Below are 225,792 nucleotides of genomic sequence, written 5' to 3' on the forward strand. Positions count from 1 at the left end.
TCGACCTGACCTTCCCGCACCACGAGAACGAGCTGGCCCAGTCCCAGGCGGCCGGGCTGCCGTTCGCCCGCTACTGGGTGCACCACGGGCTGCTCAGCATCGGCGGGGCCAAGATGGGCAAGTCGCTGGGCAACGCCCTCGACCTTGCGTACGTGGACTCGCTCGGGGTGCGCCCCATCGAGCTGCGCTACTACTACGCCGCCGCGCACTACCGCTCGCTCATCGACTACTCCGAGGACGCGCTGCGCGAGGCGGCCACCGCGTACCGGCGGATCGAGGGCTTCGTGCAGCGGGCCGCCGAGCGGGTCGGCGCCGGCCGGCTGGGCGAGCTGCCGGCCGGGTTCGTGGCGGCCATGGACGACGACCTGAACACCTCGGCGGCGCTGGCCGTGCTCCAGGCCGTGCTCCGCGACGGCAACACCGCGCTGACCGCCGGCGACGATGTGACCGTCCGCACGACGCTCGCCGCCGTCCGCGCGATGCTGGATATCCTCGGCGTCGACCCCCTCGACCCGGCGTGGACCGGTGGTGGCCGGGCCGACGACCTGCGGGGCGTGGTGGATTCCCTGGTCGCACTCGCCCTGGAGCAGCGCGCGCAGGCCCGCGGCCGCAAGGACTGGGCCGCCGCCGACGCGGTACGCGACCAGCTCAAGCAGGCCGGCGTGGTGGTCGAGGACACCCCGCAGGGCCCCCGTTGGACTATTGGAGAGCAGGACTGATGGCCGGCAACTCGCAGCGCCGTGGCCGGCGACTGACACCGAAGGCGGGCGCCCCGAAGGGCTCCGGCGGCAAGAACCGGGAGGCCCTCGCCGGGCGGGGTCGCACCCTGCCCGCCGACGAGCGGCCCTGGCACAAGGCGTACTCGGGCACCGAGAAGCTGCCCCAGCGCACCGCCTGGAAGCAGGAGAAGGAGCGCCGGGCCGCCGCCGAGGAGGGGCGCGCCCCGAAGATCGGTCAGCCGGGCACGAAGGACACCACCTGGGGCAAGGGCAGCCGGGCCGGCGTCCCGCTGAGGGGCGGCAAGGGCCAGGGCAAGCCCGGCGGCCGGGGCGGCCCGCGGGTCGCCCCCGGGCGCAAGTTCAACCCGGCCAAGGACAGCCCGGAGCTGCTGGTCGGCCGGAACCCGGTGCTGGAGTCGCTGCGTGCCCAGGTGCCGGCGACCGCCCTCTACACCGCCCAGGGCATCGACATCGACGACCGGATCAACGAGATCGTCCGGACCGCCGCCGACCGGGGCATCGCGATCCTGGAGGTCAGCCGCGCCGAGCTGGACCGGATGACCGGCGGCGTGCTGCACCAGGGCGTCGGGCTCCAGGTCCCGCCGTTCGCGTACGAACCGTTCGACGATTTGGTCGCGGCGGCCCTGGAGCAGACCGCCCCGCTGCTGGTGGCGCTGGACGGGGTGACCGACCCGCGCAACCTCGGCGCGGTGATCCGGTCCGCCGCCGCCTTCGGCGCGCAGGGCGTGTTCGTACCGGAGCGGCGGGCCGCCGGGATCACCGCGACGGCCTGGCGGACCAGCGCCGGCGCGGCGGCACGGGTGCCGGTCGCCCAGGTGACCAACCTGACCCGGTCGCTGAAGGCCTGCCAGGACGCCGGGTTCGTGGTGGTCGGGCTGGACGCCGACGGCGACACCGACCTCTACGACCTGGAGGCCGCGGTCGGTCCGCTGGTCGTGGTGGTCGGCTCGGAGGGCCGTGGGCTGTCCCGGCTGGTCGGGGAGACCTGCGACCTGACCGTGAGCATCCCGATGGTCTCCGCGGTCGAGTCGCTCAACGCCAGCGTGGCCGCGGCCGTCACCCTCGCCGAGGTGGCGCGCCGCCGCGCCGCCAGCTGAACCACCGAAGACGAAAGGGGCGGCCCGCCGATCGGCGGGCCGCCCCTTTTCGGTCGTACGTCAGATCCGCTTGCCGGTGGCCGCGTTGAACACGTGGGTACGGCCCTCGCGCGGCTTGACGAACACGGTGTCGCCCATGTTCGGCATGGTCCGACGGTCGGTCCGGACGACGAAGCGCTCGGAAGCGCCGCCCAGCGCCGCGTGGCCGTAGACGTTCGCGTCCGAGCCCAGGTCCTCGACCAGCTCGACCACGACCGGCATGCCGCCCTCGGTCGGGCTGACCAGGTCGCAGTCCTCCGGCCGGAAGCCGACGGTCACCTTGCCGTCGCCGCCCTCGGCGCGGGCCGCCTCGACCTGCTCCCGGGTGAGCGGGATGTTCATCTCGGCGAACGCGGCGCCCGACTCGTTCAGCGGCACGGTCTTGATGTTCATGGCCGGGGAGCCCATGAAGCCGGCGACGAAGACGTTGGCCGGGGTGTCGTAGAGCGCCCGCGGGGTGTCCACCTGCTGGAGCACGCCGTCGAGCAGCACCGCGACCCGGTGGCCCATGGTCATCGCCTCGACCTGGTCGTGCGTCACGTAGACGGTGGTGACGCCGAGCTTGGCCTGCAGCGAGGCGATCTGGGTACGGGTCTGCACGCGCAGCTTGGCGTCGAGGTTCGACAGCGGCTCGTCCATGAGGAAGACCTGCGGCTCGCGGACGATCGCCCGGCCCATCGCGACCCGCTGGCGCTGACCACCGGAGAGCGCCTTCGGCTTGCGGCCCAGGAACTCCTCCAGCTGGAGCAGCGCGGCCGCCTCCTTGACCCGCCGGTCGATCTCCGACTTCGAGGTCTTGCGGAGCTTCAGGGCGAACGCCATGTTCTCGTACACCGTCATGTGCGGGTAGAGCGCGTAGTTCTGGAAGACCATCGCGATGTCGCGGGCCTTCGGCGGCAGGTGGGTGACGTCGCGGTCGTCGATGTAGATCGAGCCCTCGTCGACGTCCTCGAGGCCGGCGAGCATCCGCAGGCTGGTGGACTTACCGCAACCGGAGGGGCCGACCAGGACGAGGAACTCGCCGTCGCCGATCTCCAGGTCCAGGGCGTTGACGGCGGGGCGCTCGGTGCCCGGGTAGATCCGGGACGCCTTCGAATAGGTGACCGTAGCCATGGTGGAGCGCTTCCTTTCACCGGCAGGAACGTGCCGGACGATCCGAGTGAAGAGGAGCGACCGGCACGGTGCCGTGCCGGCCAACGGGCGACGTGCCGGTCACCGGGGGTGGTCGGGGTGTCGTCCGTGTCACTGCACGGTAAACGGTCTTGGCGGCGCTGCCAAGGCGCGCGACGGTGGATGGGATCGACGGCATACCGCATTCCGGTCACTCGGGCACGTCCGGACATCAATCGCCGCGAGGGTGGCCGGAGACGGTCGGGATGTTGACGTTTCCCGTGCTCGCAAGGCCTGCCGAGCGGGATATTCGGACGTCAGTCGCTATGCTGACCACGACGCGACGCGCCCCTGTAGCTCAGCTGGCCAGAGCACTCGCCTTGTAAGCGAGATGTCGCCGGTTCGATCCCGGCCGGGGGCTCCATCTCCACCGGGGCGGGTGTTGTCCGCGCCCGCGCCGATCGGCAGTAGTTCCGGAACGGCCGCCCCACATCACGGCGGTGAGCTTCCTTTCTTCCGGGCCTCGACAACGCCGTCCGACGGCCGCGAGCGGGACGGATCCGACCGTCCGCGACCGGACCGGACGTGAATCGTCCCCGGACCGGTGCCCGGTAGGGTGCCGACCCCCGTGCGGCGGCACCGGCGCAGCGGCGACGTCCAGTCCGTGTACGTGGTGCCGGAGCTGCGGGACGCCGGGATCGGCGCGATCCTGCTGGAGGCCGTGCTGGCCGAGGCGGCGAAGCTGGAGTTGGAGCAGGTCACCGTCCACTCGACCGAGCGGGCCATCCCCTTCTACCAGCGGGTCGGCTTCCAGCACGACCAGCGCTGGCTCCGCTGGCAGCCGGAGTGACGGCCGTCCCGGGCTGACCTGCGGCTCCGGCTGCGGCCACCCCCGGCACGCGCCGCGGGAAACCGGCTGGGTGGCGGCATATCCTGGCTCCGGCCGGAGGGAGTCGGGTGAGTCGCGCGGTGGAGGAGTCGAACCGGGCGATGCTGCGCGCCCGGGACGCCATGGACCGGTCGTACGACCAGCCGCTGGACATCCCCGCGCTGGCCCGGATCGCGCACGTGTCGGAGGCGCACTTCATCCGGACCTTCCGGGCCACCTTCGGCGAGACCCCGCACCGCTACCTCCAGCGGCGGCGGGTGGAGCGGGCGATGTACCTGCTGCTGCAGACCGACCGGGACGTCACCGACATCTGCTACGCGGTCGGCTTCGGCAGCCTGGGCACGTTCAGCCGCACGTTCCGGCAGATCGTCGGCGAGTCGCCCACCGACTACCGCAAGCGGGCGGCGCCCGCCGCGGCGGTGCCGACCTGTTTCACCAAGGCCTGGACCAGACCCAGCAGTTTTGGATAAGCAGCAGGTCAGGGCGGTCTCCTAGGGTCGTTGGCATGACGATGAACGCACTGACCCGCTCGCAGATCTACGTCCTCGACCAGAACGAGGCCCTCGACTTCTACGTCGGCAAGCTCGGCATGGAGGTGCACACCGACGCGGACCTCGGCTTCATGCGCTGGCTGACGGTCAACGTGCCCGGCGACCGGCAGCGGGAGATCCTGCTGGAGACCCCCGGCCCGCCGCGGCTGGACCCGAAGACCGCCGAGCAGGTCCGGGAACTGCTCACCAAGGGCGCCATGGGCGGCTCCCTCTTCCTCACCACCGACGACGCGCACAAGACGTACGCGGACCTGGTCGCCAAGGGCGTGGACATCACCGACGAGCCGACCGACCGCCCGTACGGGATCGACTTCGGCATCCGCGACCCGTTCGGCAACCACATCCGCATCGGCCAGATGCACGGGCAGGGCTGACGGATGAGCGAGGTGACCGTCGGCGCCCGGCCGGTGGACCGGGTGGCCGGGGACCGGGTGCTGCTGGCCGGCGGCGCGCTGGCCGGCCCGCTCTGGGTGGCCGCCGCTCTGGCCCAGGGGCTGACCCGGGACGGCTTCGACTTCCGGCGGCACCCGGTGAGCGTGCTGAGCACCGGCGACCTGGGTTGGATCCAGATCAGCAGCTTCGTGGTGGCCGGCCTGCTCTGCCTGGGGGCGGCGGCCGCGCTGCGCCGGGTGCCGCATCCGGGCCTCGGACCGCGTACCGCGCCCTGGCTTGTCGGGCAGTACGGCCTGGGCATGGTGCTCGCCGGCGTCTTCGTCGCCGACCCGCTGGACGGTTTCCCGGCCGGTACGCCCGCCGGCCCGGGTGAGGTGAGCTGGCACGGCCTGGCACACCTCGGTGCCGGGGTGCTGGCCTTCACCGCGCTGATCGGGGCGTGCCTGGTCGCCGGGCGCCGGTTCGCCCGGCGGGGCGAGCGGGGCTGGGCGGCGTACAGCGTCGCCAGCGGCGGCTACTTCGCGGTGGCCTGGGTGGCGCTGATGGTCTCGGCCGGCAACCCGGTCGCGATGGTCGGGTTCGGGGTGGCCGCGGTGATCGGCTGGGCCTGGCTCTCGGCGACCCTGCTGCGGGCCCTGCGGACGGCCTGACCGGGGTTGTCATGATCGGGAGGCGCGACACCCGTCGCGCCTCCCGACCCGTGTGAGGTGACCGCGATGGCGACCCGCCTGCTCTACCTGGCCCGGCACGGCGAGCAGGACCGTCCGCCGCGGACCCCACCGGGCGTCGACCCGCCGGAGGCCGGGCTCTCCGCGCGGGGCCGCCGGCAGGCGACGCTGCTCGGCGAGCGGCTGCGCGGCGTACCGTTCGACGCCGTGCACCACGGCCCGCTGCCCCGGGCCGCGCAGACCGCCGAGCTGGTCGCCGCCGCCCTGCCCGGGATCCCGGTGTCCGCGTCGGAAGAGGTCGGCGACCACCTGCCGGACGACACCGACCCGGCCGGGCTGCCCGAGGCGTACGCCCGGTTCCTGGCCGGCTTCGACGCCGCCGAGCGGGCCGACGGGCCGCGACTGACCGCGGCGGCGGTGCGCCGGTTCGCCACCGCGCCGGACGACGGCGACCGGCGCGAACTGGTCGTCACCCACACGTTCCTGATCGCCTGGTTGGTCCGGCACGCGCTGGACGCGCCGGCCCGGCGCTGGCTGGGCTTCAACGCGCACAACTGCGGGTTGACGGTGATCCGCTACCGGGACGGCGTACCGCCGAGCCTGATCGCCGTCAACGACGTCGCCCACCTGCCGCCGGAGCTGCGCGCCACCGGCCTGCCGGCCGACTACCGGATCTGAGCCGTCGGGCAGCCACACCGTGGGCGCCGGGACGTGCGGGGCGCCGGGGGCCGGCGCCGGTCAACCGGTGGCCCGCTCCAGCAACGCCACCACCGCGCTGGTGACCTCGGGGATGGTGCCGTCGGCGGGGCAGTCGACGTAGCCGGTCTCGACATCGCCGACGGTCAGCCGGTAGCTGAACGCGTCCCGGCACGCGGTGTCGATGTTGGCCAGGCCGGCCTCGGCGGGCAGCCGGGGATCGGCGACCAGCCGGCGCAGCCGGTCGAGGTCGGCCGGTTCCAGCCGCCCGGTACGCCGCGACCCGGCCCGGTCGACGGCCGTCCACCGGCCGTCGGGCTCCACCGCGACCGTGTCGCCGCGCCCGGCGAATCCGCCGGTGCGGGTGAGCACGATCCGGCCACCGGACGGCGCGACGACAGTCCCGCTCGGAGCCGGCGTCACCGTCCGGCTCGGAGCCGGCGGAGGCGACCCGGTCGGAGCGGCCGGTCCGGCTGTGGTGGGTGCGGCCGGCGGGGTGGTGCCGCGGCCCTGGTCGGGGCGGGACGGCTCGGCCGCCGAGCAGCCGGTGAGCAGCAGCGTGACCAACGCGATCTTGACACCGGTCATCGAGGCTGGTCTCATGCCAGTCGGACGGGTGGCGGCGCGACGCGGTTCCCGTCACCCGAGTTTCCCTTGAACGGCCGGCGTCCGGGGCGGCGCGGCCTCTCCCTGTCTGATCTACTCGTCGCGCATCCGCATCCGTGACCACGCTCGTCACACCACCCCCGCCCAGGAGGGCACGTGAGAAGACCCCTTGCCGCCGTCGGCGCGGCCCTGCTCGCCGGCGGTCTGCTGACCGTTGTCGCCACCCCGGCGACCGCGGCGCCCACGCCCGCGCCCGCGCCCGTGCCGAACCCGGTCGCCCGCGCGGCGGCCGCGCTGCGCGCCAACCCGGGCGCCGTCCAGGGCGGCAGCGCCGAGTCCTACCAGGTGTACCGCACCAAGGTGGACGCCGACGGCAGCGCGCACGTCCGCTATACCCGGACCTACCGGGGGCTCCGGGTGTACGGCGGTGACTTCGTCATCCACACCGCCCCGGGTGGCGGCTACGCCGGCTCCTCGGTCGGCCTGACCGCCCCGCTGACCCTCGGCACCACCGCCAAGGTCTCCTCGGCCACCGCCAAGAAGGCCGCGCGGGCCCAGTTCGCCGGGAAGGTCACCACGGTCGGCGTCCCGGAACTCTTCGTGGACGCCAGCTCCGGCACCGGCCGGCTGGCCTGGGAGACCGTGGTCAGCGGCTGGGCCCCGGACGGGCAGACCCCGTCCCGGCTGCACGTCGTCACCGACGCCACCACCGGCAAGCTGATCGGCACGTACGACGAGATCGAGTCGGTCTCCGGCACCGGCCGCAGCCTCTACTCCGGCTCGGTGAGCGTGGAGACCACCCAGACCGGCAGCGTGTACCAGCTCATCGACCCGTCGCACGGCAACGGCTCCACCTGCGACATGAACAACGGCACGTCGACCTGCACCGCGTTCATCGACGCGGACAACGCCTGGGGCAGTGGCGCCAACGCCAACCGGCAGTCGGCCGCCATCGACGCCCACTTCGGCGCCGCGACGACGTTCGACTACTTCAAGAACGTGCACGGCCGCAACGGCATCTTCGGTGACGGGCGCGGGGTGCCCAGCCGGGTGCACTACGGCCAGAACTACGACAACGCCTTCTGGGACGGCGCCCGGATGACGTACGGCGACGGCTACGCCAACGTCTCGCCGCTGGTCTCGCTGGACATCGCCGGGCACGAGATGACCCATGGCGTGACCGACAACGTGGTCCCCGGCGGCCTGACCTACGCCGGGGAGTCCGGCGGCCTCAACGAGGCCACCAGCGACATCTTCGGCACGATGGTGGAGTTCTACGCCAACACCTCGGCCGACCCGGGTGACTACCTGATCGGCGAGAAGATCAACATCAACCTCGACGGCACGCCGCTGCGGTACATGTACGACCCGGCGCTGGACGGAGTGTCCGACCGCTGCTGGTCGACCGCCACCAAGAACAAGGACGTGCACTTCTCGTCCGGGGTGGCCAACCACTTCTTCTTCAACCTGGCCGAGCGCACCGGCACCACCGCGTACGGCCACTCGCCAATCTGCGGCAGCGCGCCCGGGATGACCGGCATCGGCCGGGACAAGGCGGCGAAGATCTGGTTCCGCGCGCTTGACGTGTACTTCACCTCCAACACGTCGTACGTGAACACCGCCAACCCGGCGAACACCGCCCGGGCGTACACCCTGCGGGCGGCGACCGACCTGTACGGCAGCTGCTCCACCGAGTACCGGGCCGTCCAGGCGGCCTGGACCGCGGTGAACGTGGCCGGCAACGACGCCACCTGCTCCACCGGCAGCGACTTCGGCGTCACGCTGTCGCCGACCGCCGGCGCGGTCGACCCGGGCGGCTCCGTCGCCACCACCGTCGCCACCACGACCACCAGCGGCTCGGCGCAGACCGTGACGCTGACGGCGACCGGCCTGCCGAGCGGGGCGACCGCCTCGTTCAGCCCGGCCTCGGTGACCTCCGGCGGCTCGTCCACCCTCACCATCACCACCACGGCCGCCACCCCGCCCGGCGTCTACCCGGTGCGGGTGAACGGGACCGGCTCGGTCACCCGGAGCACCAGCTACACGCTGACCGTGCGCGGTTCCGGTGGCAGCTGCACCAGTCCCGGGCAGCAGCTCGGCAACCCGGGCTTCGAGTCCGGTGTCACCGGGTGGGCCCAGACCACCGGCGTGATCGGCCAGCACGGCACCCGGCAGCCCGCCCGCACCGGCAGTTGGAGCGCCTGGCTGGGTGGCTACGGCAGCGCGCACACCGACAGCCTCACCCAGACGGTGAGCCTGCCGGCCGGCTGCACGTCGTACGACCTCAGCTTCTGGCTGCACGTCGACTCGGCGGAGACCAACATCGGCACCCCGTACGACACGCTGCGGGTCCAGGTGGTCGGCTCCACCGGGACGGTGCTGGCGACGCTGGCCACGTACTCGAACCTGGACCGGGCCACCGGGTACGACCGGAAGACCTTCTCGCTGGCCCCGTACGCCGGCCAGACGGTCACCCTGAAGTTCACCGGCACCGAGGACGCCTCGTTGCAGACCTCCTTCGTGCTCGACGACACCGCTGTCGACGTCAGCTGACCTGACCGCGACATCGGCTCGGCCGACCACGGCGGGCCCGACGGCCACCCCACGCGGGTGGCGGTCGGGCCCGCGCCGTTATGGTCAGCCGGACCGGGACGAGGGAGGCAGGACGGTGGCGGACGCGGAACTCGTGGTCGAGGTGGCCGGGCCGGTGGCGACCGTGGTGATCCACAACCCGGGCCGGCGCAACGCGATGACCCCGGCGATGTGGCGGCACCTGCCGGTGCTGCTCGACGCCCTGGAGGCCGACCCGGCGGTCCGGGCGCTGGTGCTCACCGGGGCCGGCGACACCTTCTGCGCCGGCGCCGACCTGGGCGACCTGGACGAACTGCTGGCCGCGGGGGACCGCAGCATCGCCGTGCTCGCCGAGGAGCGGCTGGCCGCGTTCGGCAAGCCGACAGTGGCGGCGGTGCGGGGCGCCTGCGTGGGCGGCGGCTGCCAGCTCGCCGTCGCCTGCGACCTGCGGATCGCCGCCGCCGACGCCCGGTTCGGCGTACCGCCGGCCCGACTGGGCCTGGTCTACCCGACCCCCACCACCTGCCGGCTGGCCGGGCTGGTCGGCCCGTCCGCGGCCAAGCACCTGCTCTTCACCGCCGAGCTGGTGGACGCCGAGCGGGCGCTGCGGATCGGCCTGGCCGACGAGGTGCTGCCGGTCGACCGGCTGGCCGACCGGGTGGACGAGCTCACCGCCGCGATCGCCGCCCGCTCCCGGCTCACCGTCACCGCCGCCAAGGAGATCGTCGACGGCCGGGCGGACCCGGACCGGATCGCCTGGTGGCACCGGCAGGTGCTGGACAGTGGCGAGGCCCGCGAGGGTGTGGCGGCCTTCGCCGAGCGCCGTGCGCCGCGCTTCGCCTGGACGCCGCCGGTGCGGGGCTGACCCCCCCGGCGACGGCGCCCGCCGGCGGTCCCGTCCGCCATCGACGCCGTCCATCGTGGACCGCCAATTGCCGTGTGACCACTGGCGATCGGACACGTTCGATGGGCCGCTGGTGTCCGGCGGCCGGGTACGGCAGGCTGTCGGTCGTGCAGCGTGATCAGTTGCTCGCCGGCCGTTACCGGCTCGGCGAGCGTCTCGGCCAGGGCGGCATGTCGGTGGTCCACCGCGCGCACGACGAGGTGCTGGAGCGCGACGTGGCGGTCAAGGTGCTGGTCGGCTCCGACGCGGTGGCCAGACGCCGGATCCGGGCGGAGGCGAAGGCGGCGGCCCGGATGTCCCACCCGAACGTCACGAACGTCTACGACTACGGCGAGTCGCCGCTGGCCGGCGAGCGGGTCCCGTTCGTGGTCATGGAACTGCTCACCGGTCGTACGCTCGAACAGCGGCTCGCCGACGGGCCGCTGCCGCCCCGGGCCGCGCTGCGGGTCTGCGCCGAGGTGGCCGCCGCGCTCGCGGCCGCGCACGCCCTCGGCCTGGTGCACCGGGACGTCAAGCCGGGCAACGTGATGCTCACCCCCACCGGGGCGAAGGTCCTCGACTTCGGCATCGCCGCGGTCGCCGGCGCGCCGGAGATCGACTTCGAGGGCCGGCTGCTCGGCACCCCGGCCTACCTCGCCCCCGAGCGGCTCGACGCCGGCGAGGTGCTGCCCGCCTCAGACGTCTACGCGCTCGGGCTGCTCCTGCACCGGGTGCTCGTCGGCCGGCTGCCCTGGCAGTTGGCGTCACAGACCGGGGCGCTGCGCGCGCACGCGTACGCCGAGCCGGGCCCCCTGCCCGAGGTGGCCGGGCTGCCCGCCGAGGTGGGGCGGCTGTACCGGCGGTGCGTGGCCAAGGACCCGCTCGACCGGCCGGCGGCCGCCGAGGTGGCCCGGGTGCTCGCCGCGGCGGTCGTCAAGATGACCGAGCCGGATCCGGCCGCGCCCGGCCGGCCGGCACCGGATGGGGCGGACCGGCCCGCGCTGCGACCGCCCGGTGCTCCGGCGGCCGGCGCCGGCCGGCCCGGCCGGCGCGCCACCCGGCTCGGCCGGCGGCTCGTGCTGGCCGTGGGCACCGCGGTGGTGGCGGCGGTGGGCCTCGCCGGCACCCTCGGCGACCCGTCCGTGCGGTCGACGCCGGGCGGCGGACCGCGCAGCGGCGCGACCACCAGCGGTACGGCCGCCGTCGGGTTGCCGGTCACCGCCGACGTCGAGGACGAACCCGCCCCGGGCGGCGGTGCGCCGGGCGGCCGGGCGAGCCCCGCCCCGGCCAGCTCCGCGGTGCCGACCCCGCCCGCCCGTACCCCCGGCACGCCGACGCCGACCACCGGCCGGCCGTCACCGACCGGGCGGCCCGGGGTGCCGGTGTCGGCGCGCGGTGGCGTGGTCCGGGTCGCCTGCGACCGCCAGCTCGTCGAGGTGCTCGACGTGGCACCGGCCGCCGGCTACCAGGTCGAGGCGTACGAGCCGGGTCCGGCGCGGGAGGTCCGGGTCGAGTTCGTCTCCGCCGACAACCGGAGCGTGGTGACCGTCCGCTGCGCCAACGGCCGGCCGGTGCCCCGGGTGAAGGAACGGACCCGCGAGGCGGCCCGCCCCGTCGCCGCACCGGCCGACCGGTCCCGCGGGGCCGGCCCGCTCGCCGAGCGGAGCCGGCGCGGTCGCTGACCGGACACGCACCGCCGGTGGCGGGGCCGGCGGGCGCCACGCCGGGAAAGGCTCCCCGACGCGGCCCCCCGTTCCCGCCGGCCGGTTCCTCAGCGGGCGGCCAGCGCCGCCCAACTCGGCGTCACCGGCTCCCGCCGCAGCGGCATGCCGGCCTCGGCCGGCGTCCGGTCGCCCTTGCGCTGGTTGCACGGGTAGCAGGCGGCGGTCGTGTTCTTCCAGGTGTTCCGGCCGCCCCGCGAGCGCGGCAGGATGTGGTCGATGGTGCTCGCCGGCCCGCCGCAGTACGCGCAGCACCGGCCGTCCCGCCGTAACACCCCGGCCCGGGACCAGGCGGGCCCGGCGCTGAACCGCCAGCGGGTCACCACGTACCGGACGAGCCGCACCACCCGGGGGACCGGGAAGACCCCGATCACCCGGTCCGGCTCGGCCTCGTGGATCTCGGCGACCCGGCGGCAGAGCATCCGGATCGCGTGCTGGACGGTGACCCGGTGCAACGGGCCGAGGTCGGCGTTGATGACGAGGACGGCGTCCACCGGGATCTCCCTCCGAGGCGGTGACGGACGAGTGGTCCGGACGACGACAGAGCCGCCCGGTCCGGTTGCTGCGGAACGGGCGGCTCGACGTCGGGCACGCGTCAGTCGGGCCGGCCGCCCCGGTGGTCTTCGGCTCGGCAACCGCCGCCGGGCAGCACCGACCGCACGCGCGTGACGTGCGACATCGACATGGCGGGCTCCCGTGGCGGTGGTTGACCTTGCGGGGATCACGGTAGGCGCGCCCGGTGACCGGCGGCAACGCATTTCGATCTAGGGAGCGCGAGCGCGGGGCGGCCGGTGGGCCGCTGCCGGGTCAGCGGCGCTTGGCCAGCAGGCCGCGCGGGCGGACCGAGTACACCGGCTCGGCCGCACCGCCCTCCGCCCGCAGGATGTGGTTAGCGGCGACGATGCCGGTCGCGGCGGCGCGTTCCATCAGCGCGCTGGGGAACTCCGTGGCGATCCCGTCGCCGGCCAGGTAGAGCCCGGCGGCGTCGGTGCGGACGCCGGGCCGGCCGGCGTTGCTGCCCGGGGTGAACGCCGGCGCCCGGGCCTCCACCCGGGCCCGCAGTTCACGGACCCGCAACCGGGCCGCCTCCGGCCAGAGTCCGGCCAGTTCGACGCGCATCCGTTCGGCCAGCACCTCGGCCGGCACGTCCGGCTCGCAGGCGTACGCGTGCAGTTCCAGCACCGAGCCGCCGGTGCGCGCGGCCCAGCGCCGGGACTCGTTCTCCAGCCGGTGGTAGAGGGTCACCGAGTCCAGCGTGGGTTGCCGGGACACCCCGCTGAACACCGCCCGGCCGGCGTCGACGTCCCCGTCGCACCAGTAGCGGGCCACCGCGTACGGCGGGCCGGGCCGACCGTGGGCGGGCATCCGGGCCACCAGCTCCGGCGCGAACCGGGCCAGGTCGGGGGAGTCCTCGACCAGCGCGGCGAGCGCCGGCGGGTCGACCGCGAGCACCACGTGCCCGGCCCGGTGGGACCCGCCGTCGCCGGTCGCCACCCGCCAGCCGCCGCCCTCCCGGTGCAGCCCGGTCGCCGCCAGGCCGGTGCGCACCCGCCCGCCGTGCCGCTCGACGTGCCGGGCCAGCGGGTCCCAGATCGCCGTGGCGTAGTCCTCGTCCGGGCAGTCGAAGGCCAGCCCCTCCGGGTTGCCGAGCAGGTAGAAGTGGAACTGGGCGACCAGTTCGGCGGCGGACATCTCCGCCTCGTGGTTGAAGAACGAGTGCGAGAAGACCTCGAAGAGCATGGCCCGGGCCCGGTCCGGCAGCCGCAGCGAGGTGAGCAGCTCGTCGGCGGTCATCCGGTCCAACTCGGCGTAGGTGCCCACCGGGTCGTAGCTGAGCAGCGGCAGCGCCGCGTTCCGGTCCATCCGGCGCAGGTCGGGCAGGCGCAGGCTGGGGCTGCGCAGCAGCAGCGCCAGCAGGTTCAGCGGGGGCGCGGGCGGCAGGTCGCCGAACTCCTCGGTGGGCCACCGCCGGCTCAGGATCGGGTAGCCCGGGATCGGCTTGAGCAGGCCCAGGGCGGGGTCGACCCGGCGCAGCACGGCCCGCCAGTTGTAGTACTGCCGGAAGAACGCGTGGAAGCCGTGCTCCACCCGCTGGACGCCGTCGGCGAGCGCCTCCGGCCAGGCGCCGAGCCGCCCGCCCAGGGTCGGGGCGGCCTCCAGCACGGTCACCGCGACGCCGCGCTCGGCGAGCACCACGGCCGCCGACATGCCGGCGATGCCGCCGCCCACCACCACGGTCTCCACCGGGTGCGGCACGCGGGGGGCGCCACCGCCGCCCGGGTCCACCACGTGCCGGCGTACGCCGACGAACCGGCCGAGCAGCTGTGACAACGACACGGACACCTCCCGGCCGGTGGGTGTGCCCAGTCTGCCCGGTCAGCCCTCGGTTGGCAGCAGACAGCGCCGCTGACGGTCCGAGGCGGGCCAGACGTACTCCAGGTCGGGCGGGACGTCGCCGAAGATCGGCCGGTAGTGCTCCGGGTCCTTGCGGAGCAGTGACGAGCGGTGGCTCAGGTGCAGGTCCTCCCGGCCCAGCCAGGGCGGCAGCTCGCCGGCGGCGGCCAGCTCCGGTTGGGGACGGACGGTCTTGATGCCGCAGGCGGCGGCGAGGTCGCGGGTCATGGTGGCGGCGCAGGTGTCCGCCCGCCCCGGTTCCGACCAGACCGCGCACATGTCCAGCCCGTACCGGGTCAGCGCCTCCTCGTACCCGGCCCACATCTTCACCGCCGGGTGGTTGCGCCAGCCGTACGTCGGCCAGGTCAGCCCGCGCAGCACCTGGATCGTCTCCACCCGCTGCTTGCCCAGCCGCTTCTGGTCCAGCGTGCGGGCGCTCGCCAGGAAGTCCGGGTACGGGAGGAAGGTCTGCATGCCGCCTGCTCTACCCGCCGGCCGGTTCGGCATGCCTGCGTACGAACCGGACGGGGTCGCCCAGTGTTGTCGTGCTGACTACGATCCGGGCATGGGGGAGCCGTGGCGGGACCGGGCGCGACGGGCGGTCGAATGGAACTGGCGGCTCCGGCCCGCCGGTGATCCCCGGCCGCACTACGTGATCTGCGGGCGGGACGCGCTCGCCTACTACGTCGCCAAGGCGTTGCTGGAGACGGAACTGCCGGCCGGTGGCGCGCGGGTCACGGTGGTGGTGCCGGAGCGCTACCGGGTGGCCGGGCCCGACGTGGCCGGCCTGCGCGGGGTGCGGGTGGTCCGCTCCGACCGGCTCGACGTGCCGACGTTCCAGGCCGCCGGCCTGGCCGGGGCGAGCGGGCTGGCCCTGCTGCACCAGGACGACGTCGGCAACCTGCACGCCGCGCTCTGCGCCCAGGCGGTCGACGACGAGGTCCGCCAGGTGCTGCGGATGTTCAACAACACCCTGGCCGACGGGGTCCGCACCCTGCTCAAGGCGCGGGTCGAGGTGCTCTCCGACGCCGAGATGGCCGCCCCGGCGTTCGTCGCCGCCGCGCTCGGCGAGGTCGACCCGACCCACTTCCAGCACCGCGACCGCACGCTGCGGGTGGCCCGCCGCGCCGACGTACGCGAGCAGGACGTGGTCTGCGGGCTGGCCGACCTGAGCGACCCGCAGCGGGTCCGGCTGTTCCCCCCCGACCAGTCCACCGCCGACCTGGTGCTCGCCGAGGCCACCGGGCAACCGCCCGGCACCGAGGTGGCCGCCCGGCGGCTGGTCCGGGCGCGCCGGCGGCGGCGGCCGGTCGCGGTCTTGGTCCGGGCGATCCGGGGCTTCGCCACCCGCAAGATCGGCATCGCGGTGATGCTGGTGCTCGGGCTGATCGCCGTGCTCGGCGCGCTGATCTCCCGGGCCGAGGACGTGTCGCAGTTGGAGGCGATCTACCTCACCCTGGTCACCACGCTCAGCGGCGCCGACCCGGACACCACCAAGCCGCCGGACGCCCAGATCATGCAGGTGGTGCTCAACCTCGCCGGGCTGGCGCTGATCCCGCTGATCACGGCCGTGGTGGTGGACGGGATCGTCAACGCCCGGCTCGCCCTGCACACCGGCCGGTTGCAGACCGACCGCTCCGGGCACGTGGTGGTGGTCGGCCTCGGCAACGTGGGCACCCGGGTGATGGCCCAGCTCCGCGAGTACGACGTCGAGGTGGTGGCGATCGACAAGAACCCGGAGCCGCGCGGTGCCACCCTGGCCCGCCAACTCGAGGTGCCGCTGATCGTCGGCGACGCCGCCCTGCCCGAGACGCTGGAGGCCGCCGCGATCCGCGACTGCCAGGCGCTGGTGGTGGTCTCCACCGACGACGTGGCCAACCTGGAGGCGGCGCTGGCCGCCCGGGACGTCCGCGAGGACCTGCGCGTGGTGCTGCGGCTCTTCGACGGCGACTTCGCCGAGCGGGTCGAGGAGGCGTTCGGCATCGGCGTCTCCCGCTCGGTCTCCTACCTGGCCGCGCCCGCGTTCACCGGCGCGCTGACCGAACGCGCGGTGATCGCCACCATCCCGGTCGGCCGGCACGCGCTGCCGGTGGCCGAGGTGCCGGTCGCCGCCGGCTCCGAGTTGGACGGCCGGCCGCTGAGCGCCGCCTCCCGGGACGGGCAGGTGCGGTTGATCGCGCGTACCCCGGCCGGTGGCGGCCGGACGATCTGGCGCGACCTCGACCCCCGCCAGGTGATCTTCGCCGGCGACCGGCTCACCGTGGTGGCCCGGCGCGCCGGCCTGGACTGGCTGACCCGGCAGTGCGCGCCCCCGGCCCCGCCGGCCCGGCCGGTGCCGGCGTCCCGGACGGGTGCCCTGCCCCGGGCCGCCAGCCCGCCCCCGCCCGCCATGCCGGGCGTTCCGCCGGGCGGCGGCGTCCCGCCGGGGCAGCCCGCCGAGCGGCCCGGGCCGGTCCCGGCCCCGCCGGCCGGCAACGGTGGCCCGCCGGCCGGTTCGGTGCCGGACGACGGCGGGCCGGCCCGGCAGCCGGAGGGCACCGCCCAGCCGAGCTGACGTTCCCGGTGGCCGCCGGCGGGCCCGCCGGGCCGGGCTCAGCGGCGGCGGCGGAGGGCGTACCAGGCGGCGCCGACGGCCAGCACGGCGAAGCCGGCCAGCACGCTGGACAGCGGCAGGCTGACCGCGAGCAGCAGGCAGCCGACCAGCCCCAGCGCCGCCAGTGCCTGGACCGGCAGCCGGCGCGCCGGGTCACGGCCCAGGGTCAGCGCGGCGGCGTTGGTGATCGCGTAGTAGACCAGCACCGTGCAGCTGGAGAAGCCGATCGCGTGGCGGACGTCGCCGAGCGCGACCACCAGGGTCACCACCGCGGCCACCGCCAGCTCGGCCCGGTGCGGCACCTGGCGCACCGGGTGCACGGCGGCCAGCGCGCCGGGCAGGTCCCGGCGGCGGGCCATCGCCAGCGCGGTGCGGCCCACCCCGGCGAGCAGGGAGAGCAGCACCCCGGTCACCGCCACCGTCGCCCCGGCCCGGACCAGCCAGGCCAGGCCGGGCAACCCGGCGGCGGTCACCACATCGGCCAGCGGCGCGGCGGAGGCGGCCAGCCGGTCGGCGCCGAGCACGCCGACCGCGACCACGGCCAGCGCCAGGTAGACCACCAGCACCAGGCCGAGGGCCAGTGGCACGGCCCGGGGGATGGTGCGCTCCGGCTCGCGGACCTCCTCGCCGAGCGTGGCGATCCGGGCGTACCCGGCGAAGGCGAAGAAGAGCAGCCCGGCGGCGGTGAGCACGCCGCGGCCCGAGCCGCCGGCCGCGCCCAGCCGGTCCAGCGAAACGTCGGGCGCCCCGGTCACCGCGACCAGGGCCAGCACCGCCAGCACCAGCCCGACCACGACCTTGGTGGCGGTCACGGTCTTGCCGATGCCGCGCAGGTTGACCGCGGTCACCGCCAGCACCGCCGCGACCGCCACCAGCCGGGCCTGCCCCGGCCAGAGGTACGCCCCGATGGTCAGCGCCATCGCCGCGCAGCTCGCCGTCTTGCCGACCACGAATCCCCAGCCGGCCAGGAAGCCGGCGAACGGGCCGAGCCGCTCCCGGCCGTAGACGTAGGTGCCGCCGGACTCGGGGTAGCGGGCGGCCAGCCGGGCTGAACTGGTCGCGTTGCAGAAGGCGATGAGGCCGGCCAGCGCCAGCGCCGCCAGCAGGCCGGCCCCGCCGGCCGCCGCCGCGGCGGGTGCGAAGACCACGAAGACGCCCGCGCCGAGCATCGACCCCAGCCCGATGACCACCGCATCGGGTACGCCCAGCCGGCGCGCCAGTTGGTTCACGCCGGGCAGGCTAGGTGACGGAGGTGAACGGACGGTCCCAGGTGCGCGGCGCGCCGGGCAACGGCAGGTCGTCCCAGGGCACCCGGTGCAGCAGCCGGTCCAGCAGCAGGCCCAGCAGCAGCCCGGCCACCGAGTCGGTCAGCCAGTGCCAGCCCAGGTAGGTGGTGGTGCAGAGCACGACCAGCGGCGGCACCACCCGGACCACGGTGACCAGCCGGGGCGGCATGGCGCGCCCGTAAACGTGCAGCAGCGGCGCGAGCAGCAGGGCGATCACGCCGTACCAGACGATGGCGTTGGCCACGTGCCCGGACGGGTAGGACTGGGCGAACCGGAGCGGCAGGTCCTCCTGGAAGAGCGGCAGGGTCTGCTCCGGCGGCAGGAACGGCTCCTTGACGCTGGCGCTCGGCGCCGGCCGGGCGGTCCACACCTTGAGCGGGCCGATGGTCAGGTAGGTGAGCGCGAACGCGAGCACCGGTGGCAGCACCGGCCGCACCGACCGGAGCCGGACCGCCAGCAGCACCCCGAGCCCCAGCGCGATCAGCGTCAACGGCGTGCCCTGACCGAGGTAGTTGAGCACCACCGCGGTCCAGTGCGCGGCGGTGGGCCGGTGCGCTTCCGACCAGTCGGCGACCGCCCGGTCGATCCCGAAGAGCCGGTCGGTGGCGAGCGCCACGGTCAGCCCGACGAGCGCGACCAGCAGCGCGGCGTCGAACCACCAGCCGGCCGGGCGGACCGGCCGGAGCCGCACCGTCCGCCGTACCGCCGTGGTCTCCCGCACGCGACCACGCTACCGGCCCCGCCCGGCGGCGGCTGTGTGCCGAGCCACGTGGGGGAGCGCTCGGGCGGGGCGACGAGTCAAACTTGTGCCCGTGCGGATCACCTCGGCTCTCGTCGACCCGGCGCTGCTCGACCTTCCCTGGTCGACCCCGCTGGAAGAGTGGCCTGCCCAGCACCTGGTCGCGCTGCCGCAGGGCATCTCGCGGCACATCGTCCGCTTCGTCCGCCTCGGCGACTACGTCTACGCGGTGAAGGAGACCGGCGAGCGGGTGGCCGAGCGCGAGTACGACCTGCTCCGCGCGCTGGAGCGGATCGACTTCCCGTCGGTGGAGGCGGTGGCGATCGTCGCCGACCGGCAGAGCGACGACGGCGAGCCGCTCGACCCCGTGCTGATCACCCGGCACCTGCAGTTCTCGCTGCCCTACCGGGCCCTCTTCTCGCACACGCTCCGGCCGGAGACGATGGGCCGGCTGCTCGACGCGCTCGCCGCGCTGCTGGTCCGGATGCACCTGACCGGCTTCTTCTGGGGCGACTGCTCGCTGTCCAACACGCTGTTCCGGCGTGACGCCGGCGCGTTCGCCGCCTACCTGGTGGACGCCGAGACCGGGGCGCTGCACCAGTCGCTCTCCAACGGCCAGCGCGGCGAGGACCTGGAGATCGCCCGGGTCAACATCTTCGGCGAGGCGCTGGACCTCCAGGCCGCCGGGCTGTTGCACGAGTCGATCGACCCCGAGGTGGTCTGCGAGGAGGTCGTGCAGCGCTACGAGCGGCTCTGGCACGAGATCACCTACGAGCAGCAGGTCGAGCGGGACGCCCGGCACGACATCGAGGGGCGCATCCGGCGCCTCAACGAGCTGGGCTTCGACGTGGCCGAGGTGGCCATGTCCACCATCGACAACGGCCGCTACCTGATCCGGCCCAAGGTGGTCGACGCCGGCTACCACAGCCGCCGGCTGCTCCGGCTCACCGGCCTGGACGCCGAGGAGAACCAGGCCCGCCGGCTGCTCAACGACCTGGACGCGTACCGGGCGGAGAGCGACCTGACCGACGAGCAGCAGGCCGCCCACCGCTGGCTGACCGAGGTCTTCGAGCCGGTGGTCCGGGCGGTCCCCGCCCACCTGCGCCGCAAGCTGGAGCCGCAGGAGCTGTTCGCCCAGATCATCGAGCACAAGTGGCTGCTCTCCGAGCGGGCCGGCCGAGACGTCGGGATGGCCCCGGCCGTGCAGTCGTTCCTGTCGGACGTGCTGGTGCACCGCCCCGACGAGCAGGCCGTGCTCGGCGTCGAGGTGCCCACCGGCTGACCCCTGGCGACACAGCCGCCACCAGGCACGGCGGTGACTGCCGGACGGGGTGCGGCGCCCTGCCTCTTCCCTGCGTGCATGATGCCCCTGGTGCCCTTTCGAGCTGCCCCTACAGATGGGGCAGGCACGGCAGTCGGCAGCATGATCCGCGAGGACGGACCGCGGCGCCGAGGGCCGGCACGCTTCGGCCGGCCAGGGCAGCCGGCGGGCGGTCGGCGGCAACTGGGGCCAGCTGGCGTGCGGCCGGGCGGCAACTGGGGCCGGTTGGCGGGCGATGGGCGGCAGCTACGGACCAGCTGGCAGGGGGTGGGCGGCAACCGGGGGCGGCTGGCGTGCGGCGGGCGGCAGCTGCGGGCAGCAGGCCGGGGATCCGATGAGCCGGGTGGTGGCCTCACCGATGGGGCAGCTCGACAGCGTCCGACGGGTGGCTGTCCTGGCGAGCGGCGCGGGGTGAGCGACCCTCGGCCAGAGGGATAACTTCGGCCAGTTCCGGCAGGCGAGCGGCGTCGTGGGAGAGGCGGCCAGGTCCGCCGGGGCGAGCGGCGTCCCGGGACCGGCGCTCCACGCCCTCCGGTGGCCGGGCTGTCCGCGCGCCGACGGCCCCGGCGTCACTCCTGCCAGGCGCCGCCGCGCATCACCCGCACCACGTTCAGGTCGTCGTCGAGCACCACCAGGTCGGCGCGGAGCCCGACCTGGAGGGCGCCCAGCCGGTCGCCGAGGCCGATCGCCCGGGCCGGGGTGGTGGCGACCATCCGCGCCGCGTCGGCCATCGGGATGCCGGCGGCCACCGCGTGCCGCAGCGCGGCGTCCATGGTGAGCGTGCTGCCGGCGATCGCCCCGTCGCGGGACAGCCGGGCGACCCCGTCGGCCACGGTGACCGCCTGACCGCCCAGCTCGTACTCGCCGTCGGGCATGCCGGCGGCGGCCATCGCGTCGGTGATCAGCGCGGACCGTTCCGGGCCGGCGACCGAGGTGGCGAAGGTGAGCATCCCCTCGTGCAGGTGCACGCCGTCGGCGACCAGTTCGCAGACCACGTTGGGGGCGTCCAGCAGGGCCACCACCGGGCCGGGTTCGCGGTGGTGCACCGGCCGCATCCCGTTGAACAGGTGGGTGCCGACACTCGCGCCGGCCGCCACCGCGGCGCGGGTCTCGTCGTACGTCGCGTCGGTGTGCCCGACCGCGGCGACCACCCGGTGGGCGGTGAGCAGCTTGACCGCCTCCAGCGCGCCGTCACGCTCCGGGGCCAGCGTCACCATCCGGATCGCGTCGCCGCCCAGCTCGATCAGCTCGGCCAGTTCCTCGGTGGACGGGTCGCGGAGGAACTCCGGGTTCTGCGCGCCGCAGCGGGCCGTGGAGAGGTACGGCCCCTCGAAGTGGATGCCGGCCAGCACGCCCTCGGTCACCAGCGGCCGGTACGCGGCGGTGGCCGCGCGCATCAGCTCGAACGGCGAGCTGACCAGACTGGCCAGCAGGGTGGTGGTGCCGTGCCGGAGGTGGAACGCGGCGGCCTGCCGGGCCTGCTCGGCGTCGCCGGTGGTGAAGGTGTGCCCGCCGCCGCCGTGGGTGTGCATGTCGACGAAGCCGGGCAGGATCCAGTGCCCGTCGCGCACCGACGGGTACTCGGCCACGGCGGTGATCCGGTCGCCGTTGATCTCCACGCAGCCCTGCCGGATCACGCCGGTCGGGGTCACCACCTTGCCGTTGACCCGCACGGTCATCGCTTCTCCAGGTCGTCGAGGGCGAGCAGGGCGGCGCCGAGGCAGCCGGCCTCGTCGCCGAGGGCGGCCGCGACCAGGCGCGGCTCCCGGTGGAAGGTCATCCGTTCGTGCAGCGCCGCACGCAGCGGGTCGAGCAGTTGGGCGCCGGCCTGGGCCAGTCCGCCGCCGAGCACGATGGTCGCCACGTCGAAGAGCGCCTGGCCGCTGGCGAGGCCGTCGGCGAGCGCCTCGACGGTCTCCCGCCAGACCTGCCCGGCCAGCGACTCACCGGCCGCCGCCCGGGCCGCCACCTCGGCCGCGGTCGCCGGTTCGCCGGCCAGTTCCGCGTACCGGCGGCCGACCGCGGAGGCCGAGGCCACCGCCTCCAGGCAGCCGGGGCGGCCGCAGCCGCAGCGGGGCCCGCCCGGGCGGACCAGGATGTGCCCGATCTCGCCGGCCGCCCCGTGCGCGCCGACCGCGGCCGCGCCGTGCACCACGTGGGCCGCGGCGATGCCGGTGCCGATCGCGACGAAGAGCACGTGGCCGGCGCCCCGGCCGGCGCCGAGCCGGGCCTCGGCGAGCCCGCCGGCGCGTACGTCGTGGCCGAGCGCCGCGGGCAGCCCGAGCCGCGCCTGCGCCAGCTCCCGCAGCGGTACGTCCCGGAAGCCCACGTTCGCCGACCAGACAGCGACCCCGCGCGCCTCGTCGACCACCCCGGGCACGGCCATGCCGACGGCCACCGGGGTGCGCCCGTCGGCGCGGGCCTTGCCGGCCAGCCCCTCGGCGACCTCCAGGATGGTGTCGACCACGGCCGCCGGGCCCCGCTCGGCGCCGGTCGGGTGCCGTTCGGTGTGCAGCACGGTGCCGTCCGGGTCCACCAGGGCGCACTTCATCCCGGTGCCGCCGACGTCCAGCGCGACGACGGCCTGAGCTGGGTTCACGCGAGCACCACGGAGCGGGTCAGGTGGCGCGGGGCGTCCGGGTCGAGGCCCCGGCTGGTGGCCAGCGTGACGGCGAACCGCTGGGCCAGGATCAGGTCGGCCATCGGGTCGACCGGCGTGCGGCCGGCCGCCCAGCTGCTCAGCACGGTGCGGCAGCCGTGGGTGCGGCTGTGCACGAAGGTGGCGCCGGTGGCCGCCACGTCCTCCGCCAGCCCCTCGGGCAGGTCGCCGAACGCCCAGACCAGCCGGTTGGGCGCGGCGATCGAGATGGGGCCGTGCCGGTAGTCCATCGCCGGGTACGCCTCGGCCCAGAAGGTGGCCGCCTCCCGGCACTTCAGCGCGGCCTCCTGGGCCAGCCCGACCGTCCAGCCGCGACCGAGGAAGGTGACCTGCTCGATCCGGGTCGGGTCGATCGGCAGCGGGGCGCGGACCGCCACCTCGGCGTCGGCGGAGAGCGTGGCGATGTTGTCGCCCAGGTGGGCGCGGAGCAGCGCCAGCGCGGTGGTCGCGAAGCGGGTCTGCACCACCGAGCGCTCGTCGGCGAAGGGCATGGGCACCGCGGCGTCGGCCAGCCCGACGGCCGGGGACTCGGGATCGCCGACCAGCACCGTGCTGGGCACCTGGCCGCGCAGCGCTGTGAGCAGTTCGAGCACCTCGGTGGTGGTGCCGGAGCGGGTGATCGCGACGAGCCGGTCGTAGCGGCGGCCGGCGGGGAACTCGGACGCCTGGAAGGCGTCGGTCTCGCCCTGGCCGGCGGCCTCGCGGCGGGCCGCGTACGCCATCGCCATGAACCACGACGTGCCGCAGCCGACGACGGCGACCCGCTCGCCCGGGCGGGGAAGGTGCCCGCCCACCGTGCCCACCAGTCGCGCCGCCTCCCGCCAGCACTCGGGCTGGCTGGCGATCTCCGCGTCCACGTACGCCATGAGAACTCCTCGCAGGGGAGAACGGTGCGCAATACGGCTCGTTTGACCCGTCTTTCGCGCGTCATTCTGCGTGAACCCGGTAGGCCGTGGCAACCGATGGCGCGATCGAGCAGGCCAGGGTTTTGCGCCCTCGTAGTTTCGCGCACTAGTGTGCACGCAATCAATCACCGACCGCGCAGTAACTGGAGGCCCCGGGGTGGACCGCTACGCGAGATGGAACGCCCTGCTCGAAATGCTGACCGACAGCGGACGGGTCAGCGTCGAGGAGGCCGCCGAGCGACTGGACGTCTCGCAGGCCACCATCCGGCGCGACTTCGACCAGCTGGCCCAACAGCAGATGATCACCCGGACCCGGGGCGGCGCGGTCGCCAACGGCGTCTCCTACGACCTGCCGCTGCGCTACAAGACGGCCAAGCACTCGGCCGAGAAGCAGCGGATCGGCGCGGCCGCGGCGGCGCTGGTCTCGCCGGGCACCGTGGTCGGCCTGAACGGTGGCACCACCAGCACCGAGGTGGCCCGCGCCCTGGCGGTGCGCCCGGACCTGAACACCAGCGCCGAGGGCGCCCAGTTGACAGTGGTCACCAACGCGCTGAACATCGCCAACGAGCTGCTGGTCCGCTCCCGGATGAAGGTGGTGGTGGCCGGCGGCGTGGTCCGCCCGAAGTCGTTCGAGCTGGTCGGGCCGCTCGGCGGGGCGCTGCTGCGCGAGGTCACCCTGGACGTCGCGCTGCTCGGCGTGGACGCCATCGACCCGCAGCTCGGCGCGGCCGCCCACCACGAGGGGGAGGCGGCGATGAACAACCTCATGGTCGCCCGGGCCAAGCGCGTGGTCATCATCGCCGACTCGTCCAAGTTGGGCGGGCACGCGTTCGCCCGGATCTGCCCGGTGGACCGGGTGGAGACTCTGGTCACCGACTCCGGCGCCAACCCCGAGGTGGTCGAGGCGTTCCGGGCCGCCGGGGTCAGCGTCATCTGCGCCTGATCCACTCGTTTTCCTCACCGTCGGTAGTCATCCGGCACGCCGATGCATACCGGGTATTGCGGTGCGCTGCATACCGAGTATGGTGTCCGCTGTCATAGCGCCCGTATCGGGGGAGGTGCAGCTTGCCAGCTGTCCTGGAGATAGAAGGTCTACGCAAGACGTACAAGAGTCGGCGGCGGGGCACCCGCAACGCCCTCGACGGCTTCGACATGCGCGTCGAGGCGGGGCAGGTGCACGGCTTCCTCGGCCCCAACGGTTCCGGCAAGACCACCACCCTGCGTACGCTGCTCGGCCTGATCCGGCCGAACGGCGGGCGGATGGCCCTCCTCGGGCACGAGGTGCCCGCGGCGCTGCCCATGGTCGCCGGCCAGGTCGGCGCCATCGTGGAGAGCCCGCAGTTCTTCCCGCACTTCTCCGCCCGGGACACGCTCTCCCTGCTGGCCGGCGCGGGCGACGTGCCGGCCACCCGGATCGACGAGGTGCTGGAACTGGTCGGCCTGCGCGACCGGGCCGGCGAGCGGGTCAAGACCTACTCGCTCGGCATGAAGCAGCGGCTCGCGGTCGCCTCCGCGCTGCTGAAGAACCCGAAGCTGCTGGTCCTCGACGAGCCGGCGAACGGTCTGGACCCCGGCGGCATCCGGGAGATGCGCACGCTGATGCGCAACCTCGCCGAGTCGGGCATGACAGTGGTGCTCTCCAGCCACATCCTCGGCGAGATCCAGCTGATCTGCGACTCGGTCACCATCATCTCGCTGGGGCGGCGGGTGGCCTTCGGCCCGGTCGAGCAGGTGCTGGCGCAGCACTCCTCCGGCGCGGTGCGGGTACGGCTGGAGGCGGTCACCGACCTGCCGGTCGCCACCGAGGCGCTGACCGGCGCCGGGATCCGGGTGACCGGCCATCCCGACCACCTGATGCTCACCGGCGTCGACAAGCCGGCCACGGTGACCCGGCTGCTCGCCGAACGGGGCCTGTACGTCAGCGAGCTGGCCCCGGTCGCCGTCGACCTGGAGAGCGTCTTCCTCGAACTGACCGCCACCGCGCCGGTACCCGGCCAGCACCGGCAGGTCGACCAGTCAGCGACGGTCGGTGGGGCGGGGCAGCCCGGCGCCACCGGAGGAGGTTGGGGCGCGTGAGTCTCTACCGTACGGAGTTGCGCCGGCTCGCCAAGCGGCGCTTCAGCCGCTGGATGACGGTGCTCGGCCTGCTGGTGCTGGCCACCGTGATGATCGGCGTCTTCTTCAGCAACCAGAAGATCGACGCGTCCGCGCTGGCCAAGGCCGAGCGCCAGGCCGAGCAGCAGTACCAGGAGCAGGTGCGCTGGAGCGAACAGGAACGTCTCGCCTGCGAGCGGGCGAAGACCGACGGCACGGTGGACCCCAACCGCTTCCCCGCGGACTGCTCCGTGATCACCCCGCCGCCGCGCGAGGCGATCGAGTCGCGGTGGTTCCTGCCGTCCACGTTCGACTTCCGGGAGAACTTCGGCTTCACCCTGCTGCCCTTCGCGGCGATCCTGGCGCTGGTGGGGTTCGTGGTGGGCGCCTCGTTCGTCGGGGCGGAGTGGAGCACCGGCGGCATGATGAACCTGCTGCTGTGGCGACCGAAGCGGTTGACGGTGCTGCTGGCCAAGCTGTCGGCGTTGCTGACCGGCGTCCTGGCGGTGGCGCTGCCCGCCGCGGTGCTGTGGTTCGGCGGGTTCTGGCTGGTGGCCGTGTATCGCGGCAGCACCGAGAAGGTGACCTCGGGGGTCTGGCAGTCGTTCGCGCTGACCGGGCTGCGCGGCATCGTGCTGGCGCTGCTCATGGCGACCGTCGGATTCGCGCTGGCCTCGCTGGGCCGGCACACCGCGATGGCCCTCGGCGGGGCGATCGCGGTCATGGTGGTCGGCCAGTTCGGCCTGGCCATCCTGCTGGACATGGCCGGGGTGCGGTTCGCCGAGGCGTGGCTGCTGCCCACGTACGCGGTGGCGTGGATGCAGAAGAAGGTGACCCTGGAGGACTGGGAGGCGTGCAACGCCACCTTCACCGGCGAGTGCCGGCCGGCGACCTTCGACGTCACCTGGCAGCAGTCCTCGGTGCTGCTGGGCGTCGGGCTGGTGGTCATCCTCGGCGCGGCGCTCTGGGCGATGCGCCGGCGGGACATCTCCTGAGGTACGGCGGCGGCGCGGCCCGGGTCCTCCCCGACCCGGGCCGCGCCGCGGCGTGTGGTGCGGCGCGGGTCGGCCCTGGTTAGGCTGAGGTCCCCCCGGTCGGCCCCGTCGCGCCGGCCGCCCGTCGCCAGCGAGGAGCGCCATGCAGCCCGCCGACGCCGCCCCGGCCAGCGAGACCGCCGCGGCCGGCCAGAGTGGGCGGACGGGCAGCTCCCGATCCGGCGTACCGACGCCGCGCCCGGCACCGGACCCGGAGGCCGCGCCGGTCCCGGAGGCCGCGCCGGACCCGGAGGCCGCGCCGGTCCCGGAGGCCGCGCCGGTCCCGCCGCCGCGCACCGCTCCGGAGGCGGAGAGCGCGCCGGGTGCCGCGGCGCCCCGGGTGGAGCCGGCGACCGCTGGTCGGGAGGCGGGCGCCACCCACGGGCCGCAGACCGCGCCCGGGGAGGCCACCGACGCACCGGATGTCGCGGACGCGAAACCGGCGCCGTCCGTCGGCCCCGCCGCGCTCACCGAGCGGGAGCGCGCCATCATCGCCTTCGAGCAGCAGTGGTGGCGGCACGCCGGGGCCAAGGAACAGGCCATCCGGGACACCTTCGGCCTCTCCGCCACCCGCTACTACCAACTGCTCAACGCGCTGCTCGACCACCCGGCCGCGCTGGCCGCCGAGCCCGTCCTGATCGGGCGGTTACGCCGGCTGCGTTCCTCCCGGGCCCGCAACCGCCGCCGCTGAGCCGTCGTTCCACGCGGTTTCCGGAATGTCGCGGTGTCGACGACGCCGGGACACCCCGATATCCGGGAAACGGAGTGGATCACCCACGTGACGTGGACCGGTACGCCCGGGACACCGGGTACGCTCCTGCCGTCCGGTATCGGCGTGCCGGTCCGGATCCCGGCCGACCCGCCGGGCAGCCGGCGGAATGCAGGCGAGCCGCGCGGGTAGGCGGATGGCGTTCCGGGCCGCGAGTGTCGCGGCCGGTCCACGTTCCGGGGCGCTGTCGCCGCCCCGGGGCCGACGGAGGGAGCGGCTAATGACGGGGAACAACCCGAGCCGGCCACCGGACGGTGCCACCGGCGCCGGGCAGCACGCCCGGCAGCAGGCGTCGCGGGTCGGGCACCAGGCGGCCCAGGCCGGCGGGCAGATGGCCCACGCCGCGGCCGAACAGGGCGGCCACGTCGCCCACGAGGCCCGGCAGCAGATGCGAAACCTGACCGGAGAGACCAACACCCAGTTGCGCGGCCAGGCCCATGCCCAGAAGCAGCGGGCCGTGGAGGGCCTGCGCGGGTTCGGCCGCGAGCTCAACTCGATGGCCGAATGCAGCCAGGACTCCGGGATGGCCGCCCAGGCGGTCCGTCGGGCGGCCCGCGTCGCCGAGCAGGCGGCCGGCTGGATCGAGCACAACGAGCCGGCGGCGATGATGGACGACGTGCGGGCGTACGCCCGCCGGCATCCGGGCACGTTCCTGGCCGGCGCGGCAGTGGCCGGCCTGCTGTTCGGGCGGCTCACCCGGAGCCTGACCGGCGGCGGCGACGGCGGCCGGGGCGCGCCGACCGAGGCGCCACGACCGGGCACGGCGGGTGTCCAGCCCGGTGAGACCCCGGCCGGACCGCAGCCGTACGACCGGACGGAAGCCGCGCCGTACGAGCGGGCGGAAGCCGCGCCGTACGAGCGGACGGTCGCCGCGCCGTACGAGGTCGAGGAGCCGTACGTCGGGGCGGCCCGGGTGCGCAACGCGACACCCCCCGGTCAGCCGCAGGCCGACATCCGCGGCGGGGTGGCGCCGTGAGCGCCCCGGAGAAGGAGCGGACCCAGGCGTCCGTCGGCGAGCTGCTCGGCGACGTGACCCGGGACCTCTCCACGCTGATGCGCCAGGAGGTCCAGCTGGCCAAGGCCGAGCTGCGCGAGGAGGCCACCCAGGCCGGCAAGGCCGGCGGCCTGCTCGGCGGCGCGGGGCTGGCCGGCTTCCTGGCCGTGCTGTTCGTCTCGTACGCGGTGTGGTGGGGTCTGTCCAACGTGATGGACCAGGGCTGGGCCGCGCTGCTCGTGGCGATCGCCTGGGCCGTGGTGGCGGGCATCCTGCTCGCCAACGGGCGGACCAGGCTGCGCCAGACGCGAGCGGTGCTGCCCCGCACCCAACAGACCGCCCGCCAGGTACCGAACGCGCTGCGCGGCCGGTGAGTCGACCGGAAGGGAGCAGACGATGTCCGATCCGGACCGGATCCGGTGGGAGATCGAGAACACCCGGAACGAGTTGAGCAGTGACATCGACGCGTTGGCCGATCGGGTCAACCCGCGACGAATGGCCGGTGAGCGTGTCGGGCAGGCCCGCGGCGCGCTGGGCCGGGTGAAGGAGAAGGTGATGGGTGCACAGTCGGACGGACACGGCGCCAGCCAGCGGATGTCCCAGGCGGCGGGCTCGGCCCGCCAGTTCGGGCAGCAGGGCCGGGAGCAGATGTCGCACGCGGCGGGCTCGGCCCGGCAGCTCGGGCAGCAGGGCCGGGAGCAGATGTCGCACGCGGCGGACTCGGCCCGGCAGCTCGGGCAGCAGGGCCGCGAGCAGATGTCGCACGCGGCCGACTCGGCCCGGCATCTCGGCCAGCAGGGCCGCGAACAGGCGCAGGGCAATCCACTGGCCGCCGGCCTGATCGCCTTCGGCGCCGGGCTGCTGGTCTCGTCGCTGATCCCGCCGAGCCGCACCGAGCGGCAGTGGGCCGGGCAGGCCCGGGGCAAGGTCAGCGAGCACTCGGACATGCTGCGCCAGCAGGCCAGCCAGGTGGGCCACCAGGTTCGCGACAACATGCGGCAGAACATGCGCGAGCCGGTGAAGCACGCCGCGGCGTCGGTGGGCTCCACGGCGATGCACGGCGCGTCCGCCGTCGGGCAGCAGGGCCGGTCGGCCGCCCACCAGGTGCAGGGGCAGGCGCATGAGGCCGCCGGCGACGTTCGCGGCCGCTGAGGCCACCCGCGTCGTCGGGGCGGCGCGGACGATGCGGGTACGTTCCGCGTCCGCGCCGCCCCCCGGCCGGCCGCTCAACGAGGACCTGGTCTTCCGGTTCGGGCCGCTGGTCGGGGTGCTGGACGGCGCGACCGTGCCGGAGGGCTTCGACACCGGCTGCGTGCACGGCCCGTCCTGGTACGTCCGGCACCTGGCCGCCCGGCTCGGGCTGGCCGAGGCGGCCCGGCCCACCGCGACCCTGACGAGCAACCTCGCGGCGGCGATCCTGGCCGTCCGGTCCGACCACGGCGACGAGTGCGACCTGGACCATCCGGGCACCCCGTCCAGCACCGTCTGCCTGCTGCGCGACGGTGGCGACCACGTCGACTACCTGGTGCTCTGCGACAGCCCGCTGGTGCTGGACGCGGGCGGCCAGGTGAGCGTCGTCTCCGACGAGCGGCTGGACGCCGCGATGGCCGAGCTGCGCGAGACAGTGGCCGCGGTGCCGGCCGGCTCGGCCGACCGGATCACCCGGTTCCGGCAGGCCGTCGCGGTGCAGCGGGAGCGGATGAACCGCACCCACGGCTACTGGGTGGCCGCCGCCGACCCGGACGCCGCGTTCCACGCGGTGGCCGGCACGCTGCCGCTGCGCGGCCCCGGGGCGGTACGCCGGGCGGTGCTGCTCAGCGACGGCGCGTCGGCGGTGGTGGAGCAGTTCGGGCTGCTGGACTGGGCGGGGCTGCTGGATTTGGTGACCGCCGAGGGCCCGGGCGCGCTGGTCGACCGGGTGCGGGCGGCCGAGCGCGACCACCCGGACCGGCTGCGCCGGCACAAGCCGGCCGACGACGCCTCGGTGGTGCTCTGCGAGTTCGACACCGACGGTCCCTGACCGCCGCCCGGTACGGCGCGAGCCCGGCCCCCACGACGGGGACCGGGCTCGACGGACGTCCGGCTCAGTACGCGGCCAGCACCGAGCCCTGGTACTTCTCCGCGATGAACGCCTTCACCTCGGCGGAGTGCAGCAACTGCTCCAGCTTGACCACCCGCGGGTCGTCCTCGTCGCCGTCGCGGACCACCACCAGGTTCGCGTTCGGGTTGTTCTCGGCCTTCTCCAGCGCGAGCGCGTCGGTGGCCGGCTTCAGGCCGCTCTCGATCGCGTAGTTGCCGTTGATCACCGAGGCGTCGGTGTCGTCCAGGCTGCGCGGCAGCTGCGCCGCCTCCAGCTCCTTGAACTGGAGCCGCTTCGGGTTGTCGGCGATGTCCCGCTGGGTCGCGGCGACGCCGGCACCGTCCTTCAGGCTGATCACGCCGTGCTGGGCGAGCAGGTTGAGCGCCCGGCCCGAGTTGGTCGGGTCGTTGGGGATCGCCACGACCGCCCCGGCCGGCAGGTCGGCGAGGCTCTTCACCTTCTTCGAGTAGAGGCCCAGGGGCTCGATGTGCACCGGCTTCAGCGCGGTGAACGCGTACCCCTTGGACTTCTTCTCGGTCTCCAGGTAGGGCACCGTCTGGAAGTAGTTGGCGTCGAGCTGCTTCTCCTGCAGCGCGCGGTTCGGCTGGACGTAGTCGGTGAACTCGACGATCTCCAGCTTCAGCCCGGCCTGCTCGGCGAGGTTGTCCTTGATGTAGGTGAGGATCTCCCCGTGCGGGACGGGGCTGACGCCGACCTTCAGCGGTGCGTTCGGGTCGCTCGCGTCGCCGCCGTCGGCCCCGCACGCGGCGAGGCCCAGGGCGAGCGCGGCCGCGGCGAGGGTTGCGGTGATGCGTCGCACGGTTTTGCCTTTCGTCGGATCTGACCGGCCCGCCGGTTTCGGGGGCGGCGCCGGGTGGTCGGGTCGGCCGCGCCGGTGGGCGCGGGCCGGGTCCGGCCGGCCGGGTGGGCCTGCGCCGGGTTCACTCGTCCGGGGTCACCGGTGGGAGAGTCTTCGGGTGATCACGTCGCCGACCACCTGGACCAGCTGGACGAAGGCGACCAGCAGCACCACGGTGGCGATCATGACGTCGTTCTCGAACCGCTGGTAGCCGTAGCGCAGGGCCAGGTCGCCCAGGCCACCGCCGCCGATCACGCCGGCCATCGCCGAGTAGCCGATCAGCGCCACCACGGTGAGGGTGAAGCCGGCGACCAGGCCGGGTCGGGCCTCGCGGAGCAGCACCTTGCCGACGATCTGCCGGCGGTTCGCGCCCATCGCCCGGGCCGCCGCGATGACGTCCCGGTCCACCTCCCGCAGCGCTGTCTCCACGATCCGGGCGTAGAACGGGATGGCGCTGACCGTCAGCGGCACGATGGCGGCGGTGGTGCCGATGGTGGTGCCGACCACCGCCCGGGTGACCGGGATGATCGCCACCAGCAGGATGATGAACGGCAGCGAGCGGCCGACGTTGACGACCAGCCCGAGCAGCGCGTTCACCGGCCGGGCGGGCAGCAGGCCGTCGCGTCCGGTGAGCACCAGCAGGACGCCGACCAGCAGCCCGCCCAGCGCCGAGAGCAGCGCCGCCACGGCGACCATGTACGCGGTCTCGCGCAGCCCCTGGGTGAGCAGCGGCACGAGGTCGTCGGCGATCACGCGGCCACCTCCACGGCGAGACCGGCGGCGCGCAGGTGGGCCACCGCCGGGGCGGTCCGCTCGGCATCGCCCGGCAGGGCCAGCCGCAGCCGGCCGGCGCGCCCGCCGGCGAGCTGCTCGACGGTGCCGCCGAGGATCCGGGCGTCGAGGTCGAAGCGGCGGGTCAGCTCGGCGACGAAGGCGGTGTCCGCGTCCGGGCCGGCCACCGTGACGTCGACGACGGTGCTGCCGGGCAGCGTCGGGGGCGTCCCGAGCGGGAAGACCTCGGCGGCGAGTTCCGAGCCGGGCCGGGCGATCAGCTCGGTGACCCGGCCGGACTCGGTGAGCCGGCCGTCGCGCATCACCGCCGCCGAGTCGCAGAGCCGCTTCACCACGTCCATCTCGTGGGTGATCAGCAGGATGGTCAGCCCGAGCCGCTGGTTGAGGTCGCGGAGCAGGCCGAGGATCGAGCGGGTGGTCTCCGGGTCGAGCGCCGAGGTGGCCTCGTCGCAGAGCAGCACCTTCGGCCGCCCGGCCAACGCCCGGGCGATCCCGACCCGCTGCTTCTGCCCGCCGGAGAGCTGGGCCGGGTAGGCGTCGGCCCGGTCGGTGAGCCCCACCAGGTCGAGCAGTTCCGCGACCCGCCGTGCCCGCTCCCGGCGGGGCACGCCCATCACCTCCAGGGCGAAGGCCACGTTGCCGGCGGCGGTGCGGGAGCCGAGCAGGGCGAAGTGCTGGTGGACCATGCCGATCCGCTGCCGGGCGGCGCGCAGCCGGTCGCCGCCGAGCGCGGTCAGCTCCACCCCGTCGACAGTGACGGTGCCCTCGTCCGGGCGCTCCAGCAGGTTGACGCAGCGCAGCAGGGTGCTCTTGCCGGCACCGCTGCGCCCCACCACGCCGAACACCTCGCCGGGGCGTACCGAGAGGCTGACCCCGTCGACGGCGACCACGGACCGCCCCCGACCGCGGTAGGTGCGGCGCAGCCCGTCGAGCTCGATCACAGCTGATCCCCTCGTCGCCTCGCGGCGGGAGCGTCGCTCCCGGATTGTCTACCAGCCGAGTAGGTTAATCCGCAGAACGGCTTTTGACAGCGGAGCGTGAGGTGGAACACCATCCGGCCCGACCGGCCGATAGCCTCCGCCAACCCGGCAGTCGGTGCCGAACGGGGTGGACTTGGGCCGGTAGGGGCGGCAGACTGCGGCACGTGGCGGGAACGGTCCGGCTGGAGCCGGTGGACGAGCGAAACCTTGAGCCGTTGCTCTCCGTAGCGGCGGCCGAGGCGGAGCCCGGGGACGTCATGCCGCCGGTGGAGGCGCCGGCGGGGTGGTCGCACGCCCGCCGGGAGGCGTTCCGCGAATTCCACCGGGCCAGCTTCGGCGGGCTGGCCGGCCCCACCCGCACCCAGATGTACGCGATCCTGGCCGGCGGCGAGGTGGTCGGCATGATCCGGATGGCCCGCCGCGACGAGCCGGGCACCGTCGAGACCGGGATGTGGCTGGGCCGGTCCGCGCGCGGCCAGGGGGTGGGTGCGGCGGCGCTGCGGGAACTGCTGAACGAGGCGGCGGCCGCCGGTATGCGACTCGTCGTCGCGGAGACCACCCGGGACAATTCCGGGGCGATCGCGGTGCTCGAAAAATGCGGCGCGAAATTGCGCGAGGACGGCGATCGGGTGCACGCCGAGATATGCCTCGATTCGACGCCGCCAACATTCTGATTCCGCTTTTTTCAGTTGCTGCCGCTCTGAGGTCTGCGCTGCTCGTACGGGCATCTCTGTCCGGATTGCCGGTTTGGTGAATAGGTCGTCCGCAGGCCCGGCGCACGGGTCGTGAATGTTTTGCGGATTGGTCACCGGGTACTGCCCGCCGGGTCCGCTAAATGGGGCACCTGATTTGCGGCCCGGCTCGTGCTGTTTCCCCGGTGGCCAATTCGGCCGCTGTCGGTCAGGTGTCTCCGCGCCGGGGAGCGAAGGAGAGTTGATGAACAGCGGAGCACGAATCGGGATGGCGGTCGGCTTCGGCTACCTGCTGGGTCGCCGCCGTAAGTTGCGTACCGCGCTGACCCTGGCCGCCGCGGTGGCGATCGGCCGCGCCAGCCGGGATCCGGGCGGGCTGCTGGGCCGAGCCGGCGGCCTGTTGCAGTCGTCCCCCCACCTGAGCAACCTCAGCCACCTCGGCAAGCCGCTCGCCTCGGCGGGCAAGGCGGCGGCGACCGCCGCCGCCAGCAGCGGCATCGACGCGGTCAGCGGCAAGCTGCGCGGCTCGGCCGACGCGCTGCGCCGCCGGGCCGCCGGCCAGTCCGACGGTGGCGGCCGGCCCGACGACACCGACCAGCCCGACACCGACCAGCCCGACACCGGCCAGGCCGACGCCGGCCAGCCCGACACCGACGAGGACCAGCCGCAGCGGGAGACCGCCCGGTCCGGTCGACGGGGGCGGTGAACATGGTCGAGACGAATCCGGGCGGCCTCGCCGGCAAGGTGCGCGGCCAGCTCGTGGACGACGTCAAGGACCTGGCGAGCGCCATCGGCGAGCGCGCGGTCGCCGCGGTCACCGAGCGGGTGACCGGCGCGACCGGCCGGCTCGGCGAGTACGCGAAGCAGGGCGGCGGGCCGGGCCTGATCGCCGCCGCCACCGGTGCGCAGAAGCTGGCCGAGGGCAGCTCACCGGCGAAGGCGATGTTCCATGCCGGGCTGGCCGGCGGTAAGGAGAAGCTGATGTCGGCCATCGGCCGAGGGGGCAAGGGTGGCCGCAAGCAGAAGGTCACCAACATCGTGGAGACGATCGAGGTCGGTGTGCCGGTCCGGGTCGCCTACAACCAGTGGACCCAGTTCGGCGACTTCCCGAGCTTCATGAAGAAGGTCGAGAACGTCGACACCGAATCGGACGAGAAGCTCACCTGGAAGGCGCAGGTCTTCTGGTCGCACCGGACCTGGGAGTCCACCATCGTCCGGCAGATCCCGGACAAGCTGATCCACTGGCGCTCCAAGGGCGAGAAGGGATCGGTGGACGGCACGGTCAGCTTCCACGAGCTGACCCCGGACCTGACCCGCATCCTGGTCGTGCTGGAGTACCACCCGCAGGGCCTCTTCGAGCACACCGGGAACCTGTGGCGGGCCCAGGGCCGCCGGGCCCGGCTGGAGCTGAAGCACTTCGTCCGGCACGTGATGACGCAGACCGTCCTCGACCCGGACGCGGTGCAGGGCTGGCGCGGCGAGATCCAGGACTCGCAGGTGGTCAAGGACCACGAGACCGCCCTCCGCGAGGAGCGGGAGCGGCGCGAGGAGCGGGAGCGGCGCGAGGAGCAGGGGCGGCGCGAGGAGCGGGAGCGGCCCGACCGGGAGCCGCGCGGGCGGCGCGGCCGCCCCGAGGCGGAACCCGAGGCGGCCGAGGAGGAGCCGGAGGAGGCCGAGGAGGAGCCGGGCGGGGAGCGGCCCGCGCCGCGCGCCCGCCGCCGCCCGCCCGCGCGCCGTCGTCCGCCCGCCGAGGAGGAGTACGACGAGTACGACGACGAGTACGACGACGAGTACGAGTCCTACCGGGAGGGCGAGCTGGACGAGGCGCCGGAGGAGCAGCCCGCGCCGCGCCGCCGCGCGCCCGAGCGGCCCCGCCGGGAGGAGCCGCGGGAGGAGACGCCCCGCCGTCGTCCGGCCGCGCGCCGGGCCCCGGAGGCACCGCGCCGGCCGGTGGTGCGCCGTCGTCGGGAGGAGCGGGACGAGTGACCGTCGCGACAACAGGAGGAGACCAGGCCGGCGGCGCGCTGGAGCGCGGTGGCGGCAGCCTCGCCGACGTGGTGGAAACCGTGCTGGACAAGGGCGTGGTGATCGACGCGCAGGTGTCGGTCGCCGTGGTCGGCATCCAGCTGCTGGAGATCAACGCCCGGATCGTCATCGCCAGCGTCGAGACGTACCTGCGCTTCGCCGAGGCGGTGGACCGGTTCGACATCACCCCGAAGAACCAGAAGGGCCTGCCCGACCTGGTCGAGGGCGCCTCGGGCGCGGTCGGCAAGGGCAAGGCCATGTCCGGCCTCGGCAAGGCGGCCAAGGAGATCAGCGGGGCGGTCGTCGACTCGCTGGGCGACCGGGACACCGACCGGGACCGGGAGCGCCCCCGCCGGCGCCGGGACAAGGAGCGCTGAGATGGCCGAGGAGACCGGACTGTTCATCTACGGCATCGTGCCCGCCGACGTGGAACCCACCGCGGACGCGATCGGGGTGGGCGAGCCACCGGGGGAGGTGACAACGGTCCGGCACGGGGAGCTGGCCGCGCTGGTCAGCGAGGTGCCGCTGGAGGGTCCGTTGGGCCGTCCGGCGGACCTGACCGCGTACCAGGAGCTGCTGGACGGGACCGCGGCGGTGGCGCCGGTGCTGCCGGTGCGGTTCGGCACGGTGGTGACCGGGGCGGACGCGGTGGCCGACCTGCTGGAGGCGCACCAGGACAGGTTCGCCGCCGCCCTCGACGAGTTCGAGGGCCGGATCCAGTACATCGTGCACGGCCGTTACGAGGAACCGGCGCTGATCGGCGACGTGCTGGCCGAGAACCCGGCCGCCGCCGAGCTGGCCGACCAGGTGCGCGGGCAGCCGGCCGAGGCCACCCGGCCGCAGCGCATCCGGCTCGGCGAGATGATCAGCCAGGCGGTGGAGCTGCGCCGGGAGGCGGAGAACCGGCAGCTCATCGAGGAGCTCGGCGGGCTCGCGGTGGCCACCGCACCCCGGGTGCCGAGCAACGAACTGGACGCGGGCAGCGCCGCGTTCCTGGTCGACCGGGACCGCGAGGACGAGTTCGTGGACGCGGTCGAGGCGTACGCCGAGCAGCGCCGCGAGCTGATCCGGACCCGGCTGCTGGGCCCGCTGGCACCGTACGACTTCGTCAGCGCGCACCAGCTGGTGGAGTGACCGGTGGACATCCTCTGGGCGCTGCTGACCCTGCCGTACGCGCCGGTGCGCGGGCTGACCGCGGTGGTCAAGGTGATCGCCCGGGAGGCGGAGGCGCAGCGGTACAGCCCGACGAGCATCCGGCGCGAGCTGGAGGAGCTGGACGAGGCGGCCGCGGCCGGCGACATCACGCCGGAGGAGCGGGACCGGGGCCAGCAGGAGGTGCTGGACCGGCTGACCGGCACCGCCGGGCGGCGGCCGGCCCCGGGCGGCGAGGCGGAGACCGGCGGCGCCCGCGGCCGCCCCGCCGCCCGGCGCGGCCGGCAGCCGGTGCGGCGCGGCAACGGGCGGGCCCGGCCGGTGGTGGAACGGGCGCGGCGCGCCGGACCGGGCGCGCCGCGCGATGGCGGCGAGGGAGGTGAGCGCGGTGGCGGAGTTGAGCCGCGGCGGCGGCCGGGCCGGTAGGAACGAGCCGGCCGAGCAGCCGTACGACGAGGACGAGTACGACGAGTACGACGACGAGGAGGAGTACGTCGAGCCGATCTCGGCGGCCGAGGCGGCCCGGGAGGGACTCCGGCAGGTCGTCGAGTTGACCGGCCGGGACGCGGTGGGGACCACCTCGCTGAAGTCCGTCCGGGACGGCTGGCTGGTCGGGGTGGAGGTGGTCGAGGACCACCGGATCCCCGCCTCCACCGACCTGCTCGGCCTGTACGAGGTGGAACTCGACCTGGAGGGCGGCCTGCTCGGCTACCGGCGGGTGCGGCGCTACCAGCGCGGAAAGGGCGAGGTGGGCTGAGATGAGCATGCAACCCCCGTCCGTGGTGCAGAACTCGGGGCAGGTGCTGCCCGCCGGCCACGAGCCGGCCAACCTGGGCGACATCCTGGAACGGGTGCTGGACCGGGGCATCGTGATCGCCGGCGACATCCGGGTCAGCCTGCTCGACATCGAGCTGCTCACCCTCAAGCTGCGGCTGGTGATCGCCTCGGTCGACACCGCCCGGCAGATCGGCATCGACTGGTGGGAGCACGATCCCTGGCTCAGTTCGCGGGCCCGACCGCCGGTGGAGCCGGGCCCCCGGGATCCGGAGCAGGTCGAGGCGGAACGCCGGCCCCGGGTCGCGGCGCGGGCCGAGCGGCGCGCCGCGCGGAGGGAGGAGTGGGATGAGTTCGACGCTTGACCGGGTGGCCGGCGCGGACCGGCCCGAGGCGGGCACCGGCGTCTGGCTGCACGGCGTGGTCCGGGACGTCGAGCCGGCGGTGCTCGCCGCCATCCCGGGGATGACCGGCGCGCCGGTCCGCGCGGTGCGCGCCGCCGGGCTGGTGGCCGTGGTCAGCGCCGCCCCGCTGGCCGAGTACGGCGAGCAGGCGCTGCGCCGCAACCTGGAGGACCTGGCCTGGCTGGAACGGGCCGCGCGGGCGCACCACGCGGTGGTCGACGCGCTGGCCCGCCGGGGGCCGGTGGTCCCCGCGCGGCTGGCCACCGTGCACCACGACGACGCCCGGGTCGCCGGCCAGCTGACCGGCCGGCAGGCCGAGCTGACCGGCCTGCTGGACCGGCTCACCGGTCGCGGCGAGTGGGGCGTCAAGGGGTACCAGGTGCCGGGCGCGCTGCCCCGGGCGAGCGAGGACGCCGGCGCGGGCGGCGCCGGGGCGGCGTACCTGCGCCGGCGGCGGGCCCAGCTGACCGCCCGCGAGCAGGGGCAACGGATCGCCGCCGAGGCCGCGGCGGCGGTGCACGACACGCTGGCCGGGTACGCGGTCGCCGCCCGCCGGCACGCCCCGCAGGACCGCCGGCTCTCCGGCGCGCCCACCCCGATGGTGCTCAACGGCGCGTACCTGGTGGAGAGCGCGCGGCTGCCGGGCTTCACCGCCCTGGTCGCCGCGCTCGGTGAGCGGCACCCGGAGCTGCGGCTGGAGCTGACCGGCCCGTGGCCGCCGTACTCCTTCGCGGAGGAGCGCCCGGCCGGCCCGGCGCTGACCGTCCGGGAGCCGGCATGCTGACCGGACCGGGCACCCGGTCCGACGCCGCCCGGGGGCGGGCATGGTGACCACCGCGCTCGCGCCGAACAGCGCCGACGACCCGCTGGCCTACCGGCCGGTGGCCCTGGTCGACCTGCTCGACCGGGTGCTCGCCACCGGCGTGGTGATCAGCGGCGACATCACCATCGCGATCGCCGACGTGGACCTGGTCCGGGTCTCGCTGCGCGCGCTGGTCGCCTCGGTCGGCGCGCTCGCCCCGCCCGAGCTGCGCGACGCGGTGGCGAGCGAGGGCACCGGACCGGCCGTGGAGGCGCCATGACCGGCGGCGAGGACGCCGGTCGCGGCCTGGCCCGCCGGGCCGCCGGCAGCCGGGACGAGGCGGCCGAGCTGGCCGCGGCGCTCGGCGAGCCGCAGTGGCAGCAGCCCCGGGTCAAACCACTGGACCGCCGGCTCGCGGTGGACCGGGACTCCGTCGAGCGGGGACTGGCCAGCCTGGTGCTCACCGTGATCGAGCTGCTCCGGCAGCTGGTGGAACGCCAGGCGCTGCGCCGGGTCGACCTCGGCGACCTCACCGAGGAGCAGGTCGAGCGGATCGGCGTGACGTTGATGGCGCTGGAGGAGCAGATGGCCGAGCTGCGCGAGTACTTCGGGCTGGCCCCGGAGGACCTCAACCTCGACCTCGGCCCGCTCGGCCCGCTGCTGCCCACCGACTGACCGGCCCCGCCACCCGGTACGCCCGGATGGCGGGCTACCGGGCGCGCGCCCAGCCGGTGAAGCGCTCCGACAGGTCGACCGGCCGCGCGTACCGGTCGAGCGCGGCGAGTTGGCCGGCGGCCTCGGCCTGGAGCGTGGCCAGGTAGACCAGCAGGGCGGCCCGGTCGTGCCGGTATTCGCCGAGCAGGCGCAGCTTCGCCGGTGAGCAGGGCCAGGCGATGCCGCAGGCGGCGCAGCGCCAGGTGGGGCGGGACGGCAGGTGTTCGGCGCGGCGGCTCACCCCGCCGTCACCTCGACCTCCGTCACCCGGTCCACCCGGACGAACGCGTACCGCTCGCGGACGGCGATCGAGCCGTCCGGGCGGACCTCGCGGCCCTTCAGCTCGGCCCACTCCGCGCCCTCGACGGGGCCGCGGCTGATGACCTCGGAGATGTGCAAGGTCAGCGGACCGCTGCCGAACCGGTACGCGTCCTCGGGCACCCGGATGACGTGGCCGACGATCAGGCTCACCAGCGCCCTCCGTTCGCGCGCCACCGCTGGCCCCGGGTGAGGTTCCCGGCCCGGCCCGGGTCGGTGGTCGGGAAGACCTGCGTCGGCTGGGTCGCCCAGGTCGGCCGCTCGTTCGGCGGCACCTGGCGGGGGAGTCGCTGCGTGGGCTTGCGGCGCCAGAACCGGATTCGCACCGGGAACCTCCTTCACGGGTGTGGAGGGGCCGCCCCGGGCGTCGGCCGGGGCGGCCCGCGACTGGCGCGACCACCGGGCCTCGGGTCGCCTCCACCGGCCGCGCCGTCGTACGCCAACACTCGCAACCGTTGTGGTCCGATCACACTGCGTTGCAGTATGGCTTCGATACGTTCAGGACGTTCCGGAGAGGACGGGACATGAACCATGCCGTAGTCGAGGCGATGGCAGAAAAGGGTGAGACGGCGGACAGCCTCGCAGCTCAGACCGGTGTGGACCCGAAGACGGCCGCGCGCTGGGCAAACCCGGGACGGATCCCGCAGACGCGGCATCGTGCTCGGGTTGCGGAGATTTTGGGCCGGGATGTAGCGGAATTATGGCCGGATGTCCTGAAGCGACGAGAGCCGGCATGGTTCCGGCCGTGGGCGGACATCGAGCGCGAGGCGGTCGCGCTGCGCTGGTTCGAACTGGCCTGGGTGCCAGGCCTCCTTCAGACCGAGGCGTACGCGCGGGCGACTCTCGCCGGGGAGGCGTTGACCGCCGGCGAGGTGGACCAGCTCGTCTCAGCTCGCCTCGGGCGGCAGAGCGTTCTGAAGCGGGAACGCCCGCCGTTGCTCATCGCGATCCTTGACGAAGGAGTGCTGCACCGCACGATCGGCGACGATCGCGCGATGATGCGTGAGCAGTGTGACCACCTGGCGCGGTGCGCAACCCTGCCGTCTGTGCAGGTCCACGTCGTGCCGGCGGGCGTCGGCATGTATCCGGGCCTGGGCGGGGCGTTCATCCTCGCGGAGTTGCCCGAAGGTTCGCGGGTGGCGCATGTCGACGGTCAGGCGCAGGCGCAGATCATCGAACAGAACGCGGAAATTGCTACCCTTGACCGGCGGTGGGCACGGATCAGCGGGGAGGCCCTACCGCGAGCGCAATCCCTGGACCTCATTCGGAAAGCGGCAGAGTCATGGACGTGACCGGCGCTCAGTGGCGCAAGAGCACGAAGAGCGGGAACAACGGTGGGGCCTGCGTCGAGGTCGCCGGCAACCTTCCCGGCGTGGTGGCGGTCCGTGATTCCAAGGACCCCGACGGGCCTGCGCTGACCTTCGCCCCGGCGGCGTGGCGGGCCTTCGTCGCCCGGGTGGCCGAGCGCGCCTGACCCACAACGCGGCACCCTGAGCGCCCGTCCCGAGCCGGGACGGGCGCTCGCGGGTACGCCCTCGGCGGCCAGCGTCAGCAGCGTGGCACGCCGGGGATGAAGCCGTCGTGGCCGGTCAGCACGTAGGCGTCGGAGATGTAGCGGTTGGTGCCGATCCGGTCCCAGACGTTGCTGGTGCCGTACGGGCCGGTGACAGTGGTGCCGGTGGCCTGGCAGTAGACGCTGACGCCGGCCCCGTCGGCGACCGAGCCGACGACGGCGTAGCCGGTGCCGGGGCCGGAGCGCACGTTGAGGCCCGACCCGCCGGTCTCCACGGTGCCGGAGCCGATGCCGGTGACCCCGTTGACCAGCTGCATGTAGTAGGTCCAGTTCCAGTTGGGGCCGGGGTCGGTGTGCGTGGCGCCGGGCACCTCGCGGTGGCCGATGATGTGCGCCCGGTCCCGCGGGATGCCGTACTTGGTGGTGAGGTTGCGGGTGAGCGCCGCCGAGGCCCGGTACATCGCGTCGGTGAACCAGCTCGCGTTGTCCACGTACCCCTCGTGCTCGATGCCGACGGACTGGGTGTTGTAGGTCCAGTTGCCGGCGTGCCAGGCGATGTCCTTCTCCCGGACGGACTGGGTGACCGCCCCGTCCGAGGACCGGAACGTGTAGTGCGCGCTGACCTTTGCCGCCGGGTTCTGGAACCAGCTGATCGAACCGGCGTAGGAGCCCTGGGTCACGTGGATGACGACGTACCGGATCGGGTGGCTGGTGGGCCGGCTGGCCACTGTGTAGTTGCTGGTGCTGGCCGGCGCCCAGGCGGCCGGCCCGTAGTCGGTGCTCAGGGTGCCGACGCCGCCGGTCGGCGACGCCTGGCCGAGGGCGCCCCGGTGCGGCGCGACCGGGCGGCCGGGCACCGTCACCGCCGCCTCCGCGGTGGCGGTGAAGCCGGTACGCAGCAGGTCGTAGACGGCGTCCGCGTAGAGCCGCGCGACCGCCGGGTCGCTCGCGCCGCCGTAGCGGGCGACCAGCTCGTACCAGCGGTCGACGTCGGCGCGCTCGGCCCGGCCGAGGCCGGCCTGGTCGGCGTAGGACCGCAGCACCGCCGCCGCGCCGGTGATGTTCGCGGCCGGGTCGGTGCGCAACGCCGGGAGGTCGAGCCCGGTCAGCCGGGCCGCCTCCGCCAGGGTGTGCACCCGGGGATTGCTCACCAGGTGCATCACGCCGTAGCCGCCGGAGGCGCTGGGCTCGCCGGCGTGCCCGTCCAGGCGGGTCTCGGCCTGGCCGAGGGCGGCCAGCAGGTCGCGGGGGACGTCGTAGCGCGCGGCCGCGGCGGCGAAGGCGGCGGCCAGGGAGCCGGGCGCCGGCACCGCCCGGGCCGCGGCCGGCGTGGCGGCCGAGCCGACCGCGCCGGCCAGGCCGAGGGCGGCGACCAGCACAGCGCCGAGCAGGCGCCGAGGTCGTGGTACGCGAGATCGAACGCTCACTGCCACTCCTTAGATCGACCCATAGAGATATTTCTATCGATGGGGAGTGACGATAGGCAGCGTTCCAAAAGTTGTCTACAGCTCGTGCTGTCTCTGCGAAGTTTTCCTTCGGTCCCGGGAGCGGCCGGCCCCGGCGAGCGGTCAGCCGGCCCGCTGCTCGGCGTACGCGGCGAGCCAGGCGACCTGGGCCGGGTCCAGCGACGGGCGGACCCGGGCGCGGGCCGCCGCGACGTGCGCGGCGGTGACCGTGGAGGCGGTCAGCGACTCCCGCATGGCGGCCAGCGCCGCCTCCCGCACCAGCGCCGCGCAGTCCGCCGCCGAGAAACCGTCCAGCTCCTCGCCCAGCCCGGCCAGGTCCACCTCCGGGGCCAGCGGCACGTTCCGGGCGGCCGCCCGCAGGATCTCGGCCCGGGCCGCCCCGTCCGGCGGCGGCACGTAGACCAGCCGCTCCAGCCGCCCGGGACGCAGCAGCGCCGGGTCGACCAGGTCCGGCCGGTTGGTCGCGCCGACCACCACCACGTTGCGCAGCGCCTCCACCCCGTCCAGCTCGGTGAGCAGGGCGGCCACCACCCGGTCGGTGGTGCCCCCGTCGGTGGCCTGGCCGCGTACCGGGGCGAGCGCGTCCACCTCGTCCAGGAAGACCAGCGTGGGGGCCGCCTCCCGGGCCCGGCGGAACAGCTCGCGGACCGCCCGCTCGCTCTCGCCGACCCACTTGGACAGCAGCTCCGCGCCCTTCACCGAGAGCACATTCGCCCGCCCCGACCCGGCCAGCGCGGTCACCAGGTAGGTCTTGCCGCAGCCCGGCGGGCCGTAGAGCAGCACGCCGCGCGGCGGCTGCACGCCCAGTCGGGCGAAGGTGTCCGGGTAGGTCAGCGGCCAGAGCACCGACTCGGTGAGCCGCTCCTTCACCTCGACGAGGTCGCCCACGTCGTCCAGGGTCACCGTGGCCAGCTCCAGGGTGGACGCCGCCATCGTGGTCGGCCGGACCACCTCCAGCGCGGCGGTGAAGTCGGCCATCGCCACCGTCGGCGTCTCCGCCGACTTCTGCCGCAGCGCCGCCCGGATCCCGGCCTCGCGCACCAGCGCGGCCAGGTCGGCGGCGACGAACCCGGGGGTACGACCGGCGACCTCGTCCAGCCGGACGTCCTCGGCCAGCGGCACCTGCCGGGTCAGCACCGTCAACTGCTCGCGGCGCAGCGCCGGATCCGGCAGCGGGACGGTGATCCGCAGCGAGAGCAGGTCCGGCGCGCGCAGCGCCGGGTCGACCGCCTCCGGCCGGCCGGTGGTGCAGACCACCGCCGCCCCGGCCCGGACGGTCTCGGCGAGCACCTGGCGGAACACGGTGGCCACCGGGCCCGGCTCGTCCGCCGGGGCGAGCGCCTCCACGTCGGTGACCAGCAGCACCGCCGGGCCGGCCGCGCGTACCTCGGCGGCGGCGGCGCGCAGCCGCTCGGCGGCGGCCTGGTTGGTCAGCGCGGCCACCTCCGGCGCCCAGAGCGGGCAGACCCGCGCGCCGACCCGGGCCGCCACCGCGCGGACCAGCGCCGACTTGCCCGAGCCGGCCGGCCCGCTGAGCAGCACCCCGAGCGAGACAGTGGTGCCCAGCCGGCCGAGCACCTCCCGGTGGTGGAAGCCGAGGTCGAGCAGTTCGGTCAGCTCCTCGGCCTGGGCCCGCAGCCCGGGCAGTTCGTCCACCGACGGGGCGCTCTCCGCCTCCGCGTCGCCCGCCGCGTCGCCGCCGGGTGCCGTTGCCTCGGCCGGCGGCCACGCGGCACCGCCGGCCGGACCGGGCCGGGTCGCCGCGCGCGTCCCGCCACCGTGCGCACCCGCTGCGGCCGGCCCGCCCCGGCCGGCCGTCGCGTCCGCGGAGGCGCCCGCTCCAGCGGTCGGGGCCGCCGTCGAGGGGCCGGCGGAGCCGTGGGTGACCGGCCCGTGTTCCCAGCCGACCAGGGTGTCCATGGTGACCAGCGCGCCCTCCGGCTCGGCCGTGACCACCCCGAGCAGGGTGCTGGTCCAGGCGTAGCCGACCCGGTTGGACAGGCTGCGCCGGGCCGCCTCGACCAGGCCGCGGGTCGCGGCGTCCGGCAGCACGTCCTGGGGCAGCAGCGACACGTCGTCGCCGGTGGTCACCACCTTGCCGAGCAGGGCGAGCCGGAGCATCTCCGGCGAGACCGCCGCGGCGATCTCGGCCGGCCCGGCGAGGAGCACCCGCCGGGCCGGGACGACCGGGACGGGGCTGACCGTGACCTGGCCGCCGTCGCGGACCCCGAGGTTGCCCAGGGTCAGGTCGTCGGCGTAGAGCAGGGCGGTGCTCGCGGTCGGCTCGGCGGCCGCCACGATGCCGGCGGTCACCCGCCGGCCGGCCAGCCGCACCGGGTCGCCCGGACGCAGCGCGAGCGCGGTGAGCACCTCCGGGTGCAGCCGGACGACGCCCCGCCGGGCGTCCAACGCCGCGGGCCGCAGGCTCGCGGTCAGGGTCAGGTCGGGTCGATCCACCGCCCGACCCTAGCCGCCGGAGTCACCCCGGCGCCCGGTCAGCCGGCCTGGTCACCGTCGGTCAGCAGGGTGGGGTCCCGCCGGATCAGTTCGGCCAGCCGGGCCGCCGGGTCGGGGCGCACCCCGTCCCGGCCGGAGGGCAGGTCGGGCACCGTGTTGGCCGACAGCGGCCAGGCCGGTGGCGGGGCCGGTGGCGGGGCCGGCTCGGCCCGGACCGTCACCTCCGGCCCGGACCAGGCCACCCGCAGCGGGTACGCCTGCCCGTCGTGCTCGACCCGGACGCTGACCGCCAGCCCCGGATGGCCGGCGACCACCCGGCGTACCGCCTCGGCCACCTCCTCGACCGGGTCCCGCCCGGCGGCGTCCTCGGCGGCGCGGTGGCTGCCCGCCCCGCCGCGTTCCCGGCCGCCGACCCCGGTGCCGGGGTCCCGGCCGTCCGTCCGGCGCGGATCCCGGGTGTCCGCCCAGCCCGGCCCGGCGTTGCGGCCGGACTCGGGCCGGCCCGGGCCGGGCTCCGGCCGCTCGGCCGGATCCGGTGCGCCGGCCGGCTCGGCGGCCCGCCGCCGCAGCGCCTCCTCGCGCCGCGCCAGCCGGGCCAGTGTCTCGTCCAGACCACCTCTCATCACGACCACCCCTTCGATGAAACGGCTCCGAGCGCCCGGGAGTTCAGTCCCCCCGCTCCCGGGTGGCCCGGTCCAGCGCCCGGTCCAGGACGACCAGCAGGGCGTCCCGCACCGAGAGCCGGTCCCGGGCGTCGAACTGCACCAGCGGAACGTGGTCGCCGATGGCCAGCGCCCACCGGATCGCGCCGAGGTCGTGCGCCAGCCGCCCGTCGAAGGCGTTCACCCCGACCGCGAAGGGCAGCCCGGCGCGCTCGAAGAAGTCGATGGCCGGATAGCAGTCGTCCAGCCGGCTGCTGTCCACCACCACCAGCGCGCCCAGCGCGCCGCGGGCCAGGTCGTCCCACATGAAGCCGAACCGGGTCTGCCCCGGCGTGCCGAACAGGTACAGCTTCAGGCTGCGGTCGATGGTGACGCAGCCGAAGTCCATCGCCACCGTGGTGGTGGTCTTCGCGGTGCGTACGCCCGGGTCGTCCACGCCGATCCCGGCACTGGTCATCTCCGCCTCGGTGGTCAGCGGCGCGATCTCCGAGATGGCGCCCACCGTGGTGGTCTTGCCGACCCCGAAGCCACCGGCGATCAGGATCTTCACCGGGATCGGCGGCGCGGCGCGTCCGCCCGGGGCCGGGCGGGGTGCCGGGACGCGTCCGGCGGGCGGGGCCGGCGACTGCGGCGGCGTGGCGCGTCCGACCGGTGGCGGGGTGCCGGTCGGGGTGCCGTACCGGGCGGCGGCGCTGTTGGTCGCGACCGCGCCCTGCGGGGCGCCCGGCCAGTCAGGAGATCGCACGAAGTCCATCAATCACTCGCAGGATGAGGTCGGGGTCGTGGGCGTCGTCGGCGTCGCTGACGTGTACGTCCAGGTGGCCGGCGGCGCGCAGGTCGCCGACCAGCACCCGGGTCACGCCGAAGTGCAGCCGGGTCCGGGCGGAGATCTCCGCGACCGAGATCGGTTCGGCGCAGAGCGCGACGATCGCCGCCAGTTCCGGGGCGAGCCGGGCCGACGGGACCGTCCACGGCGTGCTGTCCGGCCGGGCGGTCACCTGGGTCTCCAGGCCGATCGCCGGGTCGGCCCCGGTCACCCGGCCGGCGGTGAGCACGAACGGGCGCGGCCCGGCCGGCCCGGTCGGCCCGTCCGGCTCGGGCTCCGGCTCGTCCGCCACCGCCGGTACGCCCGCGTCGTCGGCGGACGCCCGCAGGTAGGGCCGGATCCGGACCAGCGGTTCCGGATCGGGCTCGCCGGCGGCGTCCGGAGTCATTGCTGGGCGGCGTTCTTCAACTCGGCGATCAGGCGCGGGGTGAGCGCGCCGCCGGCCCGGCCGGCGAAGAGCGTCATCTCGTACGCGACGGTGCCCAGGTTGGCGGTCCGGTCGGCGACCACGCCGAGCACCGACCCGCTGCTGATCGCGGTGATCAGCAGGTAGCCCTCGGCCATGTCCACGACCACCCGGTTCAACCCGCCGAGGGCGTACCAGCTGGCGGCGCCGCCGGCCAGGCTGGTCATGCCGGAGACCACGGCGGCGAGCCGCTCCGCGTTGGACCGGTCCTTGATCGCGGACATCGCCATCAGCAGCCCGTCCGAGGAGACAGCTATCGCCTCCAGCACCCCGGCCGTGCCGGAGGTGAAGGAGTCCAGCAGCCAGTTGAAGGTGCGGGCCTCCGGGCTGAGCTCCCCGCCGGAGTCGGGGTGGTTCTGGTGCTCGACGCTGTCGTGCGGGAAGGTGCTGGTCACCGTGATGATCCCTCTTCCTCGGGGTGGTCTGGGCGGACGTCACGCAGAGCGCGGGCGACGCCCGCCTCGAACGCGGTGATGAGGTCGCGGACCTCGGCCGGGTCGCCGGGGTGCTGGCTGAGCGGCTGCGGGGCCGGGGCGGTGGTCAGGTTCGCCCCGGGCACCCGCCGGTGCAGCGCGGGCGGGGCGGGCGTACCGGCGGGGTCGACCGGGCCGGCGGGGCTGGTCGGGCCGGCGGGTTCGACCGGCGCCGGTAGTCCGGCGGGCAGGGTCAGCTCGGCCCGGCGTACCCCGGACTCGAACGACTCCAGCAGCGCCCGGGCGCCGGCCGGGTCGGCACCGGCCGGGTCCGCCGGCCGGGCCGGCGCGCCGGCCGGGGGCAGGCTGGCACCGGGCACCCGCTGCCGGATGCCGACCCCGGGCAGGGCCGGCCCGTCGGGCGGGACGGCGCCGACCGGCGGCGGGTTCCGGCGCGACCGGCGGGGCAGGCCGGCCGCCGTCGTCCCGGGCTCGGCCGGCGCGACCGGCCCGGTGGAGGCCGGACCGGTCGGCGGCTCGGTGCGGCCGGGGCCGGCGGGCGGCTCGGTTGGGGCCGGGCCGGTGGGCGGGCCACCGGGGATCGCGAGGCCCTCCGGCGCGCTGATCTCCAGGAACGCGGTGGCACCGGTCGGCGCGGCGGCCGGGGCCCCGGTGCCGGGCGGATCGGATGCCCGGGTCACCTCGGCGGCACCGACCTGCCCGGACCCACCGGGCGGGCCGCCGGCGCCGAAGGCGTCCCAGGACTCGCCGGACTCCATGGTCCGGGTGGCCCGGCCGAGCAGCGCCGGGTCGAAGCCGGTCGGCGGGTCCGCAGCCGGGGGCGGTGCGGCCGCCGGTCCTCCGGCGACCGCCGCGGCCAGCGCCCGGCCGCCCGCCGCGTCGACCATCCGGGGCGGCAGCCGCCGCTCCCGGGCCGGCACGGTGGCCCGGGCCACCGTGGCTCCGGACCGCTCGCCGCGCGGCACCACCAGCGCGGCCAGCGGGACGTCCAGCAGGGCCGTCACCCCGCCGCCGACGGTGGCGGTCAGCCGTACCGTCCACCCGTGCCGCCGGGCCAGCCGGCCCACCACGAAGAGGCCGAGCACCTCGGTGGGGGCGAGGTCGAGCCGCTCCCGGCGGGTGAGCCGGGCGTTCTCCTCGGCCAGCCGCTCCGCGGTCATGCCGATCCCCTGGTCCACCACGGCCAGCCGGGCGCCGGCGCCGGTCAGCTCGCCGGTCACCACCACCCGGGTGTGCGGCGGGGAGAAGGCGGTGGCGTTCTCCATCAGCTCGGCCAGCGCCAGCACCAGGTCGCCGACGGTGCCGGGAGCCGCCGAGACGCCGGGCGGCACGCGTACGTCCACCCGGGTGTAGTCCTCGATCTCGCCGAGCGCCAGCCGCACCACGTCGCCGAGCGGCACCGGCGCCACGTGCGCGTCGGCACCGGTCGACCCGGAGAGCACCACCAGGCTGCCGGCGTTGCGGCGCAGCCGGCTGGAGATGTGGTCGAGCCGGTACAGGTGCTCCAGCCGGGACGGGTCGGTCTCCTGCCGTTCCAGCCGGTCGATCAGCGCGATCTGCCGGCCGACCAGGTTCTGGGTGCGCCGGCCGACGTGGCCGAACATCTGCGCCACGTTGCGCCGGCCGGCCACCTGCCGCTCCACCAGCCGGGCCGCGGTGGCCTGCACCCGGTCGAACGCCCGGGCCAGGTCGCCGATCTCGTCCCGGGCCCGTACGTCGACCGGGTCGAGCCGGACCGGCGGGACGTTCTCGGTCTCGTCGTCGACCACCCGGACCAGTTCGGCCTCGGCGAGCCGGGCCACCCGGTCGGCGGAGCGGGTGAGCCGGGTCAGCGGCCGGGCCACCGTCCGGGCCACCGCGACGCTGAGCAGCAGCACCACCGCCAGGATCAGCGCGGCCGACCCGCCCACCAGGTACGCCGCGGTCAGCGCCCGGCGCTGCTCGCCGGTCACCTCGGCGAGCACGTCCGCCACGACCTTCTTCTCGATGAACTGGCCCAGCGTGATCATCGAGCGGGCCGACGGGAAGAGCGCGTCCAGGGTCACGTTCCGGACCGCGCCGGACGGGTTGACCACGCTGGTGGTCAGGAAGTCGGCGCTGGTCCGGGCGGCCACCGCCGCGTCGTTCAGCACGGCCAGCTTGAGCTGCTCGGCGGTGATCAGGCGGCGGAACCGGCGGTTGTCCACGGTGAGCGCGGACATGCAGGCGACGAAGGCGGCGTTGGTCGTCGGGTCGTTGCTCGCCTTCACCAGCACGATCAGCGTGGCGCAGGCGCCCAACCCCTCGTCGGCGCGCAGCAGCGCGTCCAGCGCGAGCACCTGCCGTCCGGCCGCCGTCTCGGTGTCCACGCTGAACGGCAGCCGCAGCGACTCGATCAGCGCCATGTCGACCGGCCCGTACGCGTCCATGATCTGGCTCGGGGTGGCGGTGCCGGCGAGCACCGCGCGGCGCAGGTCGGTCAGCGCCCGTACCCCGTCCAGCGCGTCGGCGACCGGTGCCGGCAGCGCCTCGCCCCGCTCGGCCCGCAGGTCGGCCACCCGGTCGTCCACGGTGGCGCTCTTGCGCACCAGTTCGCTGCGGCTGACCCGGCCGAGCAGCAGGCCAACCGAGAGGATGCGTTCCTGTTGCAGGTCCTGCACGAGGGTGCCGATCCGGCTGGCCAGCCGGACCCGCTCGGCGATGTCGCCGGCCCGCTGGGCGGCCGCCACCCGGTCGACCACCACCGGTACGGCGAGACCGAGGGTGCTGATCAGCGGGATGACCACGAGCAGCGCGAGCTTGCCGCGGATCCGGAGCCTACCGAGCAGCATCGACCGACCCCCACGACGCGAGAGCGGGGTCGCCGGCCGGGCCGGCCGGCTGGAGCGGGTGCGGCTCGTCCGGGCGCGATCCGGACCGCGGTCGCCAGGCGTCGCTCTCCGGCGCCGCGTCGGCCTGTGCGCGGGCCTGCCGCGCCTCGGCCGCGCGCCGTCGGGCCCGGCGGGCCGCGGCGAGCAGCACCCCGCCGAGCGCGGCCAGCAGCAGGACGGCGAGCCCGACGGCCCCGAGCGCGAACCGGCGGTCCCGGTCCAGCGCGTCGACCCGCCCGGCGAGCAGGGCGTCGAGTTCGGCGAGGATGACCGGCTGGAGCTCGGTGGCGGCGGCCTGCGCGTTCAGCCGGGCCGCGGCGATCTGCGCCGGGTCGACCACCCCGGTGCGCTCGGCCGGGGTGGAGGCGGCGGCCAGCGCCTCGACCGCGCGCTGGTAGGTGTCGAGCGGGGTGAGCACGTTGGCGCCCAGGTCGGTGCTCTCCGTGCTGTCGACCGCCGCGCGCAGGTCGGCGACCAGGTCGCCGGCCGGGGTCAACGCGCCCGCCCGGAGGGCGGCGAGTTCGGTGGCGGTGCGCAGCCGGTCGGTGTCCGGCCGGCGGGCGGCGAGCGTGGCCAGGTCGGCCAGCCGGCCGGTGGCCACCACCGCCTCGGGCAGTTCCTGGCCGGCCCCGTCCTGGAGGAAGAAGGAGTCGGCCGCCGGGTCGCGGACCAGGCCGGAACTCTCCCGTACCTTCCGGTAGAGGTCCAGCAACAGGTCGGTGACCTCGCCGTACGCCGCGAACGCGGCCTCCGGCTCCGCCGGCGGACGGTCGCGCAGCGCCTCCAGCTTCGCCCGCAGCCCGGCCCAGCGTTCCTGGCTGCGCAACTCCCGCCCGATCCGGGCGTCGACCGAGGCGGCGGCCTCGACCGCGCGGGTCAGCGGCTCCCCGGGCACGGGCCGGCCGGCGACCGCCGCGGACTGCGCGTCGACCAGCGCGTCGGTGACCGGGGCGAGGGCCGACAGGTAGGTCACCCCGAGCCGCTCCCGGGCGGCCAGCGCCCGGTCGTCGTCGGTGTGCCGCCAGGTCAGACCGAACAGCAGCGCCACCGGCGCCAGCAGGGCCACCACGAGCAGCGGCGGCAGCAGGCGGGCCGCTGGGGAGGGTCGGCGACGGGCCCGCGGGGCGGGGACGGTCATGGTCGGTTTCCTCCGGCGGTGCGCGGGAAGGGGAAACGGCCGGTGCGGGAGTGTCGTGGGTGGAGTCCCGTCCGCCGGACCGGAAACGTAACCGAACCTTCCGGCACAGTTGCCCCCCGTCAATCAGTCGGCTTCGCGTCACTTCGCGCCATGTCACGTCACGCGCAGCCGACGAGCACGCTCCGTGCGATTCGTGAAGTGACATGGATGGATCGGTGCGGTTTCCGCCGAAGATCCGAATTCACGTGATGCGAATTCGCCGCGCTGGGACGGGACTGGACGTTGCGCGGACGCACCGCACCGGACGCCGATCGGGGCAACCGGACGGACGTACGGAGGATCTCAGCCAACGCTCAGCCTCCGGCCCGTACCGTGTGCCGCATGAGATCGCCGTTGTCGGCCGCGCGGATCCGGCGTGCCCTGCCCACCCGCCGCCGTCGGGTGGTCGCCGCCTCGACGGCAGTCGTGCTGCTCGCCGCCGCCGTCACCTGGGCGGTGTGGCCGCGGGAGGCGGCGGTACGCACCGAGGCCGCGATGCTCACCGTCCGCTCCGGACCGGCCGGCGACCAGCCGGTGGACCTGGACACCACGCTCTACCTGCCCGAGGACGCCTCGGCCACCCGGAAGGTGCCGGCGGTGCTGCTGGCGCACGGCTTCGGCGGCACCAAGGACTCGGTGCGCGCCGACGCCGAGGAGTTCGCCGGGCGCGGCTACGCGGTGCTGACCTGGACCGCCCGCGGCTTCGGTCGCAGCGGCGGGCAGATCCACCTGGACCACCCCGACTACGAGGTCCGCGACGCCGAGCGCCTGCTGGACTGGCTGGCCGCCCGGCCGGAGATCCGCACCGACGGCGCCGGGGACCCCCGGGTCGGCGTGGTCGGCGGCTCGTACGGCGGCGGCCTGGCGCTGCTGCTCGCCGCGCGGGACCGGCGGGTCGACGCGATCGTCCCGATGATCACGTGGAACGACCTGTCCCGGGCGTTCCTGCCGGAGAGCACCGGCCGGGAGCCCGTCGACGGGGTGTTCAAGAAGGGCTGGGCCGGGCTCTTCTTCGGCGGAGGCGGCAGCGTCGGCACCGGGCCGGCCGGGCTCTCCGGGACGGCCGCCGCCCAGCCGGAGGGTGCCCCGGCGTCCGCCGGCCCGCCCGCTCCGGGGCCGGGCGCCGGGCCGGGTACCGGCCCGGGCGGTGCCCCGGCCGGGGCCGCCGACCCGTCCTGCGGCCGGTTCGCCGCCGACGTCTGCGCCGCGTACCTGCGGATCGCCACCACCGGCCGGGCCGACCAGGCCGCCGTGGACCTGCTGCGCCGCTCCAGCCCGGCCGGCGTGCTGGACCGGATCACCGCGCCGACGCTGCTGGTGCAGGGCGAGGCGGACACCCTCTTCCCGCTCAGCGAGGCGGACGCCAACGCCCGCGGCATCGCCGCGGCCGGCACCCCCGTCCGGGTCGCCTGGTTCACCGGCGGCCACGACGGCGGCGAGGGTCCGAAGACCGACACCGACCGGGTGCGGTACCTGACCATCCAGTGGCTGGACCACTACGTCAGGGGCGAGGGCGACGCCCCGGGCGACGACTTCACCTGGTCCCGGATCGCCGGTTTCGACGCCCTCGACCGGGGCCTGGTGGCCACCGGCTACCGCACCGCCGACTACCCGGGCACCGCCGGCGACGCGCGCCGGGAGATCACGGTGGCCGGCCCGGCCCAGCCGATCGCCAACCCGCCGGCCGGCAACCCGGCCGCCATCTCCTCGGTGCCCTTCGCCGGGGAACTCTCCTCGCTGCTCGGCGGGGTGGCCGGGGACGTGCCCGGCCAGCACGCCCGGTTCGAGTCGGCGCCGCTGGACGAGGCGGTGGACGTGGTCGGCGCGCCCACCGTGTCGGTCCGGGTCGCCTCGCCGACCGGCGAGGCGGTGCTCTTCGTCAAGCTCTACGACGTCGAGCCGGGCGCCGGGGCCACCCTGCCGAACGGGCTGGTCGCCCCGATCCGGCTCACCGGCCTGCCGAGCCGGATCGAGGAGGCGCGGCCGGTCACGGTGACCCTGCCGGCGATCGTCCGGCGGATCGAGGCCGGGCACCGGCTCCGGGTGGTGGTGGCCACCTCCGACCAGGCGTACGCCACGCCGGTCGAGCCGACCGTCTACACGGTGGCCCCCGGCGACGGGCCGGTGACCCTGCCCACGGTGACCGGCGAGCCGATCCCCACCACCGCGACGATCTGGCGCTGGGTGCTGGCCGGCCTGCTCGCCGCGATCGCGGTCGGGCTCGTCGTGGTCGTCGCCGTGGTCCGCCGCCGGCACCGCCGCCAGGACAGCTCCGTCCATCCCGGGTACGCGGACACCCCCCTGGCCGTGCGCCAACTCCGCAAGGAGTACGCGGACGGCTTCGTCGCCGTCTCCAACGTGGACTTCGAGGTGCACCCCGGCCAGGTGGTCGGCCTGCTCGGCCCGAACGGCGCCGGCAAGACCACCACCCTGCGGGTGCTGATGGGGCTGACCCAGCCGACGGCCGGCGAGATCTACGTCTTCGGGCACCGGCTGGTGCCCGGCTCCCCGGTGCTGTCCCGGATCGGCGCGCTGGTGGAGGGGCCCGGCTTCCTGCCGCACCTGTCGGGCCTTGCGAACCTCAAGGCGTACTGGCGGGCGACCGGCCGGCCGGTGGCGGACGCGCGCTTCGACGAGGCGCTGGAGATCGCCGGGCTGGGCGCCTCGGTGCACCGGAAGATCAAGACGTACAGCCACGGCATGAAGCAGCGGCTGGCCATCGCCCAGGCCATGCTCGGCCTGCCCGAGCTGCTGGTGCTCGACGAGCCGACCGATGGGCTCGACCCGCCGCAGATCGCCGAGATGCGCCGGGTGCTCCAGCGCTACGCCACCGACGGCCGGGCGGTGCTGGTCTCCAGCCACCTGCTCGCCGAGGTGGAGCAGACCTGCACGCACGCCGTGGTGGTGAACAAGGGCCGGATCGTCGCCGCCGGCCCGGTCGAGGAGATCGTCGGCGAGTCGCCGAGCGTGCTGTTCGAGGTGACCGACCCGGACGCCGCCCGTACCGTGCTGGACCGGCTGGAGGGGGTGCGCGTGCTGCCCGACGGCGAGGGGCAGCTGGTCGTGGACACCAACGGCACCGCCCGCAGCGAGGTGGTGGCCGAGCTGGTCCGGGCCGGGATCGGAGTGGACCGGGTGGTGCCGCGGCGCCGCCTGGAGGACGCGTTCCTCGCCCTGGTGGGCGAGAACTCACGGGGAAGCGGGGACCGGTGATGGCGGGCTCTCAGGTCACGTCGGACGGCGCGCGCGGGACCGGCTCGATCGGCGCGGCGCCGGGCTACCGGCCCTCGGCCACCCTGCCGTTCGCCGCGGAGTTCCGCCGCCAGGCGTCGCGGCGGCGCACCCAGCTCGCGCTGGGGTTCATGGTGCTGCTGCCACTGATCATCCTGATCGCGTTCCAGTTCGACTCCGGCAACGACGACGACAACGGGCGCGGCGAGTTCGGCAGCCTGATCGAGTTCGCCACCACCGGCGGGCTGAACTTCACCCTCTTCACCATCTTCGTCTCCGCGTCGTTCCTGCTGGTCGTGGTGGTGGCGCTGTTCTGCGGTGACACGGTGGCCAGCGAGGCGAGCTGGGGCAGCCTGCGCTACCTGCTGGCGATCCCGGTGCCCCGGGCCCGGCTGCTGGCGGTGAAGCTGCTGGTGGCGCTCGCGTACTCGGCGCTGGCGCTGCTGCTGCTCGCCGGCACCGCGCTGCTGATCGGCACCCTGCGCTACGGCTGGGAGCCGCTGCGCAGCACGGTCGCCGCGCAACTGGAGCCTTGGGAGGGGCTGCTGCGACTGCTGGCGGTACTCGGCTACCTGGCGGTCGTCCTGCTGGTGGTGGCCGGGCTGGCGTTCCTGCTCTCGGTCACCACGGACGCCGCGCTCGGCGCGGTCGGTGGTGCGGTGCTGCTCTGGATCCTCTCCAGCATCCTGGACCAGATCACCGCGCTCGGCGCGCTGCGCGCCTTCCTGCCCACCCACTACAGCACCGCCTGGCTGGGGCTGCTCTCCACGCCGGTGCAGACCGACGACGTGGTGCGCGGCTCGATCTCGGCGATCAGCTACGCGACGCTCTTCTGGGGGCTGGCCTTCTGGCGGTTCACCCGCAAGGACGTGGTGTCGTAGCGGTCGCCGCCGCGCCGACCGGTTGATCTCCCGGCCCCTTCGGGCGGACCTGCCCAACCCGTCTTGCCCGCCGACGGATCGATGATCTACGGTCCGCTGGCATTTCGCTCTGCACAACGAGACGGGGTCTTCTTGCGTACCTTTCGGGGTGCCGTGATCGGCACCATCACCGCGATGGTCGCGGTGACGGCGGTGGCCTCTCCCGCCGGCGCCGCCGCGGCGCCGGCCGCGCCGTACACCGCACTGACCGTCGACGGCAACCCGTTCTCCTGGTGGCACCAGGGGTCGCGGGTCTTCGACCAGGCCGGCGGCGCCGCCTTCACCGTCACGCCCGGCGCCGGCGACGCGCTGAACCTCCGCGCGGACCAGGCCGGCGACGCCTGGACGTTCCGGATGGCCCCGCCGAGCGGTGAGACCTGGACCGCCGGAACCACCTACGAGCTGACCGGCGTCGAGGGCGCCGAGGACTTCGCCTTCATCGACGTCGCGCACAACGGTGCCACCTGCACCGAGACGCCGGGCTACCTCTCCGTCAGCGAGGCGACCCGGGACGCCGGGACCGACCGGCTCACCTCGTTCGCCGCCTACTACGTGATCTCGTGCGGCTCCAGCCGCCACGACCTGTTCGGCGAGATCCGGTGGAACTCGACCGTCGGCTACGCCGCCGCCGGCACCGACACCATGTCGCACGACTTCGGGGACCGGCTCGTCGGCGGTCCGGCGGCGAGCCGGACCATCACCGTACGGTCGATGGGCTCCGACCCGGTGGAGTACGGCACGGCCCGGTTCGACACCCCGGGCGCCTACTCGATCACGGCCGACACCTGCTCCGGCACCACCCGGGCGGCCGGCGAGACGTGCACCGTCACGGTGAGCGTGCGGCCGACCAAGCTGGGCGGCGAGTGGAACCTGCTGGTGCTCCCCGACAACACCGTCGTCGGCGAGCGGATGGTGCAGCTCGGCGTCAACGGCGTCGACCCGCGTACGGTCAGCGTCGCCCCGGCGTCGCTGGCCTTCGGTGACCAGTACATCGCCGAGACGGGCGGCACCCAGTCGGTGACCGTGACCGGCACCGGTGACACGCCGGTCACCTTCGGCGCCGCCACCATCGGGGGCACCGACGCTTCGTCGTTCGCCGTCAAGGCCGACACCTGCAAGGGCGCCACCCTGGCGAAGAACCAGACCTGCCGGGTCGACGTGGTCGCCAAGGCCGCCGGCGGGGGCGCCCGCAGCGCCACCCTCCAGCTGCCGAACGACAGCCTCACCAATCCCCGTACCGTGCCGCTGACCCTCAACGGCGTGGTGGGCGCGACGGGCACCTACTACCCGCTGACGCCGGCCCGGATCATGGACACGCGCACCGGCAACGGCGCCCCGAAGGCCAAGCTGGGCCCGAACGGCACGGTGAACCTCCAGGTGACCGGGCGGGGCGGCGTGCCGTCGGCCGGGGTGGGCGCGGTAGTGCTCAACGTGACCGTCGCCGAGCCGACGGCGTCCAGCTACCTGACCGTGTACCCGGCCGGGCGGGCGAAGCCCACCGCCTCGTCGCTGAACTTCGGCGCGGGCTGGGTCCGCTCGAACTCGGTGACGGTGGCCGTCGGCACCGGCGGCAAGGTCGCCATCACCAACCACGCCGGCTCCACCCACGCGATCGTCGACGTGGTCGGCTACTACGCCAGCGACAACACGCCGATCATGAACGGCATCGGCGTCGGCGGGCAGTTGCAGCCGGTCGCGCCGCTGCGGCTCTTCGACAGCCGGAGCGACTGGGGCAGCAAGCTGCCGGCCGGGGACCAGGTCCGGCTCGCGGTGAACTACGGCCCCGAGGCCAACGCGCGGATGCGGGCCGTGGTCGTCAACATCACCGCGGTGTCGCCGTCGGCCAGCGGGTTCCTGACCGCCTGGAACGGTGAGTGGCCGGAACCGCCGACGTCCACGGTCAACTACGCGACCGGGTCGGTCACGCCGAATCTCGCGGTGGTGCCCGTACGGCGCTGCTACGACTGCCCGTGGGGCGCGGAGTTGCCGACGTTCGGCGTCTACACGCACAAGGACAGTCACGTGATCGTCGACATCGTCGGCTTCATCGACGACGGCGGTCTCGCCAACGGGTTGCGCTTCGACCCGAAGACGCCGACCCGGATCGTGGACAGCCGCATCGGCCAGGGCCTGCCGACCAACCCCGGCCCGGCCGTGATCGGCACGGTCACCACGCCGGGCTCGGTGGTGACCGACAGCACCCGGGCGCTGGCGCTGAACGTCACAGCGGTCAGCCCCACCGCCAGCACCTACCTGAAGCTGTGGCCGAACGGCGTCACCGGCATCGACCGGCCGGACGTCAGCAACCTCAACGCCGCGGCGGGGCAGACGGTGGCGAACGCCGCCGTCACCCTGATCGGTCCGACCGACGCGTTCAACGTCTACAACCACTCCGGCACCACCGGCGTGGTGGCGGACGTCGTCGGCACGTACTGGCTCTACCCCGGCACGGCCAGCGGCTCCGCCGGGCAGGGCGTCTCCGGTGACCCCTCGCGGTCGCCGTACCGCCTGGGGGAGCTGCCCACGCCGGACAAGGTCCGCAAGTGACCCGCTGACCGGCGGCAGCACCGACACGGCGGTGGCCTTCGCAGGCGAAGGCCACCGCCGTCCTCGTGCTCGGTCCTCGTGCTCGGTCGTCGTGCTCGGTCGTCGTGCTCGGTCGTCGTGCTCGGTCGTCGTGCTCGGTCGTCCGGCACCGGCGTTCGGCACCGGCGGCCTGGTGCGGGAGTCCTGTGCTGGGTGTCTCGTCCCCGGCTACAGGAGCGGCACCGACCGGGTGGGCTCCGGCGTTTCCGGGGCCGGCGGGGTCGGCGTGGCCGCCGGGTCGGTGGCCTTCTTCCAGGCGCTGACCCCGACCCGGCCGGTGTTGCCCAGGTCGATCGGGCCGTCCAACTCGACGGCCTGCGGCGGCTGGCCGGCGGCCGGGGCCACCTCTAGGCGCTCGCCGTTGGTAGCCACCACCGTGGAGTCGGTGACCAGGTTGCGCCAGAGCAGGGCGGCGCCGGCCCGCTCGCCCGGTTGCAGGATCAGCGGCCGGGGCGGGTCGTCGAAGCCCGAGGTGATGCCCTTCGCCCCCTCGACCACCTGGACCGCGATCGGCGTGCCGTCGCCGTCGAACAGCCGCAGGGACGGGTAGCCGTGCACCGGGTACGCCGCCGTGCCGCAGTTCACCAGCTCCACGCCGAGCGCGCGCAGCCCCATGGCGGCCTCGGTCCCCAGGGCCCGGATCCGGACCCCCGACTCCGGGCAGGCGGTTGGGCCGTCCCCGGCCGCCGTCGGGCTCGCCCCGATCGCCCCGGACGGGGCCGGCCCGTCCCCACCCATCCCGGCGTGGTCGCCGGGCGTGCAGGCGGCCAGCGGCAGCATCGCCGCGAGCGGTACGGCGGCGAGCAGGATTCGGCGGCGGGGTGGTCGGGAAGGCATCGACCCATCCTTCCACCGCCTTCCAGCGGCCGCGGGTCCGCCTCCGTCTCCGTCTCCGCCTCCGCCTCCGCCCGAGGCTCGTTCGCAACCGCGCGTGGGTGTCGCCAGGTGACCGGTGGCGCCGCGACCAGCGCCGGCGATGCTGCCGCCTGCCGCCTGCCGCCTGCCGCCTGCACGCCCGGCGACGGCGGCACTGTCGAGCTGTCCCGAAACATGGGGCACCCGCCGGCCTCGCCGGCGCGGCGTCCGCCTTGGCACGTGGCGGGGGTGGGCTGCCTTTGGGTGCAGTTGTGGTTGCCGTAACGACAACAACCGCACCCAAAGAGCGGACCGACGGAGGCACTCCGCGGACCGGATCAGCTCGACAGGTCCAGCGAGCGCTTTCGCCGGCTTGGTCCCGTTGGTGGGGCAGCTCGACAGGGCCGGTAGGAGTGTTCGTCGGCTTGGTCCCGTTGGTGGGGCAGCTCGACAGGGCCGGTGGGGGTGTTCGTTGGGCTGGTCTCGTTGGTGGGGCAGCTCGACAGGGCCGGTGGGGGTGTTCGTTGGGCTGGTCTCGTTGGTGGGGCAGCTCGACAGGGACTGCGGAAGGTATGCCGCAGGCCGCGGGCCGCGGGCCGGGCGGCGGGCGGGGGTGAGGCCGGGGCCAGACGGGCCGGATGTGGCCGGGGCCGGGTCGGGGCCGGGGGTCAGTGCGGGCCGAGGCCAGTGCGGCCGAGGGCGGGGGTGGGCCGGGGCCGGAGGGGGCCGGCGGTCAGTGGTGGGTGGCTGGGGTGGGGGTGGATGCGATGAGGACCGCGTCCAGCAGGCCGGGGTGGAGGCGATCCAGCTCGTCGCGGCGCAGCCGGGCGAAGTGGCCGGTGCCGCGGGGGCGGGCCGGGGTCGGAGGCGGGGAGCGCGGGGCCGGCGGTCAGCGCGGGTGGGGGTCGGGGCGGTGAGGACCGCGTCCAGCAGGCCGGGGTGGAGGCGGTCCAGATGGTCGCGGCGCAGCCGGACCGAAACGGCTGGTGCCGGCGGGGGCGGGCCGGGATCGGAGGCGGGAAACGCGGGCCAGCGGTCAGTCGTGGGTGGGTGGGGTGGGGGCGGTGAGGACCGCGTCCAGCAGGCCGGGGTAGAGGCGGTCCAGCTCGTCGCGGCGCAGCCGGACGAAGCGAGTGGTGCCGGCGACCCGGGTGCGGGTCAGCCCGGCCTCGCGCAGCACCTTGAGGTGGTGGCTGCGGGTGGCCTTGGAGATGCCGAACTCGAAGGTGCCGCAGGCGTACTCGCCGCCGCCCTCGGCGAGCGCGCGGACGATCTGGAGCCGGACATCGTCGGCCAGCGCGGCCAGCACGGCGGTGACCGGCACGTCGCGCAACTCGGGTTCGTGCAGCTCCATGTGACCAGTGTAACCCTTGTTCGACTTTTGTCGAACAAGCTCCTAGGGTCGGTGACGTTGGTTCGACGATACTCGAACATAGGAGCTGAGGATGCGCTCTCGGGCCGCCGCCTTCCCCCTGCTCGCCGTGCTGAGCTGGGGGGTGATGTTCCCCGTCCTGGCCAGCGCGCTGGTCCGGGTCGACGCGCTCAACCTGACCACCGCCCGGTACCTGCTGGCCACCGCGATCCTGGTCGCGCTGCTGCTGTTCCGGGAGGGCGGCGGCGCACTGCGGCCGGCCGGGCGGGCCACCGAGATCGTGGTGCTCGGCGTCGTCGGGTTCGCCGGCTTCAACCTACTGATCAACCTGGCGCTCGGGCAGGCCGCCCCGCAGCAGATCGCGCTCTTCGCCGCCACCATCCCGCTGGTCACCCAGCTGGTCCGCTGGGCGCGCGACGGCGTACGCCCGCGCCCGGCGCTCTTCGCGCTCTCCCTGGTGGCGCTGGCCGGCATCGGTCTGGTGCTCACCCGCGGCCGGCTCGACGGCCTCGGCGAGTTCGGCGTGGGCGCGGTGCTGACGATCGGTGCGGTGCTCGGCTGGGCGGTCTACACGCACGGCGGGAGCCGGTTCGGCGGCTGGTCGCCGCTGCGCTACACCACGCTCACCGCGCTCGCCGGCACGCTCGCCATGCTGGCCGCCAGCGTGCTGGCGGACCTGGCCGGCTGGCAGCACGCGCCGGCCGCCGCCGACCTCGTCGCGGTCGCCCCGCAGTTGGCGTACGCCGTCATCGTGGCCGCGGTGGTCGCGGTGCTGGCCTGGAACACCGGCGTGCAGCGGCTCGGCGCGGCCAACGCGGCGCTGTTCATGAACCTGGTGCCGGTGACCACGTTCGCGGTGCAGATCGCCCGCGGCTACCGGCCCGGCGCGGTGGAGCTGGCTGGCGTGGCTATCACCATCGCCGCCCTGGTCGCCGCCAACCTGGCCACCCGGCCCCGCCGGGCCGCCCGCCCGCGCCCGGCCAACCACGCCGAGGCGGTGGCCGTCGCCGACCCGGTGGCGGTCGTCGACCCGGTCGCCGTGGTCGGCCGGTAGCCGGCCCGCTCACAGCGTGGGAACCCGGCAGAGGCGCGTCGGGGCGAGCGCTTAGACTCGGCGGCACAACTGCATACCTCATCCAGAGGGGCTGAGGGATACGGCCCGACGACGCCCCGGCAACCACCCCGCGCGCTCACCGCTGAGCGACCGGCGGGGCAGGTGCCAATTCCGTCCCCGCCGCAGAGTGCGATGCGGGGAAAGATGAGAGGACTCCTCGACATGACGTCGACGCTCGCCGCCTCCGGCATCGACACCTCCGCCAGCCCCGCCCGCGCCCTGGTCTGCCGCGCCTGCTCGGCCCGCTACCCGCTCGCCGCCCAGCACGCCTGTTACGAGTGCTTCGGCCCGCTGGAGGTCGACTACGACACCGCCGAGCTGGCCAAGGTCACCCGGGAGCAGATCGAGGCCGGCCCGGCCAACCTCTGGCGGTACGCCGCGCTGCTGCCCGCCGGCCAGGACCCGGCGGCCCGGGTGACCCTCGACCCGGGGCTCACCCCGCTGGTCGCCGCCCCGCACCTCGCCGCCGAGCTGGGCATCACCGCCCCGCTCTGGGTCAAGGACGACAGCGCCAACCCCACCCACTCGTTCAAGGACCGGGTGGTGTCGGTGGCGCTGACCGCCGCCCGGGCGCTCGGCTTCACCCGGTTCGCCTGCGCCTCCACCGGCAACCTGGCCAACTCGGTCGCCGCGCACGCGGCCCGGGTCGGCGCCCCGTCGGTGGTCTTCATCCCCAGTGACCTGGAGCAGGGCAAGGTGGTCACCACGGCCGTCTACGGCGGCGAGCTGGTCGCCATCGACGGCTCGTACGACGACGTGAACCGGCTCTGCGGCGAACTGGTGGAGACGGACGAGTTCGAGGACACCGCGTTCGTCAACGTGAACGTGCGCCCCTACTACGCCGAGGGTTCCAAGACGCTCGGCTACGAGGTGGCCGAGCAGCTCGGCTGGCGGATCCCCGCGCAGGTGGTGATCCCGATGGCCAGCGGCGAGCTGCTCACCAAGATCGACAAGGCATTCGCCGAGCTGGTCGAGATCGGCCTGGTCGAGCCGCCGGCCGGCGGCTGGAAGGTGTTCGGCGCCCAGTCGGCCGGCTGCAACCCGATCGCCACCGCGCTGCACGCCGGCACCGACACCATCACCCCGGTCAAGCCGACCGGCATCGCCAAGTCGCTCAACATCGGCGACCCGGCGGCCGGCCTCTACGCGCTGGAGGCGGTGCGCCGTACCGGGGGCTGGATGGAGTACGTCGACGACGACGAGATCCGGGCCGGCATCCGGCTGCTCGCCCGTACCACCGGGGTGTTCGCCGAGACCGCCGGCGGGGTGACCGTCGCCGTGCTGCGCAAGCTGGTCGAGTCGGGCCGGCTCGACCCGGCCGCGGAGACCGTGGTCTTCAACACCGGCGAAGGGCTGAAGACCCTCGACGCGGTCGCCGGCCAGGTCGGCCCGACCCACCGGATCAAGCCCTCGCTGCGCGCCGCCCGCGACGCCCGCCTGCTCGGCTGAACCGCCCGCTCGGCGGGCTGACCGGGCGAGCGCTCGACGCGACGTCCCGGAGGTCGCGGTGTCCAGCCGGCTCGGACACCGCGACCTCCGGAAAACGGAGTCGGTCACCGACCGGGCGTCCCGGCCGCCCGCCGGAGGCGCGGATCACCCGGACGGGGGATGCGGCCGATCCGCCGGGTAACGGGCTTTTTGCTCTGGGTGCGGAAAACCCGCCGTCGGGGACTTGACGGTAGGAACCGGACGGCGCAAGATGCTCCGTGCGGGAGGGCGTTTCGCCGGAAGACTTGCGAGTCCTTACGACCCAACGCCGGCGGCGTTGTGCGAGCGCCCCTCCCGACCAACCTCCGATCGGGCCGGCGAAATTCGCTGGCCCGATCGTCGTTCCCGGGCGCACCCTCGCTGCATGAGCATCACGATCGCGCCGATCGAGGCAACCGACCAGGCCGCGATCGACGCGGCGTACCAGGTGGGCGCCGCGGCCAACGACGCCGACCTGCCCGACTTCCCGCCGTTCTGCCGGCGACGGTTCGAGGCCAGCGTCCGGCACCCGATGCCGGGCACCGCCGCGCTCTGGGCGCTGGCCCGGCTGGACGGCGTACCGGCCGGCTATCTCGCGCTCGACCTGCCGCAACTGGACAACACCGACAACGCCACCGCCGACCTGATCGTGCACCCGGCGTACCGTCGGCGCGGCGTCGGCCGGGCGTTGCACGAGCACGGCGTACGGCTGCTGCGCGAGCAGGGCCGCAAGCGGGTGGTCGGGATGGCGGTCTCCGCGCTGCCCGGCGGCCCGCCCCGGCCGGCGGCCGGGGCCGCGTTCGCGGCCGCCCTCGGCGCGCACCCGGCGCTCGCCGAGATCCGGCGCCGGCTCGACACCACCCGGCTCGACCCGGCGGGGTTGGACGCGCTGCTCGCCGAGGCCCGGGGCCACGCCCAGGGCTACCGGACCGTCCAGTGGCGCGGCGCGACGCCGGAGGAACACCTGGCCGACATCGCCTACCTGGACGGCCGGCTGATGACCGACTCACCCATCGGCGACCTGCACTGGGAGGCGGAGCGGGTGGACGCCGAACGGGTCCGGGGCACCGAGCGGGCGCTGGACGCGCGCGGCCGGCGGCGCTACCACACGGCGGTACGCCACGAGGAGTCCGGCCGGCTGGTCGCCTGGACGCTGCTCGACGTGGGCGCGTCCGCCGACTGGCACGCGTTCCAGCAGATCACCATCGTCGACCCGGAGCACCGCGGCCGGCGACTCGGCCTGCTCGGCAAGATCGAGAACCTGCGTCACCTGCTGACCCACGAGCCGGCGGTACGCGCGATCGACACCTTCAACGCGGCCGAGAACGCGCACATGGTGCGGATCAACGAGCAGCTGGGCTTCCGCTCGGTGGACGGCTGGACCGACTGGCAGCTGACCATCTGAGTTGTGACACGGGCCTACTGATTTTGGTGCCACCTGTTGCATGATGGCGGGCATGACGGAGACCCCGCACCCCCTGTACGACAGGCACGCCGACACCCTCGACCGGGCGCTGACCGCGATCACGGAGCGCGGGTACTGGTCCGCCTATCCCGAGTCCCCCAGCCCCCGGGTCTACGGCGAGACCGCCGCCGCCGACGGCAAGGCCGCCTTCGAGGCGTACCTGGGCGGCGACTTCCCCCTCGACCAGCCGGGCGCCGGCGACCGGGTGGCCACCGAGACCAGCCCGTTCGGCGTGGCGCTGGACGTCCGCTACCCGCACGCCGGCGCCGACGAGCTGGTCGCCGCGGCGAGCGCCGCGCTGCCCGCCTGGCGCGACGCCGGCCCGCAGGCCCGGGTGGGGGTCTGCCTGGAGATCCTCGACCGGCTGCACAAGCACATCTTCGAGCTGGCCAACGCTGTGCAGTTCACCAGCGGGCAGGCGTTCGTGATGGCCTTCCAGGCCGGCGGCGCGCACGCCCTGGACCGGGCGCTGGAGGCGCTGGCCTACGCGTACGCGGAGATGACCCGGCACCCGGGGACGGCCGGCTGGGAGAAGGCGGCCGGCAAGGGCGACCCGCTGCGGATGACCAAGACGTTCCACGTGGTGCCCCGCGGGGTGGGCCTGGTCATCGGCTGCAACACGTTCCCGACCTGGAACTCGTACCCGGGGCTGTTCGCCTCGCTGGTCACCGGCAACCCGGTGATCGTCAAGCCGCACCCCCGTGCGGTCCTGCCGCTCGCGATCACCGTCCGGTACGCCCGCGAGGTGCTCGCCGAGGCGGGCTTCGACCCCGACCTGGTGCTGCTGGCCGCCGAGGCCCCGGGCGAGAAGCTCGCCTCGACGCTGGCCCTGCACCCGGCTGTGAAGATCGTCGACTTCACCGGCTCCACCGAGTACGGCGACTGGCTGGAGGCCAACGCCCGGCAGGCGGCGGTCTACACCGAGAAGGCCGGCCTGAACACCGTGGTGATCGACTCCACCGACGACTTCGCCGGGATGTGCCGCAACCTCGGCTTCACCCTGACCCTCTACAGCGGCCAGATGTGCACCACCTCGCAGAACATCCTGATCCCCGCCGGCGGCATCGAGACCGACCAGGGGCACAAGAGCTTCGACGAGGTGGCCGGCGGGATCGCCGCCGCGGTCGGCAAGCTCACCGGCGACCCGGCCCGGGGCGTCGAGCTGACCGGGGCGATCGTCAACGACGGTGTGCTGGAGCGGTTGGACGAGGTGACCAAGGTCGGCGAGCCGGTGCTGGAGTCGCGTACCGTCGAGCACCCGGCCTTCCCGGGCGCGGTGGTCCGCACCCCGACGGTGGTCAAGGTCGGCGCGGACGACACCGCGACCTACGGCCGGGAGTGGTTCGGGCCGATCTCGTTCGTCATCCCCACCGACTCGACGACGCACAGCCTGGAGATCATGCGGAAGACCGTCGGGGAGAAGGGCGCGCTCACCGCGGGCGTCTACTCCACCGACGAGGCGGTGCTGGACGCCGCCGAGGCGGCGGCGATCGAGGTCGGGGTGCACCTGTCCTGCAACCTCACCGGCGGGGTGTTCGTCAACCAGTCGGCGGCCTTCTCCGACTTCCACGGCAGCGGCGCCAACCCGGCGGCCAACGCGGCGCTGACGGACGGGGCGTACGTGGCGAACCGGTTCCGGATCGTGCAGTCGCGTCGGCACGTCTGAGTTCGGGTTTTCGGGGGCAGCCGTGGTTGCGGTTGGGGTTTCCGGGGCAGCCCGCCCCGCTCTGGGCGGTCAGGCTTGATCCCGACGCGGGGCGGGCTGCCCCGGAAACCCTTCCGGGTCGGACTGCGTCGGGACCCTGCGCCCCGGGGGTGTTGATCTTCGGGGTGCTGCCTCGGGTTGGGTTTACGGTCAGCGGGGGCCAGCCGGGTCTGTGGGTCAGGCGGGGCGGCGCATCTGGAGTTCGGTCAGGGCGGGGATGGTGGGGTGGGGCACCCGGACGCCGGTGTCGACGAAGCCGAGGCGCTGGTAGGCCCGGTAGGCGCGGTCGTTGCCGACCACCACCTCCAGCATCAGCTCGGGCCGGCCGCACTCCCGGGACCACTGCGCCACCGCCGCCACCAGTTCGCTGAGCAGTCCACTGCCGCGCCAGGTCGGGGTCACGTAGACCGCGTAGATCACGGTGAGGCCGGGCTCGGTCGGGATCGTGGTGCCCCCGGCGTGCCCGACGAACCGACCACCGGGGTCGGCGACGAACTGCGCGGTGTCGGTGCCGGTCGAGGTGTACGCGACCCGCGCGGCGAACTCGGCGTGCGGGCGGGCCGCCGCGTCGGCCAGGGTCTCCAGGAACGCCAGCGGCGCGTCGGCCAGCATCTCCAGGCGCAGCGCCCGCATCCGGGCGGCGTCCCGCGGCCGGACCCGTCGAACCTCCGCCACCCGCCGGCCCGGCCCGCCCGGATCGCTGGTCATGCCCGCATGCCTATCACAACGACGGACGACGATCCCGCCGAGTCCGCGATCATTCGGAATATGCCCGATTTGTGGTCGTGCACCGTAGTCACGCCTCGTGTAGCGTGCGATTTCGGTCACCGTTTCAGCGGCCGTCGCCGATCGCCGAACGGTGGCCCCGGGATGCCGGCGTGCCGGCCTCCGGGTTGTGGTACGCCGCGCAGAGTGAGGAAGTGCACCGTGGCACAGGGCACCGTGAAGTGGTTCAACGCCGAAAAGGGCTACGGCTTCATCGCCGTCGACGGCGGGCAGGACGTCTTCGTCCACTTCTCCGCCATCGAGATGGACGGCTACAAGGCGCTGGACGACGGCCAGCGGGTGGAGTTCGAGATCGCCCAGGGCCAGAAGGGGCCGCAGGCCGAGCGGGTGCGCGTCATCGCCTGATCCGGCGCCCCCACGTTCCGACGCGCCGGGGGGCTGCGGTGCGGCCACCGCACCAGGAAAGATCGTGAGCCGTTCCAGCTCTCGCTGAGGAGGGTTCATGTCCGACCAGCCGCCCCCGGACGCGTCGTCCCCCAACCCCGGCACCCCCGGAGCGGGCGACCCCGCTCCGGGTGCCAACCAGCCGGCGGAGCCGTCCGCTGCCGGCCGGCCCGGGGAGCCGACCGCGCCGCCGCCTCCGGCGGCCCAGCCGTGGGACGCCACCGCGCCGCAACCGCCCGGCGCCACCGGCCCGGCCGCTCCGCCACCGTCCGGCGCCCAGCCGGCCCAGCCGTGGGACCCGGCCGCGCCGCCACCCGCCGGGGCGCAGCAGCCTCCGTCGTGGGATCCGGCCGCGCCGCAACCGTGGCCGGGCGGCGGTACCCCGTACGGTCCGCAGGGCTGGCCGCCGGCCGCCGGCGGGCCGGGCTGGCCGACGCCGCCCACCGGCGGCTTCCCGACCGGCGGGTACGGCGTGCCCGGGTATCCGCAGCCGGCGCCCGGGTACCCGGGCTGGTACCCGCCGGGCTACGGCTTCGACCCGACCGACCCGCTGGTCACCCCGCCCGGGGCGGGGGTGTCCGGCTGGTTCGACCGGTGCGTCGGCGCGATCCGCCGCGGCTGGCGGCTGCTGCTGCCGATCCTGCTGCTCACCCAGGTGCTGCCGGCCGCGGTGCTGTCGGTGATCAGCCTGGCGGTCGACCCGACGGCCGAGTGGGACGCCACGGTCGGCCAGGACCCGGACGCCCTGCCGGACACCTTCCTCACCGACCTGGCCACCATGCTCGGCGTGCTGATCGGCGGCAGCCTGCTCTTCGGCCTGGTGCAGAGCGTGGGGTGGGCCGCCGGCAGCTGGGTGGTCGCCCGGCAGGCGGCCGGCGAGCCGGTGGGGCTGGGCGCCGCGCTGCGGTACGGGTTGCGCCGGGCGCTCGGACTCTGGGGCTGGACCCTGCTGATCGGTCTGATCGTCGCGCTCGGCACCTGCCTCTGCGTGATCCCCGGCATCTACTTCGCGTTCGCGTTGAGCATGGCCGGCCCGGTCTGGCTCTTCGAGCGGCAGGCCCCGATCGGCCGGGCCTGGCGGATGTTCCACGACCGGCTGGGCCTGCTGCTCGGCCGGGTGGCGATGGTGGTGGCGGCGGTGATCGTCGGGTCGATGGTGGCCGGGGTGGTCGAGGCGGTCGGCACGCTGCCGTTCGGCATGACTCCGCTCGACTCCGCGGGCTCGGCGGTCGGCGTGATCATGGTCATCCTGGTGGCCGCGGTGCTGGCGCTGCCGGCACACGTCGTGCAGCTCGTCGGTCTGGTGGTGACCTACGCCGAGCAGCGCGCCCACGAGGGCCCGGTGAACGCCGCCCGGCTGGCCGGCGAACTCGGCTGACCGGGGCGGTCGTGCTTGCACTCGCCCAGTGAGAGTGCTAAACAAGTCATTGGCACTCGCAACCTGTGAGTGCCAATGGTCGGGGCGGTGGGGCCGCGGCCACGCCGGTGGGACAACCGCCGGCGAGGCACGTGGCCGGTCGTCGCGGGCTATCCGGCCCGGCCGAGGAGGCGTCGCCGTCGTCCGGTGGCGACGTCCCAAGGTGCGTACACCAGGCGGCCCATCCGGGACACACACTCGGGTGGCCCGTGAGTGTCCAGGAGGACAACGCCGTATGGCCAAGATGATCGCGTTCGACGAAGAGGCGCGCCGCGGCCTCGAGCGGGGCATGAACCAGCTCGCCGACGCCGTGAAGGTGACCCTCGGCCCCAAGGGCCGCAACGTCGTGCTCGAGAAGAAGTGGGGTGCCCCCACCATCACCAACGATGGTGTGAGCATCGCCAAGGAGATCGAGCTCGAGGACCCGTACGAGAAGATCGGCGCCGAGCTGGTCAAGGAGGTCGCGAAGAAGACCGACGACGTGGCCGGTGACGGCACGACGACGGCGACCGTCCTGGCCCAGGCCCTGGTTCGTGAGGGCCTGCGCAACGTGGCCGCCGGCGCCAACCCGATGGCCCTGAAGCGGGGCATCGAGGCCGCCGTGGCCAGCGTCTCGGAGGAGCTGCTCAAGCTCGCCAAGGACGTGGAGACCAAGGAGCAGATCGCCTCCACCGCCTCCATCTCGGCTGGTGACACCAGCGTCGGCGAGATCATCGCCGAGGCGATGGACAAGGTCGGCAAGGAAGGCGTCATCACCGTCGAGGAGAGCAACACCTTCGGCCTGGAGCTGGAGCTCACCGAGGGTATGCGCTTCGACAAGGGCTACATCTCCGCGTACTTCATGACCGACCCGGAGCGTATGGAGGCCGTCTTCGACGACCCGTACATCCTGATCGTCAACAGCAAGATCTCGTCGGTGAAGGACCTGCTCCCGATCCTCGAGAAGGTCATGCAGTCGGGCAAGCCGCTGCTGATCATCGCCGAGGACCTGGAGGGCGAGGCCCTGGCCACCCTGGTGGTCAACAAGGTCCGTGGCACCTTCAAGTCGGTCGCCGTCAAGGCGCCGGGCTTCGGTGACCGCCGCAAGGCCATGCTCACCGACATCGCCATCCTCACCGGTGGCCAGGTCATCAGCGAGGAGGTCGGCCTCAAGCTGGACGCCGTCGGCCTCGACATGCTGGGCCGGGCCCGCAAGGTCGTGGTGACCAAGGACGAGACCACGATCGTCGACGGTGCCGGTGACGCCGAGCAGATCCAGGGCCGGGTGAACCAGATCCGGGCCGAGATCGACAAGAGCGACTCCGACTACGACCGGGAGAAGCTGCAGGAGCGGCTGGCCAAGCTGGCCGGTGGCGTCGCGGTGATCAAGGTCGGCGCGGCCACCGAGGTCGAGCTGAAGGAGCGCAAGCACCGCATCGAGGACGCCGTGCGCAACGCGAAGGCCGCCGTCGAGGAGGGCATCGTCCCGGGTGGTGGTGTCGCGCTGGTGCAGGCCGGCAAGACCGCCTTCGACAAGCTGGACCTGACCGGCGACGAGGCGACCGGCGCGCAGATCGTCAAGATCGCGCTGGACGCTCCGCTGCGGCAGATCGCCGTCAACGCCGGCCTCGAGGGTGGCGTGGTCGTCGAGCACGTCCGCAACCTGGAGGCCGGCCACGGCCTCAACGCCGCCAACGGCGAGTACGTCGACCTGCTGGCCGCGGGCATCATCGACCCGGCCAAGGTGACCCGCTCGGCGCTGCAGAACGCGTCGTCGATCGCGGCGCTGTTCCTCACCACCGAGGCCGTCGTGGCGGACAAGCCGGAGAAGACCCCGGCCGCCCCGGCTGGTCCGGGTGGCGGGGACATGGACTTCTGAGTCCAGTTCCGACCGGAAACGGGGCGGGCCGCTGACGCGGTCCGCCCCGTTTCGTCGTCAGGTGGGCAACGGGCGCTGGTTACGCCGCTTCTGTGCCCGGTCGTACGGCGGCCGGACCTGGATCGGCGCGTCGACCATCTCCAGCGGCTCCTCCACCTCGGCCGGCTCGGTGCCGGCCATCTCGGCCAGTTGTTCGGCGTCGCCGTAGTCGAGCCGGTCGAACGGCAGTTGCCCGGGGAGTTCGCCGACCGGGGTCCAGGTGACGGGCTGGACGTCGTCGGTATGTTCGTCGTCCGTGGTCATGGCTGCCTCCTCTACCGAAACGGTAGGAGGCGGCGGTCGGCGCTGCGGGTGAACGGCGTTATCGGGATCTATGTCCGGTTCGCCTCGGTCAGGGCTGGATCGTCCGGCGGTACAGGAAGAAGACCCGCTCGATCCGGGCGCCCGCGCTGCCGGAGTAGAACGGCACCGGCCCGACCCAGCCGATCTGTGCCGCCGCCAGCCCGGCCGCGTGCTGGTCGCGCAGGCAGCGGCGCAGCAGCACCCCGCCGATGCCGGAGCCCTCGGCCGCCGGGGCGGTGCCCATCGGCCCGAACCAGCTCGGCCGGCTCGACCCGTACGCGGCGAAGCCGAGCACCTCGCCGTCCCGCTCCGCCAGGTGGCAGCCCGCCCCGTCCCGGCCGACCGAGCCGAGCAGCTCGGCGTCCCAGGCCCCGCCGAAGGTGGACCGGGCGAACGCGGTCAGCGCCGGCAGGTCGGCCGGCTCGGCCCGGCGTACGGTGACGCCCTGCCCGGCCAGCCGCCGCTCGGCGTCCTCGGTGGACCGCAGCGCGGGCGACCCCTCGTACGACAGGTCGGCGGTCATGTTCCAGGCCGTCCGGTCCTGCCGGTAGCCGAGCGCCAGCGCGGCGCAGACCGCCGGGGTGTACCGGACGTCGATGCCGGGCCAGGCGTAGTAGGGCGGGTTCCCGGCCAGCAGCACCTCGGTCGCGCCCAGCGCGGCGAGCCTGCGCTCGGCGTGCCCGAGCAGCGCCCGCCCCACGCCCCGGCGCCGCGCGCCCGGGTCGACCGCCACCAGGTCCACGTGCCCGAGCCGCTGGTCGGCGCTGCCGACCGAGCAGATCAGCGCACCCACCAGCTCCCCGCCCCGGTACGCGCCCAGCGCGACCACCGGCCGGTCCGCGCCGGCCCGGGTCCATAGGGCGGCCACGATCTCGGCGGCCTCGGCCGCGTCCTCCGGCAGGTCCAGCGCCCGACGGCACAGCTCCACCACGGCCGGCGTCCGGTCGGCGCTCAGCTCGACGATCTCCGCGTCCATGGTGGCCGACCCTAGATCACCGGGTACCGGGGCGCGCAAGGGCCGCACGGGAACCGCCGGCGGCCCGGAGCCCGGCGCGGCCGGGTCCGCCCGGCGGCGGCTCAGGAGCGGGCGGCCCGGACGGCGGCGTACGCGTCGACCAGACCGGCGCCGGTGACGTTCCGGTCGCCCCCGCAGGAGTCGGCCGGATCGCCGGAGCGGTAGCTGGCGATCGCCGGGGTGGCGGTGTCCCGCAGGATCTGCCGGGTCCGGGCCAGGTCGCCGACCAGCGCCGGGTTCGCCGACCACATCAGCGCCACCACGCCGGCCACCTGGGGGGTGGCCATCGAGGTGCCGTCGAGCCGGGCGTACCCGCCACCGGGCATCGCGGAGACCACCTCGGCGCCCGGCGCCACCAGGTCCGGCTTGGCCGCGCCACCCGGCGCCGGCCCGCGGGAGGAGAAGCTGGTGACCCGGCGCTGCCGGTCCACCGCCCCCACGGTCAGCACGTCCGGGTAGGGCGCGGGCGGGTCGTCGATCGACCCGCAGTACGGCCCGGTGTTGCCGGCCGCGGCCACCACCAGGATGCCGGCGGCGTCCAGCGCGGCGGTGGCCGGGCGGAGCACCCGGGGGTCGCAGCCCTCGACCGACGGGCAGCCCCACGAGTTGGTGAGGATGTCCGGCGCGCGGGCCGGCCGGCCGTCGGTGAACGGGTCCCCGCCGGGCGGGAAGGGCGCCAGCATGAACTGGAGGCAGTCCAGGTAGTACGCCGGATTGCCGAGGTTGCGGTCCAGGTTGACGCAGCCCACCCACTGCGCGCCGGGGGCCACCCCGACGCCGCCCCGGCCCACCGCGCTGCCCACCGTGTGGGTGCCGTGCCCGCCCCGGTCGGCCGGCGCGCGGCTGCCGTTCCACGGGTCGTACCAGGAGTCGTCGCCGCCCCGGAAGCCGCCGGCCAGCGCCGGGTGCCCGCCGTCCACGCCGGAGTCGGAGCTGCCCACCACGACGCCGGAGCCGTCCACACCGAGCTGGGACCAGACCCGGTCCGCGCCGATCAGCCGGATGTTCCACTCCGGGCCGGTCGGGGCGGCGACGGTGCCGCGGCTGGTCCCGGCCGGCGCCGGCAACGGTCGCAGCCGCTGGCTGACCAGCACCCGGTCCACCTCCGGCCGGCCGGCGAGCCAGGCCCGCACCGCCGGGCCGCCGGCCACCTCGACCGCGTTGACCAGGTAGTAGGAGGTGTACGGCAGGCGCAGCCGGCCGAGGTCGCGGCGCAGCTCGGCCTGGCTGCGATCGGCGGTGGCCACCAGCCGCCGGTAGACCTCGGCCGCGCGGGCGTCCCGGCCGGCCCGCCCCGGCGTGCCGGCCGGCAGCCCGGTCAGATCGGCCTGCTCGCGCAGCACCACCAGCAGCCGCTCGCCGTGCAGGCCGGGCTGGCCCGGGCCGGCGGCCACCACCCCGGCCGCGACCAGCACGGTCGCGGCGGTCACCGCGGCCACCCGGCGGCTCGGCGTGCGGCCGCGCGGCCGGGCCAGCAGCACCCCGTACGCGACGGCCAGCAGGGCCGCGACGGCGAGCCCCGCGCCGGCGGCGGCCGCCACCCAGAACGGCACGTCGCGGGTGTTGGTGAGGACCAGGGTGATCTCTTCGGGATCGGTGAAGGCCAGCGGGCCGAACACGGCGAGCCCGACCAGCCAGCCGGTCGGGGTGCGGTCGGCAGCTTGGCCGGCGCCGGGGCGGCGGGCCGCCGCCTGGAGGGCGGCCAGCGCGAAGCCGGCCGGCGGGAGGGTCAGCAGCAACGGCAACTGCGCCCCGGACTGGCCCACCCCGGCGGCCAGCAGCAGCAGTGCCACCCCGGCGACCAGCCCGCCGACCAGCACCAGCCGGGCCGGCCGGGGCGGCTCGCCGACCGCGAACGGGGCCCAGAAGCCGGCGTCCAGCAGCGCCCCGGCCAGCGCGCCCAGCGCGGCCGCCGCGAGCGCGGCGAGTCCGGTCTCCAGCGGCCCGCCGAGCGCGCCCAACCAGACCCAGGGCAGCAGCAGCACCAGCCCGCCGGCCACGCCGAACAGGGTGAGACCGCTCGGCCGGCGGCCCCGGCCGGCCCACGCCGGCTGCCCGCCGGTGCCCGCCCTTCCCGGTCCCGCCGTTCCCGGTCCCGCCGTTCCCGGCCCCGCCGGGTCCAGGCCGCCCGGCCCCGCCGCCGGGTCCGGGCCCTCGCCGGGGCCGGCCGCCGCCGGGTGCGCCGCGGTCGGGGCGCCGCCGGTCGGGGTCGGGCCGGCCGGCGCCGGAACGCCCGGGCCCGTCGGAGGCGGGCCGGTCACCGCGCGCCGGCGGGCCAGCCGGGCCAGGACGGCGGCGGCCAGCGCGGCGGTGCCGGCCAGCGCCGCCAGGTACGCCTCGTGGTGCACCGGCGGGATGGCGCGGAGCAGCCCGAGCGCGGCGAGCACCAGCACCCCGGCCAGCCAGGCGCGACCGGTGGCCCGGACCGCCGCCGAGCGGGGCAGCAGGGCCAGCAGCAGCGCGGGCGTGCCGGCCAGCAGGACGGCCGGCAGGCCGAGCACCGGCCAGAGCCAGACCAGCCGGTCCAGCCCGCTGGCCAGCAGCACCTGGTCGGTCAGCCACCCGCCGGCCTGGGTGAGCACCGCGCAACCGACGATCCAGCCGCCGGCCAGCGCGGCCGCCACCACCGCCCACGGGCTGGGCCGGGGCGGCACCGGCGGGGGCTGCGGCACGTACGGACCGGTGGGCGACGGGGGACCGACCTGCATCCCCAGACAGTACGGCCCGAGCGCCGCCTGCCGGCGGAGTGCCCGGGACGGTTACGGTGGACGGGTGCGCGACCCGAACGTGTCCCGATCAGTCGCCGGTCAGCTCTCCCCGGAGCGCCGCGCCGACGACCTGCGCCGGCTCCGGGCCGAGCGGTTCGACGTGCTGGTCATCGGGGGTGGGGTGACCGGTGCCGGTGCCGCCCTGGACGCCGCCTCGCGCGGGCTGAAGGTGGCCCTGGTGGAGGCGCGCGACTACGCCGCCGGCACCTCCAGCCGCTCCAGCAAGCTCATCCACGGTGGCCTGCGTTACCTGGAGCAGTTGGAGTTCCACCTGGTCCACGAGGCGCTCACCGAGCGCGGCCTGCTCGCCACCCGGTTGGCGCCGCACCTGGTCCGGCCGGTCCCGTTCCTCGTCCCGCTCCCGGCCGGCCGGGGCGTCCGCGACCTGCCGGGGCGGCTCTTCCGCCGCTCCTACTACGGCGCCGGGGTGGCCACCTACGACGCCTTCGCCGGCGTCTTCGGCGGCGGCCGGGGCATGCCGCTGCACCGCCACCTGACCCGCGAGGGCGCCCGCCGGGTCTTCCCCAGCCTGAAGGCCGAGGGGCTGGCCGGCGCGATCCGCTACTACGACGGGCAGGTCGACGACGCCCGGCTGGTCGTCACCCTGGCCCGCACCGCGGCCAGCCTGGGGGCGACCGTGGTGAGCAGCGCCCGGGCCGTCGGGTTGATCCGGCAGGCCCGCGAGGTGACCGGGGTCCGGGTCCGCGACCTGGAGGCGCCGGCCGGTTCGCCGGGCGCCGAGTTCGAGGTGCAGGCGCGCACCGTCATCGCCGCCACCGGGGTGTGGAGCGACGACATGTCCCGGATGCTCAACGACGTCGGGCTGCGCCCCGGCATCCGGGTCCGCGCCTCGAAGGGCGTGCACCTGGTGGTGCCCCGCTCCGCGATCACCGGCGAGACCGGGCTGATCCTGCGGACCGCGACCAGCGTGCTCTTCGTCATCCCGTGGGGCGGGCACTGGATCATCGGCACCACGGACACCGACTGGCGACTCGACCGGTCCCACCCGGCCGCCTCCGCCCGTGACATCGACTATCTGCTCCAGCAGGTCAACACCGTGCTGGACCGGCCGCTCACCCGGGACGACATCGAGGGCGTCTACGCCGGGCTGCGGCCGCTGCTGGCCGGCGAGGCCGACTCCACCTCCAAGCTCTCCCGCGAGCACGCGGTCTTCGAGCCGATGCTCGGGCTGCTGCTGGTCGCCGGGGGCAAGTACACGACGTACCGGGTGATGGCCTCGGACGTGGTCGACCGGGCCGCCCGCCGGCTCGGCGGCGTACGCCCGTCGCGCACCGCCGACCTGCCGCTGCTCGGGGCGGACGGCTACGCCGCGATGTGGCGGGACCGGGCCGACCTGGCCCGCCGGCACGGCGTCCCGGTGGGGGTGGTCGAACACCTGCTGGAGCGGTACGGCACCCTCAGCCTCGACCTGCTCGCGCTGGTCGACGCCGACCCGCTGCTCGCCTCCCCGCTGGCCGGCGCACCGGAGTACCTGGCCGCCGAGGTGACCTACGCGGCCCGGGCCGAGGGGGCGCTGCACCTGGAGGACGTGCTCACCCGCCGGACCCGGATCTCCTTCGAGACCAGCCACCGTGGACTGGAGTCGGCCGAGCACGCCGCCGAACTGATGGGCGCGGTGCTCGGCTGGGACGCGGCGACCCGGGCCCGCGAGGTGGAGAACTACCGGGCCCGGGTGGCGGCCGAACGGCAGTCGCAGCAGATGCCGGACGACGTCGCGGCCGACGCGGCCCGGCTGGGCGCGCCCGACGTCCGCGGCTTCGCCCGGGACCGGGGTTCCGACGGCGACACGGCCGACGTCCCCTCCTCGTCACGGTAACCTAACCGGCCGGTAACGTTACGCAACGATCTCGGTCCGCTCGACGGGTTCCGACGCTACCTACGGTGGGGTAGGTTGCGGCGCGTGGTTTCCGCATTCCGGTCCCGTTTGGTGCTGTTCTCCGCCGCCCTGTTGGCCGTCAACCTCGCCGGCTGCACAAGCACCGGCAACGCCGACGACGAACCGACACCGCGACCGGCCGCGTCGGCGTCGGTGCAGCCCGGACTGGGCGGCGCGGCGACCATCGGGAAGGGCCAGGTCAGCCTGTTGCAGAAGCTCGGCTCCAGCGGCCCGCTGCGCACGCTCAACGTGTCGCCGGACGGCCGGTGGGAGTGCGTCGACTGCGCCGGCGACGGGGTGACCTCGTCGGGCACGCTCGGTGCCGAGCAGGTGCAGCGGCTCCAGGTGCTGCTGGACGACCCGCGGCTGCCGCAGGAGACCGACCAGGCCCGGCAGTACCGGGTGACCTGCATCGACGCGCTCACCTCCAGCCTGCTCACCTCGGTCGGCATGATCACCACCCAGGACTGTCCGGGCGAGGAGCAGCCGCTGGTGGCGTACGAGATCCTGCTGCTGCTCACCCAGGCCACCCCCGCCGAGCCCACGGCCTGACGCGGGCGCCGCCCGACGGCGGCCCGGTCCGCCGGACCGGGGCGCCGACGGCGCCGGCTCAGAGCACCTTGCCGGGGTTCAGCAGTCCGGTCGGGTCCAGCGCGGCCTTGACCGCCTGGTGCACCCGGACCCCGACCGGGCCGATCTCGCGGGCCAGCCAGTCCCGCTTGAGCAGGCCCACCCCGTGCTCGCCGGTGCAGGTGCCGCCCAGTTCCAGGCCGAGTCGCATGATCTCGTCGAAGGCGCGCCGGCCGCGGGCCAGGCTCGCCGGGTCGGCCCGGTCGACCACGATGTTCGGGTGCATGTTGCCGTCCCCGGCGTGCCCGACCACGCCGATCGGCACCTCGCACTCGGCAGCGATCCGGGCCACCCCGTCGAGCAGCGCGGCCAGCGCGCCGCGGGGCACCGCCACGTCGTCGATGACCAGTCCGCCGTTGCCGCCGGGGAAGGTGTCGGCGGCGAACTTCTCCATCGCCGGGTGCGCCAGCCGGCGGGCCTGCAACAGCGCCGCCGCCTCGACCGCGTCGGTGGCCGCGTACACCTCGTCGGCGCCGGCCGCCGTGCAGACCTCGGCCAGCGCGGCCAGGTCGTCGGCGGCCCGGGAGCCGGTGTCGGCGGCGGCCAGCAGCAGCGCCTGGGCGTCGGTGCGCAGCCCCATCGGCCGGTACGCCTCGATCGCCCGCAGGTGGGTCCGGTCGAGCAGTTCCAGCAGGCTGGGGGAGAGGCCCCGGGCGGCGATCCCGGCCACCGCGTCGCCGGCCGCCGCGGTGGACGGGAAGACCGCGACGAGGGTGAGCGACTCCGCCGGGGCGGGGCGCAGCGCCACGGTGACCTCGGTGATGATCCCGAGCGTGCCCTCCGAGCCGACGAAGAGCCGGGTGAGGTCGTACCCGGCGACCCCCTTGGCGGTCCGTCGCCCGGTGCGCAGCACCTCGCCGGAGGCGAGCACCACCTCCAGGCCGAGCACGTACTCGGTGGTGACGCCGTACTTGACGCAGCACATGCCGCCGGCGTTGGTGGCGACGTTGCCGCCGATCGTGGAGGACTCCCAGGAGCCCGGGTCGGGCGGGTACCACAGCCCCTGCTTGGCCACCGCGGCGGCGAGGGTCGCGTTGACCACCCCGGGCTGGACCACGGCGATCCGGCTGACCGGGTCGATCTCCAGGATGGCGTCCATCGCGACGGTGCTCAGCACCACCGCGCCGGCCACCGCGTTCGCCGCGCCCGCCAGCCCGGTCCGCGCCCCCTGCGGCACCACCGGTACGCCGTGCCGGGCCGCCGCCCGGACCACCGCGGCCACCTCAGCGGTGTCGCGTGGCCGGGTCACCACCAGCGGGGTGCCGGCGGCGCAGAGATCCGCCTCGTCCCGCTCGTGCATCCGGAGCAGGTCCGGGTCGGTCAGCACCGCGTCGTCGCCGAGCGCGGCCCGCAGGTCGTCGAGCAGGGGGGATCCGGCCATGCGGGGAAGGCTACGGTCGCCGTCGGGCGATCATCAACCGCCCCGGGTCGGGCTAGATTTGCCGCCATGCTCTATCTGGACCAGCCCGGCTGGCCGTGGCGGGGGCGGCTCTGGTCGCACCTGATCAGCGACGTCTCCCTGGCCGAGCTGCACGCCTTCGCCGAGATGCTGGGCGTACCGCGCCGGGGCTTCGACCGGGACCACTACGACATCCCGGCCGAACGGTTCCCGGCGGCGGTCTGGCTGGGCGCCCGGGTGGTGCCGAGCCGGGAGCTGGTCCGGCTGCTCCGTTCGGCCGGCCTGCGCCGGCCGAAGCACCTGGTCAGGTCGGCTCCCGATCGGGCGCCGGCCCGGTCAGCGCGGTCAGCTCGCGGGTGAGGTTGGCCCGGGCGACGGCCTCCCAGCGCCGGGCCAGCGGGGGCAGCCGGAACAGCGCCGGCAGGGCCAGCAGGCCGGCCAGCACCCGGGCCCGTCCGGCCCGGAACGCCGGCTCCGGCACGTGCCCGTACTCCCGGCGGACGGCGGCGGCGTACCGGTCGTACGCCGGCCTCGGCGCGGCCAGCACGGCCAGGTCGGCGTCGCAGAGCAGGGCCCCGTCGGCGTCGGCCGGGTCCACCGCGTGCCCGGCGGTGAGCAGCACCAGCCGGCGGACCTCGGCCACCGCGGCGGCCGGCACCCCGAGCCCGGTGAGCAGGGTCCCGGCCAGCGCGGCGCTGTCCCGTTCGTTGGCGTCCCCGGCCGCCCGGGGGTCGTAGACCGCGTCGTGGCACCAGGCGGCCAGCCGGACCAGGTCCGGCCGGCGGGCCAGCGGCGCGTACGCGTCCACCACGTCCAGCACGGCGGTCAGGTGCCGTGGCGTGTGGTAGTGCCGGTGCGGCTCCCGCCACCGGGCCAGCAGCTCCTCCCCGGCCGTGGTCAGGGCCGCCCCGTCGGGCGCCCCGGCCTCCCGGGCCGCCCGCCGCCACCGGTCGATCAGTTCCACCACCCGGACGAGTCTGCCGCAGATCGCCGAAGGCGAGGATTCACCCGCGGTGGTGCGGGTAGTCCCGGCCATGCCGCTGTCCCGGTACCGCACCCGCTCGCTGCTGCGCCGGGTCGTGCTGCACCGGAGGAGAGAGGAACCCGACTTCCCTCAGGTCGAGGAGGCCACCCGGGAGCTGCGGCAGCGCAGCAAGGCCACCCTGCACGACCGGCTGCACCGGGTGCGCCTGGCGATGGGGCTGGCGCTGCAGGCCGGGGTGGCCGCCGGACTGTCCTGGCTGGCGGCGCACGAGCTGCTCGGCAACCCGCAGCCGGTCTTCGCGCCGATCTCCGCGGTGGGCACGCTCGCCGTCTCGGTGGGGCAGCGGTTCCGCCGGACGGTGGAGCTGATCATCGGGGTGGCGATCGGCGTCTTCCTCGGCGACGTCCTGATCTACTTCGTCGGCACCGGACCGTGGCAGCTCGGACTGGTGGTCACGCTGGCCGTCATCCTGACCGTCTTCGCCGGCGCGAGCGTGGGGATCGTCATCCAGGCCGCCGCCACCGCCGTGCTGATCGTCACCCTGACCCCGTCCACCGAGAACCTGGAGATCCCCCGGTTCGTGGACGCCTTCGTCGGCGGCGGCATCGCCCTGCTGGTGACCGCGGTCCTGCTCCCGCTCAACCCGCTACGGGTGATCAACCGCGCCGCCCGACCGGCGCTGGACCTGCTGGCAGACCAGTTGGACGCGGCGGCCCAGGGGCTGCGCGAACGGGACCGGGACGCGGTCCAGCGGGCGCTGGAGCGGCTGCGCGACAACAAGGAGGAGTTGGCCACCTTCACCGAGGCGATCGAGGGGGCGCGGGAGACCGTGACCCTGTCGCCGGCCCGCTGGCACCGGCGCGACGAGCTCACCCACTACGCCGAGGCGGCCGACCCGATCGACCGGGCGATGCGCAACAGCGGCACGCTGATCCGCCGGGCGGTCACCCTGATCGAGGACGAGGAGCCGGTGCCGGAGCCGATGCCGGACGCGATCGCCCACCTCGCCGAGTCGGTCCGGCTGCTCAAGCACGAGTTCGCCGTCGGCGAGGAGCCGCAGCAGGCCCGGGAACGCTCGCTGCGCGCGGTCAGCGAGGCCGGCCGGGCGTACGCCCAGGGCGTCGGCTTCTCCGGCAGCGTGGTGGTCGCCCAGGTGCGTACCACCGCCAGCGACCTGATGGTGGCCTCCGGGATCAGCCAGGAGGACGCGAACCGGCTGGTCCGGCAGTCCTTCGGCGACCTGGAGCGGCCCCGCGGCGAGAGCGCGCCGGAGACCGCCCCGAAACCGCCGACCGCCCCGCCGGTGGGCTGACCCGCCCGGCCCCGCACGCCGTCCGCCGCGACCGGCGCCCGCCACCGCGGCCCGGTCAGCCGAGGGCGGCCAGCGCGGCGAGCAGCGTGTCCACCTGCTCGGCGGTGCTGCCCAGGCCGATGCTGGCCCGCAGCGCGGTCGGAGGCAGGTCGCGCCGGCCGCTGCGGTTCGCCGCCTCGGTGAGCAGCCGGCGGGCCAGCGGGTGGGCGCAGAACAGCCCGTCCCGGACGCCGATGCGGTGCTCGCGGGCCAACTCCGCCGCCACCGCCGACGAGTCCCGGCCGGCCACCACGAACGACACGATGCCCACCCGCGGCGCGTCCGGCCCGAAGGTGCGCAGCTCCACCACGTGCGGCAGCGCCGCGATGCCGTCCCGGAGCCGGGCCAGCAGCTCCTGCTCCTGGTCGTGCAGCGCGGCCCGGTCGGCGCCGTCGAGCGCCGCGCAGACCGCCGCCAGGGCCACCGCGCCGAGCAGGTTCGGGGTGCCCCCCTCGTGCCGGGCCGGGCCGGTCGCCCACCGGACGTCGTGGGTGGCCGCTCCGACGTGGCTGGTCGCGCCCCCGCCGGCCAGGTACGGCGGTGCGGCGTCCAGCCAGTCGCCCCGGCCGATCAGCGCGCCGGCGCCGAACGGCGCGTACAGCTTGTGCCCGGAGACGGCGAGGTAGTCCACGTCGAGGGCGAGCAGGTCGACCGGGGCGTGCGGGGCGAGCTGCGCGACGTCCACGGCGATCCGGGCGTGGTGCCGGCGGGCCACCCGGGCCAGCTCGGCCACCGGCCAGCGTTCCCCGGTCACGTTGCTCGCCCCGGTCACCGCGACCAGCACCGGCACCCCCGGGCTGCCGTCGCGGCGCAGCTCGGCGAGCGCGGCGTCCAGCGCGCGTACCGCCTCGCCCGGGGAGGCGGGCACCGGCAGCCGGACCGAGCCGCGCGGCCAGGGCAGCAGGTTGGCGTGGTGCTCGCCGGCGAAGGTGACCACCGTGGTGCCGGCCGGCAGTGCCCGGGCCAGCAGGTTCAGCGCGTCGGTGGTGTTGCGGGTGAAGACCACGTGGTCGTCGGCGCGGGCGCCGAAGAAGTCGCCGACGGTCTGCCGGGCCCGCTCGTAGGCGAGCGTGCAGCGCCGCGACAGCGCTCCGGCGCCGCGGTGCACGCTGGCGTACCACGGAAGCAGCTCGGCCACCGCGTCGGCCGCGGCCCGCGCGCACGGCGCGGTGGCCGCGTAGTCCAGGTTGATCTCGCCGGGCACGCCGAGCACGTCGAGCCCGGCCGGGGGCGCGGTGGGGGTGCGGTGCGACGGGGGTACGAGGGTGACGGTCATGGCACGACCTCCGGGTCCAGGGACCCCGGGGCGGGCGCAGGGCGGGGTCCGCGCTTGCCCGGCGCGCGGATCGGGCCGGGCCCGGTCATCACCCGGGGCACCCCACCGCGAACCTCGACGAGGGTTGCCGGCCAGCAAGCCGGGGCTTGACGCTGGCGCTCGTGACCTGTCCGCAGCATAGCGGCCGCCGATGCGCCCGGAACAGCGGGCCGGGGGTGACTACGCTGACCGCATGGCCGACACCCCGCCCGGCGGACCCCCACCGCCGTCGCCCACCGCGCCCGCCGTCGCCGTCGCGCCCGGCGGCGCCCCCGCGATGCCGGCCCGCCGGCTGGGCTGGCGACGGGTTCTCGTGCTGATCGGGGTGTTCCTGCTGATCGCCGCCTGTGCGATCTACATGGTGTCCGAGTTGAACGACGAGCTCGGCGTCGAGGCGCTGCTGATCGGCGTGGCCGCGGCGATCCTGCCGGTCCCGGTGCTGGTCGCCTGCTTCCTCTGGCTCGACCGGTACGAACCGGAACCGCTGAAGTACCTGGTCTTCTGTTTCGCCTGGGGAGCGTTCGTCTCCACCGCCGCCTCGCTGGAGGTCAACGGGTTCGCCGCCGGCGTGTTCGCCGAGATGGGCCTGCCGACCGCGCTCACCGCGGTGCTCGTCGCGCCGTTCATCGAGGAGTTGACCAAGGCGCTCGGGCCGATCCTGCTGCTGGTGTTCCGGCGCCGGGAGTGGTCCGGGATCACCGACGGCCTGGTCTACTGCGGGCTCTCGGCGGTCGGTTTCGCCATGGTGGAGAACATCCTCTACCTGGGCGGCTACGGCTACGCGTCGGGCGTGGACCGGTACGGCCCGGCGACCGGCGCGCAGCAGGTGATCGCGATCTTCATCGTCCGGATCCTGCTCTTCGGCTTCGCCCACCCGCTGTTCACCTCGATGACCGGGGTCGGCCTGGGCATCGCCGCACGGACGGCGGACCGGCGGGTCCGCTTCCTCGCCCCGGTCGCCGGCCTGCTGCTGGCGATGATGCTGCACGGCACCTGGAACCTGCTGCCGACCCTCACCCAGGCCACCGGGCAGGCGCTGATCATGCTGTACGGCTTCATCGGCGTGATGGTGCCGATCTTCTTCGGCATGGTCGGGCTGGCGGTGTGGCTGCGCGCCTGGGAGGGGCGGCTCACCGAGCGCACCCTGCCCGACTACGTCCGGGCCGGCTGGCTCACCCCGCCCGAGGTGGCCGCGCTGAGCAGCCTCGGGCGCCGGCACGCGGCCCGGGTGTGGGCCCGCCGGGTGGGCGGCGACGCCGGGGTGAAGGCGATGCGCGGCTACCAGTTCGCGGCGACCCGGTTGGCGCTGCTGCGCGACGGCGCGCTGCGCGGCCTGGACCGCCGGCCGGCGGACAGGGAACGGACGGCGCGGGAGGAACGGGAGCTGCTGGACGCGATCACCGCGTACCGGTCGTTCTTCGTGGGGAGGGATCCACAGGCGCCGGCCGGGGTCTGGGACGGGCGTCGCTACCACCTGCGCTTCCCGGACGGTTCCCAGCGGCCGGTGGAGGCGCCGGACGAGCCGGTGGTGCCGATCCCGGTGGTGCTGGCCCCGCCGCCACCGCCGCCGGTCTTCCCGGCCGGCTACGGCTGGCCCGGCCCGCGCCCGGCCGCGCCCTGGCCGCCCGGGCATCCCTGACGCCGGGGCCCCGCCCGGCGCCCGCCCCGGCGCGGCACCGTGGCGGCGCCCGGGCCGGTCAGGTCATCAGGCTGGTGAGGAAGTCGCCGAAGCCCTGAAACATGGCCATCAGCCCGGCCCCGATCGACTTGAACATCTCCGCCGCGCCCTCCGGCCGGAACGCCATGAAGTAGATCAGGAACGCGACGAAGCCCCAGAGCAACACCTTCTTCACCAGTTCCGGCATCGTCCCTCCCCAGGGCCGGTGGTGCGGCTGGCTTCCCGGCGGGGAGCGGTGCAAACGAGGCCGGCCACGCCGGCGGCCGGCCCCGGCCGATGTCGGCCGGAGCGGCGCACCGGGCGGGCTCGGTGCGGGACCGGGGCCGCGGCCGCGGCCGCGTCAGGCGGGGTGGCGGACCGGGTGGCGGGTGGTCGTGGGGCGGATCAGAGGTAGAGACCGGTGGAGTCGTTCTCCACCCGCTCGGCGGCGACGGCGTGCACGTCGCGCTCGCGCAGCAGCACGTAGCCGCGGCCGTGCAGTTCGACCTCGGAGCGGTCGTCGGGGTCGAAGAGCACCCGGTCACCGGAGACGATGGAGCGGACGTTCGGCCCCACCCCGACAGCGGTCGCCCAGGCCAGGCGCTTGCCCACGGCGGCCGTCGCCGGGATCACGATGCCGGCGGTGGAGCGGCGCTCGCCCTCGCCGCCCTCCATGCGCACCAGCACCCGGTCGTGCAGCAGCCGGATCGGCAGGCCGGAGTCGAGATTCTTGTCGGCGGTCACGCCGCAGACGCTACCGTGTCCGGGTCGGCCGGCGGCCCGGTGGTTAGGCCGCCCGGCACCGGGGCACTGGGTGGCGGAACTGCCCTACGGTGACGTGGTCAGGCGTATCCTGTGCGACCTGACACCGTGGACGGGCCGGTTCTCATGCCAGGAGGTGCGCTTGAGCCGCTTCGAGCGGGTACGCGGACGGCTGCGTCGCGCGTACGAGTCGGGACGCGAATCGGTGCGCTCCGGCCGGAACAGGTCCGCGGCGGTTCCCGAGCCGGCCGAGGTGGCCACCCCGGCCTCCCCGGGGCCGGCGGCCCCGGTGACGGCGACGGTGGTCGGGGCGGAGCCACCGGCCGCCATGCACAACTCCACGTCCAGCCGCGACGACGCGGACGTGCCGCACGCGCTGCGGATCGCCGCCGCCTGGTCCTGGCGGCTGATCGTGATCGGCGTGGTGGCCTGGGCGCTGCTGAAGATCGTCGGCACCATCCGGATCGTGATCATCCCGCTCGCCGTCGCCCTGCTGCTCTCCGCGCTCCTCGCGCCGGCGGTGGGCTGGTTGCTGCGGGCCCGCCTGCCCCGGTCGCTGGCGACCGCCGTGGTGCTGGTCGGCGGCCTGGCCGCGGTGATCGGCACGCTCACCCTGGTGGTGAACGAGTTCATCCAGGGCGTGCCGGAGCTCAGCGAGAAGTCCTCGGAGGGCGTCCGGCAGATCCAGAACTGGTTGAAGACCGGGCCGCTGCACCTCTCCGACGGTCAACTCGACCGCTACATCGACGAGGGGCAGCAGTGGATCAACAACAACACCGAGAAGTTCACCAGCGGCGCGCTCTCCACCGCGGCCACCCTGGCTGAGGTGCTCACCGGCACCCTGCTGGTGCTCTTCGCCACCTTCTTCTTCCTCCGCGACGGCAACCGGATCTGGCGGTTCCTGGTCCGGCTGCTGCCGGTGGCGGCGCGCTGGAAGGTCGACGACGCCGGCCGCGCGGCCTGGTCGACCCTGGTCGCCTACGTACGGGCGACGGTGCTGGTGGCCTTCATCGACGCGGTCGGCATCGGCATCTTCCTGGTCATCTTCGACATCCCGTTCGCCTTCCCGCTCGCCGCGCTGGTCTTCCTCGGCGCGTTCATCCCGATCGTCGGTGCCACCCTCTCCGGCGGCGTCGCGGTGCTGGTCGCCCTGGTCGACAGCGGCCCGGTGACCGCGCTGATCATCCTCGGCGCGGTGATCGGCGTGCAGCAACTGGAGGGGCACGTGCTCCAGCCGCTGATCATGGGCCGGGCGGTGGCCATCCACCCGCTTGCCGTGATCATCGGCATCGCCGCCGGGGTGGTCCTCGCCGGGATCACCGGCGCGCTCGTCTCGGTGCCGCTGATCGCCGTGCTGAACACCGCGGTCCGCCGGCTCGCCGCCCGCACCGTCCCGGACACCCCACCCGACGCCGTGGTGGTCGCCTCCCAAGCCCCCTGACCCCTCGAAGATCCGCGCACGTACAGAGAACGAGTGGCCTCTCCGGCTCGGAAGGCCACTCGTTCTCTGTCGGTGCGGGTTCTGGGGCGCGGGGTCAGGACTTGGCGAGGCGTTCGAGGGCGCCGCGGGCGACGTCGGAGCGGGTGGTGTACCAGAACGGCGGCAGCGAGCGGCGGAGGAACGGGCCGTAGCCGCGGGCGGTCTCCAGCCGCGAGTCGAGCACCGCCACCACGCCCCGGTCGCCGGTGGCCCGGATCAGCCGGCCCACGCCCTGCGCCAGCCGGACGGCGGCGATCGGCACGCTGACCGCGGCGAAGCCGGACCCGCCGCTGGCGTCCACGGCGGCGGCCCGGGCGGCGGCCAGCGGTTCGTCCGGGCGGGGGAAGGGCAGCCGGTCGATGACCACGAGCTGGCACGAGTCGCCCGGCACGTCCACCCCCTGCCAGAGCGACATCACCCCGAACAGGCAGCTGGAGCGCTCCTCGCGGAACCGGCGGACCAGCAGCGGCAGCGACTCCTCGCCCTGCAACAGCACCGGCAGGTCGGTCCGCGCCCGGACCAGCTCCGCCGCCTGCTGCGCGGCCCGCCGGGAGGAGAAGAGCCCGAGCGTACGCCCGCCGAGCGCGCCGACCAGCGCGAGCAGCTCCTCGCCGGCCGCCTCGGGCAGCCCGGAGACGCTGGGCCGGGGCAGGTGCGCGGCGACGTAGAGGATGCCCTGCCGGGCGTAGTCGAACGGCGAACCGACGTCCAACGCCCGCCAGCCCGGCCCGCCGGCCACCGCGCCGCCGGCCGTTCCCGATGCGTCGCCGGCCGTCGCGTCGGCGGTCGCACCAGGTGCGCCGCCCCTGCCGCCGTCGGCCGCCCCCGACCGTGCCGCGCCCGCCCCGCCGGCGCGCCCGGTCGAGGCGGCGAGGGCGGCGGCGGCCGGCGACGGTGGTGACGGCGGTGGGGCCTCCAGGCCGAGGGACCGGGCCACCGTGTCGAACCGGCCGCCCAGCGTCAGTGTGGCCGAGGTGGCGACCACCGTGCGGTCGGAGTACAGGTGGGTGGCGAGGGTGCCGGCGACCGAAAGCGGCGCGACCACCAGCGCCCGGCGCCCGGTGTTGTCGTTCTTCTCCACCCAGGCGACGTCGTGGTCGGCCTCCTCCAGCAGCCGCTGCGCGGTGTCGGCGAGCTCGTCGAGCACGGCCTTGGCCTGCTGCTTTCGGACCGGGTCGGGGTCGTCGGCCTTGATGTCGCCGATCGCGTCGAGCGCCGCGCGGGTGGCCGCGTCGAGCAGGGTGCACGCCTCGCGCAGCGGGCCGGGCAGGCCGGTGGTGATCCGGCCGGCGGGTGCCTCGGCGAGCCCGACCGCCAGCGCGTCGCCGGCCGCGGTGAGCGCCTCGGCCGTCTCCGGCCGCAGCAGCGGGCGGGCCCGGCGCGCGGACCGGTCGATCAGCTCCGGCACCAGCTCGGCCTGGGCCGCGGAGGAGACCCGGTCGGCCAGCTCGTGCGCCTCGTCGACGACGAGCAGCTTGTGTGGCGGCACGATCTGCCGGCCGGCGAGCATGTCCACCGCGAGCAGGCTGTGGTTGGTGACCACGATGTCCGCCTCCCGGGCCCGGGCCCGGGACGCCTCGGCGAAGCACTCGGCGCCGAACGAACAGCGGGACGCCCCGACGCACTCCCGGGCCGGCATCGAGACCAGCCGCCAGGCCTGGTCGTCGACGCCCGGGTCCAGCTCGTCGCGGTCGCCGGTGTCGGTCTCCGCCGCCCAGTCGCGCAGCCGCTGGACCTGCTTGCCCAGCCGCCCCGCCTCGCCCAGCCATCTGGTGCCGCCGCCGGGCCGGGCCGCCGGGGCGTCGAAGAGGGTGTCCTCCGGCTCCTCCTCGGTGGAGTTGTCGAGCCGGGCCAGGCAGAGGTAGTGGTGCCGCCCCTTGAGCACCGCGAAGGTGGGCCGCCGGCCGAGCAGCGGGGTGACCGCGTCCGCCAGCCGGGGCAGGTCGTGGTCGACCAGCTGGGACTGCAACGCCAGGGTCGCGGTGGAGACCACCACCGGCCCGTCCACGGTGAGCGCCGGCGCCAGGTAGGCCAGCGACTTGCCGGTGCCGGTGCCGGCCTGCACCAGCAGGTGCTCGCGGGCCGCCACGCACTCCTCGATCGCCGCCACCATCTGCTGCTGGCCCGGCCGGGCGGCGCCGCCGGGCACCGCGCCCACCGCCGCCGCGAGCAGCTCCGCGGCGCTCGGCCGCTCGCCCCGGCGCCGGCCGCCGGCGCGGGTCGACGGGACGGCGGAACCGGCGGCGGTACGGGGCGGGGTCACCGTGCGACGGTACCGGGCCGCGCCGACAGCGGCCGGCGGGCTCCGCCCGTGGCGAGGTAACGGTACGGACTCTCCGGGGGCGCCCGGTTACTTCCCGTGCGGCGGCCCCTGGGTGGAATCGGTTAGGGTGCGACTCATGCCGAGCGACGTGGTCCGCGTGATCTACCGCAAGTACGACGGCAGCGCCCACCGCGACTACCCGGCCCGTCGGCTGACCGAGGACGATCTCGGCGTCTGGCTCGGGGTGACCGCCGGCACGAAGTCCGTCTACCACGGCCGGCCGTCGGTCGAGCAGATCCCGTTCGTGCTGCTGGTGCCGCACCACGCCTGGTGGACCGGCATGTTCAACCCGCCCCCGCGCACCAGCGAGGTCTACTGCGACATCGCCAGCCCGGCCCGCTGGGAGAACGACGACACCGTCCACCTGATCGACCTCGACCTCGACGTGGTCCGCCGACGCGCCACCGGGGCGGTCGAGCTGCGCGACGAGGACGAGTTCGCCGAGCACCGGGTCCGGTTCGGCTACCCGGAGGAGGTGGTCACCGAGGCGGAGGCCGCCGCACGCTGGCTCTTCGGCGCGCTCGGCGACGGCACCGAGCCGTTCGCCACCTCGTACCGCAAGTGGCTCGCCCTGGTGGTCTGAGCCCGGCGGCCGGCGTCACCAGCGGGGCGGCCAGGCGTCCTGCGCGCCGAGCGGCGGCAGGTGCGCCACCTTCTCCGGGTTGAGCTGGTTGAAGATCCCGGTCACCCGGCCGTCGTGCACCGTGACCGCGCTGATCAGCCGGATCGGCCGGCCGTCGGAGTGCACCGTCTCCAGGTGCAGCCCGAGCACCCCGTCGACCAGCACCGGGCGGGCCCGCAGGGTGCCGGCGTAACGACCGGCGCGGCCGAAGAGGCCGAGGGTGAACCGGGCGACCTTCGCCACGCCGCGCACCGGCTGGCGGGCCGCCGGGAAGTGCCCGCCGCTGTCGCCGATCAGCACCACGTCGGGGGCGAGCAGCCGGACCAGCTCGGCCAGCTCACCCGACTCGGCGGCGGCCACGAACGCGGCGAGCACCCGCCGCTGCTCGGCGGGGTCCGCCGTGTGCCGGGGCACGTCCGGTGCGTTCACCGCCCGCCGGGCCCGGGAGGCCAGCTGGCGGGCGGCCGCCTCGCTGGTGCCGAGCACGTCGGCGATCCGGGAGAACGGGACGGCGAACACGTCGTGCAGCACGAAGGCCACCCGCTGCTCCGGCCCGAGGCGCTCCAGCACCACCTGGAGGGCGATGCCGACCAGGTCGGTGCGGACGGCCCGCTCGGCCGGGTCCGGGGCGTAACCGTCGGCGCGGGGCGCCTGGTCGAGTGGGGTCACCACCGGCTCGGGCAGCCACTGGCCGTGGTACGCCTCCCGGCGGACCCGGGCGGAGCGGAGCACGTCGAGGCAGATCCGGGCGCAGGTGGTGGTGAGCCAGCCGCGGAGGTTGTCGATCTCGGCGCGGGCCGCCGGGTCGGCGAGCGCTCCCGCGTACCGCAGCCAGGTCTCCTGCACGGCGTCCTCGGCCTCGCTCTGGCTGCCCAGCATCCGGTACGCGACCGCCAGCAGCCGCCCGCGTTCGGCCTCGAACTCCGTCGCCAGGTCCCGCACCGCCGCCCCCTCCCAAGGCCGGCACCGCCCGACCAACACACATTCTCCCGCCCGCGGGGACGCGCGCCGCACCCGGATTGTGACGAGCCCGCCGGCGAACGGGTCGATCGGCCGGTCGCCCGCACCGGAGAGGACGGCTTTCCGCCGGTACAGCGGGAGTGCACGAGGTCGGGGGCGGACCGCTCGACGGGCGGGATCGGCGGGGGTGGGTGATGATCCGGGGATGAGCGCGGGTGTCGAGACCGGGGTCGTGCCGCCGGTGGGCGGACGGCTGCGGGAGTTGCTGCGGGTGCCGCCGGGCGGGCCGGTCGAGCTGGGATCGATCGATCCGCGGTCCACGCCGGGGCTGCCCGGGCCGGAGGTGACCGGGGAACACCGCAAGGGCTGGGCCCGCGCCCAGCTGGAGCTGGTCGGCGCGGAGCTGGGCCGGCAGCAGGAGATGCTCTTCGCCACCGCCAAGGCCCGCTCGGCCGCCGGTGACGGCGACCCGGCCGGTCCCGCGCGTCCCGACGGTGCTCGGCGCGAGGGCGACCGGGCGGTCGAGCCGGGCGCGGCGGGCGCGGCGGGGGAGCGGCCGGCCGGGGGCGCCGGGCAGCGGGTGCTGCTGGTGCTCCAGGCGATGGACTCCGGCGGCAAGGACGGCGCGATCAAGCGGGTCGCCGGCGCGATGAACCCGCTGGGCCTGCACATCCGCTCCTTCGGGGCGCCCACCGCCGAGGAACTCCGGCACGACTTCCTGTGGCGGATCCGCCGCGCGCTGCCGCCGCCCGGGTACGTCGGGATCTTCAACCGCTCGCACTACGAGGACGTGCTGGTCGCCCGGGTCGAGTCGCTGGTGCCGGAGCCGGTCTGGCAGGCCCGGTACGACGAGATCAACGCCTTCGAACGGGAGCTGGCGGATTCCGGCGTGGTCCTGGTCAAGGTGCTGCTGCACATCTCGTACGCGGAGCAGGGCGAGCGGTTGCTGGCCCGGCTGGCCGACCCGCGCAAGCACTGGAAGTACGATCCCGCCGACGTCGACGCCCGGGCCCGCTGGGCCGACTACCAGGCCGCGTACGCCGAGGCGCTGAGCCGCTGCGGCACCCCGGCCGCGCCCTGGTACGTGCTGCCGGCGGACCGCAAGTGGTACCGGGACTGGGCGTTGGCGCACCTGCTCCGGGAGACGTTCGACACACTCCAACTCGGGTATCCGCCAGCCGGTTTCGACCTGCGGCACGAACGGGAGCGGCTGCTGGGACCTGAGAGATCGTCGCAGGTGAACAGTAGGTGAACGAGCGATGAATGCGGCCTGGCCAGGGGTGGGCCGCCGTATTCGCGGTTCTGCCGTTTCCTAGCATTCCCAGGCGGGCACCCCTTGGGGGCGGCCGCCACCCTTCCACCGACACGACGAGGTCCGTGCTGTGAAGTTTTCCTTCCGCCCGAACGAGGGCGCCTTCTACGAGCTCTTCACCAGGGCCGCGCAGAACCTGGTGCGGGGTACCGAGCTGCTCAACGAGCTGGCTCTGCCCGGGGTCGAGGTGCAGTCGGTCAGCGAGCGGCTCACCGAGGTGGAGCACGACAGCGACCAGATCACCCACGAGCTGTACAAGAAGATCAACTCCACCTTCATCACCCCGTTCGACCGGGAGGACATCTACCGGCTCGGCTCGCTGCTGGACGACGTGATGGACCACCTGGAGGCGGTCGGCAACCTGCTCTACCTCTACGGGCTGACCAAGCTCCCGTCGCTGCCGCGCGAGATGCACGAGCTGGTCAACGTCCTCGACCAGCAGGCCAAGCTGACCGCCGAGGCGATGCCCCGGCTGAAGTCGATGAAGGACCTCGAGGACTACTGGATCGAGTGCAACCGGCTGGAGAACGACGGCGACCAGGCGTACCGGATGCTGCTCGTCCGGCTCTTCTCCGGCGAGTACGACGCGCTGACCGTGCTGAAGATGAAGGAGGTCGCCGACGAGCTGGAGGCCGCCTGCGACGCCTTCGAGCACGTGGCCAACACCGTCGAGACCATCGCGGTCAAGGAGTCCTGATCCTGTGAGTCCCGAACTCATCGCCGTGCTGGCGGTGATCGCGGTGGCCCTGGCGTTCGACTACACCAACGGCTTCCACGACGCTGCCAACGCGATCGCGACCAGCATCTCCACCCGGGCGCTGACACCCCGGGTGGCCCTGGCCATGGCGGCCGTCGGCAACTTCATCGGCGCCCACTTCGGCGCCGAGGTGGCCAAGACCGTCGGCAGCGGGCTGGTGAAGCTGCCCACCGGCACGGCGAGCCTGGGCATCGTCTTCGCCGGCGTGGTCGGCGCCATCGTCTGGAACCTGATCACCTGGTACTTCGGCCTGCCGTCGTCGTCCTCGCACGCGCTGATCGGCGGCCTGGTCGGCTCGACCATCGCCGCCTCCGGCACGGTGCTCTGGACCGGCATCGGGGAGAGCGTCATCATCCCGATGGTGCTGTCGCCGATGGTCGGCTTCCTGCTCGGCTACATCGTGATGATCGCGGTGCAGTGGATCTTCCGGAAGGGGCACCCGGGCAAGCTCAACCGGGGCTTCCGCTGGGCGCAGACCGCGTCCGCGGCGGCCATGTCGGTCGGCCACGGCATGCAGGACGCCGCCAAGACCATCGGCATCGTGGTGCTCGCCCTCTTCGTCGGCGGTTACCAGGACGACCCGACGCACATCCCGGAGTGGGCGTTCTGGACCTCCGCCGCCGTGCTGGCCGCCGGCACGTACGCCGGTGGTTGGCGGATCATCCGGACCCTGGGTCGGAAGATCATCGACCTCAAGCCGCCGGAGGGCTTCGCGGCCGAGACCGTGGCCAGCTCGGTGCTCTACTTCAACGCGCTGGTGTTGGGGGCCCCGATCTCGACCACGCACACCATCACCTCGGCGATCATGGGGGTGGGCGCGACCAAGCGGCTCTCCGCCGTGCGCTGGGGCGTGGCCGGCAACATCGTCGGCGCGTGGATCCTGACCTTCCCGGCCGCCGGCACCATCGGCGCGCTGATGTACCTGCTGGCCCGTCCGCTGTTCAGCTGACCGGCCGACGTCGAGGGGCCCCGCCGCACGGCGGGGCCCCTCCGCGTTTCCCGGCGGTCAGGTGTAGTCGACGCCGATCTGGGCGCGGATGGTGTCCAGCAGGGCCATCACCTCGAGGGTGGCCGAGTGTGGCACCAGGGGGCTCTCCAGCAGGCCCTCGGCCAGGCAGCGCTGCACCTCGATCGCCTCGTGCTGGTAGCCGCCGCCGACCAGGTCCGCGTCGATGGTCTCCGGTTCGGCGCCGGCCCGGTGCAGGGTCACCCGTCCGGGCCGGTAGAACGGCTCGGGCAGGTCGATCCGCCCGGTGGTGCCGGTGATCGCGGCGGTCAGCGGGGTGACCCCGGTGATGCCGCAGCTGAGCGTGGCGACCGCCCCCGAGTCGTAGCCGAACACGATGCCGGTGTTCTCGTCCACCCCCTCCGGGCTGAGCTTCGCCCAGGCCCGTACGTGCTGCGGGACGCCGAGCAGCAGGTGGGCCAGGCTCACCGGGTAGACGCCGAGATCCAGCAGCGCGCCGCCGCCCAGGGTGCGGGCCCGCATCCGGTGTTCCGGCGGGAACGGCCCGGCCACCCCGAAGTCGGCCTGAACGCTGGTCACCGTGCCGATCGCGCCGTCGGCGACCAGCGCGCAGACCCGCCGCAGGAGCGGGTTGGTCCGCATCCACATGGCCTCCATCAGGAAGATCCCGGCGGCCCGCGCGGTGTCGACCAGCTCGGTGCTGGTGGCCAGGTCGAGGGTGATCGGCTTCTCCACCAGCACCGCCCGGCCGGCGGCGAGGCAGGTCAGCGCCGCCTGGTGGTGCGCGGCGTGCGGGGTGGCCACGTAGACCACGTCCAGGTCGGCGTCCGCGGCCAGCTCCGGCCAGGAGCCGTACGCCCGCGGCACGCCGTGCCGGCGGGCGAACCGCTGCGCGCTCTCGGCGGTACGCGAGCCGACCGCGACCAGTTCGGCGCCCGGCACCAGCCGGAGGTCTTCGGCGAAGCGGCCGGCGATGTGGCCGGTGGCCAGGATGCCCCAACGAGTCATGCCGGCAACCGTAGCGACGATCAACAGGGCGGGGCGCGGCCCACCCGGCAGGTGGGAACTAGGCTCGCCGCATGACGATCGACAGCGACGGCTTCGCCGCCCCGCCGGCGCTGGTGGAGCACGCCCGCCGGTTCCGCGCCGAGGGCGGCACCCCCGCGGTGCCGCGGGTGGCGGCCACCGTACTGCTGCTCCGCCCGGCCGACGCCGGCTTCGAGGTCTACCTGATCCGCCGGGTCGCCGCGATGGCCTTCGGCGGGATGTACGCCTTCCCGGGCGGCGGCGTCGACCCGTCCGACTCGCAGGCGCACCCGGGCTGGGCCGGTCCGGCCCCGGCCCGGTGGGGCGAACGGCTCGGGCTGGACCCCGCCGCCGCCCGGGCGGTGGTCTGCGCCGCGGCCCGGGAGGTCTTCGAGGAGGCCGGGGTGCTGCTGGCCGGCCCCGACCCGGCGACAGTGGTCGGGGACGTCAGCGGCGACGACTGGGAGGCCGCCCGGGTCGCCCTGGAGCAGCGCCGGGTCGGCTTCGCCGATCTGCTCGCCGAGCGCCGGCTGACGCTCCGCTCGGACCTGCTGCTGCCGTGGAGCCGGTGGATCACCCCGGAGTTCGAGCCGCGCCGCTTCGACACGTACTTCTTCGTGGCGCTGCTGCCCGAGGGGCAGCGGACCCGGGACGTCTCCGGCGAGGCCGACCGGACGCTGTGGGCCCGCCCGGCGGACGCCCACGCCCGGGCCGAGGCGGGCGAGCTGACCATGCTCCCGCCCACCCTGGTCACCCTCGCCCAGGTGGCCGCCGCCGGCGACCTCGACGGGGTGGTCCGGGCGGCCGCCACCCGGGACGCCGCCACCCCGATCACCCCCCGCCTCGACCTCCCCGAGCACGGCCAGCCCCGCTTCCGCCTCGGCTGAGGCTCGCCCCGACAGGGAAAGAGTGGCCATTGCCGTGAGGAATGGCCACTCTTTCCGAGGAGGCACTACAGCCGGCCGCGCCGCCGACGGCGGGGTGTCAGCCGAAGCGGCCGGTGATGTAGTCCTCGGTCTTCTTGACGCTCGGGTTGCTGAAGATCTTCTGGGTGTTGTCGTACTCGATGAGGCGGCCCGGGTCGCCGGTCTTCTCGATGGAGAAGAAGGCGGTCCGGTCCGAGACCCGGGCGGCCTGCTGCATGTTGTGCGTGACGATGATGATGGTGAACTTGTCCTTGAGCTGGAACATCAGGTCCTCGATGGCCAGCGTGGAGATCGGGTCGAGCGCCGAGCAGGGCTCGTCCATCAGCACCACCTGCGGCTCGACGGCGATCGTGCGGGCGATGCAGAGCCGCTGCTGCTGACCGCCGGAGAGGCCGGCACCGGGCTTGCCGAGCCGGTCCTTCACCTCGTCCCAGAGGTTCGCCGAGCGGAGCGCCCGCTCCGCCGCCTCCTCCAGGATCGACTTCTTCCGGACGCCGTTGAGCCGCAGCCCGGCCACCACGTTGTCGAAGATGCTCATGGTGGGGAACGGGTTCGGCCGCTGGAAGACCATGCCGATCATCCGACGGACCGCTGTGACGTCCACGTCCCGCTGGTAGATGTCCTGGTCGTCGATGGTCAGGCTGCCCTCGACGCGGGCACCGGGGAGCACCTCGTGCATCCGGTTGATCGACCGCAGGAAGGTGGACTTGCCGCAGCCGGACGGGCCGATCAGGGCGGTGACGGTCTTCGGCTCGACGGTCAGGCTGATGTTCTCGATCGCCTTGAAGCCGCCGTAGTAGGCGGTGACGTTCTCCGCCTCGATGCGCTTGGCCATGGTGGTGGTACCTCCGGGGTTCATCGGCCGAGCCGGTTGCGACGGGCCAGCAGCTTCGCCGCGATGGTCAGGATCAGCACGAGCGCGACCAGGGTCAGTGCCGCGGTCCACGCCCGGGCCGGCGCGTACCGGGAGGCGTCGCCGGCCTGCTGGTAGACGAAGAGGGCCAGCGACGACTGGTTGTTCTCGAACGGGTTGAAGTTGATCGCCGCCCCGCCGCCGGCGACCAGCAGCACCGGCGCGGTCTCGCCGGCCGCGCGGGCGATGGCGAGCATCACGCCGGTGACGATGCCGGGCAGCGCGGTCGGCAGCACGACCCGCAGGATGGTCTTCCACTTCGGCACGCCGAGGGCGTACGCCCCCTCGCGCAGCGGCGCCGGGACGAGACGCAGCATCTCCTCGGTGGAGCGGACCACGGTGGGCAGCATCAGCACGCTCAGCGCCAGCGCGGCGGCGAAGCCGGAGAAGCCGGGCCGCCCGTCGTTGAACACCGGCGAGACGATCAGCACCCAGAACGCCAGCACGAACAGGCCGGCGACGATGGACGGGATGCCGGTCATCACGTCGACGAAGAAGCGGATCGCGAAGGCGAACTTGCCCCGGCCGTACTCGACCACGTAGATGGCGCAGAGGATGCCGAGCGGGACGGTGATCAGGGTGGCGATGCCGACCTGCTGGAGCGTGCCGACGATCGCGTGGTACGCGCCGCCCTCCGGGTCCCGCGCCCCGATGTTGTTCATCGAGGTGAGGAAGAAGTTGCCGTCCAGCCGCTCGGCGCCCTTGCTGAGCAGCGTCCAGACCACCGAGGCCAGCGGCAGGACGGCCAGCACGAACGCCGAGTGGATCAGCGCGCTCCAGGTGCGGTCGCGGGCCGACCGGCGGCCCTCCACCGCGTTCGCGGCGGCGAAGAGCCCGCCCAGGTAGAGCAGCGCCCCGACCACCACGACCAGCACCGGGCCGCCGATGCCGGCGCCGTACACGATCGCGGCGGCGACCACCACGGCGGCCAGGGCCAGGGCCGGCGGGACGTACCGCGGCAGGCGCTTGGCCCGCAGGGTGACCGGCTGGGCCGGCGGCTGCTGACGGTGGGTGGTGACGGTGGCGCTCATGCCGGCACTCCGCTTCGCTCGCTTCTCATGCGGCCGACTCCGTGAACTCGCGGCGGCGGTGGATGATCGCCCGCGCGGTGATGTTGACGATCAGCGTGATGGCGAAGAGGACCAGGCCGGAGGCGATCAGTGCGCCCCGACCGGTGTCGTTGGCCTCGCCGAACGCGTTGGCGATGTTGGCGGCGATGGTGTTGCCGCCGTTCTCGATCAGGTTGACCGAGATGCCGAAGGTGATGCCGAGGGTGAGCGCCAGGGCGATGGTCTCGCCGAGCGCCCGACCCAGCCCGAGCATCACCGCGGCGACGATGCCCGGCCGCCCGTACGGCAGCACGGCGGTGCGGATCATCTCCCAGCGGGTCGCGCCCAGGGCGAGCGCGGCCTCCTCGTTGGCGGTCGGGGTCTGCAGGAACACCTCGCGGGAGAGCGAGGTGATGATCGGCAGCACCATGATCGCCAGGACCAGCGCGCCGAGCAGGATCGAGGCGCCGAACGGGCCGTCGCCGCCGAAGAGCGGGATCCAGCCGAAGTACCGGTTGAGCCAGGCGGAGAGGTCGGCGACCGGGCCGGAGAAGTAGTCCCGGCCCCAGAGCCCGAAGACCACGCTGGGCACCGCGGCGAGCAGGTCGATCAGGAAGCCGAGCGTGGTGCCCACCCGGCGGGGCGCGTAGTGCGAGAGGTAGAGCGCGATGCCCAGCGCCACCGGGACGGCCAGCAGCAGCGCGATCACCGAGCTGAGCACGGTGCCGAAGGCGAGCGCGCCGATACCGAACTTCGGTTCGGGGTCGTTCGGGAACCAGCCCTCGAAGGTCCAGAAGTTCTCGGTGTTGGCCCGCAGCGCCGGCAGCGCCTTGGCGACCAGGAAGACGGCGATCGCCGCGATGACGACCAGGACGGCCGTGCCGGCGGCCAGGGTGAGGCCGCGGAAGGCCCGCTCGGCGCCGAAGGCCCGGGCCCGGGGCAACGCGCCGCCGCCGCCCAGCCCGGGGCCCTCCGGGGTACGGGTGCTGACTGGTGCCTCGGCCACACGCGCCGAGGCACCGGCGGGCCACTCGCGACTCTCGGTCACGTTGGTCCCGCCGGTGCCGGCGTTGGCCGAGCGGTGAGGGGATTCACCCATCTGTCGCTCGCTTCGGTTGCGGAGGTGGTGTCGGTCGGTCGGCTCAGGCGATGTTCTTGACCGCGGTCTCGACCTTGGTGCGGACGGTCTCCGGCAGCGGGGCGTAGCCCAGCTCGGTCAGCTCGGCCTGGCCCTCGGTGCTGGCCGCGTAGCCCAGGAAGCCCTTGACCAGGGGAAGCTTGTCGGCGGCCAGGCCCTTGGAGCAGACGATCTCGTAGGTCACCAGGACGATCGGGTAGGCCCCGGCCTCCTTGGTGTTGTAGTCGATCTTCATCTTCAGGTCGTCGCCCTGGCCGACCACCTCGGCGCCGGCGATGGTCTTGCCGGCCGACTCGGCGGTCAGCTCGGCGAACTCGCCGGCGCCGTTGCCGATCTTGGCGATGCCCAGCCCGGCGTTCTCGGCGAACGACCACTCCATGTAGCCGATCGTGCCGTCGGCACCCTTGACCCGGCTGGCCACGCCGTCCGAGCCCTTGGCGCCGGTGCCGCCCGGGGCCTTCCACTCCTTGGCCTTGCCGAAGGTCCATTCGGCCTCGGCGGTCTTGCTGAGGAAGTCGGTGAAGTTGTCGGTGGTGCCGGACGAGTCCGAGCGGTGCACCGTCTGGATGGTGGTGCCCGGGAGGTTCACCCCGGGGTTGTCCGCCTTGATCGCGGCGTCGTCCCACTTGGTGATCTTGCCGGCGAAGATCTTGGCCAGGGTGACGGGCTTGAGCTGGAGGTTCTGCACCCCGTTGAGGTTGTAGGCGACGGCCACCGGGCCGATCACCATCGGGAGGTTGATCGCCTGGCCACCGACGCACTTGGCGTTCGCCTGCGGCTGCTCCTCCTCCTTCAGGGCGGAGTCCGAGCCGGCGAAGTCGGCGGTGCCGGCGATGAACGCCTGGATGCCGGCGCCCGAGCCGGAGGGCTCGTAGTTGATGGTGGTGCCCTGGCACTTCTGCTGGTACGCCTTGATCCACTCGGCCATGGCGTTCTTCTGCGCCGACGAGCCCTGGGCGTTCAGCGTGCCGGTGGCGCAGTCGGCGGCGGCGGCCGACCCGGAGGCGGTGGCGCCGCTCGCGGGCTCGTTGTTGTCCGAGCCGCATGCACTGAGGGCGAGCGTCGCGGTAAGAGCGAGGCAGGCGAGAGTGCCGTGCCGCTGGAGCTTCACCTGAGGGGTTTCCCTTCACGTCTGACTTGGCGCCCGGACTGGGGCCCGGGAACCGGCGCTGGCCGGCTGTCACACAAGCTAGGAGCGCCAGGTAGCCGGTTTGCCGGGCGGAAATGAACGCCAGGTGAACTCGTCCGGCCCGCCAGGTGACCGCGTGCTGAGGGCGAGTTGTCCGTTACGTGAACTCAGGTGCCTCTGTCGGAAGTATGGGCATTTTTCAGGGCGCGCAGCGGGTGCCGGGGTGTCGACGCCCCGGCACCCGGCGGCGGAGGCGCGGACGTCCGGGCCGCCGGGCGGGAACAGCCCGGCGGCGAGGCCCGGTCCGGCCCGGGCTCAGCCCAGGTGGTAGTTGACGTGGGCCGACCAGTGCGCGAAGCCGAGCCGCTGGTAGAGCGCGACGGCGGCGGTGTTCGAGTCGTCCACGTAGAGCATCACCCGGTCCAGCCCGCGCCGGTCGCGCAGGTACGCCAGCCCCGCCGAGGTCAGCGCCCGGCCGAGCCCGCCGCGGTGCGCGGACGGGTCCACCCCGAGTACGTAGACCTCGCCGATCCGGGCCGAGCCGGGGCGCTCGTGCACCTTGGTCCAGTGGAAGCCGACCAGCCGGCCGGTCGCCGACTCCTCGGCGAGCAGGAAGCCGGCCGGGTCGAACCACGGCTCGGCGAGCCGTACCCGCAGGTCGTCCGGGGTCCAGCGGCCCTGCTCCGGGTGCTCGGCGAAGGCCCGGGCGTTCAGGTCGAGCCAGGCCGCGTCGTCCGCGCCCGGCCGGAACGCGCGCAGCGCCACCCCGTCCGGCAGCCGCGGCTCGTCCAGCGGGGCGGTCAGCGGCCGGCGCAGTTGCCAGAGCACCCGGGCCCGGCGGAAGCCGAGGTCGACGGCGAGCGCGGCGGCCGACGGGTGGTCGCCGTGCGCCCAGGCACGCAGCGGGCCGGTGGCCGCCGCCTGCACGGCCCGGGCGAGCGCCCGCCCGGTGCCCCGCCGCCGGTGCGCCGGGTGCACCACCAGTTCCACCCCGATGCCGCTCGCGGCGTCGGTGGTGTCCAGGTGGGCGTAGCCGGTGAGCGACCCGTCGTCGCCTCGGGCGACCAGGTGCACGGCCGGGGCCTGCGGGTCGCGCAGCCGGAGCAGCACGTGTTCGTCGAGCGGGTCCGCGCCGTCCGTGTCGCCGGCCCGGCGGGCCAACGCGAGCACGTCGGCGATCTCCTCCGGGGAGAGTCGGTCGGTCCGGGTCACCCGGGCGGTCGTCGGTTCGGCGCTGCTCATCCCGCCACCGTAGCCCGCGGTCGCCGGCGCCGGTCCGCACCGTCCACAGCGGAGTGCCCGGTCACGTCGGCTCGGCGGGCAGCGCCTCCAGCTGGAACCGGCTGGTCAGCTCCGGCAGCATCCGGTACAGCGCGTCCACCGTCCCCTGCCGGTCGCCGCCGGCGTCGTGCAGCAGCACCACGGAGCCCGGCCCGACCTGGCCGACCACCGTCGCGGCGATCGGCCCGGCGCCCGGCGCCTGCCAGTCCGCCGGGTCCACGGTCCAGTGCAGCGGCGTCATGCCGAGCTTGCGGGCCGTCGACACCACCGGCCAGGTCCACGCGCCGCCCGGCTGGCGGTAGTAGGCGATCGGCGCGTCCGGCGCCGCCGCCCGGATCGCGTCGCTGGTGCGGATCAGGTCGGCCCGGATCCGCTCTTGGGACCGGGAACCGAGGGTGACGTCGTGGTCCCAGCTGTGGTTGCAGAGGGTGTGGCCCTCGGCCAGGATCGCCCGGATCAGCTCCGGGTGGGCCAGCGCGTTCTCGCCGACCACGCAGAAGGTGGCCCGCACGCCGAACTCCCGCAGCGCGTCGAGCACCTGTGGGGTGTACCGCGGGTCCGGGCCGTCGTCGAAGGTCAGGGTGACCCGGGAACTGCCGGTCGTGGTGCGGGTGCCGAACGGCCCGTCGGTCTCGGTCGGCTCGGGGGAGTGGCTGGTCCGGTCCTGGCCGGTCGTGTCCGGGCCGTCCGGGTGGTCGGTGGCGGGCGACGGCTGCTCACCGTAGTGCGGGCCGGTGGCGCTGGTGACCACGCCGGAGCCGCCCGGGTCGGGCCGGTCCGGGATCAGGCTCCGGCCCAGGGCGTACGCGGTGCCGAGCAGGGCGGTCACCACCAGCGCGACGATGCCGGCGGCGCGCAGGGCGGACGTCTCCGGCATCAGTGGCCCCGCCCCGGTCGACCCGTCCCCGCCCCCGTGGTCCCTGCACGCACCGCCGCCCCCTCATTACCGGCAAACCCGGCAGTCAGGATATGTGCGTCGCGATGCTCAAAAGGGGCATAACGGAAACTGTCCCCCGGAGAGGTTGGTCCTCCGGCTCAGACCGGCAGCGGCGCGGGCTCCGCGTCCGGCAGCGACCGCGCGGGCGGCACCACGAACTTGTAGCCGACCTGGCGGACGGTGCCGATCATCGACTCGTACTCCGAGCCGAGCTTGGCCCGCAACCGCCGGACGTGCACGTCGACGGTACGGGTGCCGCCGAAGTAGTCGTAGCCCCAGACCTCGCGCAGCAACTGGTCCCGGGTGAACACCCGGCCCGGGTGCTGGGCCAGGAACTTCAGCAGCTCGAACTCCTTGTAGGTGAGGTCGAGCGGGCGGCCCTTCAGCTTCGCCGCGTAGGTGTCCGGGTCGATGGTCAGCTCGCCGGCCCGGATCGAGCCGCCGGCCCCGGAGATCGCGTTGCTCAGCCGGCCGACGGCCAGCCGCAGCCGGGCCTCCACCTCGGCCGGCCCGGCCGAGGCGAGGATGACGTCGTCGACGCCCCAGTCGGCGTTGAGCGCGATCAGCCCGGCCTCGGTGACCACCGCGACCAGCGGCACCCCGAGCCCGGTGGCGTGCAGCATCCGGCAGGTGGCCCGGGCCTCGCTCAGCTCCGAGCGGGCGTCCACCAGCACCGCGTCCGGGCTGGGGCCGGCGACCAGGGTGCGGACGTCGCGCGGCGCGGTACGGACCGAGTGGGGCAGCAGGTCGAGCGCCGGCAGCACAGCGGACGGCTCGCTCGCTCGCGCGGTCACCAGCAGCAGGATCTCCACGATCACCTCCGTCCCGGCGGCGGGCGCCGCGCGTGACCAGCGGCACTCCGCACGGATGTGGCGCTGAGAACTAGGCGTGGGTCCCGGCGTCGCTGACGGGCGGGTATCGGCTTGAGCGTAACCGATCGCCCCGGCCGCGCCTCCGTGCGCTTTCCTGTTTGCCCGCCTTGCCCCTGATCGCGACTCAGGTTTTAACGTCGCGGAAACCGTGCTCCCCGGGTTGCCGGCCGGTCTGGCACGATCGGGGCGTGTTTCCCTCCAGTTCGCCCGAGACCGGCCGCGATCAGTGGCCCGACGGCCCCCGTCCGCAGCCGGCCGGCCCGTCCCGGGGCCAGCCGCCGGCCCCTCGTGGTGGCCCGGCCGTCGACCAGGACGACCGCCGGGAGCGCAGCGGGCCGCGCCGGGCCCGCCGCGGCGGTGAGCCGGCCCGCCGCCCGGACGACGAGCCGGGCGCCGAGCCGGACGAGGAGGCCGTGCCGCCGGTCGAGGTACGCCGGTCGCTCGCGGTCGCCGTCGCCGGGTTCGCCGCGCTGCTCGGGGTGGGTCTGGTGCTCGGCGCGCAGACCTCCGGTCCGGGGCACCGGCTGCCGTTCGCGTTCATCATCCTCGGCGTCCAGATGCTCTACGTGCTGGCCTGGACGATGGCCATGCGGCCGCCCGCGGTGCTGCTGGTCGCCGGGGTCAGCGTGGCGACCGCGGTCGCCGCGGACACCGCCGCGGTGCAGACGGACGTCGCCGGGCTGGCGCCGCTGGGCTTCGTCGCGGTCGGCGGCTTCGTCCTCGGCGTGCTCGGCCAGTTGGTCCGGCGGGTCGACCGGGTGCGGGTGACCGACTCGCTCGGCGGCACGCTGCTGATCGTGGTCGGCGTGGTGGCCTTCGGCACCCTGATCGTGCTCAGCCGGATCCCCGCCGGCACCCAGGCGATCACCGTCTGCCTGACCGCGAGCGGGGTGGCGCTCACCGTCGCCCGGCTGACCGACGCGGTGGCGCCCTGGCCGCGGCTGGCCCCCCAGGTGCCCCGCGGGGCCGCCGGCGTGGTCGCCGGCGCGATGGTCGGCACGCTGGTCAGCGCCCTGCTCGGCAGCTACCTGGTCACCCCGTTCACGCCGACCCGGGCCGCGATCATCGGGCTGGTGGCGGCGGTCGCCGCGGTGCTGGCCGACCTCGCGGTGGGCTACGCCGAGGCGGGCCGGCTGATGGCCGGCGAGCCGCCGACGATGTGGATCGCCCGGCACATGCAGGGCCCGCTCGGCGGCTTCGCGCTGGCCGCGCCCGCCGCGTACGCGATGTGCAAGCTGGTGCTGTGACCGGAGATTGAGCTTTTCCCCTTTCGGGTACGAACGGACCGCCACGGCGCGGGCCGGTGGCGCGGAGACAGGAGGCGGCGTGGCGCAGGACTACCCGTACGAGGAGCGGCCCCGGCGTCGGGGTCGCAAGGTGCTGATCACCCTCGTGGTCCTGCTGCTGGTCCTGGCCGGCCTGCTGGTCGTCGCCGACCGGGTGGCGGCCGGGGTGGCCGAGCGCGCGATCGCCGACCAGGTGCGGCAGGAGGTCGCCAAGCAGGACGCGCAGTCCGCCCCGCCCGAGGTCGAGGTGGGCGGCTTCCCCTTCCTCACCCAGGTCCTCGACGGCCGCTACGAGCGCATCTCCATCGTGCTGCGTGACGTGCAGGGCTCGGTGCAGGGGGACGCGGTCAGCGTGCCGCGGCTCGACGTGGACGCCCGCGACGTGCGCGCCTCGCTGGACACCATCCGTTCCGGGCAGGGCGAGGTGGTGGCCGAGACGGTCAACGGCACCGGCACCATCAGCTACGACAGCCTGGCCAAGCTGCTCGACCGGCCGGGGCTGCGACTGGCCGAGCAGAACGGCCGGCTCGCCGTCACCGCGCCGGTGGACATCCTCGGCCAGCGGCTGACCGTCACCGGCACCGCCGACATCACCGTCGGCAAGGAGGGCCAGGTGGCGCTGCGCTTCAACGACCTGGACGCCGAGGGGCTGCCGAACGTCCCGCTGGCCCGCACCCTGTTGAGCAACTACGCCAAGGGCATCTCGGTCGACGTACCCCTGCCCGACCTGCCGTTCCAGCTCACGGTGCGCGAGGTCCGGCCGCTGCCGGAAGGGCTGGCGGTGACCGCGGACGCCCGCGACGTGCCGATCAACTCGGCCGGCTGAGCGACCGGTCAGCCAGCGGGACGGCCGGCCGGCCCGGCCGTACCGTCGGTCGTGCCGGCGTCCCGGATGCTGGTCGGCCCGGTGGCGACTCCCGGTCCGGCTGGTAGGCTCCCTGGCCATGGGGACGCTCCTCACCAAACGGCGCGCGGTCGACCTGTGCCGCGTGGCCACCTGCCTGTGTCGCCCCGTCATCTGACGGCGGGGCTGTCCTCGGCCGCCTAGCGGCCATCGGCACGCAGGGTCCGCGTACCCTCCGGTGATCCCACCATCGCCCGGCAGCGGCGCCGTCGCACGAACCCGTGATCCGTTCCGTCCATGGGTCCCGCGCGTGGTGCGACACTGACAATCATCGATCTCCGCGCGCTGGCTCACCATCCATCCTCACCAGGGAGTGATCTGATGAGTCGCGACACCGCACTCGTCTCGGCCGAGTGGGCCGAGAAGAACCTCGACGCCCCGGGCGTCGTCTTCGTCGAGGTCGACGAGGACACCTCGGCCTACGACACCGGCCACCTCGCCGGCGCGATCAAGCTGGACTGGAAGACCGACCTGCAGGACCCGGTGCGCCGGGACTTCGTGAACAAGGACCAGTTCGAGGCGCTGCTCTCCGAGCGGGGCATCGGCAACGACGACACCGTCGTCCTCTACGGCGGCAACAACAACTGGTTCGCCGCCTACGCGTACTGGTACTTCAAGCTCTACGGCCACCGCGACGTCAAGCTGCTCGACGGCGGCCGCAAGAAGTGGGAGCTGGACGCCCGGCCGCTGGTCAAGGACCCGGTGACCCGTCCCGCGACGCGGTACGTGGCGCAGGAGCCGGACACCTCCATCCGGGCCTTCCGCGACGAGGTGGTGGCCGCCATCGGCACCAAGAACCTGGTCGACGTGCGCAGCCCCGACGAGTACGCCGGCCGGCTGCTCGCCCCCGCCCACCTGCCGCAGGAGCAGGCGCAGCGGGCCGGGCACATCCCGACCGCGCTCAGCGTGCCGTGGTCCAAGGCGGCCAACGAGGACGGCACCTTCAAGTCCGACGACGAGCTGCGCAAGATCTACGCCGACGCCGGGCTGGACGACAACAAGGAGACCATCGCCTACTGCCGGATCGGCGAGCGTTCCTCGCACACCTGGTTCGTGCTCCAGGAACTGCTCGGCCACCGCAACGTGAAGAACTACGACGGATCCTGGACCGAGTACGGCTCGCTGGTCGGCGTGCCGGTCGCGCTCGGCGACGAGCCCGGGGAGGCCTGAGATGACCGCACCGACCGCTGCCGGCTGCGCCGCTCCCGACCAGGCCGCCCCGCTGCCCGCCAGCCTCGACCTGGAGAAGGAGACAGTCATCACCGGCCAGGTCACGGCCGAGTCCGGTGAGGTGGTGCCGGGCGCGTACGTCCGGCTGCTCGACTCGACCGGCGAGTTCACCGCCGAGGTGGTGACCTCCGCCGCCGGGCAGTTCCGGTTCTTCGCCGCCCCGGGCGACTGGACCCTGCGGGCGCTGTCCCGGTTCGGCAACGGCGACACCACGGTGACCGCCGGCCGGGGCGTCAACGAGGTCGCCGTGACGGTGGCCCTGGCCTGACCCACGCTCTGATCGGCCCCGTGGCCCGTCGTCCCCACCCGGGGAGGCGGGCCACGAGTCGTCTCGCGAGGGTGTACCGGGCAGCGGTGACGCGGCGGCGGGCCCGCTGCCCGCGCGTGACACCATGAGCGGGTGAGCGGTGTCGTCCAGCCGGGGTACGCCCCACCGACCGGTCCCGACCAGCCGGCCGCCCCCCGACGGGGGCGCTGGTTGCTCGTCGTGGCGGTGGTCTGGGCGGTGCTGCTGGCGGCACTCACCTGGGTGTCCGTACGCGACGACCCGCCGACCGTCCGCGAGCAGCGCTCCCTGGACCAGGCCGGCCCGGTGGTCGACCGCGCGGTCGGCGAACTGGTCGCGGCGGCCGGCGACGCGGTGCTGGCGCTGACCCCGGCGCGCGTCGAGCGGGGCTGCCGGGTCACCCCGTTCGCCGACGGCGCCACGCTGGCGCGCGGGGTCGACGTCGTGGTGCCCGCCGGCGAGGAGCGGGCGCTGCTGGAGCGGGTCGCCGACCGGCTGCCGGCGGGCTGGGGGGCCGGCGTGCGGGCGACCCCGGACGGGCCGCGGCTGCGCGCCGACGCGGGCGAGTTCGTCACCGTCGAGGGTCGCGCCGGGACCGACGGCCGGGTCCGGCTGACCGCCGACACCGGCTGCCGTCCGGTGGGCAGCGGCTACGCGACCCCGCCGCCCGGTGCCGCCGGAGCCGAGCTGTCCGTCCTCGCCGAGGCGCTGGCCGCCCTCGGCCGGCCGGCCGGACCGGACCCGGAGGTGCTGGCCGCGCCCTGCCCCGGTGGCGGTGTCGCCCGTACCGCGCGGGTCGCCGGCGGGGCGCCGCCGCTGTCCCCGGCCGCCGCCCTCGCCCGGTTCGCCACCCCGGTCGCCGACACCCCCGAGGTGTACGCCTACCGCCGCGGCGACGTCGCGGTGCTGGTCGACCGGGCCGCCGGCGACAGCCCCGTCTCCGCCACCACCGCCTGCCCCCGCTGACCGCCCGGCCTCAGCGGTCGTGGCTGCCGTCGTGCGGCGTGCGGCTGCGGCCGAGCGCGTCCACCCGCCCCCACCGGCCGGGGATGTCGAGCAGCTCGACCCGACCCATCCCCTCGGGCAGGGCCGGGTCGATGATCAGGTGCTCGCCCTGCGGCTCCAGCCCGAGCATGACCCGCAGCAGCAGCAGCGGGGTCCCGGTGGACCAGGCCTGCGGGCTGCACGCGGTCGGGTACTCCACCGGATACTCGGTGAGTTGGCGCTCGTAGCCGGCGAAGGCCTCCGGCAGCCGCCCGCCGAAGTACCGGGAGGCGGCGAGCATCGACTCGCAGATCCGCCCGGCCTCCTCGCGGAACCCGTACCGCCACAGCCCCCAGGCGATGATCGAGTTGTCGAACGGCCAGACGGTGCCGACGTGGTACCCGATCGGGTTGTAGAGACCCTGGTCGTCGGCGAGGGTACGGACGCCCCAACCGGAGAACAGCCGCGGCCCGAGCAGGTGCTCGGCGATCCGGCCGGCCCGCGACTCGTCGACGATGCCGCTCCACAGCAGGTGTCCGATGTTGGAGCTGAGCGCGTCCACGTGCCGGCCCTCGGCGTCCAGGGCGAGCGCGTAGTACTCCTTCTCCGGGATCCAGAAGTCCCGGTTGAAGCGCTGCTTGAGCGCGGCCGCCTCGCGCTCCAGCCGGTCGGCGTACTCCGGGTCGCCCCAGACGGCGCGGGCCAGCCGGGCGCCGCGCATCTTGGCGTCGTAGGCGTACCCCTGTAGCTCGCAGGTGGCCCGGGGGAAGCCCGGCAACCGGCCGTCGCGGTAGGAGATGGCGTCCCAGGAGTCCTTCCAGCACTGGTTCTGCAGGCCGGTCTCCGGGTTGCGGGTCCGGTACCAGATGTAGCCGGTGCCGAGCAGGTCCCCGTACGTGTCGATCCACTCCAGCGCGGCGCGGGCCGCCGCCTCCAGCTGCTTCACCAGCTTCACGTCGCCGGTCCACCGCTCGTACTCGTCGAGCAGGATCACGAAGAGCGGCGTCGAGTCGGCGCTGCCGTAGTACGGCGAGTGCGGCTGCTCCTCGAAGCCGGCCATCTCGCCGTAGCGCAGCTCGTGCAGGATCTTGCCGGGCTCCTCGTCCCGGAAGTCGTCCAACCGGTGCCCCTGGAGGCCGGCCAGGATCAGCGCGGTCGGCGGGATCAGCTCCGGCAGGTAGGGCAGCAGCTGGAGCGAGGTGATGATGCTGTCCCGGCCGAACAGGGTCATAAACCAGGGCAGCCCGGCCGCCAGCAGCCGCACGCCGAGCGCGATCGACTCGTAGCGCAGCGCCGCGACGTCGTTCAGGCTGCGCCGGTACGCGCCGGCCAGCGGCTCGCAGTCGCAGCCGAGCTTGGGCGCCTGGCTGATCAGCTCGTTCTGCTCGGTCTCGATCGCGGCGGCGCCCCGGTTGCCGCGGTACAGCGGCAGGTTGGACCGGATGTCCTCGCCCCGCGCCCCGTAGACGACGGTGTTCACGTACAGCCGGGTGGTCCACTCGTCGTGCGGGCCGATCCGGACCTGGAAGGTCATGCCCGACACGTCGAGCCGTCCCGGCGCGCTGGTGAGGATCACCGTCTCCCGGTGGAAGGCCTCCCGGCGGTAGGTCAACCGCAACTCGTTCTCGCTCACCGTGGCGGTGATCCGGCCGTGCTTCTGCCGCACGTTCTTGATCTCGAAGAGGTCCGCGAAGTCGGCGCCCATGTCGACCCGGATGGTGAACTCCATCTCCCGGCCGGCGTGGTTGATGACGGTCAGCTCCTCCTCCAGGCCGCTGCCGATCGCCCGACTGCGGATCACCGAGACCTTCGCGTCGAGGTAGTGGGTCGGCTCGCCGGGGACCAGGAAGAACCGGGTGCGGTAGGACTCGGTGTCGTCGACGGAGAGCGCGTGCAGCCGCTCGCCGTCGAGGGTGAGCCGCCAGGTGGAGAGGAACCGGGTGTCGAAGGAGAAGAGCCCGGTGGGGTAGTCGAGGGAGGGCTCGATGTCGCCCCGACGGTCGCTGACCAGGAAGGTGTTGCCGTCCAGGATGCTGACCAGCGCCCTCACCGAAGCCGTCCGGCCTGTTCGCGGGCGACCTCACGGGGGTCCCGGGTGCCGGGCGGGGTGGGGAAGAACCGCCGGAAGGCCAGGAAGAGGACCACGTTCCCGCTGAACGTGCTCTCGTTGCGCAGCACCGCCGCCACCCCCTGCGCGCGGCCGGTGACCAGCCGCTCGAAGAGTTCCTCGCTGCTGTACCAGATGGCGTCGGCCGGACCCCGCTGCCGGCTCACCTCGATCGCGCCGGGCCGCATCCGCACCAGCCAGTGGTCGGTCCCGTCGCCGTTGGTGAGTTCGATCTGGAGGGTGCCGCTGATCAGGCCGCGGAGGATCTCCGGCGCGCGTGCCGGCAGTGATTCGAAGAACCGCTCGATGGCCTGGCCCACAACCGAATCGTAGGCATTAGTCCGAGTTGTCGGGCCGGTATCGGGTCGGGCTCGCGGGTCAGTAGACCAGCGCCTGCGCCCCCTCGGCCATCGCCTCCTCGACGAAGACCGCCGCGCCCGCGATCCGTACGCCCGGCAGCACGTCGCCGGGGCCGATGTCCCGCCGGGCGGCGCACTGGGTGCACGCGGTGACCGTGCCGGTGGTGAGGATCACGTGCAGCAGTTCGGCCAGCGGCGCGGAGTGCGGCAGTTCGAACTCCTGGGCCCGCCCGGGCAGCGCGAACCAGGTCGACTCGCCGGTGAGCCAGAGCGACACGTCCACCCCGGCGGCGGCCGCGGTGGCGGCGACCGTGAAGGCCTGGGCACACCGTTCCGGCGCGTCCGCGCCGGCGGTGGCCTTGACGACGAGAGTGCGGGCCATGGCGCCAGCATAGGATGGTCGGGATGGTCACCGAGATCGGGTTCGTCAGCCTGTTGGTCGCCGGCCTCGGCGCGCTCGCCGGTGGCCTGGTCTACGTCGCGGTACGCATATCGAGAGGACGTTGGTGAGCGCGAGGAGTGAGCCGGGTCTGCGAGCCCCGCAGTCGCGAACGAAGGTGGCCCGGTGAGCGCGAGGAGTGAGCCGGGTCTGCGAGCCCCGCAGTCGCGAACGAAGGTGATCCGGTGAGCGACGAGAACCCGCTGCAGCCGCCGCCGTGGCTGAACGCGCCGCCGGTCGACCCCTACCCGTACGAGGAGAGCCACGACCTGCGGGTCGGTCCGAAGCTGCACCCCACGCTGGACGGCCTGCTGCCGTACATCGGGGTGTGGCGGGGCCGGGGCCGGGGCGGCTTCCCCACCATCGAGGACTTCGACTTCGCCCAGGAGATCCGGATCAGCCACGACGGCCGGCCGTTCCTGTTCTACGAGTCCCGGGCGTGGATCCTCGACGAGCAGAGCCGGCCGGTCCGCCCGGCCGGCCGGGAGGTCGGCTGGTGGCGTCCGGTCCTCAAGGACGACCGGGCCACCGACGAGCTGGAGGCGCTGATGACGACGCCCACCGGCGTGATGGAGCTCTACCTGGGCCGGCGTACCGGCACCCAGGTCGAGTTCGCCACCGACGCCGTGGTGCGTACCGCCACCGCCAAGGAGGTCACCGGCGGGCACCGGCTCTTCGGCATCGTCGAGGGCGCCCTGCTCTACGCCCAGGAGATGGCCGCCCTCGGCCACGGCCTCTCCCCCCACCTCTCCGCCCGCCTCCTCCGCATAGCCGGCTGACCCACCCCACCCCACCCCGGTGATCATGACGTTGTGGTGACCCGCCTCGGCGTGTCGCGGCGACAACTTCATGATCAACAGGGTCCGCCCCGTCAGGGGAGGGGGAAGGTCAGGAGGGTGTGGAGGGTGGGGGTCAGGTGGCAGGCGGGCAGCGGGGTGCCGTCGAGGGTGCGCAGGTGGGTCAGGCCGCGGACCGACGAGGTGAACCAGACGCCGTCGGCGGCGGCCAGCTCCGCCGGGGTGACCAGGCGCTCCGCCGCCTTCAGGCCCAGCTCGTGGGCGTGCGCGAGCAGCCAGGCGGCCGTGGTGCCGGGCAGGATGCCGGTGTCGGCGGCGGGCACCGTGCAGAGCGTGTCGCCGGCCAGCCAGACCACGTTGGCGGTGGGCCCCTCCAGGGCGTACCCGTCGCTGGAGACCCAGAGCACGTCGTCCACGCCGGCCCGCCGCGCCCAGCGGCGGGCCGCCGTGCTCACCGCGTACGACGTCGACTTGATCCCGGCGGGCAGCCAGTCCAGGCCGGTCCGGGCCACCGCCGGCACGCCGAGCGGCAACGTCGCCACGGTGATCCCGTCCCGCCGGGCGGCCCGGGCGGCGGCCGGCACCTCGGCCAGCGTGGCGTAGACGGTCGGCGGCCCGCCGTCCTCCGGGCCCCGGGTGCAGACCAGCCGCAGCGCGCCCTCCACCTCGGCGGGCCAGCCGGCGCAGACGGCGTCCAGCAGGTCGACCAGGGCCTCGGCCGGCGGCAGGGCCAGCTCCACGGCCGCCGCCGCACGGGCCATCCGGGCCAGGTGCTCGTCGCGCAGCCACGGCCGGCCGGCCCGCAGGTGCATCGTCTCGAAGAGCCCGTCACCGCGCAGCACGCCCAGGTCGTCGCCGCGCAGCACCGGCTCCCCGGTCGGAACGAGCCCCCGCCCGAGCACCGCGATCCTCGACGCCATGACCGCCGAGCGTAACCGCGTGCCCGCCGGCACGGGGGACGGCGCGGTTACCGAACTATGATCGAACGGTGTCCGAATCCTCCCTCGCGGAACTGCTCCGCGCCCGTGGCCTGCGGCTGACGGCGCAGCGGCAGCTCGTCCTCCAGGCGGTGCTGGACCTCGGGCACGCCACCCCGGAGCAGGTGCACAACGCGGTCCGGGAGGTGGCGGCCGGGGTCAACATCACCACCATCTACCGCACGCTCGAGCTGTTGGAACGGCTCGGCCTGGTGACCCACACCCACCTCTCGCACGGCTCGCCGACGTACCACGCGGCCGGCGAGGACCAGCACGTCCACCTGGTCTGCCGGGAGTGCGGCGGGATCGACGAGATCGATCCCGAGCTGCTGCGCCCGCTGGCCGACCAGTTGGCGAGCCAGCGCGGGTTCCGGGTGGACATCGGGCACGTGTCACTCTTCGGCGTCTGCGGGCGCTGCCAGAACGGGGACCAGGAATGATCGACATCGCGGGAGCGGTGGCCGTCGAGAGCATCGACGAGGCCAGCCGGGACCAGCCGGAGCCGGCGCACGCCGCGGCGGGCGTCCGGGGGGTGGCCGCGCACTACGGCGACCCGATGCGGGAGCAGCGGACGCTGGACACCGCGGTCGGTCTGGTCGACCGCTCGCACCGGGGGATCGTCGCGGTGCCGGGCGAGGAGCGGATCGGCTGGCTGCACACCCTCACCACCCAGCACCTGGCGCAGCTGACCGCCTACCAGGGCACCGAGTTGCTGGTGCTCTCCCCGCACGGGCACGTCGAGCAGCACGCCATGGTGACCGAGGACGGCGAGACCACCTGGCTGGACACCGAGCCGGGGGCCACCGAGGGGCTGCTGTCGTACCTGGAGAAGATGCGGTTCTTCAGCCGGGTCGAGCCGCGCGACGTGACCGCCGATCACGCGCTGCTCTCGCTGGTCGGGCCGGCGGCCCCGGACGCCGTGGCCACGCTCGGCGTGACCGGGCTGGCCGAGCCCGACGTGGTCGCGGTGCCGGGCCCGAAGTTCCGCTCCGGCACGCTGCCGCCCCGTCCCACCGCGCTGTACGACGTCCGCCCGCTGCCGGCCGGCGGGTGGGCCCGGCGGGGCCCGCTCGGGGTGGACCTGCTGGTGCCCCGGGCCGCGATGGAGCAGGTGGTCGCGGAGCTGCGCGGGGCCGGGGTGCCGGTCGCCGGCCTGTGGGCGTACGAGGCGATCCGGGTGGCCGCGCGGCGGGCCCGGGTGGGGGTGGACACCGACCACCGCACCATCCCGGCCGAGGTGGACCTGATCGGCCCGGCCGTACACCTGGAGAAGGGCTGCTACCGGGGCCAGGAGACGGTGGCCCGGGTGCACAACCTGGGCCGTCCGCCGCGCCGGCTGGTCCTGCTGCACCTGGACGGGGTGACCACCGACCAGCCGCCGGCCGCCGGCACGCCGGTGAGCCTGGACGGCCGGACGGTGGGCTTCGTCGGCACCGCTGTGCACCACCACGAGTTGGGCCAGGTGGCTCTCGCCGTGCTCAAGCGGAACGTCCCGGACGACGCGCGGCTGCTGATCGGCGAGACCGCCGCCGCGATCGATCCGGTCCCGGCCGGCTGAGCACGAAAAGATCTCCCGTTGGCGACGTCAGGGCCGGAAATGCTCCGGTCGACTGGGCTCGGAGCCGGGGTCTAGGATCCCGGCATGACGACAGGGACGTTGATCACGGTTGCCCCCACCGGTGCGGAGTCGGCGAAGGCGGAGGTGCCGGCGCTGCCGGTGACCCTCGACGAGCTGCTGCTGACCGCCAAGGAGTGCGAGGCGCTCGGCGCCGCCGTGATCCACGTCCACATCCGCGACGACGAGGCGAAGCCCACCCTCGACCAGGGCCGGCTCCGGGAGACGGTGGCGGCGCTGCGGGAGAGCACCGACCTGGTGGTGCAGCTCTCCTCGGGCGGCGCGGTGACCGACCCGGAGGCCGACCGGCTCGCGGTCCTCGACGCCGGCCCCGACATGGCCTCCTGCACCATGGGCACTGTCAACTTCGGCGACGACGTCTTCCTCAACCGCTGGGAGTTCATCGTCGACCTGCACACCCGGATGCAGGAGCGGGGCATCGTGCCGGAGTACGAGATCTTCGACCTCGGCCACCTGGCCGCCCTGCAACGCCTGCTCGGCAAGTACGGTCTGCCGGCCGGCGGGCACGTGCACGTCGACTTCGTGATGGGCGTGCCGGGCGGCATGCCGGGCACCACCGAGGCGCTGGTCGCCTGCCGCCAGGCCCTGCGCGACCTGCCCGAGGGCACCACCTTCTCGGCCACCGGCATCGGCCGCACCAGCATCCCGGTGCTGCTGGCGTCGCTGTCCACCGGCGGGCACCTGCGGGTCGGTATGGAGGACACCGTCACCTACGCCAAGGGCAGCCCGGTGGAGTCCAACATGCAGCTCGTCGCCCGGGCGGTCGGCTTCGCCCAGCTCGCCCAGCGTCCGCCGCTGACCACCGCACAGGCCCGCGAGCTGCTCGGCGTGCCGGCCGCCGGCCGGTAAGCGGCGGGCCGGCCGACGCTCCTGTACGCGCGGGCGCGGACGTCCTGGTCACCCCGCCGCCCGCGGTCGCCCGACCGTCGGTACCGTCCACGGTGTGGGAAAGACGTACGAGGGCGGTGCGCCGCTCGCCGAGGTGGTCCGGTCCGGTTTCGTGGAGGGCGTGCACCGCGGCTCGGTGGTGGTGCTCGACGCGACCGGGGCGACGGTGGCCGGTACCGGGGACGTGACCTCGCCGGTCTTCCCCCGCTCGGCGAACAAGCCCATGCAGGCGGTCGGGATGCTCCGCGCCGGCCTGCCGGTGACCGATCCGGCCGACCTGGCGCTGGTGTCGGCGAGCCACGCCGGTGAGGAGTTCCACCTGGCCCGGGTCGCCGCGCTGCTCGCCCGGGCCGGTCTGGACGAGTCGGCGCTGCACTGCCCGCCGGACCTGCCGGTCGGCGAGGCGGCCCGGGCCGCCGTGCTGCGCGCCGGCGGCGGGCCCCGCCGGATCCAGATGAACTGCTCCGGCAAGCACAGCGGGATGCTGCTGACCTGCGGCGCCGCCGGTTGGGCGCGGGACGGCTACTGGCGCCCGGAGCACCCGTTGCAGCAGCGGCTGCGGGACGCGATCGAGGAGTTCACCGGCGAGCCGGCGGCGGCGGTCGGGGTGGACGGCTGCGGCGCCCCGGTGCTCGCCGTCTCGCTGACCGGGCTGGCCGGGGCGTACCTGCGGCTGGTCTCGGCGGAGCCGGGCTCGGTGCCCCGGGCGGTGGCCGACGCGATGCGCGCCCACCCGGAACTGGTCGGCGGCACCGAGGCGGACGACACCCGGCTGATGCGCGGTGTCCCCGGCCTGCTGGCCAAGGTGGGCGCCGAAGGCGTGATCGCGGCGGCGCTGCCCGGCGTCGGGGCGGTCGCCCTCAAGATCGACGACGGCGCGGGTCGGGCCCGGATGCCGGTGCTGGTTTCCGCGCTGCGCCGGCTCGGCGTGGACGCGCCGGTGCTCACCGAGTACGCCGAACTGCCGCTGTTCGGCGGCGGCGTCCCGGTCGGCGCGATCCGCCCGGTCTGGTGACGGGCGCCGGCCGCCCGGCGTGGTGACCCCCGCCGCGGCCGGTAGTGGTTGGCGCGGGGGCGGTCGGCGCTACCCCGCCGGGTCCGGTGGCCGGGGCGGCGTCGGCTCGTCCGGTCCGGTGACCGGCGGGCGGCTCAGCGCAGGAAGTCGAGCAGGGCGGCGTTGACCGGCTCCGGGCGCTCCAGCGGGAGCAGGTGGGCGGCGTCGGGCACGTCGGGCAGGCGTACCGCGTCGGGCGCCTCGGCGGCGATCCGGTCGGCGAGCCGGCTGATGTCCGGCACGTCGGCCGCGCCGGCGGTCACCAGGACGGGCATCCGCAGCTCGCCGAGGCGGCCGATCGCCGGCGGGTCCAGCTCGGCCACGTCCACCGCGCTGAGCGCCTGCTCGGCGGCGAGGGCCCGCTGGTCCATCTCCCAGGCGAAGGCGAGCAGCTCCGGGTCCACGTCCTCCGGGCGGCGGCCGGGGCCGACCACCCAGAACCGCACCTCGGCGGCGGCACTGGCCGCGAAGTCCTCCTGGTCGACCTCGCCCACCAGCTGGTCCCAGAGCTCGTTGGCCTGCTCGGACCATTCGTGGCCGGAGATCGCGCTGCCGAGCAGGGCGAGCGCGGTGACCCGCTCGGGGTGGGCCAGCGCGGTGTCGACCGCCACCGCCCCGCCGAAGGAGCAGCCGACCAGGGCGGCCCGCGCCACGCCGAGCGCGTCCAGCAACCCGACCACGTCGTCGTGGTGGGCGAACGAGGCGGGGGGCAGCTCGGAGTCGCCGTAGCCGCGCAGGTCGAGCGCGATCACCCGGTGCCGTGCGGCCAGCACGCCGACCTGCTCGCGCCACATCCGCCGGTCGGCGATTCCGGCGTGCAGCAGCACCACCGGTGTTCCGCTGCCCACCTCGTCGTACGCGAGCTGCGCACCGTTCACCTCGATCTTGGTCACCGGAGGAAGGTACGCACGGGACGCCTGGGACGCAACCCGCTTGCTGAGACCTTGCTAACTCTGGCTAGCACTTTGCTTGCAGGAGTTAGCAGGGCGGGTTAGCGTCGGGGTATGGCCACACCCAAGGACCTTCCCGACGTCGGCGGGTTCATTCGCGACCTGCGCCGCAACGCGAAGATCTCGCTGCGGCAGCTCGCCGAGCAGGCGGGGGTCAGCAACCCGTACCTCAGCCAGATCGAGCGCGGGCTGCGCAAGCCCAGCGCCGAGGTGCTCCAGCAACTGGCCAGCGCGCTGCGGGTCTCCACCCCGGCGATGTACCTGCGGGCCGGGCTGCTCGACGACAAGGAGGGTCAGGGGGTGCTCGCGGCCATCGCCGTCGACCCCGACCTGACCATGGCGCAGAAGCAGTCGCTCAGCCAGATCTACGAGACGTTCCGCCGGGAGAACGCGCGGCTCGCCGAGGCCACCGCCGCGGCCACCGCCGCCGAGACCGGCGAGCGCACCCCGGCGGCGGAACCCGCCGAAGCGGCTCGGCCGTCCGCAGCCGGGTCCGCCGAGGAGGCGCCCGCCCTGGTCAACCCGACCGTCACCGGTCCCACCACCGAAGCGGGCACGCCGACCGAGGCCGTGCTCGAGTCGGTCGCCGTCACCGAGGCCGGCACCGCTCCCGCACCGACCCCCGCGAAGAAGGCCGCCGAGGCGGCCGAAGAGGAGAAGTCATGACCCAGCCGAAGACCAACCGCATCCCGGCCCCGATCTACGCCGCCGCCGGCGCCGGCGAGCTGGCCATCCAGCAGCTGCGCAAGCTCCCCGCGGTGGTCAGCGACCTCGGCACCAAGGTCGTCGCCGACCTCGGTGGCAAGGCCGTCGTCACCGGCTTCGAGCTGCGCCAGAAGGCCAACGAGACGCTGCGCACCGCGAACCAGACCGCCGGCAGCCTGCGCGAGAAGGCCCCGGCCGACCTGACCAAGCTGCGCGAGGCGGCCGACCTGAACAAGCTCCGCGAGGTCGCCGACCTGAACAAGCTGCGCGAGGTGGCCGACCTGGACCGGCTCCGCGAGGTGGCCACCCGCAACGCCGCCGTGGTGGTGGCCGGTGCCCAGGCCGCCCAGGAGCGGGCGCTCGCCGCGTACGGCGCGCTGGTCGCCCGGGGTGAGCGGGTGGTCGGTGCCGGCGTGCTGGAGGCCGCCGACACGGTGAACGCCGACATCGAGGCGACCGAGGCCACCGCGCCCGCCGCCGCCCCGAAGCCGGCCGAGCCGGCCGCCGAGGTGCCCACCCCGGCCGAGGTGGCCGAGGTCGTCGAGGCCAAGCCGGCCGCCGCGAAGAAGGCCACCCGGGCCCGCAAGACCACCGCCAAGGCGGTGCAGCCGGCCGCCACCCCGTCGGCGAAGCTGCCCCGGACCACGAAGCGGACCCGCCCGGCCGCCGAGTGACCCGCTGAGCCGGCGACCCCGGAGGCGTCCTTGTCGGACGTTTCCGGGGTCGCCGGCATAAGCTTGCCGTCATGGCCAACGCCGCGCCGCTCTTCGCCTTCGAAGTCCGCTACGTGATCGAGCTGATCCTGCTCGTCTTCGCGCTGATCATCCAGGGCGTCGCGCTGGTGCACGCCATCACCCAGCGATCCGACGCCTTCCCCGCCATCGGCACGCTGCCCAAGGGCGGCTGGATCGCCATCCTGGCGGTCTGCCTGGTGCTGACCCTGCTCGGGTTCGGCCCGATCAGCCTCTTCGGACTGATCGGCATCGCGGCCGCGCTGATCTACCTGCTCGACGTCCGGGTCGGGCTGCGCGACCTGAGCGACGGCAAAGGGTTCTGGTGAGGGGTTTCCGCTGGCCACCGCCGCCCGACGGTGGGCCGCGCACCTGGGGTCCCGGGCCGGGCGGCCCGCGTACCGGGCGGCCGGCCCTGCCGGAACCGGAGACCGAGCTGGTCGCCACGCCGCACGACGTACGGCTGGAGCGGCTGGTCACCGGGGCCGGTGACCCGGTCACGGTGTTCGCCCACGGGCTGGGTAACGGCATCGCCACCACCCGGCCGTTCGGCAGCGGCGTCACCGGCCGCAAGCTCTTCTTCCAGTTCCGCGGGCACGGCCGCTCCGACGCGCCGCCCGGTCCGTGGAGCTACCTCGACCTGGCCCGCGACCTGCGGGCCGTGGCCGACCTCGGCGGGGCCACCCGGGCCTTCGGCGCGAGCCTCGGCGCCGGCGCGCTCTGCCGGCTGCTCGCCGAGAGCCCGGAGCGCTTCGACCGGCTGGTGTTCTTCCTGCCGGCGGTGCTCGACCGGCCGCGCGGCGAGATCGCCCAGGCCCGGCTGACCGCGCTGCTCGACGCGGTGGAGAGCGGCGACGCCTCGGCGGTCGCCGAGGTGGTCTCGGTGGAGCTGCCCCCTGGCGTGCGCAACACCCCGGCCGGCTGGGCCTACCTGCGCCAGCGACTGGACCAACTGCTGCGGGACGGGCTCGCGCCGGGGCTGGCCAGCCTGCCCGAGCAGGTGCCGCTGCGCGACGCCGGGGTGCTGGCCGCCGTGACCGCGCCCGCCCTGGTGATCGGGTGCGCCGGCGACGACCTGCACCCGGTTGAGGTGGCCGAGCAGCTCGCGGCCGCGCTGCCGGCGGCCACCCTGCACGTGTACGACCGGCCCGGCGTGCTCTGGACCGAACGCGCCGACCTGCGATCGCGGATCTCCACCTTCCTCAACGAGTAACCTGCCCTGTCATGGGCGTCACACACCACGGACGTACGCACCGGCTGGACCTCGCCGACCCGACCCTGCGCGAGTGGCAGTGCACGGTGCTGCACGCCGAACCGGAGCAGGGCATCGTGCTCGACCGGTCGGCCTTCTACCCGGGCGGCGGCGGCCAGCCGCCGGACCACGGCGTACTGCTCTGGCAGGGGGTGCAGACCCGGATCGTCGGCACCCGCAAGGGCGACGACCTCTGGCTGATCCCGGCCGAGGGTGACCCGCTGCCGCCGGCCGGCAGCACGGTGACCGGTGCGGTCGCCGACGAGCGCCGCACCCGGCTGATGCGTACCCACTCGGGGCTGCACGTGCTCTGCGGGGTGGTGTTCCGCGACTTCGGCGCGCTGGTCACCGGCGGCAACATGGAACCGGGCGAGGCCCGGATGGACTTCAACCTCCCCGAGGTGCCGCCGGACTTCAAGAGCCGGATCGAGGACCTGGTCAACGCCGAGGTGGCCGCCGACCGGGCGGTGGCCGTCCGGGTGCTGCCCCGGGCCGAGGCGCTCGCTCTGCCGGACATCATCCGGACCCAGTCGAACCTGATCCCGCCGGACGAGCAGGAGGTCCGGATCGTCGACATCGTCGGCCTGGACGTGCAGGCCGACGGCGGCACGCACGTCGCCTCGACGGCGCAGATCGGCAAGGTCCAGGTGGTCAAGGTGGAGAGCAAGGGCCGGGCCAACCGCCGGGTCCGGGTACGCCTGGCGGACTGAGCGGTGGCTCCCGGCGCCGGACCGGCGCCGGGAGCCGCGACCTCACACCAGGTCGATGCGTTCCCGCTCGATCGGGTAGCCGGCCCGGGCGAAGGCGGCCGCCATCGGGTGGTGGGTCTGGTCGGTGGCCGCCACGATCCGGTCCGCCCCCGCCTCGACCAGCAGGTGGGTGGTCTCGACCAGCAGGTCGTACGCGTACCCGTGGCCGCGCTGTCCGGGCAGCACGCCGACGAAGCCGACGATCGGGTCGCTGTGGTTGCGTGCCGGCACGGTGATGCCCACCATCTCGCCCGCGGGCGTCCAGGCCAGCCGCCACCAGTCGCGCGGGCTCGGCAGCCAGCGCAGCAGGTCGAGCTCCTCCCGTGCCGCCGCGTCCGGCCCGTGCTCGGCGGCGGTGTGCCGGGTGTGCGCGTCCAGGCTTCCCTCGCCCACCCGGCGCAGCACGTCGAGGATCACGTCGTCGTCGGGTTCCGGGCGGAACTCCAGCCGGCCCGGCCGGGCGGGCAGCCCGCACTCCGGTGTCCAGCGGTACCGGTACCGCTCGACCAACGGGGACATGCCGGCGGCGACCGCCGCGTCCATCCGGGCCTGCGCCTCCGCCCGGACGGCCGGGTCGTCGCGCCAGCCGGGCGGCAGGGAGAGCGAGTACTCGGCCCGCAGCGGGGCGGTGCGCAGCAGCTCGACCGCCGCCGCGCGGTCGGTGAAGTCGAACCAGTCGAGCGCCAGTGGCGATTCGTCGTCCGGCCCGCCCCACCAGGCGGCCCGGGCCACCACGGCGCCGTCGCGCAGGGCGATCCAGCTCCACTCGGGACGGTACTGGCCGTCGGCGGCCATGTCGGTGTAGTTCTCGCCGAACGCGGCGCGCCCGACCAGCGTGGTGTGCGGCAGGGAGTCGAACAGTGCTTCCTCGCCCGCGGTGAGCGGGCGGATGACCAGGTCGGTCATGGGGTCCTTCCGGGTTGACGTGCTCCCGGCCTCAGAACCGCGGCGCCCTCGTGACCGGGCGGGAGCACAGCGATGTCGTGGACACGGTGCTCACCTCCCTTCCCCTCGACGAGGGCGCCCCGGGACGGTAGCAGCGCACCCGTGTCGCCGGCCAACGGGTTTATCCGGCACCGCCCGGCTCCGGTGGCAGGTGGGCGGCGCGGACGTCGAGCAGCCAGCGCTCGACCGCGGCCTCGTCCGGCCGCTCCGGCAGCGGGGTGCGGATGCGGGCGAAGTCCCGCTCGGCCTCGGCCAGCAACGTCCGCGCCTCGTCCAGCTCGCCGCCGGCCACCCGCTCGCCGAACGCCCGGAACCACTCCGGGTCGGTGAGCCGGATCTCCAGCACCCCGGTGGCGTAGAGCAGCCGACCCTGGTGCACCAGCCGGGCCAGGTGCCGGGCGTGCTTCGCGGTCCGGCGGCGGGTGTCGGACGAGAAGCTGCCGTCGCCGCGCGACTCCAGCTTGCGGAACTGCCGGCCGGCGTAGCCCAGGTAGGCGTCGCGGACCCGGGGCGCGCTGAGGAAGGCCGAGCGGATGCCGATCAGCCGCTCGCCGTGTTCCGTCCGCGTCTCGTAGCAGTCGTCCGGCAGCCACATCAGCTCGGTGGCGGTCGGGTTGCCGCCCAGCGCCAGCCTGGCGTACTTGGCGGCCTCGTGCAGGGTGACGTCCGGGTCGGTGGTGACCACCGACTCGCGGGGCGGGTGCAGGCCGTGGAAGGCCACCGTGGGCGCCGCGAACACGCCGATCCGGTCCACATCCGAACCGGGCCGGGCCAGGCCGTACGCGACCGAGCCGACGATGCCGGAGAGCAGCAGGTGCATGCCGGCGAGCATGACTGACGACACCCGCCCGCCGAAACCCGACTTCGGCTGTCAGGTATTGCTGACACGCTCCGCCCATGACGAAACCGCTGACAGGGAAGATCGCGCTGGTCGCCGGGGCGAGCCGGGGCGCCGGGCGACAGATCGCGGTGCAGCTCGGCGCCGCCGGAGCCACCGTCTACGCCACCGGGCGCAGCAGCCGGGCCGGGCGCTCCGAGATGAACCGCCCGGAGACCATCGAGGAGACCGCCGAGCTGGTCACCGCGGCCGGCGGCGAGGGCATCCCGGTCGTGGTCGACCACCTGGTGCCCGAGCAGGTCCGCGACCTGGTCGCCCGGATCGACGCCGAGCAGGGCCGCCTCGACGTGCTGGTGAACGACATCTGGGGGGCCGAGTCGCTGGTCACCTGGCAGAAGCCGGTCTGGGAGCAGCCGTTGGACGCCGGCTTCCGGACGCTCCGGCTGGCCATCGACACGCACATCGTCACCAGCCACTTCGCCCTGCCGCTGCTGATCCGCCGCCCCGGCGGCCTGGTCGTCGAGATCGGCGACGGCACCAAGGCGTACAACGACGTGAACTACCGGTTGTCGGTCTTCTACGACCTGGCCAAGGTGTCGGTGAACCGGCTCGCCGAGAGCTGGGCCCACGAGTTGGCGCCGTACGGCTGCACCTCGGTCGCGCTCACCCCCGGCTGGCTGCGGTCCGAGACCATGCTGGAGCACTTCGGGGTGACCGAGGAGAACTGGCGGGACGCGCTCGCCCAGCAGCCGCACTTCGCCATCTCCGAGTCGCCGGCGTTCGTCGGGCGCGCGGTCGCGGCCCTGGCCGCCGACGAGGACCGGGCCCGCTGGAACGGGAGGTCCACCTCCAGCGGCGAGCTGGCCCGGGTGTACGGCTTCACCGACCTCGACGGCAGCCGGCCGGACGCCTGGCGGTACCTGGTCGAGGTGCAGGACCCCGGCAAACCGGCGGACGTCACCGGCTACCGCTGACCGGTGGTCGCCGCGGGCCGCCCGTCCCCGGGCCGGGGCGGCGGCGTGGCGTAGAGGGCGGCGGCGCGGGCCGCCGCCTCGGCCAGCCAGGCCCGCAGTTCCGCCGGTTCGAGCACCTCGACCTCCGGCCCCAGCCCGAGCAGTTGGCTGTACGCCACCGGAAGGGACTCGACGGGCAGCCGGGTGACCACCCAGCCCTGCCCGTCGGGTTCCCCGGCGGCGGCCAGCGCCTGCTGGTACGCGAAGGGGGCGTCGGCGGCGTGCCGGAGCTGGCGCAGGCCGGCGGGGCTGAGCCGGACGGTGACCTCGGCCCGCAGCATGCTCCGCAGGAACGCCTCGGCCTGCTCCCGCCAGTACCCGGCCAGGTCGAACCCCTCGTCCCGGGCGAAGGTCTCCGCCCTCACCTCGACGCCGGTGACCCGGTCCACCCGGTACGTCCGGTACCCGTCGCCGACCCGGCCGACCAGGTACCAGGTCCCGCTCTTGAGCACCAGCCCGTACGGGGCCAGGTCCCGGGTGACCTCCCGGTCGCCGCGCCGGTAGCGCAGCTCCACCACCCGGTCCCGCCAGACCGCCCCGGCCAGCTCGCTCAGCCACGGCGGCGGTCCGGTCTCCCGGAACCAGCCCGGCACGTCCAGGTGGAACCGCTGCCCGGTGCGGGCCGGCGCGTCCCGCAGTGCCGGCGGGAGTGCCGCCAGCACCTTCAGCTCGGCGGCCGCGACCGCGTCGGCGAGCCCCATGTCGCCGGCCGGGCCGGGCAGCCCGGCCAGGAAGAGCGCCTCCGCCTCGTCCCGGGTCAGCCCGGTCAACCGGGTCCGGTAGCCGCCGAGCAGTCGGTAGCCGCCGGCCCGGCCCCGGTCGGCGTAGACCGGCACGCCGGCGGCGGAGAGCGCGAGCACGTCCCGGTAGACAGTCCGTTCGGAGACCTCCAGCTCCCGGGCCAGCTCCGCGGCGGTCATCGTCTCCCGCGCCTGGAGCAGCAGGACCAGGGAGATCAACCGGGATGCGCGCACCCCTCCATCCTGCCCCCGGCCGGTTCAGCGCCCGCCGGGGGTGAGCAGGCCCCGGTCGTACGCGGTGGCCACGGCGGCGGCCCGGTCGTTGACCCCGAGCTTGGCGTAGACGTGCAGCAGATGGGTCTTGACGGTGGCCTCGCTGATGAACAGCCGGGCGGCCGCCTCCCGGTTGGACGCGCCCTTGGCCACCAGGGTGAGCACCTCCAGCTCGCGCTGGCTCAGCGGCTCCTCGGCGGGCGCGCGCAGCCGCCCCATCAGCCGGCCGGCCACGCTGGGGGAGAGCACCGACTCGCCCCGCGCGGCGGCCCGCACCGCCCGGACCAGCTCGTCCCGCGGCGCGTCCTTGAGCAGGTAGCCGGTGGCGCCGGCCTCGATCGCCGGCAGCACGTCGGCGTCCGTGTCGTACGTGGTGAGGACCAGCACCTTGGCCGGGTTGCCGGCGCTGGCCAGCCGGCCGATCGCGGTCACCCCGTCCATCCCGGGCATCCGCAGATCCATCAGCACGACGTCGGGGTGCAGGTGGGCGGCGAGCGCGAGCGCCTCGGCACCGTCGCCGGCCTCGCCGACCACGTCGAAGCCGGGGTCGCCGGTGAACATGCCGCGCAGCCCGTCCCGCACCACCGGGTGGTCGTCGACGATCAGCAGCCGGACCGGGGCGGTCAACCGGCACCTCCGGGGTGTGCGGGCACGGACGCCGAGACGGCGGTGCCGCCGCCCGGCTCGCTCTCGATGGCCAGTTCGCCGCCGACCCCGGCCACCCGCTGCCGCATGGCGGTCAGCCCGTACCCGCCGTCGGGGCGGCGGGGCGCGGGCGGGTCGGCGACGGTGAAGCCGACTCCGTCGTCCCGGACGTCCAGGGTGACCACGTCGCCCATGTACGACAGGGTCAGCCCGACCCGGGACGCCCTGGCGTGCCGGGCCACGTTGGCCAGCGCCTCCTGGCCGGTCCGCAGCAGGGTCACCTCGACCTCCGGGTGCAGCGGGCGGGCGTCGCCGGTGACGTTCACCTCGGCGCGCACCTCGTTGATGGTCGACCAGCGCCGGGTCAGCTCGGCGAGCGCCTCGGGCAGCCGGGCGCTCTCCAGCGCCTCGGGTCGTACCGCCCGCACCGAGCGGCGTGCCTCGGTGAGGCTCTCCCGGGCCAGGGCGACAGCGGTGTCCACGTGCCGCTGCCAGTCGGCCCGCCGGTCCCGCGCCTGCCCGGCCGCCTCCAGCTGGGTGATGATGCCGGCGAGGCCCTGGGCCAGGGTGTCGTGGATCTCCCGGGCCATCCGCTGCCGCTCGTCGGTCACCCCGGCCTCCCGGGCCTGGGTGAGCAGCTGGGCGTGCAGTCCCTCGTTCTCCCGCATCGTCTCGGCCAGCCGGCGGTTCGCCTCGGCCAGCTCCTCGACCAGCCGCTTGCGGTTGGCGTGCTGCCGGTCGGCGATGGTGCTGAACCAGATCATCCCGCCGGCCGCGCCCAGGTTGAACAGCACCAGCACGCACCAGAGCAGCCAGTGCGACAGGGAGGCCGGCATGCCGCCGCCCTGCGCGGTGGCCGCCAGGATGGCCGAGGCGGCCACCCCGGCGAACCGCCAGTTGCCGGGCAGCAGCATCGCGTGCAGGAAGCCGGCCCAGCTGAAGAAGCCGTACCAGGGGCTGATCAGCACCAGCACGGCGCTGAGCGCGAGCAGCCCGACGTAGTAGACGACCATCAGCGCGCGCCGGGTCGCCCATCCGGGGTGCAGGGCGACGAACCAGGTGATCCAGCACGCCGCGGTGGTGGCGACGAGCAGGTGCGGGGCCAGTGGCAGACCCACGGGCGCCGGCGCGGCGGTGGTGAGCAGTGCCCCGACGGCCAGCCCGACGTACGGGAGCACCCGGTGCAGGCGCGCCTCCCGGACCTCCCAGGGGGCCAGCCGGTCGACCTGCTCGGCGGTGCTGGTCATCGGACCTCGCTCACTCCCAGCGGAACAGCTTCGCCGCGGCGGCGCCCGCGAGTACGGCGATGACCGCCATTATCGCCAGGTGCAGCGGCTGCGGTGCGTCGGCGGTCCAGGCGTCGAGCAGCGCCTGCACGCCCGGCGGCGTGTAGTCACCGATCCGGACCAGGAAGTCCGGCAGCAGGAACCGGGGCACGTAGACGCCGCCGAAGAACATGGCCACCATGAACACCGGCACGGCCATGCCCTGTGCCGCCTTGGTCGTGCGGGCCACCGCCGCCACCAGCAGCCCCAGCGCGAGCAGGGCCGCCGTGCCGAGGACGAGGGCCAGGGCGAAGCCGAGCGGGTGCCGGGGCAGCGGCACGCCGAAGGCCAACCGGCCGACCGCGATGAGCAGCACGGCGCTGACCAGGATGGTGCCGAGCGCGATGACCAGTTGGGCGGCCAGCAGCGCCGCCGGGCTGGCCGGGGTGGTGGCCAGCCGGCGCAGCACCCCCCGTTCCCGGTAGGTGGCCAGCACCGTGGGCAGGATGTTCACCGCCGACATGGCGAGCGTGATCACCAGCAGCGACGGGGCGAAGTACTCGAGGAAGGACCGGCCGCCGAACTGCGGATCCGGCTCGCGTGTGGCCGGGATCAGCCCGAACACCGCCAGCAGCGCGAGCGGCAGCGCGACGGTGAGCAGCGGCGCGGCGAAGTCCCGCAGGTAGAGTCTCGTCTCGATCTTGAGGATCTGCCCGAAGGCGTGCATGTCGTTCTCTCTCACTCGGCGGGCCGGTGCCCGGTCAGCTCGACGAACGCGTCGTCCAGGGTGGACTGCTCCAGCCGCAGGTCGGCGGCGATGATCTGGTTGCGGGCGAGCACCGAGGTGACCGCGTGCAGCACGTCACCGGTGCCGGTCACCACCACCTGCCCGCCGGTGCGCTGCACGGAGGTCACCTCCGGCAGGTCGGTGAAGAGCCGGTCGTCAACCGGGGCGGACGGCCGGAACCGGATCCGCTGCTCCGGAGCCACCGACGACACCAGACCGGCCGGGCTGTCCAGCGCGACGACGCGGCCGCGGTCGATCACCGCCAGCCGGTCGCAGAGCCGCTCGGCCTCCTCCATGAAGTGGGTGACCAGCACGATCGTCACCCCGCTGTCCCGGACCTGCTCGATGAGGGCCCAGGTGTCCCGCCGGGCCTGCGGATCCAGCCCGGTGGTCAGCTCGTCGAGGATGGCGATCTCGGGATTGCCGACCAGCGCGAGCGCGATGGACAGCCGCTGCTTCTGACCGCCGGAGAGCTTCTTGTACGGGGTCTTCCGCTTCTCGCCCAGCCCCAGCTTGTCGATCAACTCGCCGGGGTCGGCCGGGTCGCGGTAGAACGAGGCGTACAACTCCAGCGCCTCGCCGACCCGCAGTTGGTCGGGCAGCTGGCTCTCCTGGAGCTGTACCCCGACCCGCTCCCGGAGTTGCGTCGGGTCCCGCCGCGGGTCCAGCCCGAGGACCGACACCCGGCCCCGGTCCGGTGATCGGAGCCCGGCTACACACTCCACCGTGGTGGTCTTGCCGGCGCCGTTCGGGCCGAGGATCCCGAAGATCTCCCCGGCCTCGACCGTGAACGACACGTCGTCCACGGCCACCACATCGCCGTACCGCTTGTGCAGGTTGGTCACCTCGATGACCGGCATCGTGCCGCCTTCCGCCGCTTGCTGTTCGTACGTCGAGCATGGCCGCGCGGACGCGGCGGCGGATCGACCACGCGGCGATCTTGGGGGACGGCGCCGGTTGATCCCGGTGATCCACCGACCGGTTGATGCGCGGGCGGCCACTAGGCTCTCCGTCGTGACCGCACCCCGCCTCGCCGCGCCCGTGACCGGCGCCGCCCGCCGGTTCTTCACCGGCGTCGGGCTGCTGCTGCGTGGACTCGCCCTCTACGTCCGCAGCCCCGGCCTGATGCTGCTCGGCATCGTGCCGGCTCTGATCTCCGGTGCGCTCTTCGTCACCGCGTTCGTCGCCCTGGCGTTCTTCGTGGACGACCTGGCCGAGTGGGTCACCCCGTTCGCCGACGACTGGTCGGCGACCCCGCGCAGCCTGGTCCGGGTGGTCGCCGGGCTGGCCTTCCTCGGGCTCGGCGGCCTGCTCGGGGTGCTCGCCTTCACCGCCGTCACGCTGGTGATCGGCGACCCGTTCTACGAGAAGATCTCCGAGCGGGTGGAGGAGCGGCTCGGCGGTACGCCGGGCGCTGTCGAGGTGCCGTTCTGGTCGTCGCTGCGCCGCAGCCTGGCCGACTCGGTCCGGCTGGTGGCCCTGTCGGTGCTGTTCGGCATCCCGCTCTTCGCGGCCGGCTTCATCCCGGTGGTCGGCCAGACAGTGGTTCCGGTCATCGGCGCGGCGGTGGGCGGTTGGCTGCTCGCGCTGGAACTGGTCGGCGCGCCCTTCTACCGGCGCGGGATGCGGCTGCCGGACCGCCGCTCGGTCCTGAAGGCGGACCGGCCCACCGCGCTCGGCTTCGGGGTGGCGGTCTTCGTCTGCTTCCTCATCCCGCTCGGCGCGGTGCTCATCATGCCGGCGGCGGTCGCCGGCGCCACCCTGCTGGCCCGCCGGTCGCTCGGGCAGTCCATCGAGGAGCGCTGACGTGCGGGTCGTCCTGGTCCAAGGGGACATCACCACCCAGCAGGTGGACGTGGTGGTCAACGCGGCGAACTCGTCGCTGCTCGGTGGCGGGGGCGTGGACGGCGCCATCCACCGGCGGGGCGGCCCGGCCATCCTGGCCGAGTGCCGGGCGCTGCGCGCCTCCCGCTACGAACGCGGCCTGCCGACCGGCCAGGCGGTCGCCACCACCGCCGGTGACCTGCCGGCCCGCTGGGTGGTGCACACCGTCGGGCCGGTCTGGTCGGCCACCGAGGACCGCTCGGCGCTGCTGCGCGACTGCTACGCCAACAGCCTGCGGCTCGCCGACGGGTTGGGTGCGCGGACGGTGGCGTTCCCGCTCGTCTCGGCCGGTGTCTACGGCTGGCCGGTCGCGGACGCGGTCGGCCAGGCCCTGGCCGTACTGCGCGCCGCCACCCCGACGACCGTCACCGAGGCACGGCTGGTGCTCTTCGGGCCGGACACCTACGAGGTCGCCCAGCGGGTCCACGCCGGCTGAGCCTGCCGCCCGCGCGCCCGCTTCCGGTCGCATACCCGAACGGTTCTGGCGAGGATGATTCCGGATCGGGTGCCGATTCCCGCCCGGTTTCGCCCGTGCATAGCCGTTTCTGCCCGACTCGGCAGTTCTAAGCAGTTAATACCTATTTCTAACAGCACGGGAAGAAATGCATTCCGCGTGCCTTTCTGTCGGGAAATTGTGCTGGGACAATCCGTCTGAAAAACGCCTTCGTCGGGCTATTCGCCTATACATTTCCCCCCGTGCCGGTAATCGGCGCCGGTGACGACATGGGGGTGAGCGATGAGGGCAGGCTTCGCGCGCCTGGCCGCGGCCGCGGTGGCGGTCGGCGTGCTGGTGTGGGGAGAGGCGTCGTCGGCCCTGGCGGGCGCCTCCGCCGACCTCGACCGGAGCGCCACGCCGACCGCGGAACCACCGTCGGCCGACCCGCCGGTCAACCGGGACGCGCGGCCGGCCGGATGGTGGGGCGGCGACGCGGTGCCGCTCGCGGCGCTCGGTCTCGGCCTGGTCGTGCTCGGCAGCGTGCTCAACGGCGCCCACCGCCAGCAGGCGGACGACTGAAACGGCTTTACCCGAACGTAGCTCCGGCCTCCGCGCAGTGCGGTCGTGGGAGCCGGGCTACGGGGCCGGGGGCCTCTCCGTCGCCGGGAGAGGCCCCCGCTGCCGTATCGGGACGGCTCCCGGCGGGCGGCGCGGGCGAACCCGGTCAGCCGGCCGAACGGACGGCGGCGACCGCCTCCACCTCGACCAGTTGGCCGTCGTAGCCGAGCACTGCCACCCCGAGCAGGGTGCTCGGCGGGTCGTGGTCGCCGAAGTGGTCGCGGACCACCTCCCAGACGGTGACCAGGTCGTCCTGCCGGTTCGACGCCACGTAGACGGTGGTCTTGACCACGTCGACGAGCCGGGCGCCGGCCGCCGCGAGGGCGGTCTCCAGGTTGGCCATCACCTGCCGTGCCTGGGCGGCGGGGTCGCCGGGCGCCACCGTCCGGCCGTCCGCGTCGAGCGGGCAGGCGCCGGCGGTGAAGACCAGGCGGGCGGGCGGCTCGACCGTGGCGGCGTACGCGTACTCGGCGACGTCGGAGAGCGCGGGCACCGGGATCAGGCGGGTCGCATCGGGCACCACTCGACGCTACCGCCGGCCGCGCCGGCCGCTCGACCGAATATCGCCGCGGCGAGGGCCGGCGAGGGCCGGCGCGGCCGGTCAGGCGGACTCGCGCCGGATCAGCTCGGTCGGCAGCACGAGGGCGGTCTCGACGGTCTCGCCGGCGGCCAGCCGGAGCAACTGGCGGGTCATCTGCCGGCCGATCTCCTGGATCGGCTGCCGGACAGTGGTCAGCGGCGGCTCGGTGTAGGCGGCGGTCTCGATGTCGTCGAAGCCGATCACCGCCACGTCGTCCGGCACCCGCCGCCCGGCCTCCCGCAGAGTACGCAGGGCGGCGTGCGCCATCAGGTCGGAGGCGGCGAAGACCGCGTCCAGGTCGGGGTGCTCGGCGAGCAGCTGCCGCATCGCCGCCGCCCCGGACTCCCGGGTGAAGTCACCGAACGCCACCAGCTCGGGCAGCCCGGCCGCGGCGACCGTGTCCCGGTAGCCGGCGAGCCGCTCGATCCCGGCGACCATGTCCTGCGGGCCGGCGATGGTGGCGATCCGCCGCCGGCCGATCCCGACCAGGTGCCGGATCGCGGCGGTCACCCCGCCGACCTGGTCGACATCCACGTACGGCACGTCGGCGGCGCCGAGCGGCCGGCCGCTGCACACCACCGGGATGCCCAGCCGGGCGAGCCGGCCGGGCAGCGGGTCGGCACCGTGCAGCGACGCGAACAGCACCCCGTCGACGTGCCGCCCGGTGGTGTACCGCTCCACCCGGGCGTGCCCGGCCGGCGAGCCGGCCAGCATCAGCACCAGCTGCTTGTCGGCCGCCTCCAGCTCCTGGCTGACCCCGAGGATGATGCCCGGGAAGACCTGGTCGTCGGAGAAGACCCGGGTGGCCGCCTCCGGCATCACCAGGGCGATCGAGTCGGTCCGCTGGGTGACCAGGCTGCGGGCGGCCAGGTTCGGCACGTACCCCAGCTCGGCCACCGCCCGGTTGACCGCCTCCCGGATCGGTTCGGCCACCGTGGTGGAGCCGTTCACCACCCGGGAGACGGTGGCCCGGGAGACCCCGGCCCGGCGGGCCACCGCTTCCAGCGTCGGCCGTTGCGCCGTCGTCATGGCCGCCATCCCCCCGCTCGTCACAGCCCGTTCCGGGAGATCACCTCCTGGTACCACCGGGCGCTGGCCTTCGGTGTGCGCCGCTGGGTCAGGTAGTCGACGTGGACGATCCCGAACCGCTTGCGGTAGCCCTCCGCCCACTCGAAGTTGTCCAGCAATGACCATACGAGATAGCCGCGCAGGTCCACCCCCCGGGCGATGGCCTCGTGGGCGGCGCGCAGGTGCCCGTCGAGGTACGCGATCCGGTCGGTGTCGACCACGCCGCCCCCGCCGTCCGGGCCGTCCGCCCCGGGCTTGTCCGGGAACGCCGCGCCGTTCTCGGTGATCAGCATCGGCACGCCCGGATAGTCGGTGGCGATCCGCTCCAGCAGCCGGGTCAGCCCGGCCGGCTCGATCATCCAGCCCATGTCGGTCAGCGGGCCGACCGGCGGCAGGAACTCCACCGCGCCGGCGGTGCCCGGATAGGCGCCCCCGCCGCCGGCCCCGCCGGGCCGGCCGGCGACGTAGGTGGGCTGGTAGTAGTTGATGCCGAGCAGGTCGATCGGGGCGGCGATCAGCTTCTCGTCGCCGTCCCGGACGAACGCCGGCTCGACGATCCCGCCGACGTGTTCCAGCACGTCCTCCGGGTAGCCGCCGGCCAGCAGCGGGTCCAGGAAGATCCGGTTGTGCAGGCCGTCGACCAGGCGCACCGCGGCGGCGTCGGCGGCGCTGGCCGGGTCGGCGGGCCGCACGTCGGCCGGGTTGAGGGTGATCCCGATCGTCTCCGCGCCGGCCGCGCGCAGTGCCCGCGCCGCCAGGCCGTGCCCGAGCAGCAGGTGGTGTACGGCGGTGAAGGCGGCCGCCGGGTCCTGCTCGCCGGGCGCGTGCACCCCGTTGCCGTAGCCGAGGTAGGCCGAGCACCACGGCTCGTTGAGCGTGGTCCAGGTGCCCACCCGGTCGCCGAGCCGGGCGTGCACCGCGGTGGCGTACACGGCGAAGTGCTCGGCGGTCTCCCGGTTGGTCCAGCCGCCCCGGTCGCCCAGGGTCTGCGGCAGGTCCCAGTGGTAGAGCGTGACGATCGGGTCGATGCCCCGGTCGAGCAGCGCGTCGACCAGCCGGTCGTAGAAGTCCAGGCCGCGCGGGTTGGCCGGGCCGGTGCCGTCCGGCTGGATCCGGGGCCAGGCCACCGAGAAGCGGTACGCCCGCAGCCCCAGCTCCGCCATCAGCGCCACGTCGTCGGCGTACCGGTGGTAGTGGTCGCAGGCGACGTCGCCGGTGTGCCCCTGGAACACCTTTCCCGGGGTACGGCTGAAGGTGTCCCAGATGGACGGGCCGCGACCGTCGTCCCGCGCCGCGCCCTCGATCTGGTAGGCGGCGGTGGCGGCGCCCCAGAGGAAGTTCTCGGGAAATCGGAGATTGCTCAAGCCTTGACCGCACCTTCCATGATGCCGCCGATGATCTGGCGGCCGAACAGGACGAAGACCAGCAGCAGCGGGAGCGTCGCGATGGCCGTACCGGTGAAGACCTGCGACATGTCCTGGTAGTACCCGTCGGAAAGGGCCCGCAGGGAGAGCTGCACGGTCGGGTTCTCCGGGTCGTTGAGCACAGCGTACGGCCAGAGGAAGTCGTTCCAGGTGGTCATGAAGGTGAGCAGACCGAGCACCGCCGCGGCGGGGCGCAGCGCGGGCAGCACCACGTTCCAGTAGATCCGGGCCGTGCCGCAGCCGTCGACCCGGGCCGCCTCGATCAGCTCGGTGCTGACCGCCTGGCCGGCGTACTGCCGCATCATGAACACCCCGAAACCGGTGACCAGCGCCGGCACGATCACCGCCGGTAGCCGGTCGTTCCAGTTCAGCTTCGTCATCAGCATGTACAGCGGGATGACGCCGAGCTGGGTCGGCACCATCATGGTCGCGATGATCACCAGCAGCAGCGCGTTGCGACCCCGGAAGCGCAGCTTGGCGAAGGCGAACCCGGCCAGGGTGGAGAAGAACACCACCGAGGCGGTGACGACTGTCGACACGATCGCCGAGTTGATCAGACCGGTCAGGAAGTACGCGTCGGTGTTGTCGAACAGCCGCGCGATGTTCGCGCCGAGGTTGCCGCCGGGGGTGACCGGCGGTGGCACCTGCCCCATCGCGTCGCTGGACCGGCTGGCCACCACGAACATCCAGTAGATCGGGAAGATCGACAGGAACGCGGCGGCGAGCAGCGCGCCGTACGTCAGCGGGCTGGCCCGCCACAGCCGGCTCATCGGAGGTCTCCCTTCGCGGCCCGGCCACCGGGCGTCTGCCCGCCGAGCCGCCGGATGATCAGTACGTTGACCGCCGCCACCACGGCGATCAGGGCGAAGAGCAGCCAGGCCACCGCCGAGCCGTAGCCGAAGTTGTAGTGCGGCGCGAAGGCGTTCTCGAACATGTACATGGTCACCGTCTGCGACTCGCGCAGCGGTCCGCCGCGGATCGGGTTGGTCCCGGAGTGGAACAGCCGGGGCTCGGTGAAGAGCTGGAGCCCGCCGATGGTGGAGATGATGACCGCGAAGATGATCGTCGGCTTGAGCAGCGGCACGGTGATCGACCAGAACTGCCGGGCCCGGTTCGCCCCGTCGATCGCCGCCGACTCGTAGAGGTCGCGCGGGATGGCCTGCATGGCGGCCAGGAAGATCAGCGCGTTGTAGCCGGTCCACCGCCAGTCGACCATCGCCGAGATGGCCACCCAGGAGGCGAACCGGTCCGACTTCCAGTTGACCGCGTCGATCCCGACCAGGTCGAGCAGCCAGTTCACCATGCCGAACTCGCGGCCGAAGAGCACCCCGAAGACGATGGCGACGGCGGCGGTGGAGGTGACGTTCGGGATCAGCACCGCCATCCGCCACCCGGTGCGGGCCCGCAGCGACCGGTTGAGCAGGTTGGCCAGCCAGAGCGCGGCGAGCAGTTGCGGGACGGTGGAGATGACGAAGATGCCGAGGGTGTTCACCACCGCGTGCCAGAAGTCGGCGTCGGCCATCAGCCGGGTGTAGTTCTCCGCGCCGACGAACGGGTGGTCGCTGCCGAGCAGGTCCCAGTCGTGCAGCGAGACCCAGAAGGTGTAGACCAGCGGGTACACCCCGAACACCGCGAAGAGCAGGAAGAACGGGGCGATGTAGAGGTAGGGCGAGTACCTGGTGTCGAACCGGCTGAGCCGGTGCGCCCGGGTGGGCCGCGCGGTGGCCGCCGGTACCACCGGAGGCCGCGCGTCGAGCTGGACGCTCATGGCCGGAAACTCCTCTCCAGCGCCGACCGCCCCGCGTCCGGCGCCCCGCCGGCCGCCCGGAGCTGGGCGTCGCGGGGGCGCGACGACCGGCCCCGGGGCGGCCGGGCCGGGGAGCGGGCAGGGGGCGGCGGGGGCTACTTGGCGGCGGCCTTCTTGGCGTTGGACACCGCGTCGGTCCAGCCCTGGTCCGGGCTGCGCTGGCCCAGCTCGACGGTCCGCACGGCGTTCTCCACCTCGGTCCGGACGGCCTGGTTCTTCGGCCCCATGTAGACCGGCTTCAGGTTCTTCGCCCCGGCGGCGAAGATCTGGCCGACCGGCGCGCCGGAGAAGTACGCGTTGGTCGCCCCGGTGATCGCCGGGTCCTCCAGCGCCTGCGGCGACGAGGGCAGCGGGCCCTTGGCCTTGAACGCGCCGATCTGCCCCTTGGTGCTGGTCAGGAACTTGGCCAGCTCGATCGCCTCGGCCTGGTGCTTGCTCTGCTTGGGCACCGCGAGGTAGGAGCCGCCCCAGTTGCCGCCGTTGCCGGGCACCTGGGCGATGTCCCACTTGCCGGAGGCCTCCGCGCCGGCGTTGCCCTCGATCACCCCGGTCATCCAGGCGGGGCAGGCGATGGTGGCGAACTTGGCCTGCTTGAAGGCGGAGACCCACTCCTCGGACCAGGCGCCGTACTTGCCGGACAGGCCCGAGTCGATGATGTCCATGGTGGTGTCCCAGGCCTGCCGGACCGCCGGGTTGCTGTCCACCACGAGGTTGTCCGAGGTGTCGTAGTAGCTGTAGCCCTGGGCGTTGCCGGCGGTCTGCAACAGGATGGTGTTGAAGGTGTTGGTGGCCGCGTCCAGGAACGCCGCGCCGGTCTTCTTCGCGGTGAACTGCTCGCCGACCCGGATGTAGTCCTGCCAGGTGGGCCAGAGCTTGGCGACCGCCTCGCGGTCGGTGGGCAGCCCCGCCTTGGCGAACAGGTCCTTGCGGTAGCACATCGCCATGCCGCCCACGTCGGTGCCGAGGCCGATGAGGTGCTTGCCGTCGGCGGTCAGCCCGCCGTTCCACTTCCAGTCCAGGAAGTTGCCCTTGAGCTCGGCGGCGCCGTGGTCGAGCAGGTTCACGAAGTTGCCGGGGTTGGCCTTGTACTCGACCAGCAGCCCCTCCTCGATGGCCACGATGTCGCCGGCGCCCTTGCCGGCGGCGAGCCACTGGGTGAGCTTCGGCGAGTACTCGTCGAGGTTGCCGCCGGTGCCCCGTTCGACGATCTTCACGCCAGGGTGGCTGGCCATGTACTCCTGGTAGAGCTGCTCGTAGCCGAACTGGCCGAAGACGTCGACGGTCAGCGTGATCGTGCCGTCGTCGTCGGCGGCGTCGTCGCCACCGCAGCCGGTGGTGAGGAGCATTGCGCTGGCGGTGGCCAGGGCGACCGCCGCGAGGCGGCGGCGCGAAAAGGCACCCATCTGTCTCGGACCCCTCTCAGGTCGGGCGGGTGGTGGTGGATGAATCTGAGAGAGCGCTCTCACGTAGATTGCTGGCCGGTCCGGGACGTGTCAAGAGAGCGCTCTCCGAGGCGTCCGGATCGTTACCTCGGCGCGCGCCTCACCCGGTGTCGCGACACGACAGTGGCCCCCCGTCGCCGGGAGGCCACTGGATCGTCGACGGTGCGGCGGTCAGCCGGTGCGCAGGCCGTCGAGCAGGGTGCGGTCGCCCGCCACGTCGAGGGTGTCGAAGCTGACCCGGCCCCAGAGCGCCAGCAGCAGGTCGCTCGCCGTGCCGCTGACCTGCACCCGGGCGTGGTGGTCGTCGTGGTCGAAAATGGTGGCGGTGTCCAGCAGGGCGACCCCCTCGCCGCGCAGCCTCAGGTACCACTCCTGCGCGGCGTCCACCGCGGAGAGGTGCACCACGCCGTGCCACTGGCCCTGGACCCGCCGCCGCCCGGCGGGCAGCCAGGTGTCCAGCACCTCGCTCACCCCGTCGGCGGCGAGCTTCGCCTCCACCGGCTCGCCGGCGGCGATGGCGAGCTGGGCGTCCCAGCGGTGCACCGCCGTCTCGTGCGCGGCCCGGCGCGGCCAGAACCCGGCCTTCTTCGGCTGCGGCGCCCAGTTCCAGGCCGGGGCCTCCGGGTCGAGCCCGTCGAAGAGGGTCATCAGCCGGTCGAACTCGTGCTGCCAGACCTGCACGGGGGTGCCGCCCGGTTCGAGGTCGGCGGGGTCGAGACCCTTCGGCGGGGCGGTGGTCGCGCCCGAGCCGGCGACCGAGTGCGCCCAGCGGTAGAAGGCGGCCAGGTGCAGGGTGAGGTCGGCGACCGTCCAGCCGGGGCAGGACAGCACCGGGGTCTCGGGAGGTGCCTCCGCCACGGCGGCGGCGAACGCCGGCCCCTCCGTGCGCAGCGCGCCGATCCAGAAGTCCTTGGTGCCGTGCAGTCTGCTCATCGCCATCCTCCCGGGGGTGACCCGGCCACCAGTGGGTGCCGCGGCTACCCACAGCCTAGGGTGAAAGGCGTGTCAGACGTCTACGCCCAGCCGACAACCGGAGCCGGAGCCGACGCCATGTGCGATCTGGCGCGTTTCACCACGTTGCGCCTGGGCGGCCCGGCAGGGCGGATAACGACCGCCACCAACGCGGAGGAAATCGTCCGAAGCGTACGCGAGGCGCAGGGACGGGACGAGCCGGTCCTGATCCTCGCCGGCGGCAGCAACGTGGTGATCGGGGACGCCGGTTTCCCCGGCACGGTGGTGCTGGTCCGCTCGCGTGGCCTGCGGGTCCTCGCCGAGGACGCGGACTCGGTCACCGTACGGGTCGAGGCGGGCGAGCCGTGGGACGAGCTGGTCGCCACCACTGTCGCCAACGGCTGGTCCGGCCTGGAGTGCCTCTCCGGGGTCCCCGGCTCGACCGGCGCCACCCCGATCCAGAACGTGGGCGCGTACGGGCAGGAGGTCGCCGAGACCATCACCGCCGTCCAGGTCTACGACCGGGTGGAGGGCGTCACCGGGCGGATCGCCGCCGCCGACTGCGGCTTCGCCTACCGGTCCAGCATCTTCAAGTACAGCGACCGCTGGGTGGTGCTCGCCGTCGACTTCCGGCTGGCCCGCTCGCCGCTCTCCGGCCCGGTCCGCTACGCGGAGCTGGCCCGGGCGCTCGGCGTCGAGGTGGGCGACCGGGTGCCGCTGGCCGACGCGAGGGCCACCGTGCTTCGGCTGCGCGCCGGCAAGGGCATGGTGCTCGACGCCACCGACCCGGACACCCGCTCGGTCGGCTCCTTCTTCACCAACCCGGTGCTGGACCGGTCGGCGTACGAGCTGCTGCGCGAGCGCGCGGCCGACCTCGGCGACCCGCCGGCCTGGCCGGGCGCCGGCGACGTGGTCAAGGTCAGCGCCGCCTGGCTGATCGACAAGGCCGGCTTCGGCAAGGGCCACCCCGGCCCGGAGGGTGTGGCCATCTCCAGCAAGCACACCCTGGCGCTGACCAACCGCGGCGGCAACGCCAGCACGGCCGCCCTGGTCGAGCTGGCCCGGGAGATCCGCGACGGCGTCCACCACCGCTTCGGCGTCACCCTCCACCCCGAACCCGTCCTCATCAACTGCACCATCTGACCCCACCCCCCCGCCCCCCGCCCCCCGGCCCCCGGCCCCCCGGTCCGCCGCCCCCCGGCCCCCCGGCCCGCCGCGCTGATCATGGAGTTGGCGGCGATGTCGATCGCGGGAACCGCCGCCAACCTCATGATCAACCTGGGTGGGTGGGTGGGTGGGTGGGGGTGGGTGGGGGTGGGTGGGTGGGTGGGGGTGGGTCAGGTGGGGGAGATGGTGGGCCAGGGGAGGGTCAGTTCGCCGAGGCGCCAGCGGCGGGGGCGGTCGAGGACGGGCCAGCCGGCGGCCCTGACCGACTCGACGGTGCGCAGCCAGCGCTGCCGGGGGCCGTACGGGGCGTAGCCGGCGGCGGCGTGCCAGGCGTCGTCGAGCGCGCGGAGGAAGTCGTGGATCGGCTCGCCGGGCACGTTGCGGTGGATCAGCGCCTTGGGCAGCCGCTCGGCCAGCTCGGCCGGGCTGCCCAGGGTGCCGAGCTTCGCGGCCAGGGTCAGCGTGCGCGGCCCGTCGGCGTCGAGCAGCACCCAGCCGCCGAGCCGGCCCAGCTCGTCGCAGGTCCCCTCGACCAGCAACCCGCCGGGGGCGAGCCCGCCGGTCATCGTCCGCCAGGCGCCGGCCACCTCGCTCTCGTCGTACTGGCGTAGCACGTTGAACGCGCGGACCAGGGCGGGCCGCAGCCCGGCCAGCTCGAAGCCGCCCCGGGCGAAGGTGAGCCACGGCGGGTCGGCGGCCGGCTCGGCGGCGGCCACCCGTACCGGATCGATCTCCAGCCCGACCACCCGCACGTCGGCGCGGACCGCGGCGGCCAGCCGGGCGCGCAGCTCCACAGCGGTGACCGGGGTCGCCCCGTAGCCGAGGTCGACCACCAGCGGGTCGGCCGCGGCGCGCAACCGGTCCCCGCAGGTGGCGACGATCCAGTTGTCCACCCGGCGCAGCCGGTTGGGGTTGGTCGTCCCCCGGGTCACCACGCCGAGCGGCCGGCGCCGCGCCGTCCCCGCCACGCCCGGGCCCGTCTCAGCCGACCCGGTGCACCTTGTGCTGGGCGGCCTGCGCCAGCGGGCGGACGACCAGCCGGTCCACGTTGACGTGGTGCGGGCGGGTGGCGCACCAGGCGATGCAGTCGGCGACGTCGTCGGCGACCAGCGGCTCGGGCACCCCGGCGTAGACAGCGGCGGCCCTGTCGGCGTCGCCGTCGAAGCGGACCAGGCCGAACTCGTCGGTCTTCACCATCCCGGGGTCGATCTCGATGACCCGGACCGGCCGGCCGCAGAGTTCCAGCCGCAACGTGCCGGCCATCGCGGTCTGCGCGTGTTTGGCCGCGGTGTAGCCGCCCCCGCCCTCGTACACCACGAAGCCGGCGGTGGACGAGACGATCACGATCGTGCCGGCGCCGGAGGACTCCAGCGCGGGCAGCAGCGCCTGGGTGACCCGCAGCGTGCCGAGCACGTTGGTGTCGTACATCCACTGCCAGTCGGCGACCGAGCCGGACTCCACCGGGTCCAGCCCGCGCGCGCCGCCGGCGTTGTTCACCAGCAGGGTGACCGGCCCGGGGGCCGCGGCCGCCGCCTCGGCGAGCCCGGCGACCGACTCGTCGGAGGTGACGTCGCAGGTCACCGCCGTGGCCGCGCCGCCGGCCGCGGTGATCTCGTCGACCAGGCCGGCCAGCCGGTCGGCGCGCCGGGCGGCGGCGAGCACGTGGAAACCCTCGGCGGCGAGCCGGCGGGCGGTGGCCGCGCCGATCCCGCTGGACGCTCCGGTGACGATGGCGACTGGGCTCATCCGGCCATTGTCTCCCCGGCCGGTGCGGCGGCTCGCGCCGGCCCGGCGGCGCCGCGATGAGGTCCGTCACGCCCGACCGCCTCCCGGGGCATTACCGATCCCCGATGGGGAAGATGACATCCGGCGAGGACGTTGTCCGAAAAGCGCCGGGCGTGCGGGACGGCATCAACCGTGACAGAGGGAGCGGACGTGGCGGAATTGCACACCGGCGTGGGTCGGCAGCGAGGTGCCCGGCCGTGGCCGCGGCCCCGGCGGATCGCCACCCTCTCGGTGCACACCTCACCCCTGCACCAGCCCGGCACCGGCGACGCCGGCGGGATGAACGTCTACATCCTCGAGGTGGCCCGGCGGCTGGCCGAGGCGGACGTCGAGGTGGACATCTTCACCCGGGCCACCTCCGGAGACCTGCCCCCGGTCGTCGAGATGGCGCCCGGCGTGCACGTCCGGCACGTCATCTCCGGTCCGCTGGAGGGGCTCACCAAGGAGGAGCTGCCGGGTCAGCTCTGCGCCTTCAGCGCCGGCGTGCTCCGGGCCGAGGCCGCCCGGCCGCCGGGCTGGTACGACCTCATCCACTCCCACTACTGGCTCTCCGGTCAGGTCGGCTGGCTGGCCAAGGAACGGTGGGGGGTGCCGCTGGTGCACACCGCGCACACCCTCGCGAAGGTCAAGAACGCCCAGCTGGCGACCGGTGACCGGCCGGAGCCCAAGGCCCGGGTGATCGGCGAGGAGCAGGTGGTCGCTGAGGCCGACCGGCTGGTCGCCAACACCGGGGTCGAGGCCCGCGACCTGATCGACCGGTACGACGCCGAGCCGGCCCGGGTCGCGGTGGTCGAGCCCGGGGTCGACCTGGCCCGGTTCCGGCCGGCCCGGGACCGGCACGCGGCCCGGGTCGCGGCCCGCCGCCGGCTCGGGCTGCCCGCCACCGGGTACGTGGTGGCGTTCGTCGGCCGCATCCAGCCGCTGAAGGCGCCCGACGTGCTGGTCCGGGCCGCCGCCGCGCTGCGCGAGTGCGATCCGGAGCTGGCCGCCGAGCTGACCGTGGTGGTCTGTGGCGGGCCGAGCGGCAGCGGCCTGGACCGGCCCACCGCGCTGATCGAACTGGCCGGCTCGCTCGGCATCGCCGACCGGGTGCGCTTCCTGCCCCCGCAGACCGGCGACGACCTGCCCGCCCTGTACCGGGCCGCGGACCTGGTCGCGGTGCCGTCGTACAACGAGTCCTTCGGCCTGGTCGCCCTGGAGGCGCAGGCCTGCGGTACGCCGGTGCTGGCGGCCGCCGTCGGCGGCCTGGTCACGGCGGTGCGGGACCAGGTCAGCGGGGTGCTGGTGGACGGCCACGACCCGGCCGACTGGGCCGCCGCGCTCGGCCGGCTGCTGCCCGACCGGCTGCGCCGGGAGGAGCTGTCCCGCAACGCCGAGCGGCACGCGCGCCACTTCTCCTGGGACCGGACGGTCGCCGGGCTGCTCGACGTCTACGGCGAGGCGATCTCCGCGCACCGGGCCCGGCTCGCCGCCGAACTGGCCGGCGACCCCGCCCTCTCCTGCTCCTGGTGACGCGGCCGCACGCCCGGGGTGGGTGCGCCGCGAAGTTGGTGTGCACGGTCGAGCCCGTTGCCGCGGGGTCGTAGCCCTGGTGTCGGCGCGCGGCGGGCCGGGCGCCCGTGACGCCTGCGGTGGCTCGCCCGTCCGGTGAGCTGGCCGGGGCGGCCGTAGAGTGGGTCCGGTGAGCGGAAAGAGCGATCTTGAAGCCCTGATCGAGTCGGTCTGCGACGAGCGGGAGCTGGCCTGGGAGCCCACCGGCCCGGGGTCGTACGCGGTCACCCTGCCCGGCACGCACAAGCTCAAGACCATCTGCAACCTGATCGTCGGCGAGCACGCGCTGCGGATCGAGGCGTTCGTTATGCGCCAGCCGGACGAGCGCCGCGAGGAGCTGTGGGCCTGGCTGTTGCAGCGCAACGCCCGGATGTACGGAGTGTCCTTCTCCATCGACGCGGTCGGCGACGTCTACCTGACCGGTCGGGTCAACCCGGCCGGGGTCGACGCGGACGAGCTCGACCGGCTGCTCGGCGCGGTGCTGACGTACGCCGACGAGTCCTTCGACACGATGCTGGAGATCGGCTTCGGCAGCTCGATCCGCCGGGAGTGGGAGTGGCGGGTCAAGCGGGGCGAATCCACCGCGAACCTGGCGGCGTTCGCGCACCTCTTCGAGCCGTCCGGTGGCGGTGCCGCCGGTGCCGGCACCGGCGGGCCGGGCGGTTCCGGGAACGCCGTTTCCGGTGCCGGGCGCACCGATGCGACGGGTGGAGGTTCGGACCCGTCCTGAGGGGTATGCCGCACCGCGCGGTGCGGCACTTGGGACCCGCCGCGTGCCGAAGACGGACTGTCGAGGAGCGTGAGCGTCCCATGGCTCAGCGGAACAGCTCAGGTCGCGGCGGGACTGCGACCAGGACGAAACGGCAGGCGGGTAACCGGACCCCGAACACCCCGGAGATCTCCGAGTCGGAGATCTCCCGGATGCGGGTCGACGACCTCCGCGGCCAGCTGCGCCGACACGGGGTTTCCGGAGTATCCGCACTGCGCAAGCCGGACCTGGTGAAGACCCTGGTCCGGACCCTGCGGTCGGCCGGGGGAGCGGGCCGGCGGAGCACCGGGCCGGCGGGCCGGGCCACCGGCACGAAGGCGGCGGCCGGTCGCGCCGCGGCCACGAAGAAGGCGGCCGGCAAGGCGGCACCGGCCCGGGCCAAGGCCGCCCCGGCGAACAAGACCGCCCCGGCGAAGAAGGCCGCGCTGAAGAAGGCGGCGGCGAAGAAGGCGCCGGCGAAGAAGACCACGGCGGCGAAGAAGGCGCCCGCGAAGAAGGCGGCCGGCGCGACCGCGGCGAAGAAGACCGCGACCGCCCGGCGGACCACGGCGGCGGCCAAGAAGGCGCCGGCCAAGAAGGCACCCGCGAAGAAGGCGCCCGCCGCGACGAGGACCACGGCGGCGAAGAAGACCACGGCGGCGCGGCGGACCACGGCGGCGGCCAAGAAGGCGCCGGCCAGGAAGGCACCCGCGAAGAAGGCGCCGGCGGCGAAGAAGACCACGGCGGCGCGGCGGACGACCGCGGCGGCCAAGAAGGCGCCGGCGAAGAAGGCGCCCGCCGCGAGGAAGACCACGGCCGCGAAGACCACGGCAGCGAAGACCACAGCCGCGAAGACCACGGCGGCGGGGCGGACCACCACGGCCGCGAAGAAGGCGCCCGCGGCCCAGAAGGCCACGGCCGGGGCGACGCGGATGCCGGCGCCGACCGCGGGTGGCGGGGTCCGTACCGGGCGGAGCAGTTCCCGGTCCGTCACCTCGTCCCAGCCGATCACGTCCCTCGCCGACCGGCCGGAACGCCCCGGGCGGAGCCTGGTCACCAGCAACCACGAGGTGATCCAGCGCTGGGCGCAGGAACGGGGCGCGAAGCCGGCCACCATCGCCGGCACCGAGCGGGAGGGCCGGGCCGGGGTGCTGACGTTCAACATCCCGGGCTACCGGGAGAGCAGCCGGATCCGCGAGATCACCTGGGACGAGTGGTTCCAGACCTTCGACCTGCGCAAGCTGAACCTGATCTACCAGGAGCAGCTGCGCGACGGCCGGCAGAGCAACTTCTTCCGGACCGAGTCTCCGGACCGGGAGGACGGGTGAGCGAGCGGTCCGGGCGGCGGCGCGCGATGTCCGTCGAGTTTCGGCGCCCGGGGTGTTTGCGGGAATTGCCGACGGGTATCCGCAGTTGACCTGGAGACGAGGCCCGGCGAAGCGGTCCACCTGATCCGTGTGACCGGCGAGACAGCCGGAGCGGGTTGAATCCGTAAACCGGGCGAACTAACTTTATTGCACCGCGCCACGCTTGGAAACGTTCGGGGGAGCGGCGGATCGATCAGATCCGTGCACCGGGCGAGGCGCAGGGGACGAGTGGAGCAACATCGTTGGGGGACGGTGTCCACTCGTTTGGACCGGCGGCGCGAGCGGGCGACGCTTACGGGGGTGAGTGCCGCCCGCCGCCGCCGGTCATACGGTGCGGGTGCCCGTCACGACTCTGTCGTGGCGGGCGCTTTGCGTTCCGTACCGGTCGGCTGTCCGGTTGTCAGCCGCCGGTGAGGGCCGGCTCGGGGCGCTCGGCGGTGGCCCGGCGCAGCGCGGCCACCCGCCGTTCCCGGGGCGGGCCGGCCCAGAGGTGCCCGGCGGCGGCCAGCAGCCCCAGCCCGCCGACGACCAGCCAGTGCCGCTCGCCGAGGTACTGCAGGCTCACCCCGCCGAGGGTGGGCGCCACGAACGACGCGGCCGGGAAGGCCAGGTAGAAGACCGACTGGTAGCGGGCCCGCAGGTCGGGCGGGGCGAGGTCGGCGTTGATCTGCGCGTTCGGCGGCGCGGCCAGCATCGAGCCCACCGTCCAGACCACCGCGGCGCCCAGGTAGACCGCCAGGTCGTCGGCGAAGGCGAGGGCGCCGAAGCCGAGCGCGAGCAGCCCGGTGGAGACGGCCAGCACGTGGTCCTTGCGGTGCCGCTCGATCAACCGGGGCACGAAGAGCTGGCCGAGCACGATCAGCACCCCGCCGAGCGCCACCACCGCGCCGTACGCGGACGGGCTGAGCCCGTCCGACCGCATGGCCAGCGGCATGATCGTCGAGGTCTGCAGGGTCAGTACGGCCAGCACGAAGGTCAGGCCCACGAAGACCAGGAAGATCCGGTCGGTCAGCGCGGTGCGCAGCCCGGGCCGACGGGAGCGTCGGCCCGGCCCCACCGGCCCGCCGTCCGGGCCGACCCGGCCTCGGCCGGCCGCCGTCGCCGGGGCTCCATGGCCCGGATCGTGGACGGTTTCGGTTCGGGTGGAACGGAAACCGTCCACGACCGGAGCGCGGCGGGCGCTGCCGGCGCGGCCCGGGAGGGTCTCCGGGACCTTCCAGGCGATCACCGCGGCGGCCAGCAGGGTGGCCGCCGCGTCGACCAGGAAGAGCGCGACGAAGCTCGCCTCGGCGAGGACGCCGGCCAGCAGCGAGGCCACCGCCATGCCCAGGTTGAACGCCCAGAACTGGAGGTTGAAGGCGCGCGAGCGGCGCTGCTCGGGCACCACGTCGACGATCGCCGCGACGAACGCCGGGCTGGGCATCGAGTGGACGACGCCGACCAGCGCGGCGAGCACCGCGATCACCACCAGGTGACGGCTGAACGCCAGCGCCACCATCAGGGCCGCGGTGACCAGGTGGGCCGCGAGCAGCGTGGACCGCCGGCCCCACCGGTCGGCGAGCACCCCGCCGAGCAGCACCCCGGCCGCCCCGCCGGCCCCGTACGCGCCGACCACCACGCCGGCCACCGCCTCGCTCGCGCCCCGCGCCGCGGTCAGGTAGAGCGGCAGGAAGAGCATCGCGAACGCGCCGGCCCGGTTGATCAGCAGCCCGGCCCATAGGTACCAGAAGGTGGCGGGCAACCCGCCGGCGGTGTCGTCCAGCCAGCGCCGCAGGGGCCGCACGCGTCCTCCGTACAGTTCAGTTAACTAACAGTTTCGTCCAGACGGTAGGGACCCCGGCCGTCGGGCGCCACGTGTCGCTGGTCACCGCGTCCCGGCCGACTCGGTCGACCGGGTCGGGCCCCGACCACCCGTCCCCGGCCCGGCCGCACCCGCCGCGGCGCCGCCGTCGGTGGTGGCGGGAGGCGGGGAGACCTCGGTCGTGGCGTTCGGCGTCACCGGCAGGGCGGGGGCGGTGGCCGCCGCCTCGGCCGCCTCGGGCACCGGCGTCCGGGTGGCGGTGACCGGCACGACCTGCTCGGCGACCGCCCGCAGCGCGGCGGCGCGCCGCTCCCGGGCCGGCCCGGAGACCAGGTGGGCCACCGCCGCCACGGCGCCGATCGCGGCGCAGCCGAGCCAGAGGGCGCCGTTGCCGGCCTGCTCCCGGACCAGGCCGCCGAGGATCGGGGCCAGCGCGCCGGCCGCCTGCCAGGAGAGGGAGAAGACGCCCTGGTAGCGGCCGCGCAGCGCGGCGGGCGAGAGTTCGGCGATGAGGGTGGCGTTGGACGGCGAGTTGAGCATCTCGCCGAGCGTCCAGATCAGCACGGTGATCCCGTACAACCAGGCGGTGTCGGCGAACGCGGTCAGCCCGAAGCCGACGCCCATCACCACCGAGGCCAGGGCGAGCACGTGCGACCGGCTCCGGCCGCGGATCAGCCGGGGGACGAAGAGCTGTCCCACCACGATCAGCACGCCGTTGAGCGCGATCACCGAGCCGTACGTGGCGGGGCTCAGGCCGGAGTCGCCCATCGCGATCGGCAGCATCGAGATGTGCTGGAGGAAGACCAGCGCGGCGAGCAGGTTCAACGCCACGAAGCCCAGGAAGACCCGGTCGGCCAGGATGGTGCGCAGCGCCCCGGCCGGTGCGGGGCCCTTGGCGCGTGCCGGCGTGGCGGTGATGCCGGTCCCGGTCTCGCCCACCTTGACGAAGATGATCAGCGCGGTGACCAGCGTGGTGATCGCGTCGACCACGAAGAGCAGCAGGTAGCCGGCCTGGGCGGCGAGGCCGGCGAGCACCGCGGCGCAGGCGAAGCCGAGGTTGATCGCCCAGTAGTTCAGGGAGAAGGCGCGCAGCCGGTCTTTGGCCGGCACCACGTCGATCATCATCGCGCCGAACGCCGGCCGGGCCGCCTCGGCGAACAGGCCGAGCAGCAGCGCGCCGAGCGCCACCGCCCACAGGTCCCGGGCGAAGCCGAGGGCGAGCATCATGGTGGCCGCGCCCAGGTGGGCGGTGAGCAGGGTGGGGCGGCGTCCCCAGCGGTCGGTCAGGGTGCCGCCGACGGTGGTGCCGACCGCGCCGCCGACGCCCCAGAGCCCGATCACCAGGCCGGCCTGCGAGGCGGAGAAGCCGCGCTCCTGGGTGAGGTAGATGGCCAGGAACACCAGCACGAACGAGCCGAGCCGGTTGATCAGGGTGCCGGTCCAGAGGTACCAGAACCGCCCCGGCAGTCCGCCCGCCGTGTCCCTGAACCAGCCTCGTACCGTCCGCATCCGGCGCCCCCGCTTCGGTAATGACCGATCTATCACAAACGCCTTACAACCTAGTGCCGGGGCGGAGTGCCGGTCATCGGCTTTTCCACGTGGTGGTCGTCACGACCGGTCGCCGCGTGTCCGACCGCCGGGTACGGCAGGATGATCCGCATGACTGCGAGCGAGGGGCCCACCGTCGGGACGCTGGTCCTGCTGCGGCACGGCGAGAGCGACTGGAACGCCAAGAACCTCTTCACCGGCTGGGTCGACGTCGACCTCACCGAGAAGGGCGAGAACGAGGCGCGCCGCGGCGGCGAGCTGATGCGCGAGCACGGCCTGCTGCCGGACGTGGTGCACACCAGTGTGCTGCGGCGCGCGATCCGGACCGCCGAGCTGTCACTGAGCGCCGCGGACCGGCACTGGATCGCGGTCCGCCGGTCCTGGCGGCTCAACGAGCGCCACTACGGCGCGTTGCAGGGCAAGAACAAGAAGCAGACGCTGGACGAGTACGGCGAGGAGCAGTTCATGCTCTGGCGCCGGTCGTACGACACCCCGCCGCCGCCGATCGCCGACGACGACGAGTGGTCCCAGGTCGGCGACCCGCGGTACGCGCTGCTGCCGAGCGAGCTGATGCCGCGCACCGAGTGCCTCAAGGACGTCGTCGAGCGGATGCTGCCCTACTGGTACGACTCGATCGTGCCGGACATCCTGGCCGGCCGGACGGTGCTGGTGGCCGCGCACGGCAACTCGCTGCGGGCGCTGGTCAAGCACCTGGACCAGATCTCCGACGAGGCGATCGCCAAGCTCAACATCCCGACCGGCATCCCGCTGCGCTACGACCTCGACCCGCACCTGCGCCCGCTCACCCTGGGCGGCACCTACCTGGACCCGACGGCCGCCAAGGAGGCCGCCGCCGCGGTGGCCAACCAGGGCCGCTGAACGCCACCGGGCCCCGGCCGACCGGCCGGGGCCCGGGGTGGCGGCTCAGCTGGCCGAGGGCGCGGTCTCGCCGGTGATCAGGTAGATCACGTGCTCGGCGGTGTTCACCGCGTGGTCGGCGAACCGCTCGTAGAAGCGGCCGAGCAGGGTGGCGTCGATCGCGGTCTCCACCCCGTACGGCCAGTCCTCGCCGAGCAGCACGCCGAACAGGCTGCGGTGCAGGTCGTCCATGGCGTCGTCGACGCGGTCCAGTTCGGCGGCGACCGCCACGTCGGGCTTGGCCAGCACCGAGGCGATCTTCTCGGCCATCCGGTCGGCGATGGCGGCCATGTCGGTGAAGATCGGCCGCAGCTCGGCCGGCACCGCCGGCGACGGGTGCCGCCGCAGCGCGGTCTTGGCCACGTGGTCGGCCAGGTCGCCCATCCGCTCCAGGTCGGCCGCGACGTGCAGTGCCGTGATCATGGCGCGCAGGTCGGAGGCGACCGGCGCCTGGCGGGCGAGCAGGTCGCAGACCCGCTCCTCGACGTGCCGGTAGAGGTCGTCGATCTCGGCGTCCCGCTCGATCACCGTCTCGGCGGCCCGGCGGTCCGCGGTGAGCAGGGCGCGGGTGGCCTGCCGCATCGCGGCCCGGATCCCCTCCGCCATGTCCACCAGCAGTTGGCTGACGATCTGCAGGTCAGCCCGGAACTCGTCGCGCATCTTCACGTCCTGGAATCGGTGACCGCCGGCCGGGCCGGCGCGGGATGGGCAGTGCGCCGCCAGGCTAGGTCGCCCGGGCGGACCGCAGATGAACCCGGGTGAACGACGCCGGACGCGGGGGTGAACTTTCCCGGACGTGAAGGTGGTTCGTCCTGTTATGGGCGATGCCCAGGTTAACAATGACCCTACGATCGCCGGGTGGAATGGGCGGTGACCCTCGGTGTGGTCGTTGGCCTGGTGGCCGGGCTGGCCGCCGGGTTGCTGCTGGTCGTGATGGTCCCGGCGGTACGCGCCCGGGTCACCTCGGTGGCGGGCCGATCCGGCCGCCGCCTCGGCATGGGGAGGCTCGCGATACCCGATGACCAGCAGGCGGGGCTCGGCCGCCGGACCATCGACTCGCTCCGCGCCGGAGTGGTGGTGCTGGACGCGGACGACCAGCCCGTCCGGGTCAACCCGGCCGCCCGGGCGATGGGGCTGCTGCGCACCGGGGCCACGCCCGGTTCGGTCGTCGCCCACCCGTTGATCCGTACGCTCGCCGGCCAGGTGCGCCGCACCGGCGTGCGGCGCGAGATCGAGCTGGACCTGCCGCGCGGCCGCGACAGCGCCGGGGAGAACCCGCTCGGGGTGCACCTGCGGGCGATGGCGATCGGCGGCGGGCACGTCGCCGTGGAGGCGGTGGACGTGACCGAGTCGCACCGGCTGGCCCGGGTGCGGCGGGACTTCGTGGCAAACGTCAGCCACGAGCTGAAGACCCCGATCGGCGCCCTCCAGCTGCTCGCCGAGGCGCTGCTCGACGCCACCGAGCCGGCCGGCGCCGGTGCGCCGGACCTGTCCGAGGACCTGGTCGCCGCCCGGCGTTTCGCCGAGCGGATCCAGCACGAGTCGACCCGGCTCGGCCGGCTGGTGCAGGAGCTGCTGGAACTCACCCGGTTGCAGGGCGCCGAGCCGCAGCCGCCGCCGGAGCCGGTCGCGGTGGACTGGGTGGTCGCCGAGGTGGTCGACCGCACCCGCACCAGTGCCGCGGCCCGGCGCATCGAGGTGGCGGTCACCGGCGAGCGGGGCCTGACCGTGTACGGCAGCGACACCCAACTCGCCACGGCGGTGTCGAACCTGGTGGAGAACGCCATCAACTACTCGGGCGAGGACACCACGGTCCGGATCGCCACCCGGGCCGACGACGAGCACGTGGAGATCGCCGTCACCGACCAGGGCATCGGGATCGCCCCGACCGACGTCGACCGGATCTTCGAGCGGTTCTACCGGGCCGACCAGGCGCGCTCCCGGGACACCGGCGGCACCGGCCTCGGGCTGGCCATCGTCAAACACATCGCGAGCAACCATGGCGGACGGGTCGAGGTGGCGAGCACTCTTGGTGGTGGGTCGACGTTCACCCTGCGGCTGCCCGCCCGTCCCCCGGACGACCTCCTGGCGACACTGCCACCCGCTGGGATCGAGGCCGGTCCGGCCGAGCTCCGGCAGGCCTGACAGCAATGGAAAGGAAAAGCCCGTTGAGCCGCGTTCTGGTGGTCGAGGACGAGGAGTCGTTCTCCGACGCCCTGTCGTACATGCTCCGCAAGGAGGGCTTCGAGGTCTCCGTCGCCGCGACGGGGCCCACCGCCCTCACCGAGTTCGACCGGACCGGCGCCGACATCGTGCTGCTCGACCTGATGCTGCCCGAGATGTCGGGCACCGAGGTGTGCCGGCAGCTGCGGCAGCGCTCGCACGTGCCGATCATCATGGTCACCGCGCGGGACAGTGAGATCGACAAGGTGGTCGGTCTGGAGATCGGCGCCGACGACTACGTGACCAAGCCGTACTCGCCGCGTGAGCTGGTCGCCCGGATCCGGGCGGTGCTGCGCCGGCAGAGCGCCGAGGTGGCCGAGTCCGGCGCCCCGACGCTGGCCGCGGGCCCGGTGCGGATGGACATCGAGCGGCACGTGGTGACCGTCGACGGCGCCCCGGTGCAGCTGCCGCTGAAGGAGTTCGAGCTGCTGGAGCTGTTGCTGCGCAACGCCGGCCGGGTGCTCACCCGGGGCCAGCTCATCGACCGGGTCTGGGGCGCCGACTACGTCGGCGACACCAAGACCCTGGACGTGCACGTGAAGCGGCTGCGCTCGAAGATCGAGCCGGAGCCGTCGGCGCCGCGCTTCATCGTCACCGTCCGCGGCCTCGGCTACAAGTTCGAGCCCTGATCCGCGACGCCTGCGGGATCCTGGTATGTCAACCGCCCTCGGGCCGTTGTGTACCAGGATCTCTCCGGGGTCAGAACACCTTGCGGAGCGCGTCCGCTATCTGGTCGACCTCGGTCAGTCGGCCGTCGGCGACCGCGATGACGACGTCGTACGCCCCGTCCAGGTCGGCGCCGCGCAGCTCGTCGGCGGAGATGGCGCGGTTCTGGGCCAGGAAGGTCACCGCCACGATCCAACCCATCCGCGTGTTGCCATCGACGAACGGGTGGCTGTTGACCAGCGAGTGCAGCAGCGCGGCGGCCTTCGTCCACAGGTCGGGATAGGCGTCCGCGCCCAGGACGTTGGTCCGGGGCCGGGCGAGGGCCGACTCGATGAGCCCGGCGTCCCGGACGCCGGCACCGATCTTGCGGGCGATCCGGGCGACGTCGGCCAGGGTGGGGTGGTAGACCTCGTCCGGCATCATTCCGCCAGTCGGGCCAGCAGCGTGGCGTGGCGCTCGAAGATCTCGTCGGCCAGGTCCTCGAAGCGTTGGGCGTTCCGCCGGGCGAGGTAGTCGTCGATCGCGGTGACCACGATCGCGTGCATCGACCGGTCCTCCTCCTCGGCGACCAGCCGGAGCCGCTCTTCGCGTTCCTCGTCGAGTCGCAGTGTCATGGCCATGGCCCAATGGTAGCAATCGTGCTACCAAGATCACTGCGATCGGTTCAGGTGGGGTCGGCGGGGTGCGGGGCGACCATGCCCTGGCGGGACCGGGCCGCGCAGAGTTCGGCCAGCTTGGCGTACGCGGGGGCGCCGATCAGCGCGGTCAGCTCGGGGCCGTAGGAGACGTACATCGGCTCGGCGCCGACGTGCGCGTCGGTCGAGGAGGTGCACCACCAGTCCAGGTCGTGGCCGCCGGCGCCCCAGCCGCGCCGGTCGAACTCGGCCAGCGTGGAGACCAGCACCTTGGTGTTGTCCGGCCGCTTGACCCAGTCCTGGTCCCGGCGGATCGGCAGCTGCCAGCACACGTCCGGCTTGTACTCCAGCGGGTGCACCCCGTCGCGCAGCGCCTGGGCGTGCAGCGCGCAGCCGCCCCCGGCCGGGAAGTCCGCGTCGTTGAGGAAGACGCAGGGGCCGTCCGGGCCCTGGGTCGCGGTCCGCCGGGCCGGGTTCTTCCCGTCGACGGTGTCCTCCTCGGTCCACTGCTTGAAGCCGCGCCGGAAGTGCTGCCAGGTCGCCGGGGTGAGCCGCTTGACCGCCGTGCGGACCCGCTTCTCGTCGTCGGAGTCGGTGAAGAACGCGCCGTGCGAGCAGCAGCCCTCGGCGGACCGGCCGGCGATGATGCCGTGGCAGCCCCGGCCGAACACGCACGTCCAGCGGGAGAGCAGCCAGGTGAGGTCGGCCCGGATCAGGTGCTGTTCGTCGGCCGGGTCGGCGAACTCGACCCACTCCCGGGGGAAGTCCAGCGGCACCTCGCGACTGCGCGGGTCCGCCGGGTCGTCCACCAGCACGCGGAGTTCGATCTGCCCTGTCACCCGGCCCAGCGTACGCGCGGTGCCGCTCGCGGGCCGCCGAGCCGCGCAAACGAGTTGGCCCTAGGGTCGACAGCATGCGACTGGGTGTCCTCGACGTGGGTTCCAACACGGTGCACCTGCTGGTGGTCGACGCCCATCACGGCGCGCACCCGTGGCCGGCGCACTCGGAGAAGGTGGTGCTGCGCCTCGCCGAGCAGATCGGCCCGGACGGCGCGCTCACCGAGGCGGGCGCGGACGGCCTGGTCAAAGCGGTCGGCATGGCCAAGGCGGCGGCCGCCGGCCTGGAGACCGACGACCTGCTCGCGTTCGCCACCTCCGCCGTCCGGGACGCCACCAACGCGCCGGAGGTGCTGGCCCGGGTCCGCGACGAGACGGGCGTACGGCTGGCGGTGCTCTCCGGCGCGGACGAGGCACGGCTGACCTTCCTCGCCGTCCGGCGCTGGTTCGGCTGGTCGGCCGGGCGGCTGCTGGTGCTGGACATCGGCGGCGGCTCGCTGGAGCTGGCGGCCGGCATCGACGAGGAGCCGGACGTCGCGGAGTCGCTGCCGCTCGGCGCGGGCCGGCTGACCCGCGACCGGCTCGGCACCACCCCGGACAGTGCCGCCCCGCCCCCGGCCGAGCGGGTGGACGAGCTGCGGGCGTACGTCGACGGGCTGCTCGACCCGGTGGTGAAGCGGATGACCGAGGTGGGCTGGGAGCGGCCGGTGGCCACCTCGAAGACGTTCCGCACCCTGGCCCGGCTGGCCGGCGCGGCCCCGTCCGGCGCCGGGCTCTGGGCCCGCCGCCGGCTGACCCGGGCCGGGCTGCGGCAGGTGCTCGGCTTCATCCGGCACATCCCGCCGGCCCAACTGGTCGAACTCGACGGGGTCAGCGCCGGCCGGGCACACCAGTTGCTGGCCGGTGCGGTGGTCGCCGAGGCGGTGATGCGCCGGCTGGACGTGGACGCGCTGGACATCTGCCCCTGGGCGCTGCGCGAGGGCGTGATCCTGCGCCGCCTGGACCAGCTCGACCCGGCGTGATCCGCCCGAGCGGTTGGCACCGGTTTGCGGCTGCTCGTCACGATGCCGTCACCGCGGCGGGCTACCCTGACAGGTGTGACTTCCCCAGTCCCGGTGCTCCTGTCCAGTTCCTCGGTCTTCCCTGAGCGGACCGCGGCGGCGTTCCAGCTGGCCGCGGCGCTGGGCTACGACGGCCTCGAGGTGATGGTCTGGACGGACGCCGTCAGCCAGGACGCCGGCGCGCTGCGCGGCCTCTCCGAGCACTACGGCGTGCCGGTGCTCTCCGTCCACGCGCCCTGCCTGCTGGTCACCCAGCGGGTGTGGAGCCCGGACCCGTGGGAGCGGCTGCGCCGCTCCGCCGAGCTGGCCACGACGCTCGGGGCGCCGACCGTGGTGGTCCACCCGCCCTTCACCTGGCAGCGGGACTACGCCCGCAACTTCGCCGACGGGCTGGAAAAGATCGCCCGGGAGTACCCCGACCTGCGGTTCCCGGTGGAGAACATGTTCCCGGTCCGGATGGCCGGCCGGCAGTTCGTGCCGTACGTCCCGGGTTGGGACCCGACCGCCACCGGCTACACCTCCTACACGCTCGACCTGTCGCACTGCGCCGCCTCGCACACCGACGCCATGGCGATGGCCGACCGGATGGGCGAGGGCCTGGTCCACGTGCACCTCGGCGACGGCACCGGCGAGGGGCGCGACGAGCACCTGGTGCCGGGACGCGGCACCCAGCCCTGCGCGGAGCTGCTCTCCTCGCTGGCCGGGCGCGGGTTCACCGGCTCGGTCGCGGTGGAGGTCACCACCCGGGGCGCGAAGAGTCGCGCGGTGCGCGAAGCGGATCTGCGCGCCGCGCTGGAGTTCGCCCGCGAGCACCTGAGCACCCCGTCCCCGGTGGACGCCTGACCGGCGCCCACCGGGCCGGGCGGCTCAGCTGACCGGGGTCAGCGACTCGGCCGGAGCCGGCTGGGCGGCCACCGTGGCCTGCTCGCCGACCGCGGCGCGCTTGCGGGCGCGGTGCGCGGCGACGTGCGAGCGGGTGGCGCAGCGCTCCGAGCAGAACCGCCGGCAGCAGTTGGACGAGGTGTCCAGGTAGACGTTGCCGCAGCGCTCGTCCGCGCAGACGCCGAACCGGGCGCTGCCGTACTCGCAGAGCCAGACCGACAGCCCCCACACCGCGCCGGCGAGGTATTCGGCGCTCACCGAGGAGCCCCGGCTGGTCACGTGCATGTGCCAGTCGCTGGAGTCGTGCCCCGAGATGCGCGGCTGCACCGGGTACGCCTCCAGCAGCGAGTTGAGTTCGGCCACCGCCTCGGCGTCGCGCCCCGAGGTGCCGTACTCGAAGACGTCGCGCAGCCGCTTCTGCGCGCGCCGGAAGATCGCCAGGTCCCGCTCCGCGACCTCGTCGCGCATCCACGCGTTGTCGTCGGGGAAGAGGGCCCGCAGGTTGTCGAGGTCGTCCAGACGGGCGTTGACGAGATCAACACCGGTCCGGGCGTACGCGTCGAAGTTCACGCCCCCAACGGTAGACGACTCACCCGCCACGCGGTGCGTCGATGTAGTGCGGCAGGAACCGCGCGTAACCGTCGGTGATCAGGCTCACGCTCTCCCGGACCCCGGCGCCGGCCGACTCGCCGTCGACGATCCAGCTGCCCAGCACCATCCGGTTGCCGGCGAACTCGGGCAGCGCCCGGAACTCCTGGTAGCACCAGCCCTCGTCGCCGTAGATCCCGGGATTGGTGAGCTCGGTGCCGGGGGTGACGATCCGCACCGAGCCGCCCTCCCGGCCGAGCAGCGGCTTGGCCACGTACTCGGACATTCCGCGCGGCCCGTCGAGGTACGCCGGCAGCAGCAGCTCGTGCCCCGGATAGAGCTCCCAGAGCACGGCGAGCAGCGCCTTGTTCGACAGCAGCAGCTTCCAGGCCGGCTCGATCCAGGTGGTCGGGGTGCCCGGGGCGAGCGCGAGCGGCCCGTACGGCTCGGCCAGCATCCACTCCCAGGGGTAGAGCTTGAAGCAGGTGGTGACCGGCCGGTCGGCGGCGTCGACGAAGCGCCGGCCGTCCCAGCCGATCTCCTGGATCGGCAGCAGCTCCACGTCCAGCCCGGCCTGGCGGGCGGTCTCGGCCAGGTAGCCGGCGGTCATGTGGTCCTCGCCGGACTCCTCCTCGTTCGACCAGACCACGTGCACCCGCCGGTCGTGCAGCCCGGCGCCGATCTTGGCCCAGGCGCCGACCAGCCGCTCGTGCAGGCTGTTCCACTGGTCCAGCTCGGGCCGGGTGTGCTCCAGCCAGTACCACTGGATGATCGCCGCCTCGACCAGCGCGGTGGGGGTGTCGGCGTTGTACTCCAGCAGCTTCGGCGGCCAGCTGCCGTCGTACCAGAGGTCGAAGCGGCCGTAGAGGGTCGGTGGGCGCTCCCGCAGCGACCGCGCCACCGCCTCGGCCGCCCAGGCCGGGATGCCGTACTCGGCGTACCGGTGCCGGGTGACCACGTGCTCGGCGGCGGCCACCGACATCCGGTGCAGCTCCTCGGTCGCCTCCTCCAGCCGGAGCACCTCGTCCAGCTCGAAGGCGTACGCCGCGGTCTCGTCCCAGTACGACATCACCCCGCCGTCGGGCAGCTCGGTGTCGACGTACACCAGGCCCTGCTCCCGGATGGTGGCGTCCCAGCCCGGCCGCGGGTTGACCGACTCCCGGCGCACCTCAGCCGCCGCAGGCGGCGAGGTGGGTGCCGAACCCGCCGCGCTCCGGCACGGCCGCGTCGACCGGCTGCGGGGCGGTCCGCTCGGCGGTGGCCGCCGGCGCCCGCAGCGCCAGTGCCACGGTGCCGCCACCGCCGGTCGGCCCGAGGGCGCAGTCGTCGTCATCGTCGTCGGAGGTCAGGTTGCAGCCGGAGAGGGCGAGGGCCAGCGCGGTCAGCGCGCCGAGCTGCACGGAGGCCGACCGGAGCCGGCGGCGGGGGCGTTCGTCCACGGCATCGTTGTAGCCGATCTCCGCCAGTCGCGCCGCCCCGGGTGGCCGGTCCGGGCGGCCCGGGGCGGGGCGGCCGGTCGCCGGGTGGCGCACCCCGCCGCCGCCCGGCGCGCGCCCGCGCACGGGCGTTACGCTCAGCGCATGCTCCGTTCCGTCATCCTCGCCGCCTCCCGGTCATCCCAGGTCGAGCGGCTCGTCGCGACGGCCCCGTTCACCCGGGACGTCGTCCGCCGGTTCGTCGCCGGCGCCAAGACCGACGACGCGTTGCGCGCGACCCGCGGGCTCGTCGACAGCGGTCTCGCGGTCACCCTCGACAACCTCGGCGAGGACACCGTCACCCCCGAGCAGGCCAACGCCACCCGGGACGAGTACCTGAGGCTGCTGCGGATGCTCGCCGACGCGGGGCTCACCCCGGCCGCCGAGGTGAGCGTCAAGCTCTCCGCGCTCGGGCAGGCGTTCGACGAGCAGTTGGCCTACGACAACGCGCGGGCGATCTGCCTGGCGGCCGACGAGGTGGGCACCACTGTCACCCTGGACATGGAGGACCACACCACCACCGACTCGACCCTGGACATCCTGGCCAAGCTGCGCAAGGACTTCCCGGCGACCGGCGCCGTGCTCCAGGCGTACCTGCGGCGGACCGAGTCGGACTGCCGCGAGCTGGCCACCGCCGGTTCCCGGGTGCGGCTGTGCAAGGGCGCCTACAAGGAGCCGGAGTCGGTGGCCTACCAGTCCGCCCGCGAGGTGGACAAGTCCTACGTCCGGTGCCTGAACATCCTGATGTCCGGCGAGGGCTACCCGATGCTGGCCACCCACGACCCCCGGCTGATCGCGATCGGCGAGGACCGGGCCCGCTGGTTCGACCGGGGGCCGGAGCAGTTCGAGTTCCAGATGCTGTACGGCATCCGGCCGGAGGAGCAGGCCCGGCTGGTCGGCGAGGGCTACACGGTGCGCACCTACCTGCCCTACGGCGAGGACTGGTACGGCTACCTGATGCGCCGGCTCGCCGAGCGCCCCGCCAACCTGATGTTCTTCGGCCGGGCCCTGATCTCGAAGAAGTGAGTCAGCTGTTCGACCACTCCCGGGTGCTGAGCACCAGTCGGTAGCCGTCCGGATCGGCCACCGTCACCCCCCAGCGGTCCCAGTACGGGCCGGCGGAGACCCTCGTCCCGCCGGCCCGTTCCAGTTCCCCGACCAGGTCGGGGTCGACCGGCCCGTCCAGGTAGAGCACGAGCAGGTCCTCGTCGGTCGGGGTCGGTTCGGCGGCGAGCGGGCCGCCGACGAGTTCCAGGTGCCAGTGCGCGGCCGGCCAGCCGACCATCAGCAGGTCGTGCTCGCCCGGCCCGTCGGTGGTGGACCGCCAGAGCACGTCGAGGCCGAGCGCGCCGACCCAGAAGCGTTCGGCGGCGGCCAGGTCCCGGCTCGGGCGGGCGATCCGCAGGTGCGGAACCGTGTTGATGACCGACATGCCAGGAATCCTGCGACCTGAAGTCGGGTCGAGGTCAAGCCTTGACGGTCATGGCTAATGCAGTTAGCTTATTGGTTATGAGTATTAGCTACGTGGCGCGGGACGGCGGGCGGATCGCCTACGAGGTGCACGGCCGGGGGCCCCTGGTGGTGCTCTCGCACGGCATGGGCGAGAACCGGGGCTCGTTCCGGCACCTCGTCCCGCTCCTCGTGGCGGCGGGGCACCGGGTGGCGTCGGTGGACGTCCGGGGGCACGGCGAGTCCAGCGCCGGCTGGCCGTCGTACGCCCCGGCGGAGGTCGGCGCCGACCTGCTGGCGGTGGTCCGCGACCTCGGCGGCGGGCCGGCCACCCTGGTCGGCAGCTCGTCCAGCGCCGCGGCGGTGGTCTTCGCCGCCGCCGACGCCCCCGAGCTGGTCAACGGCATCGTCCAGGTCAGTCCGTTCGTCGAGCAGCCGAAGCTCAACCCGTTCCTGCGGGTCGCGCTGGCCGCGGTGCTGCGCAGCCCCCGGCTGTTCGGGCTGTTCCACCGCACGCTCTTCCCGTGCGACCGGCCGGCCGACGACGCGGCGTACCGCCGGGCGATGGTCGCCAAGCTGCGCGAGCCCGGCCGGATGGCGGCGACCCGGGGCGTGGCCGCGCCGGTCGAGCCGCACTGGACGGCCCGCGCCCGGGAGGTCCGGCAGCCGGTGCTGGTGCTGATGGGCACGAAGGACCCGGACTTCCCCGACCCCGGCGCGGCGGCCCGCGCCGCCCGCCGGCTCTTCGCCACCGCCGAGGCGCGGATGATCGACGACTCCGGTCACTACCCGCACGCCGACCAGCCGGCGCGCACCGCCGCCCAGCTCACCGAGTTCCTGGCGGTCACCGGTGCCTAGGGCGGGGCTCAACCAGCAGGCCGTGGTGCGCGAGGCGGCCCGGCTCGCCGACGAGGTCGGCCCCGACCAGCTCACCCTCGCCGCGCTGGCCAACCGGCTCGGGGTCGCGCTGCCCAGCCTCTACAAGCACGTCCGGGGCGCGGACGCGCTGGCCCAGAAGCTCTCCGCGCTGGCCACCGCCGAGCTGGCGGACGAGCTGACCACGGCCGCCGTCGGCCGGGCCGGCGGGGACGCGCTGCGGGCCGCGGCCCACGCCTACCGGTCGTACGCCCGCCGGCACCCCGGCCGCTACCCGGCCACGCAGCGGGTCCCCGATCCGACCGACCCGGAGCACGTCGCCGCCGGGGAGCGCGCCGTCGGCGCCATCGTCGCCATCCTGCGCGGCTACGGGCTCGACGGTGACGCGGCCACCGACGCCACCCGGATGCTGCGCAGCACCCTGCACGGGTTCGTCTCGCTGGAGGCCGCCGGCGGGTTCGGCCTGCCCCGCGCGGTCGACCGCTCGTTCGACCACCTGGTGACCGCCCTGGACGCCGCGTTCCGGTCCTGGCCCCGCGAGGATTCCTGATGTACGCCCTGGGTCTGCTGCTGCTCTTCGTGCTGGAGCTGGCCGTGCTGGTGGTGGGCGGCTGGTGGGGCTGGACGCTGGACGCCGCCGTACCGGTCCGGCTGGCCGCCGCCGTCGGGGTGCCGCTGCTGCTCGCCGCGCTGTGGGGCGTCCTCGGCTCGCCCAAGGCCACGGTGCCGCTGCGGCCGGTCGCCAAGCACGCCTTCCAGGCGACCTGGTTCGTCGCCGGCGGCGTCCTGCTCGCGCTGCTCGACCGGCCGGTGGCGGGCGCCGCGCTGGTGGTGCTCTGGGCGGTCACGGTCACCCTGCTCCGGCGGGCCGGCCGCCCGGCCTGAGCGGGTCACCCGTCGGGCCGCCGGAACCACTGGCCGCCGGACCCGGTCGGCGGCCAGGGCAGCGGACCTGCCGGGCCGCCCTCGCCCGAGGAATCGAAGCGTCGTACCCTTCGGCGGGTGACTGACGGGGCGCCGGACATCGACCGGCTGGACGAGCCGCCCACCCGCCGGCGCTGGCCGTTGTGGGCCGCGCTCACCGTCTTCCTGCTGTTGCTGACCTGCGGCCTGCCCGCGGCGCTGCTGGTCGGTGCGGTCCGGGACGCCGGTGCCCGGGCCGTGCTGGACCGCCTCGGCACCCCCGCCCCCGACCCGGCCACGCTCGCCGCCCGCCAGCTCGCCGAGCGGATGTCCGCGCAGCTCGACCGGCAGGCCAGCGCACTGCTCGCCGGAGACCGGGCCGGCTTCCTGGCGGTGGCCGAGCCGGCCGCGCACCCCGACCTGCGGCGGCGCTTCGCCGCGCTGCGCGCCCTGCGGGTGACGGTCTGGCAGGCCAGCCCGAACGGCCTGCCCGAGGCCGTGCCCGGCCGACCGGGGGAGTCGCGCCTGCTGGTGGAGTTCCGCTACTGCTTCGTGACGCCGGACTGCCGCCCCAGCCCGGTGCTGATCGGCACCCGGTGGACGGAGCGCGGCGGGCAGCCACGCCTGGTCGCGATGGAGGAGTCCCGGTCGGCGGCGACCGGAACCCGGCCCTGGGAGACCAGCGAGCTGGTGGTGGCCGTCGGCGCGCGGACGCTGGTGGCGACCACCCCGGCGCTGCGCGGGCAGTTGCCCCGGCTGCTCGCCCAGGCCGAGGCCGCGGCGCGGGTCGCCGACTCGTACGCGGTGGGCGGCACCCCGCCCGACCGGTACCGGGTCTTCTACGCCGGCCGCGCCGAGTGGCAGCGCTGGTACGGCGGCGGCCGGCCGAAGTGGACCGGCGGCTACGCGGTCACCGTCGGCGGCGGGCACCACGAGGTGGTGCTGAACTCCGACGGGCTCAGCCCCACCGGGCTGGACGACCTGCTCCGGCACGAGCTGACGCACGCCGCGTCGCTGCCCGAGCGCGGCTACCCGGGCACCGCCACCTGGTGGCTGGTGGAGGGGCTGGCCGAGTTCGCCGGCGTCGACGGCCAGCCGGTCGAGCGGTACGAGGGGCTGGCCGAGGTGCGCCGGCTGGCCGCCGGCGGCTGGACCGGCCGGCTCGACGACCTGAACCCGGCCGAGGACGCCCCGGCCGACCGGGTCGCCGGCAGCTACGGCATCTCCTACCTGGCGGTGCGGCATCTGGTCGACCGGTTCGGGCCCGAGCGGCTGCTGGACTTCTTCCGGGCGGTGGTGCACGAGCGCACGGCGGTCGCCGAGGCCGCCGAGGAGGTGTTCGGCGAGCCCTGGCCGGCCCTGCACGACGCCTGCGTGGCGTACGTCCGGGGGCTCTCCGGCTGACCCGCGGGACCGTCGCGGCCGACCCGGCGGCGGTGGGGCGACCGGGCGGCGGTTTCGCGTGATGGTGCTGCTGGCGAGCCGTTCGTAGGATCGACGGGGTGCGCCGCACCCACCCGCCGCGGCTGCGCCCAGCGACGCGGCCCCGCCTGCTCACCGCCCTGCTCGCCGTCACCGTCCTGACCGGAACCGCCGGGGCGTCCTGCGGCGACGAACAACCCGACGTCACCCTGGCGGCCGCGGAACGCGCCGCGGTCGCCGAGGTGGTGGACGCTCCGGCGACCGTCACCGCCCGCGCCGCGGCGACCCTCACCGCCGCCGCCGACGGCACCCTCGCCAGCCTGCGGGTGCAGCCCGGCCAGCGGGTCCGCAAGGGTCAGGTGCTGGCCGTGATCGACTCGCCCGCCGCCCGGGCCCGGCTCCGCCAGGCCCGGGAGGCGCTCGCCGCCGCCAAGCGGGCCGGGCGGGGCGTCGGCGGCGCCGAGCTGGGCGGTTCCCGGCGGGGCACCGACCGGGCCGCCGCCGAGGCGTTCGAGGCGGCCCGGGCCGCCGCCGGGAAGATCGGCGACCCGCGGGTGCGCGCCGCGCTGCTGGCGCAGGTCGCCGCCGCGCAGGAGCAGTACCGGGTCGCCGCCCGCGCGGCCGACCAGGCGATCCGGGCGGTCCAGCGGGGCGTCGCCGGCCTCGACTCGGCCGTCGGCGCGCTCTCCGCCGCCCAGCGGCTCCAGGCCCGGCAGGCGTACGACCTGGCGAAGGCGACGGTCGACGCGCTGACCCTGCGCGCCCCGATCGCGGGCGTGGTGCAGCCGGGCGGGACCGCCGCCGGTGGATCCACCGCGGGGCTTGACGACCTGCTCGGGGCGGCCGGGGGAGTGCCCGCCGGCCTGGATCCGTCCGCCTTCGCGCCGGGTGGTGGCCGGCCGCCGGCCGGCGTGGACGACGCGGTGCCGGTCGGCGGCCTGGTCACCGCCGGCACGCCCGTGCTGACCATCGTGGACGTCGGCGCGCTCGGCCTGCTCGCCGAGGTCGACGAGACCGACGTGCTGCTGGTGCGTCCCGGTCTGGTCGCCACCGCCGAACTGGACGCGGTGACCGGGGCGAGCTACCCGGCGCGGGTGCGCTCGGTCGACGTGCTGCCCACCACCTCCGCCCGGGGCGGCGTCTCCTACCGGGTACGGCTCAGCCTCGACGCCGGCAGCTACGGCGAGGGGGAACCGGCGCCGGCGCCCCGGCCCGGCATGAACGCGGTGGTGCGGCTGCGGGTCCGGGAGGCCGCCGACGCGGTGACCGTACCGGCCTCGGCGGTCTTCTCCGCCGACGGCCGGGACGCGGTCTGGCTGGTCCGGGACGGCCGGGCCGACCGCGCCCCGGTGACCCTGGGGGTGCAGGGCGAGGACCTGGTGCAGATCGTCAGCGGCGTGCAGCCCGGCGACCGGGTGGTGGTCCGCGGCACCGACCAGGTCCGCGACGGCCAGGAGCTGCGGTGACGCCCGAGCGGCCGGCGGCCGGGAGCCGCGGTGGGGCGGCGCAGCCGGTGGTCGAGGGCCGCCTCGGGGTCGTGGAGGGGGTGGCGCCGTGAGTGCGGCGCCGGCCATCGAGGCGACCGACGTCTCCCGGACGTACCAGCTCGACGGGGTGTCGGTGCCGGCGCTGCGCGGCGTCTCGCTGACCGTCGCGCCCGGCGACTACGTGGCCCTGGTCGGGCCGTCCGGCTCCGGCAAGTCGACCCTCATGCACCTGCTCGGCGGGCTGGACCGGCCGACCGGCGGCCGGCTGGTGATCGGCGGCCGGGAGGTGTCCACCCTCTCCGCCGCGGAGCTGGCGGCGCTGCGCAACCGGACCATCGGCTTCGTCTTCCAGGCGTTCCACCTGCTGCCCCGGACGTCGGCGGTGGAGAACGTGGCGTTGCCCCTGGTCTATCGGGGCGTCGGGGCCCGGCAGCGGCGGGAGCGGGCGGCCGCCATGCTCGACCGGGTGGGGCTCGGTCACCGGCTCAACCACCGTCCCAACCAGCTCTCCGGCGGCGAGCAGCAACGGGTCGCCATCGCCCGGGCGCTGGTCACCGACCCGGCCGTGCTGCTCGCCGACGAACCCACCGGCAACCTCGACAGCGCGACCGGCGCGGCCGTGCTGGAGCTGCTGGAACGGCTCAACGCCGCCTCGGGCGTCGCGCTGGTGCTGGTCACCCACGACCACGAGGTGGCCGCCCGGGCCCGGCGGCGGATCGCGATGCGCGACGGCGTGGTCGCCGCGGACAGCGCCGCGCCGGCGGGGGAGCGCCACGCGGGCGCCCCGGCCGCGGCCGAACGGCCCGTCGAGCTTCATGATCGACCGGCGTCGGGCGGCGCGGACCGACCTGACACACTGGTGCCCGCTCCCAGCGCGGAGCCCCGGTCCGCGTCCGGAAGCGGCCCGGGGCACCCGCCCGGTGGCTCCGGTGGCGCCACCGGAGCCACCGGGCGCCTTCCGCGCCCGGCCGACGACCGTGGCGCAGCCTCGTGAGAGTCGCGGAGGCCTGGCGGGTGGCGCTGGGCGCGCTGCGGGCCAACCGGCTGCGCAGCGCGCTGACCATGCTCGGCGTGATCATCGGGGTCGCCTCGGTGGTGATCCTGGTGGCCATCGGCACCGGCACCAAGCAGCAGGTCGAGCAGCAGGTCGAGGGGCTCGGCTCCAACCTGCTGCTGGTGGTCCCCGGCCGGCTGGACGTGGGCGCCGCCCCGGCCGTCTCCCCGCTCACCCTGGCCGACGTGGACGCCGTGGTCCGGGTGGTCGGCGACCGCGACCGGGTGGCGGTGACCGTCGCCTCCGGCGCCACCGTACGGGCCGGCGGGCGGGCGGACTTCAGCACGGTGCAGGGGGTGCTGGAGACCACCCCGGCGGTGTTCACCCGCGAGCTGGCCCGGGGGCGCTACCTGAGCGGCTCCGACGTGGACACCAGCCGGCGGGTGGCGGTGCTCGGCGCCTCGGTGGCGCGCGCCCTCTTCCCCGACCGCGACCCGGTCGGGCGGCAGATCACCGTGGCCGGGGTGCGGTTCCGGGTGATCGGCGTCTTCGCCCCGCTCGGCCAGAGCCTCGGCGTGGACCGGGACGACGAGGTGCACGTCCCGGTGACCGCCGCGCAGCGGCTCTACGGCACCCAGCGGGTGGACGGGATAGCGGTGAAGGCGCCGGACCGGGAGCGGATCGACGAGCTGGGTGACCGGATCGTGGCGGAGCTGGCCCGCCGGCATCCGGGCACCGAGTTCAGCGCGGTGACCCAGGAGCAGATCCTCGGCGTGCTCGGCGACATCCTGGGCGTCCTCACCGGCGTGCTGGCCGCGATCGCCGGCATCTCGCTGCTGGTGGGCGGGGTCGGTGTCTCCAACATCATGCTGGTCAGCGTCCGGGAACGGACCCGGGAGATCGGTCTGCGCAAGGCGGTCGGCGCCCGGCCCCGGGACATCGGCGTGCAGTTCCTGCTGGAGGCGGTGCTGCTGACGTCGGTCGGTGGGCTCACCGGCATGGCCCTCGGGGTGGGCACCGCCCTGCTGGTGGACGCGCTGTCGCCGATCCCGGCGGCGATCACCTGGTGGTCGCTGGCGCTCGCGTTCGGCGTGTCGGCGGCGGTCGGCATCGTCTTCGGCGTGGTGCCCGCGCAGCGGGCCGGCCGCCTCGACCCGGTGGTGGCGCTCCGCGCCGAGTGAGCGCGGACCCGGCCGGCGGTGGCCGCCGGCAACCGGGACATCGGGCGTGGCGGGGCGGATATCGGCAGGTCGGAACGGGTGAATCGGGCGCCGAATTATGATCAGTTGTACGAAGGGATCGCGCCGGTCACAGCCGCCCCGCTACCGTACTGGTAACACGCGCGTTCGCCGGTGCCGGGCGGGAGATCCCGTCCGGTGGCACGCGCCGGGCATGGGATGGGTCGGTGAGCCATGGCCGGGTCGCAGTCCGACGGTCGGCTGTCGGAGGTCAAGTTCCTGACCGTCGCCGAGGTGGCGACGGTGATGCGGGTGTCGAAGATGACGGTCTACCGGCTGGTGCACAGCGGTGAGCTGACAGCGGTGCGGGTGGGCCGCTCGTTCCGGGTGCCCGAACACGCGGTGCACGAATATCTCCGGGGCGCCTTTCAGGAAACCGCCTGAGCCACCCGCCGGCCCCCCGACGGGAGCGCGTTGACGCCCGTCGACCGGGGTCGCGTTGGTCCTGCTGAAGCTCTCCCGCTACCCTGGACCCGACCGTGACCGCACACCGGTGCGCCCCGCCGCCCCCAGGCTGGTCCGGTCCGTTGTCCGCAAGCGGTCGCCGACGCCACCGGAGGGTGGTGTCATCCGGTCGCCCCGCACGTTGCATCGAAAGGCTGTCGTATGGGCTCGGTGGTCAAGAAGCGCCGCAAGCGCATGGCTAAGAAGAAGCACCGCAAGCTGCTGCGCAAGACCCGCGTCCAGCGTCGCCGTCTCGGCAAGTGAGCGGAGCCGGGCCACGGCCCGGCGTCCGTCGTCACTCGCCGACTGCAGACCCTCGGAGGCTCAGGTGATCAGGCCGCGGTTGTCCCGGCTCGATCCCGCCTGCCGGGGCAGGTGCGAGACATGACCCCCGGTGGCACCCCAGGTGCTCCGGGGGTCGTCGTCGTGACCGGGGTCGGCCGCTACCTCGGCGCGCACGTCGCCGCCCGGCTCGCCGCCGACCCGCGGATCGAGCGGGTCATCGGCGTCGACCCGCCGGAGCCCGGCGCCGAGTTCACCGACCTGCTCGACCGGGTCGAGCGGATCCGCGTCGACGCCGGCTCGCTCGGCGGGCTGCTGGCCGATCTCGAGGTCGACGCGGTGGTGCACCTCGCCCTGGTCAGCGCCCCGGATCAGCAGCACGGCGGCCGGTCGGCGATGAAGGAGCAGAACGTCATCGGCACCATGCAGCTGCTCGCCGCCTGCCAGCGCGCGCCCCGGCTGCGCAAGCTCGTGGTCCGGTCCTCGACCGCCGCGTACGGGGCCTCGTTCCGGGACCCGGCGGTGTTCACCGAGGAGACCGAGCCGCGCGAGGTGCCGCGCGGCGGGTTCGCCCGCGACATCCTCGACATCGAGGCGTACGTGCGCGGGTTCCGGCGGCGCCGGCCCGACGTCACCGCCACCGTGCTGCGCTTCGCGCCGTTCATCGGCTCGACCGCCGACACCACGCTCACCCGGTACTTCTCCCAGCCGGTGGTGCCCACCGTCTTCGGCCGCGACCCCCGGTTGCAGTTCCTGCACTTCGACGACGCGCTGGAGGTGCTGCACCGGTCGATCGTGGAGGACCACCCGGGCACCTACAACGTCGCCGGGCCCGGGGTGCTCTCGCTCTCCCAGGCGATCCGGCGCGCCGGCCGGGTCGCCGTGCCGGTGCTGGAGCCGGGCCTGTCCGGGGCCGCCGCGCTCGCCCGCAACCTCGGCTTCGGCCGCTACGGCCTCGACCAGGTCGACCTCTTCGTGCACGGCCGGGTGGTCGACACCAGCCGGCTGGAGCGCGAGTACGGCTTCACGCCGCGCTCCACGGCGGCCGCGTTCGACGACTTCATCCGCGCGCACCACGGCGGCGTCGTGGTGTCCCGGGACCAGCTGGCCGCGGCCGAGCGGCTGGTGCTGGACGGGATCCGGCAGGTGCGCGCCGCCGTCCGGGAGCGCTCGTGAGCGAACGGATCAGCAGGCTCGGCGCGAAGGTGCCGCATGACGGCACGGAGCGGAGCGGAGTGCCGGCATGAGCGGACCGGAGGAGCGGCGTGACCGCCGGTACGACGTACCGCTGACCGTGGCCGACCCGGGTGCGGCGCGGGCCAACGGGCACCGGCCCGCGCCCGACGAGCCGGACACCGCGGCCACCGACGAGCCGGTGCTGCCCGCGACCGCCGCCACCGCCGATCGGCCCGGCCCCGACGAGCCGGCCGCCGCCGACGACGCCGACCCGCCGGGCCGGGACGAGCCGGCCGCCGACGAGTCGGCCGGGCCGACGGCGGGCGGCCGGACCGGCGACGGCCGGGACGGCGGAGCCGGGCAGGGGCCGGCGGTGCCGGACCGGCCGGGCGACCACTGGGACCGCAAGGTGGCCAAGGGCCTGGCCTTCCTGCGCCGCCGGCTGGCCGGCGACTACGAGGTGGACGAGTTCGGCTTCGACCCGGAGCTGACCAGCGCGGTCTTCCACCCGCTGCTGCGGGTGCTCTACCGGGACTGGTTCCGCACCGAGGTCACCGGCATCGAGAACGTGCCCACCGACGGCGCCGGGCTGGTGGTGGGCAACCACTCGGGCACGGTGGCGCTGGACGCGCTGATCCTCTCGGCGGCCCTGCACGACCAGCACCCGGCGCACCGCTACCTGCGGCTGCTCGGCGCCGACCTGGTCTTCCGGATGCCGGTCGTCTCCGAGCTGGCCCGCAAGTCCGGCGGCACGGTGGCCTGCAACCCGGACGCGGAGCGGCTGCTCGGCAACGGCGAGCTGGTCGGCGTCTTCCCGGAGGGCTTCAAGGGCATCGGCAAGCTCTACTCCGAGCGCTACAAGCTCCAGCGCTTCGGCCGTGGCGGGTTCGTCTCGGCGGCGTTGCGAACCGGTACCCCGATCGTGCCGGTGGCCATCGTCGGCGGCGAGGAGATCTATCCGATGCTCGCCGACATCAAGCCGCTCGCCCGGCTGCTCAAGCTGCCGTACTTCCCGGTCACCCCGACCTTCCCGTGGCTCGGGCCGCTGGGCATGGTGCCGCTGCCGAGCAAGTGGCTGATCGAGTTCTGCCCGCCGATCCCGACCGCCCACCTGACCGACTCGGCGGACGACCCGCTGGTGGTGTTCAACCTCGCCGACCAGGTGCGGGAGACCATCCAGCAGACCCTGCACAAGCTGCTGGAGCGCCGGCCGGACCCGTTCGGCCCCTGACCGGGGGCCGGCTGCGGGCCGGTCAGCTGCCGCGGCGGCGGCGGTGCAGCGCCAGGCCCGCGGTCACCGCCCCGGCGACCAGGCCAGCGGCGGCGGTGGACGGCACGGCGATCTTGACCGCCCGGCGTCCGGTGCGGAAGTCCCGGACCTCCCAGCCGAGCTGCCGGGCCTGCCGCAGCAGGGTGCCGTCCGGGTTGACCGCCACCGCCCGGCCGACCGCCGACAGCATCGGCAGGTCGTTCGCCGAGTCGCTGTAGGCGGAGCACCGGCCCAGCTCCAGCCCCTCGACCGCGGCCAGCTGGCTGATCGCCTCGGCCTTCGCCGGGCCGTGCATCAGGTCGCCGACCAGCCGCCCGGTGTACGCGCCGTCCGCGATCTCGGCCACCGTGCCGATCGCGCCGGTCAGCCCGAGGCGGGCGGCGATCACCCGGCCGATCTCCACCGGCGCGGCGCTGACCAGCCAGACCCGCTCGCCGGCGTCGAGGTGGCGCTGGGCCAGCCGCCGGGTGCCGCTCCAGATCCGCGGCGCCATCAGCTCGTCGAAGATCTCCTCGGTGAGCCGTTCCACGTCCTCGACCCGCCAGCCCTCGATGAAGGCGAGGGCTGCCTCCTTGGCCTGCGACATGTCGCCGGCGTGCTCGGTGGCGAGCAGCCGGAACCGGAGCTGCTGCCAGGCGAACCGGACCAGGTCGGAGGTGGTGAAGTACTTGCGCGCGGCGAGCCCGCGGGCGAACCAGTAGATCGAGGCGCCCTGCATCATCGTGTTGTCCACGTCGAAGAAGGCCGCCGCGCTCGGGTCCGGCTCCGGGGGAGTCGGCGCCGCCGGGTCCGTTTCCGCCCAGCCGGCGGTGTGACCGTGGGCGTCGGTGCTGACGGTCACCTTGCGGCTGCGGGCCACGCGACCTCCCTCCGCTCGACCGGCGCGACGTGTGCCTCCTGGCGAGGGTAGCCGGGAGCGGGCGTCGGATGGCCGGCCGGCGGGTGAACTGTGGCGTGTCCGGCTCCCCGACGTGGGGATGCCGGCGACTCGCCCGGCGTGGGGCGTCAGCGGCCGGGCGGGCAGGCGGCCGGGGCCGGGCCGAGGGCGTCGCTGCCGGCGGGGGCCGGCAGGCCGCAGGCGATCGCGGCGCGCAGCGCGTCCGAGCGCTCGCGGATCGCGTCCAGCAGGGCCAGCGAGCGCCGGGCGCGGTCCCGCTCGGCCCGGGTCGCGTCGTCGAGCAGCGCGTTCACCGACCGCCGCTGCCCGGTCAGGAAGGAGTTCACCGCGTCCAGCGCCGCCGGGTCGGAGCGCTGCACCGCCGCGCTGTTCAGCAGGCGTACGCCCTGCCGGGTGTCGGCGTCCATGTCGTCGAGCACGGCGCTGAAGCCGGTCTGGTCGCCGCGCAGCGCGGCCGCCTCGCCCAGCCGGGTCCGGGCGAAGTCCAGGAAGAGCTGCCCCCGGCTGATGTCCGAGCTGGTCAGGGCGAGCTGGGCGCGCTCGGTCGAGCGCTTCATCCCGTAGAGCGCGTCGCCCGGCACGGCGTTCTCGCTGGCCGCCGAGATGCCCGAGACGGCGATCGCCCCGGCCGCGATCCCGACCAGGATGGCCCCCCGGGCCCGGGCCCGGCGGGCGGTGACGGCGGGCAGCAGCGAACCGCGGCCGGTGGTGGCGGTGCCGGCGCGCTGGGCGGCCGGTTCCGCGGCGGCCGGGGCGCCGATGCCCTCCCGCTCGGCGGTGGCCAGCAGCATCGCCCGCAGCCCGGTACGGAAGTCCGCGTCGACCTCGACGGCCGGCACCTCCGTGCGCAGCCGCTGCCCGACCGCGACGAGCGCGGCGAGCTGGTCGTCGGCCCGGGACCGGGCGTGGCGGCGTCGCCCACCGTTGGCCTCGTCGAGAAGTTGCGCGAAGCGCTCGGCGCGCCGACGGGAGAAGAGGTTGCTGTCCACCGCAGGCACCTCCTCTCGCTGGTCACGGCCGGTCGGCCGCTGTCGTCGCCGACGACCGGGGACGGCGGGCACCACGAACCCACGTTCGTGGCCGGCCATGCCGCCGGGCCTCCCGCTGGGGGCCCGGGGGGATGCCGGAGCTACCAACCGGTCGCACCCGGAGAAACGGTCAGCAGCGGGCACGGGTTACGGGGCCGGCGGGTGCGAAATCACAGAAAGTGACCGAAGTCACCCAGCAAGAAGGGCGCTGAGCTGCGAAAACATTGATCGACAGGCGCGAGTCCCATTCATGGGACTACGGTTGGAAACCGTCCGGGAGCAGCCGCGCCAGGGCTCGGACGGCCCGGTACTGGAGCGCCTTGATCGCGCCCTCGTTCTTGCCCATCGCCCGGGCCGTCTCGGCCACCGAGAAGCCCTGCAGGAACCGGAGCACTATGCACTCCTGCTGCTCCGGATTCAGCTGCTTGACCGCGCTGAGCAGGGCCACGTTGGTGATGTGCTCGACCACCGCGGCCTCCGGGCTGCCCTCCGGGCCCCGGTCCTCGCGGTCGGCGTCCAGCACGTCGCCGGTGGTCACCTCCAGCCGGTAGCGGCCGGACTTGAAGTGGTCGGCGACCAGGTTGCGGGCGATGGTGACCAGCCAGGCGCCGAGGTCCCGGCCCTGCCAGGTGAAGCTGCCGATCCGCTTCAGGGCGCGCAGGAAGGTGTCCGAGGTGAGATCCTCGGCGAGCTGGCGGTTGCCGACCCGGAAGTAGACGAACCGGAAGACCGTGTCCACGTACCGGTCGTAGATCAGCCCGAACGCCTCGGACTCGCCCGCCTGGGCGCGCTCGACGAGTGCCCAGACCTCGGTGGCCGGGTCCGACGGGTCGGGCCGGCTCGGGTAGCCCGTGGAGGTGTTGACCGGGGCGGCCGCCGGCACCGCGGGGAGCACCGCCGTCTCGGTCGTGGACGGGTCGGCCACCGCCGGCGGCTCCCCGGTGCGCCGGCTCTGCGCCGGCATGGACGGCCGGGCGGGCACCGCGACGCGGCCGCCGGCCGGCTTCGCGTTCGCGCCGGGAGCGGCCGGCCGGGGCGGCGGGTCGTTGTGGTGGGGCCGGTTGCGCAGCCGCTTCGACGTGCCCTCCGCCCGTACGGAGAGGCTGCCGGTGTCCTCCACCGGGCCCCGGGCGGCGAGTCGTTCGTTCACGGTGGCGCGGGCCGCCGGACCGGTCAGACCGAGGGGGCGTTCCGCGTAGCCGAAGGTTGTCACCGCGCTCCCTCCGTCCCGCCGGCGGTCGACCGCGCCGGCCGGTGCGTCGTCGGCGACACCGGATCGGGTCTGTGGTCGGGCAGGGCGGGTCGGGGGTGTGCCGACGGGCGGCAGATCCCCTTGAGGTGCTGGTCCAATGCGCTCACAGGCACGGGGGCCTCCTCGGGCTGAGGGGTGTCGACTCACGGCAAATGGGGTGAGCCGACCCGAGTGATGATAGGGCCAACGTCACCCGCGCGTGGCAAGTCCGTTACACAGGGCGGAAGTATTTCCCGCCGTGTCGCACGAATGGCGGACCGGTTGTCCGTCGTGTGCGGTTGACTTTCCCAACGGCCCGTGGTCCGCAGTGGAGGCCCTGGTCAGCGCATTCCTCTGGGATCGTCGACAGTCCCGGGCGGACGGTCGGGCGGTGCGTCCGAGGGGGTGTGCGGCGGGTCCCGGTGCGTCCTGTGCACGGGACCGGAGGTGTCTCGGATGTCGTCTCGGCGTGTCCTGTGGACGGGACCCATCCGCCGTCCGGCCGAGCCCGTCCCGCCGGCCCGGCCGGCGCCGCCCCGCCAACCGGGCCAGCCGACCCGGTCCCGACCGTCGGCGCTCCCGCCGACCGGCCCACCCGACCCGGTCCCGGCCGCCGGCGCTCCCGCCGACCGGCGTCCGGTCCGGGGCCGGCGGGTGGCCGGCTCGGTCCGTTCTCCGGGGCGCGTGCCGGCCGGTGTCCGGCATGGCCGGGCGGCCCGCGCTGTGCCAGACTCAGCCACCGTGCAGGACGCAGCCGACAGCTCCGCGCCGAACCTCGCCGACCGGCTCCGCCGGGCGGCCGTCGCCCACGGCGACCGACCCGCGCTGCACTGGCGCGAACAGACCCTGAGCTGGTCCGAACTGGACGCGGCGGTGACCGAGGTGGTCGCCGGGCTGGCCGCGGCGGTGCCGGCCGCCGACCCGGCCGGGCGGCCCGCCCGGGTCGCGGTCGCCCTGCCCAACTCGCCCGACTTCGTGCTCGGCCTGCTCGGCGCGCTCCGCGCCGGGCTGGTGGCGGTGCCGGTCAACCCCGCGCTCACCGGCCCCGAGCTGCGGCACGTGCTCGCCGACTCCGGCGCGTCCGTGCTGATCGGCACCGAGCCGGTCCGCGAGCTGGTCGCCGAGGTCGCCGGGGAACTGCCCGCGCTCACCGCCGTGCACGCCACGCCGCCCCGCGCGGCGCCGGCCGGCGACCCGTCGCCGGCCCGGGGCGGCGACGACCTCGCGGTGCTGCTCTACACCTCGGGCACCGAAGGCCGGCCGAAGGGCGCGATGCTCTCCCACCGGGCGCTGCTGGCCAACCACGAGCAGGTGGAGCGGATCGAGCCGCCGGTGGTCGGGCCGGACGACACGGTGCTGCTGGCGCTGCCGCTGTTCCACGCGTACGGGCTGAACTCCGGGCTGGGCGCTGTCGTCCACCATGGCGCGACCGGGGTGCTGGTCGACGACCTGGGCGCCGACGGCGGGCTCGCCGAGATCGCCCGGCACCGGGTCACCGTGCTGGTCGGCGTACCGTCGATGTTCCTGACCTGGTCCACGGCGGACGCCAGCGCGGCCGCCGCCGCGATGGCCTCGGTACGCGTCGCGGTCTGCGGCGCGGCGCCACTGGAGCCGGCCGTGGCGGCCCGCTTCGCCGAGGTCGCCGGCCGGCCGGTGCACGTCGGCTACGGCCTCACCGAGACCGCCCCGGTGCTCACCACCACCCTGGTCGGTCAGGTGGCGAAGGCCGGTTCCATCGGCCGGCCGCTGCCCGGCGTGCAGCTGCGCCTGGTCGGCCCAGACGGGGCGGACCTGTGGCGCGACGGCGTGGCCGAGCCGGACGAGGACGACGACGAGCTGGATCTGGCCGACCCCGCGCCGGGCACCGACCCGGGGCAGATCGTGGTGCGCGGGGCCAACCTCTTCTCCGGCTACTGGCCGGACGGCCGGGGCGGGCCGGACGCCGACGGCTGGTGGGCCACCGGCGACGTCGCCTACGCGGACGCCGACGGCGACCTCTTCCTGGTCGACCGGATCGGCGAGCTGATCCTGGTCAACGGGTTCAACGTCTACCCGCACGAGGTCGAGCTGGTGCTCTCCGCGCACCCGGGCGTGGCCGAGTCGGCGGTACTGGGTGTGCCGCACCCGCGGACCGGCGAGACTGTCCGGGCGTACGTGGTGCCGGCGCCGGGGCGTCCGGTGACCAGCGAGGACCTGCTCGCCCACTGCGCCCGCAACCTGGCCCGGTTCAAGTGCCCGACCGCCGTCGAGTTCGTCGACGCGCTGCCCCACTCGGCGATCGGGAAGGTGCGCAAGACCCTGCTCCGGTCGGACCCGTCCCCGGCGGACCCGGCCGGCGACCGCTCGCCGGCCGACGCCGGCGCCAGCAGCACGGAGGACACCGATGCGTGAACCCCGACTCACCCTCATCACCCGGCCCGGCTGCCACCTCTGCGACGACGCCAAGGAGGCGCTGGACCGGGTGGTGGCGGTCACCGGCGACCGGTGGGTGGAGCAGGACGTCAGCGGCGACATCGAGCTGGAGCGCGAGTACGGCGACCGGCTGCCCGTGGTGCTGCTCGACGGCAAGGAGCACGGCTACTGGCGGGTGGAGGAGGAGCGGCTGCTGCGGGACCTCACCACACCCCAGCTGTAGCGCTGGTGGGCGGTGGATAGGGTGCGGCGATGACCCCTGCACGCACCCACCTGGTGTGGGACTGGAACGGCACCCTGCTCAACGACCTCAGCCTGGTGGTCGCCGCCACCAACGCCGCCTTCGCCAGCGTCGGCGGGCCGAGCGTGACCGCCGAGGAGCACCGGGTCCGGTTCCGCCGGCCGATCGCCGACTACTACGCCGAGGTGCTCGGCCGGGCCGTCGACCAGGAGGCGTTCGGCCGGCTCGACCGGCTCTTCCACGACGCGTACCGGGCGGGGCTGACCACCTGCGAGCTGGCGCACGACGCGGCGTCGGCGATGGCGAGCTGGTCGGGGAGCCAGTCGCTGCTGTCCATGTGGTTCCACGACGAGCTGGTGCCGACCGTGCAGACGTACGGGCTGACCGGGCACTTCGTCCGGGTGGACGGGCTGCGGGCGGAGGTCGGCGGCGACCGCAAGGCCGAGTCGCTGGAGCGGCACCTGGCCGAGCTGGGCCTGGACGGCGGGGCGGTGGTGCTGATCGGGGACTCCATCGACGACGCCGACGCCGCCACCTCGGTCGGCGCCCGCGCGGTGCTCTACACCGGCGGCTTCACCGACCCCGCCCGCCTGCACGCCTCCGGCCACCCCGTGGCCGACACCCTAACCGAAGCCGTAAAACTAGCCCAAACCCTCCCCTGACCAACTCCCCCTCCCCCTCCCCCTCCCCCTCCCCTCCCCCCGGTCGACCCCGTTGATCATGGAGTTAGCGGCGGTGCCGGAGATCGAGAACGCCGCTAACCTCATGATCAACGGGGTCGACCGGGGGGAGGGGAGGGGGAGGGGGTTAGTTGCGGAGGTAGGTGAGGACGGCTAGGACTCGGCGGTGTTGTTCGGTGTCGGGGGGGAGGTTGAGCTTGGTGAAGATGTTGCGGACGTGCTTCTCCACCGCGCCGTCGCTGACCACCAGGGTCCGGGCGATGGCGGTGTTGGAGCGGCCCTCGGCCATCAGCCCGAGCACCTCCCGTTCCCGGGGGGTCAGCTCGCGCAGCGGGTCGTCGCGGCGGCGCCGGGCGAAGAGCTGGCCGACCACCTCCGGGTCGAGCACCGTGCCGCCGGCGGCCACCCGGTCCAGCGCGTCGAGGAACTCGTCGATCGCGGCCACCCGGTCCTTGAGCAGGTAGCCGATCCCGCCGCCGCCGGCCCCGGTGGTGGCGAGCAGGTCGTCGGCGTACGAGACCTCGACGTACTGGGAGAGCACCAGGATCGGCGTCCGCGGCACCAGCCGCCGGGCCTCCACCGCGGCGCGCAGCCCCTCGTCGGTGTGCGAGGGCGGCATCCGGACGTCGACGATCGACACGTCGGGCCGGTGGGCCACCACCGCCTCGACCAGCGCCTCGCCGTCGCCGACCGCGGCCACCACCTCGTGCCCCCGCTCGCTGAGCAGCCGGATCAGCCCCTCCCGCAGGAGGACGGCGTCGTCCGCGATCACGATCCGCATGGTGTCGTTGTCTACCACGTGCGCCCCACCGTCCCGGGGAAGCACCGTGCGGCCGGCCGGTCCGCCACCCCCGACCTGCCGCACCCCGCCGACCGCGGCGGAAGGCACGGCGTACCCCGGGACGGAGCGACCGGGCTCACAGCGGGAGTTCCGCGCGGACCTCGGTGGGGCCGCCGGCCGGGCTGATCACGTCCAGCCGGCCGCCGGCGGCGCGGACCCGGTCGGCGATGCCGACCAGCCCGTGCCCCTTGGCCAGGTGCGCCCCGCCCTGGCCGTCGTCGCCCACGGCCACCACCAGCCGCTGGTCCTGCCGGGCCACCGTGACCTGGCACTCGGTGGCCCGGCTGTGCTTGGCGACGTTGGTCAGCGCCTCGGCCACCACGAAGTACGCCGTGCTCTCCATCGCCGGGTCGAGCCGGCCGTCCGCCGTGCCGAGGTCCCGGTCCACCCGCAGCTCGATCGGGATCAGCCCGCGCCCGGCCAGCGCGGCGAGGGCGCTGGGCAGCCCGCGGTCGACCAGGATCGGCGGTGCGATGCCCCGGGACAGCGCGCGTAGCTCGGCGAGCGTCTCGCGGGTCTGGGCGACCGCCTCGTCCAGCGTCCGTCCGGCCGCCTCCGGGTCGGAGGCGAGCTGCTGGCGGGCCCGGCTCAGGTCCATCGCCAGCCGGACCAGGCGTTGCTGCGGGCCGTCGTGGATGTCCCGCTCCAGCCGGCGCAGCGCGCTCGCCTCGGCCGACACGGCGGCCCGCTTCTGCTCCTCCAGCACGGTGATCCGGTTGCGCATCTCGGCCACCCCGGTGAGCATCGCCCGGCCGAAGCTGGCCTCCATCAGCGCGCAGCCGCGGACCACGATCGGCAGGGTGATCAGGAAGAACAGCCCGATCGCGGTGTGCAGGCCGATCCGGGCGGTGGTCGAGTCGCCGAGGCCGAGGAGCTGGGGGAGCTCGACGTCCTCCGGGTCGCCGTGCGGCAGCGCCCAGTCGTACGCCCAGTAGAGGGAGCCGGCGACCGCGCCGGCCCACCAGGTCAGCGTGACCACGAAGCCGATCACGGCGACCACCAGCTTGAGGATGCCGTGCGCCAGGTCGAGCCAGGACTGGGCGTCGCCCATCGGCACGAAGATCCGCCGCCAGGCGCTCGCGCCGGGCTCGGCGAGCCGGTACTGCGGCCGGATCCGCGCCTGTCGCAGCACGGCGGGCAGCCGCAGCCGCTCGATGTCGGCCAGCCCGCGGGCCGCGTAGAGGGTGCCGCTGAGGATGGGCAGGCCGATCACGGTCACCACCAGCCCGAGGCCGGCGGCGAGGCCCACGATGAGCACCACGAAGCTGGCCAGCGCGAGCGGGAGACCGAGCAGGACGTACCCGGAGTCGATGAAGAGCTGGCGGGAGATGGTCGGGGCCAGGGCCGGCTGGTCGGCGGCGGCGGGAACGGCGGTCATGGCACGAGGCTAGGCAGCGGGGTGGGTCTCCACCCATCCCGCGGGCCGCCGTTTCCGACGTAGGGCTGGCCCTACCCGCACCTCGGCGGGCGGTCGGCGTGCCGATCGGGTCGGCGACGCGCGCTCGCGCGATTGGTCAGAGAAGTCGTAATTGAGCAATAATCGCCGAGCGGCGCCGGCACGGTGGCCGGATCGATCTTGCGGAATGGAGGGCCTGGTGGAGCCGCGTCGCGAGCTTTCAAGATCGCGATTTGTGCGTGCGTTCACAAGCGCCTACTCTGTAATTCCGACGCGCCCTGCTAGCACAGCCGGCAACCTCGGTCGCCAGCGGGAGTCCCGAAACGGCCGGCCACTGGAGCTGGACGAGGATCGCACCGCACGGAGTCTCATGAGTCAGCACCGTCACCCTGGCGCGCCCGGTCGCGCCGGTGCCGTACCGGCGCTACCTGACCTGCCCGAGGCGACGGTCGCGCGGCTCCCCGAATACCTACGTGCCCTGCACAATCTCGCCGAAACAGGTCACGAGACGGTGTCCAGCGAGGGGCTGGCCAGCGCCGCCGGGGTCAACTCCGCGAAGCTGCGCAAGGACCTGTCCCACCTCGGCTCGTACGGCACCCGCGGGGTCGGCTACGACGTGGCGCTGCTGATCGACCAGATCGAGTTCGTGCTCGGGCTCACCCAGCGCCGGGCGGTCGCCCTGGTCGGCGTGGGTAACCTCGGTCACGCCCTGGCCGGCTACGACGGCTTCGCCAGCCGCGGCTTCCGGATCGCCGCGCTCTTCGACGCGGACCCGGCGCGGGTCGGCGAGGAGATCAACGGCCTGGTCGTCCAGCACGTCGACGAGCTGCCCCGGGTCGCCGCCGCGGAGTCCATCGCGATCGGCGTGATCGCCACCCCCGCCGCGGCCGCCCAGCGGGTCGCCGACCAGCTCGTCGCGGTCGGTGTGACGAGCATCCTGAACTTCGCGCCGTGCGTACTCTCGGTGCCGGAGGGGGTCGACGTGCGCAAGGTCGACCTCGCCATCGAGCTGCAGATCCTGTCCTTCCACGAGCACCGCAAGGCGTCGCTGACCGCGCTTCCCGCCACCGGTGGGTCCGCCCTCACCGCCCTGCCGGGCGGGCTCGCGGTGACCGACACCCAGGAGGCGATCGGCACGTGAAACTGCTCGTCGTCGGCGCGTCGTACCGCACCGCTCCGGTCGCCACCCTGGAGCGGCTCGCGGTGGCTCCCGCCGAGCTCACCCGCACCCTGGACCGCCTGGTCGCGCAGCCGTACGTGACCGAGGCCGTGCTGGTCTCCACCTGCAACCGGGTGGAGGTCTACGCCGCGGTGTCCGGTTTCCACGGCGGCCTCGGTGACATCTGCGCCGTTCTGGCCGAGCAGGCCGGCAGCCCGCCCGCCACGCTCGCCAACCACCTCTACGTGCACTACGACGCCGCCGCCGTCGACCACGTCTTCCGGGTCGCCGCCGGGCTGGACTCGATGGTGGTGGGCGAGGCGCAGATCCTCGGCCAGCTCCGTGACGCCTACCACTGGGCGAGCGGGGCGGACACCGCCGGCCGGCTGCTGCACGAGCTGATGCAGCAGGCGCTGCGGGTGGGCAAGCGGGCCCACGCGGAGACCGGCATCGACCGGGCCGGCCAGAGCGTGGTCACCGCCGCGCTGGAGCTGGCCGCCGGCCACCTCGACGGCGCGCTGACCGGCCGCCCGGCGCTGGTGGTCGGGGCCGGCGCGATGGGGTCGCTCGGCGTGGCGACCCTCTCCCGGCTGGGCGCCGGGCCGCTCACCGTGACCAACCGGGGGGCCGACCGGGCCGTCCGGCTGGCCGAGTCGTACGGCGCCGCCGCCGCCCCGATGGCCGAGCTGACCGCCACGCTCTCCACAGTGGACATCGTAGTGGCCGCCACCGCGGCCACCGAACCGGTCCTCACCCGCGACGTGGTGACCCGGGCGCTGGCCGACCGCGACCCCGAGCGTGGCCCGCTGATCCTGCTCGACCTGGCCGTCCCGCGTGACGTCGAACCCGGCGTCGCGGAGCTGCCCGGCGTCGAGGTGATCGACATCGACCGGATGGCCGCGCTGCTCGCCGACGGGCCGGCCGCCGCCGACGCCGCCGCCGTGGAGCGGATCGTCGCCGCCGAGGTGGAGGGCTTCCTCACCTGGCTGCGCGGGGCGGACGTGGCGCCGACCGTGGCCGCCCTGCGCGGGCGCGCCGACGACGTGGTCACCGCCGAGCTGCGCCGGCTCGCCCAGCGCCGCCCCGACCTGACCGACGACCAGCGGGCCGAGGTGGCCCGGACGGTGCACCGGGTGGTCCAGCGGCTGCTGCACCAGCCCACCGTGCGGGTCCGCCAGCTGGCCGCGGAGCCGGGCGGCGACCAGTACGCGGCGCTGCTGCGCGAGCTGTTCGACCTCCAGGTGCCGCAGACCTCCCCGGTCGACACCGTCCCCGACGTCGTGGACTCCGACGTCACCCCGGCGTTCGGCGCCACCGACGCCCTCCCACCCGCCGGAGGTGAGCGATGAGCACGCCCCTGCGCCTCGGTACCCGGGGCAGCAAACTGGCGATGGCCCAGTCCGGCCACGTCGCCGAGGCCCTGACCGCCGCCACCGGGCGCCCGGTCGAGCTGGTCGAGGTGGTCACCGCCGGCGACCGCTCGGCCGCGCCGGTGCACCGGCTCGGGGTCGGTGTCTTCGTCTCCGCGCTGCGCGACGCGCTCGCCGCGCGGACCATCGACTTCGCCGTGCACTCCTACAAGGACCTGCCCAGCGCGGCGGCGCCCGGGCTGCACGTCGCCGCCGTGCCGCCGCGGCAGGACCCGCGCGACGCGCTGGTCGCCCGCGACGGCCGGACGCTCACCGAGCTGCCGCCCGGCGCGGTCGTCGGCACCGGAGCGCTGCGCCGCATCGCCCAGCTGCACGCCCTCGGCATGCAGCTGGAGGTCACCCCGATCCGGGGCAACGTGGACACCCGCCTGGCGCGGGTCCTCGGCCCGGAGGCCGACCTGGACGCCGTCGTGCTGGCCCGTGCCGGCCTGGCCCGGCTGGGTCGTACCGACGTGGTCACCGAGACGCTCGACCCGATGCTGATGCTGCCCGCGCCCGCCCAGGGCGCGCTGGCGGTGGAGTGCCGGGTCGACGACCCGGACCTGGTCGAGCTGCTGGCCGTGCTCGACCACGCACCGTCGCGCGCCGCTGTCGTCGCGGAGCGGGCGTTCCTGGCCACCCTGGAGGCCGGGTGCAGCGCACCCGTCGCCGCCTACGCCGAGCTCGCCGAGGGCGACGCCGGCGAAGAGATCTACCTGCGCGGGGCGGTGATCAGCCCGGACGGTACCCGTGACCTCCGGCTGTCCCGCACCGGTACGCCCGCCGACGCGGCGGAGATCGGCAAGGCACTCGCCGCCGAACTCCTCGACCTCGGCGCCGACTCGATCCTCGGCCAAGCAGGACCCACCGGCCCGGGGACCCAGCAATTTGGGAGCACAGAATGACCCGCACCCGTAAGCCCGTAGGCCGCATCGCGTTCGTCGGGGCCGGTCCCGGCGACCCGGGCCTGCTGACCCGTCGGGCGCACGACGCCCTGGTCGACGCCGACCAGGTGGTGTACGACCGGGGAGTCCCCGAGTCGCTGCTCGACGCCGTCCGCGCCCAGGCCAAGACCGACGCCCAGTTCACGCCGGCCGAGGGCGCGCCGGGTGACGTGGCGAAGGTGCTGATCTCGGCCGCCCGCTCCGGGCTGAACGCCGTGCACCTGGTCGCCGGCGACCCGTTCGGGCACGACTCGGTGGTCAAGGAGGTGCAGGCGGTGGCGCGTACCGCCGCGCACTTCGAGGTGGTGCCGGGGGTCGGTCAGGCCGAGGGGGTGGCCACCTACGCCGGTGTGCCGCTGCCGGGCGTACGCACCGCGGCCGACGTCGAGGACGTCAGCACGCTGGACTTCGAGGCGCTGGCGGCGGCCGTCGGCCGGGGCTCGCTGGCGCTGGCCGTGGACGCCGGTGACCTCGCCGCGATCCGGGACGGCCTGCTCTCCGCCGGGGTGGACGGCGCCACCGCCGTCGGGGTGACCGGCGACGGCACCGGGGAGACGCAGTACACCACCACGTCGACCGTGGACAGCTTCGTCGCCGCGGCGCTCGGCTTCACCGGCCGGGTGGTGCTCACCGTCGGCGCCGGCGTCACCCAGCGGGACAAGCTCAGCTGGTGGGAGAACCGGCCGCTGTACGGCTGGAAGGTGCTGGTCCCGCGGACCAAGGAGCAGGCCGGCGTGATGAGCGCCCGGCTGCGCGCGTACGGGGCCATCCCGTGCGAGGTGCCGACCATCGCCGTGGAGCCGCCGCGCACCCCGGCCCAGATGGAGCGGGCGGTCAAGGGCCTGGTCGACGGCCGGTACGCCTGGGTGATCTTCACCTCGGTGAACGCGGTGCGCGCGGTCTGGGAGAAGTTCGCCGAGCACGGCCTGGACGCCCGGCACTTCGGGGGCGTCAAGATCGCCTGCATCGGCGACGCGACCGCCGACGCCGTCCGCGCGTTCGGCATCCAGCCGGAGCTGATCCCGTCCGGGGAGCAGTCCTCCGAGGGGCTGCTGGCCGAGTTCTCGCCGCACGACGAGGTGCTCGACCCGGTCGGCCGGGTGCTGCTGCCGCGCGCCGACATCGCCACCGAGACGCTCGCCGCCGGGCTCACCGAGCGCGGCTGGGAGGTCGACGACGTGACCGCCTACCGGACCGTCCGGGCCGCCCCGCCGCCGGCCGAGATCCGCGACGCGATCAAGTCGGGCGGCTTCGACGCGGTGCTCTTCACCTCGTCCTCCACGGTCCGGAACCTGGTCGGCATCGCCGGGAAGCCGCACGCGCGTACCGTTGTTGCCGTCATCGGGCCCAAGACGGCGGAGACCGCGACGGAGTTCGGCCTGCGGGTCGACGTCCAGCCGCCGCACGCCTCGGTGCCCGACCTGGTGGAGGCGCTCGCCGCCTACGCCGTCGAGCTGCGCGAGAAGCTCGCCGCCATGCCGGCGAAGCAGCGCCGCGGCTCGAAGGTGCAGGGGCCGACCGCCCTCCGCTTCCGGTAGTCGCAGCAGGAGGTCCGCATGCCGTACCCCGAGATCCGGCCCCGCCGGCTGCGCCGCACGGCGGCGCTGCGGCGGTTGGTCTCCGAGACCCGCCTCGACCCGGCCGAGCTGGTCGTGCCGATGTTCGTCAAGGAGGGGCTGACCGAGCCGCGGGCGATCGCCTCGCTGCCGGGCGTGCTCCAGCACTCCCGCGACTCGCTGCGCAAGGCGGCGGTCGAGGCGGTCCAGGCCGGCGTCGGCGGGATCATGCTGTTCGGGGTGCCGGCGCAGCGGGACCCGGAGGGCTCCGGCGGGATCGACCCGAACGGCATCCTCAACGTGGCCATCCGGGACGTGGTCTCCGAGGTGGGCGACGCCACCGTGGTGATGAGCGACCTCTGCCTGGACGAGTTCACCTCGCACGGGCACTGCGGCCTGCTCACCCAGGACGGCGAGGTGGACAACGACGCCACCCTGGCGGCGTACGCCGAGATGGCGGTGGCCCAGGCCGCCGCCGGGGTGGGCGTGGTCGGGCCGTCCGGGATGATGGACGGCCAGGTCGGGGTGGTCCGCAAGGCGCTCGACGCCGCCGGGCACACCGACGTCGCCGTGCTGGCGTACGCGGTCAAGTACGCCTCGGCGTTCTTCGGCCCGTTCCGTGACGCGGTGGAGTCGGCGCTGGAGGGCGACCGGCGTGCCTACCAGCAGGACCCGGCCAACCTGCGGGAGTCGCTGCGCGAGGTGGCGCTGGACGTCGCCGAGGGCGCCGACATGGTGATGGTCAAGCCGGCGCTGCCGTACCTCGACGTGGTCTCCGCGGTCCGCGCGGCGGTCGACGTCCCGGTCGCCGCCTACCAGGTCTCCGGCGAGTACGCGATGGTCGAGGCGGCCGCCGCGAACGGCTGGATCGACCGGGAGCGGGTGATGCTGGAGACGCTCACCTCGATCCGCCGCGCCGGCGCGCAGATCATCCTCAGCTACTGGGCGGTCGAGGCCGCCCAACTGCTCCGCCAGCGCTACTGAGCCGAGCCCGCACCGCCCTTCTCACGCGGTAGTTCGCCACCATCGATGACGGCCCGCCGCCCAGGAGGCGGCGGGCCGTCGTCTGTCGGTGCGGGTGGGTCAGTCGTCGTTCGAGATGGTGCCGGTGGCGACCGGGTCGGCCAGCCGCAGCCCCGGCACGCCGCCCACCACCAGGGTGAGCTTCTCGTCCGGCTCCGCCTTCCGGTCGCCGCGTACGGTCACCGGGAAGGCCAGCGAGGTCTGCCCGGCGGCCAGCGTGCGGCAGCCGACGTACGGGTCGTAGTCCTGGCCGGACCGGGCGGTGAGGCCGATGGTCGCGGCGCAGAGCAGCACCGGCTCGGAGAGCGGCCGGGAGACGGTCACGGTGAAGGTGAGCGGGGTGGTGCCCTTGTCGCCCTCGGCCACCGCGACGTTCCCGACGCTCAGCGCGGCCCGGGAGCGGAACCGGGCCACCTGCGGGTCGTGGTCGCTGGAGCCGCGGGTGCCGTCACCGGGGTGCGCCGCCGGCCAGTCGGCGTTGATGTGCGCGGCCCGCACCTGCACCAGGTCCCGGTGCAGCGCCTCGTTGACGAAGAGGTGGTCCAGCGTCTGCGCCTGCCCCTCGAAGCTGTACGAGTAGGCCGACGACGGCGCCTCGGCGAGCAGGTCCTCCCAGAGGTTGCGCAGGCCCGCGTCGTAGAGCGGGGCGAGCTGGTCCGACGGGGTCGGCCGGTCAGCGGTGGCGATCGGGTCGTCCGGGCGGGGGAAGACGTTCAGGTCCCCGCCGTACACCACCCGGGCGTTCGGGTCCGCCGCCTCGATCGCGGTGACGATGGCGGCCCCGTACGCGGCCTGCTCCCGGCGCTGCCCGACCCGGCTGTCCGGGCCGGACGAGTAGTGGTTGCTGGCCGCCCAGAGGGTGAACCGCTCGGTCGAACCCGGCGCCGCGGCCACGGTGAACCTGCCGAGCTGCGGGGCGCGGGTGAAGACGTTGTTGCCGTCCCGCCCGGTGGAGGTGTCCACGTCGGCCGGCAGCACCGCGTTGAGCGCCTTCGGGTTCTGCACGTCCGCGTTGCTGGCCAGCCCCGGCGCGCGGTACCGCACGGTCGGCGCCGAGCCCAGCAGCGGGTCGGTGGCGGTGGCCTCGGCCAGCGCCACCCGGTCGGTGCGGTAGAGGAAGGCGGCGGTGATGCCCCGGGCGTCCGCGCCCGTCCGGTCGTACGCGGCGGCGTAGGCGGGACCGCCGGCCGCCGCGATGGTCAGCGCCAGGTCCTGCAGGCTGTCCGGCGCGCCGTCGGCGTTGTTCGTGCCGCCGCAGGCGAGCTGCCCGCCGGCCACCGCGCAGATGTCCTGGTCCTCGGCCTCCTGCACCAGGATCAGGTCCGGGCTGTGCAGGTCGGTGGTGATCTGGTCGGCGAGCGCGGCGAGCTGGTCGCGGTACTCCTGCTCGCTGGCCGGCACGTAGTCGAACGGCGGGCTCACCCCGGCGCAGCCGGCGTTGCCGGCGAAGTCGCAGCCGTCGAACGGGTCGTCCCGGAAGTCGTACAGGTTCTCCACGTTGTAGGTCGCGACGGCGACCTCCTCCGACCGGTTGGCCGGCTGCGGCGGGTGGTTCGTCGACGGGTCGGTGCCGCCGGCGAACTCGGCCCGCTCGACCTGCACGCCGTACTTCTCGAAGGAGTAGTAGAGGCCGCCCACCGCGTCGGCGCCGAGCGTGTCGAAGGTGTGCGCCGGCGGCAGCAGCGCGCCGCTGTCCCCGGTGCTGCCCTTCACGCCCATGCTGCCGAGCATGATCCGCTGGCCGTTGCCGTCGTCGAAGCGGCGGGCGGGGTCGTTGTCCAGCGGGTGGGCGTCGCGGAACACCCGGCGGGCGTACGGGTCGGCGCGGTCGAGCAGCGGGTCGTCCCGGTCGACCACCCAGAGCTCGGCGTCGGCGGTGGAGGCGAAGACGTCCCGCCCGCTGACCGCGCCGCTGCCGGCGCGCACCCGTAGCCGGGCGCCCTCGTGCCGCTCCCAGAACCGGCCCGCGGCGGCCAGGTCGGCCGGGGGCACCGCGTCGGTGACCTCGACGGCGGTGTCCATGTCGACCCCGGTGGCGATCCGGCGTACCAGCGAGGCGCTGGAGAGCTGGGTCATGCTGAAGTACTCCGACACCCGGGCGCGGAGCACCACCTCGTCGCCCACGGTCGGCACGTAGCCGCCGATCAGCGAGGTGAACGAGCCCATGAACACGAAGATGCCGTCGGAGCTGGTCGGGTCGCCGTCGGCGGCGTCGGCCCGGCTCTGCAGGAAGAAGCCGTGCTGGTCGCGCCCGGCGGAGTCCCGGGCCAGGGTCAGCTGGGTGATCACGCCGCGCACGTCGTAGAGGGCGCTGCTGGTGCCGTTGCCGCTGGCCGGCGCGTACGGGGACCGGTCGGTCGGGCCGGACTCGCCGTCGGTGGTCGGGCCCTGCACCTCGCCGACCGTCAGCTCCCGGGTGACCTGCACGGAGAGCGTGCAGGTGGCGGAGCCGCCGTCGGCGTCGGTGGCGGTCAGCACGACGGTGTACGCCCCGGCGGCCAGGTCGGCGCTCGCCGTGACGGTGGCCCGGGCGGTGCCGCCGACCGCGTCGGCCGGGGTGACCGCGGTGCGGCTGATCGAGCCGGCGGTCGGGGTCGGGGTGACCGAGGTGACCGCCAGGTCGACGATCCGGTCGTCGGTGTCGGTCGCGGTGACCTCGCGGGTCGCCGCGGTGCCGGCCGGGGTGACCAGCGCCCCGCCGCAGGTCAGGGTGGCCGGTGCGTCGACCGGGCCGCCGCCCGCGGAGTGCCCGCCGAGCCCGTCGAACGTGTCGGTGGCGAAGCCGGCCCACTGGGCGGCCGGGTCGAAGGCGTCGGCCGGGTCGGTGTCGCCGGCGGTGACGTTCGCCAGCCGGCGCAGGGTGTTGTCGGCGGTGCTGGTCAGGCCACTGCCCCACTCGGCGCCCGGGTCGACGCCGACCTGGCCGAGCGAGTCGAGCACGGTGCCGCCGCGGCTCAGCACGACGGCGTCGTCCCCGTTGTACAGCCCGGTGGTGGTGGTCTGGTCGGCCTGGGCGAGGATCGCCGCCGCGGCGGAGGCGTGGGCGAGGACGAAGACGTCACCGGCCGGCACGCTGCCGGTCAGCGGGATGTTCGTCGGCGTGGTGGAGCCGTTGAAGTAGAGCTGGAGCTGGTATCCGCCGGCGGCCAGGTCGATGGCGGCGCCGGTGCCGTTGTAGAGCTCGATCGCCTTGTTGTTGGACGAGCCCTCGACGTACTCGGAGATGAACAGGTCGGTGGGCGCGGCGCTGGCCGCGGTGGGTGCGACGCCGACGGCCGTGGCGGTGACGGCGGCAGCTGTCGCGAGCGCGGCGAAGGTGCGGCGCGGGCGCATGGGGCCTCCACGATGGGTGGACGGGAACTAACGCACGTTAAGGGGCGTCGCTGTCCAGCGTCCATCCCCCGGCGGACTGTTTCGTGAATTCCGGTCAGCGCGCGGCGTCGAGACGGTGCACCAGGTCGGCGACGTCGACACTGTATTCGCACCAGTCGCGGTCGGGACGGTAGCCCAGTTCCGCGTTGACCTTGAGCATCGCCTCGTTGGCCTGCGCGTTCCAGGTCTGCACCTCGGCCAGCTCCGGCTCGGCGGAGCGCAGCTCCAGCAGCATCCGCGCCTTGATCGCGCGGTCGATCCCGTAGCCCCGGTGGTCCTGCACCACGATGGTGTCGTACTGGTCGGCGCGGGTGGGGTGCTGCGCCGGCACCACCACCTCGGTCAGGCCGGCCACCTCGCCGCTCTGCTCGTGCAGGGCCAGCACGATGTACGGCTTCATGCCGCGCCGGTGCAGGCAGTCCAGGCTGTCCCGGAGCCGCTCCGGGTCGTACGAGCTGGGGCGCAGTTCGCCGTCGTCGACGTCGCGCACCTCGGCCTTGGCCCGCGCGTACGCCTCGATCAGGTCGTCCGGCGGCCCGCCCGGGCAGAACTCGAGGTGGTAGCCCGCGCCGACGCCGGTGGCCATCTCGGCCAGCTCGGCCCAGTCCACCGTGGACAGGTCGAGCACGCTGCGGGTCTCGACGTACTCCCGGGTGAAGCCGAGCGCCTCGTAGAACGCCACCGCCGGGGTGTCGCCCACCACCTCGACCCCGATCGACTGGAAGCCCTCCTGGTAGACCCGGCGGGCGGCGACGCGCACCAGGTCACGGCCCAGCCCGGAACGCCGGACCGACGGGTGCACCAGCACCTCCAGCACGCCGATGTCACCGAGCAGCAGCACCTGCACCTGGCCCAGGATGGCCCCCGGCGCCCCGTTGCCGCCCGGCTCGGCCTGGGCGACCCAGGAGATGCGCCGTTCGCCCGGCATCACCTCGGAGAGGTATTCACGCAGGGAACTCTCCCGCCACGGCGGATCCTGCGGCAGATCGGCCGCGAGGACCGCGTTCAGCGTGTCCAGCAGCGACGCGATCTCGGCGGACGACGCGGTCCTGGGGTCCCACTCGCGCACCATCACCCGTCTAGCTTGCCGCTAACGGCTGCCCGAAGGAAGTGTCCAGTTCTCCAAATGTATGCGGACGATCACTTCACGTACGGCTGGCCTGCCCGTAGCGGTTGGCGGTGTCGAAGACGTCCTGGGCGTAGCGGCGGACGTCGTTGTACGACAGGATCGCGTTCCACCAGTCGCCCGGGATGGTGAGGTTCCGGCCGCCCTTGCAGAGGTAGTTGCCGGCGGCCAGGGCGGCGTCGTCCAGGTCGTGCGGGTCCTTGCGGCCGTCGTTGTCCGCGTCGGCGCCGATCTCCTGCCAGGTGGTCGGGATGAACTGCATCGGCCCGATGGCCCGGTCGTAGGTGGTGTCCCGGTCCAACTGGCCCCGGTCGGTGTCGACGATCCGCATCCGGCCGCCCTGCCCGTCCAGCGGCAGCCCGATGATCTCGGGCAGCGCCCGGCCATCCGGGCCGAGCTTGGCGTTGTTGGCCTGGCCGTGCCCGGACTCGACGAACCCGATCGCGGCGAGCGTGGTCCAGCTCAGGCCGCAGCTGCGGTTGGTCTCGGCGAGCACCAGCTCGGCGTAGCCGTACGCCTGCATGGCGACCGGCGAGATGCCGACCTTCGGGCCGACCTGCTGGGCCCAGGCGGCGAGCGCGTCGGCCGGCCGGCCGGTGGCCACCGCTCCCACCGCCGGCCCGGTGGGCAGCGTGCCGCCCGGCGGCAGCGTCCCGGTGGGCAGCGGCGTGCCGCCGGGCAGTCCCGGCTGCGCGGGTGGCGGGGTGGCGGTGGCGCTGTCGTCGGCGGCCACCGGACGGGGCGCGCGGACCGTCGCGGGCACCACCAGGGCGCCGGCCGCGGCGGTCGCCAGCACCAGGGCGAGCAGGAACACCCCGGGCAGGGTGAGCCGGCCGCTGGAGCGCCGCGACCAGTCCCGGGTGGCCCGGGCGGCGGTCAGCGCCATCCGGTGCGGCGGCTGCCGTACGGCGTGCGCGAACGGCACCCGGCGCCGCCGGGCTCCCGCCGGCCGCCCCGTCGTCGCGCCGCCCCCGGCGCCCTCGGACGTGCCCGCGCCGTCACCGGACCTGGCGGTGCCCTCGCCCGGCTGGGCGGCGGCGCTGCTGCCGTCCGCGTTGTCACCCGGCTTGGTCGCGGTGGTGTCCGTGCCGCCGTCCGCCGTGGCGGCGCTGTCGGCGCTGCCGTCCGGCCTGGTCGCGGCCGTGTCCGGGCGGCCGTCCGGCCGAGCGGTGCTGGCGTCGGAGTCGCCCGGCCGGGCGGCGGTGGGGTCCGCGCCACCGTCCACCGTGGTGGCCGCGTCCGCGCGGTCGGTCGGCTTCGGCCCGGCAGCGGTGGCCGGGTCGCCGGCGGCGCCGGTGTCCGGCCCGTCGGTGGCGGCCGCCGGCCGGTCGTCGGCGGGCGGGGCGGTGTCACGCCCGCCGGCCTGCGTCTCGCCCGGCTTCACGGGGGCGGCCGCAGCCGGGGCGTCGGCCGGGGCCGCGGATCTCAGCCACGGACGACGCGGGCGGGGCAGCCGGGTCGCCGGCTCGTCCGGCGCGGCTCCCGAGCCGGCGAGCGGCCCGTCGAGCGGCGCGGCCGGGCGCAGGGGTCGATGGGTCGATCTGTCCTCGCCGTCCACCACCCGTCGAGTATCACCCATGTCCCGTCCAGAGTCAGGTCCGGTCGTACCCTGGTGCCATGCCCCGGTACGAGTTCCGTTGCCGCGCCTGCGGCGACACCTTCGAGGTCAACCGTCCGATGATCCGGGCCGGCGAGCCGGCCTCCTGCCCGCAGGGGCACGACGACACGGTCAAGCTGCTCTCGACGGTCGCGGTGACCGGTCGGGGCGGCGCCGGCGCGCCCGGCGGCGGGCCCGCCGCGGGTGGCGGCGGTGGCTGCTGCGGTGGTGCCTGCGGCTGCTGATTCCGTCCGCTCGGGCCGTGGCGCTTGCCCGCGTCGAGGTCCAGTGGCACCTTGGGTCGGAACCTGCCCGGCCGTTCTCACGATGCGTGACGGCTCGGTATCAGGCAGCATGAACCCGACGTCACGGGCGGAGGTTCCACGCATGTCGCCACGGATCCACCTCCCGACCGGGTGGGTGACCTTCGTCTTCACCGACATCGAAGGCTCGACCCGGCTGGCCCAGCTGCTCGGTCCGGACTACCGCCCGGTGCTGCGCGAGCATCGCCGGCTGCTGCGCCGGACGATCGCCGCGACCGAGGGCGCGGAGCTGCTGACCGAGGGCGATTCCTTCTTCCTGGCGTTCGGCGACGCCACCGCGGCGCTCACCGCGTGCCTGACCGCGCAGCGCGCGCTGGCCGACCACGAGTGGCCCACCGCGGAGGCCACCCCCCGGGTGCGGATGGGGCTGCACACCGGCTGGGCCGAGCCGCGCGACGGCGAGTACGCCAGCCCCGAGGTGCACCGGGCGGCCCGGGTCGCCGCCGCCGCGCACGGCGGTCAGGTGCTCTGCTCGGCCGCCACCGCCCGGCACGCCGACCCGCTGCCGACCGGCGCCTCCCTGCTCGACCTCGGGCTGCACCGGTTGCGCGGCTTCGACGACCGGGAGCGGTTGTTCCAGTTGGTGGCCCCGGGCCTGGAGCGGCAGTTCCCGCGGCCGCGTACCGCTGACGCGGTGGCGCACAACCTGCCCACCCAGGTCACCTCGTTCGTCGGCCGGCAGGCCGAGCGGGCCGAGCTGCGCCGGCTGGTCGAGGACCACCGCCTGGTCACCGTGCTGGGTGCCGGCGGGGCGGGCAAGACCCGGCTCGCGGTGGAACTCGCCACCGACCTGGTGGAGACCTACCCGGACGGGGTCTGGTTCGTCGACATCGCCACCGTCACCGACCCGGGGCTGGTGGCGTTCGCGATCGCCGCCGTGCTCGGGCTGCGCCCCGAACCCGGCCGGCCCATGGTGGAGACCCTTGTCGAGTACGCCGCCGCCCGCCGGATGCTGGTAGTGCTGGACACCTGCGACGCCCAGCCGGCCGCCTCGGCCGACGTGATCTCCCGGCTGCTCGCCGGGGGCGTGGGCGTGCGGGTGCTGGCGACCAGCCGGGAGTCCTTCGGGCTGCCCGGCGAGGTGGTCTGGCGGATCCCGCCGCTCTCGGTCGACCCGCCGGTAGACGGCGCGGAGAGCGACGCGGTCGCGCTGCTGCTGGACCGGACGGCGGCGGCCCGCGGCGGCCGGCAGCCGGACCCGGCCGAGTCGGCCGACCTGCGCCGGGTGGTGCAGCGGTTGGACGGGTTGCCGCTCGCCATCGAACTGGCCGCCGCGCGGCTGCGGGTGCTCTCGGTCGGGCAGCTCGCCGAGCGCCTCGACGACGTGCTCGGCACCCTCGACGCCGGCCGGGACGACCCGGAGCCGCCCCCGGTGGAGCGTGGCTGGACGGGCAACCAGCAGGACACGGTGGACCTGGTCGCGGCGGCGGCCGGCGCCACGCCGCCGACCCCGGCCAGCCGGGCGGTGCAGCGCTCGGCCACCGAGCGGCACCTCACCATGCAGGCCACGGTCACCTGGTCCTACCGGACGCTGGGGCCGCGGGCGGCCCGGCTGCTGCGCTGGCTGGCGGTCTTCGCCGGCCCGGTGGACCTGGCCACCGTGGAGTGGCTGCTCGGCGACGACCCGCTCGACCCGCTCTCGGTGCTGGTGGACAAGTCGATGGTGCTGGCCGAGCCGCGCGCCTCGGGCAGCACCTACCGGATGCTCGACCCGATCCGGGCGTACGCGGCACGCCGGCTGGCCGAGGCCGGGGAGGAGCAGGCCGCCCGGGACCGGCACGTGGCCTGGTCGACGCACGCGCTGGAGCGGGCCCACCTCGGCCCGGACGGCCGGCCGGTCACCCTCTCCCTCTACGCCCTCGACCCGCTCGCCGGCGAGCTGCGCGCCGCGCTGCGCTGGTGCGCCACCGGCGGCAGCGCCCGGGCCGGCCTGCGGCTGGCCGGTGGGCTGGACCAGTGGTGGCGGGAGCGGGGCCTGGCCCGGGAGGGGCGGCTCTGGCTGTTCCGGCTCTACGGCCGGATCGCGGAGACCGGCGAGGCGATCCCGGAGGAGGAGCTGGCGGCGGCCTACCACATGCACTCGCTGCACGCCGGCGCGGACGGCGAGTTCGCCGAGGAGCTGCGCTTCTCGCAGCGGGCCGAGGCGGCGGCCCGGCAGGCCGGGGACGCCGGCCTGCTGGCCCGGGTGCTAGCCGGCCGGGCCGCCCCGCTGGTCGACATGGGACAGTTCGCCGAGGCCGAGCGGGTCTGCCGGGAGGTCATCGAGTGGGCGCACGGCCAGGACGTGCTGGGCGACGCGCTGTTCGCCGTGTTCGGGCTGGCCGAGCTGCTCTGGCGGCGGGGCGCGCTGGACGAGGCGGCGGAGCTGCTCGGCGCCGCCCGTCCGGTCGAGGCGGCCCGCCCGGTGGAGCGGGGCCGCCGCTCGGTGGACATGCTGCTCGGCATGGTCGCCCTGGCCCGGGGTGACCTGATCGCCGCGCACGAGCACCTGCTGGTGGCGCTCCGGTCCCGGATGAGCCACGGCTTCCACGGCCGGGCCTGCGACACCCTGAACGCGGTGGCGGTGCGCTGCGCGGCCGGCGGCGAGCCGCTGACCGCCGCCCGGCTCTTCGGCGCGGCCCAGGCGACCCGGGCCAACCTCCGCGCCACCCCGGGCATCTACGGGCCGTACTGGGCGGAGCGGCAGGCGCAGCTGCGCGGGGAACTGGGCGACGCGGCCTTCGACGACGCGTACGGCGAGGGGGCCGAGCTGGGCCTGGAGGAGGCGGCGGCGCTCGCGCTCGGCGTGGAGCACCCCGACCTGGCGGCCGACTCGACCCGGTTCACCACCGGCACCCCGACCCCGGCGCCCCGTCGCCCCGCCACCGACCCGCACCGCCATCCCACCCCGCACACCGAACACGCCTGACCCCGCCTGCCCCCGGGCCCGGCCATGACGTGGTCGAGCAAGGGGTTCGCGTCGGATTCCGGCGGGATCCGGGCGCGAACCCCTCGCTCAACGAGACGTCACCGGGCGTCAGGAGCGGGCGGCGGCGCGGCGTTCGGCGTCGGCCTTCATCCGGGCGGCGCGGTCGATGTCGGCCTGCTGGACGGCGGCGACCGAGCCGAAGATGCTGACCGCCTGGTAGTACGTCCAGGCCAGGCTGTAGCAGGCGGGCCGGACGACCGAGTTGTACCGGGCGCAGACCCGCTTCAGGTCCTCGTAGAAGGCGCTGTCCAGCCGGGACTTGTTGGCCGGGAACTGGCCCATCGCCTTGTAGTTGCGGTACCCGAAGTCGTGCCGGTAGCAGGACAGGTTGAAGGTGAACCCGAGCGGGTTGTCCGGGCTGGACGAGCAGTAGTCGGTGGACCAGTCGAACGCGTAGTCGGCCCAGGCGCTCTTGTCCAGCCGGGCGGCGTTCCAGGAGTTGTAACTGGTGGCGCTGGTCTGGGTCCAGCTGGACAGCACGGAGAGCTTCTGCTGCGGCGTGACGGCGGCGGCCGGGCTGGCGATGCCGAGCACGACCAGCAGACCGAGCGCGCCCGAGGCGAGGAGGGTGGCGAGGCGACGGGGCATGGCGGACCTCCGCGAGGGTGTGCGGAACTCTTGTTACCGGCGGGTTACCGGGTGTCGATTAGTGTCGATGAGTCGTCCGCCCCGGATCTTGTATCGCTGTGAACTATTGGTGACATGAGTTGAAACAGACGAATGCCCCGGGCGTCGGTGACGCCCGGGGCATTCGGTCGGTGGGTCAGCGCACGAAGTGCGGCGGGCTGAGCGGGCTCTCGTTCGCCAGCCGGTCGAGCGCGGTCACGTAGTACGTGTAGCGCTTGCCGGGCTCGGCGGTGGTGTCCACCCAGGACTGCGCAGCGCCGGGGGTGGCCCGGACGGTGTCCACCAGGTGCGCGGCGTCGGCGACGTCGCACTTCCCGGCCAGGTCGTAGCCGTCGAAGCGGTAGATCGCGTACGAGGTGGCGGTGCCGAGCGGGCCCATCCCGTCGGCCGGCTGCCGCCAGCGCAGCCGGACCCCGGCGTCCTCCCGGGCCGACCCGGTGACCACCGGCATGAGCAGGGGCTTGGCCGGCAGGTGCGACATGGTCGGGATCAGCGCCGGACGGGAGTAGTGCTCGGCGGCGTAGATGTCGGTGGCGCCGAGCCGGTTCGCCCGGACCTGGACCGCCGAGAAGTGCACGTTACCCAGCACCTCCGGGTGCGACCGGTTCAGCGTCAGGTGGTTCGACAGCTCCTGCGGGTTCATCCAGAACGAGCCGTAGACCGGGTCGCCACTCTTGTAGTCGGCCTGTCCGATGTAGAGCTGCACCTTCGTGCCGCGGACGGTCTCCGCCCACCACGGCACCAGCCGGGCGTAGTCGGCGGCCGGGTACTGGCCGATGTACCAGTACAGCTGCGGCACCACGTAGTCGATCCACTCCTCCTTGACCCACTTGCGGGTGTCCGCGGAGATGATGTCGTACGACTGGCTGCCGGTGGTGTCCGAGCCGAGCGGGTCGGCGGAGGCGTTGCGCCAGATGCCGAACGGGCTGACGCCGAACTTCACCCACGGCTTCTCGGCCTTGATCTTGGCGTTCATCTCCTGGATGAGCAGGTTGATGTTGTCCCGCCGCCAGTCGGCCTTGTTGGTGAAGCCACGGTTGTACGCCGCGAACGTCGCGTCGTCGGGCACCTGGTGGGTGCCGCTCGGGTACGGGTAGAAGTAGTCGTCGAAGTGCACGCCGTCGATGTCGTACCGCTTGACCGCGTCCATCATCGCGGTCTGCACGAACTCGCGGACCTCTGGGACGCCGGGGTTGTAGTAGAGCCGGCTGCCGGCGACGCCGGCCGGCGGGTACGCGAAGGTCCACTCCGGGTGCTGCCGCGCCGGGTGGTTCGGGGCGAGCTGGTTGATGTCCGCGCCGGCGCCGCTCGGGGCCGGCATGGAGACCCGGTACGGGTTGAACCAGGCGTGGAACTCCAGGTTGCGCTTGTGCGCCTCCGCCACCACGAAGGCCAGCGGGTCCCAGCCCGGGTCCTTGCCGCGCACCCCGGTCAGGTACTCCGACCAGGGCTCGTGCGGGGACGGCCAGAACGCGTCGGCGGTCGGGCGCACCTGGACCACGACGGCGTTGTGGTTCAGCCGCTCGGCCAGGTCCAGCCAGCCCAGGTATTCCGCCTTCTGGGCGGCGATCTGGTCCGGCGCGGTCCAGGACGCCTTGGTGGGCCAGTCGATGTTCGTGACGGACGCGATCCACATGGCCCGGAACTGCCGCTTCGGCGTGGCCGGGTCGGTGACGCAGGTGGTGGTGGCAGAGACGTCGGTCGCCGCCGCTTCGGTGGCGTGCGCGGGGGTGCCGGCGACGAGCGCGCCGAGCAGTGCCGCGGCCAGCCCGGCGGCTCCGAGCCGAGTTGCCTTCATGCGGTGTGTCCCTTCGTGGGAATCCCGTGGCAGGTTTCATCGCGGCGCCCTCGGCAAGATTCGCCGTCGGCTATCTACCGCTGGTAGGAAATTTTCACACCAGGAGTGCCGCGCGCAAGGGGTCCGGGCCGGTTCGGTCCGTCCGTCGGATAGGCGGCGCTCCGCCCCTCGGCGTGACCTTTCGCGCTGTGACCACGGGCACACCTTCTGTGTTGACCGGGTTGACCCGAAGGATGGCGGTTGGCGGGGGTCCGCTCTGGGTACCGACGGCGGTCACCGGCCGCCACCGTGGTGGTCGGCGCGGTGGGAGGGGTGACCGGGTGTCCGTGCTGCGTACCAAACCGATCAAGGACGTGCTGGCGCAGAGCCAGGCCGGCGGCGCCGACGGCGGACCCGGGCTCAAGCGGCGCCTCGGCGCGCTCGACCTGACCGGGTTCGGCATCGGCATCGTCATCGGCACCGGCATCTTCACCCTCACCGGCATCGAGGCCCGGGACAGCGCCGGCCCCGGCGTGGTGATCTCCTTCGCCATCGCCGGCGTGGTCGCGCTGCTCGCCGCGCTCTGCTACGCCGAACTCGCCTCCAGCGTGCCGACCGCCGGCAGCGCCTACACCTACGCGTACGCGACCATGGGCGAGATCGTCGCCTGGATCATCGGCTGGGACCTGCTGCTGGAGTTCGCGCTCGGCGCGGCGGTGGTGGCCCGCGGCTGGTCCGGCTACCTCGCCGAACTGTTCGACCTGCCCGCCGCCTGGTTCGCCGAGGACGGCAGCGTGGTCAACCTCGGCGCCATCGGGATCGTGCTGCTGCTCGGCGTGGTGGCCATCGTCGGCATCCGGGAGTCCGCCCGGTTGACCAACCTGCTGGTGCTGGTCAAGGTGGGCATCTGCGTCTTCGTCGTGCTCGCCGGGGCGTTCTTCGTCAAGGCCGCCAACCTGACCCCGTTCGTCCCGGCGTCCGAGCCCGCCAGCGGTGGCGAGGACGGCATCAAGCAGCCGGTCACCCAGGCGCTGTTCGGCTTGGAGCCCTCGGTCTTCGGGTTCGTCGGCGTGCTCAGCGCCGCCGCGGTGGTCTTCTTCGCGTACACCGGCTTCGAGGCGGTGGCCAACCTGGGCGAGGAGACCCGCCGGCCGCGCCGGGACCTGACCCTCGGGCTGCTCGGCACGCTGCTCGTCTCCACCGTGCTCTACGTCGGCGTCTCGCTGGTGGTGGTCGGCATGGTGCCGTACACCGAGATCGACCGGGGCGCGCCGATCGCCGCCGCGTTCGAGTCGGTCGGCGCGGGCTGGGCCGCCGTGCTCGTCTCCATCGCCGCGGTCGCCGGCCTGACCAGCGTCATCCTGGTCGACCTGGTCGCGATGGGCCGGATCGGCTTCGCCATGAGCCGGGACGGGCTGATCCCGCCGTCGATCGCCAGGGTGCACCCGCGCTGGGGCACCCCGTACCGGATCTCGGCCATCATGACCGTGGCGGTCGCGCTGCTGGCCGGCTTCCTGCCGCTGTCCGCGTTGGCCGACCTGGTCAGCATCGGCGCGCTCTGCGCGTTCGTGCTGGTGTCGATCGCCGTGCCGATCCTGCGCCGCAAGCGCCCGGACCTGGACCGGCCGTTCACCGTGCCGTTCTCCCCGGTGCTGCCGATCGTCTCGGCGCTGGCCTGCCTCTACCTGATGCTCAACCTGTCGGTGGAGACCTGGCTGCGGTTCGGCGCCTGGATGCTCCTCGGCGCGATCATCTACTTCGGCTACGGGTACCGGCGGAACCGCCTCGCCCGTCGGTCCTCGTCCGCGCCCGCCTCGGAACCGGCTTCCGTCTGATCTTCGCGGTGGGATTCCGGTTCCGGGTGGGGTTTCCGGGGAGCCCGGCCCGCTCCGGGCGGTCAGGGCTTGATCCCTCCGCCGACCGGGCTCCCCGGAAACCCCTCGGTGGTCGCCCGCCGCTGGTCGGTCACGCTTCCCTGGTGTACGCGACAGCGCGGCGCCCGATCGGGTCGGGTGCCGCGCTGTCGGTTTCTCCGCTGACCGTTCTGCCTGCTGAGTGCCCTGCCTTCGCGGGGTCCTTGGTCAGGGCTTCTGCTGGGGCTCGGCGGTGGGGCCGTTGACCCGGGGTTTGCCGTCCTGCCAGGTGATCTCGTCGAGCCAGACCTGGCGGCCGGGGTCGGTGCTGCCCTCCTGGCCGGGCGGCCAGGCGTGGTAGAGCAGCCAGGTGCGGCCGTCCTTGACCACCATCGAGGCGTGCCCGGGGCCGGAGGCCACCTCGTTCGACTTCAGGATCGGGTTCTCCGGGGCCTTCACGCACGGGCCGGTGGGCGACTCGCAGACCGCGTAGCCCTCGGCGTACTCGGCGCGGTCGTAGGCGTTGGCGGCGAAGAAGAGGTACAGCCGGCCGTCCTGGCGGTGGAAGAACGGGCCCTCGATCAGGTTGCCCTCCCACGGCTCGGTCTGCTTGAGCAGCTTCGTCGGCTCGCCGACCAGGCGCAGCCCGTCGTCCGACAGGCGCTGCGACCAGAGCCAGGTGTCCACCCCGATGGCGTTGCCGTCGTTCTTCCAGAGCAGCCACAGGCTGCCGTCGGTGTCCCGGAACGGGCTCGCGTCGATCGAGCCGCCCTGCTCCGCCTGGCAGATCAGCGGCCCGGTCGAGTCGTCCCGGTACGGCCCCTGCGGAGTACTGGCGACCGCCCGCCCGACGCACTGCCGGCCCGACTCGCGCCCGGCCACCGTGTAGTAGAGCAGGAACCGGTCCGGCGCGAGTTGGATCGCCTCCGGGGCCCAGGTCTTCCCGGCGTCGGCCCAGCCGGGCAGGGCGGGCAGGGCGTCGCCGACCGGAGTCCAGTCCACCAGGTCGGGCGAGCTGAGCACCGGGACGTTCCGGCCGCCGGCGTTGGTGTGGAACAGGTACCAGGTGTCGCCCACCCGGATCGCCTGCGGGTCAGGCGCGTCGGTGCGTACGACCGGGTTGGTGAACATGCTCGGGTCGCTCCCGGTGCTCGTGGGTTTCGGGTCGTCGGCGCCGCCGCAGCCGGCGGCGAGCAGCGCGGCGGCGAGGACCGCCGCCGCGCCGCGCCCTCGGGCGATCATCCCTTCAGACCGCTGCGGGAAACACCCTGGATGATGTGCCGCTGGGCGAACACGAAGAGGATCAGCACCGGCACGCTGGCCAGCACCGCACCCGCCATGATCACCGGGTAGTCGGTCACGTAGGCGCCCTGGAGCAGGCCCAGGCCCGGCGGCAGGGTGAGCATCTCGGGGCTGAACAGCACGAAGATCGGCCAGAGGAAGTCGTTCCAGTTGGTCAGGAACGACAGCACCGCCAGGGTGGCCAGCGCCGGCTTGGACAGCGGCAGCACCACCCGGAGGAAGATCTGCCACTGGTTGGCGCCGTCCAGCACCGCGGCCTCCTCCAGCTCCCGGGGCAGGGAGAGGAAGAACTGCCGCAGGAAGAACACCCCGAACGCGCTGGCCGCGCCCGGCACGATCACCACCGTGAGGGTGTCGATCCAGTCGAGCGTGTCGACGATCAGGAAGTTCGGGATGATCAGCGAGGTCGGCGGGATGAACAGCGTCCCGACGATCAGCGCGAAGGTCACCCCGCGGCCGCGGAACCGCATCCGGGCCAGGGCGTACGCGGCCATCGAGGCGGTCACCAGCACCAGCAGCGCGTGCAGGGTGGCGGCCAGCATGCTGTTGAGGAACCAGCGCAGCACCGGGTTCGCCGAGTTGTTGACGATCTGCTCGTAGCCGTACCCGGAGACCGGATCGGGCAGCCAGGTGGGCGGGATCTGCTGGGCGCCGGCGTAGGTCTTCAGCGAGGTGATGACCATCCAGACCAGCGGGGTCAGGAAGACCAGGGCGAGCGCCACCAGGGTGGCGTAGAGCACGGTGCGGCGCAGCCCGGTGCCCGGGGCGCGCGTGGCACCGGCGCGCCGGTCGGCGGCGGTGCGCGTGGGTGTCGTCATGGCGGTCCCCTCAGTCTTCCCGGTAGCGGAAGAGGCGGAAGTTGGCGATGCTCACCACCGCCAGCATCAGGGCGAACACGATGCTCATCGCGGCGGCCCGACCGGCGTCGTTGTCCCGCAGCCCCTCCTCGACGATGAACCACACCACCGTGCGGGTCTCGGTGCCGGGCGCGCCCTGCGTGATGAGGAACGACTGGCCGAACACGTTCGCCGAGGCGAGGACGGTCGTGGTGATCACGAAGAGCAGCACCGGACGCAGCCCGGGGAGGGTGACGTGCCGGAACCGTTCCCAGGCGCTCGCGCCGTCCACCTTCGCCGCCTCGTACAGCTCGGCCGGGATGTCCTGGAGGCCGGCCAGGTAGATCACCGCGTTGAAGCCGGAGGTCCACCAGACGGTGACCCCGACCAGCGACACCCAGGCCCACGGCACGTCGGTCACCCACGGGGTGTCCGCGGGCAGGCCGACCGCGCCGAGCAGCCGGTTGACCAGACCCAGGTTGGCGTCCAGCAGGAACCGCCAGAGCAGGCCGATCACCGCCACACCCAGCACGTACGGCGCGAAGTAGATCGCCCGGAAGAAGGTCCGGCCGGGGAACGAGCGGTTCAACAGCAGCGCCAGCCCCAGCGGGACCACCACCAGCAGCGGCACCGAGAACACGGTGAAGATGGCCGTGGCCCGTACGCTCTGCCACCAGTCGCCGTAGACGGCCGAGTCGCTGGAGAACAGCTCCTGGTAGTTGTCCAGCCCGACGAAGGGCCGGTTGGGCAGCTGGAAGTCCCACTGGTGCACGCTGAGCCAGACGCCGAGCAGGATCGGCAGCAGGCCGAAGACCCCGAACAGCACCAGGTACGGGGCGAGGAAGAGGTACGGCGTCAGCCGCCCGGTCCGGCGCGCCGAGGCGCCCCGGCGGGCGGTGCCGGCCGCCGGGGGCGGCGCGTCACCACGCGCCGCCCCGACCTCGAGCACGTCCGCCACGGGTGATCAGCTCCCGTACTTCTTGCGGTTGTCCTCGAGCTGCTTGTTCGCCTTGGCCGCACCGTCGTCCAGCGCCTGCTTGGGCGACTTCTTGCCCAGCGCGGCCTCGTTGAAGGAGTTGTAGAAGGTGGTCATGACCTCGCCGAGGCCCGGGGCCGCCGGCGGGAAGGCCGCGTACTCCAGCTCCGGGGCGAGCGCGTTGACCTCGGTGAGCGCCTTGAACTCGGCGCTGTCCCGGACCGTCTTGCGGGCCGGCACCTGGCCGCCCTTGGCCCAGTCGAGGGAGTGCTGGCTGAGCCAGTTGATGAAGACCTTCGCCGCGGAGACCTTGTTGGCGTCGTTGGCCCGCTGCTTGACGATGGTGAAGTTGTGCGAGTTGGCCCAGGCCGCCGGCTGGCTGCCGATCTGCGGCAGGGGCGCCACGCCCCACTGGATCTCCGGGCTCTTCTTCAGGTCGTTGATCTGCCAGATGCCGTTCCAGTTGAAGGCGTTCTTGCCGCTCTTGAAGGCCAGGTAGTCGGCGTCCTGGCCGACGTTGGCCGGGGAGTGGCCCTGCTTGATCAGGTCGACCAGCCAGGTGCACGCCTCGACGGCCTGGTCGGAGTTGAAGACCGCCTTGGTGGCCTCGGCGTCGAACACGCTGCCGCCCCACTGGTGCACCAGCGAGTAGAAGGTCATGCCGCCGGTGAACTGGAACGGGCTGACCCAGAAGCCCTGCACGCCCGACTTCTTCAGCTCGGTCAGCGCGGCGGTGTAGTCGTCCTTGGTGGTCGGCGGCTTGTTCGGGTCCAGGCCGGCCTTCTGCATGACCGCCTTGTTGTAGTAGAAGCCGAGCGGGTGCATGTCCAGCGGGATGCCGTACCGCTTGTTGTTGTAGAGGCCGCCCTGCCAGACGGTGGGGGCGAAGTCGCCCTCGGAGAGCTCCAGGGTCTTGGCCACGTCGTCCAGCTCGGTGATCACGCCGCGCGCGGCGAAGGTGGCGAGCTGGTCCATGTGCATGACCGCGATGTCCGGGCCGTTGCCGCTGGAGGCGGCGCCGGGCAGCTTGTTGTAGTAGTCGTCCCACTGGTAGGTGGCGATCGACACGGCGATGTTCTGGTGCTCGCTGTTGAACTGGTTCACCAGCGTCTTGAAGATGTCGCCGTCGCCGCCGGTGAAGCCGTTCCACAGCTTCAGGTCCACCTTCGGGCCGGTGTAGTCCTTGCCACCGTTGCCCGCCGCCGGGCCGGACTCGTCGCCGCCGCCGCAGCCGGCCAGCGTGAGCGTGGCCGCGGCGCCGAGCCCGAGCCCGAGGCCGAGCAGCCGCCGCCGGCTCATGTCGTTCTGCATCATGGCTGGTATCTCTCCTTGGGGGACGGGGTGAAATTGTGCCTGGTCAGGGCCGGTCCGGCGTCAGGTGCCGGCAGGGGCGAAACGCAGCACGTTCCAGGAGACGGCCGGCAGGCGCACGGAGCACCGGCCGCCGTTGATGGTGGGGGTGTTCAGCTGCCGGGGCGTCACCCGGTCGGGCTCGGCCTCGGTGTTCGTCGCCGTCGGGTCGTCCCCGGCGGCGAGGCTCAGGTGGGATGAAGCGGACAGTCCTGCCAGGCCGCGCAGGTCGAGCTGGAGTTCCAGGTCCGTGTCGTCCCGGTTGACGGCGAAGACCGTCAGCTCGCCGGTCTCCTCGTCCCGCACGGCGACGGTGTCCAGCACCGGGACGTCGCCGTACCGCTTGGTCTCGTAGTGGGGGGAGACCGGCTCGGTGCGCAGCACGGTGCCCCGGGCGTAGCGGGCGGTCAGCGCGAACGGGTGGAAGATGCTCTGCCGCCAGGCCGGCCCGCCGGTCCGGGTGCGGATCGGGGCGATCACGTTGGCCAACTGCGCCTGGCAGGCCACGCCGACCCGGTCGGCGTGCCGGAGCAGGGTGATCAGCAGGTCGCCGACCACCACCGCGTCGACAGCTGTGAAGTCGTCCTCGATCAGCGCGGGGGCCTCCACCCAGCCGCGCCGGTCCAGGTCGGCCTGGAGGCGGGACTGGTACCAGACGTTCCACTCGTCGAAGGAGATCTTGAGCTTGCGGGTGTGCCGCTGCTTGGCGGCCACGTGGTCGGCGGTGGCCACCACCTCGCGGATGAAGTGGTCCATGTCGACGGCCGAGGCGAGGATGCTCGCCCGGTCGCCGTCGGACGGGTCGTAGTAGGTGTGCGCGGAGATGTAGTCGACGTGCTCGTAGGTGTGTTCCAGCACGGTCGCCTCCCAGGAGGCGAAGGTCGGCATGGTCCGGTTGGAGCTGCCGCAGGCGACCAGGCTGATCGACGGGTCGATCATCTTCATCGCCCGGGCGGTCTCGGCGGCCAGCCGGCCGTACTCGTCGGCCGTCTTGTGGCCGACCTGCCACGGGCCGTCCAGCTCGTTGCCGAGGCACCAGAGCCGCACCCCGTACGGCTCCTCGGCGCCGTGCTTGCGGCGCAGGTCGGACAGCTGGGTGCCGCCCGGGTGGTTGGCGTACTCCAGCAGGTCGCACGCCTCCTGCACGCCGCGGGTGCCCAGGTTGACCGCCATCATCGGCTCGACGCCGGCCGCGGCGGCCCAGGTCATGAACTCGTCCAGGCCGAAGGCGTTGGTCTCGATGGTCTTCCAGGCCAGGTCGAGCCGGCGCGGCCGGTCGCCGACCGGGCCGATGCCGTCCTCCCAGCGGTAGCCGGAGACGAAGTTGCCGCCCGGGTAGCGGACCACGGAGACGCCCAGTTCGCGGGTCAGCTCCAGCACGTCGCCGCGCAGTCCGCGCGGGTCCGCGGTCGGGTGCCCGGGCTCGTAGACCCCGCCGTAGACGCACCGACCCATGTGCTCTACGAACGAGCCGAAGAGACGCCGGTCGGCCGGTCCGATCGCGAAGGCCGGGTCGATGGTGAGCTGCGCGGTCCGCAAGGGGGTGCCACCTTTCCTGTTGCCGGTTCCCAGTGACCGCGGTCACCGGGTGTCCCTGGTTTCTACAACGTTGTAAGCAACGTTGTAAAGGGGCTGTAATGCGGTCGTGACACGGTAAAGTGCGGTCAGCAACTCGGGGAGGAAGTCAGTGCGGCACAGGCTCAAGGACGTCGCGGAGCGGGCCGGCGTGTCGGTGAAGACTGTCTCGAACGTCGTCAACGGCTACGTGCACGTGCGGCCGGACACCCGGGCCCGGGTCGAGGAGGCCATCGCCGAGCTGAACTACCGGCCCAACCTCTCCGCCCGCAACCTGCGCAAGGGGCGTACCGGCGTGATCGCGCTGGCGGTGCCGGAGCTGGACATCCCGTACTTCGCCGAACTGGCCCGGCACGTGGTCACCGCCGCCGCCGAGCTGGGCTGGACGGTGCTGATCGACCAGACCGGCGGCGGCCGCGAGCAGGAACGGGTGGTCGCCTCGGGGATCACCGACCACCTGATCGACGGCCTGATCTTCAGCCCGCTGGCGCTCGCCGCCGAGGATCTCGCCGGCCTGGACGGCACCCCGATGGTGCTGCTCGGCGAGCGGGTCGACCACGGCCCCGCCGACCACGTGGTGATCGACAACGTGGCCGCGGCCCGGGAGATGACCGCCCACCTGATCGGGCTCGGCCGGCGCCGGATCGCCGCCATCGGCTCGCAGCGCACCCCGGAGGGCGCCAGCGCCCGGCTCCGGCTCGCCGGCTACACCGCCGCGCTCGCCGACGCCGGCATCGACTACGACGAGCGCCTGGTGGCGCCCGCGCCGGCCTGGCACCGCGCCGACGGCGCGGCCGCGATGCGCGGCCTGCTGGCCTCCGGCGTACGCCCCGACGCGGTCTTCTGCTTCAACGACACGCTGGCGCTCGGCGCCCTGCGCGCCCTGCACGAGGCCGGCCTGCGGGTGCCCGAGGACGTCGCGGTGGCCGGCTTCGACGACATCGAGGACGGCCGGTTCTCCATCCCCACCCTCAGCACCATCGCGCCGGACAAGGAACGCATCGCCCGCCTGGCCGTCGAACTCCTGGCCAACCGCCTGGACGCCGACCCCACCGCCCCACCCCAGGAACTCTCCGCCCCCTACCACCTGACCCCCCGAGAATCCACCCTCGGCCCCTAACCCCCCTCCTCCCTCCCCCCACCCCCCACCCCCCGGACCCCCCGTTGATCATGAAGTTAGCGGCGTTTTCGATCTCCGAAAGCGCCGCTAACTTCATGATCAACCGTGCGGGATGGGGTGGGGTGGGGTGGGGTGGGGGTTAGGCGAAGAAGCGGGAGAGGTGGGTGGGGGGTGGGGGGTCGGCGTCGGGGGGGAGGGGGGTGAGGTCGGCGAAGATGGAGGCGCCGTCGCAGCCGGCGTGCAGCGGGTACCAGCGCGGGGTGCCCGGTGGGCGCTGGAGGCAGATCCCCTTGATCGTCTGTACGTCGAGCAGCCGGACGTGGGTCGGGTCGGCGACCGCGTTCACGTGCCCCCACCACGGGCTCATCACGTGCAGCACGCCGCCCGGCCGGAGCACCCGGTGGCACTCGTCCACCAGCGGCAGGAAGTCGATCAGGTGCTCCAGGATGTGCACCGCGAAGAACACGTCCACCGAGTCGTCGGCCAGCGGCAGCGAGCCGGAGAGGTCGGCCACCGCGTCCACCCCACGTGCCGGGTAGATGTCCAGCCCCAGGTTGCCCGGCCACTGCTTGGTGGCGCCGCAGCCGAGGTCGACCACCACCGGGTCGCGGCCACCGACCCGCACCCGACACCAGACGGCGAACACCCCGGCCAGCCGACCGACCAGGTCCCGGACCAGGCGCAACTGGGCCGGCTCGGCGACCTCGCCGCTGAGATGCGCCACCCCGCGGTCGAAGCGCACCTCGACCGCCAGGTCCCGCAGCCGGACATCGTGCCGGACCTGCTCCGCCCACGCCTCGGCGAGGAAACCGTCGACCGCCCGCAGCCGCTCGGCCGAGGGCGGAGTCTGTGCCATCGCGACCATCGGCCCACCTCCGGCCGCCCGTTACCCGCATCTCCGTCCGGTATGCCTGGCCGCCGCTCTCCGCGACCAGTCCGGGATGGGGGCGGCCGGCGGGCCACGCGCGGTCCGAGGCGGACGGCAGAGGCCAACCGAGGCCGGGCCGATGGAACCGGAACCCGGCGGCTGGCGTGCTGCGGCGGAGGCTGGCGCGCTGGGACGGCGGCTGGCGTGCTGCGGCGGAGGCTGGCGCGGCGAGGGTCAGCCGGTGACGGTGCGGCGTTGCCGACCGCCGACGCGCATCCGCTGTCGTGGCGGCGGGGCGACCGGCTTCGGCCGCTTGAGGTGGTAGCGGTGCAGCTCGTTGTTGCCGGGCAGGGACGGGTCCTCGCTCATCGCGACCAGCTCCCAGCCCTGGTCACCGGCCCGGTTCAGGTGGGCCAGCGCGGTGTCGCCGTAGGGCGTCACGTCGACCATGGAGCCGTCCGGGCCGTACCAGACGAAGACCACTTCCCAGCCGATGTCGTTGGTGGCGGCCTGGCGTCGCCGGACCAGCAGCGCGTACTCCCACTTGAGCATGGGGTCATTCTCGCCCCGCGGCGGCCGGCCGGCACGGATCAATCCTCGGCGATCCGTCCCGCGTCCACCCGCAGCCGCCGGTTGGTCGCCACCGCGGCGAGCATCCGCCGGTCGTGGGTCACCAGCAGCAGCGTGCCGGGGTAGCTGGCCAGCGCGGACTCAAGCTGTTCGATGGCGGGCAGGTCGAGGTGGTTGGTCGGCTCGTCCAGCACCAGCAGGTTGACCCCGCGGCCCTGCAACAGCGCCAGCGCCGCCCGGGTCCGCTCGCCGGGCGAGAGGGTGGCCGCCGGGCGGAGCACGTGCTGCGCGCGCAGGCCGAACTTGGCCAGCAGGGTCCGCGCGTCCGCCGGCGACAGCTCCGGTACGGCGGCCCGGAACGCGTCGATCAGCGGCGCGTCGCCGAGGAACAGCCCACGGGCCTGGTCCACCTCGCCGACCACCACGCCGGGGCCGAGGCTGGCCTGCCCGGAGTCCAGTGGCAGCCGGCCGAGCAGGGCGGCCAGCAGGGTGGACTTGCCCGAGCCGTTCGCCCCGGTCACCGCCACCCGGTCGGCCCAGTCGATCTGGAGGTTCACCGGCCCGAGGGTGAAGCTTCCCCGGCGTACCACCGCGTCGCGGAGCGTGGCCACGACGGCGCCGGCGCGGGGCGCGGCGGCGATCTCCATCCGCAGCTCCCACTCCTTGCGCGGCTCCTCGACCACCTCCAGCCGCTCGATCAGCCGCTCGGTCTGCTTGGCCTTCGCGGCCTGCTTCTCGGTCGCCTCGGCCCGGAACTTCCGGCCGATCTTGTCGTTGTCGGTGGCCTTGCGCCGGGCGTTCTTGACGCCCTTCTCCATCCAGGCCCGCTGGGTCCGGGCCCGCGCCTCCAGCGTCGCCCGGGTCTCGGCGTACTCCTCGAAGTCGGCCCGGGCGTGCCGGCGGGCCACCTCGCGCTCCTCCAGGTAGGCCGCGTAGCCGCCGCCGAAGTGGTTGACCTGCTGCTGGGCCAGGTCCAGCTCCAGCACCCGGGTCACCGTGCGGGTGAGGAACTCCCGGTCGTGGCTGACCAGCACGGTGCCGGCCCGCAGCCCGGTGACGAACTGCTCCAGCCGCTCCAGCCCGGCCAGGTCCAGGTCGTTGGTCGGCTCGTCGAGGAGGAAGACGTCGTAGCGGCTGAGCAGCAGCGATGCCAGCCCGGCCCGGGCCGCCTGGCCGCCGGAGAGCCCGGTCATCGGGTGCTCCAGGTCGACCGCGAGGCCGAGCTCGGCGGCCACCTGCTCGGCCCGCTCGTCCAGGTCGGCGCCGCCGAGGGCGAGCCAGCGCTCCAGCGCCTCGGCGTACGTGTCGTCGGCGCCGGGGGTGCCCGCGCTGAGCGCCTCGGTCGCCGCGTCGAGGGCGACTTGCGCGTCGGCCACCCCGGTGCGCCGGGCCAGGAAGCCCCGGACCGTCTCGCCGGCGCGGCGCTCCGGCTCCTGCGGCAGGTGCCCGACGGTCGCGGTGGGCGGGCTGAGCGTCACGCTGCCGGCCTCCACCGGCAGCAATCCGGCGAGGGTACGCAGCAGCGTCGACTTGCCGGCCCCGTTCACCCCGACCAGGCCGACCACGTCCCCGGGCGCGACCACCAGGTCCAACCCCGAGAACAGCGCCCGGTCCCCGTGCCCCGCGGCCAGCCCCTTGACGATCATCGTCGCGCTCATCAGCCCGCCACCCTACCCCGCCCCACCCCCTCCCACCCCCGGCTTTTCCCGCCCACTCCACTCGGCGGTCTTGCAGTTCGCGCCCGGGCATGTCGGCCGGAAAGCCGCATATCGCGGGCACAAAGTGCAAGATCAGTGCGGAGATCCGGGGTGGAGCGGGCACACTGCTCGGCGTGGTGACCACTCTGGCGATCGACTGTGGGGGCGGCGGGATCAAGGCGTCCGTCCTCGACGAGGCGGGGACGATGCGGGCACGGCCGCTGCGGGTGCCCACGCCGTACCCGCTGCCGCCCGCGCTCTTCGTGAAGACGCTGCTCGGCCTGGGCGCCCGGCTGCCCGCAGCGGACCGGCTGACCGTCGGGATGCCCGGCATGATCCGGCACGGGGTGGTGGTGGCCACCCCGCACTACGTCACCCGGTCCGGCCCGCGCAGCAAGGTCCTGCCCGAACTGCTCGCCGAGTGGTCCGGGTACGACGCGCGGACCGCTCTCGCCGAGGCGTTCGGGGTGCCCGCGCTGGTGCTCAACGACGCCGAGGTGCACGGCGCCGGGGTGGTCGCCGGGACCGGCTGCGAGCTGGTGCTGACCCTGGGCACCGGGCTGGGCAGCGCGCTCTTCGACGGCGGGGTGCTCGCCCCGCACCTGGAGCTGTCGCACGCCCCGGTGCGCTGGGGCACCACCTACGACACGTACGTGGGGGAGCCGGAGCGGCGCCGGCTCGGCGACGCGTTCTGGTCGCGGCGGATCCGGCAGGTGGTGGACGGGCTGCGCCCGGTGTTCCGCTGGGACCGGCTCTACCTCGGCGGCGGCAACTCCCGGCTGATCCGGCCCGAGCAGCTGGCCCGGATGGGCGACGACGTGGTGGTGGTGCCCAACAGCGCCGGCATCGTCGGCGGCGTCCGCGCCTGGGAGCTGGCCGCCGGCCGGCACGACGCCACCGCCTGAGGCCCGGGCCCGTCGGGGAACAGTCGCGGTACGGCCGGTGTTGTGCCAGCGTCGGAGGAGTGGCGGCGTGACACGAGGGGGTGGGTGCGATGGATCTTCTGGCCGAGTACCGGCGGGCGAACCTGTTCTTCGAAGCCGGTGACCCGACCGGAGCGGCCCGGCTGCTCGAACCGATCGTCGAGGCCGAGCCGGGCAACGCCGCGGTCCGCCAGCTGCTGGCCCGGGCGTACTTCCAGTCGGCCCAGCTCGGCCGGGCCGAGGAGCAGCTGCGGGAACTGGTCGACCGGGACCCCAGCGACCATTACGCCCACCACGTGCTGGGCCGGACGCTGGAGCGGCTGAACCGGCCCGCCGACGCGCTGCGGCACCTGCGCATCGCGGCGGCGATGCACTCGGGCAACGACGACTACCGCACCGCACTGCGCCGGGTCGAGACCCGGGTCGCCGGCGGTCGGTGACGCGGAGACCGGGCGACGCGCCCGGGGTGTGGTCGCATGGACGGGGCAGCTCGACAGGGCTGCCCCGACCTGTCTCCGCCGCCCGCCCGATCCGCACCCGGATCAGCCGAAGCGGGCGGCCTACCATCGAGTCCATGGGACCTGACCTGCCGGTGGGTGCGGCGTGAAGCTGAAGCTGGACCTGCACGACATCTTCAACAAGGGCCACGACATCGACCGCGCGCTGCGCGGGATCATGGACGAGGCGGTGGCGAAGAAGGCCACCCTCGTCGAGATCATCCCCGGCAAGGGCTCCGGCCAGCTGAAGAAGCGGGTGCTGCGGTTCCTCGACCAGAAGGACGTCAAGCAGCTCTACCACCGGGTCGAGAAGGACTCCAAGAACTTTGGCCGCCTCTTCGTCCACTTCCGCTGGAAGTAGCGGCGGCATGGCGCTTGACCTGCGCTTCTAGCCGCTCACAGGGCCGCTGGGCCATGATCATGCCGTTTCCAGGCCGTCAACGGCTCCCGGTTCGTCGTCGGCCGCCTGGACCTCGCCGAGCGCCTTGTCGATGGCACTATCCCTGGCGCGTACCCGATGTCATGGAGCCACGCGGCAGCGACCGCAACCTCGACATCGGCGTCTGCCTGCGGCGCAAGTCGCTCAACTTTGGTGGCTACTGCTCTGACATGGCGCCATCGGCGTGGCAGGTGACTTGCGAGTTGTTGCTCGGCCACGTGGGAGGCCTCACGGAGGGGAACGTCATCCATTCGTCGATCGTACTGCCTATTGGTGACAGCCGATAGCCGATAGTGACCTTTGGATGTAGTCCAGGACGTTGTTTCAGCCATGGTGGCGGCAGATCTAGTCCACCAGTTTCATCCTCATCTCAAATGTGCTTCCGGAGGACGGTTTGAGGGTGAGCAATCCGCCGGATCCACTGGCACCGGGCGCCACGGACATTATGGCCGAAGGAAATAGGACCTGCACGTCGGCGAGGTGAGCTTCCTCAGTTCCCAGCCGAAGCTTCAGGGGAGTTACCGTCGTGAGCATGGTTGGGCCTTCCGGAAGCTCCGCGTCAATGCTCTCCATGCCGATGGAAGCCGAATCCACTATTACCTTGACTTCCTCGCCCTGTAACAGTCGGGCAGCGCGATGCACCTCCCCTACATAGGAAGGAGTCAGCTCTTCCTCGGTGGGCATAAGGACTTGGATGGTCGTGTGTTCCTGAATGACTGCCAGAGCCTCAGCTAAGCGGTACACCCCTGGTGGGTAGGGAGCGAACTCAACCGCTGGTAGTGGATCGAAGCGTACAGGTCCGGCGAGAGCGGCGAACCGAACTCGATTCGGGCTGGAAATCTCTTTCAGTAACCGGACCCCGTTAATGATGTCTACAATCGGCCGGCCCTCGATCTCACAAGCGCTCAGGTTTAAGTTGACGGTCTGCGATTCAAAGTCCGTCAACAACTCAATGGTGAAGCAATCTCCCTCTTCCCTACCGTGAGCCCTTGCACCTCGCCTAGTTGGCCCCGTGAACGGACCCTCCATTAAGAGTCGGCCTTCGGCTGCAACTGAACCGTCCGGGCGGACTGCCTGCATCCGGATACGATAAGAGCCGGATGGTCCGGCCAGCGCGATTTTGACGGTGCCGTTTTCAAAGGTGCCGCCTAGGCCGCCCGGCAGGTCGGCGCTGAACTTGGCGGAACCAGGTACAGACATAAACGGTATGCCGAACTTCTGAAACTGCTTAAGGCCGTGCTCAGTATCGCTGCCGGGCTCAACAGGGATTTGAACCTTGAACGAGACTGGCCGTTCTTCGAGTGCTTCCTCAAATCGAGCGTACACCAAATACGTGATCGAACCTTTATCGGTGCCGGAAGTGGAGGCAAAGACCAAGTCATCCGTCGTGTCGATAGCGCTAGGCGTTTCTTCTAGGCGGATGTCGTATCGATAGTGCGGATCGACGCTGTTTAGCAAGCGATAAGCGCCGAGTAATCCCGCTCTTGCCTCTGCGGGTGACATTGGAGTAGTGGAGGTCGTTTGTGTGGTTGTCTGATAGAGGCTCATGGCGGCCGCCAAGTCCTGCATAGCCTTAGTCAGTCGATCTCTACCGTCACGCAAGTAGTAGTCGATGACGTCGGGATACTTTGCGGCCAAGGCGTCGACGAATATGAGCCCGTCCCAGTGGCACTGGAAATCTGCATGCTTTGTTAGCTCATGCAGCCATTCCAAGTTTTCATTTGTGGGATCGAGGGGTAGCGTCAAGTGCCATTCCCGTACCGGCAAACCCACTTCTTCTGAGTGGGTTTGAATCCTTTCAAACGACCTTCGGATCTGGGCCTTCTCGCTGCTACCTAAGTTGCTGGCAAACTTCTTCACTTGATAGATCGCGATTCCGTCGTCCAGCGGGACTCGAACATCGATACCTCCGTCGCCAGCGGACGGTCGAATCCGTTGAGCATTCGGGAACTCGCGGCACAGTAGGACGCTGACCACGTGCTCGACTTCCTCGCCACTCAGGCGAGTCCACTCCACTCGGGACACTCGGAGCTCCTCATGGTCGTTGGGCCAGAACCCCGTATCGGCCCCTTCGCGGACGGGAAACGTTGCGCCAGTGTCTTCTGTCTCGTCATGAATGGCCGGCTTTAGGCGGCATGTGGGCGCCTTCGCTGCCTGGGCGCATAGTATGTGAGAACTTTCTGTACGAGATCAAGGCGGCCCGCGTCGCGGGCCGCTCGCGCCGCCGAACCTGGGCCGGGCCGACGGCCCGCCGCCGCGCCTCTGGCCTTCGGCCGCCAGCGCGTCGGTTGCAGCCCGCCGGCGGCGCGACATACGACGAAGCCCCGGGCCGCCATGGTCTCGATGGCAGTTTCCGGGGCTTCAGTTCGGTCCAGCAAAGGAGCAGTGCCTCCGGCGGGGCGCTCGGCCACTCTGGGATGGTTGGCGCCATCCCGACAACCTCCGTCCGGGCGAAGCCGAGTGGGTGGGGCCTGCCCGGTCAAGGTCGTTCAGACGGTGGTGTGCTCCACCTTGACCGGGCAGGCCCCACCCACTCCACGGAGTGCGGACGAAGGCCGACGGGATGGCTACGGGGCGGTGTCAGCTGGTACAGCGCCGACCGGTCTGGTTGCTGGCGCGGTCAGCCGAGGCGAGGTCGGGCAGATTGTGCCAGGCTGCGACCATCGTGGTCATGAACGACTTCTGAAGGGGAGCCGCAAGCGCACTTGTCGGTGCCATCGTGGGAGGGGTCGCTAGTTGGTTGGCTGCGTCCGTCCAGGTACGAGGGGCGATTCGGGTTGCAAAAATGCAGGTTGAGGACAATCTCGAAGCACAGCGCATCCTGCGCAGAGAAGAGTTACAGCGGGAAGCGATAATCGCCTACTCACACCTCGCGGACAAGCAACACAACGCTATCCTTGAGTTAGCTAAGCTGCATTCTCACGAACCGCTTCCGGGTGGCTCTTGTCCCGATCCGGTTCGCTGGCCTGAGATGGAGGAACTTATCACGGAATCTGACCGGGTGAAGCGCGCCTATAGAGCTTTCCTGCCCGCAGAGCCGGCCAGGGAACTTGAGTATGTCGAGGACGCGATGTGGGACACCACTTCACGCTTTCCGCGGTTCAACCCGACAGTGCTAGGCGAGCCCGACGAGACACGGTGCGATTGGGCGAGGGCTCTTGAGGGTGCCTTGATCAGGCTCGACTATGCGACTATGTGCCTTGAAGCGCGGCTGGAAGGGCGGCCTTTACCAAAGCGGCGCTACTAGCGGACCCGCGCCTTGACGGAACAGCAGCAAAGGCAGAACCAAACGGCACCGGCGACGACCACGGACAGGCCGGCAACCAGCCACACCAGTCAAGCCGATCCGCGTTGTCATATCACGGTAATAAGGGCAAGCCTACGGCTGATGTCTCGCTCGATCTTCGTCACCTTCCCCGAACGAGGCAAGTATTGATTGCGGAGTCGTATTTGTTGCCATCGACGCCATGTGGAGTAACGTCACTCCCAAGTTGATCGTCCCAGTCAGCACTGGCTCAATGTCCCCGTCCTCATCTATCAGTTGATTCACCGTATCGAAGAATGCTGGCGAAGGGCCGCCTTCATGCAAATGCGCGCTTAGCACCAAGGATCCGCGCTTCATCCGATACCGGCCCTCGGGTGACATGGTTGGTGGGCCGGGCCTAACGAATTCGTCTGCACGTCGGAATGGAGCGAGCAGGTCGCCTGTCGGATCTACCGCCTCAAGCTTGGCGATGGTACCCATCGGCAACAGCATGGGCGATATTTGGTAACCGCCCAGGTCGTTCGGTGTTAGACAGAGAAGACATGGCTGCGCCGTCTCAACGGTCATTCGATCGAGGTATCGCCGAACAACTGGAAGTGTTTGAAGGCACTCCCTCACGTCAGTTGCAACGGTGGTTTGCAGGATGTCGTCGAGGTGAGGCATGGCCTGACTAATCAACGGAAGTAGTTCAAAGGCCGGCTCCATTGCGGCCAAGTCGGCTCGAACTTGCGGACCCCAGTTGAAATCGCGCAACAGGTCGTCTCGATTGAGGCGGAAAGAAATCCGTTGGCGCAATCCCGCCACTCGCTCCTCTTCCGTGGGCGCATCAAGATGCACGCTGCTAATGGGTAGGCCGCAGTGAGTGGCATAGTTCCTGAGCTTGTAGAGAAAGCGATATGCAACGGAAGAGTCGAACGCTCGGCTGCACGCCGATTTGAAGTCGATGAAGTGAGTGGAGGTTTCACCAAATGTTCGCTTGAGCCACGTTTCCTCATGGTCAAGAAATAGCCGGACGACGTTTAGCCAGTTAATGCAGGCATTCATGAACCCGATCGCCGCATCGCGGGGCTGGATGCGTCCTCGCTCCCGAGGCAAGCCGAACAGCCTCAAATAGTACGTGTTTAGCGATTCTATTTCCTCGTAGTTGCGGGCCACCAGCTTAAAGATGTCGCGTACCCCAAGTCGCAGTAGGGGCTTAAGCGCCTCCTCAAGTTCCTTGTACTCTGCCGCGTCTAGCTCAACATCGAACCGGAAGTTCAACTTTGCGCCCTGGGTGCCTTCTTCCAGGGCGGCTAGGCCGTAGGCGGGACGGTCAGCCCTTTGAGGAGGCGGGGTCATTTGCCTAACGTAAAGCTTGGTGAGCGGCAAGGGAAGCGCAAAAGGTGCCTGCCTCCGGGTGGCCGGTAGCTCGCCTGACTGGCGCCGGGGTCGCCGGTGCATGTCCGGGCAGCCTGCCTCAGTCAAGACCAACGGGTACAGATCCGCTACAACTGAGAGCAACTAGCGGCGACAGGCGTTGGCAAGTGTCGGCAGGCCCCACCCTGGTCGCAGCGTTGGACGGTCCGATTGATGATGCTGTCTCGCTACGGTGGGTGTAAGGGGTTCAAATCCCCGGTGCGCTCCAGGCCCTGATAGGTGTCGGCCCCGCCATTAGCGTTGGTTGCGTGGCGAGGGAGATCGAGCCGGAGGTTCAGCGGCTGAGGGACCAGGCCCTGACGTGCGTCGGACGCTCGTCCGGTCGGACACCGATCCGAACCGCGCTGTACCACCTGACGCGAGGCCGGGTCGACAGGCGCCCGCGGTATTCGGTCGGCCAGCTTCCGACGCTCGGAACACCATGGCAGGACACCGTCTCTGGCCGGTACTTCGGTTGGCGCTGTAGGGAGGCGAATCTGGATGGCCAGTTCGCCTTCGTGGTCGAGTACATCGTTTGCAAGTACTGCGAAGCGGCTTGGGTGGACAAGCCGTACACGGCTGAGGAGTACCAGCGGAAGGGGCTTGCATCAACTGGCTTGAGGGCGCTTCGCGAAGAGAACCCGGGGCTGAGATGGTTCACGGGCAGCGGGCACGTGAGCGACGCGAGAGCCTTTTGGGCGTCTGTCGGCATGGGTGTTCCCGGCGGGTACGAGGAGCGCGAACTGTGCGAGCACATCGACAGGCACGGGGGAGCGAAACCACGCTGGCTGCTCAGGCGGCAGCGGCGACACAGTGGGAGTGATCGCCGCCGCTGATCGACCGAGCGGCCAGGCTGTATGGCGGCACGGACTGCGGCACCAAGATCATGCCGTTGGCAGGCCGTCGAAGGTGAACCAGTGGCGATAGAGGTTGACCAACGTTGGCTGACTGAGTCCCAGGTCGGGAGGCATGGAGCCCGCTTTGATCGCCTCTGTCTGCCACCGAGATCATTACCGCTGGAAATAGCGCCGGAATCCGCACACCCAAGCCAGCCCAACGGCCCGCGGCGGCGAGCCGCCGCTGCCAACGCCCCGCTCTTCACGAGGCTCGCGCCGGTACGACGTCCGCGTATGCCAGGTGCATGATCATTCCGTTGGCGGCGTGTCGGAAGTTGTGGCAGTGGTCCATCCACACGCCGGGGTTGTCGGCGGTGAATGCGATGTCGAAGATCTGGCCGGGGCTGACGTTGAGGGTGTCGGTCCACCAGGGGCTGCCGGTGGTCGGTGTGCCGTTGCGTGCCAGTACGAGGATGCGGTGTCCGTGCAGGTGCATCGGGTGGTCCATCAGGCTGCGGTTGACGACGCGCATGCGTACGCGGTCACCTTCGGTGACCATGAGTGTGGGAACTGACGGCGCGGCCCTGCCGTTGATCAGGGTGGTGTAGGTGGGCGTGCCGGCGTGGTAGGCGAAGCCGTCCTCCAGGACGACGTCGAAGTTGCGGTCGAAGCCGCCGGCGGCGAGGGCCGGCGCGGTGGCCGGGGCGGTGCCGTAGGTCGCGGGGTCGAACAGGGTGCCCCGGTCCGCTGGCGCGGGGATCGTGCTGCCGGTGGGGCTGAGGACGAGTGCTGTGTCGTTGGGTGTCTCGCCGGCGTCGATGCGGACGGTGACGGTGGTGTCGGGCATCGTGAAGGCGATGTCGGCGCGGCCGCCTGCGGCCAGGAGCAGGTCTGTTGCGGCGGGCAGCTCGGTCGGGCCGATGATGGGGTTTCCTTCGATGCTGGTCACGGTGAATGGTGTCCCGTGGGTGGTGAGCCGTTGTGGCTCCTCCGAACTGTTGATCAGCCGAAGGCGCGCCGGTTCGCCCGCCGGGACCTGGATGGCGCGTGGCGTGTCGTCGCGGTCGAACGCCGCGATGGGGTCGTCGCCGGCGGGCCACAGGTGCGTGAAGGCGATGTGCTCGAACCCGGCGTGTGGATCGCCTTCAGCAGGTTCGACGATGAGCGCTCCGAACAGTCCGCGTTGCACCGTGCGGTCGGAGTCGCGATGGGTGTGGTACCAGAAGGTTCCGGCGCGGTCGGGGATGAACCGGTAGACGTGGCGGCCGCCGGGCATCACCGGTGCCTGGGTGAGGTCGGGTACGCCGTCTTCGGCGTTGGGGACGTCGACGCCGTGCCAGTGCACGGTGACCCCTTCGGTGACGTCGGTGTTGAGCAGCGTGACCTCGAGCAGTTGTCCCTGCCGTACCCGGATCTGCGGGCCGGGTGCCTGACCGTTGAACGTGAGCGCGTCGATGGTGCGTCCGGAACTCAGCCGCAATGTGGTCGTCGCCGCGGTGAGCGTGATGCTGACGTCGGCGGGGACGCCGCGGGGTCCGGTGAGCTGGTCGATGCGGCGGGTGCCGTGCCCGGCGACGTGGTGGCCTTGTACCGGCCCGCCGCCCCAGTCCATGGGGCCGGCGGCGTGGTGGGCATGACCCTCGGTGGCGCCGGGCGTGCTGGGGTTGAGGGCGTAGGCGCTCCAGGCCAGTAGGAGCGCGGTGAGCAGGCCGCCGGCGGCGAACCACGGCACGCGTCCGGCTCGGGGCAGCGCCCCGGCCACGCTGGCCCGGTGGCGCCAGCGCACCAGCAGCGCCGATCCGGCCGCTGCTGTGCCGAGCAGGGCGATCTCGATCGCCAGCACGATGGCGGTGTCCTGCGGGCCAGGCGGGGCGTATTGCAGGTAGCCGGCGATCAGGCTGCCCGCGGTGGCGGTCTGGACCGCGGTCGCGGCCCGGGTGCGGTTGTGCCCACTGCCGGTGGTGGCCCGGGTAGCTGCGATCAGGGCCCAGACCGTGGGAATGGTCGCGGCCGGCAGCCCGAGGATGATGCGGTCGCTGGCGAGGTCCCAGCCGCCGGTCAGCAGCAGCGCGGCGACGATGAGCCGGGCCGCGGTGAGCCCTGCGGCCAGGTGCAGGTTGCGGCGCATCGGGCGGGCCGCGTCGGCGTGGTAGGCCAGTCGTCCGGCGTGGCGGCCGGCCAGGACGGCGGTGACGGCTGCGGCGGCGGCCAGGAGCAGGTCGATGATGAACAGCGGCTCGTACATGGCAGGTCCCCTTCCGGGAACGGTCCGGCGCCCACGGTCGCGTCGTGGGCGCCGGAGGCTGGTCAGGGGGCCGACGTGTGCAGCCGCAACGCCGTGTGGAGGAGGGCGTCGAGGACGATCTGGGCGTTGCGGTTGACGTCCATGGCGGTTCCGGTCAGTCCCACAGCGAGACGGCGACGGCGGCGATGCCGACGGGCAGCAGCAGCCAGGGCTCGGCCAGGATGAACAGGGCGGCGACGATCAGGGCCGCGTACAGCAGGGCCTTCGCGATGCGGCGCTGCCGGCGGTGCCTGAGCTTCTTGACGGTCCTGTCCTCGGCGCCGGCCAGCTCGGCCGCGGCGTCCAGACTGACCTCGGAAGCGGTGCTCATTTCTCCCTCCTCGTGTACGAGTGGTTGACCATTCACTGGGTTGTGTCGTGGTGCGCGCTGCTGGGGTTGGTGCCGATCACCGTCGGTCGGCCGCCTCGGCGGTCGCCTTGAGGGCGGCGAGCCAGGAGGTCAGTGATGCGGTGAGCGCGGCGCGCATGCCTTCGGGGTCGGCGGCGATGGGTGGGCCGTCCCAGGACTCGGTGGTGTGCACGACGACTCCGTGGTGGGTCGGGGTGAAGGTCCACACGTGGACGCCGTCGATCCCCAGCGCCGGCCCGCCCCACACGATGCGCCGCAGGGGGCGGACCTCGCGGATGGTGGAGACGATGGGCAGCCCGTGGGTCTCCCAGGCGAACGAGCCACCCGGGCGCAGCGGGCCGGTCAGCTCGGCCCGGTTGATGTCCTGCTGCCAGGACGGCCACTGGTCGATACCGGTGTGCAACTGCCACACGGCCGCCAGCGGGGCGTCGATGGCGATGGACAGGTCGACGATGACCTGGGCGTCGCGGTCAACGTCGACGTGGACCTGCCGCGCCGCGACCGTGTTGGTGGCCGGGGTGTGGTCGGGATGGGCCGCGGCGGGCTCGGCCAGGGCCGCGATCGTGGTGGCGGCAACGGTCCCGTACAGCAGACCCTTGACTGCCTGGCAGCGGTTGAGTGCCGTGTTCCTGTTCATGGCGGATCTCCTCCGATAGAGTGGTTGATTACTCACTTGCTGGACATTAAGAGGTCAGGCTGCTGCCTGGGCGCGGCTCCCGGTCCCGGTTGTGGTGGCAGCGAACTGGCCGCCAGGGCGAGAGCCCCGCGAGACGATGGCGGTCAGCACGACGGCTGCGGTGACGATTCCGGCGGCCACGAGCAGCCCCGCCTGGAAGCCCTCGTTGAGGGCGATGGCGGGTACGGCGCCGTTGAGGCTGTCGGTGCGGCCGGCGGCCACGGCGGTCAGGGCGGCCAGACCGAGCGCGCCGCCGATCTGCTGGGTGGTGTTGATGAGCCCGCTGGCCAGTCCGGACTCGGCGTCGGTGATGCCTTCGACGGAGCTGACGGTGAGCGCGACGAACGTCGCCGCGAGGCCGACACCGACGACGAGCGAGGGCCCGAGCAGATCGGTGACGAACCCCGCGTCGGCGGGCATCCGAGAGAACCAGACCAGACCCGCGGCGAAGGCGGCGAGGCCCGCGAGGGTCACCGGCTTGCTGCCGATGCGGGTGACCAGCGGGGAGATCAGGCCGGCGGCCACCACCAGGGTGCCGGCAACGGGGAGCTGGGCGAGGCCGGTCTGCAGCGGCGTGTAGCCCAGGACCTGCTGCATCGACAGCGACAGGAAGTAGAACAGCCCGAACATCGCGGCTCCGACGAACAGCATCGTCACGTTCGCGCCGAGGACGGTGCGCAACCGGAAGATCGCAAACGGCAGCACGGGAGAGGTCGCGCGGTGCTCGATGATGACGAACGCGCCGAGCAGAACGGCGGCGGCCGCGAAGACCCCCAGTGTCGTCGGTGCGGCCCAGCCCGCCGACTCCGCCTCGACGATCCCGTACACGGCAGCGGTCAGGCCCCCGGTGACTGTGGCCGCCCCTGCGAGATCGAAGCCGTCGCGCCCGGCGTGCCCACGGCTTTCGGGGATGAGTCGCAGGCTCAGCAGTGCGGTGGCCGCCCCGATGGGGACGTTGATGAACAGCACCCATTCCCAGCCGAGCCCGTCGGTGAGGACCCCGCCCAGCAGGACGCCTGCCGCGGCGCCGGAACCGGCGACCGCACCCCAGACGCCGAGGGCCTTGTTGCGTTCGGCGCCCGCCGGGAAGATCGTGGTCAGGATCGACAGCGCGGCGGGCGCGAGCAGCGCCCCGCCGAGCCCTTGCACTGCCCGTGCGGCGATGAGCTGCCATGCCGCGGTGGCCAGCCCACCGACCAGCGAGGCCGCGGCGAACAGCACCAGGCCGGCCACGAACATGCGCCTGCGGCCCAGCAGGTCGGCCAGCCGGCCACCGAGCAGCAGGAAGCCGCCGAAGGCCAGCACGTAGGCGTTGATGACCCAGGACAGGTTCTCCGGCGAGACCCGCAGCTCGTCGCCGATCGACGGCAGGGCGATGTTCATGATCGATGAGTCGAGCACGACCGCGAACTGCGCGACGGCCAGCAACGCCAGGACGGCCCAGCGCCGCCGCCCGGCGCTGCCGACGACCGCCAGCCCGGCGGCCGGGGCGGCGACGGTGGCGCCGCTCGTCTCGGTGATGGTCTTCACTTCTCAACTCCTTGAATAGAGTGGTTGATTACTCACTACCGGCGCCGAGGCGGCGCGGCGGTCGGTGGCGACCGCCGCGCCGGTCAGTGGCGCAGGCCGCTCGACAGCGTCCTGGCCCAAGGTGCGTCGACGTCGTCGGCGCCCATGGTCACCACCACGTTGCACAGCGCGCCCATGGCGATGAACTCCTGCAACTGCTCGTCCGAGGCGCCCGAGACGCTGCGGGCGTACTCCACCACCCGGGAGTAGCCGTGCCGCACGGCCTTGCGGACCTCCGGGACCGACACCGCGGCGCACTGCGCGTGCATCTGGACCAGCAGCAGGTCCTGATCTCTGATCAACTGGGCGTACGCGCCGCCCATCGCCGACAGCACCGCTTCGGGGGAGCTGCCGGTGGCGGCTGCGGCGCCCTCGGCGAGGCTCTCCCGGAACAGGTCGAAGGTCCGCTCGACCACTGCCGCGAACAGCGATTCCTTGTCGGGAAACAGCCGGTACAGGTACGCCTGCGATATCCCGGCCGCCTTCGCGACCTCGACAGTGGTGGTGCCGAAGTAGCCGCGCGCCGCGAATGCCCCGATGGCCGTCGACAGCACTTCCTGGCGGCGGTCTTCAGCGGTTGACAAGGTGCGGGACTTCGTCGAGGGCGACATGTGAGTAGTTAACCACACACCCATGTCGGACGGCAACACGGGTCCTTCCTCGTAGCGTGGTGACCGACGGGCGTCAAGGCGGCGGATGCCGCCGGGCGGGAGTGGCCACGGGTGCGACGGCCACTCCCGGTGCCGGTCAGAGCGGATAGGTGCGGGCGACCGCGAGCATCTCCGAGCTGTGCGATCCGACCACCCCGACGTCCGCCGGACGGGGCCGGAAGCCGGGCAGCGCGTCCAGGCCGTCGCTGGCGTCCATCGCGCGCAGCTCCACCCGCTCGGCCTTGGGCGCCACGGTCAGCGTCACCTCGATGCCCTCGGCGGGCGGGGCGTGGAAGACCACGCCGAAGCCCCACTTCCCGTCCCGCGCCTCGACCGGCACCGAGCGGCCGGCCACCTCGGCGCGCAGCACTGTCGCCGTCGCCGAGTCCACGTGCAGGCTGGCCAGCCGGACCGGGCGTTGCGGGGTGAGCCGCAGCCGCAGCGTGCGCTCGCCGCTGGCGGTGTTGTCGGCGAGCACGTCCAGTTTCGGGGCGGGCAGGTTCGCCGCCTGCGCCGGGCCGCCGAGCAGCTCGCCGTCGCCCAGGCCGGGGAAGTCGTCGGCCACGGAGACCGGACCGTCCACGTACTGGCCGGTCCAGGGCTGCGGGTCGGCCTCGTGGCTGAGCCAGCGGGCCTGGCCGGTGCCGGCGTCCAGGGCGTACATCAGGTGGGTGGGCGCGGGGTGCGCGGCGTCGAACCGGTCGACGGCGAGCCCGACCCCGGCGAACACCACCGCGGCGAGCGCGGCGGCTCCGGCCGGCAGCGCGCCGAGCCGGCGGGCGCGCAGCGCGACCAGGCCGCGCTGGCCGCCGGCCTGCGGGTGCAGCAGGTCCACCACCGGCAGCGCGGCCAAGCCGAGCAGCACCGCGACCAGCGCGGCCACCCCGCCCATCGCCATGCCGAGCGCCGGGAAGAGCAGCACCACCGTCGGAAGCAGGATCACCACGGACACCGCGCCGGCCGCCGTCACCGCGACCACCGGCCACGGGCCGTCGAGCCGGGTGGCCAGCGCCACCAGCCCGCCGAGCGCGCCGGCCAGGGCCGGCAGGGTGAGCAGGTACGCCCCACCGGGCACCAGCACGGCGAGCAGCACCCCGAGCAGGGCCAGCCAGCCCAGCGCGCCGACCGCCAGCGCGGCCGGGCCGATCCGGCGGCGGGTCAGTGCGTACCAGGCGAACAGGATGGCGACGGCCAGCGCCACCACGGCCAGCCGGTACCAGGCCGGCCGGTACGGGTCGAGCAGCTCGGCGTAGCCCGGCCGGATCGCGGTGACCGCCGCCCAGAGCAGTTGGGCGGCCACCGGGGCGGCCACGATCGGCACCAGCGCCAGCGCGAACCCGGCGGCCAGCTTCTTCCCGGTGGCCCGGCCGCGGCGGCGGGTGAGCCAGCCGAGCGCGACCACCGCGGCCAGCGCGACCAGGGCCAGCGGCGGGGTCAGCCAGCCGGGGTAGTGGACCAGCCCGCCGGGCACCGGGAAGTAGGTGGCGTCCTGGCCGGCGCGCAGCGTGCCCAGGTCGACCCGGCCGAACTCGCGGGCCAGGCCGAGTGCGTTGTCCCCGTGGTGCTGGAGGCTCGCCCGGTCCAGCGCGGCCGGGGTGTCCAGCGGCGTGTGGTAGATCGCCCCGCCGTCGATGTACGCCGAGTTCAGCCCGAGGAAGTCCTGGTCCAGGAACGCGGTGAAGTCGGTGTCGTTGGGCAGCGCCCGGTAGATCTCCACGGCGAACGAGGTGCCGACCGGGTGCGGCGCGGCCCGCCCGAAGACGTCCACCAGCTCCGCGTTGTTCCGGGACGTCTCGAACATGATCACCGGCCCGGTGGAGCCGCGGGCCTCCAGGTTGAGCACCACCCCGCCGTCGGCGGCCAGCGGGTGGCTGGCGGCGAAGGCCGCGGCGCCGCAGAGGCACGCCTCCTCGGCGTCGGTGAGCACGAAGACGATGTCGTTGCGCGGTCGCGGGCCGGTGGCGAGCGCCCGGGCCACCTCCAGGATGGTGGAGGTGCCGGCGGCGTCGTCGTTGCCGCCGGGGCCGGTCTGCACCGAGTCGTAGTGGGCGACCAGGAAGACCCGGCCGGTCGGGTCGGTGCCGGGCAGCCGGGCCACCACGTTGCGTACCCGGGCCAGGGTGGCGCCGCCGGCCGCGCCGCTGAGCTGTCCGGCCTCCGGCGCGACGGTGTCCTGCACCTCGGTCTCCAGGCCGAGCCCGCGCAGCACCCCCTCGACGTGGGCGCGGACCTGGTCGTTGGCCGGGCTGCCGGCCACGTGCGGCCGGGCCGCGATGACCTTCACGTTCTCGTACGCCCGCGCCGCGCTGAACTCCCCGGGCGGCGCGTCGGCCGGGCGCGGCGCCGGGGTGCGCAGGTCGAGCAGGGTGCCGGCGCCGACGGCGAGCAGCGCGACCAGGGCCGCCGCGGCGGCGAGCAACCGGCGGCGGGGCCGGGCGAACGTCCGGTCGGCGGCGAGCACGGGCGCGCCGGGGCGGGCCGGCGCGTGCTCGGCCGCGGGGGTGGGGGGTGCGCCCACGGGGACTCCTCGGGGTGGGACCAGGGTGGGCATCATCCTGCACCCCGTTGGCCGCCGGTGGCACCGGCAGATCCGGCCCAGATCCGGTTTGTCCGGCAACGGGTAGTGATCCGTCCCATCCCGCCCCGCGCCGGGTCCGTCGTGTTGTGTGCGACCGTTGTCTAATACAGGATCAGCAGGGCACTCGGAAGGAGCCCGACATCACCAGCGAACTCCCGCGTCTCGCGGCGGTGACCCGGCCGTACCGGGGGACCGGTCTGGCCGGTTCCCCCGTCGTGCCGTACCCGCACGGCGGCCTGGGACGGCACCCCAACCTGCCGCCCGGCGAGCGGCTGCGGGTGCTGCTGGTCGAGGACGACGAGGGGGACGCCTTCCTCGTCGGCGAGTTGCTCGCGGAGACCAACTCGATGATCGACCTGCTCGTCGCGACCAGCCTGAGCGAGGCCCGGCAACGGGTGATGGGCGTGGACTGCGTCCTGCTCGACCTCGGCCTGCCCGACGCGCAGGGGCTGGACGGGCTCCGGCAGGTGCTGGACATGGCCAGCGGCGCCGCGGTCTGTGTGCTGACCGGCCGCTCCGACGAGCACCTGGGCATCGTCGCGGTCGCCGAGGGAGCGCAGGACTACCTGGTCAAGGGGCAGGTCGACGGGGTGCTGCTGACCCGCGCGCTGCGCTACGCGGTGGAGCGCAAGCGGGCCGACGAGAACGCCCGCCGGCTGCGCGAGGTGGAGCTGCGCCAGGCCGAGTCGGCCCGGCTGGAGCGCGGCCTGCTGCCGCAGCCGCTGATGACCACCGACCAGGTCGCGGTGCACGCCTTCTACCGGCCGGGCCGGCACGCCGCGCTGATCGGCGGCGACTTCTACGACGTGGTGCAGACCCGCCCCGACCGGCTCGACCTGATCGTCGGCGACGTCTGCGGGCACGGCGCCGACGAGGCGGCGCTCGGCGTCGAACTCCGGGTGGCCTGGCGGGCCCTGATCCTCGCCGGCGTGCCCGACGACGAGGTGCTGCCGGCGCTGGAGCAGGTGCTGATGAGCGAGCGCCGGTTGCAGGAGATCTTCGCGACCGTGGCCACCGCCCGGCTGCACCTGGACGCCAACCGGGCCACCGTGCGGCTGGCCGGCCATCCGCCGCCGCTGCTGCTCTCCCGGGGCCGGGTCGCCCCGGTTCCCGCCCCCGGCGGCCTGCTGCTGGGCGTACGGCCGCGCCGGCCGGTCGCCTACGACCTGGAGTTCGACGCCGATGACTGGTCCCTGTTGATGTACACCGACGGCCTGATCGAGGGCCGGATCGGCGAGGGCGACGAGCGCCTCGACGTGCCCGGCCTGAACGACCTGCTCGCGGAGCCGGCCAGCCGGCAGGTGCCGCTGCCCGAGCTGCCGGCCTGGCTGGTCGGGCGGGCCGAGCAGCTCAACGGCGGCCCGCTCGCCGACGACGTCGCCATGCTGCTGCTCAGCCGGGGTGGTGGCCGGTGACCAGGGGGACCTCCAGCTGGACCCTGCGCCAGCGGGTCGTCACGCTGCTCGCGGTGGTCGGCCTGCTGCTGGTCGGCCTGGCCGTGGCCGAGGCGTTCGTGGCCACCCAGAACCGGGCCAAGACCGACGCGGTGCTGAACAAGACGGCCCCGCTGCGGGTGCAGGCGCAGGAGTTGCTCAACGCGCTGCTGGACCAGGAGACGGCGGTGCGTGGCTTCGCGGTCAGCGGCGACCGGGCCGACCTGGGCCCGTACGACGAGGGGCTGCGGCTGGAGCGGGACCGGGTCGCCTCGATGGAGCGGCTGCTGGACGACTACCCGGAGATCCGGCAGGAGCTGCGCCAGGTCGAGAGCCGGGCCGAGCAGTGGCGGCAGTCGGTCGCCCTGCCGGTGATCGCCACGACCGAGCAGCAGGGCACCGACGCCGGCCAGGCGCTGGTCACCGACCAGGCCCGCCAGCAGTTCGACCAGGTCCGGGCGGCGGTCAACGCGCTCCAGGACGAGATCGTCGCCGCCCGGGAGAAGAGTGCCCGGGACGTGCAGCGGACCGGCAACCTGCTGGTCGTCCTGCTGATCGTCGCCGCGCTGGTGGTGGTGGTCACCGGTGCGGTGCTGCTGCTGTCGCTGGACCGGATGGTGGTCCGCCCGCTGACCGCGCTCGCCGACCAGGTGCGCGAGGTCGCCGAGGGCGACTACCAGCACGGCATCACCGGCGCCGGCCCGCCGGAGTTCCGCCGCCTCGCCGACGACGTGGACGCGATGCGGCGGAAGATCGCCAAGGACCTGGCCGAGGTACGCGAGGCCCGGGAACGCATCGAGTGGGTCAACAGCCAGCTGCAGAAGCAGGCCGAGGAGCTGACCCGGTCCAACCGTGACCTGGAGCAGTTCGCGTACGTGGCCTCGCACGACCTGCAGGAGCCGCTGCGCAAGGTGGCCAGCTTCTGCCAGCTGCTCCAGCGCCGCTACGCCGGGCAGCTCGACGAGCGGGCCGACCAGTACATCGCCTTCGCGGTCGACGGCGCGCAGCGGATGCAGCGCCTGATCAACGACCTGCTGGCCTTCTCCCGGATCGGCCGGCTCACCGCCGGCTTCACCGAGGTCGACCTGAACAAGGTGATGGGCGACGTGGCCGGGCAGACCGAGGCGGCCCGGCAGTACGCCGACGCCGAACTGACCTGGTCCGAGCTGCCGGTGATCCGCGGCGAGGAGCCGCTGCTGACTAACCTGCTGGCCAACCTGGTCAGCAACTCGATCAAGTTCCGCCGTCCCGACGTGCGACCCCGGGTGCACATCTCGGCCCGCCTGGTCGGCGACGAGTGGGAGATCACCTGCCAGGACAACGGCATCGGGATCGAGCCGGAGTTCGCCGACAAGATCTTCGTCATCTTCCAGCGGCTGCACGCCAAGGACGCGTACCCGGGCACCGGGATCGGCCTGGCGATCGTCAAGAAGATCGTCGAGTACCACGGCGGCCGGGTCTGGGTGGACACCGACGTGCCCGAGGGGACGGCGATCCGGTTCACCCTCCCCGCGCTGCCCGAGGACGTCGCGGCGGCCGCCGCGGCAACCGAGGACGCCGGGACGGCGGACGGCGCGGAGAGCGCGGAGGAGCCGGCGGGCGAGCCGACGGCGGAGGCCGGCGAGGCGGTGCCCGAGCAGGCCGGACGGGCCGAGGAAGCGCAGACGGCGGACGGCCCCCCGGGCGCGCCGGACGAGGGTAGAACGGGTGGCATGAAGGAGACCGTGGGATGACCGCGCCGGCAGACGGCAAGAGCCCGATCGAGGTCCTGCTCGTCGAGGACGACCCGGGTGACGTGTTGATGACCCAGGAGGCGTTCGAGGAGCACAAGCTCCGCAACCGGCTGACCGTCGTCTCCGACGGCGCCGAGGCGCTGGCCTACCTGCGCCGCGAGGGCCAGTACGCGGACGCGGTCACCCCCGACCTGGTCCTGCTCGACCTGAACCTGCCCAAGCGGGACGGCCGGGAGGTGCTCGAGGAGATCAAGAAGGACGAGCAGCTCTGCCGGATCCCGGTGGTGGTGCTGACCACCTCGCAGGCCGACGAGGACATCCTGCGCAGCTACCAGCTGCACGCCAACGCGTACGTGACCAAGCCGGTGGACTTCGAGCGG

217 protein-coding genes, 1 tRNA gene, 4 pseudogenes and 2 riboswitches (2 of these 224 running past the window's edge) are annotated in these 225,792 nt (G+C 73.9%); of the genes and pseudogenes, 117 read left to right on the forward strand and 105 right to left on the reverse strand.

Features of this window, described 5'->3' with window-relative positions:
• A protein-coding gene (cysS, locus tag SM577_RS04025; protein WP_474580860.1) for a cysteine--tRNA ligase crosses the window boundary here: on the forward strand, positions 1-719 show its 3' portion. The gene continues 697 nt to the left of window position 1, outside the view; only the last 719 of its 1,416 coding nucleotides appear in the window; the start codon falls outside the window, past its left edge; it ends in the stop codon at positions 717-719.
• Positions 719-1,837 (forward strand): 23S rRNA (guanosine(2251)-2'-O)-methyltransferase RlmB, encoded by a 1,119-nt coding sequence (gene rlmB, locus SM577_RS04030; RefSeq protein ID WP_302920692.1) that lies wholly within the window; start codon positions 719-721, stop codon positions 1,835-1,837. The genes cysS and rlmB overlap by 1 nt, the downstream gene beginning before the upstream one ends.
• Positions 1,838-1,897: 60 nt before the next feature.
• On the opposite strand, the gene SM577_RS04035 is transcribed toward rlmB, so the two are convergent.
• Positions 1,898-2,989 (reverse strand): ABC transporter ATP-binding protein, encoded by a 1,092-nt coding sequence (locus SM577_RS04035; RefSeq protein ID WP_302920693.1) that lies wholly within the window; start codon positions 2,987-2,989, stop codon positions 1,898-1,900.
• A gap of 344 nt (positions 2,990-3,333) precedes the next feature.
• Between SM577_RS04035 and SM577_RS04040 the strand changes: the two genes are divergently transcribed.
• The 6 genes from SM577_RS04040 to SM577_RS04065 all read left to right on the forward strand — a co-directional run bounded on the left by SM577_RS04040 (position 3,334) and on the right by SM577_RS04065 (position 6,165).
• A tRNA-Thr gene (locus SM577_RS04040) sits at positions 3,334-3,410 on the forward strand.
• A gap of 204 nt (positions 3,411-3,614) precedes the next feature.
• On the forward strand, positions 3,615-3,836 hold the full coding sequence (locus SM577_RS04045; protein WP_474586320.1) for a GNAT family N-acetyltransferase: 222 nt from the start codon (positions 3,615-3,617) through the stop codon (positions 3,834-3,836).
• Between the two features lie 107 nt (positions 3,837-3,943).
• Complete coding sequence (locus tag SM577_RS04050; protein ID WP_302920695.1) at positions 3,944-4,345, forward strand: helix-turn-helix domain-containing protein; 402 nt, start codon at positions 3,944-3,946, stop codon at positions 4,343-4,345.
• A gap of 35 nt (positions 4,346-4,380) precedes the next feature.
• Entirely contained in the window at positions 4,381-4,800 is a 420-nt protein-coding gene (locus tag SM577_RS04055; protein ID WP_302920696.1) for a VOC family protein, read from the forward strand.
• Positions 4,801-4,803: 3 nt separating this feature from the next.
• Positions 4,804-5,469 carry a DUF998 domain-containing protein gene (locus SM577_RS04060; RefSeq protein WP_474586321.1) on the forward strand — a complete coding sequence of 222 codons (666 nt, stop codon included), beginning with the start codon at positions 4,804-4,806 and terminating at the stop codon, positions 5,467-5,469.
• A gap of 66 nt (positions 5,470-5,535) precedes the next feature.
• A complete protein-coding gene (locus SM577_RS04065) occupies positions 5,536-6,165 on the forward strand; it encodes a histidine phosphatase family protein (protein ID WP_302920698.1) in 630 nt (209 codons plus the stop codon).
• A gap of 60 nt (positions 6,166-6,225) precedes the next feature.
• On the opposite strand, the gene SM577_RS04070 is transcribed toward SM577_RS04065, so the two are convergent.
• A complete protein-coding gene (locus SM577_RS04070; RefSeq protein WP_474586322.1) occupies positions 6,226-6,771 on the reverse strand; it encodes a hypothetical protein in 546 nt (181 codons plus the stop codon).
• 174 nt (positions 6,772-6,945) lie between these two features.
• Between SM577_RS04070 and SM577_RS04075 the strand changes: the two genes are divergently transcribed.
• From SM577_RS04075 to SM577_RS04085, 3 genes are all read left to right on the forward strand, one after another.
• Entirely contained in the window at positions 6,946-9,342 is a 2,397-nt protein-coding gene (locus SM577_RS04075) for a M4 family metallopeptidase (RefSeq protein ID WP_474586323.1), read from the forward strand.
• Positions 9,343-9,457: 115 nt separating this feature from the next.
• Entirely contained in the window at positions 9,458-10,225 is a 768-nt protein-coding gene (locus tag SM577_RS04080) for an enoyl-CoA hydratase/isomerase family protein (protein WP_474586324.1), read from the forward strand.
• A 146-nt stretch (positions 10,226-10,371) separates the two neighbouring features.
• Positions 10,372-11,925, forward strand: a complete 1,554-nt coding sequence (locus tag SM577_RS04085; RefSeq protein WP_474586325.1) for a serine/threonine-protein kinase — start codon at positions 10,372-10,374, stop codon at positions 11,923-11,925.
• Positions 11,926-12,014: 89 nt separating this feature from the next.
• Here the strand turns inward: SM577_RS04085 and SM577_RS04090 are convergent, their stop codons facing one another.
• The 3 genes from SM577_RS04090 to SM577_RS04100 all read right to left on the reverse strand — a co-directional run bounded on the left by SM577_RS04090 (position 12,015) and on the right by SM577_RS04100 (position 14,832).
• Positions 12,015-12,458 (reverse strand): HNH endonuclease, encoded by a 444-nt coding sequence (locus tag SM577_RS04090; RefSeq protein ID WP_302920703.1) that lies wholly within the window; start codon positions 12,456-12,458, stop codon positions 12,015-12,017.
• A 313-nt stretch (positions 12,459-12,771) separates the two neighbouring features.
• Complete coding sequence (locus SM577_RS04095; RefSeq protein WP_474586326.1) at positions 12,772-14,301, reverse strand: hydroxysqualene dehydroxylase; 1,530 nt, start codon at positions 14,299-14,301, stop codon at positions 12,772-12,774.
• Between the two features lie 39 nt (positions 14,302-14,340).
• Entirely contained in the window at positions 14,341-14,832 is a 492-nt protein-coding gene (locus SM577_RS04100) for an MSMEG_6728 family protein (protein ID WP_474586327.1), read from the reverse strand.
• A gap of 91 nt (positions 14,833-14,923) precedes the next feature.
• Here SM577_RS04100 and SM577_RS04105 point away from each other — a divergent pair, with 91 nt between their 5' ends.
• Positions 14,924-16,912, forward strand: coding sequence for a potassium channel family protein (locus SM577_RS04105; RefSeq protein WP_302920706.1), 1,989 nt, complete (start codon positions 14,924-14,926; stop codon positions 16,910-16,912).
• Between the two features lie 38 nt (positions 16,913-16,950).
• Here SM577_RS04105 and SM577_RS04110 read toward each other — a convergent pair whose 3' ends face one another.
• A complete protein-coding gene (locus SM577_RS04110) occupies positions 16,951-18,180 on the reverse strand; it encodes an APC family permease (protein WP_474586328.1) in 1,230 nt (409 codons plus the stop codon).
• A 10-nt stretch (positions 18,181-18,190) separates the two neighbouring features.
• Positions 18,191-18,928, reverse strand: coding sequence for a phosphatase PAP2 family protein (locus SM577_RS04115; protein ID WP_474586448.1), 738 nt, complete (start codon positions 18,926-18,928; stop codon positions 18,191-18,193).
• A gap of 121 nt (positions 18,929-19,049) precedes the next feature.
• On the opposite strand from SM577_RS04115, the gene SM577_RS04120 reads away from it, so the two are divergent.
• Positions 19,050-20,258, forward strand: a complete 1,209-nt coding sequence (locus SM577_RS04120; RefSeq protein WP_474586329.1) for a DUF4032 domain-containing protein — start codon at positions 19,050-19,052, stop codon at positions 20,256-20,258.
• A gap of 608 nt (positions 20,259-20,866) precedes the next feature.
• Here SM577_RS04120 and nagA read toward each other — a convergent pair.
• From nagA to SM577_RS04135, 3 genes are read right to left on the reverse strand one after another with little or no spacing between them, the layout of a single operon-like run.
• Positions 20,867-21,976 carry an N-acetylglucosamine-6-phosphate deacetylase gene (gene nagA, locus SM577_RS04125; RefSeq protein ID WP_474580889.1) on the reverse strand — a complete coding sequence of 370 codons (1,110 nt, stop codon included), beginning with the start codon at positions 21,974-21,976 and terminating at the stop codon, positions 20,867-20,869.
• Positions 21,973-22,896 carry an ROK family protein gene (locus tag SM577_RS04130; RefSeq protein ID WP_474586330.1) on the reverse strand — a complete coding sequence of 308 codons (924 nt, stop codon included), beginning with the start codon at positions 22,894-22,896 and terminating at the stop codon, positions 21,973-21,975. Before SM577_RS04130 ends, nagA begins: the two co-directional genes overlap by 4 nt.
• A complete protein-coding gene (locus tag SM577_RS04135) occupies positions 22,893-23,822 on the reverse strand; it encodes an SIS domain-containing protein (protein WP_302920711.1) in 930 nt (309 codons plus the stop codon). Before SM577_RS04135 ends, SM577_RS04130 begins: the two co-directional genes overlap by 4 nt.
• A gap of 196 nt (positions 23,823-24,018) precedes the next feature.
• On the opposite strand from SM577_RS04135, the gene SM577_RS04140 reads away from it, so the two are divergent.
• From SM577_RS04140 to SM577_RS04175, 8 genes are all read left to right on the forward strand, one after another.
• Positions 24,019-24,804 (forward strand): DeoR/GlpR family DNA-binding transcription regulator, encoded by a 786-nt coding sequence (locus SM577_RS04140; RefSeq protein ID WP_302920712.1) that lies wholly within the window; start codon positions 24,019-24,021, stop codon positions 24,802-24,804.
• Between the two features lie 122 nt (positions 24,805-24,926).
• Positions 24,927-25,937, forward strand: coding sequence for an ATP-binding cassette domain-containing protein (locus tag SM577_RS04145; protein ID WP_474586331.1), 1,011 nt, complete (start codon positions 24,927-24,929; stop codon positions 25,935-25,937).
• Positions 25,934-26,950, forward strand: a complete 1,017-nt coding sequence (locus SM577_RS04150) for an ABC transporter permease subunit (RefSeq protein ID WP_302920714.1) — start codon at positions 25,934-25,936, stop codon at positions 26,948-26,950. The genes SM577_RS04145 and SM577_RS04150 overlap by 4 nt, the downstream gene beginning before the upstream one ends.
• Before the next feature lie 379 nt (positions 26,951-27,329).
• The gene (locus SM577_RS04155; protein ID WP_474586449.1) at positions 27,330-27,680 is read left to right on the forward strand and encodes a DUF3263 domain-containing protein; all 351 of its coding nucleotides are present in this window, start codon (positions 27,330-27,332) and stop codon (positions 27,678-27,680) included.
• 298 nt (positions 27,681-27,978) lie between these two features.
• Positions 27,979-28,734, forward strand: coding sequence for a hypothetical protein (locus SM577_RS04160; protein WP_474580894.1), 756 nt, complete (start codon positions 27,979-27,981; stop codon positions 28,732-28,734).
• Complete coding sequence (locus SM577_RS04165; RefSeq protein WP_302920717.1) at positions 28,731-29,126, forward strand: phage holin family protein; 396 nt, start codon at positions 28,731-28,733, stop codon at positions 29,124-29,126. The genes SM577_RS04160 and SM577_RS04165 overlap by 4 nt, the downstream gene beginning before the upstream one ends.
• A 22-nt stretch (positions 29,127-29,148) precedes the next feature.
• Positions 29,149-29,904, forward strand: coding sequence for a DUF3618 domain-containing protein (locus tag SM577_RS04170; RefSeq protein ID WP_302920718.1), 756 nt, complete (start codon positions 29,149-29,151; stop codon positions 29,902-29,904).
• Positions 29,905-29,935: 31 nt separating this feature from the next.
• Positions 29,936-30,772 carry a hypothetical protein gene (locus tag SM577_RS04175; protein ID WP_474586332.1) on the forward strand — a complete coding sequence of 279 codons (837 nt, stop codon included), beginning with the start codon at positions 29,936-29,938 and terminating at the stop codon, positions 30,770-30,772.
• Between the two features lie 64 nt (positions 30,773-30,836).
• On the opposite strand, the gene SM577_RS04180 is transcribed toward SM577_RS04175, so the two are convergent.
• The 3 genes from SM577_RS04180 to SM577_RS04190 all read right to left on the reverse strand — a co-directional run bounded on the left by SM577_RS04180 (position 30,837) and on the right by SM577_RS04190 (position 33,424).
• Positions 30,837-31,652 carry a MetQ/NlpA family ABC transporter substrate-binding protein gene (locus SM577_RS04180; protein ID WP_474586333.1) on the reverse strand — a complete coding sequence of 272 codons (816 nt, stop codon included), beginning with the start codon at positions 31,650-31,652 and terminating at the stop codon, positions 30,837-30,839.
• A gap of 135 nt (positions 31,653-31,787) precedes the next feature.
• Positions 31,788-32,444: a methionine ABC transporter permease gene (locus SM577_RS04185; protein ID WP_088996303.1), complete on the reverse strand. Its 657-nt coding sequence runs from the start codon at positions 32,442-32,444 to the stop codon at positions 31,788-31,790.
• Positions 32,441-33,424: a methionine ABC transporter ATP-binding protein gene (locus tag SM577_RS04190; protein WP_302920721.1), complete on the reverse strand. Its 984-nt coding sequence runs from the start codon at positions 33,422-33,424 to the stop codon at positions 32,441-32,443. The genes SM577_RS04185 and SM577_RS04190 overlap by 4 nt, the downstream gene beginning before the upstream one ends.
• Positions 33,425-33,627: 203 nt before the next feature.
• Between SM577_RS04190 and SM577_RS04195 the strand changes: the two genes are divergently transcribed.
• From SM577_RS04195 to SM577_RS04245, 11 genes are all read left to right on the forward strand, one after another.
• A complete protein-coding gene (locus SM577_RS04195) occupies positions 33,628-34,137 on the forward strand; it encodes a GNAT family N-acetyltransferase (RefSeq protein ID WP_302920722.1) in 510 nt (169 codons plus the stop codon).
• A 262-nt stretch (positions 34,138-34,399) separates the two neighbouring features.
• A complete protein-coding gene (locus SM577_RS04200; protein ID WP_302920723.1) occupies positions 34,400-34,861 on the forward strand; it encodes a hypothetical protein in 462 nt (153 codons plus the stop codon).
• A 2-nt stretch (positions 34,862-34,863) separates the two neighbouring features.
• Positions 34,864-36,141 (forward strand): SRPBCC family protein, encoded by a 1,278-nt coding sequence (locus SM577_RS04205; RefSeq protein WP_474586334.1) that lies wholly within the window; start codon positions 34,864-34,866, stop codon positions 36,139-36,141.
• Positions 36,138-36,557 carry a gas vesicle protein GvpJ gene (gene gvpJ / locus SM577_RS04210; protein WP_302920725.1) on the forward strand — a complete coding sequence of 140 codons (420 nt, stop codon included), beginning with the start codon at positions 36,138-36,140 and terminating at the stop codon, positions 36,555-36,557. The genes SM577_RS04205 and gvpJ (SM577_RS04210) overlap by 4 nt, the downstream gene beginning before the upstream one ends.
• A 1-nt stretch (position 36,558) precedes the next feature.
• Positions 36,559-37,314, forward strand: coding sequence for a GvpL/GvpF family gas vesicle protein (locus SM577_RS04215; RefSeq protein ID WP_474586335.1), 756 nt, complete (start codon positions 36,559-36,561; stop codon positions 37,312-37,314).
• A 3-nt stretch (positions 37,315-37,317) separates the two neighbouring features.
• Complete coding sequence (locus tag SM577_RS04220) at positions 37,318-37,758, forward strand: gas vesicle protein GvpG (RefSeq protein ID WP_302920727.1); 441 nt, start codon at positions 37,318-37,320, stop codon at positions 37,756-37,758.
• On the forward strand, positions 37,721-38,089 hold the full coding sequence (locus SM577_RS04225) for a gas vesicle protein GvpO (protein WP_302920728.1): 369 nt from the start codon (positions 37,721-37,723) through the stop codon (positions 38,087-38,089). The genes SM577_RS04220 and SM577_RS04225 overlap by 38 nt, the downstream gene beginning before the upstream one ends.
• Before the next feature lies 1 nt (position 38,090).
• Positions 38,091-38,471 carry a gas vesicle protein GvpJ gene (gvpJ, locus tag SM577_RS04230; protein ID WP_302920729.1) on the forward strand — a complete coding sequence of 127 codons (381 nt, stop codon included), beginning with the start codon at positions 38,091-38,093 and terminating at the stop codon, positions 38,469-38,471.
• The gene (locus SM577_RS04235; protein ID WP_302920730.1) at positions 38,455-39,294 is read left to right on the forward strand and encodes a GvpL/GvpF family gas vesicle protein; all 840 of its coding nucleotides are present in this window, start codon (positions 38,455-38,457) and stop codon (positions 39,292-39,294) included. The genes gvpJ (SM577_RS04230) and SM577_RS04235 overlap by 17 nt, the downstream gene beginning before the upstream one ends.
• A 40-nt stretch (positions 39,295-39,334) precedes the next feature.
• Positions 39,335-39,592, forward strand: a complete 258-nt coding sequence (locus SM577_RS04240; protein ID WP_474586336.1) for a gas vesicle protein — start codon at positions 39,335-39,337, stop codon at positions 39,590-39,592.
• Positions 39,589-39,987, forward strand: coding sequence for a gas vesicle protein K (locus SM577_RS04245; protein WP_474586337.1), 399 nt, complete (start codon positions 39,589-39,591; stop codon positions 39,985-39,987). The genes SM577_RS04240 and SM577_RS04245 overlap by 4 nt, the downstream gene beginning before the upstream one ends.
• Positions 39,988-40,021: 34 nt before the next feature.
• Here the strand turns inward: SM577_RS04245 and SM577_RS04250 are convergent, their stop codons facing one another.
• Genes SM577_RS04250 through SM577_RS04260 form a run of 3 tightly spaced genes read right to left on the reverse strand, consistent with a single transcriptional unit; the run spans position 40,022 to position 40,670 of the window.
• Positions 40,022-40,267 (reverse strand): flavin reductase, encoded by a 246-nt coding sequence (locus SM577_RS04250; RefSeq protein WP_302920735.1) that lies wholly within the window; start codon positions 40,265-40,267, stop codon positions 40,022-40,024.
• Positions 40,264-40,497 carry a hypothetical protein gene (locus SM577_RS04255; RefSeq protein ID WP_302920736.1) on the reverse strand — a complete coding sequence of 78 codons (234 nt, stop codon included), beginning with the start codon at positions 40,495-40,497 and terminating at the stop codon, positions 40,264-40,266. Before SM577_RS04255 ends, SM577_RS04250 begins: the two co-directional genes overlap by 4 nt.
• Positions 40,494-40,670, reverse strand: coding sequence for a hypothetical protein (locus SM577_RS04260; protein WP_302920737.1), 177 nt, complete (start codon positions 40,668-40,670; stop codon positions 40,494-40,496). The genes SM577_RS04255 and SM577_RS04260 overlap by 4 nt, the downstream gene beginning before the upstream one ends.
• Before the next feature lie 198 nt (positions 40,671-40,868).
• Between SM577_RS04260 and SM577_RS04265 the strand changes: the two genes are divergently transcribed.
• Together SM577_RS04265 and SM577_RS04270 are read left to right on the forward strand one after the other, a co-directional pair.
• Complete coding sequence (locus SM577_RS04265) at positions 40,869-41,636, forward strand: DUF5753 domain-containing protein (RefSeq protein ID WP_302920738.1); 768 nt, start codon at positions 40,869-40,871, stop codon at positions 41,634-41,636.
• Positions 41,627-41,818 carry a DUF397 domain-containing protein gene (locus tag SM577_RS04270; protein ID WP_302920739.1) on the forward strand — a complete coding sequence of 64 codons (192 nt, stop codon included), beginning with the start codon at positions 41,627-41,629 and terminating at the stop codon, positions 41,816-41,818. The genes SM577_RS04265 and SM577_RS04270 overlap by 10 nt, the downstream gene beginning before the upstream one ends.
• A gap of 74 nt (positions 41,819-41,892) precedes the next feature.
• On the opposite strand, the gene SM577_RS04275 is transcribed toward SM577_RS04270, so the two are convergent.
• From SM577_RS04275 to SM577_RS04310, 8 genes are all read right to left on the reverse strand, one after another.
• Complete coding sequence (locus SM577_RS04275) at positions 41,893-43,284, reverse strand: N-acetylmuramoyl-L-alanine amidase (protein ID WP_302920740.1); 1,392 nt, start codon at positions 43,282-43,284, stop codon at positions 41,893-41,895.
• Between the two features lie 141 nt (positions 43,285-43,425).
• Positions 43,426-45,780 carry an AAA family ATPase gene (locus SM577_RS04280; RefSeq protein WP_474580904.1) on the reverse strand — a complete coding sequence of 785 codons (2,355 nt, stop codon included), beginning with the start codon at positions 45,778-45,780 and terminating at the stop codon, positions 43,426-43,428.
• Positions 45,781-45,818: 38 nt separating this feature from the next.
• On the reverse strand, positions 45,819-46,403 hold the full coding sequence (locus SM577_RS04285) for a hypothetical protein (protein WP_474586338.1): 585 nt from the start codon (positions 46,401-46,403) through the stop codon (positions 45,819-45,821).
• Between the two features lie 43 nt (positions 46,404-46,446).
• On the reverse strand, positions 46,447-47,196 hold the full coding sequence (locus tag SM577_RS04290) for a GTP-binding protein (RefSeq protein WP_474580906.1): 750 nt from the start codon (positions 47,194-47,196) through the stop codon (positions 46,447-46,449).
• Positions 47,174-47,656 carry a DUF742 domain-containing protein gene (locus SM577_RS04295; RefSeq protein WP_302920744.1) on the reverse strand — a complete coding sequence of 161 codons (483 nt, stop codon included), beginning with the start codon at positions 47,654-47,656 and terminating at the stop codon, positions 47,174-47,176. The genes SM577_RS04290 and SM577_RS04295 overlap by 23 nt, the downstream gene beginning before the upstream one ends.
• Positions 47,653-48,129 carry a roadblock/LC7 domain-containing protein gene (locus SM577_RS04300; RefSeq protein WP_302920745.1) on the reverse strand — a complete coding sequence of 159 codons (477 nt, stop codon included), beginning with the start codon at positions 48,127-48,129 and terminating at the stop codon, positions 47,653-47,655. The genes SM577_RS04295 and SM577_RS04300 overlap by 4 nt, the downstream gene beginning before the upstream one ends.
• Complete coding sequence (locus tag SM577_RS04305) at positions 48,126-50,978, reverse strand: sensor histidine kinase (protein ID WP_474586339.1); 2,853 nt, start codon at positions 50,976-50,978, stop codon at positions 48,126-48,128. The genes SM577_RS04300 and SM577_RS04305 overlap by 4 nt, the downstream gene beginning before the upstream one ends.
• On the reverse strand, positions 50,965-52,155 hold the full coding sequence (locus tag SM577_RS04310) for a hypothetical protein (protein ID WP_302920747.1): 1,191 nt from the start codon (positions 52,153-52,155) through the stop codon (positions 50,965-50,967). Before SM577_RS04310 ends, SM577_RS04305 begins: the two co-directional genes overlap by 14 nt.
• 381 nt (positions 52,156-52,536) lie before the next feature.
• Here SM577_RS04310 and SM577_RS04315 point away from each other — a divergent pair, with 381 nt between their 5' ends.
• The 3 genes from SM577_RS04315 (at position 52,537) to SM577_RS04325 (ending at position 58,892) form a co-directional block, all read left to right on the forward strand.
• Positions 52,537-55,407 (forward strand): alpha/beta fold hydrolase, encoded by a 2,871-nt coding sequence (locus SM577_RS04315; protein WP_474586340.1) that lies wholly within the window; start codon positions 52,537-52,539, stop codon positions 55,405-55,407.
• Positions 55,407-56,306, forward strand: a complete 900-nt coding sequence (locus tag SM577_RS04320; protein ID WP_474586341.1) for an ABC transporter permease — start codon at positions 55,407-55,409, stop codon at positions 56,304-56,306. The genes SM577_RS04315 and SM577_RS04320 overlap by 1 nt, the downstream gene beginning before the upstream one ends.
• 153 nt (positions 56,307-56,459) lie before the next feature.
• Positions 56,460-58,892 (forward strand): choice-of-anchor D domain-containing protein, encoded by a 2,433-nt coding sequence (locus SM577_RS04325; protein WP_474586342.1) that lies wholly within the window; start codon positions 56,460-56,462, stop codon positions 58,890-58,892.
• A 207-nt stretch (positions 58,893-59,099) separates the two neighbouring features.
• Here the strand turns inward: SM577_RS04325 and SM577_RS04330 are convergent, their stop codons facing one another.
• Positions 59,100-59,768, reverse strand: coding sequence for a DUF4232 domain-containing protein (locus SM577_RS04330; protein WP_474586343.1), 669 nt, complete (start codon positions 59,766-59,768; stop codon positions 59,100-59,102).
• A gap of 1,054 nt (positions 59,769-60,822) precedes the next feature.
• Complete coding sequence (locus tag SM577_RS04335; RefSeq protein WP_474586344.1) at positions 60,823-61,140, reverse strand: ArsR/SmtB family transcription factor; 318 nt, start codon at positions 61,138-61,140, stop codon at positions 60,823-60,825.
• Positions 61,141-61,231: 91 nt separating this feature from the next.
• Between SM577_RS04335 and SM577_RS04340 the strand changes: the two genes are divergently transcribed.
• The 4 genes from SM577_RS04340 (at position 61,232) to paaN (ending at position 66,870) form a co-directional block, all read left to right on the forward strand.
• Positions 61,232-62,212: a DMT family transporter gene (locus tag SM577_RS04340; RefSeq protein WP_474586345.1), complete on the forward strand. Its 981-nt coding sequence runs from the start codon at positions 61,232-61,234 to the stop codon at positions 62,210-62,212.
• Between the two features lie 75 nt (positions 62,213-62,287).
• A riboswitch (SAM riboswitch) is annotated at positions 62,288-62,423 on the forward strand.
• 11 nt (positions 62,424-62,434) lie between these two features.
• Positions 62,435-63,721, forward strand: a complete 1,287-nt coding sequence (thrC, locus tag SM577_RS04345; protein ID WP_474586346.1) for a threonine synthase — start codon at positions 62,435-62,437, stop codon at positions 63,719-63,721.
• A 403-nt stretch (positions 63,722-64,124) separates the two neighbouring features.
• Positions 64,125-65,144, forward strand: coding sequence for an N-acetyltransferase family protein (locus SM577_RS04350; RefSeq protein WP_474586347.1), 1,020 nt, complete (start codon positions 64,125-64,127; stop codon positions 65,142-65,144).
• A 52-nt stretch (positions 65,145-65,196) separates the two neighbouring features.
• The gene (paaN, locus tag SM577_RS04355) at positions 65,197-66,870 is read left to right on the forward strand and encodes a phenylacetic acid degradation protein PaaN (RefSeq protein WP_302920756.1); all 1,674 of its coding nucleotides are present in this window, start codon (positions 65,197-65,199) and stop codon (positions 66,868-66,870) included.
• Positions 66,871-67,086: 216 nt separating this feature from the next.
• Here the strand turns inward: paaN and SM577_RS04360 are convergent, their stop codons facing one another.
• A complete protein-coding gene (locus SM577_RS04360) occupies positions 67,087-67,617 on the reverse strand; it encodes a GNAT family N-acetyltransferase (RefSeq protein WP_302920757.1) in 531 nt (176 codons plus the stop codon).
• Between the two features lie 219 nt (positions 67,618-67,836).
• Between SM577_RS04360 and SM577_RS04365 the strand changes: the two genes are divergently transcribed.
• From SM577_RS04365 to groL, 3 genes are all read left to right on the forward strand, one after another.
• Positions 67,837-68,040, forward strand: a complete 204-nt coding sequence (locus SM577_RS04365) for a cold-shock protein (RefSeq protein WP_013288855.1) — start codon at positions 67,837-67,839, stop codon at positions 68,038-68,040.
• A gap of 97 nt (positions 68,041-68,137) precedes the next feature.
• Entirely contained in the window at positions 68,138-69,457 is a 1,320-nt protein-coding gene (locus tag SM577_RS04370; RefSeq protein ID WP_302920759.1) for a hypothetical protein, read from the forward strand.
• A 274-nt stretch (positions 69,458-69,731) separates the two neighbouring features.
• Positions 69,732-71,354, forward strand: a complete 1,623-nt coding sequence (gene groL, locus SM577_RS04375; RefSeq protein WP_302920760.1) for a chaperonin GroEL — start codon at positions 69,732-69,734, stop codon at positions 71,352-71,354.
• 57 nt (positions 71,355-71,411) lie between these two features.
• Here the strand turns inward: groL and SM577_RS04380 are convergent, their stop codons facing one another.
• The 3 genes from SM577_RS04380 to SM577_RS04390 all read right to left on the reverse strand — a co-directional run bounded on the left by SM577_RS04380 (position 71,412) and on the right by SM577_RS04390 (position 75,419).
• Entirely contained in the window at positions 71,412-71,657 is a 246-nt protein-coding gene (locus tag SM577_RS04380; protein WP_302920761.1) for a hypothetical protein, read from the reverse strand.
• Positions 71,658-71,745: 88 nt separating this feature from the next.
• A complete protein-coding gene (locus SM577_RS04385) occupies positions 71,746-72,672 on the reverse strand; it encodes a GNAT family N-acetyltransferase (protein ID WP_474586348.1) in 927 nt (308 codons plus the stop codon).
• Between the two features lie 101 nt (positions 72,673-72,773).
• Positions 72,774-75,419: a S8 family serine peptidase gene (locus tag SM577_RS04390; RefSeq protein ID WP_474586349.1), complete on the reverse strand. Its 2,646-nt coding sequence runs from the start codon at positions 75,417-75,419 to the stop codon at positions 72,774-72,776.
• A gap of 79 nt (positions 75,420-75,498) precedes the next feature.
• Here SM577_RS04390 and SM577_RS04395 point away from each other — a divergent pair, with 79 nt between their 5' ends.
• Together SM577_RS04395 and SM577_RS04400 are read left to right on the forward strand one after the other, a co-directional pair.
• On the forward strand, positions 75,499-77,316 hold the full coding sequence (locus tag SM577_RS04395; protein ID WP_302921018.1) for a glycerol-3-phosphate dehydrogenase/oxidase: 1,818 nt from the start codon (positions 75,499-75,501) through the stop codon (positions 77,314-77,316).
• Positions 77,317-77,400: 84 nt separating this feature from the next.
• Positions 77,401-77,928: a hypothetical protein gene (locus tag SM577_RS04400; RefSeq protein ID WP_474586350.1), complete on the forward strand. Its 528-nt coding sequence runs from the start codon at positions 77,401-77,403 to the stop codon at positions 77,926-77,928.
• A 58-nt stretch (positions 77,929-77,986) separates the two neighbouring features.
• Here the strand turns inward: SM577_RS04400 and SM577_RS04405 are convergent, their stop codons facing one another.
• Positions 77,987-79,387, reverse strand: a complete 1,401-nt coding sequence (locus SM577_RS04405; RefSeq protein WP_302920765.1) for an FAD-binding oxidoreductase — start codon at positions 79,385-79,387, stop codon at positions 77,987-77,989.
• Between the two features lie 66 nt (positions 79,388-79,453).
• Between SM577_RS04405 and SM577_RS04410 the strand changes: the two genes are divergently transcribed.
• On the forward strand, positions 79,454-79,765 hold the full coding sequence (locus SM577_RS04410) for a DUF4031 domain-containing protein (RefSeq protein ID WP_474586351.1): 312 nt from the start codon (positions 79,454-79,456) through the stop codon (positions 79,763-79,765).
• Here SM577_RS04410 and SM577_RS04415 read toward each other — a convergent pair.
• Positions 79,710-80,372, reverse strand: coding sequence for an HD domain-containing protein (locus SM577_RS04415; protein ID WP_474586352.1), 663 nt, complete (start codon positions 80,370-80,372; stop codon positions 79,710-79,712). The genes SM577_RS04410 and SM577_RS04415 overlap by 56 nt on opposite strands.
• Before the next feature lie 46 nt (positions 80,373-80,418).
• On the opposite strand from SM577_RS04415, the gene SM577_RS04420 reads away from it, so the two are divergent.
• Positions 80,419-81,702, forward strand: coding sequence for an FUSC family protein (locus SM577_RS04420; protein ID WP_474586353.1), 1,284 nt, complete (start codon positions 80,419-80,421; stop codon positions 81,700-81,702).
• Positions 81,703-81,757: 55 nt separating this feature from the next.
• Here SM577_RS04420 and SM577_RS04425 read toward each other — a convergent pair whose 3' ends face one another.
• Positions 81,758-83,017, reverse strand: a complete 1,260-nt coding sequence (locus SM577_RS04425; protein ID WP_474586354.1) for an aminotransferase class V-fold PLP-dependent enzyme — start codon at positions 83,015-83,017, stop codon at positions 81,758-81,760.
• Positions 83,018-83,062: 45 nt separating this feature from the next.
• A riboswitch (SAM riboswitch) is annotated at positions 83,063-83,184 on the reverse strand.
• A 23-nt stretch (positions 83,185-83,207) separates the two neighbouring features.
• On the opposite strand from SM577_RS04425, the gene SM577_RS04430 reads away from it, so the two are divergent.
• On the forward strand, positions 83,208-84,695 hold the full coding sequence (locus tag SM577_RS04430; RefSeq protein ID WP_474582346.1) for a PrsW family intramembrane metalloprotease: 1,488 nt from the start codon (positions 83,208-83,210) through the stop codon (positions 84,693-84,695).
• Between the two features lie 58 nt (positions 84,696-84,753).
• Here SM577_RS04430 and SM577_RS04435 read toward each other — a convergent pair whose 3' ends face one another.
• Positions 84,754-84,921 carry a hypothetical protein gene (locus SM577_RS04435; protein WP_302920772.1) on the reverse strand — a complete coding sequence of 56 codons (168 nt, stop codon included), beginning with the start codon at positions 84,919-84,921 and terminating at the stop codon, positions 84,754-84,756.
• A 197-nt stretch (positions 84,922-85,118) separates the two neighbouring features.
• The gene (locus SM577_RS04440) at positions 85,119-85,457 is read right to left on the reverse strand and encodes a GroES family chaperonin (RefSeq protein WP_302920773.1); all 339 of its coding nucleotides are present in this window, start codon (positions 85,455-85,457) and stop codon (positions 85,119-85,121) included.
• Positions 85,458-85,563: 106 nt separating this feature from the next.
• On the opposite strand from SM577_RS04440, the gene SM577_RS04445 reads away from it, so the two are divergent.
• Positions 85,564-86,916 (forward strand): AI-2E family transporter, encoded by a 1,353-nt coding sequence (locus SM577_RS04445; protein WP_474582360.1) that lies wholly within the window; start codon positions 85,564-85,566, stop codon positions 86,914-86,916.
• Between the two features lie 94 nt (positions 86,917-87,010).
• Here the strand turns inward: SM577_RS04445 and SM577_RS04450 are convergent.
• Positions 87,011-87,694, reverse strand: a pseudogene (locus SM577_RS04450) (ATP-dependent DNA helicase); the annotation flags it as partial.
• A gap of 156 nt (positions 87,695-87,850) precedes the next feature.
• A pseudogene (locus SM577_RS04455) lies at positions 87,851-89,218 on the reverse strand (ATP-dependent DNA helicase); the annotation flags it as partial.
• A 136-nt stretch (positions 89,219-89,354) separates the two neighbouring features.
• Between SM577_RS04455 and SM577_RS04460 the strand changes: the two are divergent.
• Complete coding sequence (locus SM577_RS04460; RefSeq protein ID WP_302920776.1) at positions 89,355-89,861, forward strand: DUF402 domain-containing protein; 507 nt, start codon at positions 89,355-89,357, stop codon at positions 89,859-89,861.
• A gap of 15 nt (positions 89,862-89,876) precedes the next feature.
• Here SM577_RS04460 and sigJ read toward each other — a convergent pair whose 3' ends face one another.
• On the reverse strand, positions 89,877-90,842 hold the full coding sequence (gene sigJ / locus SM577_RS04465) for an RNA polymerase sigma factor SigJ (RefSeq protein ID WP_302920777.1): 966 nt from the start codon (positions 90,840-90,842) through the stop codon (positions 89,877-89,879).
• A 223-nt stretch (positions 90,843-91,065) separates the two neighbouring features.
• On the opposite strand from sigJ, the gene SM577_RS04470 reads away from it, so the two are divergent.
• The 3 genes from SM577_RS04470 to SM577_RS04480 all read left to right on the forward strand — a co-directional run bounded on the left by SM577_RS04470 (position 91,066) and on the right by SM577_RS04480 (position 93,878).
• The gene (locus SM577_RS04470) at positions 91,066-92,112 is read left to right on the forward strand and encodes a PPK2 family polyphosphate kinase (protein WP_474586355.1); all 1,047 of its coding nucleotides are present in this window, start codon (positions 91,066-91,068) and stop codon (positions 92,110-92,112) included.
• A gap of 130 nt (positions 92,113-92,242) precedes the next feature.
• Entirely contained in the window at positions 92,243-92,869 is a 627-nt protein-coding gene (locus SM577_RS04475; RefSeq protein ID WP_088996260.1) for a DUF47 domain-containing protein, read from the forward strand.
• 4 nt (positions 92,870-92,873) lie between these two features.
• Positions 92,874-93,878: an inorganic phosphate transporter gene (locus tag SM577_RS04480; RefSeq protein WP_302920779.1), complete on the forward strand. Its 1,005-nt coding sequence runs from the start codon at positions 92,874-92,876 to the stop codon at positions 93,876-93,878.
• Between the two features lie 57 nt (positions 93,879-93,935).
• On the opposite strand, the gene SM577_RS04485 is transcribed toward SM577_RS04480, so the two are convergent.
• On the reverse strand, positions 93,936-94,904 hold the full coding sequence (locus SM577_RS04485) for a Gfo/Idh/MocA family protein (protein ID WP_474586356.1): 969 nt from the start codon (positions 94,902-94,904) through the stop codon (positions 93,936-93,938).
• A gap of 71 nt (positions 94,905-94,975) precedes the next feature.
• Between SM577_RS04485 and SM577_RS04490 the strand changes: the two genes are divergently transcribed.
• Positions 94,976-95,809, forward strand: coding sequence for an NUDIX hydrolase (locus SM577_RS04490; RefSeq protein ID WP_302920781.1), 834 nt, complete (start codon positions 94,976-94,978; stop codon positions 95,807-95,809).
• Positions 95,810-95,906: 97 nt separating this feature from the next.
• On the opposite strand, the gene pstB is transcribed toward SM577_RS04490, so the two are convergent.
• The 7 genes from pstB to SM577_RS04525 all read right to left on the reverse strand — a co-directional run bounded on the left by pstB (position 95,907) and on the right by SM577_RS04525 (position 103,113).
• Entirely contained in the window at positions 95,907-96,683 is a 777-nt protein-coding gene (gene pstB / locus SM577_RS04495) for a phosphate ABC transporter ATP-binding protein PstB (protein WP_302920782.1), read from the reverse strand.
• A gap of 20 nt (positions 96,684-96,703) precedes the next feature.
• On the reverse strand, positions 96,704-97,792 hold the full coding sequence (gene pstA / locus SM577_RS04500) for a phosphate ABC transporter permease PstA (protein WP_302920783.1): 1,089 nt from the start codon (positions 97,790-97,792) through the stop codon (positions 96,704-96,706).
• Positions 97,793-97,817: 25 nt separating this feature from the next.
• The gene (gene pstC / locus SM577_RS04505) at positions 97,818-98,909 is read right to left on the reverse strand and encodes a phosphate ABC transporter permease subunit PstC (RefSeq protein ID WP_302920784.1); all 1,092 of its coding nucleotides are present in this window, start codon (positions 98,907-98,909) and stop codon (positions 97,818-97,820) included.
• Between the two features lie 43 nt (positions 98,910-98,952).
• Complete coding sequence (gene pstS / locus SM577_RS04510; protein ID WP_302920785.1) at positions 98,953-100,059, reverse strand: phosphate ABC transporter substrate-binding protein PstS; 1,107 nt, start codon at positions 100,057-100,059, stop codon at positions 98,953-98,955.
• A gap of 333 nt (positions 100,060-100,392) precedes the next feature.
• Positions 100,393-101,319: a mycothiol synthase gene (gene mshD / locus SM577_RS04515; protein WP_474586357.1), complete on the reverse strand. Its 927-nt coding sequence runs from the start codon at positions 101,317-101,319 to the stop codon at positions 100,393-100,395.
• A 61-nt stretch (positions 101,320-101,380) separates the two neighbouring features.
• Positions 101,381-102,235 carry a polysaccharide deacetylase family protein gene (locus tag SM577_RS04520; RefSeq protein WP_474586358.1) on the reverse strand — a complete coding sequence of 285 codons (855 nt, stop codon included), beginning with the start codon at positions 102,233-102,235 and terminating at the stop codon, positions 101,381-101,383.
• 158 nt (positions 102,236-102,393) lie between these two features.
• Entirely contained in the window at positions 102,394-103,113 is a 720-nt protein-coding gene (locus tag SM577_RS04525; RefSeq protein WP_302920788.1) for a winged helix-turn-helix transcriptional regulator, read from the reverse strand.
• A gap of 242 nt (positions 103,114-103,355) precedes the next feature.
• On the opposite strand from SM577_RS04525, the gene SM577_RS04530 reads away from it, so the two are divergent.
• From SM577_RS04530 to SM577_RS04555, 6 genes are all read left to right on the forward strand, one after another.
• Positions 103,356-104,414 carry a hypothetical protein gene (locus tag SM577_RS04530; RefSeq protein WP_302920789.1) on the forward strand — a complete coding sequence of 353 codons (1,059 nt, stop codon included), beginning with the start codon at positions 103,356-103,358 and terminating at the stop codon, positions 104,412-104,414.
• A gap of 79 nt (positions 104,415-104,493) precedes the next feature.
• A complete protein-coding gene (locus SM577_RS04535) occupies positions 104,494-105,279 on the forward strand; it encodes an LmeA family phospholipid-binding protein (protein ID WP_474582342.1) in 786 nt (261 codons plus the stop codon).
• Between the two features lie 118 nt (positions 105,280-105,397).
• Positions 105,398-105,475, forward strand: coding sequence for an Ms5788A family Cys-rich leader peptide (locus tag SM577_RS04540; protein WP_311202345.1), 78 nt, complete (start codon positions 105,398-105,400; stop codon positions 105,473-105,475).
• 203 nt (positions 105,476-105,678) lie between these two features.
• A complete protein-coding gene (locus tag SM577_RS04545; protein ID WP_302920791.1) occupies positions 105,679-106,527 on the forward strand; it encodes a sulfurtransferase in 849 nt (282 codons plus the stop codon).
• Position 106,528: 1 nt separating this feature from the next.
• A complete protein-coding gene (locus SM577_RS04550) occupies positions 106,529-106,855 on the forward strand; it encodes a DUF1416 domain-containing protein (RefSeq protein WP_302920792.1) in 327 nt (108 codons plus the stop codon).
• A gap of 132 nt (positions 106,856-106,987) precedes the next feature.
• The gene (locus SM577_RS04555) at positions 106,988-107,839 is read left to right on the forward strand and encodes a hypothetical protein (RefSeq protein WP_302920793.1); all 852 of its coding nucleotides are present in this window, start codon (positions 106,988-106,990) and stop codon (positions 107,837-107,839) included.
• A gap of 10 nt (positions 107,840-107,849) precedes the next feature.
• Here SM577_RS04555 and SM577_RS04560 read toward each other — a convergent pair whose 3' ends face one another.
• The 3 genes from SM577_RS04560 to SM577_RS04570 are packed head-to-tail and all read right to left on the reverse strand — an operon-like array spanning position 107,850 to position 110,705.
• The gene (locus SM577_RS04560; protein WP_474582340.1) at positions 107,850-109,907 is read right to left on the reverse strand and encodes an amylo-alpha-1,6-glucosidase; all 2,058 of its coding nucleotides are present in this window, start codon (positions 109,905-109,907) and stop codon (positions 107,850-107,852) included.
• Complete coding sequence (locus SM577_RS04565) at positions 109,904-110,284, reverse strand: SCP2 sterol-binding domain-containing protein (protein ID WP_302920795.1); 381 nt, start codon at positions 110,282-110,284, stop codon at positions 109,904-109,906. The genes SM577_RS04560 and SM577_RS04565 overlap by 4 nt, the downstream gene beginning before the upstream one ends.
• A gap of 58 nt (positions 110,285-110,342) precedes the next feature.
• Complete coding sequence (locus SM577_RS04570) at positions 110,343-110,705, reverse strand: DsrE family protein (RefSeq protein ID WP_109898117.1); 363 nt, start codon at positions 110,703-110,705, stop codon at positions 110,343-110,345.
• 23 nt (positions 110,706-110,728) lie between these two features.
• On the opposite strand from SM577_RS04570, the gene mtfM reads away from it, so the two are divergent.
• Both mtfM and SM577_RS04580 read left to right on the forward strand, forming a co-directional pair.
• A complete protein-coding gene (gene mtfM / locus SM577_RS04575; RefSeq protein WP_043966460.1) occupies positions 110,729-110,833 on the forward strand; it encodes a small membrane protein MtfM in 105 nt (34 codons plus the stop codon).
• 114 nt (positions 110,834-110,947) lie between these two features.
• Positions 110,948-111,541: a heme-binding beta-barrel domain-containing protein gene (locus tag SM577_RS04580; RefSeq protein ID WP_302920796.1), complete on the forward strand. Its 594-nt coding sequence runs from the start codon at positions 110,948-110,950 to the stop codon at positions 111,539-111,541.
• A 92-nt stretch (positions 111,542-111,633) separates the two neighbouring features.
• Here SM577_RS04580 and SM577_RS04585 read toward each other — a convergent pair whose 3' ends face one another.
• On the reverse strand, positions 111,634-112,479 hold the full coding sequence (locus SM577_RS04585) for an aminotransferase class IV (RefSeq protein ID WP_474586359.1): 846 nt from the start codon (positions 112,477-112,479) through the stop codon (positions 111,634-111,636).
• A gap of 68 nt (positions 112,480-112,547) precedes the next feature.
• Here SM577_RS04585 and SM577_RS04590 point away from each other — a divergent pair, with 68 nt between their 5' ends.
• The 4 genes from SM577_RS04590 to SM577_RS04605 all read left to right on the forward strand — a co-directional run bounded on the left by SM577_RS04590 (position 112,548) and on the right by SM577_RS04605 (position 116,075).
• The gene (locus tag SM577_RS04590) at positions 112,548-112,976 is read left to right on the forward strand and encodes a Fur family transcriptional regulator (RefSeq protein ID WP_302920798.1); all 429 of its coding nucleotides are present in this window, start codon (positions 112,548-112,550) and stop codon (positions 112,974-112,976) included.
• On the forward strand, positions 112,973-114,094 hold the full coding sequence (gene ygfZ, locus SM577_RS04595; protein WP_474586360.1) for a CAF17-like 4Fe-4S cluster assembly/insertion protein YgfZ: 1,122 nt from the start codon (positions 112,973-112,975) through the stop codon (positions 114,092-114,094). The genes SM577_RS04590 and ygfZ overlap by 4 nt, the downstream gene beginning before the upstream one ends.
• A gap of 84 nt (positions 114,095-114,178) precedes the next feature.
• Positions 114,179-115,021 (forward strand): beta-keto acid cleavage family enzyme, encoded by an 843-nt coding sequence (locus SM577_RS04600; RefSeq protein ID WP_474586361.1) that lies wholly within the window; start codon positions 114,179-114,181, stop codon positions 115,019-115,021.
• Positions 115,022-115,115: 94 nt separating this feature from the next.
• Complete coding sequence (locus tag SM577_RS04605; protein ID WP_302920801.1) at positions 115,116-116,075, forward strand: asparaginase; 960 nt, start codon at positions 115,116-115,118, stop codon at positions 116,073-116,075.
• 134 nt (positions 116,076-116,209) lie between these two features.
• Here the strand turns inward: SM577_RS04605 and SM577_RS04610 are convergent, their stop codons facing one another.
• On the reverse strand, positions 116,210-117,007 hold the full coding sequence (locus SM577_RS04610) for an alpha/beta fold hydrolase (protein ID WP_474586362.1): 798 nt from the start codon (positions 117,005-117,007) through the stop codon (positions 116,210-116,212).
• A gap of 111 nt (positions 117,008-117,118) precedes the next feature.
• Between SM577_RS04610 and SM577_RS04615 the strand changes: the two genes are divergently transcribed.
• The 5 genes from SM577_RS04615 (at position 117,119) to SM577_RS04635 (ending at position 120,462) form a co-directional block, all read left to right on the forward strand.
• Positions 117,119-117,730: a helix-turn-helix domain-containing protein gene (locus tag SM577_RS04615; protein WP_474586363.1), complete on the forward strand. Its 612-nt coding sequence runs from the start codon at positions 117,119-117,121 to the stop codon at positions 117,728-117,730.
• Positions 117,727-118,443 carry a hypothetical protein gene (locus SM577_RS04620; RefSeq protein WP_474586364.1) on the forward strand — a complete coding sequence of 239 codons (717 nt, stop codon included), beginning with the start codon at positions 117,727-117,729 and terminating at the stop codon, positions 118,441-118,443. Before SM577_RS04615 ends, SM577_RS04620 begins: the two co-directional genes overlap by 4 nt.
• A 71-nt stretch (positions 118,444-118,514) precedes the next feature.
• Complete coding sequence (locus tag SM577_RS04625) at positions 118,515-118,829, forward strand: DUF2516 family protein (protein ID WP_088996233.1); 315 nt, start codon at positions 118,515-118,517, stop codon at positions 118,827-118,829.
• Complete coding sequence (locus tag SM577_RS04630; RefSeq protein WP_302920805.1) at positions 118,826-119,713, forward strand: alpha/beta fold hydrolase; 888 nt, start codon at positions 118,826-118,828, stop codon at positions 119,711-119,713. Before SM577_RS04625 ends, SM577_RS04630 begins: the two co-directional genes overlap by 4 nt.
• Positions 119,714-119,724: 11 nt before the next feature.
• Positions 119,725-120,462 (forward strand): alanyl-tRNA editing protein, encoded by a 738-nt coding sequence (locus SM577_RS04635; protein ID WP_302920806.1) that lies wholly within the window; start codon positions 119,725-119,727, stop codon positions 120,460-120,462.
• A 42-nt stretch (positions 120,463-120,504) separates the two neighbouring features.
• On the opposite strand, the gene SM577_RS04640 is transcribed toward SM577_RS04635, so the two are convergent.
• Positions 120,505-121,407 (reverse strand): GNAT family N-acetyltransferase, encoded by a 903-nt coding sequence (locus SM577_RS04640; RefSeq protein ID WP_474586365.1) that lies wholly within the window; start codon positions 121,405-121,407, stop codon positions 120,505-120,507.
• A gap of 160 nt (positions 121,408-121,567) precedes the next feature.
• Positions 121,568-122,266, reverse strand: a complete 699-nt coding sequence (locus tag SM577_RS04645; RefSeq protein WP_302921019.1) for a nucleotidyltransferase domain-containing protein — start codon at positions 122,264-122,266, stop codon at positions 121,568-121,570.
• 77 nt (positions 122,267-122,343) lie between these two features.
• Between SM577_RS04645 and SM577_RS04650 the strand changes: the two genes are divergently transcribed.
• Positions 122,344-123,258, forward strand: a complete 915-nt coding sequence (locus SM577_RS04650; RefSeq protein ID WP_302920809.1) for an SDR family oxidoreductase — start codon at positions 122,344-122,346, stop codon at positions 123,256-123,258.
• Here the strand turns inward: SM577_RS04650 and SM577_RS04655 are convergent.
• The 5 genes from SM577_RS04655 to SM577_RS04675 are packed head-to-tail and all read right to left on the reverse strand — an operon-like array spanning position 123,249 to position 127,867.
• The gene (locus SM577_RS04655) at positions 123,249-124,271 is read right to left on the reverse strand and encodes a helix-turn-helix transcriptional regulator (protein WP_474586366.1); all 1,023 of its coding nucleotides are present in this window, start codon (positions 124,269-124,271) and stop codon (positions 123,249-123,251) included. The two genes, SM577_RS04650 and SM577_RS04655, sit on opposite strands and share 10 nt — an antisense overlap.
• A gap of 24 nt (positions 124,272-124,295) precedes the next feature.
• Positions 124,296-124,937 (reverse strand): response regulator, encoded by a 642-nt coding sequence (locus SM577_RS04660; protein ID WP_302920811.1) that lies wholly within the window; start codon positions 124,935-124,937, stop codon positions 124,296-124,298.
• Positions 124,934-126,202 carry a sensor histidine kinase gene (locus tag SM577_RS04665; protein ID WP_302920813.1) on the reverse strand — a complete coding sequence of 423 codons (1,269 nt, stop codon included), beginning with the start codon at positions 126,200-126,202 and terminating at the stop codon, positions 124,934-124,936. The genes SM577_RS04660 and SM577_RS04665 overlap by 4 nt, the downstream gene beginning before the upstream one ends.
• 10 nt (positions 126,203-126,212) lie before the next feature.
• Positions 126,213-126,947, reverse strand: a complete 735-nt coding sequence (locus SM577_RS04670; RefSeq protein WP_302920814.1) for an ABC transporter permease — start codon at positions 126,945-126,947, stop codon at positions 126,213-126,215.
• 11 nt (positions 126,948-126,958) lie between these two features.
• Positions 126,959-127,867 (reverse strand): ABC transporter ATP-binding protein, encoded by a 909-nt coding sequence (locus SM577_RS04675; protein ID WP_474582332.1) that lies wholly within the window; start codon positions 127,865-127,867, stop codon positions 126,959-126,961.
• Between the two features lie 154 nt (positions 127,868-128,021).
• Between SM577_RS04675 and SM577_RS04680 the strand changes: the two genes are divergently transcribed.
• The 3 genes from SM577_RS04680 to SM577_RS04690 all read left to right on the forward strand — a co-directional run bounded on the left by SM577_RS04680 (position 128,022) and on the right by SM577_RS04690 (position 129,906).
• Positions 128,022-128,813, forward strand: coding sequence for an EI24 domain-containing protein (locus SM577_RS04680; RefSeq protein ID WP_302920816.1), 792 nt, complete (start codon positions 128,022-128,024; stop codon positions 128,811-128,813).
• A gap of 1 nt (position 128,814) precedes the next feature.
• Positions 128,815-129,327 (forward strand): O-acetyl-ADP-ribose deacetylase, encoded by a 513-nt coding sequence (locus tag SM577_RS04685; protein WP_474582331.1) that lies wholly within the window; start codon positions 128,815-128,817, stop codon positions 129,325-129,327.
• A gap of 300 nt (positions 129,328-129,627) precedes the next feature.
• The gene (locus SM577_RS04690) at positions 129,628-129,906 is read left to right on the forward strand and encodes a hypothetical protein (RefSeq protein WP_302920818.1); all 279 of its coding nucleotides are present in this window, start codon (positions 129,628-129,630) and stop codon (positions 129,904-129,906) included.
• Between the two features lie 145 nt (positions 129,907-130,051).
• Here the strand turns inward: SM577_RS04690 and SM577_RS04695 are convergent, their stop codons facing one another.
• The 7 genes from SM577_RS04695 to SM577_RS04725 form a co-directional block, all read right to left on the reverse strand.
• Positions 130,052-130,465 (reverse strand): RidA family protein, encoded by a 414-nt coding sequence (locus tag SM577_RS04695; protein ID WP_474586367.1) that lies wholly within the window; start codon positions 130,463-130,465, stop codon positions 130,052-130,054.
• An 81-nt stretch (positions 130,466-130,546) separates the two neighbouring features.
• The gene (locus tag SM577_RS04700; protein ID WP_302920820.1) at positions 130,547-131,554 is read right to left on the reverse strand and encodes a LacI family DNA-binding transcriptional regulator; all 1,008 of its coding nucleotides are present in this window, start codon (positions 131,552-131,554) and stop codon (positions 130,547-130,549) included.
• Between the two features lie 20 nt (positions 131,555-131,574).
• Positions 131,575-132,957 carry a GH1 family beta-glucosidase gene (locus SM577_RS04705; RefSeq protein WP_302920821.1) on the reverse strand — a complete coding sequence of 461 codons (1,383 nt, stop codon included), beginning with the start codon at positions 132,955-132,957 and terminating at the stop codon, positions 131,575-131,577.
• Positions 132,954-133,787, reverse strand: a complete 834-nt coding sequence (locus SM577_RS04710; protein ID WP_302920822.1) for a carbohydrate ABC transporter permease — start codon at positions 133,785-133,787, stop codon at positions 132,954-132,956. The genes SM577_RS04705 and SM577_RS04710 overlap by 4 nt, the downstream gene beginning before the upstream one ends.
• Entirely contained in the window at positions 133,784-134,785 is a 1,002-nt protein-coding gene (locus SM577_RS04715) for a carbohydrate ABC transporter permease (protein ID WP_302920823.1), read from the reverse strand. The genes SM577_RS04710 and SM577_RS04715 overlap by 4 nt, the downstream gene beginning before the upstream one ends.
• Before the next feature lie 134 nt (positions 134,786-134,919).
• Complete coding sequence (locus SM577_RS04720) at positions 134,920-136,227, reverse strand: ABC transporter substrate-binding protein (RefSeq protein ID WP_474586368.1); 1,308 nt, start codon at positions 136,225-136,227, stop codon at positions 134,920-134,922.
• A gap of 210 nt (positions 136,228-136,437) precedes the next feature.
• On the reverse strand, positions 136,438-137,199 hold the full coding sequence (locus tag SM577_RS04725; protein ID WP_474586369.1) for a maleylpyruvate isomerase family mycothiol-dependent enzyme: 762 nt from the start codon (positions 137,197-137,199) through the stop codon (positions 136,438-136,440).
• A 69-nt stretch (positions 137,200-137,268) separates the two neighbouring features.
• Between SM577_RS04725 and SM577_RS04730 the strand changes: the two genes are divergently transcribed.
• The gene (locus tag SM577_RS04730) at positions 137,269-138,360 is read left to right on the forward strand and encodes a UDP-N-acetylmuramate dehydrogenase (RefSeq protein ID WP_474586370.1); all 1,092 of its coding nucleotides are present in this window, start codon (positions 137,269-137,271) and stop codon (positions 138,358-138,360) included.
• A gap of 194 nt (positions 138,361-138,554) precedes the next feature.
• Here the strand turns inward: SM577_RS04730 and SM577_RS04735 are convergent, their stop codons facing one another.
• The gene (locus SM577_RS04735) at positions 138,555-139,352 is read right to left on the reverse strand and encodes a class I SAM-dependent methyltransferase (RefSeq protein ID WP_302920826.1); all 798 of its coding nucleotides are present in this window, start codon (positions 139,350-139,352) and stop codon (positions 138,555-138,557) included.
• A gap of 13 nt (positions 139,353-139,365) precedes the next feature.
• A complete protein-coding gene (locus SM577_RS04740; protein ID WP_474586371.1) occupies positions 139,366-140,130 on the reverse strand; it encodes an SDR family NAD(P)-dependent oxidoreductase in 765 nt (254 codons plus the stop codon).
• 189 nt (positions 140,131-140,319) lie between these two features.
• On the opposite strand from SM577_RS04740, the gene mshA reads away from it, so the two are divergent.
• Positions 140,320-141,681: a D-inositol-3-phosphate glycosyltransferase gene (gene mshA / locus SM577_RS04745; protein WP_474586372.1), complete on the forward strand. Its 1,362-nt coding sequence runs from the start codon at positions 140,320-140,322 to the stop codon at positions 141,679-141,681.
• 169 nt (positions 141,682-141,850) lie between these two features.
• Positions 141,851-142,450 (forward strand): type III secretion system chaperone family protein, encoded by a 600-nt coding sequence (locus SM577_RS04750; RefSeq protein ID WP_474586373.1) that lies wholly within the window; start codon positions 141,851-141,853, stop codon positions 142,448-142,450.
• A gap of 85 nt (positions 142,451-142,535) precedes the next feature.
• Here the strand turns inward: SM577_RS04750 and SM577_RS04755 are convergent, their stop codons facing one another.
• On the reverse strand, positions 142,536-143,525 hold the full coding sequence (locus tag SM577_RS04755) for a hypothetical protein (protein ID WP_474586454.1): 990 nt from the start codon (positions 143,523-143,525) through the stop codon (positions 142,536-142,538).
• Here SM577_RS04755 and SM577_RS04760 point away from each other — a divergent pair.
• Positions 143,419-143,796, forward strand: a pseudogene (locus SM577_RS04760) (hypothetical protein); the annotation flags it as partial. The gene SM577_RS04755 and the pseudogene SM577_RS04760 sit on opposite strands and share 107 nt — an antisense overlap.
• Positions 143,797-144,235: 439 nt before the next feature.
• Here SM577_RS04760 and SM577_RS04765 read toward each other — a convergent pair.
• Both SM577_RS04765 and SM577_RS04770 read right to left on the reverse strand, forming a co-directional pair.
• The gene (locus SM577_RS04765) at positions 144,236-145,618 is read right to left on the reverse strand and encodes an MFS transporter (protein ID WP_474586374.1); all 1,383 of its coding nucleotides are present in this window, start codon (positions 145,616-145,618) and stop codon (positions 144,236-144,238) included.
• A gap of 81 nt (positions 145,619-145,699) precedes the next feature.
• The gene (locus tag SM577_RS04770) at positions 145,700-147,145 is read right to left on the reverse strand and encodes an MDR family MFS transporter (protein WP_474582321.1); all 1,446 of its coding nucleotides are present in this window, start codon (positions 147,143-147,145) and stop codon (positions 145,700-145,702) included.
• Positions 147,146-147,295: 150 nt separating this feature from the next.
• On the opposite strand from SM577_RS04770, the gene SM577_RS04775 reads away from it, so the two are divergent.
• Positions 147,296-148,063 carry a phosphoglyceromutase gene (locus tag SM577_RS04775; RefSeq protein WP_302920831.1) on the forward strand — a complete coding sequence of 256 codons (768 nt, stop codon included), beginning with the start codon at positions 147,296-147,298 and terminating at the stop codon, positions 148,061-148,063.
• 45 nt (positions 148,064-148,108) lie between these two features.
• On the opposite strand, the gene phoU is transcribed toward SM577_RS04775, so the two are convergent.
• A complete protein-coding gene (gene phoU / locus SM577_RS04780) occupies positions 148,109-148,762 on the reverse strand; it encodes a phosphate signaling complex protein PhoU (RefSeq protein WP_302920832.1) in 654 nt (217 codons plus the stop codon).
• A 198-nt stretch (positions 148,763-148,960) separates the two neighbouring features.
• Here phoU and SM577_RS04785 point away from each other — a divergent pair, with 198 nt between their 5' ends.
• Complete coding sequence (locus SM577_RS04785) at positions 148,961-150,247, forward strand: ATP-binding protein (RefSeq protein ID WP_474582319.1); 1,287 nt, start codon at positions 148,961-148,963, stop codon at positions 150,245-150,247.
• 23 nt (positions 150,248-150,270) lie between these two features.
• Positions 150,271-150,954, forward strand: a complete 684-nt coding sequence (locus SM577_RS04790) for a response regulator transcription factor (RefSeq protein ID WP_302920834.1) — start codon at positions 150,271-150,273, stop codon at positions 150,952-150,954.
• Positions 150,955-151,024: 70 nt separating this feature from the next.
• On the opposite strand, the gene SM577_RS04795 is transcribed toward SM577_RS04790, so the two are convergent.
• Genes SM577_RS04795 through SM577_RS04805 form a run of 3 tightly spaced genes read right to left on the reverse strand, consistent with a single transcriptional unit; the run spans position 151,025 to position 152,465 of the window.
• Entirely contained in the window at positions 151,025-151,414 is a 390-nt protein-coding gene (locus SM577_RS04795) for a type II toxin-antitoxin system death-on-curing family toxin (RefSeq protein WP_474586375.1), read from the reverse strand.
• Positions 151,411-151,611: a ribbon-helix-helix domain-containing protein gene (locus tag SM577_RS04800; RefSeq protein WP_474586376.1), complete on the reverse strand. Its 201-nt coding sequence runs from the start codon at positions 151,609-151,611 to the stop codon at positions 151,411-151,413. Before SM577_RS04800 ends, SM577_RS04795 begins: the two co-directional genes overlap by 4 nt.
• A gap of 44 nt (positions 151,612-151,655) precedes the next feature.
• Positions 151,656-152,465, reverse strand: a complete 810-nt coding sequence (locus tag SM577_RS04805; RefSeq protein WP_302920837.1) for a DUF3109 family protein — start codon at positions 152,463-152,465, stop codon at positions 151,656-151,658.
• 74 nt (positions 152,466-152,539) lie between these two features.
• Between SM577_RS04805 and SM577_RS04810 the strand changes: the two genes are divergently transcribed.
• Positions 152,540-153,484, forward strand: coding sequence for a Ppx/GppA phosphatase family protein (locus SM577_RS04810; RefSeq protein ID WP_302920838.1), 945 nt, complete (start codon positions 152,540-152,542; stop codon positions 153,482-153,484).
• Between the two features lie 75 nt (positions 153,485-153,559).
• Positions 153,560-154,366 carry a sugar phosphate isomerase/epimerase family protein gene (locus tag SM577_RS04815; protein WP_474586377.1) on the forward strand — a complete coding sequence of 269 codons (807 nt, stop codon included), beginning with the start codon at positions 153,560-153,562 and terminating at the stop codon, positions 154,364-154,366.
• A gap of 24 nt (positions 154,367-154,390) precedes the next feature.
• On the opposite strand, the gene SM577_RS04820 is transcribed toward SM577_RS04815, so the two are convergent.
• Genes SM577_RS04820 through SM577_RS04830 form a run of 3 tightly spaced genes read right to left on the reverse strand, consistent with a single transcriptional unit; the run spans position 154,391 to position 156,555 of the window.
• Entirely contained in the window at positions 154,391-154,975 is a 585-nt protein-coding gene (locus SM577_RS04820) for a CGNR zinc finger domain-containing protein (RefSeq protein ID WP_302920840.1), read from the reverse strand.
• 19 nt (positions 154,976-154,994) lie between these two features.
• Positions 154,995-156,161, reverse strand: a complete 1,167-nt coding sequence (locus SM577_RS04825) for a glutathionylspermidine synthase family protein (RefSeq protein ID WP_302920841.1) — start codon at positions 156,159-156,161, stop codon at positions 154,995-154,997.
• Position 156,162: 1 nt separating this feature from the next.
• Positions 156,163-156,555, reverse strand: a complete 393-nt coding sequence (locus SM577_RS04830; protein ID WP_474586378.1) for a hypothetical protein — start codon at positions 156,553-156,555, stop codon at positions 156,163-156,165.
• 18 nt (positions 156,556-156,573) lie between these two features.
• Between SM577_RS04830 and SM577_RS04835 the strand changes: the two genes are divergently transcribed.
• Complete coding sequence (locus SM577_RS04835; protein ID WP_302920843.1) at positions 156,574-157,494, forward strand: proline dehydrogenase family protein; 921 nt, start codon at positions 156,574-156,576, stop codon at positions 157,492-157,494.
• Between the two features lies 1 nt (position 157,495).
• On the opposite strand, the gene SM577_RS04840 is transcribed toward SM577_RS04835, so the two are convergent.
• On the reverse strand, positions 157,496-157,900 hold the full coding sequence (locus SM577_RS04840; RefSeq protein ID WP_474586379.1) for a VOC family protein: 405 nt from the start codon (positions 157,898-157,900) through the stop codon (positions 157,496-157,498).
• Positions 157,901-157,977: 77 nt separating this feature from the next.
• Here SM577_RS04840 and SM577_RS04845 point away from each other — a divergent pair, with 77 nt between their 5' ends.
• The 11 genes from SM577_RS04845 to SM577_RS04895 all read left to right on the forward strand — a co-directional run bounded on the left by SM577_RS04845 (position 157,978) and on the right by SM577_RS04895 (position 167,970).
• The gene (locus SM577_RS04845; RefSeq protein ID WP_302920844.1) at positions 157,978-158,775 is read left to right on the forward strand and encodes an alpha/beta fold hydrolase; all 798 of its coding nucleotides are present in this window, start codon (positions 157,978-157,980) and stop codon (positions 158,773-158,775) included.
• Positions 158,768-159,343, forward strand: a complete 576-nt coding sequence (locus SM577_RS04850) for a TetR/AcrR family transcriptional regulator (protein WP_474581426.1) — start codon at positions 158,768-158,770, stop codon at positions 159,341-159,343. Before SM577_RS04845 ends, SM577_RS04850 begins: the two co-directional genes overlap by 8 nt.
• Positions 159,343-159,678: a YrdB family protein gene (locus SM577_RS04855; RefSeq protein WP_302920847.1), complete on the forward strand. Its 336-nt coding sequence runs from the start codon at positions 159,343-159,345 to the stop codon at positions 159,676-159,678. Before SM577_RS04850 ends, SM577_RS04855 begins: the two co-directional genes overlap by 1 nt.
• Positions 159,679-159,795: 117 nt before the next feature.
• Positions 159,796-161,100, forward strand: a complete 1,305-nt coding sequence (locus SM577_RS04860) for a hypothetical protein (RefSeq protein ID WP_474586380.1) — start codon at positions 159,796-159,798, stop codon at positions 161,098-161,100.
• Positions 161,101-161,189: 89 nt separating this feature from the next.
• The gene (locus SM577_RS04865) at positions 161,190-162,584 is read left to right on the forward strand and encodes an efflux RND transporter periplasmic adaptor subunit (RefSeq protein WP_302921022.1); all 1,395 of its coding nucleotides are present in this window, start codon (positions 161,190-161,192) and stop codon (positions 162,582-162,584) included.
• Positions 162,585-162,672: 88 nt separating this feature from the next.
• Positions 162,673-163,599 carry an ABC transporter ATP-binding protein gene (locus SM577_RS04870; protein WP_474586381.1) on the forward strand — a complete coding sequence of 309 codons (927 nt, stop codon included), beginning with the start codon at positions 162,673-162,675 and terminating at the stop codon, positions 163,597-163,599.
• Entirely contained in the window at positions 163,596-164,780 is a 1,185-nt protein-coding gene (locus SM577_RS04875) for an ABC transporter permease (protein WP_302920850.1), read from the forward strand. The genes SM577_RS04870 and SM577_RS04875 overlap by 4 nt, the downstream gene beginning before the upstream one ends.
• 231 nt (positions 164,781-165,011) lie before the next feature.
• Positions 165,012-165,221 (forward strand): helix-turn-helix domain-containing protein, encoded by a 210-nt coding sequence (locus tag SM577_RS04880; protein ID WP_007465625.1) that lies wholly within the window; start codon positions 165,012-165,014, stop codon positions 165,219-165,221.
• A 222-nt stretch (positions 165,222-165,443) separates the two neighbouring features.
• The gene (locus tag SM577_RS04885) at positions 165,444-165,545 is read left to right on the forward strand and encodes a 30S ribosomal protein bS22 (protein ID WP_007465623.1); all 102 of its coding nucleotides are present in this window, start codon (positions 165,444-165,446) and stop codon (positions 165,543-165,545) included.
• Between the two features lie 120 nt (positions 165,546-165,665).
• The gene (locus tag SM577_RS04890) at positions 165,666-166,739 is read left to right on the forward strand and encodes an NAD-dependent epimerase/dehydratase family protein (RefSeq protein ID WP_302920851.1); all 1,074 of its coding nucleotides are present in this window, start codon (positions 165,666-165,668) and stop codon (positions 166,737-166,739) included.
• 373 nt (positions 166,740-167,112) lie between these two features.
• Complete coding sequence (locus SM577_RS04895) at positions 167,113-167,970, forward strand: lysophospholipid acyltransferase family protein (protein ID WP_302921023.1); 858 nt, start codon at positions 167,113-167,115, stop codon at positions 167,968-167,970.
• A 22-nt stretch (positions 167,971-167,992) separates the two neighbouring features.
• On the opposite strand, the gene SM577_RS04900 is transcribed toward SM577_RS04895, so the two are convergent.
• From SM577_RS04900 to SM577_RS04910, 3 genes are all read right to left on the reverse strand, one after another.
• Positions 167,993-168,868: an HAD family hydrolase gene (locus SM577_RS04900; protein ID WP_474586382.1), complete on the reverse strand. Its 876-nt coding sequence runs from the start codon at positions 168,866-168,868 to the stop codon at positions 167,993-167,995.
• A 146-nt stretch (positions 168,869-169,014) separates the two neighbouring features.
• Positions 169,015-169,896 carry a DUF5667 domain-containing protein gene (locus SM577_RS04905; RefSeq protein WP_302920853.1) on the reverse strand — a complete coding sequence of 294 codons (882 nt, stop codon included), beginning with the start codon at positions 169,894-169,896 and terminating at the stop codon, positions 169,015-169,017.
• A gap of 295 nt (positions 169,897-170,191) precedes the next feature.
• Positions 170,192-171,148 carry an ECF subfamily RNA polymerase sigma factor, BldN family gene (locus SM577_RS04910; protein WP_474586383.1) on the reverse strand — a complete coding sequence of 319 codons (957 nt, stop codon included), beginning with the start codon at positions 171,146-171,148 and terminating at the stop codon, positions 170,192-170,194.
• A 759-nt stretch (positions 171,149-171,907) separates the two neighbouring features.
• Here SM577_RS04910 and SM577_RS04915 point away from each other — a divergent pair.
• The 3 genes from SM577_RS04915 to SM577_RS04925 are packed head-to-tail and all read left to right on the forward strand — an operon-like array spanning position 171,908 to position 174,481.
• Positions 171,908-173,557, forward strand: coding sequence for an AMP-binding protein (locus SM577_RS04915; protein WP_474586384.1), 1,650 nt, complete (start codon positions 171,908-171,910; stop codon positions 173,555-173,557).
• Positions 173,550-173,801, forward strand: a complete 252-nt coding sequence (locus SM577_RS04920) for a glutaredoxin family protein (protein WP_302920856.1) — start codon at positions 173,550-173,552, stop codon at positions 173,799-173,801. The genes SM577_RS04915 and SM577_RS04920 overlap by 8 nt, the downstream gene beginning before the upstream one ends.
• A gap of 29 nt (positions 173,802-173,830) precedes the next feature.
• Complete coding sequence (locus tag SM577_RS04925; RefSeq protein ID WP_302920857.1) at positions 173,831-174,481, forward strand: HAD family hydrolase; 651 nt, start codon at positions 173,831-173,833, stop codon at positions 174,479-174,481.
• Between the two features lie 145 nt (positions 174,482-174,626).
• Here SM577_RS04925 and SM577_RS04930 read toward each other — a convergent pair whose 3' ends face one another.
• Positions 174,627-175,280 carry a response regulator transcription factor gene (locus tag SM577_RS04930; protein ID WP_474586450.1) on the reverse strand — a complete coding sequence of 218 codons (654 nt, stop codon included), beginning with the start codon at positions 175,278-175,280 and terminating at the stop codon, positions 174,627-174,629.
• Between the two features lie 136 nt (positions 175,281-175,416).
• The gene (locus tag SM577_RS04935) at positions 175,417-176,718 is read right to left on the reverse strand and encodes a sensor histidine kinase (protein ID WP_302919632.1); all 1,302 of its coding nucleotides are present in this window, start codon (positions 176,716-176,718) and stop codon (positions 175,417-175,419) included.
• A gap of 388 nt (positions 176,719-177,106) precedes the next feature.
• On the opposite strand from SM577_RS04935, the gene SM577_RS04940 reads away from it, so the two are divergent.
• From SM577_RS04940 to hemB, 5 genes are read left to right on the forward strand one after another with little or no spacing between them, the layout of a single operon-like run.
• On the forward strand, positions 177,107-177,877 hold the full coding sequence (locus SM577_RS04940) for a redox-sensing transcriptional repressor Rex (RefSeq protein WP_302919631.1): 771 nt from the start codon (positions 177,107-177,109) through the stop codon (positions 177,875-177,877).
• Positions 177,874-179,244, forward strand: a complete 1,371-nt coding sequence (locus SM577_RS04945; protein ID WP_302919630.1) for a glutamyl-tRNA reductase — start codon at positions 177,874-177,876, stop codon at positions 179,242-179,244. The genes SM577_RS04940 and SM577_RS04945 overlap by 4 nt, the downstream gene beginning before the upstream one ends.
• Positions 179,241-180,209 carry a hydroxymethylbilane synthase gene (gene hemC / locus SM577_RS04950; protein ID WP_302919629.1) on the forward strand — a complete coding sequence of 323 codons (969 nt, stop codon included), beginning with the start codon at positions 179,241-179,243 and terminating at the stop codon, positions 180,207-180,209. Before SM577_RS04945 ends, hemC begins: the two co-directional genes overlap by 4 nt.
• Positions 180,206-181,786 (forward strand): bifunctional uroporphyrinogen-III C-methyltransferase/uroporphyrinogen-III synthase, encoded by a 1,581-nt coding sequence (locus SM577_RS04955; protein WP_302919628.1) that lies wholly within the window; start codon positions 180,206-180,208, stop codon positions 181,784-181,786. Before hemC ends, SM577_RS04955 begins: the two co-directional genes overlap by 4 nt.
• An 18-nt stretch (positions 181,787-181,804) precedes the next feature.
• Positions 181,805-182,788, forward strand: coding sequence for a porphobilinogen synthase (hemB, locus tag SM577_RS04960; RefSeq protein ID WP_302919627.1), 984 nt, complete (start codon positions 181,805-181,807; stop codon positions 182,786-182,788).
• A gap of 99 nt (positions 182,789-182,887) precedes the next feature.
• On the opposite strand, the gene SM577_RS04965 is transcribed toward hemB, so the two are convergent.
• The 3 genes from SM577_RS04965 to SM577_RS04975 form a co-directional block, all read right to left on the reverse strand.
• The gene (locus SM577_RS04965) at positions 182,888-186,160 is read right to left on the reverse strand and encodes a lamin tail domain-containing protein (protein WP_474586385.1); all 3,273 of its coding nucleotides are present in this window, start codon (positions 186,158-186,160) and stop codon (positions 182,888-182,890) included.
• A 94-nt stretch (positions 186,161-186,254) separates the two neighbouring features.
• On the reverse strand, positions 186,255-187,271 hold the full coding sequence (locus SM577_RS04970) for a GNAT family N-acetyltransferase (protein ID WP_302919696.1): 1,017 nt from the start codon (positions 187,269-187,271) through the stop codon (positions 186,255-186,257).
• 73 nt (positions 187,272-187,344) lie between these two features.
• Positions 187,345-188,904: a lytic transglycosylase domain-containing protein gene (locus SM577_RS04975; protein ID WP_474586386.1), complete on the reverse strand. Its 1,560-nt coding sequence runs from the start codon at positions 188,902-188,904 to the stop codon at positions 187,345-187,347.
• 38 nt (positions 188,905-188,942) lie between these two features.
• On the opposite strand from SM577_RS04975, the gene SM577_RS04980 reads away from it, so the two are divergent.
• Positions 188,943-189,167 carry an FmdB family zinc ribbon protein gene (locus tag SM577_RS04980; protein ID WP_302919624.1) on the forward strand — a complete coding sequence of 75 codons (225 nt, stop codon included), beginning with the start codon at positions 188,943-188,945 and terminating at the stop codon, positions 189,165-189,167.
• A 142-nt stretch (positions 189,168-189,309) separates the two neighbouring features.
• Entirely contained in the window at positions 189,310-192,153 is a 2,844-nt protein-coding gene (locus SM577_RS04985) for an ATP-binding protein (protein WP_302919623.1), read from the forward strand.
• A gap of 108 nt (positions 192,154-192,261) precedes the next feature.
• Here the strand turns inward: SM577_RS04985 and SM577_RS04990 are convergent, their stop codons facing one another.
• Together SM577_RS04990 and SM577_RS04995 are read right to left on the reverse strand one after the other, a co-directional pair.
• Positions 192,262-192,801 (reverse strand): phospholipase, encoded by a 540-nt coding sequence (locus tag SM577_RS04990; RefSeq protein WP_474581435.1) that lies wholly within the window; start codon positions 192,799-192,801, stop codon positions 192,262-192,264.
• Between the two features lie 175 nt (positions 192,802-192,976).
• Positions 192,977-194,638, reverse strand: coding sequence for a glycoside hydrolase family 10-like protein (locus SM577_RS04995; protein WP_474586387.1), 1,662 nt, complete (start codon positions 194,636-194,638; stop codon positions 192,977-192,979).
• A gap of 320 nt (positions 194,639-194,958) precedes the next feature.
• Here SM577_RS04995 and SM577_RS05000 point away from each other — a divergent pair, with 320 nt between their 5' ends.
• Positions 194,959-196,452 carry an amino acid permease gene (locus SM577_RS05000; RefSeq protein ID WP_474586388.1) on the forward strand — a complete coding sequence of 498 codons (1,494 nt, stop codon included), beginning with the start codon at positions 194,959-194,961 and terminating at the stop codon, positions 196,450-196,452.
• Between the two features lie 246 nt (positions 196,453-196,698).
• Here SM577_RS05000 and SM577_RS05005 read toward each other — a convergent pair whose 3' ends face one another.
• From SM577_RS05005 to arfA, 5 genes are read right to left on the reverse strand one after another with little or no spacing between them, the layout of a single operon-like run.
• Entirely contained in the window at positions 196,699-197,712 is a 1,014-nt protein-coding gene (locus tag SM577_RS05005; RefSeq protein WP_474581437.1) for a glycoside hydrolase family 43 protein, read from the reverse strand.
• Positions 197,709-198,590 (reverse strand): carbohydrate ABC transporter permease, encoded by an 882-nt coding sequence (locus SM577_RS05010; protein WP_474586389.1) that lies wholly within the window; start codon positions 198,588-198,590, stop codon positions 197,709-197,711. The genes SM577_RS05005 and SM577_RS05010 overlap by 4 nt, the downstream gene beginning before the upstream one ends.
• A gap of 10 nt (positions 198,591-198,600) precedes the next feature.
• Positions 198,601-199,566 carry a carbohydrate ABC transporter permease gene (locus tag SM577_RS05015; protein ID WP_302919616.1) on the reverse strand — a complete coding sequence of 322 codons (966 nt, stop codon included), beginning with the start codon at positions 199,564-199,566 and terminating at the stop codon, positions 198,601-198,603.
• A gap of 6 nt (positions 199,567-199,572) precedes the next feature.
• On the reverse strand, positions 199,573-200,898 hold the full coding sequence (locus SM577_RS05020) for an ABC transporter substrate-binding protein (RefSeq protein ID WP_302919615.1): 1,326 nt from the start codon (positions 200,896-200,898) through the stop codon (positions 199,573-199,575).
• Between the two features lie 60 nt (positions 200,899-200,958).
• Positions 200,959-202,473, reverse strand: coding sequence for an arabinosylfuranosidase ArfA (gene arfA, locus SM577_RS05025; protein WP_474586390.1), 1,515 nt, complete (start codon positions 202,471-202,473; stop codon positions 200,959-200,961).
• A 148-nt stretch (positions 202,474-202,621) separates the two neighbouring features.
• Between arfA and SM577_RS05030 the strand changes: the two genes are divergently transcribed.
• Entirely contained in the window at positions 202,622-203,629 is a 1,008-nt protein-coding gene (locus SM577_RS05030) for a LacI family DNA-binding transcriptional regulator (protein ID WP_474586391.1), read from the forward strand.
• Positions 203,630-203,768: 139 nt separating this feature from the next.
• On the opposite strand, the gene SM577_RS05035 is transcribed toward SM577_RS05030, so the two are convergent.
• The 3 genes and pseudogenes from SM577_RS05035 to SM577_RS05045 form a co-directional block, all read right to left on the reverse strand.
• On the reverse strand, positions 203,769-204,494 hold the full coding sequence (locus tag SM577_RS05035; RefSeq protein ID WP_474581441.1) for a methyltransferase domain-containing protein: 726 nt from the start codon (positions 204,492-204,494) through the stop codon (positions 203,769-203,771).
• 309 nt (positions 204,495-204,803) lie between these two features.
• Positions 204,804-205,049, reverse strand: a pseudogene (locus tag SM577_RS05040) (hypothetical protein); the annotation flags it as partial.
• Between the two features lie 38 nt (positions 205,050-205,087).
• Complete coding sequence (locus SM577_RS05045; protein ID WP_302919611.1) at positions 205,088-206,725, reverse strand: ABC-F family ATP-binding cassette domain-containing protein; 1,638 nt, start codon at positions 206,723-206,725, stop codon at positions 205,088-205,090.
• 173 nt (positions 206,726-206,898) lie between these two features.
• Here SM577_RS05045 and SM577_RS05050 point away from each other — a divergent pair, with 173 nt between their 5' ends.
• From SM577_RS05050 to SM577_RS05060, 3 genes are all read left to right on the forward strand, one after another.
• Entirely contained in the window at positions 206,899-207,669 is a 771-nt protein-coding gene (locus SM577_RS05050) for an ROK family protein (protein ID WP_088996160.1), read from the forward strand.
• Positions 207,670-207,758: 89 nt separating this feature from the next.
• Positions 207,759-208,127 carry a tetratricopeptide repeat protein gene (locus SM577_RS05055; RefSeq protein WP_302919610.1) on the forward strand — a complete coding sequence of 123 codons (369 nt, stop codon included), beginning with the start codon at positions 207,759-207,761 and terminating at the stop codon, positions 208,125-208,127.
• A gap of 163 nt (positions 208,128-208,290) precedes the next feature.
• Positions 208,291-208,545 carry a Smr/MutS family protein gene (locus SM577_RS05060; protein ID WP_013736060.1) on the forward strand — a complete coding sequence of 85 codons (255 nt, stop codon included), beginning with the start codon at positions 208,291-208,293 and terminating at the stop codon, positions 208,543-208,545.
• Positions 208,546-208,580: 35 nt separating this feature from the next.
• Here SM577_RS05060 and SM577_RS05065 read toward each other — a convergent pair whose 3' ends face one another.
• Positions 208,581-208,955, reverse strand: coding sequence for an HD domain-containing protein (locus SM577_RS05065; RefSeq protein ID WP_474586392.1), 375 nt, complete (start codon positions 208,953-208,955; stop codon positions 208,581-208,583).
• A gap of 13 nt (positions 208,956-208,968) precedes the next feature.
• A complete protein-coding gene (locus SM577_RS05070) occupies positions 208,969-210,648 on the reverse strand; it encodes a hypothetical protein (RefSeq protein ID WP_474586393.1) in 1,680 nt (559 codons plus the stop codon).
• A 760-nt stretch (positions 210,649-211,408) separates the two neighbouring features.
• Here SM577_RS05070 and SM577_RS05075 point away from each other — a divergent pair.
• Positions 211,409-211,870: a hypothetical protein gene (locus SM577_RS05075; protein WP_474586394.1), complete on the forward strand. Its 462-nt coding sequence runs from the start codon at positions 211,409-211,411 to the stop codon at positions 211,868-211,870.
• 132 nt (positions 211,871-212,002) lie between these two features.
• Here the strand turns inward: SM577_RS05075 and SM577_RS05080 are convergent, their stop codons facing one another.
• Positions 212,003-213,226 (reverse strand): hypothetical protein, encoded by a 1,224-nt coding sequence (locus tag SM577_RS05080; RefSeq protein WP_474586395.1) that lies wholly within the window; start codon positions 213,224-213,226, stop codon positions 212,003-212,005.
• A 326-nt stretch (positions 213,227-213,552) separates the two neighbouring features.
• On the opposite strand from SM577_RS05080, the gene SM577_RS05085 reads away from it, so the two are divergent.
• Positions 213,553-214,119, forward strand: a complete 567-nt coding sequence (locus tag SM577_RS05085) for a hypothetical protein (RefSeq protein WP_474586396.1) — start codon at positions 213,553-213,555, stop codon at positions 214,117-214,119.
• A gap of 262 nt (positions 214,120-214,381) precedes the next feature.
• Here SM577_RS05085 and SM577_RS05090 read toward each other — a convergent pair whose 3' ends face one another.
• From SM577_RS05090 to SM577_RS05115, 6 genes are all read right to left on the reverse strand, one after another.
• Positions 214,382-216,364, reverse strand: coding sequence for a multicopper oxidase family protein (locus SM577_RS05090; RefSeq protein WP_474586397.1), 1,983 nt, complete (start codon positions 216,362-216,364; stop codon positions 214,382-214,384).
• Between the two features lie 154 nt (positions 216,365-216,518).
• Complete coding sequence (locus tag SM577_RS05095) at positions 216,519-216,734, reverse strand: hypothetical protein (protein WP_474586398.1); 216 nt, start codon at positions 216,732-216,734, stop codon at positions 216,519-216,521.
• Between the two features lie 76 nt (positions 216,735-216,810).
• Positions 216,811-217,410: an SRPBCC family protein gene (locus SM577_RS05100; RefSeq protein ID WP_474586399.1), complete on the reverse strand. Its 600-nt coding sequence runs from the start codon at positions 217,408-217,410 to the stop codon at positions 216,811-216,813.
• A 54-nt stretch (positions 217,411-217,464) separates the two neighbouring features.
• Positions 217,465-218,979: a DHA2 family efflux MFS transporter permease subunit gene (locus SM577_RS05105; RefSeq protein WP_474586400.1), complete on the reverse strand. Its 1,515-nt coding sequence runs from the start codon at positions 218,977-218,979 to the stop codon at positions 217,465-217,467.
• 83 nt (positions 218,980-219,062) lie between these two features.
• Positions 219,063-219,602: a TetR/AcrR family transcriptional regulator gene (locus SM577_RS05110; RefSeq protein WP_474586401.1), complete on the reverse strand. Its 540-nt coding sequence runs from the start codon at positions 219,600-219,602 to the stop codon at positions 219,063-219,065.
• Between the two features lie 163 nt (positions 219,603-219,765).
• Positions 219,766-222,186, reverse strand: coding sequence for a M28 family peptidase (locus tag SM577_RS05115; protein ID WP_474586402.1), 2,421 nt, complete (start codon positions 222,184-222,186; stop codon positions 219,766-219,768).
• A 275-nt stretch (positions 222,187-222,461) separates the two neighbouring features.
• Between SM577_RS05115 and SM577_RS05120 the strand changes: the two genes are divergently transcribed.
• The 3 genes in view from SM577_RS05120 to SM577_RS05130 are tightly spaced (each overlapping or abutting the next) and all read left to right on the forward strand, a layout consistent with a single transcriptional unit that may run on beyond the window.
• Positions 222,462-223,661, forward strand: coding sequence for a PP2C family protein-serine/threonine phosphatase (locus SM577_RS05120; RefSeq protein ID WP_302919601.1), 1,200 nt, complete (start codon positions 222,462-222,464; stop codon positions 223,659-223,661).
• Positions 223,658-225,412, forward strand: coding sequence for a sensor histidine kinase (locus tag SM577_RS05125; RefSeq protein WP_474586403.1), 1,755 nt, complete (start codon positions 223,658-223,660; stop codon positions 225,410-225,412). Before SM577_RS05120 ends, SM577_RS05125 begins: the two co-directional genes overlap by 4 nt.
• On the forward strand, positions 225,409-225,792 hold the 5' portion of the coding sequence (locus tag SM577_RS05130) for a response regulator (RefSeq protein WP_109947086.1). 69 nt of this gene lie beyond the right edge of the window; the window shows 384 of its 453 coding nt (coding positions 1-384); its start codon is at positions 225,409-225,411; its stop codon lies beyond the right edge, outside the window. The genes SM577_RS05125 and SM577_RS05130 overlap by 4 nt, the downstream gene beginning before the upstream one ends.

This window comes from Micromonospora desertarenae (assembly GCF_056150265.1).

Excerpts from the sequence above, each read along its gene's own strand:
- SM577_RS05055 (WP_302919610.1), top strand. The coding sequence starts at position 207,759 with ATGGATCTTCTGGCCGAGTACCGGCGGGCGAACCTGTTCTTCGAAGCC.
- SM577_RS04245 (WP_474586337.1), top strand. The coding sequence starts at position 39,589 with ATGACCGGCGGCGAGGACGCCGGTCGCGGCCTGGCCCGCCGGGCCGCC.
- SM577_RS04585 (WP_474586359.1), bottom strand. The coding sequence starts at position 112,479 with ATGGCGTCGAGGATCGCGGTGCTCGGGCGGGGGCTCGTTCCGACCGGG.
- SM577_RS04390 (WP_474586349.1), bottom strand. The coding sequence starts at position 75,419 with ATGCAGGTCGGTCCCCCGTCGCCCACCGGTCCGTACGTGCCGCAGCCC.
- groL (WP_302920760.1), top strand. The coding sequence starts at position 69,732 with ATGGCCAAGATGATCGCGTTCGACGAAGAGGCGCGCCGCGGCCTCGAG.
- SM577_RS04625 (WP_088996233.1), top strand. The coding sequence starts at position 118,515 with ATGGCCAACGCCGCGCCGCTCTTCGCCTTCGAAGTCCGCTACGTGATC.
- SM577_RS04665 (WP_302920813.1), bottom strand. The coding sequence starts at position 126,202 with ATGACCAGCACCGCCGAGCAGGTCGACCGGCTGGCCCCCTGGGAGGTC.
- SM577_RS04990 (WP_474581435.1), bottom strand. The coding sequence starts at position 192,801 with ATGCCCCGTCGCCTCGCCACCCTCCTCGCCTCGGGCGCGCTCGGTCTG.
- SM577_RS04380 (WP_302920761.1), bottom strand. The coding sequence starts at position 71,657 with ATGACCACGGACGACGAACATACCGACGACGTCCAGCCCGTCACCTGG.
- SM577_RS04545 (WP_302920791.1), top strand. The coding sequence starts at position 105,679 with ATGAGTCGCGACACCGCACTCGTCTCGGCCGAGTGGGCCGAGAAGAAC.
- SM577_RS05095 (WP_474586398.1), bottom strand. The coding sequence starts at position 216,734 with ATGAGCACCGCTTCCGAGGTCAGTCTGGACGCCGCGGCCGAGCTGGCC.
- SM577_RS04810 (WP_302920838.1), top strand. The coding sequence starts at position 152,540 with ATGCGACTGGGTGTCCTCGACGTGGGTTCCAACACGGTGCACCTGCTG.
- SM577_RS04305 (WP_474586339.1), bottom strand. The coding sequence starts at position 50,978 with ATGCTGCTCGGTAGGCTCCGGATCCGCGGCAAGCTCGCGCTGCTCGTG.
- SM577_RS04100 (WP_474586327.1), bottom strand. The coding sequence starts at position 14,832 with ATGCAGACCTTCCTCCCGTACCCGGACTTCCTGGCGAGCGCCCGCACG.
- SM577_RS04675 (WP_474582332.1), bottom strand. The coding sequence starts at position 127,867 with ATGCCGGTCATCGAGGTGACCAACCTGCACAAGCGGTACGGCGATGTG.
- SM577_RS04060 (WP_474586321.1), top strand. The coding sequence starts at position 4,804 with ATGAGCGAGGTGACCGTCGGCGCCCGGCCGGTGGACCGGGTGGCCGGG.
- SM577_RS04995 (WP_474586387.1), bottom strand. The coding sequence starts at position 194,638 with ATGAAGGCAACTCGGCTCGGAGCCGCCGGGCTGGCCGCGGCACTGCTC.
- SM577_RS04350 (WP_474586347.1), top strand. The coding sequence starts at position 64,125 with ATGAGCATCACGATCGCGCCGATCGAGGCAACCGACCAGGCCGCGATC.
- SM577_RS04405 (WP_302920765.1), bottom strand. The coding sequence starts at position 79,387 with ATGGCCGGATCCCCCCTGCTCGACGACCTGCGGGCCGCGCTCGGCGAC.
- SM577_RS04215 (WP_474586335.1), top strand. The coding sequence starts at position 36,559 with ATGGCCGAGGAGACCGGACTGTTCATCTACGGCATCGTGCCCGCCGAC.
- ygfZ (WP_474586360.1), top strand. The coding sequence starts at position 112,973 with ATGATCGACATCGCGGGAGCGGTGGCCGTCGAGAGCATCGACGAGGCC.
- SM577_RS04940 (WP_302919631.1), top strand. The coding sequence starts at position 177,107 with ATGAGTCAGCACCGTCACCCTGGCGCGCCCGGTCGCGCCGGTGCCGTA.
- SM577_RS04980 (WP_302919624.1), top strand. The coding sequence starts at position 188,943 with ATGCCCCGGTACGAGTTCCGTTGCCGCGCCTGCGGCGACACCTTCGAG.
- SM577_RS04600 (WP_474586361.1), top strand. The coding sequence starts at position 114,179 with ATGACGACAGGGACGTTGATCACGGTTGCCCCCACCGGTGCGGAGTCG.
- SM577_RS05020 (WP_302919615.1), bottom strand. The coding sequence starts at position 200,898 with ATGATGCAGAACGACATGAGCCGGCGGCGGCTGCTCGGCCTCGGGCTC.
- SM577_RS04270 (WP_302920739.1), top strand. The coding sequence starts at position 41,627 with ATGGACGTGACCGGCGCTCAGTGGCGCAAGAGCACGAAGAGCGGGAAC.
- SM577_RS04310 (WP_302920747.1), bottom strand. The coding sequence starts at position 52,155 with ATGACCGTCCCCGCCCCGCGGGCCCGTCGCCGACCCTCCCCAGCGGCC.
- SM577_RS04035 (WP_302920693.1), bottom strand. The coding sequence starts at position 2,989 with ATGGCTACGGTCACCTATTCGAAGGCGTCCCGGATCTACCCGGGCACC.
- nagA (WP_474580889.1), bottom strand. The coding sequence starts at position 21,976 with ATGACCGTGCGGGTCAACGGCAAGGTGGTGACCCCGACCGGCGTGATC.
- SM577_RS04570 (WP_109898117.1), bottom strand. The coding sequence starts at position 110,705 with ATGGCCCGCACTCTCGTCGTCAAGGCCACCGCCGGCGCGGACGCGCCG.
- SM577_RS05010 (WP_474586389.1), bottom strand. The coding sequence starts at position 198,590 with ATGACGACACCCACGCGCACCGCCGCCGACCGGCGCGCCGGTGCCACG.
- SM577_RS04800 (WP_474586376.1), bottom strand. The coding sequence starts at position 151,611 with ATGGCCATGACACTGCGACTCGACGAGGAACGCGAAGAGCGGCTCCGG.
- SM577_RS04200 (WP_302920723.1), top strand. The coding sequence starts at position 34,400 with ATGAACAGCGGAGCACGAATCGGGATGGCGGTCGGCTTCGGCTACCTG.
- SM577_RS04740 (WP_474586371.1), bottom strand. The coding sequence starts at position 140,130 with ATGAGCCCAGTCGCCATCGTCACCGGAGCGTCCAGCGGGATCGGCGCG.
- SM577_RS04645 (WP_302921019.1), bottom strand. The coding sequence starts at position 122,266 with ATGCACCTGCTGCTCTCCGGCATCGTCGGCTCGGTCGCGTACGGCCTG.
- SM577_RS04265 (WP_302920738.1), top strand. The coding sequence starts at position 40,869 with ATGAACCATGCCGTAGTCGAGGCGATGGCAGAAAAGGGTGAGACGGCG.
- SM577_RS04670 (WP_302920814.1), bottom strand. The coding sequence starts at position 126,947 with ATGCACGCCTTCGGGCAGATCCTCAAGATCGAGACGAGACTCTACCTG.
- hemB (WP_302919627.1), top strand. The coding sequence starts at position 181,805 with ATGCCGTACCCCGAGATCCGGCCCCGCCGGCTGCGCCGCACGGCGGCG.
- SM577_RS04065 (WP_302920698.1), top strand. The coding sequence starts at position 5,536 with ATGGCGACCCGCCTGCTCTACCTGGCCCGGCACGGCGAGCAGGACCGT.
- SM577_RS04795 (WP_474586375.1), bottom strand. The coding sequence starts at position 151,414 with ATGATGCCGGACGAGGTCTACCACCCCACCCTGGCCGACGTCGCCCGG.
- SM577_RS04715 (WP_302920823.1), bottom strand. The coding sequence starts at position 134,785 with ATGAGCGTCCAGCTCGACGCGCGGCCTCCGGTGGTACCGGCGGCCACC.
- SM577_RS04160 (WP_474580894.1), top strand. The coding sequence starts at position 27,979 with ATGACGGGGAACAACCCGAGCCGGCCACCGGACGGTGCCACCGGCGCC.
- SM577_RS04385 (WP_474586348.1), bottom strand. The coding sequence starts at position 72,672 with ATGGACGCGGAGATCGTCGAGCTGAGCGCCGACCGGACGCCGGCCGTG.
- SM577_RS04970 (WP_302919696.1), bottom strand. The coding sequence starts at position 187,271 with ATGGTGCGCGAGTGGGACCCCAGGACCGCGTCGTCCGCCGAGATCGCG.
- SM577_RS04520 (WP_474586358.1), bottom strand. The coding sequence starts at position 102,235 with ATGCCGGAGACGTCCGCCCTGCGCGCCGCCGGCATCGTCGCGCTGGTG.
- SM577_RS05065 (WP_474586392.1), bottom strand. The coding sequence starts at position 208,955 with ATGGCTGAAACAACGTCCTGGACTACATCCAAAGGTCACTATCGGCTA.
- SM577_RS04370 (WP_302920759.1), top strand. The coding sequence starts at position 68,138 with ATGTCCGACCAGCCGCCCCCGGACGCGTCGTCCCCCAACCCCGGCACC.
- SM577_RS04920 (WP_302920856.1), top strand. The coding sequence starts at position 173,550 with ATGCGTGAACCCCGACTCACCCTCATCACCCGGCCCGGCTGCCACCTC.
- SM577_RS04315 (WP_474586340.1), top strand. The coding sequence starts at position 52,537 with ATGAGATCGCCGTTGTCGGCCGCGCGGATCCGGCGTGCCCTGCCCACC.
- SM577_RS04235 (WP_302920730.1), top strand. The coding sequence starts at position 38,455 with ATGAGTTCGACGCTTGACCGGGTGGCCGGCGCGGACCGGCCCGAGGCG.
- SM577_RS04320 (WP_474586341.1), top strand. The coding sequence starts at position 55,407 with ATGGCGGGCTCTCAGGTCACGTCGGACGGCGCGCGCGGGACCGGCTCG.
- pstC (WP_302920784.1), bottom strand. The coding sequence starts at position 98,909 with ATGGGTGAATCCCCTCACCGCTCGGCCAACGCCGGCACCGGCGGGACC.
- SM577_RS04770 (WP_474582321.1), bottom strand. The coding sequence starts at position 147,145 with ATGCGGACGGTACGAGGCTGGTTCAGGGACACGGCGGGCGGACTGCCG.
- rlmB (WP_302920692.1), top strand. The coding sequence starts at position 719 with ATGGCCGGCAACTCGCAGCGCCGTGGCCGGCGACTGACACCGAAGGCG.
- SM577_RS04955 (WP_302919628.1), top strand. The coding sequence starts at position 180,206 with ATGACCCGCACCCGTAAGCCCGTAGGCCGCATCGCGTTCGTCGGGGCC.
- gvpJ (WP_302920729.1), top strand. The coding sequence starts at position 38,091 with ATGAGCATGCAACCCCCGTCCGTGGTGCAGAACTCGGGGCAGGTGCTG.
- SM577_RS04175 (WP_474586332.1), top strand. The coding sequence starts at position 29,936 with ATGCGGGTACGTTCCGCGTCCGCGCCGCCCCCCGGCCGGCCGCTCAAC.
- SM577_RS04635 (WP_302920806.1), top strand. The coding sequence starts at position 119,725 with ATGGGCGTCACACACCACGGACGTACGCACCGGCTGGACCTCGCCGAC.
- SM577_RS04965 (WP_474586385.1), bottom strand. The coding sequence starts at position 186,160 with ATGCGCCCGCGCCGCACCTTCGCCGCGCTCGCGACAGCTGCCGCCGTC.
- SM577_RS04430 (WP_474582346.1), top strand. The coding sequence starts at position 83,208 with ATGCGCCCGGAACAGCGGGCCGGGGGTGACTACGCTGACCGCATGGCC.
- SM577_RS04285 (WP_474586338.1), bottom strand. The coding sequence starts at position 46,403 with ATGAGAGGTGGTCTGGACGAGACACTGGCCCGGCTGGCGCGGCGCGAG.
- SM577_RS04725 (WP_474586369.1), bottom strand. The coding sequence starts at position 137,199 with ATGAGCAGACTGCACGGCACCAAGGACTTCTGGATCGGCGCGCTGCGC.
- SM577_RS04885 (WP_007465623.1), top strand. The coding sequence starts at position 165,444 with ATGGGCTCGGTGGTCAAGAAGCGCCGCAAGCGCATGGCTAAGAAGAAG.
- SM577_RS04330 (WP_474586343.1), bottom strand. The coding sequence starts at position 59,768 with ATGCCTTCCCGACCACCCCGCCGCCGAATCCTGCTCGCCGCCGTACCG.
- SM577_RS04490 (WP_302920781.1), top strand. The coding sequence starts at position 94,976 with ATGACGATCGACAGCGACGGCTTCGCCGCCCCGCCGGCGCTGGTGGAG.
- SM577_RS04650 (WP_302920809.1), top strand. The coding sequence starts at position 122,344 with ATGACGAAACCGCTGACAGGGAAGATCGCGCTGGTCGCCGGGGCGAGC.
- SM577_RS04070 (WP_474586322.1), bottom strand. The coding sequence starts at position 6,771 with ATGACCGGTGTCAAGATCGCGTTGGTCACGCTGCTGCTCACCGGCTGC.
- SM577_RS04240 (WP_474586336.1), top strand. The coding sequence starts at position 39,335 with ATGGTGACCACCGCGCTCGCGCCGAACAGCGCCGACGACCCGCTGGCC.
- SM577_RS04775 (WP_302920831.1), top strand. The coding sequence starts at position 147,296 with ATGACTGCGAGCGAGGGGCCCACCGTCGGGACGCTGGTCCTGCTGCGG.
- SM577_RS04615 (WP_474586363.1), top strand. The coding sequence starts at position 117,119 with ATGGCCACACCCAAGGACCTTCCCGACGTCGGCGGGTTCATTCGCGAC.
- SM577_RS04340 (WP_474586345.1), top strand. The coding sequence starts at position 61,232 with ATGCGCTCTCGGGCCGCCGCCTTCCCCCTGCTCGCCGTGCTGAGCTGG.
- SM577_RS05080 (WP_474586395.1), bottom strand. The coding sequence starts at position 213,226 with ATGACCCCGCCTCCTCAAAGGGCTGACCGTCCCGCCTACGGCCTAGCC.
- SM577_RS04470 (WP_474586355.1), top strand. The coding sequence starts at position 91,066 with ATGAGCGCGGGTGTCGAGACCGGGGTCGTGCCGCCGGTGGGCGGACGG.
- SM577_RS04985 (WP_302919623.1), top strand. The coding sequence starts at position 189,310 with ATGTCGCCACGGATCCACCTCCCGACCGGGTGGGTGACCTTCGTCTTC.
- SM577_RS04925 (WP_302920857.1), top strand. The coding sequence starts at position 173,831 with ATGACCCCTGCACGCACCCACCTGGTGTGGGACTGGAACGGCACCCTG.
- SM577_RS04975 (WP_474586386.1), bottom strand. The coding sequence starts at position 188,904 with ATGGGTGATACTCGACGGGTGGTGGACGGCGAGGACAGATCGACCCAT.
- pstA (WP_302920783.1), bottom strand. The coding sequence starts at position 97,792 with ATGAGCGCCACCGTCACCACCCACCGTCAGCAGCCGCCGGCCCAGCCG.
- SM577_RS04360 (WP_302920757.1), bottom strand. The coding sequence starts at position 67,617 with ATGACCAGCGATCCGGGCGGGCCGGGCCGGCGGGTGGCGGAGGTTCGA.
- SM577_RS04720 (WP_474586368.1), bottom strand. The coding sequence starts at position 136,227 with ATGGGTGCCTTTTCGCGCCGCCGCCTCGCGGCGGTCGCCCTGGCCACC.
- SM577_RS04460 (WP_302920776.1), top strand. The coding sequence starts at position 89,355 with ATGCCGAGCGACGTGGTCCGCGTGATCTACCGCAAGTACGACGGCAGC.
- SM577_RS04295 (WP_302920744.1), bottom strand. The coding sequence starts at position 47,656 with ATGACTCCGGACGCCGCCGGCGAGCCCGATCCGGAACCGCTGGTCCGG.
- SM577_RS04105 (WP_302920706.1), top strand. The coding sequence starts at position 14,924 with ATGGGGGAGCCGTGGCGGGACCGGGCGCGACGGGCGGTCGAATGGAAC.
- SM577_RS04410 (WP_474586351.1), top strand. The coding sequence starts at position 79,454 with ATGCTCTATCTGGACCAGCCCGGCTGGCCGTGGCGGGGGCGGCTCTGG.
- SM577_RS04170 (WP_302920718.1), top strand. The coding sequence starts at position 29,149 with ATGTCCGATCCGGACCGGATCCGGTGGGAGATCGAGAACACCCGGAAC.
- SM577_RS04890 (WP_302920851.1), top strand. The coding sequence starts at position 165,666 with ATGACCCCCGGTGGCACCCCAGGTGCTCCGGGGGTCGTCGTCGTGACC.
- SM577_RS04135 (WP_302920711.1), bottom strand. The coding sequence starts at position 23,822 with ATGGCGTACGTGGACGCGGAGATCGCCAGCCAGCCCGAGTGCTGGCGG.
- SM577_RS04550 (WP_302920792.1), top strand. The coding sequence starts at position 106,529 with ATGACCGCACCGACCGCTGCCGGCTGCGCCGCTCCCGACCAGGCCGCC.
- SM577_RS04620 (WP_474586364.1), top strand. The coding sequence starts at position 117,727 with ATGACCCAGCCGAAGACCAACCGCATCCCGGCCCCGATCTACGCCGCC.
- pstB (WP_302920782.1), bottom strand. The coding sequence starts at position 96,683 with ATGGCCAAGCGCATCGAGGCGGAGAACGTCACCGCCTACTACGGCGGC.
- SM577_RS04930 (WP_474586450.1), bottom strand. The coding sequence starts at position 175,280 with ATGCGGATCGTGATCGCGGACGACGCCGTCCTCCTGCGGGAGGGGCTG.
- SM577_RS04205 (WP_474586334.1), top strand. The coding sequence starts at position 34,864 with ATGGTCGAGACGAATCCGGGCGGCCTCGCCGGCAAGGTGCGCGGCCAG.
- SM577_RS04425 (WP_474586354.1), bottom strand. The coding sequence starts at position 83,017 with ATGACCGTCACCCTCGTACCCCCGTCGCACCGCACCCCCACCGCGCCC.
- SM577_RS04710 (WP_302920822.1), bottom strand. The coding sequence starts at position 133,787 with ATGAGCCGGCTGTGGCGGGCCAGCCCGCTGACGTACGGCGCGCTGCTC.
- SM577_RS04640 (WP_474586365.1), bottom strand. The coding sequence starts at position 121,407 with ATGACCGACCTGGTCATCCGCCCGCTCACCGCGGGCGAGGAAGCACTG.
- SM577_RS04840 (WP_474586379.1), bottom strand. The coding sequence starts at position 157,900 with ATGTCGGTCATCAACACGGTTCCGCACCTGCGGATCGCCCGCCCGAGC.
- SM577_RS04935 (WP_302919632.1), bottom strand. The coding sequence starts at position 176,718 with ATGACCGCCGTTCCCGCCGCCGCCGACCAGCCGGCCCTGGCCCCGACC.
- SM577_RS04055 (WP_302920696.1), top strand. The coding sequence starts at position 4,381 with ATGACGATGAACGCACTGACCCGCTCGCAGATCTACGTCCTCGACCAG.
- SM577_RS04855 (WP_302920847.1), top strand. The coding sequence starts at position 159,343 with ATGTACGCCCTGGGTCTGCTGCTGCTCTTCGTGCTGGAGCTGGCCGTG.
- SM577_RS05090 (WP_474586397.1), bottom strand. The coding sequence starts at position 216,364 with ATGTACGAGCCGCTGTTCATCATCGACCTGCTCCTGGCCGCCGCCGCA.
- SM577_RS05100 (WP_474586399.1), bottom strand. The coding sequence starts at position 217,410 with ATGAACAGGAACACGGCACTCAACCGCTGCCAGGCAGTCAAGGGTCTG.
- SM577_RS04880 (WP_007465625.1), top strand. The coding sequence starts at position 165,012 with ATGGCCGGGTCGCAGTCCGACGGTCGGCTGTCGGAGGTCAAGTTCCTG.
- SM577_RS04485 (WP_474586356.1), bottom strand. The coding sequence starts at position 94,904 with ATGACTCGTTGGGGCATCCTGGCCACCGGCCACATCGCCGGCCGCTTC.
- thrC (WP_474586346.1), top strand. The coding sequence starts at position 62,435 with ATGACGTCGACGCTCGCCGCCTCCGGCATCGACACCTCCGCCAGCCCC.
- SM577_RS04335 (WP_474586344.1), bottom strand. The coding sequence starts at position 61,140 with ATGGAGCTGCACGAACCCGAGTTGCGCGACGTGCCGGTCACCGCCGTG.
- SM577_RS04290 (WP_474580906.1), bottom strand. The coding sequence starts at position 47,196 with ATGGACTTCGTGCGATCTCCTGACTGGCCGGGCGCCCCGCAGGGCGCG.
- SM577_RS05045 (WP_302919611.1), bottom strand. The coding sequence starts at position 206,725 with ATGAGCGCGACGATGATCGTCAAGGGGCTGGCCGCGGGGCACGGGGAC.
- SM577_RS04435 (WP_302920772.1), bottom strand. The coding sequence starts at position 84,921 with ATGCCGGAACTGGTGAAGAAGGTGTTGCTCTGGGGCTTCGTCGCGTTC.
- paaN (WP_302920756.1), top strand. The coding sequence starts at position 65,197 with ATGACGGAGACCCCGCACCCCCTGTACGACAGGCACGCCGACACCCTC.
- mshD (WP_474586357.1), bottom strand. The coding sequence starts at position 101,319 with ATGAGCAGCGCCGAACCGACGACCGCCCGGGTGACCCGGACCGACCGA.
- SM577_RS04835 (WP_302920843.1), top strand. The coding sequence starts at position 156,574 with ATGCTCCGTTCCGTCATCCTCGCCGCCTCCCGGTCATCCCAGGTCGAG.
- SM577_RS04690 (WP_302920818.1), top strand. The coding sequence starts at position 129,628 with ATGAGGGCAGGCTTCGCGCGCCTGGCCGCGGCCGCGGTGGCGGTCGGC.
- SM577_RS04700 (WP_302920820.1), bottom strand. The coding sequence starts at position 131,554 with ATGACGACGGCGCAACGGCCGACGCTGGAAGCGGTGGCCCGCCGGGCC.
- mtfM (WP_043966460.1), top strand. The coding sequence starts at position 110,729 with ATGGTCACCGAGATCGGGTTCGTCAGCCTGTTGGTCGCCGGCCTCGGC.
- phoU (WP_302920832.1), bottom strand. The coding sequence starts at position 148,762 with ATGCGCGACGAGTTCCGGGCTGACCTGCAGATCGTCAGCCAACTGCTG.
- SM577_RS04845 (WP_302920844.1), top strand. The coding sequence starts at position 157,978 with ATGAGTATTAGCTACGTGGCGCGGGACGGCGGGCGGATCGCCTACGAG.
- SM577_RS05035 (WP_474581441.1), bottom strand. The coding sequence starts at position 204,494 with ATGGTCGCGATGGCACAGACTCCGCCCTCGGCCGAGCGGCTGCGGGCG.
- hemC (WP_302919629.1), top strand. The coding sequence starts at position 179,241 with ATGAGCACGCCCCTGCGCCTCGGTACCCGGGGCAGCAAACTGGCGATG.
- SM577_RS05075 (WP_474586394.1), top strand. The coding sequence starts at position 211,409 with ATGCAGGTTGAGGACAATCTCGAAGCACAGCGCATCCTGCGCAGAGAA.
- SM577_RS05005 (WP_474581437.1), bottom strand. The coding sequence starts at position 197,712 with ATGATCGCCCGAGGGCGCGGCGCGGCGGCGGTCCTCGCCGCCGCGCTG.
- SM577_RS04540 (WP_311202345.1), top strand. The coding sequence starts at position 105,398 with ATGGGGACGCTCCTCACCAAACGGCGCGCGGTCGACCTGTGCCGCGTG.